218 protein-coding genes, 1 tRNA gene, 1 pseudogene, 1 riboswitch and 2 other annotated features (2 of these 223 cut by a window edge) are annotated in these 230,686 nt (G+C 40.6%); of the genes and pseudogenes, 53 read left to right on the forward strand and 167 right to left on the reverse strand.

What is annotated here, in order from left to right; translation table 11 throughout:
- Positions 1–390 carry the 5' portion of an NAD-dependent epimerase/dehydratase family protein gene (locus IGI38_RS19370; protein ID WP_438733511.1) on the reverse strand. 612 nt of this gene lie to the left of the window's left edge, so 390 of the gene's 1,002 nt are visible here — the first part of the coding sequence; its start codon is at positions 388–390; the stop codon falls past the left edge of the window.
- A 29-nt stretch (positions 391–419) separates the two neighbouring features.
- Entirely contained in the window at positions 420–1,613 is a 1,194-nt protein-coding gene (locus IGI38_RS19375) for a glycine C-acetyltransferase (protein WP_438733512.1), read from the reverse strand.
- Between the two features lie 818 nt (positions 1,614–2,431).
- On the opposite strand from IGI38_RS19375, the gene IGI38_RS19380 reads away from it, so the two are divergent.
- On the forward strand, positions 2,432–3,487 hold the full coding sequence (locus tag IGI38_RS19380) for a hypothetical protein (RefSeq protein ID WP_438733513.1): 1,056 nt from the start codon (positions 2,432–2,434) through the stop codon (positions 3,485–3,487).
- 185 nt (positions 3,488–3,672) lie between these two features.
- Here IGI38_RS19380 and IGI38_RS19385 read toward each other — a convergent pair whose 3' ends face one another.
- Positions 3,673–7,164, reverse strand: coding sequence for a MucBP domain-containing protein (locus IGI38_RS19385; RefSeq protein ID WP_438733514.1), 3,492 nt, complete (start codon positions 7,162–7,164; stop codon positions 3,673–3,675).
- Positions 7,165–7,560: 396 nt separating this feature from the next.
- On the opposite strand from IGI38_RS19385, the gene IGI38_RS19390 reads away from it, so the two are divergent.
- Both IGI38_RS19390 and IGI38_RS19395 read left to right on the forward strand, forming a co-directional pair.
- Positions 7,561–7,977, forward strand: coding sequence for an HTH domain-containing protein (locus tag IGI38_RS19390; protein WP_438725573.1), 417 nt, complete (start codon positions 7,561–7,563; stop codon positions 7,975–7,977).
- Between the two features lie 2 nt (positions 7,978–7,979).
- Complete coding sequence (locus tag IGI38_RS19395) at positions 7,980–8,927, forward strand: IS3 family transposase (RefSeq protein WP_438725572.1); 948 nt, start codon at positions 7,980–7,982, stop codon at positions 8,925–8,927.
- Between the two features lie 641 nt (positions 8,928–9,568).
- Here IGI38_RS19395 and IGI38_RS19400 read toward each other — a convergent pair.
- Entirely contained in the window at positions 9,569–10,495 is a 927-nt protein-coding gene (locus IGI38_RS19400; protein ID WP_438733515.1) for an aldo/keto reductase, read from the reverse strand.
- 171 nt (positions 10,496–10,666) lie between these two features.
- Here IGI38_RS19400 and IGI38_RS19405 point away from each other — a divergent pair, with 171 nt between their 5' ends.
- Entirely contained in the window at positions 10,667–12,115 is a 1,449-nt protein-coding gene (locus tag IGI38_RS19405; protein ID WP_438733516.1) for a helix-turn-helix domain-containing protein, read from the forward strand.
- 9 nt (positions 12,116–12,124) lie between these two features.
- Here the strand turns inward: IGI38_RS19405 and IGI38_RS19410 are convergent, their stop codons facing one another.
- The 8 genes from IGI38_RS19410 to IGI38_RS19445 form a co-directional block, all read right to left on the reverse strand.
- Entirely contained in the window at positions 12,125–14,677 is a 2,553-nt protein-coding gene (locus IGI38_RS19410) for an HAD-IC family P-type ATPase (RefSeq protein WP_438733517.1), read from the reverse strand.
- A gap of 159 nt (positions 14,678–14,836) precedes the next feature.
- On the reverse strand, positions 14,837–14,965 hold the full coding sequence (locus IGI38_RS19415; protein WP_010747051.1) for a hypothetical protein: 129 nt from the start codon (positions 14,963–14,965) through the stop codon (positions 14,837–14,839).
- 120 nt (positions 14,966–15,085) lie between these two features.
- Positions 15,086–15,730 carry a GTP pyrophosphokinase gene (locus IGI38_RS19420; protein ID WP_438733518.1) on the reverse strand — a complete coding sequence of 215 codons (645 nt, stop codon included), beginning with the start codon at positions 15,728–15,730 and terminating at the stop codon, positions 15,086–15,088.
- A gap of 314 nt (positions 15,731–16,044) precedes the next feature.
- Positions 16,045–17,163, reverse strand: coding sequence for a M20/M25/M40 family metallo-hydrolase (locus IGI38_RS19425; RefSeq protein WP_438733519.1), 1,119 nt, complete (start codon positions 17,161–17,163; stop codon positions 16,045–16,047).
- 20 nt (positions 17,164–17,183) lie between these two features.
- Entirely contained in the window at positions 17,184–18,179 is a 996-nt protein-coding gene (locus tag IGI38_RS19430; protein ID WP_438733520.1) for a S16 family serine protease, read from the reverse strand.
- A gap of 25 nt (positions 18,180–18,204) precedes the next feature.
- Entirely contained in the window at positions 18,205–19,410 is a 1,206-nt protein-coding gene (locus IGI38_RS19435) for a hypothetical protein (RefSeq protein ID WP_438733521.1), read from the reverse strand.
- A gap of 15 nt (positions 19,411–19,425) precedes the next feature.
- Positions 19,426–20,349, reverse strand: coding sequence for a YitT family protein (locus tag IGI38_RS19440; RefSeq protein ID WP_438733522.1), 924 nt, complete (start codon positions 20,347–20,349; stop codon positions 19,426–19,428).
- A 247-nt stretch (positions 20,350–20,596) separates the two neighbouring features.
- Positions 20,597–21,538, reverse strand: a complete 942-nt coding sequence (locus tag IGI38_RS19445; RefSeq protein WP_438733523.1) for an L-lactate dehydrogenase — start codon at positions 21,536–21,538, stop codon at positions 20,597–20,599.
- Positions 21,539–21,828: 290 nt separating this feature from the next.
- On the opposite strand from IGI38_RS19445, the gene IGI38_RS19450 reads away from it, so the two are divergent.
- The gene (locus IGI38_RS19450) at positions 21,829–23,265 is read left to right on the forward strand and encodes a helix-turn-helix domain-containing protein (protein WP_438733524.1); all 1,437 of its coding nucleotides are present in this window, start codon (positions 21,829–21,831) and stop codon (positions 23,263–23,265) included.
- A gap of 32 nt (positions 23,266–23,297) precedes the next feature.
- Here the strand turns inward: IGI38_RS19450 and cls are convergent, their stop codons facing one another.
- From cls to infC, 4 genes are all read right to left on the reverse strand, one after another.
- Positions 23,298–24,827 (reverse strand): cardiolipin synthase, encoded by a 1,530-nt coding sequence (gene cls / locus IGI38_RS19455; RefSeq protein ID WP_438733525.1) that lies wholly within the window; start codon positions 24,825–24,827, stop codon positions 23,298–23,300.
- A gap of 273 nt (positions 24,828–25,100) precedes the next feature.
- Positions 25,101–25,460, reverse strand: a complete 360-nt coding sequence (gene rplT / locus IGI38_RS19460; RefSeq protein WP_010747118.1) for a 50S ribosomal protein L20 — start codon at positions 25,458–25,460, stop codon at positions 25,101–25,103.
- Between the two features lie 61 nt (positions 25,461–25,521).
- On the reverse strand, positions 25,522–25,722 hold the full coding sequence (rpmI, locus tag IGI38_RS19465) for a 50S ribosomal protein L35 (RefSeq protein ID WP_010742869.1): 201 nt from the start codon (positions 25,720–25,722) through the stop codon (positions 25,522–25,524).
- Positions 25,723–25,795: 73 nt separating this feature from the next.
- Positions 25,796–26,320: a translation initiation factor IF-3 gene (infC, locus tag IGI38_RS19470; RefSeq protein WP_438733526.1), complete on the reverse strand. Its 525-nt coding sequence runs from the start codon at positions 26,318–26,320 to the stop codon at positions 25,796–25,798.
- 27 nt (positions 26,321–26,347) lie between these two features.
- Positions 26,348–26,476 (reverse strand) — a sequence feature (ribosomal protein L20 leader region).
- A 133-nt stretch (positions 26,477–26,609) separates the two neighbouring features.
- On the opposite strand from infC, the gene IGI38_RS19475 reads away from it, so the two are divergent.
- Both IGI38_RS19475 and IGI38_RS19480 read left to right on the forward strand, forming a co-directional pair.
- Positions 26,610–27,653, forward strand: coding sequence for an FUSC family protein (locus IGI38_RS19475; protein ID WP_438733527.1), 1,044 nt, complete (start codon positions 26,610–26,612; stop codon positions 27,651–27,653).
- Between the two features lie 69 nt (positions 27,654–27,722).
- Positions 27,723–28,532 (forward strand): Cof-type HAD-IIB family hydrolase, encoded by an 810-nt coding sequence (locus IGI38_RS19480; RefSeq protein WP_438733528.1) that lies wholly within the window; start codon positions 27,723–27,725, stop codon positions 28,530–28,532.
- 225 nt (positions 28,533–28,757) lie between these two features.
- On the opposite strand, the gene IGI38_RS19485 is transcribed toward IGI38_RS19480, so the two are convergent.
- Both IGI38_RS19485 and IGI38_RS19490 read right to left on the reverse strand, forming a co-directional pair.
- Positions 28,758–29,663 (reverse strand): magnesium transporter CorA family protein, encoded by a 906-nt coding sequence (locus tag IGI38_RS19485; protein ID WP_438733529.1) that lies wholly within the window; start codon positions 29,661–29,663, stop codon positions 28,758–28,760.
- 106 nt (positions 29,664–29,769) lie between these two features.
- A complete protein-coding gene (locus tag IGI38_RS19490) occupies positions 29,770–30,492 on the reverse strand; it encodes a lysostaphin resistance A-like protein (protein ID WP_438733530.1) in 723 nt (240 codons plus the stop codon).
- A gap of 101 nt (positions 30,493–30,593) precedes the next feature.
- On the opposite strand from IGI38_RS19490, the gene IGI38_RS19495 reads away from it, so the two are divergent.
- On the forward strand, positions 30,594–31,478 hold the full coding sequence (locus IGI38_RS19495; protein WP_438733531.1) for a helix-turn-helix domain-containing protein: 885 nt from the start codon (positions 30,594–30,596) through the stop codon (positions 31,476–31,478).
- A 300-nt stretch (positions 31,479–31,778) separates the two neighbouring features.
- Here the strand turns inward: IGI38_RS19495 and IGI38_RS19500 are convergent, their stop codons facing one another.
- Positions 31,779–32,435, reverse strand: coding sequence for a deoxynucleoside kinase (locus IGI38_RS19500; protein ID WP_438733896.1), 657 nt, complete (start codon positions 32,433–32,435; stop codon positions 31,779–31,781).
- 398 nt (positions 32,436–32,833) lie between these two features.
- Here IGI38_RS19500 and mvk point away from each other — a divergent pair, with 398 nt between their 5' ends.
- Genes mvk through fni form a run of 4 tightly spaced genes read left to right on the forward strand, consistent with a single transcriptional unit; the run spans position 32,834 to position 36,885 of the window.
- A complete protein-coding gene (gene mvk, locus IGI38_RS19505) occupies positions 32,834–33,775 on the forward strand; it encodes a mevalonate kinase (RefSeq protein ID WP_438733532.1) in 942 nt (313 codons plus the stop codon).
- The gene (mvaD, locus tag IGI38_RS19510) at positions 33,768–34,757 is read left to right on the forward strand and encodes a diphosphomevalonate decarboxylase (RefSeq protein WP_438733533.1); all 990 of its coding nucleotides are present in this window, start codon (positions 33,768–33,770) and stop codon (positions 34,755–34,757) included. The genes mvk and mvaD overlap by 8 nt, the downstream gene beginning before the upstream one ends.
- A complete protein-coding gene (locus IGI38_RS19515; RefSeq protein WP_438733534.1) occupies positions 34,758–35,846 on the forward strand; it encodes a phosphomevalonate kinase in 1,089 nt (362 codons plus the stop codon).
- A complete protein-coding gene (gene fni / locus IGI38_RS19520; RefSeq protein ID WP_438733535.1) occupies positions 35,836–36,885 on the forward strand; it encodes a type 2 isopentenyl-diphosphate Delta-isomerase in 1,050 nt (349 codons plus the stop codon). Before IGI38_RS19515 ends, fni begins: the two co-directional genes overlap by 11 nt.
- Positions 36,886–36,903: 18 nt before the next feature.
- Here the strand turns inward: fni and IGI38_RS19525 are convergent, their stop codons facing one another.
- The 8 genes from IGI38_RS19525 to tgt form a co-directional block, all read right to left on the reverse strand.
- Complete coding sequence (locus IGI38_RS19525; RefSeq protein ID WP_438733536.1) at positions 36,904–37,545, reverse strand: FadR/GntR family transcriptional regulator; 642 nt, start codon at positions 37,543–37,545, stop codon at positions 36,904–36,906.
- Positions 37,460–38,686: an MFS transporter gene (locus tag IGI38_RS19530; RefSeq protein ID WP_438733537.1), complete on the reverse strand. Its 1,227-nt coding sequence runs from the start codon at positions 38,684–38,686 to the stop codon at positions 37,460–37,462. The genes IGI38_RS19525 and IGI38_RS19530 overlap by 86 nt, the downstream gene beginning before the upstream one ends.
- Before the next feature lie 466 nt (positions 38,687–39,152).
- Positions 39,153–39,527, reverse strand: coding sequence for a DUF3021 domain-containing protein (locus IGI38_RS19535; protein WP_438733538.1), 375 nt, complete (start codon positions 39,525–39,527; stop codon positions 39,153–39,155).
- Between the two features lie 15 nt (positions 39,528–39,542).
- A complete protein-coding gene (locus IGI38_RS19540) occupies positions 39,543–39,857 on the reverse strand; it encodes a LytTR family DNA-binding domain-containing protein (protein ID WP_438733539.1) in 315 nt (104 codons plus the stop codon).
- Positions 39,858–40,139: 282 nt separating this feature from the next.
- Positions 40,140–40,613, reverse strand: coding sequence for a hypothetical protein (locus tag IGI38_RS19545; RefSeq protein ID WP_438733540.1), 474 nt, complete (start codon positions 40,611–40,613; stop codon positions 40,140–40,142).
- A gap of 258 nt (positions 40,614–40,871) precedes the next feature.
- Positions 40,872–43,472 (reverse strand): bifunctional acetaldehyde-CoA/alcohol dehydrogenase, encoded by a 2,601-nt coding sequence (gene adhE / locus IGI38_RS19550; protein WP_438733541.1) that lies wholly within the window; start codon positions 43,470–43,472, stop codon positions 40,872–40,874.
- A gap of 592 nt (positions 43,473–44,064) precedes the next feature.
- Complete coding sequence (gene yajC / locus IGI38_RS19555; protein WP_438733542.1) at positions 44,065–44,433, reverse strand: preprotein translocase subunit YajC; 369 nt, start codon at positions 44,431–44,433, stop codon at positions 44,065–44,067.
- Between the two features lie 85 nt (positions 44,434–44,518).
- Positions 44,519–45,664, reverse strand: coding sequence for a tRNA guanosine(34) transglycosylase Tgt (tgt, locus tag IGI38_RS19560; protein WP_438733543.1), 1,146 nt, complete (start codon positions 45,662–45,664; stop codon positions 44,519–44,521).
- A 403-nt stretch (positions 45,665–46,067) separates the two neighbouring features.
- On the opposite strand from tgt, the gene adhE (IGI38_RS19565) reads away from it, so the two are divergent.
- Positions 46,068–48,671, forward strand: a complete 2,604-nt coding sequence (adhE, locus tag IGI38_RS19565; RefSeq protein WP_438733544.1) for a bifunctional acetaldehyde-CoA/alcohol dehydrogenase — start codon at positions 46,068–46,070, stop codon at positions 48,669–48,671.
- Between the two features lie 68 nt (positions 48,672–48,739).
- Here adhE (IGI38_RS19565) and IGI38_RS19570 read toward each other — a convergent pair whose 3' ends face one another.
- Both IGI38_RS19570 and queA read right to left on the reverse strand, forming a co-directional pair.
- Complete coding sequence (locus IGI38_RS19570) at positions 48,740–51,382, reverse strand: cation-translocating P-type ATPase (RefSeq protein ID WP_438733545.1); 2,643 nt, start codon at positions 51,380–51,382, stop codon at positions 48,740–48,742.
- Between the two features lie 743 nt (positions 51,383–52,125).
- On the reverse strand, positions 52,126–53,157 hold the full coding sequence (queA, locus tag IGI38_RS19575) for a tRNA preQ1(34) S-adenosylmethionine ribosyltransferase-isomerase QueA (RefSeq protein WP_438733546.1): 1,032 nt from the start codon (positions 53,155–53,157) through the stop codon (positions 52,126–52,128).
- A gap of 573 nt (positions 53,158–53,730) precedes the next feature.
- On the opposite strand from queA, the gene IGI38_RS19580 reads away from it, so the two are divergent.
- From IGI38_RS19580 to IGI38_RS19595, 4 genes are read left to right on the forward strand one after another with little or no spacing between them, the layout of a single operon-like run.
- A complete protein-coding gene (locus IGI38_RS19580; protein ID WP_438733548.1) occupies positions 53,731–54,903 on the forward strand; it encodes a betaine/proline/choline family ABC transporter ATP-binding protein in 1,173 nt (390 codons plus the stop codon).
- Between the two features lie 2 nt (positions 54,904–54,905).
- A complete protein-coding gene (locus IGI38_RS19585; protein WP_438733549.1) occupies positions 54,906–55,541 on the forward strand; it encodes an ABC transporter permease in 636 nt (211 codons plus the stop codon).
- A gap of 3 nt (positions 55,542–55,544) precedes the next feature.
- Positions 55,545–56,462: an osmoprotectant ABC transporter substrate-binding protein gene (locus IGI38_RS19590; protein ID WP_438733551.1), complete on the forward strand. Its 918-nt coding sequence runs from the start codon at positions 55,545–55,547 to the stop codon at positions 56,460–56,462.
- On the forward strand, positions 56,459–57,121 hold the full coding sequence (locus IGI38_RS19595) for an ABC transporter permease (protein WP_438733552.1): 663 nt from the start codon (positions 56,459–56,461) through the stop codon (positions 57,119–57,121). Before IGI38_RS19590 ends, IGI38_RS19595 begins: the two co-directional genes overlap by 4 nt.
- Positions 57,122–57,177: 56 nt before the next feature.
- On the opposite strand, the gene IGI38_RS19600 is transcribed toward IGI38_RS19595, so the two are convergent.
- Both IGI38_RS19600 and IGI38_RS19605 read right to left on the reverse strand, forming a co-directional pair.
- Positions 57,178–58,596: a glycoside hydrolase family 1 protein gene (locus tag IGI38_RS19600; RefSeq protein WP_438733553.1), complete on the reverse strand. Its 1,419-nt coding sequence runs from the start codon at positions 58,594–58,596 to the stop codon at positions 57,178–57,180.
- 18 nt (positions 58,597–58,614) lie between these two features.
- Positions 58,615–59,924 (reverse strand): annotated as a pseudogene (locus tag IGI38_RS19605) (PTS sugar transporter subunit IIC).
- Positions 59,925–60,159: 235 nt separating this feature from the next.
- Here IGI38_RS19605 and IGI38_RS19610 point away from each other — a divergent pair.
- Entirely contained in the window at positions 60,160–60,885 is a 726-nt protein-coding gene (locus IGI38_RS19610; RefSeq protein WP_438733554.1) for a GntR family transcriptional regulator, read from the forward strand.
- 143 nt (positions 60,886–61,028) lie between these two features.
- Here IGI38_RS19610 and IGI38_RS19615 read toward each other — a convergent pair whose 3' ends face one another.
- Entirely contained in the window at positions 61,029–62,111 is a 1,083-nt protein-coding gene (locus IGI38_RS19615; protein ID WP_438733555.1) for a sensor histidine kinase, read from the reverse strand.
- A gap of 2 nt (positions 62,112–62,113) precedes the next feature.
- Positions 62,114–62,839 (reverse strand): response regulator transcription factor, encoded by a 726-nt coding sequence (locus IGI38_RS19620; RefSeq protein ID WP_438733556.1) that lies wholly within the window; start codon positions 62,837–62,839, stop codon positions 62,114–62,116.
- Between the two features lie 163 nt (positions 62,840–63,002).
- Between IGI38_RS19620 and IGI38_RS19625 the strand changes: the two genes are divergently transcribed.
- The 3 genes from IGI38_RS19625 to IGI38_RS19635 are packed head-to-tail and all read left to right on the forward strand — an operon-like array spanning position 63,003 to position 66,017.
- Positions 63,003–63,869, forward strand: a complete 867-nt coding sequence (locus tag IGI38_RS19625) for an ABC transporter ATP-binding protein (RefSeq protein ID WP_438733557.1) — start codon at positions 63,003–63,005, stop codon at positions 63,867–63,869.
- Complete coding sequence (locus IGI38_RS19630) at positions 63,869–65,413, forward strand: hypothetical protein (protein ID WP_438733559.1); 1,545 nt, start codon at positions 63,869–63,871, stop codon at positions 65,411–65,413. The genes IGI38_RS19625 and IGI38_RS19630 overlap by 1 nt, the downstream gene beginning before the upstream one ends.
- 1 nt (position 65,414) lies before the next feature.
- Positions 65,415–66,017 (forward strand): DUF4097 family beta strand repeat-containing protein, encoded by a 603-nt coding sequence (locus IGI38_RS19635; protein ID WP_438733561.1) that lies wholly within the window; start codon positions 65,415–65,417, stop codon positions 66,015–66,017.
- Between the two features lie 59 nt (positions 66,018–66,076).
- Here the strand turns inward: IGI38_RS19635 and IGI38_RS19640 are convergent, their stop codons facing one another.
- From IGI38_RS19640 to IGI38_RS19665, 6 genes are all read right to left on the reverse strand, one after another.
- Positions 66,077–67,012 carry a sugar-binding transcriptional regulator gene (locus IGI38_RS19640; protein WP_438733563.1) on the reverse strand — a complete coding sequence of 312 codons (936 nt, stop codon included), beginning with the start codon at positions 67,010–67,012 and terminating at the stop codon, positions 66,077–66,079.
- Positions 67,013–67,056: 44 nt separating this feature from the next.
- A complete protein-coding gene (locus tag IGI38_RS19645; protein WP_438733564.1) occupies positions 67,057–67,863 on the reverse strand; it encodes a Cof-type HAD-IIB family hydrolase in 807 nt (268 codons plus the stop codon).
- Between the two features lie 52 nt (positions 67,864–67,915).
- Complete coding sequence (locus IGI38_RS19650; RefSeq protein ID WP_438733566.1) at positions 67,916–68,221, reverse strand: PTS sugar transporter subunit IIB; 306 nt, start codon at positions 68,219–68,221, stop codon at positions 67,916–67,918.
- A 94-nt stretch (positions 68,222–68,315) separates the two neighbouring features.
- On the reverse strand, positions 68,316–68,780 hold the full coding sequence (locus IGI38_RS19655; protein WP_438733568.1) for a PTS sugar transporter subunit IIA: 465 nt from the start codon (positions 68,778–68,780) through the stop codon (positions 68,316–68,318).
- 13 nt (positions 68,781–68,793) lie between these two features.
- Positions 68,794–69,834, reverse strand: coding sequence for a zinc-dependent alcohol dehydrogenase (locus IGI38_RS19660; protein WP_438733570.1), 1,041 nt, complete (start codon positions 69,832–69,834; stop codon positions 68,794–68,796).
- Positions 69,831–71,234 (reverse strand): PTS galactitol transporter subunit IIC, encoded by a 1,404-nt coding sequence (locus tag IGI38_RS19665; RefSeq protein WP_438733571.1) that lies wholly within the window; start codon positions 71,232–71,234, stop codon positions 69,831–69,833. Before IGI38_RS19665 ends, IGI38_RS19660 begins: the two co-directional genes overlap by 4 nt.
- Before the next feature lie 215 nt (positions 71,235–71,449).
- On the opposite strand from IGI38_RS19665, the gene IGI38_RS19670 reads away from it, so the two are divergent.
- The 4 genes from IGI38_RS19670 (at position 71,450) to IGI38_RS19685 (ending at position 75,715) form a co-directional block, all read left to right on the forward strand.
- On the forward strand, positions 71,450–72,103 hold the full coding sequence (locus tag IGI38_RS19670) for an L-ribulose-5-phosphate 4-epimerase (RefSeq protein ID WP_438733573.1): 654 nt from the start codon (positions 71,450–71,452) through the stop codon (positions 72,101–72,103).
- Positions 72,104–72,262: 159 nt separating this feature from the next.
- On the forward strand, positions 72,263–73,168 hold the full coding sequence (locus tag IGI38_RS19675) for a transketolase (protein ID WP_438733575.1): 906 nt from the start codon (positions 72,263–72,265) through the stop codon (positions 73,166–73,168).
- A 24-nt stretch (positions 73,169–73,192) separates the two neighbouring features.
- Positions 73,193–74,182 carry a transketolase family protein gene (locus IGI38_RS19680; RefSeq protein ID WP_438733577.1) on the forward strand — a complete coding sequence of 330 codons (990 nt, stop codon included), beginning with the start codon at positions 73,193–73,195 and terminating at the stop codon, positions 74,180–74,182.
- Between the two features lie 129 nt (positions 74,183–74,311).
- Complete coding sequence (locus tag IGI38_RS19685; RefSeq protein WP_438725998.1) at positions 74,312–75,715, forward strand: IS1182 family transposase; 1,404 nt, start codon at positions 74,312–74,314, stop codon at positions 75,713–75,715.
- A 73-nt stretch (positions 75,716–75,788) separates the two neighbouring features.
- On the opposite strand, the gene IGI38_RS19690 is transcribed toward IGI38_RS19685, so the two are convergent.
- Together IGI38_RS19690 and IGI38_RS19695 are read right to left on the reverse strand one after the other, a co-directional pair.
- Positions 75,789–76,829, reverse strand: coding sequence for a 2-hydroxyacid dehydrogenase (locus IGI38_RS19690; protein WP_438733578.1), 1,041 nt, complete (start codon positions 76,827–76,829; stop codon positions 75,789–75,791).
- Positions 76,830–76,860: 31 nt separating this feature from the next.
- Positions 76,861–77,499 (reverse strand): L-fuculose-phosphate aldolase, encoded by a 639-nt coding sequence (locus IGI38_RS19695; protein WP_438733897.1) that lies wholly within the window; start codon positions 77,497–77,499, stop codon positions 76,861–76,863.
- A gap of 265 nt (positions 77,500–77,764) precedes the next feature.
- On the opposite strand from IGI38_RS19695, the gene IGI38_RS19700 reads away from it, so the two are divergent.
- Entirely contained in the window at positions 77,765–78,766 is a 1,002-nt protein-coding gene (locus tag IGI38_RS19700) for a DUF4947 domain-containing protein (RefSeq protein ID WP_438733580.1), read from the forward strand.
- Entirely contained in the window at positions 78,756–79,349 is a 594-nt protein-coding gene (locus tag IGI38_RS19705) for a hypothetical protein (protein ID WP_438733581.1), read from the forward strand. Before IGI38_RS19700 ends, IGI38_RS19705 begins: the two co-directional genes overlap by 11 nt.
- Before the next feature lie 68 nt (positions 79,350–79,417).
- On the opposite strand, the gene IGI38_RS19710 is transcribed toward IGI38_RS19705, so the two are convergent.
- The 11 genes from IGI38_RS19710 to IGI38_RS19760 form a co-directional block, all read right to left on the reverse strand.
- Positions 79,418–81,259 (reverse strand): ABC transporter ATP-binding protein, encoded by a 1,842-nt coding sequence (locus tag IGI38_RS19710; RefSeq protein ID WP_438733582.1) that lies wholly within the window; start codon positions 81,257–81,259, stop codon positions 79,418–79,420.
- A gap of 15 nt (positions 81,260–81,274) precedes the next feature.
- Positions 81,275–83,656, reverse strand: a complete 2,382-nt coding sequence (locus IGI38_RS19715; protein ID WP_438733583.1) for an ABC transporter ATP-binding protein — start codon at positions 83,654–83,656, stop codon at positions 81,275–81,277.
- The gene (locus IGI38_RS19720) at positions 83,656–84,102 is read right to left on the reverse strand and encodes a MarR family winged helix-turn-helix transcriptional regulator (RefSeq protein WP_438733584.1); all 447 of its coding nucleotides are present in this window, start codon (positions 84,100–84,102) and stop codon (positions 83,656–83,658) included. The genes IGI38_RS19715 and IGI38_RS19720 overlap by 1 nt, the downstream gene beginning before the upstream one ends.
- A gap of 224 nt (positions 84,103–84,326) precedes the next feature.
- A complete protein-coding gene (locus tag IGI38_RS19725) occupies positions 84,327–86,150 on the reverse strand; it encodes an APC family permease (protein ID WP_438733585.1) in 1,824 nt (607 codons plus the stop codon).
- A 646-nt stretch (positions 86,151–86,796) separates the two neighbouring features.
- The gene (locus tag IGI38_RS19730; RefSeq protein WP_438733586.1) at positions 86,797–89,532 is read right to left on the reverse strand and encodes a YhgE/Pip family protein; all 2,736 of its coding nucleotides are present in this window, start codon (positions 89,530–89,532) and stop codon (positions 86,797–86,799) included.
- A 154-nt stretch (positions 89,533–89,686) separates the two neighbouring features.
- Positions 89,687–90,004, reverse strand: a complete 318-nt coding sequence (locus IGI38_RS19735) for a hypothetical protein (RefSeq protein ID WP_438733588.1) — start codon at positions 90,002–90,004, stop codon at positions 89,687–89,689.
- A gap of 1 nt (position 90,005) precedes the next feature.
- On the reverse strand, positions 90,006–90,938 hold the full coding sequence (locus IGI38_RS19740; protein ID WP_438733590.1) for an NADP-dependent oxidoreductase: 933 nt from the start codon (positions 90,936–90,938) through the stop codon (positions 90,006–90,008).
- On the reverse strand, positions 90,935–91,399 hold the full coding sequence (locus tag IGI38_RS19745) for a GNAT family N-acetyltransferase (protein ID WP_438733591.1): 465 nt from the start codon (positions 91,397–91,399) through the stop codon (positions 90,935–90,937). The genes IGI38_RS19740 and IGI38_RS19745 overlap by 4 nt, the downstream gene beginning before the upstream one ends.
- A 196-nt stretch (positions 91,400–91,595) precedes the next feature.
- Entirely contained in the window at positions 91,596–93,473 is a 1,878-nt protein-coding gene (locus IGI38_RS19750) for an ABC transporter ATP-binding protein (RefSeq protein ID WP_438733593.1), read from the reverse strand.
- Positions 93,466–95,205: an ABC transporter ATP-binding protein gene (locus IGI38_RS19755; RefSeq protein WP_438733594.1), complete on the reverse strand. Its 1,740-nt coding sequence runs from the start codon at positions 95,203–95,205 to the stop codon at positions 93,466–93,468. Before IGI38_RS19755 ends, IGI38_RS19750 begins: the two co-directional genes overlap by 8 nt.
- A 314-nt stretch (positions 95,206–95,519) precedes the next feature.
- A complete protein-coding gene (locus tag IGI38_RS19760; protein ID WP_438733595.1) occupies positions 95,520–96,974 on the reverse strand; it encodes a helix-turn-helix domain-containing protein in 1,455 nt (484 codons plus the stop codon).
- A 234-nt stretch (positions 96,975–97,208) separates the two neighbouring features.
- On the opposite strand from IGI38_RS19760, the gene IGI38_RS19765 reads away from it, so the two are divergent.
- Positions 97,209–98,246, forward strand: a complete 1,038-nt coding sequence (locus tag IGI38_RS19765; protein ID WP_438733898.1) for a sortase domain-containing protein — start codon at positions 97,209–97,211, stop codon at positions 98,244–98,246.
- Positions 98,247–98,271: 25 nt separating this feature from the next.
- On the opposite strand, the gene IGI38_RS19770 is transcribed toward IGI38_RS19765, so the two are convergent.
- The 11 genes from IGI38_RS19770 to IGI38_RS19820 form a co-directional block, all read right to left on the reverse strand.
- Positions 98,272–98,490, reverse strand: a complete 219-nt coding sequence (locus tag IGI38_RS19770; RefSeq protein WP_438733596.1) for a hypothetical protein — start codon at positions 98,488–98,490, stop codon at positions 98,272–98,274.
- Positions 98,465–98,773, reverse strand: a complete 309-nt coding sequence (locus IGI38_RS19775; RefSeq protein WP_438733597.1) for a helix-turn-helix domain-containing protein — start codon at positions 98,771–98,773, stop codon at positions 98,465–98,467. Before IGI38_RS19775 ends, IGI38_RS19770 begins: the two co-directional genes overlap by 26 nt.
- A 277-nt stretch (positions 98,774–99,050) precedes the next feature.
- Positions 99,051–99,422 carry a type II toxin-antitoxin system PemK/MazF family toxin gene (locus IGI38_RS19780; RefSeq protein ID WP_438733599.1) on the reverse strand — a complete coding sequence of 124 codons (372 nt, stop codon included), beginning with the start codon at positions 99,420–99,422 and terminating at the stop codon, positions 99,051–99,053.
- Positions 99,423–99,974: 552 nt separating this feature from the next.
- Positions 99,975–101,102 carry an alanine racemase gene (gene alr / locus IGI38_RS19785; protein WP_438733601.1) on the reverse strand — a complete coding sequence of 376 codons (1,128 nt, stop codon included), beginning with the start codon at positions 101,100–101,102 and terminating at the stop codon, positions 99,975–99,977.
- A 19-nt stretch (positions 101,103–101,121) separates the two neighbouring features.
- Entirely contained in the window at positions 101,122–101,472 is a 351-nt protein-coding gene (gene acpS, locus IGI38_RS19790; RefSeq protein WP_438733602.1) for a holo-ACP synthase, read from the reverse strand.
- A 148-nt stretch (positions 101,473–101,620) separates the two neighbouring features.
- On the reverse strand, positions 101,621–103,177 hold the full coding sequence (cshA, locus tag IGI38_RS19795; protein WP_438733603.1) for a degradosome RNA helicase CshA: 1,557 nt from the start codon (positions 103,175–103,177) through the stop codon (positions 101,621–101,623).
- A gap of 331 nt (positions 103,178–103,508) precedes the next feature.
- Entirely contained in the window at positions 103,509–104,864 is a 1,356-nt protein-coding gene (locus IGI38_RS19800) for a UDP-N-acetylmuramoyl-tripeptide--D-alanyl-D-alanine ligase (protein WP_438733605.1), read from the reverse strand.
- Positions 104,865–105,016: 152 nt separating this feature from the next.
- Positions 105,017–106,081 (reverse strand): D-alanine--D-alanine ligase, encoded by a 1,065-nt coding sequence (locus IGI38_RS19805; RefSeq protein ID WP_438733607.1) that lies wholly within the window; start codon positions 106,079–106,081, stop codon positions 105,017–105,019.
- 100 nt (positions 106,082–106,181) lie between these two features.
- A complete protein-coding gene (locus IGI38_RS19810) occupies positions 106,182–106,631 on the reverse strand; it encodes a YaiI/YqxD family protein (RefSeq protein WP_438733608.1) in 450 nt (149 codons plus the stop codon).
- Positions 106,615–107,961, reverse strand: a complete 1,347-nt coding sequence (locus IGI38_RS19815) for a hypothetical protein (protein WP_438733609.1) — start codon at positions 107,959–107,961, stop codon at positions 106,615–106,617. The genes IGI38_RS19810 and IGI38_RS19815 overlap by 17 nt, the downstream gene beginning before the upstream one ends.
- Before the next feature lie 17 nt (positions 107,962–107,978).
- The gene (locus tag IGI38_RS19820; RefSeq protein ID WP_438733611.1) at positions 107,979–108,878 is read right to left on the reverse strand and encodes a metallophosphoesterase; all 900 of its coding nucleotides are present in this window, start codon (positions 108,876–108,878) and stop codon (positions 107,979–107,981) included.
- A 132-nt stretch (positions 108,879–109,010) separates the two neighbouring features.
- Here IGI38_RS19820 and IGI38_RS19825 point away from each other — a divergent pair, with 132 nt between their 5' ends.
- Positions 109,011–109,412 carry a hypothetical protein gene (locus tag IGI38_RS19825; RefSeq protein ID WP_438733612.1) on the forward strand — a complete coding sequence of 134 codons (402 nt, stop codon included), beginning with the start codon at positions 109,011–109,013 and terminating at the stop codon, positions 109,410–109,412.
- Positions 109,412–109,957, forward strand: coding sequence for a TIGR00730 family Rossman fold protein (locus IGI38_RS19830; protein WP_438733613.1), 546 nt, complete (start codon positions 109,412–109,414; stop codon positions 109,955–109,957). Before IGI38_RS19825 ends, IGI38_RS19830 begins: the two co-directional genes overlap by 1 nt.
- A gap of 31 nt (positions 109,958–109,988) precedes the next feature.
- On the opposite strand, the gene gshAB is transcribed toward IGI38_RS19830, so the two are convergent.
- The 5 genes from gshAB to rnc form a co-directional block, all read right to left on the reverse strand.
- Entirely contained in the window at positions 109,989–112,250 is a 2,262-nt protein-coding gene (gshAB, locus tag IGI38_RS19835; RefSeq protein ID WP_438733614.1) for a bifunctional glutamate--cysteine ligase GshA/glutathione synthetase GshB, read from the reverse strand.
- Between the two features lie 406 nt (positions 112,251–112,656).
- On the reverse strand, positions 112,657–114,042 hold the full coding sequence (gene ftsY, locus IGI38_RS19840) for a signal recognition particle-docking protein FtsY (RefSeq protein WP_438733616.1): 1,386 nt from the start codon (positions 114,040–114,042) through the stop codon (positions 112,657–112,659).
- 26 nt (positions 114,043–114,068) lie between these two features.
- A complete protein-coding gene (locus IGI38_RS19845; RefSeq protein WP_438733618.1) occupies positions 114,069–114,887 on the reverse strand; it encodes a Cof-type HAD-IIB family hydrolase in 819 nt (272 codons plus the stop codon).
- Complete coding sequence (gene smc, locus IGI38_RS19850) at positions 114,884–118,477, reverse strand: chromosome segregation protein SMC (RefSeq protein ID WP_438733619.1); 3,594 nt, start codon at positions 118,475–118,477, stop codon at positions 114,884–114,886. The genes IGI38_RS19845 and smc overlap by 4 nt, the downstream gene beginning before the upstream one ends.
- A gap of 161 nt (positions 118,478–118,638) precedes the next feature.
- Positions 118,639–119,334: a ribonuclease III gene (rnc, locus tag IGI38_RS19855; RefSeq protein WP_438733620.1), complete on the reverse strand. Its 696-nt coding sequence runs from the start codon at positions 119,332–119,334 to the stop codon at positions 118,639–118,641.
- Between the two features lie 166 nt (positions 119,335–119,500).
- Here rnc and IGI38_RS19860 point away from each other — a divergent pair, with 166 nt between their 5' ends.
- Positions 119,501–120,004 carry a cysteine hydrolase family protein gene (locus IGI38_RS19860; RefSeq protein ID WP_438733622.1) on the forward strand — a complete coding sequence of 168 codons (504 nt, stop codon included), beginning with the start codon at positions 119,501–119,503 and terminating at the stop codon, positions 120,002–120,004.
- Positions 120,005–120,093: 89 nt separating this feature from the next.
- Here IGI38_RS19860 and acpP read toward each other — a convergent pair whose 3' ends face one another.
- The 5 genes from acpP to IGI38_RS19885 all read right to left on the reverse strand — a co-directional run bounded on the left by acpP (position 120,094) and on the right by IGI38_RS19885 (position 125,882).
- Positions 120,094–120,339, reverse strand: a complete 246-nt coding sequence (gene acpP / locus IGI38_RS19865; protein ID WP_438733624.1) for an acyl carrier protein — start codon at positions 120,337–120,339, stop codon at positions 120,094–120,096.
- A 116-nt stretch (positions 120,340–120,455) separates the two neighbouring features.
- Positions 120,456–121,457, reverse strand: a complete 1,002-nt coding sequence (gene plsX, locus IGI38_RS19870; protein ID WP_438733626.1) for a phosphate acyltransferase PlsX — start codon at positions 121,455–121,457, stop codon at positions 120,456–120,458.
- 112 nt (positions 121,458–121,569) lie between these two features.
- Positions 121,570–123,603, reverse strand: coding sequence for an ATP-dependent DNA helicase RecG (recG, locus tag IGI38_RS19875; RefSeq protein ID WP_438733627.1), 2,034 nt, complete (start codon positions 123,601–123,603; stop codon positions 121,570–121,572).
- Positions 123,604–123,807: 204 nt separating this feature from the next.
- On the reverse strand, positions 123,808–125,490 hold the full coding sequence (locus IGI38_RS19880; protein ID WP_438733629.1) for a DAK2 domain-containing protein: 1,683 nt from the start codon (positions 125,488–125,490) through the stop codon (positions 123,808–123,810).
- A 29-nt stretch (positions 125,491–125,519) separates the two neighbouring features.
- Positions 125,520–125,882 carry an Asp23/Gls24 family envelope stress response protein gene (locus tag IGI38_RS19885; RefSeq protein WP_010742791.1) on the reverse strand — a complete coding sequence of 121 codons (363 nt, stop codon included), beginning with the start codon at positions 125,880–125,882 and terminating at the stop codon, positions 125,520–125,522.
- Between the two features lie 323 nt (positions 125,883–126,205).
- On the opposite strand from IGI38_RS19885, the gene rpmB reads away from it, so the two are divergent.
- Together rpmB and IGI38_RS19895 are read left to right on the forward strand one after the other, a co-directional pair.
- Positions 126,206–126,394 carry a 50S ribosomal protein L28 gene (rpmB, locus tag IGI38_RS19890; RefSeq protein ID WP_438733630.1) on the forward strand — a complete coding sequence of 63 codons (189 nt, stop codon included), beginning with the start codon at positions 126,206–126,208 and terminating at the stop codon, positions 126,392–126,394.
- A gap of 233 nt (positions 126,395–126,627) precedes the next feature.
- Positions 126,628–129,225, forward strand: coding sequence for a YfhO family protein (locus IGI38_RS19895; protein WP_438733631.1), 2,598 nt, complete (start codon positions 126,628–126,630; stop codon positions 129,223–129,225).
- A 140-nt stretch (positions 129,226–129,365) separates the two neighbouring features.
- On the opposite strand, the gene truA is transcribed toward IGI38_RS19895, so the two are convergent.
- The 38 genes from truA to rpsL form a co-directional block, all read right to left on the reverse strand.
- On the reverse strand, positions 129,366–130,112 hold the full coding sequence (truA, locus tag IGI38_RS19900) for a tRNA pseudouridine(38-40) synthase TruA (protein ID WP_438733633.1): 747 nt from the start codon (positions 130,110–130,112) through the stop codon (positions 129,366–129,368).
- A gap of 103 nt (positions 130,113–130,215) precedes the next feature.
- A complete protein-coding gene (locus IGI38_RS19905) occupies positions 130,216–130,788 on the reverse strand; it encodes a DUF6434 domain-containing protein (RefSeq protein WP_438733634.1) in 573 nt (190 codons plus the stop codon).
- A 138-nt stretch (positions 130,789–130,926) separates the two neighbouring features.
- Positions 130,927–131,724 carry an energy-coupling factor transporter transmembrane component T family protein gene (locus tag IGI38_RS19910; protein ID WP_438733635.1) on the reverse strand — a complete coding sequence of 266 codons (798 nt, stop codon included), beginning with the start codon at positions 131,722–131,724 and terminating at the stop codon, positions 130,927–130,929.
- Positions 131,714–132,583: an energy-coupling factor ABC transporter ATP-binding protein gene (locus IGI38_RS19915; protein ID WP_438733636.1), complete on the reverse strand. Its 870-nt coding sequence runs from the start codon at positions 132,581–132,583 to the stop codon at positions 131,714–131,716. The genes IGI38_RS19910 and IGI38_RS19915 overlap by 11 nt, the downstream gene beginning before the upstream one ends.
- The gene (locus IGI38_RS19920; RefSeq protein ID WP_438733637.1) at positions 132,559–133,395 is read right to left on the reverse strand and encodes an energy-coupling factor ABC transporter ATP-binding protein; all 837 of its coding nucleotides are present in this window, start codon (positions 133,393–133,395) and stop codon (positions 132,559–132,561) included. Before IGI38_RS19920 ends, IGI38_RS19915 begins: the two co-directional genes overlap by 25 nt.
- A gap of 253 nt (positions 133,396–133,648) precedes the next feature.
- Positions 133,649–134,029, reverse strand: coding sequence for a 50S ribosomal protein L17 (gene rplQ, locus IGI38_RS19925; protein ID WP_438733638.1), 381 nt, complete (start codon positions 134,027–134,029; stop codon positions 133,649–133,651).
- 27 nt (positions 134,030–134,056) lie between these two features.
- On the reverse strand, positions 134,057–134,995 hold the full coding sequence (locus IGI38_RS19930) for a DNA-directed RNA polymerase subunit alpha (RefSeq protein ID WP_010747196.1): 939 nt from the start codon (positions 134,993–134,995) through the stop codon (positions 134,057–134,059).
- A gap of 79 nt (positions 134,996–135,074) precedes the next feature.
- On the reverse strand, positions 135,075–135,464 hold the full coding sequence (gene rpsK / locus IGI38_RS19935; RefSeq protein ID WP_071857869.1) for a 30S ribosomal protein S11: 390 nt from the start codon (positions 135,462–135,464) through the stop codon (positions 135,075–135,077).
- 24 nt (positions 135,465–135,488) lie between these two features.
- Entirely contained in the window at positions 135,489–135,854 is a 366-nt protein-coding gene (rpsM, locus tag IGI38_RS19940; protein WP_010742773.1) for a 30S ribosomal protein S13, read from the reverse strand.
- An 18-nt stretch (positions 135,855–135,872) separates the two neighbouring features.
- Complete coding sequence (gene rpmJ / locus IGI38_RS19945) at positions 135,873–135,989, reverse strand: 50S ribosomal protein L36 (protein ID WP_010742772.1); 117 nt, start codon at positions 135,987–135,989, stop codon at positions 135,873–135,875.
- Positions 135,990–136,022: 33 nt separating this feature from the next.
- Positions 136,023–136,241 (reverse strand): translation initiation factor IF-1, encoded by a 219-nt coding sequence (infA, locus tag IGI38_RS19950; protein ID WP_010742771.1) that lies wholly within the window; start codon positions 136,239–136,241, stop codon positions 136,023–136,025.
- A 175-nt stretch (positions 136,242–136,416) separates the two neighbouring features.
- On the reverse strand, positions 136,417–137,064 hold the full coding sequence (locus IGI38_RS19955) for an adenylate kinase (RefSeq protein ID WP_438733640.1): 648 nt from the start codon (positions 137,062–137,064) through the stop codon (positions 136,417–136,419).
- A 61-nt stretch (positions 137,065–137,125) separates the two neighbouring features.
- Positions 137,126–138,427, reverse strand: a complete 1,302-nt coding sequence (secY, locus tag IGI38_RS19960; RefSeq protein ID WP_438733642.1) for a preprotein translocase subunit SecY — start codon at positions 138,425–138,427, stop codon at positions 137,126–137,128.
- Complete coding sequence (gene rplO / locus IGI38_RS19965) at positions 138,427–138,867, reverse strand: 50S ribosomal protein L15 (protein ID WP_010742768.1); 441 nt, start codon at positions 138,865–138,867, stop codon at positions 138,427–138,429. Before rplO ends, secY begins: the two co-directional genes overlap by 1 nt.
- Positions 138,868–138,906: 39 nt before the next feature.
- Complete coding sequence (rpmD, locus tag IGI38_RS19970; protein ID WP_010747202.1) at positions 138,907–139,086, reverse strand: 50S ribosomal protein L30; 180 nt, start codon at positions 139,084–139,086, stop codon at positions 138,907–138,909.
- A gap of 14 nt (positions 139,087–139,100) precedes the next feature.
- Positions 139,101–139,601 carry a 30S ribosomal protein S5 gene (gene rpsE / locus IGI38_RS19975; RefSeq protein ID WP_010747203.1) on the reverse strand — a complete coding sequence of 167 codons (501 nt, stop codon included), beginning with the start codon at positions 139,599–139,601 and terminating at the stop codon, positions 139,101–139,103.
- A gap of 20 nt (positions 139,602–139,621) precedes the next feature.
- Positions 139,622–139,978 carry a 50S ribosomal protein L18 gene (rplR, locus tag IGI38_RS19980; RefSeq protein ID WP_438733643.1) on the reverse strand — a complete coding sequence of 119 codons (357 nt, stop codon included), beginning with the start codon at positions 139,976–139,978 and terminating at the stop codon, positions 139,622–139,624.
- Positions 139,979–140,030: 52 nt separating this feature from the next.
- Positions 140,031–140,567, reverse strand: coding sequence for a 50S ribosomal protein L6 (gene rplF / locus IGI38_RS19985; RefSeq protein ID WP_438733644.1), 537 nt, complete (start codon positions 140,565–140,567; stop codon positions 140,031–140,033).
- Positions 140,568–140,598: 31 nt separating this feature from the next.
- Positions 140,599–140,997: a 30S ribosomal protein S8 gene (gene rpsH, locus IGI38_RS19990; protein WP_010747206.1), complete on the reverse strand. Its 399-nt coding sequence runs from the start codon at positions 140,995–140,997 to the stop codon at positions 140,599–140,601.
- Positions 140,998–141,029: 32 nt separating this feature from the next.
- On the reverse strand, positions 141,030–141,215 hold the full coding sequence (locus tag IGI38_RS19995) for a type Z 30S ribosomal protein S14 (protein WP_028020384.1): 186 nt from the start codon (positions 141,213–141,215) through the stop codon (positions 141,030–141,032).
- A 17-nt stretch (positions 141,216–141,232) separates the two neighbouring features.
- Positions 141,233–141,772 carry a 50S ribosomal protein L5 gene (rplE, locus tag IGI38_RS20000; RefSeq protein ID WP_438733645.1) on the reverse strand — a complete coding sequence of 180 codons (540 nt, stop codon included), beginning with the start codon at positions 141,770–141,772 and terminating at the stop codon, positions 141,233–141,235.
- A 26-nt stretch (positions 141,773–141,798) separates the two neighbouring features.
- Entirely contained in the window at positions 141,799–142,110 is a 312-nt protein-coding gene (rplX, locus tag IGI38_RS20005; protein WP_438733647.1) for a 50S ribosomal protein L24, read from the reverse strand.
- 35 nt (positions 142,111–142,145) lie between these two features.
- Positions 142,146–142,514: a 50S ribosomal protein L14 gene (rplN, locus tag IGI38_RS20010; RefSeq protein WP_010782054.1), complete on the reverse strand. Its 369-nt coding sequence runs from the start codon at positions 142,512–142,514 to the stop codon at positions 142,146–142,148.
- A 55-nt stretch (positions 142,515–142,569) separates the two neighbouring features.
- Positions 142,570–142,836 (reverse strand): 30S ribosomal protein S17, encoded by a 267-nt coding sequence (gene rpsQ / locus IGI38_RS20015; RefSeq protein ID WP_010742759.1) that lies wholly within the window; start codon positions 142,834–142,836, stop codon positions 142,570–142,572.
- Positions 142,837–142,857: 21 nt separating this feature from the next.
- On the reverse strand, positions 142,858–143,049 hold the full coding sequence (rpmC, locus tag IGI38_RS20020; protein WP_438733649.1) for a 50S ribosomal protein L29: 192 nt from the start codon (positions 143,047–143,049) through the stop codon (positions 142,858–142,860).
- Positions 143,039–143,473, reverse strand: a complete 435-nt coding sequence (gene rplP / locus IGI38_RS20025; RefSeq protein ID WP_010742757.1) for a 50S ribosomal protein L16 — start codon at positions 143,471–143,473, stop codon at positions 143,039–143,041. Before rplP ends, rpmC begins: the two co-directional genes overlap by 11 nt.
- Positions 143,474–143,475: 2 nt before the next feature.
- Entirely contained in the window at positions 143,476–144,132 is a 657-nt protein-coding gene (gene rpsC / locus IGI38_RS20030) for a 30S ribosomal protein S3 (RefSeq protein WP_010742756.1), read from the reverse strand.
- Between the two features lie 13 nt (positions 144,133–144,145).
- Positions 144,146–144,493, reverse strand: coding sequence for a 50S ribosomal protein L22 (gene rplV, locus IGI38_RS20035; RefSeq protein WP_010742755.1), 348 nt, complete (start codon positions 144,491–144,493; stop codon positions 144,146–144,148).
- Positions 144,494–144,514: 21 nt separating this feature from the next.
- Positions 144,515–144,793 (reverse strand): 30S ribosomal protein S19, encoded by a 279-nt coding sequence (rpsS, locus tag IGI38_RS20040; protein WP_438733650.1) that lies wholly within the window; start codon positions 144,791–144,793, stop codon positions 144,515–144,517.
- Positions 144,794–144,835: 42 nt separating this feature from the next.
- The gene (rplB, locus tag IGI38_RS20045; protein ID WP_438733652.1) at positions 144,836–145,669 is read right to left on the reverse strand and encodes a 50S ribosomal protein L2; all 834 of its coding nucleotides are present in this window, start codon (positions 145,667–145,669) and stop codon (positions 144,836–144,838) included.
- A 39-nt stretch (positions 145,670–145,708) separates the two neighbouring features.
- Positions 145,709–145,999, reverse strand: coding sequence for a 50S ribosomal protein L23 (locus IGI38_RS20050; protein WP_010782060.1), 291 nt, complete (start codon positions 145,997–145,999; stop codon positions 145,709–145,711).
- Positions 145,999–146,622 (reverse strand): 50S ribosomal protein L4, encoded by a 624-nt coding sequence (gene rplD, locus IGI38_RS20055; protein ID WP_438733653.1) that lies wholly within the window; start codon positions 146,620–146,622, stop codon positions 145,999–146,001. Before rplD ends, IGI38_RS20050 begins: the two co-directional genes overlap by 1 nt.
- A 27-nt stretch (positions 146,623–146,649) precedes the next feature.
- Positions 146,650–147,279: a 50S ribosomal protein L3 gene (gene rplC / locus IGI38_RS20060; protein WP_010742750.1), complete on the reverse strand. Its 630-nt coding sequence runs from the start codon at positions 147,277–147,279 to the stop codon at positions 146,650–146,652.
- Between the two features lie 21 nt (positions 147,280–147,300).
- Positions 147,301–147,609 carry a 30S ribosomal protein S10 gene (rpsJ, locus tag IGI38_RS20065; protein ID WP_010756438.1) on the reverse strand — a complete coding sequence of 103 codons (309 nt, stop codon included), beginning with the start codon at positions 147,607–147,609 and terminating at the stop codon, positions 147,301–147,303.
- 498 nt (positions 147,610–148,107) lie between these two features.
- Positions 148,108–149,295, reverse strand: coding sequence for an elongation factor Tu (gene tuf / locus IGI38_RS20070; protein WP_438733654.1), 1,188 nt, complete (start codon positions 149,293–149,295; stop codon positions 148,108–148,110).
- A gap of 161 nt (positions 149,296–149,456) precedes the next feature.
- Positions 149,457–151,541, reverse strand: coding sequence for an elongation factor G (fusA, locus tag IGI38_RS20075; protein WP_438733655.1), 2,085 nt, complete (start codon positions 151,539–151,541; stop codon positions 149,457–149,459).
- Between the two features lie 79 nt (positions 151,542–151,620).
- The gene (gene rpsG, locus IGI38_RS20080) at positions 151,621–152,091 is read right to left on the reverse strand and encodes a 30S ribosomal protein S7 (RefSeq protein ID WP_438733656.1); all 471 of its coding nucleotides are present in this window, start codon (positions 152,089–152,091) and stop codon (positions 151,621–151,623) included.
- Positions 152,092–152,134: 43 nt separating this feature from the next.
- Entirely contained in the window at positions 152,135–152,548 is a 414-nt protein-coding gene (gene rpsL, locus IGI38_RS20085; RefSeq protein WP_010742744.1) for a 30S ribosomal protein S12, read from the reverse strand.
- A gap of 408 nt (positions 152,549–152,956) precedes the next feature.
- On the opposite strand from rpsL, the gene rpiA reads away from it, so the two are divergent.
- From rpiA to IGI38_RS20100, 3 genes are all read left to right on the forward strand, one after another.
- Complete coding sequence (gene rpiA, locus IGI38_RS20090) at positions 152,957–153,637, forward strand: ribose-5-phosphate isomerase RpiA (protein ID WP_438733657.1); 681 nt, start codon at positions 152,957–152,959, stop codon at positions 153,635–153,637.
- 130 nt (positions 153,638–153,767) lie between these two features.
- Positions 153,768–154,454 (forward strand): 2,3-diphosphoglycerate-dependent phosphoglycerate mutase, encoded by a 687-nt coding sequence (gene gpmA / locus IGI38_RS20095; RefSeq protein ID WP_438733659.1) that lies wholly within the window; start codon positions 153,768–153,770, stop codon positions 154,452–154,454.
- A 105-nt stretch (positions 154,455–154,559) separates the two neighbouring features.
- A tRNA-Leu gene (locus IGI38_RS20100) sits at positions 154,560–154,643 on the forward strand.
- 89 nt (positions 154,644–154,732) lie between these two features.
- Here IGI38_RS20100 and IGI38_RS20105 read toward each other — a convergent pair.
- The 4 genes from IGI38_RS20105 to IGI38_RS20120 all read right to left on the reverse strand — a co-directional run bounded on the left by IGI38_RS20105 (position 154,733) and on the right by IGI38_RS20120 (position 158,373).
- Positions 154,733–156,136, reverse strand: a complete 1,404-nt coding sequence (locus IGI38_RS20105; RefSeq protein WP_438725998.1) for an IS1182 family transposase — start codon at positions 156,134–156,136, stop codon at positions 154,733–154,735.
- 125 nt (positions 156,137–156,261) lie between these two features.
- Entirely contained in the window at positions 156,262–156,888 is a 627-nt protein-coding gene (gene udk, locus IGI38_RS20110; RefSeq protein ID WP_438733661.1) for a uridine kinase, read from the reverse strand.
- A 70-nt stretch (positions 156,889–156,958) separates the two neighbouring features.
- Positions 156,959–157,645 carry a YjjG family noncanonical pyrimidine nucleotidase gene (locus tag IGI38_RS20115; RefSeq protein ID WP_438733662.1) on the reverse strand — a complete coding sequence of 229 codons (687 nt, stop codon included), beginning with the start codon at positions 157,643–157,645 and terminating at the stop codon, positions 156,959–156,961.
- Positions 157,646–157,656: 11 nt separating this feature from the next.
- Positions 157,657–158,373, reverse strand: coding sequence for a 16S rRNA pseudouridine(516) synthase (locus tag IGI38_RS20120; RefSeq protein ID WP_438733663.1), 717 nt, complete (start codon positions 158,371–158,373; stop codon positions 157,657–157,659).
- Positions 158,374–158,860: 487 nt separating this feature from the next.
- Here IGI38_RS20120 and IGI38_RS20125 point away from each other — a divergent pair, with 487 nt between their 5' ends.
- The 3 genes from IGI38_RS20125 to IGI38_RS20135 all read left to right on the forward strand — a co-directional run bounded on the left by IGI38_RS20125 (position 158,861) and on the right by IGI38_RS20135 (position 161,497).
- Positions 158,861–159,478 carry a 50S ribosomal protein L25/general stress protein Ctc gene (locus IGI38_RS20125; RefSeq protein WP_438733664.1) on the forward strand — a complete coding sequence of 206 codons (618 nt, stop codon included), beginning with the start codon at positions 158,861–158,863 and terminating at the stop codon, positions 159,476–159,478.
- 210 nt (positions 159,479–159,688) lie between these two features.
- Positions 159,689–160,012 (forward strand): DUF960 domain-containing protein, encoded by a 324-nt coding sequence (locus tag IGI38_RS20130; protein WP_438733665.1) that lies wholly within the window; start codon positions 159,689–159,691, stop codon positions 160,010–160,012.
- Between the two features lie 117 nt (positions 160,013–160,129).
- Positions 160,130–161,497, forward strand: coding sequence for an MATE family efflux transporter (locus IGI38_RS20135; protein WP_438733666.1), 1,368 nt, complete (start codon positions 160,130–160,132; stop codon positions 161,495–161,497).
- Positions 161,498–161,504: 7 nt separating this feature from the next.
- On the opposite strand, the gene IGI38_RS20140 is transcribed toward IGI38_RS20135, so the two are convergent.
- From IGI38_RS20140 to rpsO, 4 genes are all read right to left on the reverse strand, one after another.
- Positions 161,505–162,038 carry a hypothetical protein gene (locus IGI38_RS20140; protein WP_438733668.1) on the reverse strand — a complete coding sequence of 178 codons (534 nt, stop codon included), beginning with the start codon at positions 162,036–162,038 and terminating at the stop codon, positions 161,505–161,507.
- Positions 162,039–162,184: 146 nt separating this feature from the next.
- Positions 162,185–164,182 carry a KUP/HAK/KT family potassium transporter gene (locus IGI38_RS20145; protein ID WP_438733669.1) on the reverse strand — a complete coding sequence of 666 codons (1,998 nt, stop codon included), beginning with the start codon at positions 164,180–164,182 and terminating at the stop codon, positions 162,185–162,187.
- Positions 164,183–164,705: 523 nt separating this feature from the next.
- Positions 164,706–166,829, reverse strand: a complete 2,124-nt coding sequence (pnp, locus tag IGI38_RS20150) for a polyribonucleotide nucleotidyltransferase (protein ID WP_438733671.1) — start codon at positions 166,827–166,829, stop codon at positions 164,706–164,708.
- Positions 166,830–167,228: 399 nt separating this feature from the next.
- On the reverse strand, positions 167,229–167,498 hold the full coding sequence (rpsO, locus tag IGI38_RS20155) for a 30S ribosomal protein S15 (protein ID WP_010742732.1): 270 nt from the start codon (positions 167,496–167,498) through the stop codon (positions 167,229–167,231).
- 266 nt (positions 167,499–167,764) lie between these two features.
- Between rpsO and def the strand changes: the two genes are divergently transcribed.
- Positions 167,765–168,328: a peptide deformylase gene (def, locus tag IGI38_RS20160; RefSeq protein WP_438733673.1), complete on the forward strand. Its 564-nt coding sequence runs from the start codon at positions 167,765–167,767 to the stop codon at positions 168,326–168,328.
- A gap of 16 nt (positions 168,329–168,344) precedes the next feature.
- Here the strand turns inward: def and IGI38_RS20165 are convergent, their stop codons facing one another.
- The 8 genes from IGI38_RS20165 to IGI38_RS20200 form a co-directional block, all read right to left on the reverse strand.
- On the reverse strand, positions 168,345–168,872 hold the full coding sequence (locus tag IGI38_RS20165) for a transcription repressor NadR (protein WP_438733674.1): 528 nt from the start codon (positions 168,870–168,872) through the stop codon (positions 168,345–168,347).
- Positions 168,865–169,707, reverse strand: a complete 843-nt coding sequence (locus IGI38_RS20170; RefSeq protein ID WP_438733675.1) for a chorismate mutase — start codon at positions 169,705–169,707, stop codon at positions 168,865–168,867. The genes IGI38_RS20165 and IGI38_RS20170 overlap by 8 nt, the downstream gene beginning before the upstream one ends.
- 93 nt (positions 169,708–169,800) lie before the next feature.
- The gene (locus IGI38_RS20175; protein WP_438733676.1) at positions 169,801–170,499 is read right to left on the reverse strand and encodes an NAD-dependent protein deacylase; all 699 of its coding nucleotides are present in this window, start codon (positions 170,497–170,499) and stop codon (positions 169,801–169,803) included.
- Positions 170,500–170,583: 84 nt separating this feature from the next.
- Complete coding sequence (locus IGI38_RS20180) at positions 170,584–171,534, reverse strand: transketolase family protein (protein WP_438733677.1); 951 nt, start codon at positions 171,532–171,534, stop codon at positions 170,584–170,586.
- A 1-nt stretch (position 171,535) separates the two neighbouring features.
- Positions 171,536–172,378: a transketolase gene (locus IGI38_RS20185; RefSeq protein WP_438733678.1), complete on the reverse strand. Its 843-nt coding sequence runs from the start codon at positions 172,376–172,378 to the stop codon at positions 171,536–171,538.
- A gap of 15 nt (positions 172,379–172,393) precedes the next feature.
- Positions 172,394–173,758, reverse strand: a complete 1,365-nt coding sequence (locus tag IGI38_RS20190) for a PTS ascorbate transporter subunit IIC (RefSeq protein WP_438733679.1) — start codon at positions 173,756–173,758, stop codon at positions 172,394–172,396.
- A gap of 166 nt (positions 173,759–173,924) precedes the next feature.
- A complete protein-coding gene (locus tag IGI38_RS20195; protein ID WP_088934170.1) occupies positions 173,925–174,206 on the reverse strand; it encodes a PTS sugar transporter subunit IIB in 282 nt (93 codons plus the stop codon).
- Positions 174,206–176,236, reverse strand: a complete 2,031-nt coding sequence (locus IGI38_RS20200; protein WP_438733680.1) for a BglG family transcription antiterminator — start codon at positions 176,234–176,236, stop codon at positions 174,206–174,208. Before IGI38_RS20200 ends, IGI38_RS20195 begins: the two co-directional genes overlap by 1 nt.
- A 362-nt stretch (positions 176,237–176,598) precedes the next feature.
- A riboswitch (Lysine riboswitch) is annotated at positions 176,599–176,772 on the forward strand.
- Positions 176,773–176,896: 124 nt separating this feature from the next.
- On the opposite strand from IGI38_RS20200, the gene IGI38_RS20205 reads away from it, so the two are divergent.
- Both IGI38_RS20205 and IGI38_RS20210 read left to right on the forward strand, forming a co-directional pair.
- A complete protein-coding gene (locus IGI38_RS20205; RefSeq protein WP_438733682.1) occupies positions 176,897–178,495 on the forward strand; it encodes an ABC transporter permease subunit in 1,599 nt (532 codons plus the stop codon).
- Between the two features lie 65 nt (positions 178,496–178,560).
- A complete protein-coding gene (locus IGI38_RS20210; RefSeq protein ID WP_438733683.1) occupies positions 178,561–179,304 on the forward strand; it encodes an amino acid ABC transporter ATP-binding protein in 744 nt (247 codons plus the stop codon).
- Positions 179,305–179,334: 30 nt separating this feature from the next.
- On the opposite strand, the gene IGI38_RS20215 is transcribed toward IGI38_RS20210, so the two are convergent.
- A complete protein-coding gene (locus tag IGI38_RS20215; RefSeq protein ID WP_438733684.1) occupies positions 179,335–179,940 on the reverse strand; it encodes a TMEM175 family protein in 606 nt (201 codons plus the stop codon).
- 170 nt (positions 179,941–180,110) lie between these two features.
- Here IGI38_RS20215 and IGI38_RS20220 point away from each other — a divergent pair, with 170 nt between their 5' ends.
- Positions 180,111–181,352, forward strand: a complete 1,242-nt coding sequence (locus tag IGI38_RS20220; protein WP_438733686.1) for a helix-turn-helix domain-containing protein — start codon at positions 180,111–180,113, stop codon at positions 181,350–181,352.
- Positions 181,353–181,400: 48 nt separating this feature from the next.
- Positions 181,401–181,613, forward strand: coding sequence for a hypothetical protein (locus IGI38_RS20225; RefSeq protein WP_438733687.1), 213 nt, complete (start codon positions 181,401–181,403; stop codon positions 181,611–181,613).
- A 1,074-nt stretch (positions 181,614–182,687) separates the two neighbouring features.
- Here the strand turns inward: IGI38_RS20225 and IGI38_RS20230 are convergent.
- The 10 genes from IGI38_RS20230 to ispE all read right to left on the reverse strand — a co-directional run bounded on the left by IGI38_RS20230 (position 182,688) and on the right by ispE (position 193,803).
- Positions 182,688–183,407: an ABC transporter ATP-binding protein gene (locus IGI38_RS20230; protein ID WP_438733688.1), complete on the reverse strand. Its 720-nt coding sequence runs from the start codon at positions 183,405–183,407 to the stop codon at positions 182,688–182,690.
- 4 nt (positions 183,408–183,411) lie between these two features.
- Positions 183,412–185,430, reverse strand: coding sequence for a hypothetical protein (locus IGI38_RS20235; RefSeq protein ID WP_438733689.1), 2,019 nt, complete (start codon positions 185,428–185,430; stop codon positions 183,412–183,414).
- 161 nt (positions 185,431–185,591) lie between these two features.
- Positions 185,592–185,837 (reverse strand): hypothetical protein, encoded by a 246-nt coding sequence (locus tag IGI38_RS20240; protein ID WP_438733690.1) that lies wholly within the window; start codon positions 185,835–185,837, stop codon positions 185,592–185,594.
- A gap of 208 nt (positions 185,838–186,045) precedes the next feature.
- Complete coding sequence (locus IGI38_RS20245; protein WP_438733692.1) at positions 186,046–187,017, reverse strand: ribose-phosphate diphosphokinase; 972 nt, start codon at positions 187,015–187,017, stop codon at positions 186,046–186,048.
- A gap of 97 nt (positions 187,018–187,114) precedes the next feature.
- The gene (gene glmU, locus IGI38_RS20250) at positions 187,115–188,482 is read right to left on the reverse strand and encodes a bifunctional UDP-N-acetylglucosamine diphosphorylase/glucosamine-1-phosphate N-acetyltransferase GlmU (protein ID WP_438733693.1); all 1,368 of its coding nucleotides are present in this window, start codon (positions 188,480–188,482) and stop codon (positions 187,115–187,117) included.
- Between the two features lie 345 nt (positions 188,483–188,827).
- Positions 188,828–189,646 (reverse strand): pur operon repressor, encoded by an 819-nt coding sequence (gene purR, locus IGI38_RS20255; protein ID WP_438733694.1) that lies wholly within the window; start codon positions 189,644–189,646, stop codon positions 188,828–188,830.
- Positions 189,647–189,881: 235 nt separating this feature from the next.
- Entirely contained in the window at positions 189,882–190,712 is an 831-nt protein-coding gene (locus IGI38_RS20260) for a metal ABC transporter permease (RefSeq protein WP_438733696.1), read from the reverse strand.
- Positions 190,685–191,365 carry a metal ABC transporter ATP-binding protein gene (locus IGI38_RS20265; RefSeq protein WP_438733697.1) on the reverse strand — a complete coding sequence of 227 codons (681 nt, stop codon included), beginning with the start codon at positions 191,363–191,365 and terminating at the stop codon, positions 190,685–190,687. Before IGI38_RS20265 ends, IGI38_RS20260 begins: the two co-directional genes overlap by 28 nt.
- A 358-nt stretch (positions 191,366–191,723) precedes the next feature.
- A complete protein-coding gene (locus IGI38_RS20270; protein ID WP_438733698.1) occupies positions 191,724–192,692 on the reverse strand; it encodes a metal ABC transporter substrate-binding protein in 969 nt (322 codons plus the stop codon).
- 259 nt (positions 192,693–192,951) lie between these two features.
- Positions 192,952–193,803 carry a 4-(cytidine 5'-diphospho)-2-C-methyl-D-erythritol kinase gene (gene ispE / locus IGI38_RS20275; protein WP_438733700.1) on the reverse strand — a complete coding sequence of 284 codons (852 nt, stop codon included), beginning with the start codon at positions 193,801–193,803 and terminating at the stop codon, positions 192,952–192,954.
- A 196-nt stretch (positions 193,804–193,999) separates the two neighbouring features.
- Here ispE and IGI38_RS20280 point away from each other — a divergent pair, with 196 nt between their 5' ends.
- Positions 194,000–194,404 carry an Hsp20/alpha crystallin family protein gene (locus tag IGI38_RS20280; RefSeq protein WP_438733701.1) on the forward strand — a complete coding sequence of 135 codons (405 nt, stop codon included), beginning with the start codon at positions 194,000–194,002 and terminating at the stop codon, positions 194,402–194,404.
- 40 nt (positions 194,405–194,444) lie between these two features.
- Here IGI38_RS20280 and mprF read toward each other — a convergent pair whose 3' ends face one another.
- The 9 genes from mprF to yfmF all read right to left on the reverse strand — a co-directional run bounded on the left by mprF (position 194,445) and on the right by yfmF (position 206,560).
- Entirely contained in the window at positions 194,445–197,006 is a 2,562-nt protein-coding gene (gene mprF, locus IGI38_RS20285; protein WP_438733703.1) for a bifunctional lysylphosphatidylglycerol flippase/synthetase MprF, read from the reverse strand.
- Positions 197,007–197,241: 235 nt separating this feature from the next.
- Positions 197,242–198,798, reverse strand: coding sequence for a ribonuclease Y (gene rny / locus IGI38_RS20290; protein ID WP_438733704.1), 1,557 nt, complete (start codon positions 198,796–198,798; stop codon positions 197,242–197,244).
- Between the two features lie 252 nt (positions 198,799–199,050).
- Positions 199,051–200,100 (reverse strand): recombinase RecA, encoded by a 1,050-nt coding sequence (gene recA / locus IGI38_RS20295; RefSeq protein ID WP_438733706.1) that lies wholly within the window; start codon positions 200,098–200,100, stop codon positions 199,051–199,053.
- Between the two features lie 124 nt (positions 200,101–200,224).
- Complete coding sequence (locus IGI38_RS20300) at positions 200,225–201,472, reverse strand: competence/damage-inducible protein A (RefSeq protein ID WP_438733707.1); 1,248 nt, start codon at positions 201,470–201,472, stop codon at positions 200,225–200,227.
- Between the two features lie 143 nt (positions 201,473–201,615).
- Complete coding sequence (gene pgsA / locus IGI38_RS20305) at positions 201,616–202,197, reverse strand: CDP-diacylglycerol--glycerol-3-phosphate 3-phosphatidyltransferase (RefSeq protein ID WP_438733709.1); 582 nt, start codon at positions 202,195–202,197, stop codon at positions 201,616–201,618.
- A gap of 31 nt (positions 202,198–202,228) precedes the next feature.
- Positions 202,229–203,098 carry a RodZ domain-containing protein gene (locus IGI38_RS20310; RefSeq protein WP_438733710.1) on the reverse strand — a complete coding sequence of 290 codons (870 nt, stop codon included), beginning with the start codon at positions 203,096–203,098 and terminating at the stop codon, positions 202,229–202,231.
- Between the two features lie 187 nt (positions 203,099–203,285).
- Positions 203,286–204,011 carry an elongation factor P 5-aminopentanone reductase gene (ymfI, locus tag IGI38_RS20315; RefSeq protein ID WP_438733711.1) on the reverse strand — a complete coding sequence of 242 codons (726 nt, stop codon included), beginning with the start codon at positions 204,009–204,011 and terminating at the stop codon, positions 203,286–203,288.
- A gap of 1 nt (position 204,012) precedes the next feature.
- Positions 204,013–205,305: an EF-P 5-aminopentanol modification-associated protein YfmH gene (gene yfmH / locus IGI38_RS20320; protein WP_438733712.1), complete on the reverse strand. Its 1,293-nt coding sequence runs from the start codon at positions 205,303–205,305 to the stop codon at positions 204,013–204,015.
- Positions 205,298–206,560, reverse strand: a complete 1,263-nt coding sequence (yfmF, locus tag IGI38_RS20325; protein ID WP_438733713.1) for an EF-P 5-aminopentanol modification-associated protein YfmF — start codon at positions 206,558–206,560, stop codon at positions 205,298–205,300. Before yfmF ends, yfmH begins: the two co-directional genes overlap by 8 nt.
- A 353-nt stretch (positions 206,561–206,913) precedes the next feature.
- Between yfmF and mscL the strand changes: the two genes are divergently transcribed.
- Complete coding sequence (gene mscL / locus IGI38_RS20330; RefSeq protein ID WP_438733714.1) at positions 206,914–207,354, forward strand: large conductance mechanosensitive channel protein MscL; 441 nt, start codon at positions 206,914–206,916, stop codon at positions 207,352–207,354.
- A 28-nt stretch (positions 207,355–207,382) separates the two neighbouring features.
- Here mscL and IGI38_RS20335 read toward each other — a convergent pair whose 3' ends face one another.
- From IGI38_RS20335 to IGI38_RS20395, 13 genes are all read right to left on the reverse strand, one after another.
- Positions 207,383–207,628, reverse strand: a complete 246-nt coding sequence (locus IGI38_RS20335) for a Veg family protein (RefSeq protein ID WP_010742697.1) — start codon at positions 207,626–207,628, stop codon at positions 207,383–207,385.
- A 111-nt stretch (positions 207,629–207,739) separates the two neighbouring features.
- On the reverse strand, positions 207,740–208,297 hold the full coding sequence (locus tag IGI38_RS20340; RefSeq protein ID WP_438733716.1) for a sigma-70 family RNA polymerase sigma factor: 558 nt from the start codon (positions 208,295–208,297) through the stop codon (positions 207,740–207,742).
- A 72-nt stretch (positions 208,298–208,369) separates the two neighbouring features.
- Positions 208,370–208,897, reverse strand: coding sequence for an NYN domain-containing protein (locus tag IGI38_RS20345; protein WP_438733718.1), 528 nt, complete (start codon positions 208,895–208,897; stop codon positions 208,370–208,372).
- Positions 208,897–209,730, reverse strand: a complete 834-nt coding sequence (rlmB, locus tag IGI38_RS20350; protein WP_438733719.1) for a 23S rRNA (guanosine(2251)-2'-O)-methyltransferase RlmB — start codon at positions 209,728–209,730, stop codon at positions 208,897–208,899. The genes IGI38_RS20345 and rlmB overlap by 1 nt, the downstream gene beginning before the upstream one ends.
- Positions 209,720–210,118: a Mini-ribonuclease 3 gene (locus tag IGI38_RS20355; RefSeq protein WP_438733720.1), complete on the reverse strand. Its 399-nt coding sequence runs from the start codon at positions 210,116–210,118 to the stop codon at positions 209,720–209,722. The genes rlmB and IGI38_RS20355 overlap by 11 nt, the downstream gene beginning before the upstream one ends.
- Positions 210,118–211,527 (reverse strand): cysteine--tRNA ligase, encoded by a 1,410-nt coding sequence (gene cysS / locus IGI38_RS20360; protein ID WP_438733721.1) that lies wholly within the window; start codon positions 211,525–211,527, stop codon positions 210,118–210,120. Before cysS ends, IGI38_RS20355 begins: the two co-directional genes overlap by 1 nt.
- Entirely contained in the window at positions 211,520–212,053 is a 534-nt protein-coding gene (gene epsC / locus IGI38_RS20365) for a serine O-acetyltransferase EpsC (RefSeq protein ID WP_438733722.1), read from the reverse strand. The genes cysS and epsC overlap by 8 nt, the downstream gene beginning before the upstream one ends.
- A 124-nt stretch (positions 212,054–212,177) precedes the next feature.
- Positions 212,178–212,375 (reverse strand) — a binding site (T-box leader).
- A complete protein-coding gene (gene gltX, locus IGI38_RS20370) occupies positions 212,372–213,829 on the reverse strand; it encodes a glutamate--tRNA ligase (protein WP_438733724.1) in 1,458 nt (485 codons plus the stop codon). Its footprint overlaps the feature before it by 4 nt.
- A 97-nt stretch (positions 213,830–213,926) precedes the next feature.
- Positions 213,927–215,081, reverse strand: coding sequence for a PIN/TRAM domain-containing protein (locus IGI38_RS20375; protein ID WP_438733725.1), 1,155 nt, complete (start codon positions 215,079–215,081; stop codon positions 213,927–213,929).
- Positions 215,082–215,164: 83 nt separating this feature from the next.
- A complete protein-coding gene (gene radA, locus IGI38_RS20380; protein WP_438733726.1) occupies positions 215,165–216,538 on the reverse strand; it encodes a DNA repair protein RadA in 1,374 nt (457 codons plus the stop codon).
- A 30-nt stretch (positions 216,539–216,568) separates the two neighbouring features.
- Entirely contained in the window at positions 216,569–217,075 is a 507-nt protein-coding gene (locus IGI38_RS20385; protein WP_438733727.1) for a dUTP diphosphatase, read from the reverse strand.
- Positions 217,076–217,251: 176 nt separating this feature from the next.
- The gene (locus tag IGI38_RS20390) at positions 217,252–219,051 is read right to left on the reverse strand and encodes a glycerophosphoryl diester phosphodiesterase membrane domain-containing protein (protein ID WP_438733729.1); all 1,800 of its coding nucleotides are present in this window, start codon (positions 219,049–219,051) and stop codon (positions 217,252–217,254) included.
- Positions 219,052–219,205: 154 nt separating this feature from the next.
- Positions 219,206–220,162: a cation diffusion facilitator family transporter gene (locus tag IGI38_RS20395; RefSeq protein ID WP_438733731.1), complete on the reverse strand. Its 957-nt coding sequence runs from the start codon at positions 220,160–220,162 to the stop codon at positions 219,206–219,208.
- Positions 220,163–220,300: 138 nt separating this feature from the next.
- On the opposite strand from IGI38_RS20395, the gene IGI38_RS20400 reads away from it, so the two are divergent.
- Positions 220,301–220,672 carry a TIGR02328 family protein gene (locus tag IGI38_RS20400; protein ID WP_438733732.1) on the forward strand — a complete coding sequence of 124 codons (372 nt, stop codon included), beginning with the start codon at positions 220,301–220,303 and terminating at the stop codon, positions 220,670–220,672.
- Here the strand turns inward: IGI38_RS20400 and IGI38_RS20405 are convergent.
- Positions 220,662–221,408 carry a TIGR03915 family putative DNA repair protein gene (locus IGI38_RS20405; protein ID WP_438733733.1) on the reverse strand — a complete coding sequence of 249 codons (747 nt, stop codon included), beginning with the start codon at positions 221,406–221,408 and terminating at the stop codon, positions 220,662–220,664. The two genes, IGI38_RS20400 and IGI38_RS20405, sit on opposite strands and share 11 nt — an antisense overlap.
- 5 nt (positions 221,409–221,413) lie before the next feature.
- Positions 221,414–222,709 (reverse strand): putative DNA modification/repair radical SAM protein, encoded by a 1,296-nt coding sequence (locus IGI38_RS20410; RefSeq protein WP_438733734.1) that lies wholly within the window; start codon positions 222,707–222,709, stop codon positions 221,414–221,416.
- Positions 222,710–222,956: 247 nt separating this feature from the next.
- Between IGI38_RS20410 and IGI38_RS20415 the strand changes: the two genes are divergently transcribed.
- On the forward strand, positions 222,957–223,172 hold the full coding sequence (locus IGI38_RS20415) for a zinc ribbon domain-containing protein (RefSeq protein ID WP_438733735.1): 216 nt from the start codon (positions 222,957–222,959) through the stop codon (positions 223,170–223,172).
- Positions 223,173–223,216: 44 nt separating this feature from the next.
- Here the strand turns inward: IGI38_RS20415 and IGI38_RS20420 are convergent, their stop codons facing one another.
- Positions 223,217–224,524, reverse strand: coding sequence for a C39 family peptidase (locus tag IGI38_RS20420; RefSeq protein ID WP_438733736.1), 1,308 nt, complete (start codon positions 224,522–224,524; stop codon positions 223,217–223,219).
- A 310-nt stretch (positions 224,525–224,834) separates the two neighbouring features.
- Between IGI38_RS20420 and IGI38_RS20425 the strand changes: the two genes are divergently transcribed.
- Genes IGI38_RS20425 through IGI38_RS20435 form a run of 3 tightly spaced genes read left to right on the forward strand, consistent with a single transcriptional unit; the run spans position 224,835 to position 226,679 of the window.
- A complete protein-coding gene (locus IGI38_RS20425) occupies positions 224,835–225,302 on the forward strand; it encodes a helix-turn-helix domain-containing protein (protein ID WP_438733737.1) in 468 nt (155 codons plus the stop codon).
- Entirely contained in the window at positions 225,299–226,045 is a 747-nt protein-coding gene (locus IGI38_RS20430; protein ID WP_438733738.1) for an ABC transporter ATP-binding protein, read from the forward strand. Before IGI38_RS20425 ends, IGI38_RS20430 begins: the two co-directional genes overlap by 4 nt.
- Entirely contained in the window at positions 226,035–226,679 is a 645-nt protein-coding gene (locus IGI38_RS20435; protein WP_438733739.1) for an ABC-2 transporter permease, read from the forward strand. Before IGI38_RS20430 ends, IGI38_RS20435 begins: the two co-directional genes overlap by 11 nt.
- Positions 226,680–226,759: 80 nt before the next feature.
- On the opposite strand, the gene IGI38_RS20440 is transcribed toward IGI38_RS20435, so the two are convergent.
- Together IGI38_RS20440 and IGI38_RS20445 are read right to left on the reverse strand one after the other, a co-directional pair.
- Positions 226,760–227,077 carry a hypothetical protein gene (locus tag IGI38_RS20440; RefSeq protein ID WP_438733740.1) on the reverse strand — a complete coding sequence of 106 codons (318 nt, stop codon included), beginning with the start codon at positions 227,075–227,077 and terminating at the stop codon, positions 226,760–226,762.
- Positions 227,078–227,239: 162 nt separating this feature from the next.
- A complete protein-coding gene (locus IGI38_RS20445) occupies positions 227,240–228,079 on the reverse strand; it encodes an aldo/keto reductase (protein WP_438733741.1) in 840 nt (279 codons plus the stop codon).
- Between the two features lie 230 nt (positions 228,080–228,309).
- Here IGI38_RS20445 and IGI38_RS20450 point away from each other — a divergent pair, with 230 nt between their 5' ends.
- Complete coding sequence (locus IGI38_RS20450) at positions 228,310–228,603, forward strand: hypothetical protein (protein WP_438733742.1); 294 nt, start codon at positions 228,310–228,312, stop codon at positions 228,601–228,603.
- A 19-nt stretch (positions 228,604–228,622) separates the two neighbouring features.
- On the opposite strand, the gene IGI38_RS20455 is transcribed toward IGI38_RS20450, so the two are convergent.
- A complete protein-coding gene (locus tag IGI38_RS20455; RefSeq protein WP_438733743.1) occupies positions 228,623–229,006 on the reverse strand; it encodes an MmcQ/YjbR family DNA-binding protein in 384 nt (127 codons plus the stop codon).
- Positions 229,007–229,378: 372 nt separating this feature from the next.
- Between IGI38_RS20455 and IGI38_RS20460 the strand changes: the two genes are divergently transcribed.
- A complete protein-coding gene (locus IGI38_RS20460) occupies positions 229,379–230,326 on the forward strand; it encodes an IS30 family transposase (RefSeq protein ID WP_438725454.1) in 948 nt (315 codons plus the stop codon).
- 254 nt (positions 230,327–230,580) lie between these two features.
- On the opposite strand, the gene IGI38_RS20465 is transcribed toward IGI38_RS20460, so the two are convergent.
- Positions 230,581–230,686, reverse strand: the 3' portion of a protein-coding gene (locus tag IGI38_RS20465; RefSeq protein ID WP_438733744.1) for a glycosyltransferase family 1 protein. 992 nt of this gene lie beyond the right edge of the window; only the last 106 of its 1,098 coding nucleotides appear in the window; its start codon lies beyond the right edge, outside the window — the gene reads right to left on this strand; its stop codon occupies positions 230,581–230,583.

The raw sequence follows: 230,686 nt of genomic DNA on the forward strand, positions 1-230,686 counted from the left end.
ATCTGGTTCTGCGTCTGGTCCATATGCCGCAATAGATGATGGTGCGAAGAATTTCGTTTCAGGTCCGATTTCACGAGCCACTTCCAGCGCGTTCATCAAGCCTGTCATATTTAGATTCCAAGCAAATGCTGGACGTTTTTCAGCTGTAGCAGAAAGTAATGCCGCTAAGTGGATAATCGTATCGACTTCATAGCGTTTCGCCATATCTAAAAAGCTGTCGTAATCCGTTACATCTAACTCTTCAAATTGTCCATTTTCAACAACTGGACTGCCTTCAATCGTACGAATATCTGTTGAGATAACATTTTTAACACCTAGGTCTTTACGTAATCTTTCTGTTAATTCAGAACCGATTTGTCCTAATGAGCCTGTGATTAATACTTTTTTCATATCTTCTCGTCCTCTCTCTATTGCGTTTCTTATTTGATGATTCCTAATTCTTTACCGACTTTTTCGTAAACCTTGATTGCATCATCTAACATTTCTTTTGTATGACCAGCATTCGGCATGTTACGTACACGGCCTGTTCCTAATGGTACTGTTGGGAATACGATTGGTTTTACGTAAACGCCGTTTTCCAATAATTTCTTAGAAAATTCTTGCGCTAATCTTTCATCGCCGACAATAACTGGTGTGATCGGTGTTTCAGCATGACCAATGTCATAACCGATGCGTTTTAATTCGTCTTTAAAGTAATTGGCATTTTCCCAAAGTGTTTCAACATATTCAGGATGATTTTCAATCAAATCAATCGCTTCGATACAAGCGCCAGCAGCACCAGGTGTTAATGATGTTGAGAATAAGAATGGACGCGCTTGTGATTTCAGCCAAGTGATCAATTGTTTCGTTCCTGCGACATAACCGCCGACAACACCGATACCTTTTGATAATGTACCCATTTGGAAATCAATGTGATCTTGCATTCCGAAATGTTTGACTGTTCCGCGGCCTTTACCCATTACGCCAGTTCCGTGAGCGTCATCTACATAAGTGATAACATTGTATTTTTCACAAATTTCTACGATTTCAGGAATCTTAGCAACGTCGCCGTCCATTGAGAATACGCCATCCGTAATATACATTACTTTATTGTATTCGCCGCTTTCAGTCGCTGCTTTCGCTTTAGCATCTAAATCTGCCATATCTTGGTGATTGACGCGGATGATTTTCGCACCAGATAAACGACAGCCGTCAATGATTGACGCGTGGTTCAATTCATCTGATAAAATCGCATCGCCTTTTTTCATAACTGCTGAAATGGCACCCATGTTACAGTTGAAACCAGATTGGAAAGCAATTGCTGCTTCCGTTCCTTTGAAATCAGCGATTTTTTCTTCTAATTTTTTGTGAATGTCTAAAGTTCCGTTGATTGTCCGAACCGCTCCTGCACCGGCACCATAATGTTTCGTTGCTTCTACATCAGCTTCAATCAATTCTGGGCGAGTAGCAAATCCTAGATAGTTGTTAGATGCAAGGTTGATCATTTTCTTTCCATTTACTGTAATGATTGGACCGTTGCTTCCTTCTAACACGTCGATTGTATTGAACAATCCTTTCTCTTTTAAATCTGCCAAGTTCGTTTCAAGAAATTGGTCAAGAACCTTTGAACTCATAACTATTCCCTCCATAATGAATATTGCGCTGTTAAAGATGTTATTTTTTCATTTCAAAAAATGAAACAACAACTTTGTTTGTTTGCGCTTTCTTACTTCACACCCTTAGTTTAGCTACACTTGATAACGTTTACAACTTATACCCTCGACTATTCCTTGAATTATAATAGAAGTTAGAATCTTTCTAATTTATTTTATTTATTAAACAAAAATTTAGTTTTTGGATCGAGTTTCGAATTAGGATTCATTCATTAAATTGCTCAAAATATAACGTGTGGTTTTTCACAATAATCAGATTAATATTTGTTTAACGGATTATTTATCTAAAAAAAGACTTATATAACAATGCATGTATTTATTTCACGATACGCTATTTCACTCACAATCAACTTTTCTTTTTTCAATTAACAACACAATTTGACTGTTTCTTAAGCTGATTCTTTTTTCTAATCATTTCCAAATAAAAGACGATGCCATTTTCATATAAAACCGCAATTTCCTTTTTTTTGCCTGATTTAGGCTAAAAAAACAATGAAATTGCCAAAAAAGGCGTATCTTCGTTTGTACGGAAAAAGTTAGATTGAATTAAGTGATCTTCTTTTGTTCAAAACAGCTCGTCAGAAAAACGGATTGAAAGAGACGTTATTTTGACGTGCTTAGGGATTGTATCTTAAGTAATAGGCCGAAAAACACGCGAAGTTGGAAAAAACTTTCATTTTTTGTCAAAAAATGAATTCGTATTTTTCGCTGCTACACGATATGATATTTTTGAACAATCCGGAAAACGCATACAAAATAAATGCCAAGGAGCGAATTTTATGAAAAAAACCGAGCAAACGAAACCTTTAACACCTCGTCAACTGCTAGCGATGAAACGGGACACCTTAGAGGCTAAAATCATTTCTTATTATAAAAATACCCAGAATGCCGCGGAGGTTATTCAGTATGCCGTTGCAATCCTAGTAAAAAATGCTTTGGTCTTAGGGGATTATTCCTTCTTTTTACACGAACTGATTTGTGAACTATTCCTAACTGCTGAACCAAACGATGTGCTGCGCCGCAATCTGCCATTTTTCGAAGGCTATTTTAACGGCAAAGATTTCGATAAAGTCGTGAAGCGATTATTTAACCATAAGAAGGAATATACTCTATTGGCCGATAAAACTCGTTTATCTACCAATCTTTTGAATACACCCGGGGCTGGTGTCTGTAAAAATCCAGGGCTCGCTCTTCGCTTGGTTTCTATTTTTGAGGATAGCCATGGTAAAAAACGGGTCTTGACGCTTCGTGATGCTGATGAGAGAAGAACAAGAGCAGAGGCCTCGACCCTATTGGCAATTCTAACTACCTTGAATATTTTTGAAAGTGAAGGTGTGAGACGCTTCGCTAAATTTGTCACAGTCGATCGTCCAGGTTCGAAGGATACCTATGAAGAAGATGATTCAATGGCTGAATTACCGGAAGCTCCAGTCCAATCAACTGATATACTGACAACTGATGCAGAACCAATTGAAATAATCGTGCCGTCAGGGATTGATTTGACTCATTTAAGCGAAGCCGAACTACTCGCCTTAGTCCAAGTCACTCATCCTGAGATTACAAGCCTAGACAATGTCCGAGTCGTATTTGCCGAGAATGATTCCGCTGAATCTGTTTCTTCAGCATCATCGTCGCTTGTCGATGATCCGGTCCAGGAAAACGTCCAAAGCCCTGATACTGCGGCCACTAGTGTAAGACAACCGCCGATCACGAATGACACTCCGCCTGCTGCTGAACAGAAAAAGAAAAATCCCCCGCTAACGCATAAACTGGCCTATCGCTTGAACTTGATTAGCAATTGGCACAAAAAGAATACCGGGAAATCAACAGAATAAAAAAATTTCTTCTATATAAGGTGTTTATTTGGTATACCCTCAAACGCACTCGCCTTAAAAATAAAAATTCGACTGCTTATCTCCTGTAAACCACAGGAAACAAACAGCCGAATAGCCAGTGTTTCTATTGAACATTTATGTTGCAGGTGCAGCACCGAAACCACTGACCTTTTTATTGCTTGATTTTAAGCTTTTCTCTTTCTAAATACACCAACACACGCCATAGCAATCAGCAGTATGCCAAATGCTGTAAGAATCGTTGAATTGTTCTTACGCTCACCGGTCCGCGGTAATACTTTGCTTCCGGCTGTACTTGTTCCACCCGCATTCGGAAGTGTCTTGGTCGAATGATACGTTGTGACTCCAGCAGCTGCGCTGTTTGTATTTTCTCCGCCATTGCCGGTGTTGTCACTTTCAGTGTTCCCCGCAGATTTATTATCTTTAAGGTAGACATACGTGATCGTCTGTTCTTTTTCTTGATAAGTTCCTTTGGCATTTTTTGGTGTTTCCTTCAATGCCCAACCATCAATAGCTTTAGCTTCCGTTTCGTATTTATCCCCGATAACGCCTATTTTTTGTTCTGCTGGGGCTAACTCATTCCCTTTTTCATCAACGTAAAGAATGCGGATCGCTGCTTTGTTGCTATAAACATAGGTAATAATTTTCGGTTCCGCTGCATAGGTTCCTGTCGGACTGCCTAGAACTTCCTTGAATTTATACCCTTTAAACTCTTTTTTGACACTCTCATAGTTTGAGCCTACATCGCCGCTCATCAGAACTGGATTGGCTAACACTTCACCAGAATCACTGATATGATTAACGATGACTTTACCAGTTAATTTACGATAGATGACGGTAATTTCCTGATCATTTTCTGCGTAAACTCCTGATGTGAATCCTTTGATCTCTTTAAATACATAGTTTTCAATCGTTTTATTCAGCAGCTCTAACGGGATCGGTGTGCCGATTGGTTGTTTATCAGTAACACTATCAGCTATTGGTTTACCGTCTTCGTCTTGATAATTGATTTTTAGGTTACCTATTTTCTCAGGTTCCGTATTTTTCGTATAGATATAGCTTACTTTAGTAATGCCATCTACAAACTGACCTTCTTCGGCACCTTGTACCTCTTTAAACGTATATCCTTCAATCGCCTTTTTCTCGGTTTTATACTCTTTACCGACTTCATCAATTTTTACTTCACTATTTAATAGTGGATGGCCGTTCTCATCTTGATATTCTACGATCAGAACACCTTTTTCAGTTCCAGTACCTGTGCCCTTCTTCGCATATATCAATGTTACTTCTTGATCCTGCGCCGCAAATTTCCCGCTTACATTCCCCTCGATGCCTTTTAAAACATAGCCATCAAATGGTTTCACTTCAGCTGCATAAATGTCGTCAATATCGCCCGTCAATTCAACATCCGGGTTTAATGGGTTTTGTTCTTCATCTTGATAATGAACCGTCACTTTGCCTTGCTCAGCAGGTATCTTAGTGTACACATAGACAACCTTTGTAATTCCGGATACATATTTTCCAGTTGGATTACCAACTACTTCTTTGAAAATATACCCGTCAATAGTTTTTTGAGTTGTCGTATAGTCGCTGCCTATTTCTCCTGTTGCAACTTCATCGCCTGCTAACGGTTTGCCCGCCTCATCTTGATATTGAGCAAGAATGATTCCCTGTTCTTTGACTGCCTTTGTATAGATCAATGTGATTTCTTTGGCTTCTTCGCTAAAGAAACCAGTAATTGAATCGCCTTCTTTGACACCTGAAAAGACGTAGTCATCAATTTGTTTGATGTCTGCATGATACCCTTCACCCAATGCGCCAGTTAATGTTTCATCTGGACTGATTTGTACCAGCTGTTTGTTTTCATCATATGTCATGTAATGAACAATCACCGGTTCTGATTTTTTCCAGACAGCATATAATGTCTCATTGCCTTTTGGTATCGTAATTGTTTGACCCGCAGCCAAATTGGCATCCGGATCTTTCGCGTCTTTATCTTTTGACCAGCCAGCAAATTGATAGCCGTCACGCGTTGCTTTTAAATCCGTACCAGCTGGAATCGTTTGATCCAAATCTTTGTACCCGACTTGATAATACGTTTCCGGCTGTGTGCCTTCATAATAGATTGTACCTTCATATTTTGCCAGTGCTGTACCTAAATCAAAAATACCGCCGTTGCTGTCATATTTGATCCAATCAATTTCCACTGAACCAATATCCGCTTTAGTGGTTCGCGGCAAGCCTCGTTGGTCTTCGTTCACATCGCGTAGATTCTCAACTTGATCATCCGCCAATTTCTCTGGCGCGATTGGGACCGTTGGTAATATGATCGCATCACTTGACGTTCCTGCTGTGATCTTGTTGTAATTATCGACTAAGCCAACAGGTGCGGTACCGAAAACATTTTCCATAGTCACAGAAGTTACTGTACCGTTATCATAGCCTAGATTGGATTCAATATTTCCGGCTCCAGTCACATTAGAATCGGCAATATTATTCTTGCTGGCAGTCCGAGCCTTGTTTCCAGCAAATAGATTATTGGCATAACGACCTGCTGAATAATTCGTAATATAGCCTGAACTACCGATTGCACCGCCATCATATGCTGCGACATTCTCAACAAAGCTGTTGTTAATATAATCAACCACCGCTCTTCTGCCTTCGCTAATGCCTCCATTCGCATAAATCTGAATTGCCCCACCATTATTTGCAGAAAGATCCTGTCCTAGCGCTTTATTTTGATAGAAGGTATTATTTTTAAATGTTGCCGCGCTTGAGATATTGGCATTGGTTTGAATTAGAATCGCTCCGCCATCATCCCCAGCAATATTTCCAACAAACGAATTTCCATCAAATTGAATGTCCGTTCCATCAACCGTATTGAAAAAGGCAATCGCTCCACCATCTGCTAGTTTCGCTTTTCCACCGCCTGAAACATCTTCTACAGATTTATTTCCTTCAAAATAATTGTTCTTGAAAGTAAATTTCGCGGAAGCACTTGGCTGGAAGAAATAAAGCGCGCCGCCTTCACCACCGACGTTTCCTGTACCTGCTTGGCGCGTTTCATTCCCAATAAATTTAGAGTTGTAGGCTTTAAAAGTAGCCGAGTACCCCTTGCTGGCAATTGCGCCGCCTGAATATCCTGAGGCATTATTCACGTTGTTTGAGAATGTACTGTTCTTCAAGGTTGTATTCCCACTAGTATAAAAGGCACCGCCATCGTCGTAGCCGCGGAAATTATTTACAAGTGTATTCTCCAGAATGAATTCGCCTTTATACCCAGAAACTGTTAGTGCCCGCGCATTATTGCCCAAACCTTCTAAATTGAAGTTCTTCATTGTCAAGGTTGAACTGGTCGTTCCGGTTCCCCCGCCATATGTAAATAATTGTTTGCCTGTTGAAGACTGAAGCGTTATTCCTCCGCCATCGACTTCAACTTGATACGGCGACTCTGCCAAAGCGATCGTTGCTCCGATATCCGTTGGGAACGTTCCTCCCAGAGTTATTTTTCTATTTTCAGGCGCATTCTTTACTGCATCTTGAAGCTCAGATACGGTATCAACGGTTATCTCATCAGCTGACGCTGTTTGCCCAGCCGCTCCCAGAAAGAAAACACTCAGAACAAAACCAAATAAAATAATCCATTTATTCCTTTTCATTTCTTCTCATCCTCTCTTATCTTTTAATATCATTCTTTAAATATATTTCGATTGTTTATACGATTCTTTTTATTAAAGAAAAATCCTATATTCTCTATTCATCTGTACTGCTATCCCTGGTTCTTTGCCTGCAAAAGTCCCATTCAGGCCTGTTTACTATACTTAACAATCTGGATTCGCAAACGCCAGTATTTTTCATTTAGCGTAAGGACTTTGTCATCTTGATCTCTTAAAAACAGTGAGTAACCTAAAATATACCCTATAAAGTAGACAGATTAAGAAGAAGGGATCCCTAAAAGTAGACACTTAGAAAAAGGGATATCCCTCTAAAGTGGACATAAAAATATCTTCGGGAAGATGTTAATATATAACAAAGCATCTAGTAGGAGAGACGAAATGAAAGAATATACTAAGAAACAAATGAAGGAACTAGAGTCTAACAAATACACTTTAAAAGTCACTCCTAAAAAAATGTACTTTACCGCAAAATTTAAAGAAGACTTTTGGATTAGTTATCAAGCTGGAAATACACCGAAAAAAATTATTGGCGATCTTGGATACGACGTAACAATGTTTCCTCAAAAACGAATCGATAGTCTTGTTCAAAGAATAAAAAATCAAGCAATGTCAGGAGAAGGTTTTAAAGAAGGAGAAAATCGCAGTAAAAGAGCAAGTATTAAAAAAATTCAATTACAAGAAGAGCTTTCGCCGCAATCATTAAAGCAAATACAACATGAACTTTTATATTTGCGTCAAGAAGTTGAATTTCTAAAAAAAATTACAAAAATAAACAATTCAAAACGAATCGACTAAACATGAGCGAATCCAGTTGTAAGTTTAAGATTATCCATGAGATGCTGACTCAAGAGGACAATGTATTGTCAGCCGTCATGCTTTGTGAGATTGCAGGAGTTTCACGCTCTGGTTATTATCGCTGGGTGAAAAATGCGCCTAAGCGCGAAGAAAAAGAGGATAGAGATAAAGTTGATTTTGAAAAAATTTTAAATGCATATAATTGTCGAGGCTACGCCAAAGGTGCACGTAGTATACATATGAAGTTGTTACATCAAACACCGCCAATAGTGATGAATGTTAAAAAAATAAGACACTTAATGAAAAAATATGGATTAATTTGCCCTATACGTAAGGCAAATCCATATCGAAGAATATCTAAGGCGTTAAAAACAAACAATGTAGCAGAGAATCTGTTAAACCGGGATTTCACAACGCATGGTGTAAGAGCTGTACTTCTAACAGATATCACATATATTCCATACAATGAGGGATTCTGTTATTTATCAACGATATTGGATGCTTATACCAAGCAAATATTGGCATATGTTCTCAGTAAATCGTTGGAAGTAGATTTTGTTTTAGACACAATGAATCAAATGATGAATGATCACGGTGAAACTTTAACAACGAAAACATTAATTCACAGTGATCAAGGGTTTCACTATACGAGCTACAGCTTCATTCAACTAGTAAAAGACAAAAAACTAAGACAATCAATGTCGCGTCGAGGAAATTGTTGGGATAATGCTCCTCAAGAGAGTTTCTATGGTCATATGAAAGATGAAATAAATATTAGTCAATGCATAGGGTTTGATGAAGTAAAAATAATCATAGATAATTGGATGACCTATTACAATAATGAACGCTATCAATGGCAGTTAGCTAAGCTATCCCCTAATGAGTACTATCAATATATAACAACGGGAGAGTATCCAATAAAAGGAGTCACACCACCTAAAAATAGTTGAACATCTGTAGCAACAACTACCTGAAAAGTTATCTTCCTTTTTCTTAAAGTGTCCTTGACACGGGGGACGTTTCAACCAAGCCTTTTTTACTTTTCGAATAAAAACAATAGTTATTTTATTGATCATCCTCTCCACTTCTTCATTTAGTCTCCCAACAAAAATTAATTCATATAAAACACTTGTGAATTAATTTCAAATTAAACTCCGTTACAAAAGACTAATTTTAACTTAATAAAACCCAATTCATTAAATTTTTAAATTATTTTTTGGTTTATTTATAATCATTGTAATTTATAACAGAGATAACTTCAACTGTTTTTTAACAGAGAAATAATTGATAGAAACCAAAAAAACATACCTTAAAACAATTTTCTTTTCGATATACATAATAATAAGATGATAAATAACATTAGTTAAACAAAATATTTTCTATTTATATTAAAAAAAGAACCATGTGAATGACTTGATGAAAAAATTTTCTCCATCATTAGGGCTGCTAAATCAGCCATTGAAAAAAAAAGCCCGATTCAGCAATCATCTATTGATTGCTGAATCGGACTTTCTTATGCTTTTTAAATTGTAAAACAATTGAAGTTGCTGTTCTATTATTTCCAATAAATCACTTTTACCTGTGCTGCTTCTTAAGGCAGATCATTTCCAGCTGCGAAATACACATCGTACCATTCTTGTTTCGTCAAGGTTACGTCGCCGCCTGCAGCACTTTCTTTGATCCGCGTTGGATTCATCGTACCTAAGATCACTTGCATATTGGCTGGATGACGTAATATCCAAGCAGTAGCGATCGCGTTTTTATTCGTATGATATTTTTTCGCTAACTGAGCTAATAACTCATTCAACTCTGGGAACTTATCGTTATCAACAAAGACACCTTCAAAGAATCCATATTGGAATGGCGACCATGCTTGGATCGTGACACCTTTACGACGAGAAAATTCCAATACGCCACCATCGTGGTCAAATGAACGTGTATCTGTCATATTTGTATGCATTCCGTAATCAATCATCCCTGTATGCATGATTGAAAATTGCAATTGATTGATCAATAGCTTTTGATCCACATGGGATTGCAATAATTGAAACTGTTCGGGATTAAAATTCGATACACCAAAGTGACGAACTTTGCCGCTTGCTTGCAGGATATCAAAAGCTTCCGCGATTTCCTCCGGCTCCATCAATGGATCAGGACGATGCAAAAGATAACTATCTAAATAGTCGATCTCCATGCGTTCCAGGATACCATCCACAGAATCTAATAAATGCTGTTTCGAAAAATCATACCGTTTGTCATCGCCAGTTACGATGCCGCCTTTTGATTGAATAAAGAATTTATCGCGGGAGATCTTCGCTTCTTTCATCGCCGCGCCAAAAATCAATTCTGATTTTCCATCGCCATACATATCCGCTGAATCAATAAAATTGATCCCGCTTTCTAATGCTGATTCTAAAGCCTCTGCTGCTTTTTTTGGCGTTAGCGCTGCCATTCGCATGATCCCAAGTGCGATCGCTGAAGTTTCCCAATAGCTGCTGCCGATTTTTCGTTGTAACATGGTGTCCATCCTCTCTGAAAAAACATTTTCTCTTACCTATAGAAGTATAGACTATTTCCCCCATAAAAAAAATCCCCAGCCCTCAAAACCTGACCTAGCCATCATTAGGACAGCTGCGACTTGACCCATCGTCTCTTTCTTCGTATGCTTGTTTCCAAAGGAGGAAAGAGTATGTACTCGATGCTGAAAAAGCTCATCACTGAAAAGGACATTTATCGTCAGATTTTACTCTTGGAACAGCTTCTTAACCATTCCCAGTTAACCGCCAAAGACCTAGCGAAAAAAATTGGTACGACAGAACGAACCATTTTTTCTGATCTGCAGCTGATTCGCGGCTACCTGCCGGAACATTGGACATTAGACTCTGATAAAAGCGGCATTCGTTTGATCTCACAGGAAAAATCATTGACCAATGATCTCTGGGAAGCCTTTTTGCCTCATTCTGTTAGTCTGCAGCTGTTCAAAAAATTATTTTTTACAAAGGAATTAAACATTCCGCGCTTTCTTGATGAAACCGGTGTCTCCTACGAAACACTCAAACGGCAGCGAACCAAGATCAATCGAAAGCTAGCGCCCTATAAGATCAAGATCCGCTTAACCTCTACACGCGCCCAGTTGATCGGCGAAGAAAGTGCTATCCGAATTTTTTATCATCGGCTGCTGCTTCCTTTCACCCATAACAATTACTTTTTCGAGGATTATTCGATTCACGAGGAGCATTATTTACGCTTTTTAACCAGAGAACTCACCGAGAACTTGTCAGTAGACACCGAACAGATCTTTGGTATTTGCTGGTTTTTCATCAATAGCATCCGTATTAAAGCCGCTTGTCCGATTGATGACTTCAACTTTGACGCAAACGATCCCTTGTTTATTCTTTTTGCTCCGCTTTTAAAAGAGCTGTATGAAAAAGAAGGCGTCTACCTGCAGGATGAAGAAATCTTCTTTGCTTTTTTCTGCTTTTTAGAAAGCTGGAACTACAACAATCCGTTAGGAAAAAGAATTTCAGAGGTGATGGCTAAAGGGTATCCGCTGTTGCAGAAGAAAACCCAGCAAACCGTTCAAGAAATCGCTGATGAACTGCATTTACCAGCCTTGCCGCAAACGACGCTCCCAGCCAATTTGTTGCTGCTAGTATTAAAATATGCCGAATCACCGGCACTTTCAAAGCAATTCCAACTCGAATACCAAGAACTGTTGCTGCAAAGAAATGAAGAATATGCCGTTTTGACGAAAAAGAGTACCGAACTCTTTACCAGTCTGCCGCAATTTTCTGCGATCGGAGATACGACCTATTTTGTTAATCTCTTTTCGCTGCTCAGTCAGCAAGCAATTTTTACGATCCAGCCTCATACAAAAACGGTCTTCTTTATTTTTCAAAGCGAACCTGCCTGGAAAGCTTTTCTGCAGCAAGAATTAGCGGACCTTTTAGGCAAGCGGGTCAACTTAGTCTCTATTGAAGTTTCTCAGCTGCAGGACGAAGCTATTCAAACTGGAGATTTGATTCTTTCTAATATCCCATTAGATTCCGCAACGCTACCTGTAATCTACCTATCTACTATTCCAACTAAAAATGAGCTCAGCCAATTGACTGAACTCACTTCCCATTCGTATCTTTAATTCAAACGGTTAGTCATTTTGGTAATGGCTGACCGTTTTTTCCTTTCTTCGAAAAATCCCTTTACTGATTCTCTTCTCAATTTCAACAACGAAGAACAACAGCAGCGCATTTCCTAAAATTACCAATTGCTGCGTTAGACTAAGTGCCGTCGTGCCAATCAACTGCTGCCCTAGTGGTAAGAAGACAACTCCTAGTTGAAGGACGAAGAGGATACCTAATGAAATAAACAGGAATTTATTTTCAAAGAAGCGGCGATTGATCGCTGGGTCAAACTGCTCACGACAATTGATCATGTAAACAGCTTGTCCTAGAACAATGCTCTGTAAAAGAATCGTCTGCTGCAGGGCCGCTCCATCAAAGCGCATAGATAAGAAGTAGGCTGGAATCATGATCAGCAAGGAAACATACAAGATTCTAAAGAAGCTGTAGCCTGACAGAATGCCCATCTTCGTGTCTCTCGGCGGACGTGTCATCGTATCGCGGCTCGCCTTCTCAAAACCTAATGCATAAGATAGCGTGATCGTCGTAACCATGTTGACCCACAAGATCTGGATCGGCGTCAGCGGCAACGGTTGATTCATCAGCAAGGCCACGATTACGATCAAGCCTTGAGCTAATGCCGTGGGTAAAAAGAAATTGATCGTCTTTTGCAGATTATCAAAAATTCGGCGGCCTTCCTTCACAGCTTTTACGATCGTATAAAAATTATCATCAGCTAGGACCATGTCCGCGGCTTGTTTACTTACCTCGCTGCCTTTGATTCCCATTGCAATACCAATGTCAGCCTGTTTTAAGGCGGGGGCGTCGTTCACTCCATCACCGGTCATTCCCACGACCTCTTCTTTTTTCTGCAATGCCGTCACGATTCTCAGCTTGTGATCTGGCGTCGTACGAGCGAACACATCTACTTGTCCAACAGCTTCAGCCAAGTCCTCATCCGTCATTCGGTCAATATCAGCACCCTCTAAAATTTTCGAGGTGTGCTTCAAACCGATTTGCTCACTGATTGCTTGCGCAGTTGCCTTATGATCGCCAGTGATCATCTTAACCGAGATGCCTGCTTGCTGCGCCTGCTCAACTGCTCGAATCGCACTCTCTTTTGGCGGATCGATAATCCCCGCCAAGCCAGCGAATGTCAGTCCTGACAATGCCTCGTGAGTTAACTCTGTTGAGGATACTTTTTTATAGCCAAAGCCTAGTACACGCTGCCCTTTACTAGCTAGTTCTAATCCCCGCTCCTCCCAAAGCATTTTCTCTTCATTTGTTAAATCAGCCTTTTCCAATAATACTTCGGGAGCTCCCTTAACAAAGATTACTTGGTCTTCACCCTCTGCATGCATCGTCGCCATATATTTGTAACTAGAGCTGAAAGGAATTTTCGCTGTTACTGGTTTTAATTGCTGCTCTTCTTTCGCTACATAATTTAATAGCGCCAATTCTGTCGGATTGCCGTGGATCTCTTCGATTTTTTGGTTATCTTTCGTCTTTAATTCCTGACAATTGTTCATGATCTCTTTTACTAACGGCAATTCTTCGGTCACAACTTCCTGCACAGTCATCTCATTTTTTGTAAGCGTCCCTGTTTTATCAGAGCAGATCACCGTCATTGAACCTAATGTTTCTACCGCTGGCATTCCTTTGATAATCGCGTTCTCGTCAGCCATTTCCTTGACACCCATCGAAAGGATCATGGTCAAAACAGCCGGCAATCCTTCAGGAATCATCGCTACGATCAAGGCGATACTAGCAGAGAACATCAAGCTCCAGTCCATTCCGTATCGGAAACTTGTAAAGAACAGCAGGAAAACAATCAAGGCTAAAATCCCTCTAAAAATTTGCTTGTTTAATTGATGCATCTTCTTAACTAACGGTGTCGTTTGCGATTGAATCGACTGCAACGCGTGATTGATCTTTCCGATTTCTGTCGCATCGCCGGTCTCAACGACTACGCCACGGGCCGATCCTGTTTGTACAAGTGTGCCTGAAAAGGCCATATTCAGCTGGTCACCAGCCATGGCATCTTGTGAGATAGCCTCAACCTTTTTTTCGACCGCCTCTGATTCTCCCGTTAAAATTGATTCCTCTACAGTCAGATCATGAACTTCGATCAAACGCAGGTCCGCGGGAATAACATCACCGGCTTTCAAGATTACCACGTCACCTTGAACTAGCTCTTCCGAATTCAGCTTAAGCGGCTGACCATCATCCAAAACGGTAGCTTCCTGTCCCATCATTTGCTTCAAGCCGTCCAGTGATTCTTCGGCCTTCCGTTCTTGCCAGTATCCGACGAAGCCATTGACAATCACTACTAAGAAAATAATACCGCCTTCGACTGCCTCGCCTGTCGCAAATTTTAAAAGCGCGGCTACGATCAAAACAATCATCAGCAAATCCGTAAAGTGCTTCGCGATTTTACGCCATAGCTTCGCCTGTTCCTTTTCTTCCATTTTGTTAGGCCCATTACTTTCTAAACGAGCGTTACGTTGTTCTTTATTTAAACCAGTCGTTTGTGACGTTACTTTATGTAAGATATCTTCAATTGATAATTTATACCATTTCATATGTATTCCTCCATCGCATTTATTTGATACCTTAAGTATACGGATAAATAACAATTTTTAAGGTCGATAATTTCATGGAAGACTGAAATAATTGTGTTTTAAAAAACAAAAAAATCCATACCTCAATAAAGAAGTACGGATTTTTAATTCTCAGATTGATTAATGTAAAAAGTTTTGCAGGTCATCGCCATATTCGTCGATCTTCTTAGTTGTCAAAATTGTTCCTGCTACTAAAACGCCGCCTACAATAAGTGTACTAGCAACCATAAACTTAAATAGTGATTTCATGGGATTCTCCTCCTACAATTTTTGCTTATTGATCAAAAACACATTCACTAAAATGCGTCAATCATTGTCTATAGTTACCATAGCACAAGTCATTCTATGTATCTCCTAATATGCTCAGGATCATTTCTTCGTACTGTCTAAATCTAAATTAAATGCGATGATTCTATCTCTCACGCCCATCATTTCATCATCCAATAGATGTGCTTTATCCGAACAGATGCGCAGCTCATTGATTAAGGCGGGGTCTTTGTTGTCGCTCTTATATTTCAACTCATGCTCTAAGCTCGCCCAGAAATCCATAGCCGCAGTACGAAGCTGCACCTCCACTACCACATTTTTCTTCATATTGGACAAAAACACAGGTAATTGGACGATCAGATGCAGACTTCTGTACCCATTTGATTTGGGTTGTTTAATGAAGTCTTTTTCCTTCACCAAGACCACATCGTCTTGTCCAAGAAACATCTCTCTGATTCGGTACACGTCATCAATATACGAACAGATAACACGAACACCAGCCCCGTCAAAAATATTCGCCAAGATATCATCTAGTTTTATAGAGACACCTTTTCTATCGCACTTCTCATAAATCGAGGTGCTTGTCTTCACTCTTGAATTCACGCCCTGAATAGATGAGCGCTCATTTGTCATTAGTAATTCAGAAAAAAGAATTTGAAATTTTGTCTCGCACTCCTTCATGGCACATTCATAGAAGAATTGCGCTTGTTGTATTTCCTTTTGTTGAAATGAATGAATCTCGTTCATTTTTTCTCCCGCCATTCGCAAATTTATCGTACAACTATGGATTCTTTCCAGTTAAAGAAAACACTTTAGGATCTGAAAAATATTTGAACAGAAGAAAGCATAATGAGAAAGAGCGAAAGCAACACAAAGACTAATGACAGCATTAACTGATTCGTTCTAGAAAAAGTTTTTTTACACCATTTTAAAAACATGACGAAACAAACGCCCAAACTTATTAGCAGAAAGATTGTTGAAATCATCACCTAACGCCTCCTTAGATCCGCAATTCAGCCTCATCCGGCTATTGTCCAATACCTCTGTTCAAATGATTTTTCTTACCCTTTAGGCGCCATCTCTACCAATTCAACCACCAATTTAACAGCCTTCTCCATTTCCGCGATAGCAATATACTCCTCTGTCGTGTGGATTTTTTCGTAACCGATCGACAGGTTGACCACTTCTTTTCCTTTTTCATTAAAGATATTTGCGTCGCTTCCGCCTCCGCTGATTTCTTTTATCAAGGAAAGATCATGCTTATTTACTGCTTCAGCTAACATCTGCATGATCATAGCTTCATCAGAAATGTTGTATCCTGTAGCCATTTTTTTCACCGTCATTTCAAAGGAACCACCATATTTCTGGACCGCTCCATTGAAGGCCTCTTCTATTTCCTTCAGCAATTGCTCCGCCACTTCTGGTAGTACAGAACGAACTTCTCCCTTCAGCTTCAATGAATCCATTACAATATTCGTGGCGTTTCCGCCGTCGATCACCCCGATATTTGACGTTGTCATCTCGTCGATTCGGCCTATATCGATCTTTTGTAACGCATCAGATAAGATCGAAACAGTCGAAATTCCTTTTTCCGGCTCTAGTCCCGAATGCGCTGACCGCCCTTTTAGTCGAACCTCGTACATGAATAGCGTCGGGCTGGCAATCGTCACGCGGCCAACTTCTCCCCCGCTATCTAAAACATACCCATCGCTTGCTTCGATCAGCTGCATGTCCAAAGCCGAGGCACCGATCAAGCCGATTTCTTCTCCTGGAGAAAAAACAAACTCTAAATCGCCGGTTATGATCCCCTGCTCTTGAATTGTTTCGATTGCTTCGATGATAATCGCAATTCCCGCCTTATCATCTGCGCCTAAAATCGTTTCTCCTTTAGAGGACAAAATGCCCGATTCTTCAATGACCTCAATGCCATTTCCTGGCGATACCGTATCTGTATGGCAGGAAAAGAAAAGCGGCCGTTTGCTGCGGTCTTTCCCACGATATTTAACGATCAAATTATTGGAACCTAATCCGGTCATTTCCTGGCTGGCATCTTCAACGATTTCCAATCCCAGCTTCATAAATTTATTTTTCAAGTATTCGTGGATTTTTCCTTCATTTCTTGATTCAGAGTCAATCTGAACCAGCTCGATAAATGTTTTCACTAAACGTTCTGTATTCATAGCTGTTCCCCCATCTTTTCTTAAGTATTCATTTCCAAATATTCAATAATATCCGCCATATCTCCAACAGGGACAATCGTCATTTCAGAGTGAATATCCGCCGCTACTTTTCTGGCTTCGAAGTAATTTGTTGAAAAAGTTCCTTCCTCATTGCCCAAATACGGAACAAAGAAAATCTCCGCTTGGGAATGATGCGCTGCATATACTTTCTGCGGGATACCACCCACAAGACCGACATTCCCGTTTGCTTCTATCGTTCCTGTACCAGCAACTGTCCTGCCATTCAACAGGTCCTGGCCAGTAATCTGTTGATAGATACTTAACGTCAGCATCGCTCCAGCCGAAGGACCGCCGAATCCCTTAGAATTTATCCTAACTGATTCATTGGCAGTCACTGCTAATACGCCATTTAACAAATAGCCGCTTCTTGTAATTCGCGGGATAGATAGTTCCTGTTTTTTACCTTCTCTCGCTACGACAAGTTCTGTTTGAGCCGCCCTCAATCTTTGAGGGAGTGTGGCTAGAGCACCAGGTGTAGCCTTTTCGCCATTTATTGAAAGGATGACATCGTTTATTCTAAGTTCCTCCAAAGCCTGCACATCTCGATTGATAGTCATTACTCGAATCCCAGTAAACTCAAGCTCCTTCTCCTTTTCAGCCAATCGAAAGGCTTCCGTAACCGCTGTTTGCTTAGAGTTAGCCATAAAGGCCTGCTGAACATCTCTGCTATCTTGCCTTACTGCTTCGTAGTTCTGACTTTCTTTTGATAAATTTTGATAAGGATGGATCAACGCTTTGATCAGGGTAAATACCGTCCCTTGCTTCCGTTTGACCGTTGTCACCAAAATTTCCGAATCACTTTTTGACGCGCTGTCTGCTACCGAGACCATTTCCATCGCATCCGCTACTGGCCCCGGCTTAGTTATATATAAATCTGGAATTCTATAGAAAAACGCAAAGTAGATCACCGCAACACTCAACAATCCAATCACAAAATACTTACTAAATCTCTTCATAATCAACCTCTTTATCCCTAAAAACCTATCCCAGCATCAAACCAACAATTAATCCGCCGGTAATGACCGAAGTTATCGTTATTGTAGAAAAACCTGCCGTTACCATAATCGGTAGAATATTCTGCTCAATCACCGCAATTTCTTCTTCTGTTTCTCCGACAGCTGCCGCGGCTTCTTTCGTTAGAACCATTGTCCCAGGGAAACCAAAGAGCGTAGTCATCCCGACTGCAATGGATAATGGTCCTGAATAACCAACTTGCTTCCCAATGAAGAATGAAGCAATAAAGATAATCGCCAGTCCTGCCGCCAAGTAGAAAGCGATCGGCCCAATCAAATGCAAGAGATCCGCCGGAACAATATCTGCTAATGGTCCAAACGCGATAACCATGATAGAAATCATCAGCAAGCCAAACGAATCGGTTGAAGATAGCGCATTAGGCTTCAAAATTCTGAAATGGCGCAAGATAATCCCCAACAACAAAGCAATCACAAAGGCATTTACCGTTCCATTAGTTAATTGACTTAAAAATCGAGAGACATACATTGTCAGTCCTAGTAAAAAGAGCGTGCCGTATGGTGTCCGTAAAAACTCTGGCAAGATACTTTCCTTAGCCTCAGTTGTATTTTCAGCTACTTCCTGTTCAAAAAATGTCAGCTCGCCAGCACGGTATTGTTTTCTCACCCGAAGCGCTTCTTTTTTCAAGATATTCGCTGTAAATAAGAAGCCTACTAGATTTTTTAAATTTAAGATCAAGAGCGGGAATACCGCTAATAAGTAACTAGATAAAATACCTAAATCGCCGCCAGCGTTTTGAATCTCGCTTACTTTCTCCTGTACCATTAAAATCGAAAGGGTGCCGCCAGTTATCGATGCCGTTCCAGCTACAGCAATATTTCGATCAAAAATCATTTCACCGAAGAAAATGAGTAGTACTGTCATCAAAACAACGGTCAGAGACCCAATAACAAAGGTCTTCCACTGCAGCTTCAAATCTTTAAAGCTCATCATTGTTCCTAAATGAACGATAATCACTCCGATGACCGCATTTCCTAAACCTAATAATCCCGAATCCTGAATCAAATCATGCGGCAGTAAATCCGTCGCAAAACCAACCAAAAAGATCAGAGACGCTACCAGCATCATTGAAATCAACGCCTTGCTTTTGTTTGAAACAAACTCTCCAATCGTCCAAATAAACATTACAATAGTAAAAGCTAATATAGGTTCCATTATTTTTCCTCCTTATTATTGAATCGGATGATACGTGAATCCCAAACCATGAACTTCCGCCACATTATATGTGATCATGAAACTCTTAGGATCAATCTCATCTACGATTTTTCTAACCAACTGATATTCCTGCCCAGTCACCACTACCATGATCATTTCTCTATCACAATCATTTTTTCCGCCTCTAGCATCAAATACCGTCATTCCTCGATCGATCTCGCTAGTTAATTGATCGCGAATTTCTTTTGTATCGTCTTGGCTGATAATCATAACCGCCTTTCTTCTCTTCAATCCGTTCTCAATATAATTCATGACAATGGACGTAATCCCGATGGATAAGATCGCGAATAGAAACTCTTCAAAACCAAACACATAAAGACTCATAAAAACAATTACCATGTCCGTCAGCAACAATCCCAGCGATGGGTTCACACCAAAATATTTTTCAAAAATCAGCGGTGGGATCGTCGTTCCGCCACTAGAGGCTTGAATTTTATATAAGATGGCTACTCCCACCGCGAAAATGATACTTCCGAAGATAACGGATAATAAGCGATCCTCAGTTAACATGCCGATCGGAACGATACGCAACGCTAACGGAAACAATAGACTTCCAATCAATGTATTGAAGAAAATCTTTTTTCCTAAGAATAAAGCAGCTAGAATCAGAACGATGACATTCAAGGATAATACGACCCATGAACGATCGATTCCTAAAGCTGATTCCGCTAATATCCCGATCCCGCTGGCACCACCAGCGGCAATATCATGAGGCCCTAAAAATAGATTGATACTAATTGCTAATAGTACTACCGCTACTGATATTTTTAACAGCTGTAGTAGAAAAGTAAGAAGCGTGCCGCTTTTCTTTTCTTTATTTAGAATAGGATGTCCCTTTTTTGATCCTTTGTTTACATTTAAAATAGTATTGTCTTTCATACCCGTTCCCCCTTCGTGACGACTCCTTAATGAGTATGGTGCTAGTTTAATAAAATAATACGGCGCCCTCAAACAAACTATTTCCCATTATTAGAAAAAATTTGTTCACGGGCTCTGTTAAGCCATTTCATCCCCCCTGATTGTCGGGCTTGCATACAAAAAAAGCCTAAGAGAATAACACCATCTCTTAGGCTTTCCTTTAACATACATCAACGTTCTTCAAATTAATCAAACCTCTTTTTCCGTATCAATGATCACTTTCCAGCACGACTTTTTGCATATCCTTTAGCGTTTGGATAGAAAAATCCATTTTCTTCATTTCCTCTTCATCTAACGGAATCTCAATAATTTCCCGAATTCCTTCTCTATTTAAAACCGCATTAGAACCAATACAAACATCTTCACTATTGTATTGCCCCGCTAAATGAACCGAAACCGGAAGCACAGAATTTTCATTCTGCAAAATGGCTTTTGTGATTCTTGCTAGCGAAATAGCGATTCCGTAATGAGTAGATCCTTTGTAATTGATGATTTCATAGGCTTCATTTTTCACATTTTCAGACAACTCAATTAAGTCGTTTTTTGAAAATTCAGGATGCTGATCCAGCCATTCCGTGATTTTCAGCCCGCCGATATTTCCATGAGACCAAACAGGAAATTGAGTGTCTCCATGTTCACCTAAAATATATATATTTACATCTCGCGGATCTATTTGAAATTTTTCGCCTACCGCACTTCTTAATCTGGCGCTGTCTAAAGAAGTTCCAGAGCCAATGACTTTATTTGCGGGAAAACCAGTCAGTTTCTTTACATAATGAGTAAGAACATCCACCGGATTGCTGGCAATCAGAAATATTCCAGCGAAATCATAGGCCATCACCGAGTGAACAATCGACTTCATAATCCGTGCGTTTCGTTTCACCAAATCTAGCCGGGTTTCGTTTTCCTTTTGTGCCGCTCCAGCTGTGATGACAATTAAATCAGCATCCGAACAATCGGAATACTCAGCGGAATAAATACTTTTAGGACCAACATAGGCCAAGCCGTTCGTAAGATCTCTCACATCGCCTGCGACCTTTTTAGCATCCAAATCTATAATTCCGACATTGTGTCCAACGCCTTGCGCCATTAAAGCAAACGTATAGCTTGAACCGACATCCCCATTACCGATGACCACAATTTTACTCATAACGATTCTCCTTCTGAATTTCTTACTTATCTATTTTCGAAATATCCCATAACGAATTCCAACAATAGATTGTATAACCAGTTTAGTAAATAGACAGCCTTCTCACAAATAAAATAATTCCAAATTATGGAAATATCTTAGCTAAAATAATATAAAAAAAAGCCTCAAATACTTATATTTCCTCTAACGAAGAGATTTTATTAATATTTAAGGCAAATGTTTTATTTATTAAGACTGTTCGTATTATAATGTAAGCGCATTGATACTTTAAGATAAGGGGGACCTCTCAAATGAATACTTACTCCTATGACCTGCTGGTCGATAAATCGATAAAAAGAAAAATCAAAATCCTACAAATTTTACTTGAAGCCAATCGTCCGGTATCGCTAAAAACCTTTGGCGACCTCTGTGATGTTTCTTACAAAACTATTCAGCAGGATATTGCCTATTTGATCGATAACTTGCCGAATGCTTTATTATTAGAAGAATTCAATCACACCTTGTCCCTGGAAAAATACGGAACCAGCCGCGAGATTATCACTTATATCGATAGCCTGATTTCAGACAATCCAATATTTCATATTATCGAATCTATTTTTTATGAAGAGAAAAAAGACTTGATTACGTATGCTTTGGATCTCTATATATCCGAATCTACAATGAAAAATTATATCAAGACCTTTCGTAAAGTCCTTAAAGATTTCAAGCTTGATCTTGATGTTGCTAATTTTTCTCTAGTTGGCGACGAAGCGGATATTCGTTACTTTTTCTTCCAATATTTCCGCTCCATTCATGAGAGCAGCGCACCGATCATCCATAATGATCAATATCACGAGATAACCGAAGTCTTAGAAGTCATGAAAAAGGAATATGATCTCAATCTGAATTTCGATTATTACAGAGCAACGATTTGGATGTTCATCATAGAAAAACGAATAGAAAACCAGCATTTTATTGAATTTGATACCCCGATACTTGAAAAATATGAACATAAAGACAGCTATCGCCGTTTTAAGACAGCCTTCTCCTCGTACCTTCATCCAAAGGTACTTAATGAGGACAAACGAAATCAAGAAGTCTTATTCTCCTATTTCGCACAAATCGACACCATTATTTATGAATCGAACAGTTCGTACTTAACCAATGACTTTATTCAAGAATTTACAGAACAAGACGTGCTCATCACGAAATTTTTTATCGACTCAAAACAAAATCTAGTACTAAATCATAAGGCGAAATCAGCCATTCAATCCTATCTTACAAATCTATCAATATTAACTGAATGCACGGACCTGTTTCAAAAATATTCCCGCGTTCTGATCCGCAAAGCTAAAAATAATTACCCTGATACGTTTTCCATTTGGTGTCGTATTTTAGAAAATCATGAATACTTTTCACAGGTGGAAGATGTAGCCGCTCGCTTGACCTTATTGTATGAAGTAAAAAAATATAACAAGAAAAAGGTGCTCTTTGCCTTAACGGGGGATTCTTCTTCCGTAAGTTATTATAAGGCTCTAGCAAAAAAGGTAATCCCAAACGACGTTGAATACCATTTCTTATTCAATCGTCCATTAACGAACGAACTGCTTAGTACATTGCAAATTGATTTGTGCGTGTACAATTTTGAACCACAGCTCACACTGACTTCATCTGATCTTTATCGTCTATCAGACATCCCTTTAGATACGGAATGGCAGGAACTGCAAGACTTGCTTTTTAACATCTAAAAATAGAAAATACCCCGTTGCTTTCACATAGATTAAAGCAGCGGGGTAAAAAATTCACTTAATCTTTCTTTTACAACAGTTGTCATTGTCCTTGTTTTTTGTGTTTCGCGGCTCAAACGTTTCGATCTGCGAATATCTTCTTCAAACTGTGCTTGGATCTCACTAACCAATGCACTTGGTCCATATAAAAATGCCGATAGTTCATGATTCAAATGGAAGCTTCTAATATCAAAGTTTGTCGAACCCACCGATGCAACAACGCCATCAACAATCAAGTATTTGCAATGTAAAAAAGACTCTGAATCATAGGCGTAAACCTCCACTCCAGCAGACAACAACCGATCTACAAAAGAGTTATTCCCATAGTAAGAGATAGCACGGTCCCCTTTTCCCGGGATGATCAATTGCACCTTTAAGCCGCATCTTGCCGCACGCCGGATAACAGATAATGACTCCTCATCCGGTACAAAATACGGACTCGCTATCTGGATAGATTTTTCCGCTTTCCCAAACAGCTCCATGATGGAGTCCCTTAGAATGCGTTCTGAATCATAAGGTCCTCCAAAAATTATTTGACAGATGTCACTGCGCTCTTCAGAATAATCCTTTTCCAATGGAAAATAACTTTGCTCCTCAGCAAAAAATGGCTGCAAGGCGTGCTCATCCTCATTCAAGAAGAGCCAATCCAATAAAAATATATACTGCAAATAAATCGTACTAGGTCCTAAAATTCTTAGGTTTGTGTCGCGCCAATAGTTAAATTTATCGGTCATGCTCCGATACTCATTTCCTAAGTTCATGCCGCCCATATGAGCGATGTGACCATCGATAATAACCATTTTCCGATGGTTGCGCCAATTTATCCTGGTACTCAAAGAGGGAGAATTAACTAAGTCATAGGCACGAACCAAAACTCCGGCTTCCTTCAATTTAGAGATAAACTCAAAAGGCAGTTTTATCGATCCCACACTATCATAAATAAATCGAACCTTTCCCCCCTGCTTGGCTTTCGCTATTAATATATCAGCCAACTCAAGACCGGTTTCATCCGCCTTATAAATGAAATACATTAGATGAATATGATGCTTGGCCTTTTTAAGATCCTTTAATAATTCCTGATACGCTTGTTCCCCATCCGCCAGATGTATTACTTGATTTCCCTTCAACGGTTCGTTTCCCGAAAGATAGGTCAGCTCTTTCGAAATAGAATAAGGTTCACTGTGTATCTCTGAGTGCTCGCTTAATAATTGGGCTATAGATTGCTGCAGCAAGTGTTCATTTCTTTTTTGTATAGAAGAAAAACGTCTGAACGTAGGATTACTACCTACTAAGAAAAACAGGAGAATGCCAATATAAGGAAAGAGCATAATAGCAAATACCCACGCAAATTTTGACGTAGAAGGACGTTTATCAATAAAAACCAAGTAACTACACAACACGAAAGATATCACTTCTACAAAAACCGTCAAGACAATCAAGCTGTCAAAAAACTGATACGCCGCAAAGCAAACACAAATAAAGATCAAACTGATAACCAGTAAACGCTGCAGTTTATTTTTCATTTCCTCTCTCCTTAAGCTTTATCTAGATGCATCCTCTTCGTAAACTTGATTTTACGCTATAATTTATCATCCATCTAGTTAATCGAACTTTGGATGAAAACAGTAAAAAAAAGAAAAGCATTTCATCTGCATAGCCTTCAAAAACCAAAGGTCCTGTCAGAAGAAAAAGCATCCCGACCGTAACAAAAAGTCGAAAAAGAGACGTATTCAGATCAAACAAAACCCCCACTCGAATGAGCGGGGGTTAACGTTGATTTATCAACGTTTATAAGCTTATTTAGCTAATGAATCTTTTGCTTGGTCAGCTAGTGCAGTGAAAGCAGCTGCATCGTTAACTGCTAAGTCAGCTAACATTTTGCGGTTGATTTCGATACCGGCAACTTTAAGACCGTGCATTAATTTTGAGTAGCTCAAGCCGTTCATACGAGCTGCAGCGTTGATACGTGCAATCCACAATTTACGGAAGTCGCGTTTCTTTTGACGACGATCGCGGTATGCGTAGTTGTATGAATTCATTACTTGTTCTTTAGCTGTTTTAAATAGAGTGTGTTTAGAACCGTAGTAACCTTTAGCTAGTTTTAATGTCTTTTTACGACGTTTACGAGTTACAGTTCCACCTTTAACACGTGCCATGTTTAATTCCTCCTAATAAATAAATCATTGAATTTTTTAAGTTGTAAAGCGGGTAGCGCAATTATTTCATGCGTGCCAATTGTTGGCGGATACGCTTGTAATCGCCTTTTGATACCATAGATGCTTTACGTAATTGACGACGTTGTTTTTTAGTTTTTCCGTGGAAGCGGTGACTTGTGAACGCGCGGAAACGTTTTAAACCGCCGTTACCAGTGCGTTTTACGCGTTTTGCTAAACCGCGATGTGTTTTTTGTTTTGGCATGACTAAATTTCCTCCTACTTTTCATTTCGCATACTCTTTAACTAGAGTCAAAGAAGCATTCTCAAAATTATTACTAGTCTTTCTTCTCTTTCGGTGCAAGCACTAAGAACATGCTACGTCCGTCCATCTTCGCTTTTTGTTCCACTGTCGCGATATCGGCAGTTTCTTCAGCTAAGCGATCAAGAACTTTTTGACCAATATCTTTGTGGGTAATGGCACGGCCCTTGAAACGGATTGAAGCTTTCACTTTGTCGCCTTTTTCCAAGAATTTACGTGCATTACGAAGTTTTGTATTAAAATCGTTCACGTCGATTGTTGGGCTCAAACGAACTTCTTTAACGTTGATCACTTTTTGTTTCTTGCGAGCTTCACGTTCTTTTTTCTGTTGTTCGAAGCGATACTTACCATAATCCATAATACGCGCAACAGGTGGTTTCGCACCAGGAGCGACTAGGACTACATCAAGGTTTGCTTGTTCAGCAATTTTTAGGGCTTCTACTTTCGTTTTCACACCTAATTGTTCACCGTCTTGTCCGATCAAACGTACTTCACGTGCACGAATGCCGTCGTTAACCATCATATCCTTTGCTATGGTCATTCACCTCCAAAATTTTTGAGAGAAAAAAAGCGAATAAAAAAACGAGTTCTTTACGAACCCGCACGTAGTTCGACTCATCGAAAAGATCAGTCATTAACTATCTAGCCCAGCGATATAGTCGCATAAGGCGAGAAGCGGGTGCTTCTGCTTTTATTTCTCAACTTTAACAGTATACAAGCTATCTTATAGAAAGTCAACCTGTAAATCATAATTATTGATCGTTTTCAGAAACTTTCTATTGAATTTTCTTTTGTTTGTATGCTAACGTATAAATGAAGGAAGTGATAGTGTGGAACATTCTTTTATCAAAGAATTGATTCATTACAACAAACCAAAGGAATCCCCGTTGCGCTTGATCGGTGCCGGCCTTTGTATGATCAGTATTTTATTCACCGGCTATTTATCTCACCAGCTAGTTATTTCTAGTTTCGGCTCTTTAGGTATTTTCACCTTTCTCTATTATCAACGACTTCCGCTAAAACAATTAATGTTGCGCCTGTCTATCGTAGGCAGTTTTTTAACTGCAGCGAATTTTCTCGGAATGCTTTCGACCCATGTCGCTTGGACTGCACCCATCGTAGTCGCTGTTGTTGCTTTTTTAGGAAGATTCTTCTTCCGCTTATACGGGATCGCAAAACCTGGCCCTTTTTTCATTGTTATGGTTACAGCAATGGGCGCAAGTACAAAAATACCCTTAGCTAGAATTCCAGTAATGAGCGGCTACTTTTTAATCGGCGTTCTTTTCGCTTTAACCGTAGCGTTCATCTTACACTTTATCGAGAGCAGACCCTTTCCAGAAGGCAAAGCAGAAAAAACGTTGAAGTCGCGAATCAATGATGATCCTGCTGTGGTCATCGATAGTCTTTTATATAGTGGTGTTCTATTTTTCGCTGTCTATCTAAGTATGGGCTTGCAGCTGAAAAATCCTTATTGGCTGGTTGTCTCTTGTGCATCCATTTTACAGGGCGACAATCTTCGGGCGATGGCCCATCGCAATATTCAACGAATTTTTGGTACGATCATCGGCCTTGTAATTGCCGCATTTTTATTGAACTTGCCGTTATCTGTTTTCGAAACATTGCTGTTGATTACAGCCCTATTTATGACGGTAGAATATTTCGTTAAACGCAATTACGCGATCGCCCAATTCTTTACCACTCCAATGGCCTTGATGCTCTCAATGTTAGTTCGGCAGCAATACCTCTACTCCCTGATCCAATTTCGTTTTCTTGGAATCGTGATCGGTAGTTTATTAGGACTTCTAGCCGGCTGGCTGATGAGTACGAGTCTAGAATTTTACAATCGCAAATTTCATTCGAATGAAATAGAATGATCAGAAAACCGAGTGACCCCACTCGGTTTTTGCTATAATGAAGAGAAGAAAAATGAAGGAGGCTCTTCTATGTACCGATTGATTGCTTGCGACTTGGATGAAACATTGTTAGATAAAGGCCGCCACGTTTCAAAAAGAACGCAAGAAACAATAAAAATGGCCGAAGCCAAAGGTTTGGTCTTCGCACCAGCAACCGGGCGAGGATTTTATTCGATCAAACAAACCTTGGAGGAATTGGGCGCGGCAAATAAGGCAAACCATTATATGATCGGTTTTAACGGTGGTGTGGTGGTTGAAAATCAAGGCCCTGCGATCATTAAGGATTTCCCTATGCCCTTTGAAATTCTCGCGCGTCTATTTGAATTTGGCTCAAACTATGATGTAGCGATCCATCTCTATACCTTTGATCAAACCTATGTGTACCATAGCAACCCCGAAGAAGATGCGTATCTGACAACGATTCCTCACGAAAAACGTCTGGATCAGGATATCCGTTTTCTAAAAGATCAGGTCTGCTATAAAGCCTTGTTCCAAAATTTAGATCGCAGCTATTTAGAAAAATTAGAACAAGACATGCCGGCGGATCTTCATGATATGCTAGAGATCAGCTACTCTTCAAATCGTTACATTGAATTTAATCCCAAAGGCGTCAGCAAAGGGGGGGCCTTACAAACTCTGGCCGATCATCTAAACATCCCGATGAACGAAACGATCGCTATCGGCGACAATACCAACGACTTGGCGATGATTCACGCTGCTGAATTAGGAATCGCTGTGGCAAATGCGGTACCCGCTGTAAAAGAAGCCGCACAACATACGACGATCGCAGATCATGAGCAAAGTGCTGTAGCAGAGGTTATCGAAACGTTCATCCTGTAAGTTGATCCTTCTATATTAAAACTACCCGCAAAAGCACAGATGGAATATTAAAAGGAGCTATGACAAGACTTTTGTCATAGCTCCTTTTCCGAACAAACGATGTTCCAGAAGTAGCTTCTTCTTCGCAGGCTACGCATACAGTTACTGCTAAGTTTCACAAAGCAGAGCTAGCATTCGGAAATAAGCCGAAATTTCTTGAAGCTGACCACTTCTGTCACCACCTCTTTAACGTATTCTGCGCCATAAAATCAGGATCAACCACACGGATAATCCCAAACTGATAATTAATGTTACAATCCACCCCGCTTCAGAATGGGTGAAGGGCAACGGCATATTCATCCCAAAGAAACCTGTCACGATCGTTGGAATCGTCAATAATAATGACCAGATCGTTAAAATTTTCATCGTGTCATTCAGATTATTATTCAATAAATTATTGTAGGTACCCGATAATTGATCCAAAATCTCACTGGATAATTTCGTCATCTCGACTGCTTGTCTTGCCTCGATCAACGCATCATCCAACTCTTCTTTTTCCTTATCTGTAAAACTGGAGAAAATTGTTTGAACCTTTACTTGCTCCAACAACACGGCATTCTGCTTGGTCGCAGTCACCAAATAAACTAAACCGATCTCTAAATCAGAAAGAGCCAGCAAATTCCTATTCGTTGTTTTTTCCCGCAGCTTTTTGTTTAAATGGATTCGTTGACTATCCACCTCTTCTACTAAAGGAAAATAATAGTCGGAAACAAGGAACAGCGTGTGGAACAACAAACTTGCCGTACTTTGATTCGGTTCATTTGATAAGATATTCTCGATAACATTCTCAACATATGAGGTTCGCTCGTTTACAAAAGAAATGAAGTAATGATCCTTCAAGATAAATGCCATCGGACTCGTCTCGTAATGATTATCCTTTTTTAAGAGATTTGGTACATTAAAGATTAAAAGCAGGGCCTTTTCCATCGGATCATATTCTACCCGCGCCCGTTCGTTATCGTCCAGTGCGTATGTCAGCATCTCATCGCTAAGCGCATAGCTGGCTCTCAATTTTTTTATCTCATGGGGTTGTGTAGCATCTACATTGATCCACGAACACATCTCTTGATTGAATGTTTGTCTGCTGTCCATCAGGAACCTCCTAGTACTGATTCATCCTAATCTCAGTATAACAAAAACTTTCATTCTATCCTCATTCAATGCTGTTTATTCCTCAACAGGCCCCTCTTTACAAACACTAAAAAGATTTTTTGACAGAAGCGAATACTCTGCTGTAATAAATCAAAAATAGAATATAGCAGATACTTAAAAGCAGCACCGCTACGATGTTTCTCTCGATCGATCCCGCATTAGCGATTGCAGCGAACACGTTAAATAATCCATGAAAGAAAATAACTGTATAGATAGACGTATGCATATAATAGATTACCGAAAAAACCAAACCTAGCAGCACTGCATTTAGAACCTGTAAAATCACCAAGATAAGAGCTGTTTCAGGATTTAAACTGCTAGCCATATGCAACAGTCCAAATACAATACTAGAAAAAGTAATAAAAACTTTTGGCGAGTGGTTTTTTAAAGCATAGAAAAAGATTCCTCGAAAAAATGTTTCCTCAACCAGGCCGACTAGCAGCATCTGAAGAACGATCAAGCCCAACGTTGAAAATGAAAGATTGAAATTAATTCCTAAAATAGCTGGTTGAATCAATATAACCAATATTATAAATCTGGTTAATCCTTTGTTTGGTTGAACTTTTTTGAAACCAAATTGTTTAAACGTCGGATCTTTTTTCTTCATATAAAAGAAACTAACTGTCCCGCAAATCATAAATGCGACTATCTGACATAGGATTACACCATTTTCACTTAATGTAAACGCGATACCTGCTGCTGAAAATAAGCTGATGACCATAGTAAACACCACTGACGCACCAATTAATTTAAAATATGTTTTGTTCATTTAACTATTCCCCCTGTTTGCTTTTTTTAAAATATAGCATGCAGGTTGACGCTAAAAACAAGTATAATTCCTGTATACAGGAATTATTGATAGGAGAAGTTATGAACGGAAAAATTATTAAAACAATTCGCAAGCAAAAAGGCTATACACAAAAAGAAATTTATACTGGCATTGCCTCAAAAACCTTTTATAGTGATTTCGAAGCGGGAAAACATTCGGTTGAGGTAACTAAGTTCAAAGGTTTTTTAAATAACTTAGGGATCAGCCCGACAGAATTTGATTATTTTAAAGAGCGCTTTGAAAAAGATGAAGAAAAGATTTTAGAGATTGAAATTGACCAGTTATACAGCTCAGGGAAATTCGAAGCCCTTTATGAGATCTTCGAAAAGTACCATCAGCACCCTAAAACAGAAATGCGTTATCTGGCTATAAAGGCCTATTTGCTAATACTTATTACCAATACAAATTTTTATAAGTTCTCTCGTTCACCTTTTTTTGAAATTCTTGCCTATTTAGATGCTGCGAAAATGTGGACACTAAAGGAAATCAAACTGGGGAAACTCGTCCTTCTTTCTTATTCTGAAAAAGAGAAAGAAAAGGAAAACAAGCTGTATGCGAGGCTTATTGATGAGCTGGCAAAATATGAAATATTTGAAGCAAAAGTTTATTTTGAAGAAATCGGTGATCTCTATTTTAATCGGATTCAATGGCTGCTAATGATCAATGACATTCAAGAAGCAAAAAACTGCCTTCAGTTTTATAATGAAGCTGTCGTTAAGTCAGATAATTTGTATCTAACTTTACAGTTGCGTTTTATGTCCAGTATCGTGAATACCTACTTAGATTTCCCAAAATATTCGCAAGAACTAAATGACCAGTTAACTCAATTAAGCAGCCTGCCAACATCTGAAACACATTTTTACAAAATCATTTCCCAATTGCATATGGAAAAAGCCAAAAACTATTATCAAAGATACCAAGAATAGCTTTTGTTTAACATCCAGAGAATTCTAAAAACGCGCAAGAAGAAATGTACGTCCCTTTCTTCTTGCGCGTTTTTTTAGACAGTTCTTAATCGTTTGGATACCTATAAACGACTAAACAAAAGAGGTTGTGACAGAAGTGGTCAGCTTCAAGAAATTTCGGCTTATTTCCGAATGCTAGCTCTGCTTAGTGAAACTTAGCAGTAACTGTATACGTAGCCTGCGAAGAAGAAGCTACTTCTGACACACCGTTTGTTCGGAAAAAGGACCTGTGACAAGACTTTTGTCACAGGTCCTTAACGATTATTCAGCAGGAACACTTTGGACTTCTAAGATTTTTTCATCAATCAAACGAATCACTTCATCCCGCGCCTCCGCGTTATCAACAAAGTTCAAACGATCACCATCGATTTGGATCTTAGGACTTTCATTGTAATCCTCATACCATTGGTCGTATCGGCCGTTTAATTCTTTATAGTAGTCATACAAAGTTGGGTCGAATTCTAATTGTTCATATTCTCTGCCGCGTTTTTGAATACGTTCCATCATCGTCTCAAAGGAAACACGAATGTGTACCAACAAATCTGGGTGCTTTTTGTGGGCAGCATAAGGCAATTCCTGCATCATGTTCGCCAACAATTCATCATAGACCTTCACTTCTGTCTCTGTTGCTCGGCCAAGGTCAGCATTCAAATGAAATAATAAAGAATCTTCATAGATTGAACGATCCAAAACATTGTTGTCATCTTGCATCGCCTTTTTGATACTGTCAAAACGTTTATTTAAAAAATAAATCTGTAATAAGAATGCATATTGCTCTGGATCAGCATAAAACAGCGGCAATACCTCATTATCATCAATAGATTCATAAAAAGCCTGACTGCCTAAATGCTCTGATAACATCGCGGTCAAACTTGATTTTCCTGCTCCAATAGTTCCTGCTAATACGATCACGCTCATAAACCTCCAACTCGCTTCATACAAAATATAGTGCGTATTTTTCAACTTATTTAATATACCCCCAATATCTTGTGCCGTCAAATGAAATACCTATTATAAAATTCCTTTCTTTATTCTAAGGAATGTTTAAAAAATCGTTGATTTTCAAACTCTTTTCAATGGTTTCGTTTACTTGTCGTCCTTCTCTGAGTAAAATGGAAAGAGACTTAAATGAATAGTCGCTATTGAGTAAAAAATCAGCCCCTGTTTATTCAGGTGGACTATAAAAAACGTATTGCTTTCGCTAGAAAAACAATTGCTTTAGAATCATTACTAGACAGTAGTGACCTGCGTTGGTAATCAAGTTTATTTTTCTTTTTGAAAAATAATTACTCTAAAACGAAATAGGGGTTTTTTTAATGAAATCGATTGGCACGGGTTATGCCAGCGGAAAGATCATATTAATGGGAGAACACTCGGTTGTCTACGGAGAACCAGCGATTGCCTTTCCTTTTTCTGGGACAGGTATCCAAGCAACGATCCGCGCAAATAAATTAGAATCCTGGATCGAATCCAGCTTCTTCCACGGACCGCTTTCAGAAGCGCCAAACACGATGCGAAATGTTACGGTCCTCCTTTGGTATTTAGTGAAACATTTTAAAATTCCAGAACCATTTTATTTAAAAATAGAAAGTTCTATTCCAGCAGAACGCGGAATGGGCTCTAGTGCGGCAGTCGCTGTCGCTATAACGCGGGCTGTCTTTGATTGGATGGAAGAACCCGCAACGCAAGAAAAGGTCTTGCATTTTGTCAATCAAGCGGAAGCCGTTGCTCATGGAAATCCCAGCGGCATAGATGCGACAACTATCAGCGGAACTGAACCAATCCTTTATCAAAAGGGAATCGGCTTCCAACCTTTCCAATTAAATATGGATGCTTTTTTAGTTGTTGCTGATACGGGGATTAAGGGACAGACGCGCAAAGCAGTCAAAGATATTGCGAAGCTGATGGAGATGCGGCCTTATGAAACCAACAAACAAATGCGTACTTTAGGGAAACTGACCAGCCAAGCCCAGCAAGCGATTTTACAAAATCGTCCGCATATTTTAGGCGATTGTATGAATCAGGCTCAAGGGTTATTACGGTTATTAGGTACCAGTAACCGCCACTTAGATCACTTGATTGAAACAGCGTTAGAAAATCAAGCATTAGGTGCTAAATTAACCGGCGGCGGCCGTGGCGGTTGCATGATTGCATTAGCTGAAAACGAAACAAGCGGACGCCAGCTGCAGCAGATCCTATTGAATGCCGGCGCGCGAAATACATGGATCGAAGGGTTAGGTGTGTACGCACATGTATAGCGGAAAAGCTCGAGCTTATACCAATATCGCTTTGATAAAATATTGGGGAAAAGAAAATCAAGAACTAATCATTCCAATGAACAACAGCCTATCATTGACATTGGATGCTTTTTACACAGAAACAAGCGTAACTTTTTCAGAAGAGACGACTGAAGATCTCTTCTACTTAGATAATCAACTGCAAGATTCGAAAGCGACCTTAAAAGTGAGTCGCTTTCTTGATTTAGTGCGGCAAAAAACTGACAGTTCTTTGCGTGCAGTCGTCAAGAGTAAAAACTTTGTTCCAACTGCAGCCGGTTTAGCTTCTTCTGCCAGCGGCTTAGCAGCTTTAGCCGCCGCCGCTAGCGCAGCACTGAAACTAAATCTATCACCAGAAGAATTATCTCGTTTGGCTCGTCGCGGTTCCGGTTCGGCTTGCCGCAGCATCTACGGCGGTTTTGCTGAGTGGCAAAAAGGCGATTCAGACGAGACTTCTTATGCTGCCGCTATTCCTAGTGATGGCTTTGAAAATGAATTAAGTATGATCTTCGTAGTCGTCAACGACGCACAAAAGGATGTCTCCAGTCGTGATGGAATGCAGCGAACCGTTGAGACCTCTGCTTTTTATGATGGTTGGCTGCAAACTATGCCGCAAGATTTAGTCAAAGCTAGAAAGGCCATTGCGGACAAAGACTTTACTGCTCTTGGCGAAGTAACCGAAGCCAGCGCCTTAAAAATGCATGGAACGACATTGGCGGCAGCACCGCCGTTTACTTATTGGTCTGCGGAAAGCATGAAGGCAATGAACCTTGTTCGTCAAATCAGAAATAGCGGCTTGCCTTGTTACTTCACAATGGACGCAGGGCCTAATGTCAAAATTCTTGTTGAGCGAAAAAATGAAGAGGCTCTATTGAACGCCTTAAAAGATCAGTTTGACTCACAGCAAATCGTTGCTGCCCATGCTGGTCCGGCAATTGAAATCTTATCTGAGGAGGACGCGTAAATGATCGAAGTGACTGCACCAGGAAAATTATACATTGCCGGTGAATACGCGGTTGTTGAACCCGGGCATCCAGCAATCATCGTTGCGATCGATCAATTTATCTCAGTCTCGATCGGCCCCGCAAAAAAAAGCGGCAGTATTCAATCTGCCCAATACAGCGATATGCCGATTCGTTGGACCCGACGCAAAAACGAATTAGTTTTAGATATTCGCGACAATCCGTTTCATTATATTTTAGCGGCGATTCACTTCACCGAAAAATTTGCCCAAGAAAAAGGAAAAAAACTAGCGTTCTTCGATTTAAAAGTGACCAGCGAATTGGATAATTCTAACGGTCGAAAATACGGGTTAGGTTCTAGCGGTGCTGTAACAGTTGCTACAGTCAAAGCGCTAAACGCCTTTTACCAACTAAACCTTTCGCAATTGGAGCTGTTCAAATTAGCTACACTAGCCCATCTAAACGTTCAGGGAAATGGCTCTTGCGGCGATATTGCAGCAAGCTGCTACGGCGGCTGGTTAGCTTTTTCGACCTTTGATCATGATTGGGTGTTGGAAAAGCTGGCTTCCGAGAAAATGACTACATTGATCGAAAGCGACTGGCCCAGCCTGCAAATCGAGCCTTTAAAAGTTCCAGAAGATTTGCGGTTATTGATTGGTTGGACCGGTAGTCCAGCATCAACCTCTGATTTAGTCGATCAGGTTCATCAATCCCGAGATGAAAAGAAAACTTCTTATGAGATTTTTTTAAGCGACAGCAAGAAATGTATCGATCAAATGATCCAAGGCTTCAAACAAAACAATATCGCCTTGATTCAAAAAATGATCCGCAAAAACCGCAGCTTATTAAATCAATTAACGAGTTTAAGCAATGTATCCATTGAAACAGAAGAATTGAAGCAGCTGAATGATCTCGCAGAAAAATACGGCGGTGCCGCAAAATCGTCTGGTGCCGGCGGAGGCGACTGCGGCATCGTGATTGTTGACAAACGTGCGGGTATCCTGCCATTGATGAGTTCATGGGAAAAGGCCGGAATTACTCCGTTGCCTTTACACGTCTATCATCTCACGGAGGATCGCCATGAATCGTAAAGATGAACATGTTTCTCTGGCGCGGGCTTTTCACCAGAAACCAAAAGCAAATGACTTCGACGCTGTTCGTTTGATCCACTCTTCTTTGGTACATACTCGTCCAGAAGAGATTGATCTAAGTACTAACATTCTTGGTTTAAAGCTCAGTGTTCCTTTTTACATCAACGCGATGACCGGCGGCAGCGAGAAAACCAAAAGGATCAACCATGATTTAGCTGTTATCGCTCGTGATACCAACTTAATGATGGCAACTGGATCGGTCAGTGCAGCTCTAAAAGATCCTAACGTAGCAGACTCCTATACCGTCGTTCGCGAGGTGAACCCAAATGGCTTGATTTTAGGCAATATGGGGGCTGGCAGAACGAGCGACGATGCAAAAAAAATCGTCGACTTGCTTCAAGCTGACGGCATGCAGATTCATTTGAATGTGCCGCAAGAGCTAATCATGCCTGAAGGTGACCGCGATTTCCATGAATGGCCCAAAAATATTGAAGAAACAATTCAACAATTAACTGTCCCTGTAATCGTTAAAGAAGTCGGCTTTGGTATGAACAAAGAAACTCTCCAGCAGCTGCAGACGTTAGGCGTAAAAGCTGTAGACGTTTCAGGGCGCAACGGCACCAGCTTCTCTCAAATCGAGAATGCTCGTCGCAAAAAAAGAGAGTTGGACTATCTTGATGATTGGGGGCAATCAACTGTGATCTCCTTATTAGAAGCACAAGAGTCCAGTGATTTGACGATTTTAGCTTCTGGCGGTATCCGAAATGCTTACGATATTTTCAAAGCTCTTTGCTTAGGAGCCAAAGCAGTGGGAATCTCCGCCGCCATTTTAGATCATCTTATCAGCAACGGCATTGACGCAACGATTGAAATGATCGAAGATTGGAAAGTACAACTTCATCGCTTATACTTAATGACCGATAAAACGTCGACGGCTGATTTAAGCTATAATCCTATTATTCTAAGCGACGCACCTAAGGCATGGTGCCAAGCCCGCGGAATCGATTATAAAAAATTGGCTACACGTCAACCTAAATAAACACATAAGAGGAAGAGATCAAAGGATCTCTTCCTCTTCGTCTGTAAATATATTCTTTCGAACCATCGCTTGCGCTTCTTCGACTTTTCCTTCAAGCAATGCACGGTACATTTTATTGTGCAGGCTCGTATTGTCTTGATAATCTTCCATTCGTAATACCTGCTGGCTCAAATGCAGTTTGATATCCGGCAACAATTCATTGTACCACTTGATCAAGAATGGGTTCCGACTTATAGAAACGATCTGCTGATGAAAAGCTAAATCCGCCTCAATATACTCAGAAAATTTTCCGGCCTCCAGCAGCTGATTTCGTTGAAACAACACTTCTTTTAAATGCAACATCTCTTTATCTGTTTGATGCGCCGCCGCTAAAACAACCGCCTCTGACTCAATCATTGAACGCACTCGTAAAAGATCTCCGAGTGAAAAATCTCCGATACTGCCATTTTTGACAAAGGTTCCCGACCCTTGCTTCACTTCTAAAACATTACTGAAAACTAAAATTTTTACTGCTTCCCGCAAGGTCGAACGCCCAACTCCGAAAATTTCCGCTAATTCTTTTTCCACCGGCAGTTTATCCCCGATCATCAACTCTTTTTGTTGAATGTAATTCTCTAACTGTTGAATCGTTTCGTTCACCAGATTGCGATTTTTCGTCATTCTCATAGCCTCTTCCTTGGATTGTCAGTAGCAAGATACCGCCACACAAAATAATCATACCATATAAGAAGACGTTGAAGGTTTGAAAAATATCTACAAATAGCCCTAACAGAATTGGAATCACTCCCCCGACAATGTAACCAAACGATTGAACCATTCCTGTCCATAAGCTCGCTTCCAAAGGCTCCTCACTCGCCTGTAACGGCAGCAGCATGGCTATCGGAAAGTAGCCGCCCAAACCAAAACCAATCAAGACAATGCCACTAACCAGAAAAACAAAACGATTCATCATCAAGCTGATTGCACCTGCCAAGATGATACAGCCGCAGATCGCTATCCAACTACGAGTATTCCCCCAATGATCCATCAACACTGGGATAATAAAACTAAACGTCATTTGTACAATTACAAATAATGTTAGGTATTGACTCGCTTCTCCTCGAGAAAATCCCTTTTGAACAAGCAACTCTACCAGCCATGTACTCACACTATAAAACATGCCCGATTGCAGCCCAAAAAATAAGACCATCTTCCACGCCTGTAATCGCCTTAATGGAAAACCACCAGAAATAGTCGGTGTAACAGGGCTTTTAACCGTCTGCTGTTTCATAACTAAATACCAGATACCGCCAGCAAAAATTGCTAAAACACTCCAACTTCCTAACGCAAAAGCCCAAGAATTCCCAGCCAATGAAAGGCTAAATTTCGATGCCGCAGCGGAGCCGATCCCCATACTGAGTGAATAGACACCAATCAACAAACCCGTCTGCTGTGGAAAAAATTCTTTAATCAAACTTGAAAGCAGCGGTCCGATGATTGCGATCGAAAAACCAATCACGACAGCCGAAATAACTAGGCTTACATAACTCGAGAACAAACTTCGACTCGCGGTTCCGATTGCTAGTAAAAACAGACAAAACAAAATACTTCGATCCCTACCAAATTGCTGCTGCATTCGTTTCACACCAAAAGCCATCATTCCCATACAAAGTACAGGAATACTCGTTAACAAACTAACCTGAAAATTATTCAGCTGCAAATCCTGTTTAATTACTCCGATCAACGGCGGGATGGAAGAAATCCCCAAACGCAGATTCAATGCCACGATAAAAACCACAAAAACCATTTTTCCATTTTTCATATTTTACTCCTCGAAATTCATCTGATGTATCTAGAATTCATCATATCATCTCAGGCTACGGTTTACAATCTGTAATTTTTCTCATTTCTCAAACTGCGCGTATAAAAAATCGGACGTGATCTTCATGGCTGACGCAAAACTAGGGATTGATTTAAAAGACGGAGATACTGTTATCACTCATGCTAAATAGTTAACGAATCAAACAGCGTTCTTCTGCCAACTAGATACTGGCAGAATGCGTATACGTTTAGCCAGTTAAGTTAATTATCGTCTCCAAATCCATAAGGACGATTAGTGCTGCATACCTATAAATTACATTTGTTTCCATCTACCGACAAAAAATAGACCACTCGTAGCTGACTACTAAGGCAATCAGTTTATCTACTTAATTAGATAGCTCAAATAGTATCAAGCTAAAAATGAAAAAAAGTCAGTACGACTCTTCATACTGACTTATATCCTGTGATTATAATTTTTTATTGATTTCTTCAATTTCGCGTTTGTGTTTTAAATAATAAAGAATCCAAATTGCGAAGAATATGAGGAAAAAGGATACTGAGGCAGACGCGATGACCTCCCACCTGAATGGAAACCACCGATTCATCCCTGCGGCGATCATAAAGACAATAAAGCTGCCTCCCATATGAATCAATGTTTGCGCCAAGATCGGCAACCCTTTTACTTCATAAATCAAACTTAATAAACCAATCACTACCGTTAACAAAACAAAGCTCGCGACAATTTTCCGAACCTCATTATCCGCAAAGATAAATGCTGATAGCATGCAGATCGCACTCCCTGTACCGATCGATCGAACCAATAATTTAATCATTTTTTCCATGTTGACTCCTCCTTTTTAAATACCTAAACGGCGCTTCAACTGATCTACGAAACGACGAGAAACAGTAATTTTTGCCTCATTTTTTAAATACGCATACAGACTGCCAGAGAAAGCAACCTCCAACCGCTGAATCTTTTTAGTATTCACCAACGCTGATTTAGAAACTTGCAGAAACAGCGCCTCTGGCAGTTCTTCTTTTAACGCCGTCAATGATTTGCGAAAAGTATACTTCTCATTTGCAGTATATAACGTCACATTTTTATTGAATATTTCTAAATAGACGATCTCTGCTTTATTTAATAAGACAACCTCGTCCTTGAGTTTAACCACTAATTGATCCTCCTGATAATCTTTCAAGCGACTAGCAATTTTATTCCCTATTGTTTTTCCCTCGCACGAATCCGAACTTCCGGATTTACCCAGTTCTCTTCGATTTTCACTTGAATCCTCAACTCCATAAACACATATTCACCCCCATCTGTGTAACTATCGTAAGCCTTTTTTCTCAGGATAAACAGGCCTTTTCCCTTTCTGGTAACTCAAACGGCCTATCCGGTTAATACACGAAAATATTGAAGGAAAACAAAAAAAGAAACCCACAAATGGATTTCTTTATCTTCTTAGTAATCGTTGAAGCCAATTCTTCTTTTCGCCAATTCGAATGTTTCCGCTAATCTTTTTGGCATCCAACATAGATTGGAAAAAGATATTGTCTTGTAATAATAATTGATTGATAACTTGCAATCGTCTAAAATGCTTTTTCTTATTCTCATCAAATTCCAGATCAGCCGGTAAATTCCCAGAGACTTCAAGACGAGCGTAATCCCTTTGAACAAGCTTCATCAACTCATATTGCTGTGTCAACAAGTGATTGATTTGTTTGATTTCTGAAGGTAGCACAGAGACTTTTAAATCTGAGGGTGCAAATCGATTCATTGCAGCGACATAATCTTGCATATCCAACAGAAAGATATGGTTCGCCTTACTTGCCATCAAATTTTTTTCATTAACTAAATAATCGATCAACGCACTTAATCGTGCATTCAATTCCCCTAGGTCTTTTAACTCACGTTTCAGTCTCTCCATGCCCTCGAACCTTTCTTATCATCCTAATTCTAGTCTATCGTTTTTCATAGGCTATAACAATCAAAGAGATTCATTTTGTCTAAAAAAACTGAATATTTTAAATAAAAACAATCGAATTTATTTTTTTATAAAAAATGTGCAAATTTTTCGTAAATAATCCGATAGATCGCTTATTATCTTCGAATACTCATCGCCTTATAATCCTCATTTTTCCAAAAGCAAAAAAAGAGCCCTCAAAATGAGGACCCTTGCTAAGCTCTAAGCTTTGTAATCGTAAGCTGTTACGATGATTTCTTTCAACTCGCTGATCAATGGTTCTTTTGGATTAGCAGTTGTACATTGGTCTTCGTAAGCTAATTCTGCCATACGATCAACTGTTGTATTTAATGTTTCTTGAGTCACGCCTTGCGCTTTCAAGTTCATTTCGATACCAGTTGTCACACCTAAATCGTAAACAGCAGTAATCAATGCTTCAACTAATTCCGCAGTTGTGTTGCCTTTCAGACCTAAGAACTTCGCAATATCAGCGTAGTCTGTGTCTGCACGGAAGTAGTCATATTTAGGGAACATTGCATGTTTTTGCGGATCTTTGGCATTGTAACGGATGATATGAGGCAATAGAATTGCATTCGTACGTCCATGAGGAATACCATATTCTCCACCGATTTTATGTGCTACTGAGTGACAAATTCCCAAGAATGCATTCGCGAATGCCATACCAGCCATAGCTGATGCGTTATGCATTTTTTCACGTGCTTCTGGATCAGCAGTTTTTACTGATTTTTCAAGGTTTTCAAAGACTAACTTGATTGCTTGTAAGCTCAAGCCGCGAGTGTAGTCAGATGCCATAACAGATACATAAGACTCGATCGCATGAGTTAATACGTCCATACCAGTATCAGCAGTTACTGAAGCAGGAACAGTCAGAACGAATTGTGGGTCAACGATCGCCACATCTGGTGTCAATGCATAGTCTGCTAATGGGTATTTCACGTGTGTTTCACTATCAGTGATAACGGCAAATGGTGTTACTTCGGCACCTGTACCAGAAGTTGTTGGGATACATACTAATTTTGCTTTTTCTGGTTTTGCAATTCCGTAAGTCCGTTTGCGGATATCCAAGAATTTTTGTTTCGCGCCGAAGAATGACGTATCTGGGTGTTCAAAGAACATCCACATGCCTTTCGCCGCATCCATCGCAGAACCACCACCAAGAGCGATGACTGTATCAGGTTTGAAATCGTTAAACATTTCTAGACCTTTGTAAACAGTGTTTGTTGAAGGGTTAGGTTCTACATCTGAGAAGACTTCGATCTTCACGTCATTCGAGCGACGTCCAAGAACTTCACGAACGATGTCAGCATAACCAAATTGAACCATACCTGGGTCACAAACTAGCATCACGCGTTCAACGTTTTCCATTTTTGTTAGATACAATAAAGAGTTCTTTTCGAAAAAGATTTTTGGCGGTAATTTAAACCATTGCATATTATTTCTCCGTTTCGCTATAGTTTTAACATTGATTAAGTTAATAGCAGATACGTTCTTAGATACAGAGTTCTTACCGTATGAACCACAACCAAGAGTCAATGATGGGATCATTTCATTGTAGATGTCACCGATACCGCCTTCAGCAGATGGTGAATTTACTAGAATACGGCAAGCTTTCATACGCAAACCAAATTTCACTTGCAAATCTTCGTCTTCAGTATGGATAACCGCAGTATGTCCTAATCCACCTAATTCAAGCATGCCTTGGCAAAGATCGAAACCATGTACGTGATCGTTTGCTTTGATCATTGCTAAAACTGGAGAAAGTTTTTCACGAGATAATGGATAATCCGCACCCACACCGTCTAATTCCGCGATCAGAATTTTCGTACCGGCAGGAACTTTGATACCCGCGCGTTGTGCGATATCCTCAGCTGAATGACCAACAATCGCAGGATTAACTGCATATTTGCCTTCGTTCATTACAGCGTCTTCCAATTTCTTTAATTCCGCTTTCTTCACTACGTATACTTGATGCGCTTGGAATTCAGCTTTCACTTCTTCATAAACTTCTTTATCAACGATGACCGCTTGTTCAGAAGCACAAATCATACCATTATCAAAAGATTTTGATACGATCAAGTCATTTACTGCACGTTTGATTTTCGCAGTTTTTTCAATATATGAAGGAACGTTACCAGCACCTACACCTAACGCTGGTTTACCTGTAGAGTAAGCTGATTTAACCATTCCTGGTCCACCAGTCGCAAGTACAATTGCAACGCCTGGGTGATTCATTAACATTGATGTTGCGTCGATCGATGGCTTTTCGATCCATTGGATACAGTTTTCAGGAGCGCCCGCTGCGATTGCAGCATCACGAACGATACGCGCAGCTTCAGCTGAACATTTTTGAGCACTTGGATGGAATGCAAATACGATTGGATTCCCTGTTTTCAATGCGATCATTGATTTAAAGATCGTAGTAGATGTTGGGTTCGTTGTAGGTGTTACTCCACAAACAACTCCGACAGGTCCAGCAACTTCAATTAAACCTTTTTGCTTATCTTCGCCGATTACACCGACTGTTTTATCATGCTTGATGCTGTTCCAGATGTATTCTGATGCGTACATGTTTTTGATCGCTTTATCTTCAACAATCCCACGGCCAGTTTCTTCAACCGCCATTTTTGCCAACATCATATGTTTGTCTAGTGCAGCCATTGCCATTTCGTGAACGATATGGTCAACTTTTTCTTGATCGAAATCTTCCATTTCTTTCAGAGCAACATTTGCTTTTGCCGCTAGTTCATCAATCACTTGTTCAACGCTGATCGCGTCTTTTTCCTTTTCAATCGCTTTAGCCATGTGTATCCTCCTAAAAATTTTTGTGTTACTTTTCACATACACATCATACAACACCATCTAACGTTTGTAAATAGTTTTTGTGATTTTTTTCACACCATAGTTTTTTCTTAACAAATGCCATGATACAAGCTATAAAGGAACATCTGTTTTTAAAGTGCTTTGGACCAATAAAGAGGATAACAAAAGAACTTTTTTCACAAATAGGCACCGTTTTCATTTTATTCTAATGGATAAAACAGTCTATTTTGAATTTACTAAATCCTCTATTGCTTAGTTAGATAGAAGTTGATTATTAGAATTATTTCCCTTAAATAGAAAGAACGGACCCACAGCTAAATACTCTGTCGATCCGTTCTACTCTTATTCTTTTACTTTTTCACAAAATCTAATTTCCCAGCTGCTTTGATATTGACCGTTTGTTTTGGCAAATGAGTCATCTTAGATTAAGACAACTAGTCCTAGTTAAACAAATCACCGTTTCCAAAAAAAAGAGACAAAAAAACTGATCAACAACTTAAGACGTCGTCAATCAGTATTCTTAAAGAGACGCGCAAAAATTGCGCGTCTTACTGTAATTAAAAATAAACCAGTTCTAATTATCTTCTGTTTTATCTTCAGGTTTTTCTTCTACAATTGTTTCTTGTGGTTCAACTGCTTCTGGTTCAACAACTTCAGACTCGACAGGTGCTGCAGTTGGACGGACACCCGCTTTGACTGTTCTGATTGAAGAACGATCAAATACTAGGAAGATACCTTCACAATCTAAAGTAACTGTTTTGTCGCTATTGTTGATTTCAGAGATAACTCCGTGTAATCCACCGATCGTTACTACGCTGTCTCCAACCTTCATTGCATCTAATAAACTTTGACGTTCTTGCTGTTGTTTCTTTTGAGAACGGTTCATAAAGAAGAACATTCCCAGCATCAACACTAGTAAGATAATCATTGAAAAGTTTCCCATTTAAAATTTCCCTCGCATTCTTAGTAAATCTACTTTATAACTGTAACAAAGTTTCTAAAGTTACACTAGCCTTTTTCCTCAGACTTTAGAAACTTTTTGCGTTTTGCTTGTTAAAGCCATATTCTTCAAAGAAAGCTTGGCGGAACTCAAGTAGGTTGTCATCCATAATCGCTTGACGAACTTGTTTCATCAGATTAATCAAAAAGTATAGATTATGATAAGAAGTCAAACGAATACCAAAAGTTTCATCACAGTGGATCAAGTGACGAATATAGGCACGAGTATAGTTACGACAAGTGTAGCAATCACATTTTTCATCTAACGGACGGAAATCATGTGCATACTTCGCGTTTTTAACAACCAAACGTCCAGCAGAGGTCATACACGTCCCGTTACGAGCGATCCGTGTTGGTAATACGCAGTCGAACATATCAACGCCGCGAATGACGCCATCAATCAAGGAATCCGCCGCTCCAACACCCATCAAGTAGCGAGGTTTATTTTCTGGAATCAATGGTGTCGTGAATTCTAAGACGCGGTTCATCTCTTCTTTTGGTTCACCTACAGAAAGACCACCGATTGAATACCCAGGAAAATCCATGCTGACTAAATCTTTCGCGCTTTGACGACGCAAATCTTCAAAACCAGCGCCTTGGATGATTCCGAATAATCCCTGTGTGCTTGGATTGGCATGTGCATTCAAGCCGCGTTCAGCCCAACGTGAAGTACGTTCTACAGATTTTTTTACATAATCGTAGCTTTCATCAAATGGCGGGCACTCATCGAAACTCATCATAATATCTGAACCTAATTTATTTTGGATGTCGATCGCTTTTTCTGGCGATAAGAACATTTTCGAACCATTCAAATGGTTTTTGAAGTGAACCCCTTCTTCAACGATGTTACGCATGTCGGCTAATGAAAAGACTTGGAAGCCACCAGAATCCGTTAAAATCGGTTGATCCCAATTCATAAATTTGTGTAATCCACCAGCTTCAGCCACTAGATCTTCTCCAGGGCGTAACCAGAGATGGTACGTGTTACTTAAAATGATGCCAGCACCCATCTCTTTTAAATCTTCAGGGGACATTGTTTTCACAGTAGCTAAAGTTCCTACCGGCATAAACATTGGTGTCGGGAACGTTCCATGAGGGGTGATGATTTCTCCGAGACGCGCTCCTGTATGTTTTTCTTTCTTTATTAAACGATAAGAAATGGCAGGTTCAGTCATTTAATTTCCTACTTTCTTCTATATGTATATGTTTGCAACTTGTATCATGATACTGGTTTTAAACCGCTTTTGCAACTTTCCATTAGGAGTTAAGGTGCTTTCAATCGTCAAAACTACTTGTTCATAAAAATACAAAGTAATTTTTTTTTATTTTTTCGAGAAAACAATTTGATATTATTTCACGCACTTTTTAACTCTTAATTTTTTTTAATGTTTCACAAACCCCACTCTAATCAAATCGAAATCGTTTATATTCTATTTTAATGAATTTTTTAGATTATTTATCAAATTATTATAATCTCTCTTGACGATTGTGAACGAAATCTTTAACTATGGAAAGCGTTTACAATTCGAGGTATACCAATTATGATGGGTGTGTTAAAAAAATATTAGGAGGAAAGAAATGGTTAAAGCGACAGAAAAGAAAAAGACAGAACCAATCGATGTTGAAGCCATGATCAATGATCTGGCAACGAAAGGAAATGATGCATTAAAGGTTTTATCCAGCTTTGATCAAGAAAAAGTGGACCATATCGTTCACGAAATGGCCATGGCAGCATTAGACAAACACATGTTGTTGGCAAAAATGGCAGTTGAGGAAACAGGACGCGGAATTGTCGAAGATAAAGCAATCAAGAATATGTATGCTTCTGAATACATCTGGAACAATATCAAACACGACAAGACTGCTGGAGTAATCTATGAGGACAAACAAAAACATCTTGTCCAAATAGCTGAACCTGTTGGCGTTATTTGCGGGGTCACACCGACGACTAACCCAACTTCAACAACTATATTCAAATCATTGATTGCGATCAAGACTCGTAATCCAATTGTTTTTGCCTTCCATCCAAGTGCTCAAAAATGTTCAGCCGAAGCAGCACGCATCGTTCGGGATGCTGCAATCGCGGCGGGGGCACCAGAAAACTGTATCCAATGGATCGAAACACCTTCCCTTGATGCTACCCAAGGATTAATGAATCATCCTGGTATCGCGATCGTCTTAGCAACAGGCGGAGGCGCCATGGTGAAATCTGCTTACTCTACGGGTAAACCAGCTTTAGGTGTTGGACCGGGAAATGTTCCTTCGTATATCGAAAAAACGGCCAACATCAAACGTGCAGTTAACGATTTACTGGTTTCTAAAACTTTTGACAGCGGCATGATCTGTGCCTCTGAGCAAGCGGTCATCGTTGACAAAGAAGTCTATGAAGATGTCAAAAAAGAATTCCAAGCACACCAAGTCTACTTTGTTAAGAAAAATGAATTACGTCAGCTAGAAGCTGTTGTAATGAATGAAGGGAAATATGCGGTTAATCCAAAAATCGTTGGTTTTTCTGCTAAAGCAATCGCTGAACTAGCTGGAATCGGCGTTCCAGACGGAACAAAAATGTTAATTGCTGAATTAGATGGGGTAGGACCAGATTATCCGCTATCTCGCGAAAAACTATCTCCAGTTTTAGCAATGATCAAATCAAATAATACTGAACACGGACTTGATTTATCTGAGGCAATGTTAGAGTTAGGCGGATTAGGACATACTGCGGTTATCCATACTGAAGATCCTGATGTTGAATTGGATTTCAGCCTGCGCATGAAGGCTTGTCGTATATTGGTCAATTCGCCATCTTCTGAAGGCGGTATTGGCGATATCTATAATGAATTGATTCCATCATTGACGCTCGGGTGTGGTTCTTACGGAAAGAATTCCGTTTCTCATAACGTCTCCGCCCTTGACTTGATCAACATCAAAACTGTAGCGAAACGGAGAAAAAACATGCAATGGTTTAAACTTCCACCAAAAATCTACTTTGAAAAGAACTCTCTATTGTATTTGACTCAAATGGAAAATGTGGAACGTGTCATGTTAGTTTGTGATCCTGGAATGGTTCAATTCGGTTATGCAGATATCGTTCGGGAAGCGCTAGGCAGACGTCAAAATGACGTGAAGGTCGAAGTCTTCTCTGATGTTGAACCAAACCCTTCAACGAATACCGTATATAAAGGTTTAGAAATGATCATCAACTTCCAGCCAGACACGATCATCGCTCTCGGCGGCGGATCTGCGATGGATGCGGCGAAAGGCATGTGGATGTTCTTTGAACACCCAGACACTTCCTTCTTCGGAGCAAAACAAAAATTCTTGGATATCCGTAAACGGACCTACGGTATTAAACCGCCAGAAAAAACTCAGCTAGTCTGCATTCCGACTACTTCTGGTACAGGTGCTGAAGTAACGCCATTTGCGGTTATCACAGACAGTGAAACTCACGTGAAATACCCATTAGCAGACTATGCACTGACACCAAACGTGGCGATCATTGACCCGCAATTTGTATTGACCTTGCCTAAATCAATTGCTGCTGATACAGGTATGGACGTGTTAACTCACGCGATCGAGTCTTACGTATCAGTAATGGCATCTGATTACACTCGCGGTTTGAGCTTGCAAGCGATTAAGATCGTCTTTGACTATTTAGAAAAATCAGTTAAGACTGGCGATGAAGAGTCACGGGAAAAAATGCATAATGCATCCGCTATGGCTGGTATGGCATTCGCGAACGCATTCTTAGGTATTTGTCATTCGATCGCTCATAAGATCGGTGGAGAATACGGCATTCCTCACGGACGTACTAATGCGATTCTCTTACCGCATATCGTTCGTTACAATGCAAAAGATCCGCAAAAACATGCGATGTTCCCTAAATATGATTACTTCCGTGCCGATACCGATTATGCAGATATCGCAAAATTCTTAGGCTTGAAAGGCAAAACGACAGAAGAATTAGTCGAAGCCTTAATAACAGCGATTTATGATTTAGGCGTGAGCGTTGGTATCGATATGAGTCTGAAAGCGCAAGGTGTAACACAAGAAAAATTAGACTCTACAGTTGATCGGATGGCTGAATTGGCTTATGAAGACCAATGTACGACTGCCAATCCGAAAGAACCACTAATCAGTGAATTGAAAGAGATCATCGTTACCTGCTACGACTACAAACAATAATAATAATGATGCACTGCAAAAACCCTTCGATAACTTTCATCATCGAAGGGTTTTTTGCGAGTATTTCTTTAAATATTTTCCGGATCTACTTCCGGCGTTTTATGGAATTTGATCAATTCATTAACGATGATCGGTACGATCGAAAGCAAGATCGCAATCACCCAATGATTCATACTGATTGGAACTAAATAGAATAGTTCTTGTGTTTGAGGAATCAAAGCAATCGCCGTTGTGATTCCAAGTGCCAGCCAAGCCATTTGAGCTAAGGATTTATTTGTTGCAAGATCCACTTTAAAAATTGACTTGCTGCTGCGAACATTGAATACATGTAAAATTGACGAATAAGCCAACACTAAGAATGCCACAGTTTGACCAACTTCTAAACTTGGCGGTGTAAAGTAACTGACATGTTCAACAAATGCACCAATGTAAAAACCAATCAGTGTCACAACCGTGAATACTGCGGCATTTAATCCAATCTTCTTCCACAGACCTCGAGCAAAAATACCTTCATCACGAGGAATTGGTTTTTCATCCATGATTCCGGCTTCTGCTGGTTCCCTGCCCAGAGCAAAACCAGGCAACCCATCTGCCACGACATTAACGAATAAAAGCTGAACCGCAGTAAAGGGTGCACCCCAACCTAGCAGCATAGCGATCACTACAATAAAAATCTCAGAGATATTACAACTAAGCAAAAAGTTGATTGCTTTACGTATTCCTTGATAAACAGAGCGCCCACGAGCAACTGCATCAACGATCGTCGCAAAATTGTCATCCGTCAACACCATATCAGCAGCACCTTTTGCTACATCCGTACCAGTGATTCCCATCGCACAACCAACATCACTTGCTTTCAATGCCGGCGCATCATTGACACCATCACCAGTCATAGCTACAACAGCACCTATACGCTGCCAAGACTTAACGATTCGAATTTTATCCTCTGGAGTCACACGGGCATAAACGGACAACTCCTTCACACGCTCATCTAGCTCTTCATCGCTCATTTTTTGCAGTTGAGCCCCAGAAATCGCCTCTTTGCGGCTCTTCATAATTCCTAATTCTTTTGCGATAGCTCCCGCGGTAACAACATGATCCCCAGTAATCATCACTGTTTTGATCCCTGCTTTTTTAGCTCGTGCAATTGCAGATTTTGATTCCGGACGCGGCGGATCTATCATTCCGATCAGCCCCATCAAGCGTAGATTTTTTTCCAATGCTTCCGAGGTAATTTCTTTTGGTTCTTCCTCATGGATCGCGTAACCTACTGCAATAACTCGTAATGCTTTTTTCCCAAAGCGGTCATTGACTATAGCAGCTTGGTCTACATCACCATAATGGAATTTTGGTAACAATACGTCGAACGCGCCTTTAGTAATGGAAATAAATTTCTTTCCGCGCTTATGTACAGTCGTCATCATTTTTCGATCAGAATCGAAAGGAATTTCACCGATCCGCGGATATTTTTCTTCCAGTTCAGCTTTCGTATGGTAGTTTTCTTCTACTGCACGAACGATCGCCGCTTCTGTAGGATTACCCTTGATTTCTAATTCATTATCCTCATTTTCTACGATAACATCGGTACACAACGCTGCAATGCTTAAAACTTCCATTGCTTCTTCTGTCATACCTTCTTCAGTATCAACAACAGAATCACCGTGTGTCCACACTCGGCGAACACGCATTTTGTTTTGCGTCAGCGTGCCTGTCTTATCTGAACATATTACATTCGCTGAACCCAATGTCTCCACTGCCGGTAATCTGCGGATGATCGCATCCTTCTGCGCCATCTTCTGAACACCGTACGCTAATGTCAAGGTCACGATAACCGTCAACGTCTCCGGCACAGCAGCAACAGCTAAAGAAATCGCTGTGATGAACATATCCAACATCGGTTCGCCTTGCATCTCTCCAATAAAAAACACAAAAGCCGCAGCTGCCAAAGCGATCAAACTGATCCGTTTTCCCAATTGATTTAATCGTTTTTGCAGAGGTGTTTTTTGGTTTTCATCACTATTTAAAAGACCAGCAATTTTCCCCATCTCAGTTTTCATGCCTGTCGCAGTAATAACTGCTTTTCCGCGACCATTTACTACTGTTGATCCTTTATAGAGCATGTTCAAACGATCGCCTAAAGCAGCTTCATCTTCACCTACATACTCAGGATCTTTCATAACCGGTTCACTCTCACCAGTCAAAGCGGATTCTTCCACTCGCAATTGCGAAGCCTCAACGATTCTTGCATCAGCTGTGATCATCGAGCCTGATTCAAGTAATAAAGTATCTCCTGGTACCAAATCTTCCGCATCAATCTCTTCCTGCTTACCATCTCGCATGACTGTTGCGGTCTGTTTATTCATGTCCTGCAATGCCGACAATGCTTTTTCCGCATTTCCTTCTTGCACGATCGCCAAAACAGAATTGATGACCACGATCGCAATAATTAGAAAACTTTCGAAATAATCACCGTGATCGGTTGCTATTGCAGTATAAAGTGAAATGACAGCCGCAACCAATAAGATAATCGTCGTAAAATCTGTCAGACTATGGAAAAACTTTTTGGCTATTGATTCTTTCGGCGCTTCTTCAAACTTATTTTTTCCGTTATTTTTTAATTGTTCTTCAACTTTACTTTCTGTCAAACCATTATCTAAATCGGCATTATACTCACTAACCACGACATCTATCGTCTCTTTGTAGGGTTCCATACCATTCCTCCTTTTGTTATAAAAAACCTATCTATATAATTACTATAACATAGGAAAGTACACGAACTCAAAGCATACACCTTGTCTTTACGTCAAAAAGTAACAAAAATAAACATTCAAAATAACTAGGTGTAATCGCTTTCAAAAAGGACTTGAATGTGCTATATTATAGATACAAGGAAGGAGGAACTTAGATCATTCGAAGGATTTCTCGATAAAAAGTAGAAAAAAGTAAACAATAAAATTGTTAGTAATACAAGATTCACCGAAAATTTGTCAATAGTATGCGTGTGAAGTATTTCCTTATAAATAGTGAATGCGTATCCGAGATTGAGTAGTACATCAAACACACAAGTAAAAAGATACGTAAGTAAAATAGTTTCTTAAAACTGAATAAAAGTGAAAACGTAGTAAAAACAAATATTTATGTTTATAGTCAAGAAATTCATGTAATACTTTGCATGTATCATAAAAAGTAATATAAAATTCGAATGAACTAATCCTTCCGATATTCTAAGAGCCAGGCAGTCGAGAGCCTGGCTTTTTTTGTGCGTAAAAAAAGAGGCTGTGACAGAAGTGGTCAGCTTCAAGAAATTTCGGCTTATTTCCGAATGCTAGCTCTGCTTAGTGAAACTTAGCAGTAACTGTATGCGTAGCTTGCGAAGAAGAAGCTACTTCTAGCACACCGTTTGTTCGGAAAAAGGAACTGTGACAAGACTTTTGCCACAGTTCCTTTCCTGCTACTATTTCACAAACATCGCATCCCCGAAGCTGAAGAAACGATAACGTTCTTCAATTGCATGATGATAAGCGGCCAACGTCTGATCACGACCAGCGAATGCGCTGACTAGCATCACTAAAGTAGATTTTGGCAAATGAAAGTTCGTCGAAAAAGCTTGGACAACCTTGAACTCATACCCAGGAGTGATGAATATATCAGTCCAACCGCTATCTGCTTTGATCTCACCGTTAAACTTCGTCCCGATAGTTTCTAACGTACGGATCGAAGTCGTCCCAACAGCAATAATCTTTCCACCATTTTCTCGAACTTCATTTAGTTGAGCCGCCGCCTCTTCTGTTAAACGGTAAAACTCACTGTGCATCTGATGTTCTGCGATATTATCTACACTTACTGGTCGGAACGTTCCCAAGCCAACGTGCAGAGTCAAATAGACGAGCTTCACCCCTTTTGCGGCAATTGTTTCTAATAATTCGGGTGTAAAGTGCAGCCCTGCAGTCGGTGCAGCAGCTGACCCATTTTCTTTTGCGTAAACAGTCTGATAACGCTCAGGGTCTTCCAAGCGCTCCTTAATGTATGGAGGCAGCGGCATTTCGCCTAGCGACTCTAGATTTTCCAAAAAGATTCCTTCATATGAAAATTCTACGATCCGTCCACCATGTTCCAATTCTTTTTTCACTTCTGCTCGTAAACGACCATCGCCAAAAACGATCTGGGTTCCAACCTTCGCTCGGCGCGCTGGTTTAATCAATGTCTCCCATTCGTCCCCTTGCGTATTGTTTAACAGTAATACTTCTAGATGTCCCCCAGTTTCTGGCTTTTCGCCATACAATCGAGCCGGTAAAACGCGAGTATCATTCATCACTAAGGCATCTCCCGCGTTTAATTCTTCAATAATCTCATCAAAATGTTTGTCCGCGATTTGACCAGTCTCCCGATCTAAAACTAATAAACGCGAACTATCACGCTTTTCTAGAGGGGTTTGGGCAATTAATTCTTCTGGTAAATCAAAATCAAAATCTTCTGTGGTTAACATAGCTTCTCCTCTTTTCCTCGGCTATTCTATCATGGGAAACGCGCATTGGAAAGTCTAGACGCATTTAGCAACATGCTCTCCAAGATTAGAAAAGTTCTCATTTTTTGGAAAATTTTCCATATTCATGAAAAAATTGTTCTTTTATTCTTTGTTCTCTCATTCTTTATATCAAAAGTAAGTTACTTCCAGCAAAAACAATTCGTTATTTTATCCTCTCATAAACCCGCTGATTATCATTGGATTCAACTAGTAAATGAGCCGGTTATTTGCTTTTTTATCCCTTCTTGTAGCATACTTAAATTATAAGTCTGTTAAATTTTATACATTCTGGAAGCCATTTTCATTCTTTCTCGATAATCTCAACAGACTTATTTTGTTTACAAAATAAGTCTATCTCGCGTGTGAAAAAAAGAAAATGACGACTGAAATGAAAAAGAACTGATTTTTCTGAGGAAAAATTCATTTCTTAACATGAAAAGAAAGCGGATGCTGTTTTTCGCTTCAGCGTATTGGCAGAATCGTAAGTAAATTTGAACACAGAACATACGAAATAGGAATAGGAGTGCAAAAAAAATGATTGAATTTGACCACGTTTCTAAAATATACAATGGAAACAAAGTAGCCGTTGAAGATATCAATCTCTCTTTTGATAAAGGGGAATTCATTTGTTTGATTGGTACTAGCGGCAGCGGAAAAACGACGACCATGCGAATGATCAATCGGATGATCGAGCCGACTAAAGGAACAATCAAAATCAACGGCGAAGATATTCAAAAGAAAAATCCCGTCGAGCTGCGCCGGCAAATCGGCTACGTCATTCAAAATATTGGCTTGATGCCGCATATGACAATCCGCGATAACATTACTCTTGTACAACGATTGCTAAAGGTAGACAAAGAGGAACAAAACAAAACAGCTGAAAAAATGATCGACTTAGTTGAACTGCCACGTGATATGCTGGATCGTTATCCCCATGAATTATCAGGTGGACAACAGCAACGGATCGGGGTTGTTCGTGCGCTGGCGGCTGATCAGGATGTTATCTTGATGGATGAACCCTTTGGTGCCTTAGACCCAATCACACGAGATTCTTTACAAGATCTTGTGAAGGATTTACAAGAACGCTTAGGCAAGACTATCGTTTTTGTTACTCACGATATGGATGAAGCATTAAAATTAGCTAATCGTATCGCGATTATGGATGATGGAAAGGTGCTTCAATTTGATACACCAGAAAATATCCTGCAGCATCCGGCGACTGATTTTGTGGAAGAACTTCTTGGCGAAGACCGTTTATTGCAAGCGAAACCTGATACTACAACGGTTGGTGAAATCATGATGCATACCGCGGTCTCGATCACCCCAGAGAAAAGTTTGCAGAATGCAATCCGTTTGATGCGCGAAAAACGTGTAGATACATTGCTGATTGTTGATGAAGATAATGTCTTGAAAGGGTTTGTCGATGTTGAAACAATTGATCATGAACGACGTCGCGGCAAAGCCACAAGCGTCGGTGATATCATCAATCCGAAAGTTTTCTACGTAAAAGAATCCGCCTTGGTTCGAGATAGTTTACAACGGATTTTAAAACGCGGCGTGAAATATGTGCCAGTTGTTGATGACGGTAATCATCTTGTTGGTATCCTAACGAGAGTCTCTCTAGTGGATATCATTTATGATGTGCTTTGGGGCGAAGAGGAAACCTTCGGAGACGCGGCTGAAAACATAACAAGCGAGGAGGCGTAATCATGCAAGCATTCATCAATGAATATGGTGGCCAAATGCTGACAAAGAGCGCTGAACATTTGTATATCTCTGCCATTGCTTTAGGTCTTGGTATTTTAGTTGCAGTTCCTTTAGGTATCTTGCTGACTCGTCTGCCCAAGATCGCAAACTTTGTGATTGGTGTCGCTAGTGTATTGCAAACTGTCCCTTCACTTGCTTTATTGGCCTTGATGATTCCCTTCTTCGGTGTGGGGAAATTCCCAGCGATTATCGCGCTGTTCATTTATTCTCTACTACCGATTTTACGCAACACCTTTATCGGGATGAAAAATGTCGATCGAAACTACCGGGATGTCGCTAAGGGCATGGGGATGACCAACTTACAATCAATCTTTACTGTTGAGCTTCCCATCGCGATCCCAACCATTATGGCGGGGATTCGTTTAGCCGCTGTTTATGTAATCGCTTGGGCAACGCTAGCTTCCTATATTGGTGCCGGCGGTTTAGGCGACTTGATCTTCAGTGGATTGAATAATTTCCAACCCCCTTTGATTATCGCAGGGACTGTACCAGTTATCTTAATGGCGCTAATTGTCGATCTCTTATTAGGGTTCCTAGAAGATCATTTGACTCCAGCAGCACTAAGGAAGGAGGAGTAAAGAATGAAGAAAATAAAAATTTGGGCTTTACTCGGACTTTCATTACTATTTCTAAGCAGCTGTTCTTTTCCTGGTCTAGCATCTAACGACAATGAAAATACCATTGGAATTACTGGTGGAATCACCTCTGAGACACAGATTTTGGCCAACTTAGTTTCCGGAATGATCAAGCATTATACTGATCTAGATACCACGATCATCAATAACTTGGCAACGACGACGATCAATCATCAAGCGATGATGAATCACGACGCCTCCATCTCAGCGGCCCGTTATACCGGAACTGACTTAACAACGACTTTAGGTTTGCCAGCGGAGAAAGATCCGAAAAAAGCCTTCAATACCGTTAAATCAGAATTCGAAAAACGCTACAAACAAACTTGGTTTTCTTCATACGGCTTTGACAACACCTATGTTTTCTTGGTTCGTAAAGATACTGCTGAAAAATACAATCTGAAAAAAGTCAGCGATTTGAAGAAACACGCTGGCGAACTGAAAGCCGGTGTTGATACTGCATGGATCACCCGTGAAGGTGATGGATATGATGGTTTCAAAAAAACTTACGGCTTCGAATTTTCTTCGATATTGCCAATGCAGATTGGACTCGTTTATGATGCCGTAGAAGCTGGTAAAATGGATATCGTTTTAGGGTATTCAACTGATGGCCGGATTGCCAGCTACGATCTTGTGATGCTGGAAGACGACCGAAACTTCTTCCCGCCTTATGATGCGGCAGCGATTGCGAGTGATGAGGTCCTGAAGAAAAACCCTAAGATTCGCACAGCTTTAAAACGGTTAGAAGGAACGATCAATACTAAGGAAATGCAAAAATTGAACTATCGTGCCGATAATGACTTGGTCGAACCCTCTGTTATCGCAGAAGATTTCCTAAAACAACACAACTATTTTGAAAAGGAGTGAAGCACATGAATACGTTCCAACAATTTATAGATTACTTCCAAACTAACGGTGTCTACGTTTTCAATCAATTTGTGCGGCACTTCCTGATCTCGATCTACGGAGTGTTGTTCGCGGCAATCGTTGGGATTCCAATTGGAATCTTCATTTCAAAACATTATAAATTAGCCAATTGGGTAATTCGAATCGCGAATGTCATTCAAACGATTCCTTCACTAGCTATGATTTCAATCCTAATGATTGGTTTAGGCCTAGGAGTAAACGTGGTAATCTTAACCGTCTTTCTATACTCCTTATTGCCGATCATCAAAAACACTTATACTGGGATGCGTCAAGTGGACAAAAATGCTTTAGATGTCGGAAAAGGGATGGGAATGACCTCATGGCAACGACTCTATATGATCGAACTGCCGCTTTCCGTTTCAGTCATTATGGCTGGTATTCGAAACGCGTTAGTTGTTGCGATCGGTATTACTGCGATCGGGGCCTTCGTTGGAGCCGGTGGTTTGGGAGATATCATCATCCGCGGAACCAATGCGACAGATGGTACTTCCTTGATCTTAGCCGGTGCTTTACCGACTGCCTTAATGGCGATTTTGACCGACTGGATTTTAAGTATCGTTGAACGAAAATTAGATCCAGCAACGAAAACAAGTAAATAGCCACTTAATAAACACCCCTTTAAGTCAATTGATGATGACTTAAAGGGGTGTTTGATTTATTTAAATTCTTCGACATCCTCAATCGATAATTTTCGATCGTCTACTAAAGACCGATACCAATAAGCCGATTTTTTTAGCGACCTCGTTCGATTCTTATCCAACTCGATGCGGACTAATCCATATCGATTTTTAAAAGCGTTCATTGGTGACACGCAATCTGTAAAGGCCCACAGCATATACCCTTCACATGTCGAACCCTCTTCAACTCCTCGCAGCAGCTGATAGAGGTGCTGGGATATGAAGTCAATGCGATAATCGTCCTGGACGATCCCTTCCTCATTTTTGTACCGTTCCTCCTGTTCGCGTCCCATCCCATTCTCTGTAATCAACCAAGGTATTGCACGATAATTGTTTTTAAGATACATCGACATATCGTACATAATTTCTGGATAGATTTCCCATCCACGCGAGTTGTTCATTCGCTTACCTGGAAGATCAAAAGGCTCATAATACATTTCTGGATGAAACGGCGTTTGATCCTGCCATTTGCATCTCGGCGCTCGTACTCGTTTTGGGTAGTATTGATTAATTCCTAAAAAATCGACCGGATTTTGTTTAATCACCTCAAGCTCTTCAGCAGTCGGTTCAAAATAAATCTCATGCTTTTTACACACATTAATTAGCTCTTCAGAATATTCCCCGTTGATCATTGGATCGAAAAAGATTCGATTGAAGAATAGATCATACATTTTGGCCGCGTGTACATCTTCAGGAGAATTCGATCTGGGATAAACCATTTCAGGATTCAAAATACAACCGATCCGCCCATCGTTTTGCTTTTTATGATAGCGTTCAACCGCTCTAGCCGTCGCCAATGCCTTATGATAATTCCACAACATCCACTTTTTGGTATTCTGCTCATGCGGCCAACGGACAGCATCCAAGTAACACCTTGTCTGCACCACGATGGGTTCATTAAATGTAAACCAATTTTTGACACGGTCGCCATAACGATCAAAAGCAATCTCTGCGTATTGGACATAAAGCTCTACGACTTGTTTAGAAGACCAGCCATCATACTTATCCATTAGATACTTTGGAACTTCATAATGCTCCAAACACAGCATCGGCTCCACTCCAGCTTCGATCTGCCGATCAATAACTTCATCAATATGTCTCGCATATGCTTCATCTACAACTAATTTTTCATAATCCGTAAAAAAACGCGACCAATTAATCGATGTTCTATAATGAGTTAAATGGATCTCTTTCATCAAATCAATATCCTGTTCGTAGTTCTCCATAAAATTTGTTGCAACACCAGGGCCGTAGCCTTCATGCCAAACAAATTTTTCATTTTTGTACCAGCTGTCTATGAAGGAGTCCTGTCCTTCTTTTTTCCCTTTCCAGCCTTCTGTTTGCCAAGCAGAAGAAGCTGCACCTATTACAAAATTTTTTGGAATAGAAATAATCATTGTTGTCCTCCTATATACTTAAGCTGCTTCAATAGCCGCTTTGTTTGATATTTTTACAAATGGTAAATAAATCAAAATCGATACGATGATACAAATAATTTGCGTTACGACCGCTCCGATATCTCCTGCTGTTGCAAGGTATGCATTAACGATCGGCGGCATCGGCCAAGGAACCATTACTACCGCTTTAGCGGCAAAACCCAATGATGTTGCTACATATCCGATCGTCCCTGTTATTAAGGGCGTTACAATAAAAGGAATGGCTAGAATCGGATTAAGCATGATCGGCATACCAAAAATCACTGGCTCGTTGATATTAAAGAGCCCTGGAGCAAAGGACAGCTTGGTGATTTCTCGCATATCATCCCGTTTTCCCACGAGAAAGATCGCAATCAAAAGGCCAATGGTTACTCCCGACCCCCCCATGCTCATATACATATCCCAAAAAGGCATCGTGATGATATTAGGAATTTCTTTCCCTGCTTCAAAAGCTTCCGTATTGACTGCAATAGCTGCCAATAATAATGGCTCACGCACGGGCTTTACCATCTGATTTCCATGGATGCCGATCACCCAAAATACTTGAGCTATAAGCATCAACAATAGGATACCCGGTAACCCTTGACAATGCCTTCCAATGGTCGTTGAATAATATTGTAAATAATGTCATACGCATACATCCCTGTAGCAGCCTTTATTGCAAATCCTGCTGTCGCAATTATCGATACCGTTAATATCGTAGGAAACAACGCAGAAAAACTTTCTGATACATTCGCAGGAACAGTATCCGGCATTTTTAGTTTGAGGCGTTCTTGACGGCCTAGCCAGCAATAAAGCTCGATCGAAGCAATCGCGACAAACATTCCCAAAAAAAGCCCCTTGGTATCCGTGTATTGTTTCGCTAGAACATTCTCCGCAACAACATTAAGATCATCCGCGTTTACAAATTCATATACAAAGGGATTTACGGATAAGTAACTCATTACCGCGATGATTCCCGGAAATATCCCCTTCACATTGTTCAATTTAGCCAATTCGATTCCGATAAGAAAAACTGCATATATCGTTAGAAAACTTAATGTAACATAACTCACAGCAGATGATATCGGTTTCAATTCTGCCAAAAACCCTAATGCTTTAATCCTTGCCAAACCATTTTCATTATCAAATATCATCGCTGAGAATAAGGTCCCAAACGCTCCGGTAATGATGACAGGAATCAATGAAGCAAAGGCATTTTTGATAACCATAATATAGCGAAGTGAATTTATTTTCGTCGCAAAATTTCCAAGGATCTCCGTAAGTTTTCCCATAAAACCATTTTCCATAATACTCCTCCTCGTTGATAACGTTCCTTCTCTTTGTAGTTTTCAAATATGATATACTCTTCTTACAACTTATTTTTAGTTTTATAAAACAGAGTGACCAAAACAACTTTTGCAATCGATTACATTGCCAATCTAATATAGTATCTATAATTTGTAAACTCAAACTTCTTTTTACACAGAAGTTGTAAACCTCAATCTTTTCAACTCATACTTTTATCTTTTTAAGGAGAAGAAAATGGCATTTTATCAAGACATCGCAGTTGATTTACGTAAGAAAATATTTGATGGCGTTTATTCCAAAGAATCCAGACTGCCAAACCAAGCTGAATTAGCCCGAATCTATAATACAAGTCGGGTAACAATCCAAAAATCATTGAAATTATTGCAAATCGAAGGATTAATCGAAGGCAAACAAGGCTCCGGTTCCTTTGTTAAAGGACCCGAGTCTGTTTATGACTATGATGCGAACATTTATGGCGGGATGACAAAAAAACTGGGACATTTAGGCACTCTCGATAGTAAAATTATTTCATTTGGCGTGACCTTTCCCAGCGAAAAAGATCAAGAGAAATTGAAAATTAATAAAAATGATCCCATCTACGATATCATCCGTCTCCGCATGCTCGATGGCGAACCTTTAGCGATTGAGTACACAGTCATGCCGGTGTTGCTGATTCCAGGTATCACTGAAGAAATCTTAAAACATTCTATCTACCACTATATTCAGGAAAGCCTGCATTTAAATTTTGGGCAGTCTCATCGCAGAATCAAAGCGGACAAGCCTGATCAATATGATATTGAGTACCTTCATTGTCAATCAGATGATCCCGTATTAGAAATCGAACAAACTGTTTATTTAGAAAATGACAGACCCTTTGAATATTCTCAAACAAGACACCGCTATGACAAAGGTGATATCACGATCATTAATAAATCCAGCAAGCACGACTATCAGTTGTAAAGCTTTTATTTAACAAATTGATTTCACTACTATAAAAAAGGGCTAGAAAATCTGCTTCTTCAGATTTTCTAGCCCTTAATAGTTTAAAGTCTAACTTATATTTCTATTCCCTGCATTTTAATAATTTGGAAGTATGTGTATTATTAAAATGGTAAATGAAAAGTAAAGATGCTCCCCTTTAATAGTTCACTTTTTACCGTTGCGCGCCCTCCGTGAGCTTCTACGATACTTTTGACCACCGATAAACCTAGTCCGCCGCTGGCATTCGTTTCGGTCTCCTCCGGACGCTGGTACCGTTCGAAAAGTTTCTCCAGCGTTGCCTCATCCATCCCAACACCATCATCCTTGATCATGATCTCAACTTCCTGTTCCTGCGATTGTATCGAAATTTCGATTGCGGTCCCTTTAGGATTATGAGCGAGTGCATTGCCTACCACATTTTGGACTGCTCTAAATAGCAGCTTCTGATCCGCTTCATACATTAGCTGCTCACAATCACTTTGAAAACTAAATTCATAGCCTTCTGTTTGATGATCATTTACCAAGTCCAATAAAATCCCACGAGCAAAGGCAATCAGGTCGAAACTTTTTTTATTGATCGGGTAATTTTCGCTTAAGGCTTCTAATTTAAAAGACAAATTCAAATCACCGATCAACTCATTGATCAGCTCGCTTTTAGTATGAATCGTCGTTAAAAACTGCTGCTGTTCGTTTGCAGACCATTCCTTTTGCTCATCCAGTAATAATGCGGAATACCCCGTGATATAAGATAGCGGGGTTTTCAAATCGTGAGAAACGCCGGAGATCCAATTCGTTTTTGCCTCTTCCAGTTTTTCTCGCTCTTTTTCCGCTGCTGCTTGTTGGCGCGCCAGTTCATAAATATCGGTAATCAATTCTCGATAAAGCGAATAGCGCAATTTCAACTTACCGTTCTGTTTATACAGAATCTGATTCATATTCGCTAAGCTATACTCTCCCTCAGACAATTCTTTGATCAGAGACAGCATCGTTACCAAAGGATTAACAAAGTACAAACCAAAAATGATCCCGCCAAAAATAAATGGCAGAAGAATTCCTGTGATATTCGCAAAATAAGCCGCCTGTTCACTTTTGAAAAGGAAGGGTGTAACGAATTCCATGAATACGCCCACGAATATTCCCGTAAAGAAGATAAAAGCCAATAGGTTTCCGATAAAGAACAGAATGAAACGTAATCTTAATTTCAACTTCACGCCCCCTTAACCGGCGGCACAAATTTATAACCAATTCCTCGGAGATTTTGTATCAGCTGCGTCTTTGCACCATCATCTCCGATTTTCTTACGCAACCGCGAGATCTGCATCGTCACTGCTTTGTCATCGCCAATTCCCAGGCTATCCCAAACAGCTTCATACAATTGCGAGGCTGCGAACACACGGTTCGGATTTTTACAGAAAAAGACTAACAAATCGTATTCTTTCGCTGTACACTCCACCGGTTTCCCGTCCACCAGCAGCGTCCCGTCTTCGGTGTTCAGAACGAAACGACCGTAATCATACGTAGCCGCTTTCGGAGCTTCCGCCGGCTCTGCTGCTTTGATTGAATAGCCTTGTCTGCGCAGCAGTGCTTTCACCCGCGCAATCACTTCTAATGGTTCAAACGGCTTCGTAATATAATCATCCCCGCCGATCGCTAATCCAGACAATTTATCAAACGTACTATCTCTAGCAGTTAAAAAAATGATTGGTGCCAGCGTATGTCGCCGAACTTCTTGACACAGGTCGAAGCCAGAAAAATCTGGCAAGTTTACATCTAAAACCAGCAAATCATAACCTTCCTGTTTGATCTTCTCTAAGCCTTCCATCGCCGTCGAAGCACAATCAATAATCGTATAATGTTCCTTTTGCAAGGTAATCTTCAATAACTCTAACAAACCTTTTTCATCATCAACTAATAAAATTTTTTCATTATTCAACCAAAAAACACTCCTTTTAACTAAGACAACGCGAGTGTACCATAGAAAACCTTGGCTAACAACGAAAGTTCAAAGATTGCTTACTTGTGGTTTTCCTGTTACTTAGTTGTGGTTTTGGCTCGTTATGATAGCACTATAGAAAAACACGAGGGGGAAACAACCAATGCTACAGATTAAAAATTTAACCAAACAATACAAAAATAAGACCGCGGTCAATGATTTGACCATCGACTTTCCGAAAGGTGTGACCGGACTTCTGGGACCGAATGGAGCAGGAAAATCCACGTTGATGCGAATTCTTTCGACCGTTGACACACCGACAAAGGGGACTGTTAGTTTTAACGGCAGCGACATCGTGAAACAGCCTAACGAAATGCGACGAGTTTTAGGTTATTTGCCACAGAACTTCGGTGTTTATCCAAATATGAGCGCCTCAGAGTTTTTAGAATACATGGCAGCGATGAAAGGCTTATCCATGAAATCGGCGAAAAAAAGAATCAATGACTTGTTGGATATTTTGAATCTTACCTCTGCCGGCAAACGACATTTAGGCGGATTTTCCGGCGGGATGAAGCAACGCGTGGGAATCGCACAAGCATTATTGAATGATCCAAAAATATTGATCGTTGATGAACCAACTGTTGGTTTAGACCCAGATGAACGAATTCGGTTTCGGAATCTGCTTGCTTCACTTGCAACCGATCGAACGATCATTCTTTCTACTCACATCGTCAGCGACATTGAATCGATCGCACCAAACCTAGTCATCATGAAACAAGGAAAATTGATCGCCGCCGATTCACCAGAACGGCTCATCACCGCAGCTCAAGGCAAAGTTTGGAATGCTGTGATCGAGGGCAGTGAACTGGAAGCATTGCAACAAGAATACATCGTCAGCAATTCGATGCAGCGAAGTGACGGCATTCACGTCCGAGTTCTTTCAGCAGAACAACCGCGACTGAATGCCCGCTTAGTTGAACCATCATTAGAAGATGCATACCTATTCGCCACCAAGGAGGGGCAAAATTAATGAAATCAACTGGTTATCTAATCAAGCACAATTTGATCAAACAGACGCGCAGTTACAGTTTTTTAATTGTAATGATGGTCAGTGTCTTCCTAGCCTTCCTTTGTGTCCCAGCACTTGATGGCGGGTATGAGATCTTCTATCTTGGTGGTGTCCGCGGAATCTATAATGCTCATTGGTTAGGTACCATTGCAGCGATGTTGCCAGTGATTTTACTATGGCTGCCCGGTTTCTACTTATTACGCAGTCAAATCTCGGAGGATCGACGATTGAATATCGGACAAGTAATCGCTGCGGCACCCGTCAGCAAAAGCAGTTATCTCTTTGGTAAATTTAGCGCTAATTTTTCAGTGTTGTTCGTAGCCGATCTATTGTTCACCTTTGCGATGATGCTGATGCAATTGATTCGCCACGAAGACCTATCAATTCAAATCGGAGCGTACCTGTTGCCGCTAGTCGTCGTGACTCTCCCACATTTGATTCTTCTAGCAGCGTTAACGGTGTTCTTCGATATAATGCCGGGATTAAGAAATACATTCGGCAACGGCTTGATGTTCATTGTATGGATCGGCCTAGCAACTGTTTCTGTTGCGGCGCCTGGAAGCAGCTTTGACTTATTCGGCTTAGGCTACTTATTGAATCAAATGTCGATCGGCGCCAGAGCCATTTATCCTGGTTTACCAGCAGGAGGCAGCTTTGGTTATTATCCACAAAAAGCAGCCATCACTACCTTTGAATGGCAAGGTTTCCATTTTGACTCCGCCTTTTTGATCAGTCGTCTCTTATGGATTTTGGCAGCCTTGATCTTGCTGTTTGTTTCAATCGTAGTCTTTAACCGCTTTAAAGAAAAAGAGAAAACAGCAAGTAAAATTGCATTTAACCGTAAAAAAGTTGTATACACACCCTCCAATAGCTTGAAGCTGTCACCGATCAAAAAGAATCGTTTCTTGAATGTATTCTTGATGGTGAAAGGTGAAATAAAAATCATGCTGATGGGGCAAAAAAGATGGTGGTACCTTCTCCTATTAACAGCGATCGTCTTGAACGGATTCATCGTTATTGGACCAGGTTTGAAATGGGGAACATTAATTTTATTATTACCAATAGGAATTCTATCTCAGATGGGTTGTCGTGAAAAGTATTTCAATCTGACCGAATTAATCACCGTCAGCTGCCCTTGGCAATTCAAATGGATCGTTAGCTTAATCGCAGGTTTATTAATCCTCGGCTTAACTTCTGGCGGTATTCTGATTCGTTTCGCCTTAGCAGGCGCTTGGCCCCACTTTGGCGCTTGGCTCGTTGGACTTTTCTTCATCGCTTCTCTAGCTATGATGCTAGGCACGCTTACAGGCAACCGCAAACCGTTTGAAGGCCTATTCATCGCTTTGCTCTACTTCGGTCCAATCAACAACTTAGGTTCATTCGATTTTACGGGGGTTCAAACAACGAACACCTTGCAATTCCTCATCATCGGATTTGTTTTATTAACAATTAGTATCAGTGGATGTTTTATCAAAGAAAATCACTTAAAAAAAGGAGCTTTTTAAAATGAAAAAAAATAAAAAATTTATCGGATTAGCAATAATGGGAATGATTTTTGGTGGAAGTATGGCTGGTTATGCCAGTGAAATTAAAAACACAAGTAGTGTTAACGTGGAGAACTATCAGCAACTAACGATTACGTCAGACGCTCATAATGTTGTTGTTCAAGAAACCGATGGGAATAAAATCACCGCTTCGATGAACGGTTATAAAGGACGGTTACTGAAGAAGGATGGAAAGAAATTATCCATCAATATCCCTGCACCAAAAGCGGGGATTCGACTATCTGATCCAGACATTCTGTATGTCAAAGTACCTAAGAATAATCACTTGAGCATCAACGTTCAATCAGAAGCTGGCAATGTAACGCTTGACCACGTTTCTGGGAAAAAGATCAAGGTCGACCTTCAGGCAGGAAAAATTACAGCAAATAATCTCCCTAGCAAGATTCAGGCAAAAACAGAAATCGGTGAGATCAAAGCAAAATCAACTCCAGAAAAAGTGACCCAAACACAAACCGGCGGTGCAGTCTACAAAGATACTCAGACAAATAACTCTGATAGCGTTACTACCTTGCACAACGAGACTGGAGAAATCGAAATCAACTAAAAAGAAAAATCATGGCAGCGATCTTTAATTGATCGACGCCGTGATTTTTCTTTTACTAATTAACTATTTAACAATTCGTACCCGACTTCTTCATCACAAATCAAGACATTGATCAGCTTGCCATTGATTGCTCCCAAAGTCGCGGTCGCTCTTTTCTTCGAGCAAACAGCTCCGATACTGATTGGGGCTAGTCGTAAAGAATCTAAGCCGCTGGAAATCGGAAATTGATTACGATATTGAATCTCTTTCCCAGTAATATCAAACGCGCGGCCAATCATCGTACCAACAGCACCCTCCGCTACTAAATCATTCAAATCTCGATTATCTAAAATCCCTGAAGATACCAACGTATTGCGAGTCGTTTCAATATTTCCGATCCCGCTGAAAGCTACATCAATCTTTCGGCCCAGCGAAATATTCAAATCGATTTGCGGCTGCGCCAGTAACTCTTCTTGTAACTTCCGTGAGTTTACAAATGCAGGCGCATTAAAAAATTCATGTCGTCCATTTAATTTTTGCGCTAAACGAAAGACCAATTCATTCCCATCCATCACCGTTCGATTCGGCCCTAGGCTACCGGTCAGTTGGACCACATGGACATTCTTCACGTCACAATCAGGAAAATTCTTCACCATTTTCTCGACTGTCCTTCCCCAAGAGATCCCCAAGAGTTTATCGTTTGCTAAAGCTCCGCTGATATAATCCGCTGAAGCCTTTCCTACATTGTCTAAATTATACTCATACTCGCCCAAACCTTTAACAACAATGACTTCCAATAGATCGAACTTCTCCTTCAATTGGATCATCAAAGCATTGTTGCGCTCAAAAGGAGCTTCGATCGATATTTTAACGATCTGCTTTTCTCTAGCTTCTTCTAACATTCTGGAAATGGATGGACGCGATACCCCAATTATTTTCGCAATATCGTTTTGATTCATCCTATCTAAATAGTACATTTCCGCTACTTTTAATAACGTTGAAATATCATTCGCCATTTTTTCCTCCTGTGTAGAATTAGTCTGAGTCTCACTGTTTATTGTTACGTAATAAAAGTATCGATAATTTCCAACGCCTTTATTACACCATCTTCATCGTTTGTCGGACAATGCCATTTAGCTATCTTTTTTAATTCATCTGTTGCATTCCCCATCGCGATCGAATGAGGGAATTTTTCAAAAGAAGAAAGATCATTGCCATTGTCGCCGACCACAAAAACATCTTGATCCGAAAGGCCGTAATAGCTGGCTAATTCAACTAACCCATTGCCTTTACTGACATCTTTTTTTGCAAATTCAACCATGGTCGGGTAGCCCTGAACACAGGAATATTGCCGTGAAAAGTGTTGTTCTATCTCACTTTTGTTCTGTTTAATTATATCGGGCTTGTCACAAATAATCAATTTAGAATATTTCTCATGGGAATCAGGCGCATTCATGGGACAAACTTTTATTTGATTGTTCGTTAAAAAGCAAAATTCTAATGTTTCAAGATTAATTGTTGGAAATACCGTAGTCACCTGCTGATCACTAACGGCAATACAGGTCAAATCATTTTGCTCGCAATAAGTTGCCACTTCTAAATAATCATGATAATCAAGCAACTCTTCGACTAACTTTTGATCACAACCATTTTGCACGACTGCACCATTCGCAATTACATGATATTCTTCTGCTATCCCTACTGCCTCCGCATGGGTCCGAACGCCTGACATCGGCCTTCCCGAACAAAAAGCAATGCGATATCTCCCGCTTTCAGCTCTTTGACGAATCGCCTTTGCCACCTTCTCTGTCAGCTTTCCAGTAGAATCTAACGCCGTTCCATCAAGGTCTAATGCTACTAAAATCATCAGATTTTCCTTTCAAAAAAAGACTGGACAAGCAATCCAGCCTTTTTCAAGATTATTTTCCCATTTCCTTTAACGCTTCTAGAGCAGCATCTAAAAATGTTTCTTCATCAAGGCCCGTTAATAAACCGACAGAATTGATTTGCGGGATTCCTTCAGCATCCGCTGGATCAATCGGGCTAGTAAACGCAATCAAATCAATATCTCCGTTAGAAACCGCTCCTTTGACCATCCCAGGATTCACTTCTTGTATTTCAACTTCATAGCCATGTTCCTCTAATAATTCTACGATGCGCTCACCCACCATGGCTGAACTAACCGTACCTGATCCGCAGACCGATAAAACTTTAATCTCGCTCATCTCTGAACCTCCTATTTGGGTAATCTTTTTTCATTCATGTTACCGTAGTTTCTTCTATCTATTATAGTATAACGCTTTCACGAAGTGTGTCTTTTTAAAATTTAATTTTGCTTGTTACAGCTAAAACTTCCTCTGGTGTCTTAGCTGAACGAATCGAATCCAAGTCTTCTTTTGTTTTGAAGACACTCATTAATTGCCGCAACAAAGCCAGTTGCTTCTTCGGATGCTCCATTGCTAACGGGAAAAAGATATTGCTTTGTAATTTGATATCCGGACTCCCCATCATTGAAACTTCAATCGGCTCTTTCGTGACAACAACGCCCATCCCCGGACGTAAAACGTGTTCGGGATCTGTGTGAGGGATTGCAATATTGTGTCCATCGGCCGCTAAACCTGTCGGAAAAACTTTTTCTCTGGCGATCACCGCTTCTACGTATGTCGGCTTTACAATCTGCGCCTTTTCAAACTCAGCGCCGATCAATTGAATCACTTCTTCAAATGAGTGAATATCTTGATCAAGTAAAATACAATTTCTTTCAACGAGATTCTTTTCTTCCATCGCTATCCTCACCTTATTGTTTGTTCGGCTGCAAAACGACCTTAATTTCATTCCCAGCCATCACTTGTTCAATCGCTTCTTCCCATTTATCTAATGGATAGATTTTGGTGATTAACCGTTCTGCATCGATCTTGCCTTGTTTCATCAAATCTAATGTCAAATGCCAGGTAGAAGGTTTTTGTGACCGGGAACCAATCACATTCATCTCCCTTTGAACAATTGAGTTCATATCTAATTCATTTAAACTTTTAGCAAACACACCCATTTGCACCAAAGTCCCTTTTTGCTTCAAGTAATCAAAAATCCCTTTGATCGCAGGAGCAGCTCCTGAACATTCAAAGCAGTAATCCGCACCTTTGCCATTCGTAAATTCTTTGATAATCGCGGCAGCATCTTCTTTCAGTGAATCAATCACGCGATCCGCACCTAATTCCTCGGCTGTTTTTAAGCGATCTGCATCTTGTGTGATGCCGATGACAATCACTTTAGCTTCGACACTTTTCAGTACTTGGCTCAAGCATAACCCAATCGGGCCAGGTCCGACAATCACCGCTACATCATTTTTTCTAACTTGAACCTTTTCCATACTTGCATGAACACCGCAAGCAATCGGTTCGGTAATCGAAGCGGCCAATAAACTGATTTTTCCATCTAGAATATGAATACTTTCTTCTCTAGTCAAGACATATTCAGCAAAACTGCCGTTCACTTGACTGCCTAATCCTTTTCGATTCAAGCAAAGATTGTATTCTTTATTTTGACAGGATTCACACTCACCACAAGTAGCAAAGGTCGTTTCACTAGTGACAAAATCACCTTTCCGAACCTTTGTTACCTTATCTCCAACTGCCTCAACCACGCCTGAAAATTCGTGACCTAATACTAATGGCGTCTTCAATCGGTCATATTCTCCTTTAAACCCGTGAATATCAGTTCCGCAAATACCTGTGTAAATTACCTTGACTAATACCTCCTGATTTTCAGGGACAGGTTTCTCAAGCTCTAATAATTCCATTTTGTTGTAACCAGGTTCAGTTTTAACTAGCGCCTTCATGCGACCACCTTTTCTTTGGGAGTGTCCGTTTTTTCACCTTCCAAGAAGCTCCAAACAGCTTGTTTGTTCTTCTTGAATAAAATATACATCGCGAAGTAAAGAACAACTACGATGCCCATCCATAAGAAATTCCCAGATAAGAAGGCTAAGAAGATTAAGGCCATTACCGGGTTATATAAAATCCCGAAACTTGTGATCATCATCGCACCCTCTGGAATGTTTACACCCACTTGTGCGGCTACTTCAGTAAAGTAAGGTGCCGTCAAAGTACATACGTATAAACCAATTGTAAACCAAATAATCCCTGAAATAACGCCCTTGAAAATATTTCCTTTCGAAATACAAATGATCATTTCCACCATATACGGTAAAGCAATCAAATCAACTAACGGTAAAGTTTCATTTCCTGGTAAGACCATTGCCAGCAAGACCATGATCGGAATCAAAATCAGTCCTGTCATCAAAGTAGCTGGTTCTCCGTAACCAACCGCATCGTTCACCGATAACATCCATTCACGGTTTTTACCGCTTCCTTTAGCTGTCTTCTTACTAGCATTTGTCAAGCTAATAAACGCTGATGCAAAGATACTTGCCACTCGAGGGAAGACGGCCATAACTGCAGATACCGCTAATCCCATGGTGAAGACACTGCCCCAACCATCTAAAGTATTCAATGTATTCAGATTACCCATGATCCCAATCAGCAATCCAAGAAATAGCCCTAAAGTAACCGGTTCTCCTAAGAAGCCTAATTTCTTTTTCAATGTCGCTGGATCCCAATTGATTTTCCCAGCACCTAATTTGTCTAAGATCCAATTCATCGCGATCGCATAGGGTACCGAAGTCACATGATGCGGCGCGGTTAAAGTCGTTCCCGGCAGATTGTAATAGTTCGCCCAGCGTTTTGCAATCACTTCCCCAAACAGCATGACATACAGATTCTGAACAATCATACAGGCCATCGCCAAAGCCATGTTCTTGGTAATCAAATAAATCATTGAGCCCCAAACCATGAAAGAGTAGTTGTTCCACATATCACTTGGCATAAATACATCGGTCCATTTTACTAAGAATAATGCCACTTGCAATACCAAACCTACTACTAAGAAGATCACACCTACTTGAGTAGAGTAAGCAATAACCGAAGTCGCTTGCCAACCAGTGTCAAACACCGGCAGCTTCACGCCTGTTTGCTCAACCATATTATTGATAACGGGGGTAACGATTGGGACAAATGAATTAACGATCAAATTAAATCCTGTTAATCCAATCCCAGCATTCAAAGCAGATTGAAAGGCTTTTTTAGGTTTGACCTTTAAAAATAATGCCACGATGAACAACATCACTGGTACAACAACCGCTGCACCAAATGAACTTAAGATATTTTGTAACAACTCCATAATAATTCCTCCTTTTATTGAACTTATTTTCACTTGTTAGAACTTATGAAAAGTATCGCATGGGTTTTTCGTTCTGTCAATACTTTTATTGGAAACGATTACAACTAGCTTTTATCTACTATAAATACACAAGGTGTTTTAAAAGCCTTACACCTATCCTTGACATTTGTTCTTTACAATGAAATAATGTAAAAAACAATATTGGAGGTAACGCTATGCTTGAACAACTGAAAGAAACGGTCTGCAAAGAGAATAAAGCGCTTCCTAAAAATGGATTGGTTTTATGGACAAGCGGAAATGTCAGTGCAAAAGATCCAGAAACAGAATATGTGGTCATCAAACCCAGCGGTATTCATTTTGATGACTTAACACCAGACAACATGATCGTTGTAGATTTAGCCGGCAATGTCATCGAAGGTGAACTATCCCCTTCCGTCGACACTGAATCCCATCTATATGTATACAATCATTGCCCTGAAGTTTTGGGTATCACGCACACCCACTCTCCTTATGCCACTGCTTTTTCAATCGCAGGAGAGCCGCTGCCCATCTATACAACAACTTCCGCCGCTGTCTTTGGCAAAGAAATCCCTCTATCTGAAATTGCGGCGGTTGGCGAAAAAGCCATTGGTGCTGAAATCGTACGTTGCTATCAAGAAACGAATTGCCCTGCGATCTTGCTAAAAAACCACGGCGTTTTCACAGTTGGAAAATCTGCTACAACTTCACTAAAGAATGCTGTCATTCTTGAAGAAACCGCTCAAAGTGTCTACTACGCCAGAACATTAAATCCGGCAATTAAACCATTAGAGTCCTCCTATACTTCAGAGGTATATGATTTTTATCAAAATAATTATGGGCAAAAATAATTATTAAAAGGATACTCATCCAGTTTTTCGCAGTATCTTCGAAATGAGAAACAGAGCATTAATTGAAAAAGATTTATCGGATGATCTATCGCTTTAAATCAGATTTATTTTTCTGAAAGGAAAAAATAAAAACAATAAAATGAAAAAAGGAGTTTTATCATGGAAAATAATTATACGATTGCTGATGTAGAAAAAGCTGCCAAAAATATTCGTAAACATGTACTAAAGTTGACTCTCGAAAGAAACGGCTGCTACTTATCGCAGGCATGTTCTTCTGCAGAACTTTTCGCCACTCTGTACTTACGTGTATTAAACTTGAGCGAAAGTAACGCTCCCCGGCTACCTGAAAAATTCCCGGGAACCCCTTCAAAGGATAATATGGATTACATCCAAGGAGCAGAATACCACGGATCACTAAAAGCACCTTATGACCGATTCTTTATCTCACCCGCACATTACGCAGCACCTGTTTACGCTGCCTTGATTGAGGCAAACCGCTTAGATGAAGAAGCTTTAGAAATGTTCAATCGTGATGGCTATTCAATGGAAATGATCGGCGCAAATCACACACCCGGTTTTGAAAACGCTGCCGGAACTTTAGATCAGGCGATCAGCGTTGCTGGCGGAACAGCCCATGCACGAAAACTTCGTGGAGAAGAAGGTCGTGTGTTTGTTATGATGTCCGACGGTGAGATGGAAGAGGGGCAATTATGGGAAGCTCTCCAAGCGGCTGCTTTTTATAAATTAGATAACTTGGTTCTACTAGTTGATATCAATGGACAGCAAGTTGAAGGAGAAACTAAGAAAGTCATGAACATTGAACCTTTAGAAGATCGCTTCACTGCTTTTGGCGCAAAAGCAGTATCTGTGGATGGCCACGATATTCAAGCGATTGAAGAAGCTGCTAAACAAGGGGAAAAGAACAAGCCTCTAGTTATTCTCTGCTATACCGATCCAACTCAAGGTATCCCGTACTTAAACGAAAGAAGACCCATTTTGCATTTCGTTCGTCTAAAACATGGAGAAGAATTCGATAAATATACTAAATTTTACAATGAAATGTAATCGAAACTAGAAAGGAGTTTTATTATGAAAATTGAATCGGATGTTCATTCAAAAAATATGATCAAGTTCGCTCAGGAAAATGAGGATGTTTTAGTTTTATCAGCTGATCTGGGCACTTCATGCGAGGTAAAAGAGTTTCCAAAGGTTTTCCCTGAAAAATATTTATCCATGGGGATCGCCGAACAGAATATGTTAAGCTGGGCAGCGGGGTTAGCTCGAGAAGGGTTTCGACCATTTTTACACACTTTTGCGGTTTTCCTTTATCGCAGACCGTTAGATCAATTAGAAATGTCGATCGCCTACCCTAACCTGCCAGTTTCACTTTTAGGTTTCGTACCTGGTATCACCACTCCTGGCGGCGTTACCCACCAATCAATCGAAGATGTAGGTATTTTACGGACTATCCCGAATATGACCATTTTTGATTGCGGCGATGCAACAGACGTCGAATCTGCCTTGAATATCTGTAAAGAAGTGAATGGGCCCATCTATGTTAGAATGCTTCGTGGACAGATGCCGCGCCTGTTCTCTCCAGACAAACCGACTGAGTTTAATAAAGGTCGTGTCATTTCTGAAGGGAATGATGTTGCCTTATTCTCCAGCAGTATCTGTACTGAAGAAGCGATGCGCGCAACTCAATGGCTCGAAAAACAAGGCGTTTCTGTACAGCATGTCCATATTACGACACTTAAGCCTTTTACAGATCCACTCGTAGTAGAATCGATTGAAAAAGTAAAACACGGAGTCGTTACAATGGAAAACCATGTGACTATCGGTGGTTTAGGTACCGCAGTTGGAGAAGTCATGCTAGAGCATCAACTCCATAAACAATTAATTAAAGTAGGCATCAATGACGAATGGACCCACGGCGCATCAAAACCTTATCTTTTGAAAAAATACGGATTAGACGCAGCTTCCTTAATCAGAGCTGTTGAAAAAATCTTAGACAAAGATCTTGGCTTCAAAGAAGAGGAATTGGAAGAAATCCGCCTAGAAGATTACGATCGCGTATAGAACAAAAAAAGTTCCTGAGAAGTGAATTCTCAGGAACTCAGACTGTAGACAAAGTCCACTTTATGGATGCTGTCTACAGTCTTTTCTTTTATAATAGATTTATGAAACCGAATACAAGGAGTGGTATTTATGATGTCTAAAAAAAATACGAACGGCAGAAATCAATTCGCGATGCTCACGATTGATGACCTGGTCCCTCAAGACCACCTCGTTCGAAAGATTGACGCCTCGCTTGATTTTGAATTTATTTATCCAATCGTCGAAGCCACTTACTCCGATTTAGGTAGGCCAAGTATTGATCCGGTGATTCTGATCAAATTAGTGTTTATCCAATATTTATTCGGCATCCGTTCCATGCGACAAACCATCAAGGAAGTCGACACCAATGTCGCTTATCGCTGGTTTTTAGGTTATTCTTTCGAAGAGAAAATCCCCCATTTTTCAACCTTTGGAAAAAATTACGTACGCCGGTTTAGAGAAACGACACTGTTTGAGGATATTTTTGCTTATATTTTGGAACAAGCAATTAAAGCCGGTTTTGTAACAGAAGATAATTTGTATCTTGATTCGACTCACATCAAAGCCAATGCCAATAAACATAGGTTTACGAAAGAAATGACGCATGATGAAGCGAAAGCCTATCAGGATGAACTAGAAGATGAAATCAATCGCCAACGAATCGAAGCCGGAAAACGCCCTTTTACTTTGGACTTAGAAAAGGAAGTGAAGCTGAAAGAAAGAAAAATAAGTAAGGCTGACCCGGAAAGCGGCTACTACGTCAAAGGCGAACGAGAAAAACAATTTGCTTATTCTGCCCATACCTCATGCGACGACAACGGATTTGTTCTCAGCACAATCGTGACTCCAGGAAATATTCATGACAGTCAAGTCGCGTTTCAACTCGTCAAACAATCGAAGAGACTTTTTCCAGAAATCAAACGAGTGGTTGCGGATGCCGGCTATAAGACACCAAAGTTTGTTCACTTTTTGACTCATTTGAACCTTCGGCCTTGTTTGCCTTATTCAAGGTCCAAAGGGAAAAAGGACCTGTTATTAAAAAATAAGTTTCTCTACGACGAGTATTTTGATTGTTATATTTGTCCGCAGGATCAAATGCTCAATTTTTCAACGGTTACTCGAGAAGGCTACCGAGAATACAAATCTAATCCAAAAGAATGTGTCCACTGTCCTTTACTAAAACAATGTACCAAAAGTAAGAATCATCAACGAGTCATCACAAGACATGTTTGGGGAGCTTTGATGGATGAGATAGAGCATCTTCGTCTGACAGACTTGAATAAAGCCATTTACAGAAAACGAAAAGAAACGATTGAACGAATATTTGCGGATGCAAAAGAAAAGCATGGAATGCGTTGGACCAAGTATCGAGGCTTGGAAAAAGTTGCGACGCATACGATGCTAGTGTTTGCTGCAATGAATTTAAAGAAATTGGCCACTTGGTTATGGAAAGGCAAAGAGCCTTTATTTTTTTGTTCTGAATTTCGTAAGAAATCAGATAAAAAGACGGCCTAAACTCAAATCAAGAGTTTGGGACGTCTTTTATCTACAGTCTGAGTTCCTGAGAAGTGAATTCTCAGGAACTTTTTTAGATGACAAGATCACTTTTTCCATTTTTTATATAGTCCTTTACCGTTCGAGCTAATAAGAATGGCGAGTTTGGTATCGCATCTACAGTATCTCCCGCAATATGTGAAGTAATGACTACATTATCTAATTCGAGCAAAGGATCATCTGCAGGCATCGGTTCCTCCCAAACAACATCGATCGCAGCTCCAGTGATTTTCCGATGTCTCAACACGTCAACAAATGCTTCTTTATTAAGAATCCCCGGTCGAGCAGTATTAATCAGATAAGCACTAGGTTTCATACGTGCCAATAATTTCGCATCTACCAGATTTTCAGTCTCTGGCGTCACCCTCATATGCAAAGAAACAATATCCGCAGCTTCGAATAATTTTTCTAGAGAAACAAATTTAAGGTCAAGTCCTGATTGCACTATCTTTTCTTGATCAATAAACGGATCGTATACGATCACTTTTACACCTAAACTGATTAGACGCTGGGCTACTAGCTTCCCTATATGACCTAGACCTACTAATCCCACTGTTTGTTCAGAAAGAGTCGTTCGATAGGCATCATTAGGAAAATTTTTGGGCCATCCGCCATGCATGACAGCCGCATGAGATAGAGCGATATTTCTAGTCACCGTGTAAATCAAACCGATCGTGTAATCCGCAACTGGTTCTGCGTTCCGGATGACATGAATAACAGGTATATTCTTTTCGCGAACACTATTCATATTGATGTGCTCTACCCCGCCGCGACAAGTACCGATCAACTTTAATTTTTCTGCACTCTCCAGCATTTTTTGCGAAATTGGTGCAATATGAACAAATAGATAATCTGTATTTACTAATTCCTCCACGATCCCTTCAGGAATATCGACTGCTTCCGGACCATGCAGCTCGATCAATTTTAACTTGCGCTGAAATTCTTCTGGAGAATCATCCGCGTGCCATTCAAAAGCGACAATCTCTAGTGGTTCAGGAAGCCCCATGGATTCAACCGCACTTTTTAACGTCTCAACAGAAACAAAGGTATCACCGACCACAATTATCTTACTCATTTTTCCAATCCTCTCTCTTCTTCAAATCAACTCATTGACCATAGCTTGGAAATTGCTCATGCACCTCAGCCATATCTTCACGATCCAATACAACTGGATCTCCTAATATCGAGGCACCTACATGTAAACCAGCCAAACGTTCAATTTCACCCGCTATTGAGAAAGCCTCTTTTAATGTCGGACCGCATGTCAGCAAGCCATGATTTGCTAAAAAACAAGCATAACGATCTATCATTGCCTCAAACGCATACTCCGCCAGTTTTTCCGTGCCAAATGTAGCATATTTCGAACAACGAACATCATCGCCTCCTGCAACCGCTATCATATAATTGGTCGCCGGTAAATCTTTTCGACAAGTCGCAAGTATCGAACTAAACGTCGAATGCGCATGTACGACCGCACGAATCTCATCTCCGCGTTTTTGATAATTGATCAAATGCATCTGCCACTCACTGGAAGGTTTCCGCGTTCCTTCCACAATTTCTCCTTCAAGATTCAACAAAACAATATCAGCAACAGTCATCTCAAAATAATCAATACCGCTTGGGGTGATCGCCATCAGCTGGTTTTCAGGATCATACAAACTAATATTCCCGCCAGTCCCCGCTGTTAATCCTGTTGAAATCAACTTTTTACCATACTCCACCAATAACTCCTTTTCTTCCATCATCATTTCAATCCAACCTCCTTGTTGAAATTTATTTCTTATTCCAGAAATAATTCTCTATATAAAACCTAACACCTTAGCAAAACTAAGTCAACAAAGAACGTATGTCAGTTTTACAGAAATTATTATCAACGAGCACTATGAATTCATTTTCTCAAAAAAATCTTCAATCTAATAATTTAATCTCTGCTTTTCCCTATATGTGCTCCGTGGTATCATTTATGAAAGCTATTGCTTTGATAGAAAAAAATGAACGTAGGGAGAAAAAATGAAAGGGTTAGTTTGTAACTATTGTGGCGGCAACCACTTTAATAAAACTCAAGAGGGTTATGAATGTACTTATTGCCATGCCGTCTACGAGTACGATGATAAAAGCGAAGCGCAAAATATACCGAAAAAGAGACTGCCTATCCTGTGGGTGACTCTATTGCTGGTTTTGATAATCGTTTTATCCAGCAGCTTTATCTTGTTCGGCTCAAAGGATCGGACAAGCTCTAAAACGATCCCTTCTTTAAACACAGCTAAGTCTAACGGATCAGAAAAAGCAGCGTATTCAATCAGTCAATTAAAAAATCCAGAAAGAAATGTTCGACTTGCTGAACTTTCTTTGAACCAAGAGGAAATCAATCAAGCTAAGGCTTCTGTAAAGGAATACGGAGGAGAAAATACGCAAAAATTTGAAGAACGCTTAAAGAATGCGCAGAAGGAACACGATTCGCTAAAAGAGAACCGATCTAAAACTGCGCCGAAAGCGGACATGATCATTGAAAATCCAAATTCTGAGTTTGCTGTAACAACCTATTATCGCGAAGCTGGGTTTCTAGCTGCCTACGGCCCAAACTTCGATCATTATTCTAGCTCCGATATTTTACGAATTTGGGGACAACCGGATGAAATTATTACGGATTCAGAAAAAATCCATCAAAATATCGCCCTTGAATTCGATGAAAAAAATAACCCCGTAAACTATGAGGCTAAGATGCTTAGAGAGCAGTGGCTGCAAGGGCAGTTGACTTGGCGGGAAGTCAGGGCTTTCATTGTGATAAACCAAGACAACACTTATGGAGGATATGAAAAACAATTCGTTTATGAGAAACAAGGGAAACCGAACGTTTATTTTTCTGAAGACCGAGTAGAATACGTGACACCACTAGTACGCTATGTCGCCTTTACTCGATTGCCAGAAAAATATTCCCGTGCAGGATTGGGCAAGTATCCAGATGACTTCCCTGAAAACTATGGATCGGATGGATTGTATCATGAAAAATAAGGAATGTATGAACTGCGGAAGTACCAAATTTCATCAAGTTGAAAATGGCTGGAAGTGCGATTATTGCGGCACACTTTATTTGAATCCCCAAAAGAATACCACTACCCCGCAAAGCCCTAAGACGCCTGAACGTCAACAGAAAAACATACGAGTCATCTTAGGTGGCGTTCTTGCAGTTATTTTTATTCTGGCTGGACCACTAGGCTATCTGTCCTCCAAAATCACCAATACAAATACAGCAACCTATAAACCGATCAAACCTGGTACAGTAAGTTCATCAGAGGAAAACGAATTTCCCGGCGAATGGACTCAAAGTATTTATGAATCGGTAAAAGTAGCAACCGAAAATTATGATGCCGATAGCGAGAAATATTCATTCACCGGCGGTTCGAGTTACGAAGAATTAGAGAAACTTGTTGGACCACCGGATACAATAACCAGCTGGGAAAAAGAAGATTACGGTATGCCGCCAAGGGCAATGGCCACTTGGAATAAAACCAAAGACGGGAAATACACTCCGCACGCTGTGACTATCCACTACGAAAAGAAAACATTAATGATTACAGATAAAGATCATCGTTAGATTGTTTTAAGGCGAATATATTTACAAAAAGGACCGAGCATCAGAATCAGATGCTCGGTCCTTTCGTTTTATTCTGTTAGTTCCTCAAATTGTGAATTATACAAAGCAGCATAAAGGCCGTTTTGAGCCAATAATTCCTCATGACTTCCTTGTTCCTTGATGTCTCCGCCTTGCATATAAAGAATTTTATCCGCATCTTTGATCGTTGATAGACGGTGAGCGATAACGAAGGATGTCCGACCAGCCATTAAATTATTCATAGCTTCTTGAATCAACCCTTCCGTCCGAGTATCCACCGATGACGTCGCTTCATCTAGGATCAAAATTGGTTTGTCAGCTAAAATCGCACGAGCGATCGTCAACAATTGTTTTTGACCTTGCGAGATATTTGAAGACTCTTCGTTCAATTCCATATCATAGCCGCCAGGCAATGTCTTGATGAAGTGATCCACGTGAGCAGCTTTTGCTGCTGCGTAAACTTCTTCATCCGTAGCATCTAAACGACCATAACGCAGATTGTCCATAATGGAGCCCTTGAACAGCCAAGTATCCTGCAAGACCATTCCGATATTTTTACGTAAATCGGCGCGGTTGAAATCTTTGATATTATGGCCATCGATCTTGATGGCGCCGGAGTTGACATCGTAAAAGCGCATCAATAATTTGACCATTGTCGTTTTACCAGCACCAGTCGGTCCAACGATCGCGACTGTCTGTCCTGGATCAACATGTGAGGTGAAATCTTGAATAACGATTTTATCCGATGTGTAGCCGAATTGAACATGGTCGAAGTCAACCATCCCTTTCGCTTTATCGATCTGAACAGGATTTTCAGCCAGTTGATCTTCTTCGTCTTCTGCTAAGAATTCAAAGACCCGTTCAGCTGCTGCAGCCATTGATTGCAGCATATTTGATACTTGGGCAAGTTGGGCAATTGGCTGGGTCAAATTACGTACATATTGGATAAACGCTTGGATATCCCCAACAGTGATCGATCCATTATAAGCCATGACTCCGCCGGCAATAGCTACACCAACATAACCTAAGTTACCGACAAAGTTCATAATCGGCTGCATCAAACCAGAAAGAAATTGTGATTTCCATGCTGATTTAAATAGAACATCATTTTGTTCTTTGAAATCCTTCAATGAGTTTTCTTCTTCATTGAACAAACGAACGATCGTATAACCACTAATGGTTTCTTCAACTTTTCCGTTGATTACACCAAGATATTCTTGTTGGGTCTTGAAGTATTTTTGCGAGTTCTTCACAACAACCATGATCAACAGTAATGAGATCGGCACGATCAAGATCGCGATTCCCGTCATTTTCACTGAGATCGAAAGCATCATGACGATAACTCCGACGATTGTAAATGTCGAAGTAATCAACTGCGTCAAACTTTGGTTCAACGATTGACCTAATGTATCTACGTCATTCGTAATCCGTGATAATACTTCACCAGTCGTACGACTTTCAAAATAGTTCATTGGCATCCGGTCGATTTTTTCAGAAATCTCTTTACGCATCCGATAAGTGATTTTTTGCGAAATCGTCGACATGATCCAACCTTGGATGATTCCAAATAAAGAAGCAACTCCATATAGTACTAACATAAAGAGCAGGATACCGCCGATTTTTTCAAAATTGATATCGCCCGTTCCCTGATACTTCTTAATCAAACCATTAAATAATTCAGTAATTGCCTTTGATAAGATTTTAGGTCCCCAAATATTGAAAATCGTTGAGGCCATCGCAAAAATCATTACAAAGAAAACCGCGATTTTATATGCGCCAAGATACGAGACTAATTTTTTGATCGTACCTTTGAAGTCTTTGGCTTTTTCTACTGGCGCAGCCATTTGTCCGGGTCCGCCACCACGAGGGCGATTTTGTTTTTGTTCTGCCATTCTTCTCGCTCCTCCTTAATCTGCTTCTTCTATGCCTAGTTCAGCATTGCTTAATTGTGATTGCGCAATTTCTTGATAGACAGCTGATGATTCCATCAATTCTTCATGACGACCTTGAGCAACGACACGACCCTCATCCAATACGATGATGTTATCCGCATGCAGGATCGTCGAAATTTTTTGCGCCACGATGATTTGAGTTGCATCCTTGATGTTTTCGGCTAAGGCTTTACGCAATGCCACATCTGTTTTGTTATCAAGGGCTGAGAATGAGTCATCAAAGATTAAGATCTTCGGATTCTTCGCCAATGCTCGAGCGATTGATAAACGTTGTTTTTGCCCACCGGAAACGTTGGTTCCGCCTTGAGATATCGAACGTTCAAAACCTTTTTCATTGGAATTGATAAATTCATTGGCTTGTGCAATTTCAGCAGCCTTTTTCATCTGTTCATCTGAGATATTTGCATCGCCAAATTTAATATTCGAAGCAATATCGCCAGAGAATAGTACCCCTTTTTGCGGTACAAAGCCCATGATTTCATGCAGTTTATGCATGCTCATTTCACGAATATCGACACCATCAATCGTGATCCGTCCACCAGTTACATCAAATAGACGTGGGATCAAATTAACAATCGTTGATTTACCTGAACCGGTCGAACCGATCAAAGCAGTTGTTTCACCAGGTTTAGCTGTGAAATTGATATGATGCAAGACATCCGCGTCAGCATCTCCATAACGGAATTGGACGCCCTCAAATTTCACTTCCCCTTTGAAGTCATGGTCATCTTTTGGTTGTTCTGGATCCTTAATTGTCGGTTCTGTGTTCAACACTTCATCCACTCGACCAGCAGCGACATTGGCACGAGGTAAAATAATCGATACCATTGACAACATCATAAAGGCCATAACGATTTGCATTGTATAAGTAATGAAGGCCATCATATCTCCGACTTGCAATTGGCCATTATCCATATTGTGTCCGCCGACCCAAACGATCAACACAGAGATACCATTCATCAATAGCATCATGATCGGCATCATCAAGGACATCGCCCGGTTAACAAACATTTGTGTTTTCATCAAGTTCGTATTCGCAACATCAAAACGTTCTTCCTCATATTTTTCACGAGAGAACGCACGAATGACCGGCAACCCTGTGATGATCTCACGAGAGACCAAGTTCACACGGTCAACCAATGTTTGCAACGCCTTGAACTTAGGCATCGTTGTCAGCAACAGCGTCACAACTAAGACTAAAACAGCCGCTACAGCTACACCTACGATCCAGCCCATACCTGTTCCTGTTTTGTACACTCGGTAAATACCACCAATACCCAATATCGGTGCATATAGGACAATCCGCATGATCATAACGATCCCCATTTGAATCTGTTGAATATCATTCGTATTCCGAGTGATCAATGAAGCTGGAGAGAACTTCTCCATTTCGTTGTTCGAAAATTCCAACGTTCGTTCATATTGCCCAACTCGCAGATTCTTACCCACTGTTGCAGCAACTAATGAACCAATCAAACCAACGATAATCGCTGCTACCGCAGATACAAGCGTCAAGCCGATCATTATAGCACCGGTTTTGATCATATAATCTGTTTGAATTTTCTTTGTGTTCACATTCAGTGCTTTGTACTCCGCTAAAGTCAGTTGAATCCCAACGGTCTTCAACGAAGCTTCGCCGACATCGCCTAAGCTTTCTTTCGTCGCTTTACGTGCAGCAGCAACTTTTTCCGGCATTGCATCGTTCTTAGCCTTGATTGCATCGCCAAGTTTTTGCGCTTCCGCACCTTTTGCTTGAGCTTCAGCTGCTAAACGCTGTGCTTCCACACCTTTAGCAGCGGCAGTAGCGCCATCTGTTGCAGCAGCGGCTGCTTCTCCGGCTGCTTGGGCTTGTTCTCCAAGTTTTTTTGCATCTTTTCCTAAGGCTTGAGCTTGTGCCGCGTCTTTTGAAATCGCGGTATAAGCATCGATGATTTCTTTTGCTTCTGATCCATTACTTGAATCCTTTGATCGAGCAGAAGCGATCATCATCATTGGCAGATTAAAGATTTTCGCTAACTTTTCTTTTGTCATACCTTCTTGAAGATCTAACTTATAGATATCAACTTTTTCACCATCAATGGTTTGGGTTGCTTCCTTATAATTATCTTTGATCGTCTGCTTCTCTTTATCGGTCATGAAAATCTCGATTCCTTGAAGCGTTGATTTTCTGATTTTATCTGGAGTCGACTGTTCCAGTCCTCCTTGTTGAATACCGACATCAACGATATCCGATGTTAAACTTGGCAAGCTCAAATCACTAGAAGCCTGCACGATTAAAAGTAAAAATACGGCGATGATCGCATACCAGTATTTACCAAGATATTTAAAAATCTTCACTATTGATCACCTTCCCCTTCCATGGATAATTTTTGAGAGTAGTCGACAAACTTAGCAGTTAATTCGAGGTATTTTCTGGTGTCTTCTTCCCCCATCATTTCAAACACTCGAATAATTTTATTACGCATCTCCTGCTTTTCAGCTTTGGCTACTTTTTTTCCGCAATCCGTTAAACTGACATTAATTCGACGTCGATCGTCAGGATCCATCGTACGGCTAATCAATCCGCGCTTTTCCAAATTCCCCAGCACAGCAGCAATCCGAGCAGTTGATAAATTAAGCGTTTCGGCCAAATGTTTCGGGTTAGTAGGCTCGCCTAAACGATCAAGTACCTTAATGACGATATTGGCACCTTTGCTGCTCTTTTCGATTTTGCTAAATGCACCGTGGCGATTTTGAACCATCAGCTGCATCAGTTCACGTTCAGCGTCTTCTGCGAATGTCATCAGACTCCTCCTTCTTTCGAAAATAATTTCTGTTCATCAATACCTAATAGTGTTAGTAATTAATGCTGTTTGATATTACCGCTAATAGGAATTAAAATCAACCCTTTTTGCTCAAAAAAAGAATGAATACGTTTTATTTTTTATATACTTTGAATTTTTTTTAAAAAGACTCTGAAATAAAAAAAGAGTGCACTAAGCAACCGCACACTCCTGTAAAAAACTGACTATTTTTTTAAATGATAGTTGTAAGTACTAATGATGATATCGTCACGATAAGACAGCCTGAAACGTAGACGCAGCGCCGTTTGATTATGCAACGATCGTTTCCATGTTCTATTAGGAACGAATTCAGGAATCAAAACAGTCGTCGTATAGTTATGCTGTTTCGCATTCTTGCTTACGCGATCGACATAACGACTGACCGGATTAACAATTGAACGATAAGGCGACCGAACAACAGAAAAACGTACATCCGGGAATTTTTCACGAAATTCATGTCGGATCTCCCGTTCTTTCTCTTCATTTTCTTCTAAAGAGACATGCATTGCGATCACATAGTCACCAATTGAGCGCGCGTAATTGATTGCCCCAATGTTCACCTGCGTGACATTTCCTACCAATACAATTACCGTATTTCCAGCATATTCATGTAATTCTACATCATCGACCAAACGTAGCTGTTCCGCAACATTTCTATAATGACCATGAATTTTATAGAAGCCGTAGATCAAAATCGGCATGATAATAAAGAAAGGCCAAATGTCCGGCAATCGATAAACAAACAAAATCAAGACAATCGCAAATGAAATCAACGCTCCAATGATATTAGCAATCGATTTTCTGACCCAGTGCGGTCCTTCTTTGCGCCATTTCAAGACCATCCCTGTTTGCGATAAGGTAAATGGAATAAAAACACCCACTGAGTATAGCGGAATCAAACGTTCTGTTGAACCTTGGAAAATCAATAATAGAACAATGGAGCCTAAAGCTAAAGTGATGATCCCGTTAGAGTAGCCTAAACGGTCCCCACGGTCTTGGTAGCGGTGGGGCAGGAACTTATCCTTAGCCAAGTTGTAAGCCAGGACAGGAAAGGCTGAGAAGCCTGTATTCGCTGCTACCGCTAAAATCAATGCCGTTACAAATTGTAAAAGATAGAACATGATCCCTTTTCCAAAGACCGCTTCACCAACTTGTGACAAGACAGTGACTTCAGCCGTCGGAACGATTCCGAACCAGTAATTCAAAAACGTAATCCCCGTGAAGAAGAAACCTAGAATCAAACCCATCATCGCCAGCGTACCTGCAGCATTTTTGGCCCGCGGTTTTTTGAAGAACGGTACAGCATTACTAATGGCTTCCACACCGGTTAATGAAGAGGAACCTGATGAGAAGGCACGTAACAATAGCGCGATGGATATCCCAGGTACTACCGACCCCACTTGCGCTGTTGCATGCAAAGGTGCAGCACCAGAAACAATCTTCACCAGACCAACAATGATCAGGATCGTAATAACAGCAATAAAACTATAAACCGGCGTCATCAGTAATCCGGCGCTTTCACGCAGCCCGCGTAAATTCATCAGCATCAATAATAAAACAATAATGACGGAAATCAAGACACGATGATGATACAGGGCTGGAATCGCAGAAGCAATAGCTTCAGCACCGGCCGATACAGAAACGGCAACGGTCAGCATATAATCTACTAGAAGCGAGCCTCCAGCGATCAAGCCGGCATTCTTTCCTAAATTCTCACTACTAACGACATAAGCGCCGCCTCCATGAGGATAGGCATGAATAATTTGACGATAAGATAAAATCAATGATGTTAATAAAATCAATACCACAAATGCAATCGGTAATGAATACCAAATCGCCGCTGCTGACAAAGTGACCAGAACAACCACGATCTGTTCTGTTCCATATGCAACAGAGGATAGCGCATCTGATGACAGCATCGCTAAAGCCGCAAAACGCGACAAGTTTTGATCATCATTTTCAGACGACTTCAGTGGCCGACCAACCAGCAAGCGTTTAAGATAATCCACTAGACTCACTCCTTGTTCCTATTAATGTTTGTATTTTTCTTTCGAAAAATACAACTGTTTCTCACGCCGTATATCATTCCTCTATGCTCTACAAAACTGTTTCTAGATATCAAACTTGAGAATTGTTTCTTGTTTCAGTGCAAACTGCAAAAAGAGGAACTGACATCCTTGTTCCTATTAATGTTTGTATTTTTCTTTCGAAAAATACAACTGTTTCTCACGCCGTATATCATTCCTCTATACTCTACAAAACTGTTTCTGGATATCAAACTTGAGAATTGTTTCTTGTTTCAGTACAAACTGTAAAAAGAGGAACTGACATCCTTGTTCCTATTAATGTTTGTATTTTTCTTTCGAAAAATACAACTGTTTCTCACGCCGTATATCATTCCTCTATACTCTACAAAACTGTTTCTGGATATCAAACTTGAGAATTGTTTCTTGTTTCAGTGCAAACTGCAAAAAGAGGAACTGACATCCTTGTTCCTATCCAAATAAAGTACCTTAAAAAAAATACAAACAAGCGAAATATTACTCGCACTCAAACCAAATGTCAATATTTTTTTCAACGACTTTTTATACCCTTAGTAAAACACGAAGACAGGCAAAACAACAGTAATACGCTGTCGTCTTGCCTGTCCTTTTTTTAATGGAAAATTTTGCTTTCGTGAGCTACTTTTGTGAGCTTAACTAGATGTGGTTGCAGAAGTGGATAAGCCCATGTTCCTAAGATACCAAATACAACGAAAAGTACGATCATGATAATGATATCACCTGTCGCGTTTGGCCAGTAGATTCCACCGGCACTTTCACGCAATAAGTTGACCGCATGTGTAAATGGCAGCCATGGATTGACCGCTTGGAAGAATTTACCTGAAACTTGGATCGGGTAGTTCCCGCCGCCGCCTGATATGGAAAGTACGAGAATAATAATCGCAATTCCTTTTCCGACAGTCCCAAAGAGGGCCACGAGCGTATAAACGATCATCATAAAGGCTAATGCTACTAAAACAGCAAACAACACGCTGTACACAGGATTTTTCACGTAAACACCTAATAAAAACATATTCCCAAGTGTTACGATCAAAGCTTGTCCGACACTTACAACTAAGTAAGTTAACATTCGAGCACCAAATTGTTCACGTTTAGTGTATTTGCCACGATCTTTTTTGTCCAAGAAAAATTCAGTCGTCGTAACACTTGAGAAGAGCACCGCACCTACCCATAAACACAATGCCGTGTAGAATGGCGTGCTGGCTGATCCATTATTAGCGATTGGATACATTGTATTGGTTTGCAGATCAACTGGTGTCGTGAAGAAGTCACTTTCCTTTTGCGCATCCAGTTTCAATAATTTCAATACTTGACCGAAGTCGATCGTCTTGTCACCTTGCTGAATAGCGTTCGCTGCCTTTTGGATCCCGCTGCGTAATGCTGGATAATCATTTTGGATTAAATCAGTCGCAAGATCTAGAGCCTTTTCAACTTCTGGCATTTTATCATTCGCCATTTTCAGACTGCCAGTCAAATCTTTTTTCACGCCTGGCCAATCATTTTTCATGAAATCCGCTGCCAATCCTAATTTTTGCTCAACGACGGGCAATTCATTGTTATAAAGGTCTGCCCCAGTATTGATTCCATTGACGATGTCATTCATGTGTCCATTTAATAGTACATTCGCATCATGAACCTCTTGTCCGATCGCTGGCATTTGTTTTTGATATTTTTCTAGGAAAGTAATCGCGTTGCTAACCGTTCCTTCAGTCGATTTTAATAATGAAGCAAAATCTATTTGCTGCGCTTGGTTCAAAACACCTTGCGCGGTAGTGATCGTGTTAATCAATTTATCAAGAATCGTGCTGACCGTTTGACCGATTTGCTCAGCATTTATCCCCTTAACAAAATTTGCTATATTACCTGCAGCAGTATTAATTTCATTTAAATATGCCTTGGCTTCTTTAGTACTGCCATTTTGAACTAAATCATTCAAATGTCCAAAACGAGTGCTCAAATCTCCTAGAATATTCTTCAAATCCCCGAGTTGACCAATAATTGTCGCCAAGTTTTGGCTCGCCTCAGTATTTCCATTATCATCTGCTGTTTTCTTTAAGTCCGTCAAGAACTGAGTTAATTTATCGATTGCTGCTTGTTGGTCGGATAAATTATTTTGGAAATCAGTAATGATTGCTGCGATATGTGCTTTTTCATCTGGTGTTAGTTCTTCTTTATCTAACAAACTAGATAGATCATCTGTAATTGACTGGGTCGTAGTCGCTACTTGTCCAATCGACTCCAACGTAATCTGAACACTATTGGAAATACTTGGCACCGCGGATTTCAATTGTTCAGCACCATTTTTTGTCGTTGCAGCAAAATCATCCGCTTGATTTCCCAGCTTTTGAATATCCGGTAGAATCGTTTGAACTTGATGAATAATATTCAAGCCTTGTTTTGCTTCATTGATCCCATCATTCATGGTCTTTTCGATTTGTGCAAAATCGCTATCAACCTGTGCAATTTGATTCCCTGCTTGTTGAATCTCTGGAATTTTCTGTTGCAGGGTTAAGATGACACTGGCTTGCTTTTTGATCTCCGGCATTTTTTGATTCAACGCAATCAGTTTTTGACCCATCTCATCCACTTGCGGCAAGTACGTTGTTAATTCATTCGCTTTTGCTAGCTTTTCTTTCAGCTCAGGCAGTTTTCCATGAACGTCTACGACTTCCTGAGTGTACTTATCAATTTCACCTAAATTATCATTCGTCGTCAAGATTAAATTTTTGACCTTATTGATGCTGACTAAGTTCTCATCGATGTTGTATCCGATCTCGTTAAAGACCTTCAGCAATGTCGAGCTCGCCGTCTTGATAAATTCTTCGCTGATCTCCTGTTGAATCGAGCCGGCACCCTTATCGGTGATTTTCGGTGCGATCGCGTTGATTTTTTGGTTCAAATAATATTCGATCTTCGGTTTTTGAATATCACCAGAAGTAAAACTCAATAAATCCTTCGAGAATTCTTTTGGTAAGTAAATACCAGCGTAATATTTTCCTGATTTTACGCCTTCGACGACTTGTTCTTTTGAATCAACAAAGCGCCAGCCTAACTGTTTATTCTTGTGCAGGTTTTTAATCACTTCGTTCCCGATCTCGACTTCTTTGTCTTGGAATTTCGCACCTGTATCGGCACTATATACAGCGATTGGTAGTTCGCCTGTGTTCGAGTATGGGTCCCATAATGCTTTGATATTGAACCATGCATATAATGACGGGATGATGACTAAAGCTGCCATCAGAAAAATGGCGATCGGATTTTTCAAAATTCGACGCCAATCTAATTTAAAAAGATGCCATGTGTGTTTAAGAGATTGAAAAACTTTCATTGATTTCACCTACTATTTTTTCTCGCTGAACTACTTTAGCACGTAATTTCGGCTAATTTCAATTCTAGTGAGTGCCTGAAATCACCTTTTTTGACATTCCTAACGATTTGTCACAATTGTATCCCTTTTCACCCATGCAATACTAAAGAAATGCTTAAAGACTAAGATTTTTCTGTTTCATAAAGCGATCTAAGAGTTGATTCGTCAGCTCCTCGATCTTATCTAGATCATTGTCTTCTGTTAAATTCAAAATAGGTGTAACTTCTAAATCGCGTAACCGAATTGGCTGAACTTGATTGCCTTCTTGACGAAGCGTTACCTCCGGATGCGGATTTTTGTCACCGCAAGGCCCAGCTACTAAATACGCGAATTGATAGCCGCCATCGATTTCACGCAACCGATAATAGCCATCTGCCAAATCTTCTGTTCCATCAAAATTTGCTTTCACTAATGCCCATTTTTGTTGATCCATCTTATTCCTCCCTCTTAATAATGATTTTTCCAGCTGACGGATGTCCTTCCAATTTTTCATGTCCCATAATTACACTTGATAAAGTAAATGGCAGCACTTCAGCAATCGTCAAATGAATGTCGTTTGCTAATTCGGTCAGTGCCGTCAATGCTTCGAAATCAGAATAGTCTTTAGACGGACCAAAAGATATATATTTTCCAGCTTTCTTCTGATCACTTGGCAAATTATTTAAAGCCACAAAATTTCCACCGGCTTTCATGATTTGCATTCCTGATTCCCCAGCGCGACCTCCTTTGGTCGCATCAATCACTGTGTCCGCTTGATCGGCAAAAATCTTTCCCGCATCTTCTTCATCGTAAGCAGCGAACTGATCCGCGCCCAATTGCCGAACCAGCGTTTCGTTGCGTTTCGAAGCCGATGCTAGGACCGTTTTCCCTTGATTCTTTAAAAATTGAACTAACAGTGAGCCGACCGCTCCTGAAGCTCCCTGAACCATAACCGTCTCTCCGATTGTGCCACCTAATAAATGCATCACTAAATTGTAGGTTGTTAACCAGGGCGTGACGGCACCAGCCGCAACCTCCCAAGACATAGAAACAGGTTTTTTTATGACTTTTTTCCCAGGTACGACAACTTCTTCCCCGTAAGTTCCGCCAACTGCGTGAACGATCACGTCATCGCCAACTTCTATATGCGTAATTTCACTGCCTACTTCCGTCACGATTCCGGCACCATCATTACCTAACACATAAGGAAATTTTAGTGTACGAAAATCACGCATCGCACCTTGGCGCAAGGCAACATCATAAGGATTGATCGCAAAGGCTTTAAGTTCGACTCGAACGTGTGTGTCATCTAGCGAACGAGCTTCTGACTCGATTTCAATTAGTACATCTTCTGCTTTTCCATAATCCTTCATCGCAAAACGTTTCATTTTCTAACATCCTCTCTTATAAAAATCATTGGCTGAAATCGAATTCCAGAAACCGTTGCCTCTTCGCCATCTAATCGGAAACCCATTTTTTGATATGCTGATACAGCATAAGGCGACGAATTGACGGTTACTTGCTCCGGTAATAATTCTGAAATCATCGTTTGATACATCTTCTTCGCGATCCCTTGACGATGATACGCTTCATCAACAAAAAGCAGTGCAACATGAGCAGGCAAGCGGACAGCTAATACACCTGCAATTGTATCCTCACATTTACCGCACCAAATTTGCATCTGGCCAGATGCAAATTCTTGCTCAAGCTCTTCCTCCAGATACGTCAAAAAATGCGCCGTGCCTGCCTCAGAATAATCAGGTGCCTCAAAAATCATAAATACTTTTTTGATTAATTCTTTTGCTTCACTTAACTCTGATATATCTAGTCGTGAAATTCCAATCACCATAGCTTCGCTCCTCTATAGACCTTTTATTTTATTGTAGCGATTATTTTATACTTGTACCAATTAAATGGTCGAAATCACGACTAATTATTTCTAAAAATGGTTTTTCAAGAATGAGCAGAACATTCTACTTAAACTGCTAAAAGTAAAAATCGTCAAAAAAAGATGCGCCATTTCTGGCACATCTCCATGACAATTATTAATCTAATTCAACTTTTCCGGTATAAAGTTGATAGTACATGCCGTGTTCAGCTAATAGGCTCTCATGGTCGCCGCGTTCAATAATTCGTCCATGATCCATAACCATGATAACATCCGAATTTTGAATCGTCGATAACCGGTGGGCGATCACAAATACCGTACGTCCTTCCATCAAACGATCCATTCCTGATTGAACGATGCTTTCAGTTCGAGTATCGATACTGGAGGTCGCCTCGTCCATGATCATAACTGGAGGATCTGCGATTGCCGCACGAGCAATTGCCAGCAATTGGCGCTGACCTTGTGAAAGGCCTTCACCGTCACCTGTAATCACTGTGTCGTATTTATCCGGCAAATGCTGGATAAAAGTATCTGCATTTGATAATTTTGCGGCTTGATAGACTTCTTCATCCGTCGCACCCAAATTCCCATAACGAATATTTTCCTTAACTGTTCCCGTAAATAAATGCGTATCCTGTAAAACAATCCCTAAAGATGAACGAAGGGAATTTTTTTTGATCTTTTTAACATTGACTCCGTCGTAGCAGATTTTACCTTCCTGAATATCATAAAAACGATTGATCAAATTTGTGATCGTCGTTTTACCAGCTCCTGTTGCTCCAACAAAAGCAACTTTTTGGCCAGGTTCAGCATAAAGATTGATATCTCGCAGAACCAGATGATCATCATTGTACCCAAAATTGACATCTTCAAATCGAACATCGCCAGTCAAACGTACATAAGAAGTCGTACCATCTTCATGCGGATGCTTCCATGCCCAAATCCCAGTTCGTTCATTGGTTTCAATCATTTCACCATTAACTTCTTTAACGTTTACTAACGTCACATAGCCATCATCGACTTCCGATTCTTCATCTAATAATTGGAAGATCCGATCAGCTCCCGCCAAGGCCATGATGACGAAATTGATCTGTTGCGAAATTTGACTAATAGGACCATTTAACGAGCGGCTCAGTTGCAAGAAGGACGCAATCATTCCTACTGTCAACGCAGAAACACCATAAACAGCGAATAAACCACCGATAATCGCTACTAAAACATATTGGATATTCAAAAGATTCATCATGATCGGCATTAAGGTGTTCGCTGTAGCATTAGCCTTCGCAGCACTTTCTTGTAACTGATCATTGATTACATCGAATTCCTTCATTGCGGTCTCTTCATGGTTGAATACCTTCACTACTTTTTGCCCGTGCATCATTTCTTCCACGTAACCGTTAACTCTCCCAAGAGAACGTTGCTGTTCACCGAAGTATCGTCCGCTGCGGTTAGTGATAAAACGAAGCATCACCAGCATCAGAGAAACTGATACAATGACAAAACAAGTCAAAGGTACGCTTAATGAGAACATCGCGATGAAAACTGAGACAAAAGTCACCAGCGCCATCATTAAGTTCGGAATACTCTGTGAGATCATTTGGCGTAGCGTGTCTGTGTCATTGGTAAAATGACTCATAATATCGCCATCAGCATTTGAATCAAAATAACGTAATGGTAATGTTTCTAAATGATTAAACATCTGGTCGCGAATTTTCTTTTGCGTTCCCTCTGATACTTTTACCATTATCAAATTATAAGAAAGCGTTCCGATGATTCCGACAACATAGATCAAAGCCATCGTTACAATCGCTTTTAACAAACCAGTAAAATTCGGATTACTCTGTCCAATCAACGGCGTAATATAGTCGTCGATTACAACTTGTAAGAACAACGATCCTCGTACATTTGCAAATGCACTAATCAAAATCATGAAAAAGACGATCACTAATTGAACTTTGTATTCTTTCGCCATAATCTTTAACAATCGTTTAATTATTTTTATTGGACTGGATTTGGCTGCAGGTCTTTTATTCATCGTGTTCACCAAATCCTTTCTGTTGAGAATCAAAGACTTCTTGATAAATCACATTCGTTTCTAGTAATTCATCGTGTGTTCCGATTCCATTGATTTTCCCATCATCCAAAACGAGGATACGATCCGCATCTTGGATTGAACTGATGCGTTGAGAAATAATGAAAGTTGTCGTTCCTGGAATCTCTTTAACCAACCCTTCGCGAATTGCTCGGTCCGTCTTCGTGTCGACAGCACTAGTAGAGTCATCTAAAATCAAAATTTTAGGCTTCTTCAGCAATGCGCGAGCAATTGTTAATCGTTGTTTCTGTCCGCCGGAAACATTATTCCCGCCTTCGGAGATCATCGTGTCATATTTATTAGGAAACTCCTGAATGAATGAATCAGCCTGTGCAATCGTAGCAGCATGAATGACTTCTTCTTCCGTCGCAGCCTCATCACCCCAGCGTAAATTCTCCGTAATAGTTCCGCTAAATAGAACATTATTTTGCAGAACCATCCCAACTTGATCACGTAATGTTTCCAAGTCGTAGCTTCGTACATCATGACCGCCGACTTTGATTTCACCATGTGTGACATCGTAAAGCCTAGGGATCAACTGCACCAAACTAGATTTTGAACTCCCTGTTCCGCCAACGATCCCAATCACTTCCCCAGAAGCAATCTTTAAATCAATGTTTTCTAAGACTAATTTATTCATATCGTCTTTATAACTAAAACAAACATTTTGAAATTCCACTGATCCGTCTGGCACTTCCGTTAATGGATCATCTCCATTTTTCAAATCACTTTCTTCATTAAGTACTTCTGTGATCCGTTCCGCAGACGTACGAGCGATCATCAATTGAACAAAGGTCATTGACATCATCATCAAACTCATTAAAATTTGCATCGTGTAGTTGAACATACTGACCAACTCACCCGTCGTCAAATTCCCTTTATCTACGATCAATTCCGCACCTAGCCAAGAAAGAAACAGCATGCACGCGTAAACCGCGATTTGTAAAAGCGGCATATTGAAGGCAACGATGCGTTGGGCTTTAGTGAAATTATCGAAGACCATTTTTGATACCTGGCTGAATTTTTCTTCTTCGTGCTCTTCACGCACATAAGATTTCACTACACGAATCCCCTGCAGATTTTCATGAACAACGTTGTTCAAGCGGTCATAGGTCCGAAAAACCTTTTCGAATAGCGGATGGGCAAAACGAATAATCAGTCCCAAACCCACAATCATAATTGGCACAATCACTAAATAGATCATTGATAATTCTCTATTGATATGGAATGTCATCATCAAAGAAAAAATCAAAATCAGCGGTGAACGTACCAAAATCCGAATCACCATCTGATAAGCATTCTGCACATTCGTCACATCAGTTGTTAAACGAGTGATTAAACTCGAACTTGAAAAACGATCAATATTCGAAAAAGAAAAGCTTTGAATTCGTTCAAACAAATTATGCCGCAGATTTTTAGCGAATCCTGCTGAAGCGATCGCAGCTGTTCGTCCCCCTAAAGTTCCCATCGCTAGCGCAAATAATGCACACAGAAACAATAATCCGCCATACCGTAAAATCGTATTGCTATCACTTTTTTCGATTCCATGATCGATTAGCCCTGCCATAATCAAGGGCATGATCACATCCATCAATACTTCCCCCATTGTAAACAGCGGGGTCTGTAAGCTCTGCTTTTTATATTCACCGACATTTGCCAGTAATTTTTTTAACATGTACTCACGTCCTTCCATTCTTTCATTAATGATTGCTTACTATAGTATAGATAGTTTTACTCAAAAGTTCTAACAAATTCATTCCTTTTTCATAAAAAAGAATCGCCTTAGATTCAAGACGATCCTCCCTAAGCTGTCGTAAGCCGTTCAACAACACTCTCTTACCTTCTACAAGCCCTATATATATCAAAGCAATGCGCTTCGTTTTTTGCTCAAACTGTAAATCCCCACCAAATAATCTACTACGTTAATATACAGTCCTAGAAAAGAATGATGCACATATGCTGAAAAAAAGAAGACTTACAGGAAGTCTTCTAACGAAACTCTTTTACAAATGAACCGATGGAGGAGAGATCACTTTCCGTCAAAAAATCATCCACAATTTTTAAATTGCCATAAGAATAATTTTTGATGGGATAATTTGCAATAACCAGATCGTATTCTTTAAAACGCTCGTCATGCACAAAATCCAATACCGAACCCTGATGAGATTCAATTACCACACGGTAATAGAAACGACTGCGAATCAATTCCGCAAGCATTTCAGCATGGCTCTTTCCAGAATCACTTACTACCAAAATTTGAACCTTTGCCGAATGAACATCCAACGAATGAGCCAATCCTTCCCATTCTTTGAACAAGACAGTCAAAACTGAAAAATAGAATTGGCTGAACCAAGGGTCCCCAGTCGTTCGTTCCATACGTAATAACAATTGATGAACATATTTCGTAAAGTGAGGATATTGCAATTTGGCATTTCTTGAAAAATAGGCTGCTGAATCAAATAGAATAGAATGCGGATAAGGACATACTTGATAAGACGCTTGAATTTTTAATAATTTTTGCAAAATATTTTTCCGTTGTCCCTCAGATAAAGACAACTCATAACTGAGCTCCAGCTCTCCCAAAAAATTCTCCAAATGACGTGAAGTTATTTGACAGCTGGGATCAAAGCGTGTAATAAAGCAAGAACAGAACAAACTATTAGCGACTTCATAATACCATTGGTTTGTAACAGTATATTTCGTCCCTTGAACAGTTCGATCTGCGGCTGGACGCAGAGTCAGTATCTTATCGATCAACGGCTGATTTAACTCTAATTTTTCCCTTTCTGACAAAATGAACCCCTGCGAAGTTCGTACAATGATGATCGCTAGCAAATAACTGCTTTCAATCATTTCGCGATCATTATAATCAATCTCAAAAGAACGATTAGCATTTTTAATAAAATCGAGCATTCTTTCACGCTCTAAGTCAAACGGCCATTCATTCAGGCCATATTTTTCTAAAAACAATTGTACATAAAAGACTCGTACCCAACGCTCATTTTTTGCAGTAATCCGAAATGGTCTGCGTTCTAAAACTAGCCCTTTTTCCTTCAATACCTTATCGATCTGTTTGATCATTCGGTAAAAAGTCGCCTCACTGATATAAAGTTCATTGATCCAATACTCCATATCTTCATTTGGCTGAAAAAATATCCGTTCCAAAAAAGTGAATGCTTCCGATTCTTCCATCAGATTCCGAGCTAATTGCCGTGTTTTATTATGAAGCGCATCATTCAACCGCAATCCTTTTGTACGAGAATATTCTACTCCGACATGCTCGCTCCAATGATCATTGATTGCTTCGGCGTCAGATAAAATTGTTTTCATCGAACAGTCCAATAAATCTGCAATCATTTCTGGATTCTGCCATCCAATTAAGTCTCTTAAAACGCCAATGATGGCTAAACGTCGTTGTGTTGTATTTTTTAATAATCTCCGCACAAAAGTGTCCTCCTAAACCAATTGTCACAATTCTTCAAATTCAATAATCCTTTTTCTTTTTTTGGATTATAACATTCTTTGGTCATTATATCATAAAATAACTCTATAAAAGTGGAAAAATACTGGTATTTATTTAACTAAATTTCACAAATAACAATCTAATTTAACAATTACGTTATTTTTATTTTTTAACATTGATTCTTGCTTTATCATTTAATCAAAGTAGAAAAAGGGGTGTTTTCCTTGAAACTATCAAGAAGAAAGTCATTCATTTTTTCCGTTGTTATTGTATGCTTCCTATTATTTTTTGGACCGATCATTTTTTCATCTATTTCTGGCGCTCAGACACAAATTGAAAAAAATGCACAACAAGAAAATCAAGTGACGATTCACGGTGAAGACACTCTTACCATTACAACTACTGATTCTTTTCGTCCGGAACAATACTACAAAGCTGTTGATGATGAATACCAGCCAGTCAAAATGAACTATACGGATGTCAACGCTAATGATCCAGGACGATACGCCTTGACCTTAACAGCAAAAAACGATGAGGATCATGCCAAACGAACGGTCCTTATTATCGTAAAAGAAAGAAAAATCCGAAAAAAAGAGACGACCGAAAGCAAACCACCTACCTCTTCCACCTCAAAAGAGACCGCAAAGGAACCAGCCAAAAGTTCAGCACCACAGTCTCAAACAGAACCCAGTTCTTCCACAGCAGCTCCACAAATTGCAGAGAGTACACCAGAAAGCAGCACACCTCCATTAGATCAAGAGCAATCTACACAAGGTACGCCGCAAGCCGCGGCCCCAGAAGCAGCACAACCAGTTGTTGAGACACCTGCTCCGCAACCTGCAACTCAACCAAATCAACTTTCTTTTCACGGCCAATCTCTGCCTTATATAAATGCCGGACAAGGCAGTGGGCAAGGAGTCATTAATGGCGGTTCTATCGCCGCAACTTGGGGCGGAAATCCTACACAATCTGGAACAGATAATCAAAATACTCATTTTATTGGACACAATCCCGGAATTTTTTCACCAGTATTATCTCTCAGCGCAGGTGATGCCATCACAGTTACCGATGGTGTCGGCAATCCAACTACCTACATAGTCAATGGATTAATCAACGTTGATGACAGCGGTAGAGATATCAATTCTGGTCTAGACAACTGGGATCAAATCACTTCTGCCGGCGGAGGCGAGCGAATCACCCTGCAAACGTGCCTCGGAGACTCAGTAAATCTAATCGTTTTTGCGCAAGCATAAGAAGAACAGGCTGATAGGAAAAATATCAGCCTGTTCTTTTTATTTTTCTTTCTATAGAGTAACGAACAATATGAGCAATGAGCATCGTCAGGAAAACAATCGCAGTCACAACCTTTATTCCTGTTGGTATATATCCTGGCGGTCCGCCAATCCCTCTAAGGTTACCTATCACAATCAAGCATGACCCGCCTAAGTTATAGGTAATCAAAAGCAGCTTATTAATCTTTCGGATCCTTTCTTCCATCATCCTCTCCCCCATTTGCACTAGGTATTCCATACTGATTTCTAAAATTTTGTGAATCAGCTAAATAATCTAAAAAACTGGGTTTGGCTTGTCCTAACAGAACATCAATACTTTTTCGATAAAGTTTGCTAAGGGCGATCAACTGATCATAATCGGGGGCACTCTTATTCAACTCCCACTTAGAGACTGTTTGCGGAGTGACATGTAATAGTTCAGCAATTTGTTTTTGACTCATTCTTTTCCTTTGACGAAAATATCTAAGCTGTTCACCGATCTCAACCATTGTCCTCCTCCCTTTCATTTCTCTCTTCTTACATATATTATACAATGGAAAACTTCGAGTTTACTACAAATCATTGATAGATGATTCGTTGAAGAGACGAAAAAAGAACGCAACAGATCGTTGCGTTCTTGATAACTAGCTAATTCTAAAAAATATTCATTTCATTTCGTGTACGATTCAGCTAAACAGCTGTTTAATAATAATACCATTTCTCTCTTTCAACCAAAAACTGCAAAAAAAGCAGAACCGTCACCTGACAAATCAACAAAGCTGATTTTTATGTAAGATTTGATGTGGCAGCCGCCATTGTCTCGATGCCGACACTAATCCGTAAAGCGGCGTCAACTTCTGCCATCAAACAACGATCTAAATGACAAACTTTTTCTTTCAAACGACATTTGTCGATCGTGCGAATCTGCTCTAACAGAATGACCGAATCTCGTTCAATTCCGGTCCCATTTGATTTGATCCCGATATGTGTTGGTAATTTAGGTTTCGCCATTTTTGCCGTAATCGCAGCAATGATAATTGTTGGACTAAAGTGATTACCCAAATTATTCTGAATCACCAACACCGGACGAATCCCACCCTGCTCAGAACCAATGACTGGCGATAAATCCGCAAAATAGATATCACCACGTTTAACCATAATATTCTCCTTACTCCTTTTAATGTAATCATTTTTTTAAAGAAAAAAATGATTCGATGTTCGTGCCGTATATCATTCCTCTACACACTTTTTGCCTTGTGAGATTTGTTTCGTGATCCTAGCGCTCAGCGGTATTTACTGCGAAAAGAGGAACTGACATCCTTACTCCTTTTAATGTAATCATTTTTTTAAAGAAAAAAATGATTCGATGTTCGTGCCGTATATCATTCCTCTACACACTTTTTGCCTTGTGAGATTTGTTTCGTGATCCTAGCGCTCAGCGGTATTTACTGCGAAAAGAGGAACTGACATCCTTACTCCTTTTAATGTAATCATTTTTTTAAAGAAAAAATGATTCGATGTTCATGCCGTATATCATTCCTCTACACGTAAAATAGCTAACTCCTCTTAGAGTAATTATTTTTCTAAACCCATGAAAAATAATGTTTATTTGTCGCTACGCATACCATTTCTCTAATCGCAATAAATCGTGAAGAGAAACTGACAAAGAGGAGTGGACATCCTCTCAAAGTTTAGAAATACTTTTTGCAATTACTCTTGATAAATTCTCGGTACACGTTCCGAAAGCATACAACACACCTCATAATGGATCGTACCTAGATGATCTGCTACATCTTGCATCGTGATTTCTTGCCCATTGTTCCTACCGATCAACGTGACTTTTGTTCCTACCTTAAACTTTCGCGGTAGACGGATCATTAATTGGTCCATGCATACCCGACCAATAATTTCACAGAACTCACCATCCACTAGCAATGAGAATCCTTGCATCTTCCGCAACCAACCATCCGCATAACCAATCGGAATCGTTCCAATCCATTCTTTTTCCGGTGTGTCATAGGTTTTTCCGTATCCTACACCTTCGCCCGAAGCCAATTCTTTGACTTGGATCAACTCAGACACTAATTCCATCACCGGTTTTAACGGGTAGGTCTCAGGCAATTCGTGACCTGAAGGATTCAGGCCATACATTCCTACACCGTAACGAATCATATTTCCCGGCATTTCTTTATCATGCCATAGCGCTGTCGCACTATTGCTTGAATGAACGTAACGCGGCAGATGATCCAACGCATCAATTACTTCATTAAAACGGTCGGCTTGTTTGTGCCAATAAGATGTATCTTTTTCATCTGCTGTCGCAAAGTGAGTAAACAATCCCTCCCAAATCATATTGGGTGACGCTTCAATTATTTCCGCTGCCTCCTTTACTTCTTTTGATGTTAGAAAACCGATACGTCCCATCCCAGTATCTGCTTTGATATGAATTTTGATCGGCGCCGTCGTTTCTTCTAAGTCTTTCAATACTTCTTGAGCTTCAATCAACCATTCTTTAGTTGCAACAGTGAACGACAGATCGTAATCGACAACCAATGATAAATAGCTTGGAAATACAACACTCAACACTAAGATCGGTTCAGTGATTCCCGCTTCTCGTAATTCGATCGCTTCATCTAATGTCGCTACACAAAATCCAGTCGCTCCTACTGATAGGGCCATTTGTGCGGTAGCAATTGCTCCATGGCCATAGCCGTCTGCCTTAACTACAGCAAATAATTCAAATCCTTCTGGCAAACGATCAATTTCATTTTTAATATTCTCTCTCAATGATTTCCTATGTATGATGGCTCTTGTAGGTCGATGATAAGTTACAACCATAAACTAAGTGTCCTTCTTTCTATTCCTCTAGCAATACTTGTGCAATTGCTAGTTCCTCTGTGTGGGTCAAGCTGACAAAAACCTTCCCCTGATGAGGTGATTTTGTAAAGGCGGGTGCACCATGATCATCACGTAAAATTTCTAAATCCTGAAAACTGACTTTTCCAATGCCGGTTCCCCAAGCTTTGGAAAAAGCTTCTTTACATGCATACCGTCCTGCTAGAAATTCTACCTGACGATGAGGAGAATGGCTAGCGAAAAGGGTCTGTTCCGCTGGAGTTAATATTCGTTCGATAAAATGCGGACGGCGTTCAATGATTTTTGCGACCCGCTCCAATTCAGTCGCATCGATCCCGATTCCTTTAATCATACTCTCAACCCTTTCAAGTAACATCTTTATTTTACCAAAGACTTCTTTAAATGCTACGATTTTTTTTTAATAATTCATTCAAAGTCCTTTATATCAAGAAAAAAGCCATCAATCAAAAAGATCGATGGCTTTGACAGTTATGCGTGAACTAGTCGTTTGTATTCGTACGGATCACAAATCCGCGTTTTTTGTCGTTATTGCGATTTGTATTTTTGTTGTTGCTGCGTGATTTGTTACCGCCGTAATTTTTGTTTTTGTTACGGTCACGGTCGCCGCCGCGATCTTTACGGTAATTGTCTTTACCACGGCCGCCGCCACGGTTATTACCGCCGCCGCGCTTGCCGCCACCGCCGCGATTGAAACCGCCTTTTTTATTTGAAGGCAATGGGCGTTCTGGCGTGATTTTTACTGGCACAGAATCTGCAGGATCTTTAGCCGTTGTTTTCAATAACAATGCGACTAACTCTTCTGGAGAATAAGCTGCCAATAATTCCTGCGCAGACTCATTATATTTTTCTAAACTATCGGAAGTTTCTTCCATTTGGCTTTGGATTTGTTCCATTGCCGCACCTAATTGACCCTTGAAGGCTTCTTTTTCGGTTGGCGGACGCATCGGATTCATGCGTTTTTTCGTCAAGTTTTCAATGACATGCAAGTAACCCATTTCGTTTGGTGTAACGAAAGTCACTGACATACCACCTTTACCAGCACGGCCAGTACGACCAATACGGTGAACATAGCTTTCTGGATCTTGTGGAATATCGTAATTGTACACATGTGTCACACCTGAAATATCTAACCCACGAGCAGCTACATCTGTTGCTACAAGGATGTCAAGATCCCCACGTTTAAACGAACGCAATACGCTCATTCGTTTTTGTTGTGATAAATCGCCGTGGATTCCTTCTGCTTTATAACCGCGAGCTTCTAATCCACGTGCTAATTCGTCAACACGACGCTTCGTACGACCAAAAACGATCGCTAAATCAGGGGTTTGAACGTCAAACAAACGAGTCATGACATCGAATTTTTCATAATCTTTTGCTCGAACATAATATTGATCAATCAAATCAGCCGTCATTTCTTTAGCCTTGATTTTCACATGTTCAGGAGCTTTCATAAACTTAACGCCGATTTTCTTGATTGCATCAGGCATCGTTGCTGAAAACAACAATGTTTGGCGTTGTTCAGGGACTTTACTGATGATTTTTTCGATATCTTCTAAGAAGCCCATGTTTAACATTTCATCAGCTTCATCTAAGACAAGTGTTTCAACGGTCTCTAATTTCAAGGTGTGGCGATTGATATGATCCAGCATCCGACCAGGCGTTCCTACTACGATCTGTGGGCGATCTTTCAATCCACGAATCTGACGACCGATATCTGCGCCGCCGTATACAGCTTGGACGCGAATTTTTTTATCACGGCCTAAGCGATATAATTCTTCCTGTGTTTGGATCGCTAATTCACGTGTTGGTGCGATAACTAGTCCTTGTAAAACATTTTTCGTTGCGTCAATCTTGTTTAACATCGGCAATCCGAAAGCGGCTGTTTTACCAGTACCTGTCTGTGCTTGCCCAATAACATCTTTTCCATCTAATGCTAATGGAATTGTTTGTGCTTGGATCGGTGTTGCTTCTTCAAAACCTGCGCGTTCAACCGCAATCAATAGTTCTGGTGATAATTTTAGTTCTTTGAATTTCAAATGATATCCTCCTAATGTCTGTTGACCTTATCATTTAGAGCGTATGGTTTGGTATCCACGTTCAGTCTGCAACTGTCCCTTTAGTTGCCGTCCTTGGCGATACTACCGAAAAACCGCTCCGCGAAGTCAGGCGGAAGGATCATCTCTCACAAAAAGTGGCTGAGACATTGTTCAACTGAAAAATGCCCCAACCGCTTCTCAAAAATAATTGGTAAGCCAACGAAACAATCGCTAGCGAATCTTTAATTTATTGGATGACTCATTCAATCATTACTTCATTTCTCGGCAATGGCTCATTTTAGCACATCATTTCGTTTTCTGCAAGTTTTCACTATTTCTGCAATGCCTCAACGACCTCTATTAAGACTAGCCCATTACTGCCTTTCAATACGATGCTGTCCGTCGGTTGTAAACTGTCTTTGACTGCTTGTAGCATTTGAGCTTTATCCGCTTTGGCATAATAATGAACCGACAATGCTGGATAACGATCCGCTAAGGCTAGCTTCAGACCTTTTATTTCATCGCCATATAAATAAATTTCTTGAAAGTCTTGATCATTGATATGCTCTACCATATTAACATGAAGAGCATATGAATCTGCGCCTAACTCCAGCATATCTGCTAGAACTGCTAACCGACGTCCTTCCGTCGGTAATTTTGCAAAGGTATCTAAGACTAAGCCCATCGCTGTGGGATTAGCATTATAAACATCGCTCAAAATATCCGCCCCATTGCTGGCTTTCAACCATTCTGTGCGATTCTGAGTAACTTGAACATAGGCCAAACCTTGAAAAATATCATCGGTACTTACATCGAACCAGCGACCGATCGCCATCGCAATCAATGCATTTTGCACATTATAACTGCCAGGTAATGGAATTTGATACCCATTATCATCAACTGAAAAAACGGTCGCTCCTTTATTCTCATTCAAAATTGTAGCAGACAAATCACCTTTTTGGATGCCGACTGTTTCCACTGTTTGCGAGAGCGAATGGGTACGATCTTCTAATAGCGGTTCATCAGCAGGAATAACCAACAGACCATCCGACGCCAATCCTGTGGTTATTTCCATCTTAGCATCCGCGATTTTTTCACGTGAACCCAGGTTTTCAATGTGGGCCTCACCAATAATCGTGATTGCCGCAACATCAGGTTCTGCTAATTCTGATAAGACACTGATTTCACCAGCATGATCCATCCCCATCTCCAAAATCAACTTTTCCGTTCCTTCTGGCATGTGTAAAATCGTGTAAGGTAAGCCGATATCGTTGTTGTAATTGCCTTGTGTTTTATACGTCCGAAACTTTTGGCTAAGGACCGATTCAGTCATATCTTTAGTCGTGGTTTTTCCATTTGAGCCTGTAATCGCAATTACATCTGGATTTTCTTCTAATAAATAGTAGCTTGCTAACGCTTGAAAGGCTGACAGCGTATCCTTAACTAAGATTACTGCGATACCTTCAGGTGCAGTCGCTGGATCATTGCTCCAAAACGTTGCAGTCGCTCCGTTTTCAATTGCCTTTGATACAAACTCGTGGCCATCATTTGTTCCCTGTAACGGAACAAACAGATCGCCGGCTTCAATTTTTCGTGAATCGAATTCGACACCAGTAACGGTCACCTCATTTTCCGTCAGTACTTCCCCTTGAACGGCCTTGCTGATGATTGTCGTTGTAAAATTCATGGTGTTCCTCCCAAATTTTTGTTTCTGACTACAGTAAACTTCCTACCATCATATATTAATAGTTTGATAAGCCCGACGTTAAAAGGAACTTGAAACATCATTCATACCGAATCATGTCTCAAGTTCTGCTTGCTGCTTAAACAGATAGTTAATTATTCAAAGGCAGCCTGCAATTCGTAACGCTTCGTACCTAACTGAATCAATTCTTCAATCAAATCGCCATATTTCAATCCCATATTTTCCCACAATAATGGATACATACTAAATTTGGTGAATCCAGGCATCGTATTCAATTCATTCAGGAACAATTCATTTTTATTGGTCAAGAAGAAATCGCAACGACTAAGTCCTGATCCGCCTAGCATTGTGTACGCTAATTTGGCATAATCTCGTGCTTTTTGCATCACTTCTTCTGGTACTTCTGCTGGAATCGCCATTTGGATCGTGTTGTCGATGTACTTCGCATTATAGTCATAAAACGCTACTTCTTTCACAACTTCACCTGGTAAAGTCGTTCGTACATCATCATTTCCTAAAACGGCAACTTCAATTTCACGCGCGTCAATCCCTTGCTCGACTAAGGCACGAGAATCGTAACGATACGCTTCTTGAAGAGCATTTTGTAGTTCTTCACGATTTTCCGCTCTTGTAATCCCTACACTCGAGCCCATATTAGCTGGTTTGACAAACATTGGATACAATAACGTCCCTTCACATTTGTCAAAGATTTGTTTTGGATTTTCTTTCCATTGATTTTTCAAAACTGGCACATAAGGAACCTGTGGAATACCGGCTGCTTGCAGAATATATTTAGTCATAATCTTGTCCATTGCACAAGCGCTGGTCATCACACCGGCACCGATATAAGGCATGTCCAAAGTTTCTAAGAATCCTTGAATCGTTCCATCTTCACCATTAGGTCCATGCAAAACTGGAAAAACAATCGCGTTGTCTTCTTTGATATCGCCGGGAGCAATCACCTTGCCGTTGAACCCTTCAACCTCATGTCCAGTTGGATCCCAAGTTAATCGCAACGCTTCATCTGTTTCTGGTGCTTCCGTTAACAATGGGCCTTTGACCCATTGGCCGGTTTTATCGATATAAATAAGTTGTACTTGATAATAGTCAAAATAAACCGCAGAAATAACTGAAAAGGCCGACAAAATTGCTACATCGTGTTCTGGACTTTTCCCACCATAAAGTAAAATAATTTTCAACTGAATATCCTCCATTACTTTCTGATCCCTAACATTTTAGCACAAAAATCAAAATCCCCAAAAAGAAATTTTACAAGTATTACAAAGCCTATCATTTAGATTACAATAAAGACTGTTGAATCAAGCTTTCCAGCACACCCTTAAAATGTGATCGATCTTCATTAGTAAATGGTTTGGGCCCTTTCGTGCGTTGTTTTGCTTGGCGCATCTTGCTGCCAATAAATCGCTGTGTCAACAAGGCATCGATGTTCATCTGAGTATATTCCAAACCAGTTTGATGTAAAACATGAGCTGCTTTCGCCAATGTCAAAGAGGCCAGTCCGTAATCTTGAGTAATCAAAATATCATCTGAGTGAATGACGGACACAATCTTGAATTCCGCCGAATCGGCACCGCGATCAACATAGATAAATTCTACAAAATCTGGATACTCCTTTTTTGAATAATGATCAATACTAGTTACGATCACTACCGGAAGCGCATATTTTTCAGCAACTGTGATAGTTGTATCCTTTACCGGCGATCCATCGCCGTCAATGATCAAACGCATGTTTTCCACTCCTTCCAGCCAGCCAAAGCCCAATTAATAAAATCAAGATCGAGATAAATTTAACTATGTCCATTGTGGCAAGGATTTCTGGTGTGTGCAAGCTGCGCAACAAAAAAATATCTTTGATCGGCAGATTTTTTATTTGTAACGTTACGAGCATTAGAAACATCAAAATGAATTGATGGGTAATGCTTCCTTTATTCGATGTCGAATATTTTGCAGTCAGACGTTGTTGTGTGTCGATACTTTCCGTTTGATAGTACAGCCGATTCAGCCAAGCACTTGTTCCCTTTTGAAAAAATGTCAGAACAAAAATTGCCAATGGGAATAGGAACCGCACACTTAACAGCAACAATCCTACTGATAGGCCCGCAATTTGGACAAGCAACTCATTTTTGAAATATTTACGAACCTTTCCGGCTAAAACCAATGAACTGATCACTCCCAAAAGATAAGGTAGAAACAGATACATTCCTTGGGAAGCCGCTCCTTTATATACCGCAACGTAAAAAGCGCCAAAAAGAAAAATGAAATTCCCCAGCATTCCATTAAGAAAAGTCAACGCATTTTGCCAAAATGGAAGCTTCCAGCGATTTTTAACTTGGTTGACTACAAGGATAGCGACCATAAAAATACCAGCAAATAAAAGAATCGCTTGATTCAGTAACGATTCGCTAAACAACAATCGACCACTCCGTAATAGAAAAAGGGCAATAAAAAATAGAATGAACCAAATCAGTTCTGAAATAGAGAAAACATGCTTCGTCAACTCTTTAAAATCCATCTCATAATGCGGATAATGCTTTACTGTATGGTAAGCAAATACATAATAAAGTGTAACAATACTTGGTACAATCACCGCTTGTACAGGAAAAACGAGCGTCGTCCCAAAGAATAAGGGTAATAAGACAATCAACGCAACTAGATAATGCCGACTGCTCATTGGTTGAAAGCCCTTGGTTTTTTCAAAAAAATTCACACTTGTATTCGCCGGCGGCAACCAAGCAGCACTCAGCCCTAAAAGGGCACTGCCAAATAAATAGAATGTAAAATGTAAAGCCCCGATCAAAGTTAAAAAGGCGCCGATGCCACCTAGTAAAAGCGAAACCATCAGCAAAGTGTATTGATCAATGGAACGATAAAGCCCGCGAATCAAAAAAATTCCTGTGACTCGAAATGTGTAGAATAAAACAAAGGGTAAAACGGTGACCGACAATCGCACATCAAACAAATGCATAAATAATAAATAAGGAATGACGATCATCGTATTCGCTAAAACAAAGGGTGTCGTCTGTGTAAACTGTCGTAAAAAATTTTTAATTGTTTCCATCAAAAAATATCCTTCCATTAGTAAGGAATCAAAGTCATCGCTTTTCGAAATTCCTCGACTAAATGTTTCTCTTTATATGCGGTAAATTCCGCCTGATGCTTATTCAATAAGCTCCGCATTTTCATTGGAATAAAAATCTCTGCCAATTGATTATCCAGTACAAAATCCCGCGTAATCCCCCATTCATAATAATACCCCAACGGACGACAGCTATAGATCGTGTCTTGGATCATTTGATCTTCGAAGCGACGATGGGTATGTCCAAAAACAACATGCTGAACATTTGGATAATGATCCAATAATTCACCTAACGCCTGCGAGCCTAAAAAAGCATTCAGTTTGTTCCAGATTTGATATTTGCCACTTAAATGAACGATAAACTCTTCCTTTGGCACAAAATGCGTGACTAAAATAACTTGATATTTTTTTCGCGCTAAATCATCCAGTACACTACGTAATTGTCGCAAAATTGCTTGATCCACTGTTTGATCGTCCGAAAAACGTTCAATAATCCGATCAAACCAATAAATATTTTTAATAGAACGAATCTGCTGCGAATCGTTCAATTCAGAAAATCCATAATCATACCACCCATTAAAACCCAGCAATACCGTTCGTTGATTAAGCGGCAGATAACGCAAATTTAAAAAATGGCTGTCAGGGTAATGTTCAATCATCTGTTCCCCTTTGATATTGCCCATCTCATGATTTCCCAGATTGAAGGTCGTTGGTATCCCACGCTGGCGAAAAAATTGATTGACTGCCAGTGTCTCGTCGATCTTATTGGCAGTATCTCCAGCAAAATGCAGACGCGTCGCCTCTTGTTCGCGTAACAGCGTAAAAAGTTTTGTCAATTCGGCTTCCCCGAAGTGATTAATATCTGCATGTAGATCCGTAATCACAGCTAATTTACCCATATCACTGCCTCCTTCCCGTCTACTTTACACAAATCACTGCAATAATGCGAGTCAAATGCTGAATCCAGCCGCAGGATTTTTGAGGTCTGTGCTATACTTATTTTAAAGAAAGAATTTAAGGAGGAGATTATAATGGCTACTTACCAGAACCTTCAAACCGATTTATTGCAAGCGCTTGATTTACACGTGGATATCTTAAAAGAAGTCAATGATATCAAAGCAGAAGAAATTCCTGCGTTTTTATTTATGATGCGCAGTCTCGGATTCATGCTGGATCGTGCTGCTCTAGTTTTAGCCAGTGGCGATGACGAAGAAATGTACTACATGATGTTCCAATATTATAGCTTATTGAAAGAATTGAAATTGAATTTAGCGATGAATTATCCCTATGCTACACTTCAAGAAGAACCTCTAATTGATACCGTAGCCCAATTTCCTGACACTTACGAAAAAGAAATGAAGCTTTGGTGGGAAGAGAAAACTGGCTTAGTTGTTGAATCAACGAAGCAAACTCTGGAATTGGAAGAAAAGTAATGCGAATCGCTGTATACTGCGGCGCACATTTAGGCTCTGAGCCAGCCTATCAGGAAGCCGCAAAAAAAGTAGGATTTTGGATCGTTGAGAATAATCATGAACTCGTCTATGGCGGCAGCAAACTGGGGTTAATGGGTGCGGTAGCTGATAGCGTTTTAGAATTGGGTGGTACAGTAACAGGGATCATGCCAAAGTTTTTACAAGATCGCGAACGCCTCCATACTGGCTTAACTCATATGATTACTGTCAATGATTTGGATGAACGTAAAAAAACTATGATGCAACAGGCGGACGTTTGTTTGGCTTTACCAGGCGGGATCGGTACATTAGAAGAAATCAGCGAAGCTTACTCATGGGCGCGCGTTGGACAAAATAATAAGCCTTGTATTTTCTTTGATGTAAAAAATTATTATCGTCCATTACGAGAGTTTTTTGATCAGATGGTAGAAAAAGAGTTTTTATCCAACATCGATCGTCAGTTAGTTTTGTTTTCTAACTCACTTTCCGAAATCGATACCTTCATTCAACGTTATTACACAAAATAATCCACGCGGGCTAAGCCGCGTGGATTATTTTTTAGATAGCCATTTCAGGATATAAGAAGCGCAGCACATCTACAGTTAAGCGACGGCTCTTGCCGATGTATGGGTAGATATGCATATGCATCATCGGATTGAAGTTAGCCTCGATAATCCCATAATCTTCTTGTGTCTCATAGGGTTTATCTTTATCTGGGATAATCAAATCAATTCCGCTAATACTTGCACCTAATACTTCCACCGCATCAATCGCTAATTGCTTGTAGCTTTCATGGATCTCATCCGTAACATCAATCGAGTCTCCACCAGTCGACACATTGGAGTTTTCGCGTAAGAAGACTTGCTGATCTTTTTCAGGAACACTATCGATCCGTAGACCTTGTTCCTTCAACATCAATTGTTCTAAGTCACCTAACTGGATTTTTTCCAACGGCGACCGATGATTTGTTCCACGTAAAGGATTCGTATTCTTTTCGGCTACCAGTTCTTCAATCGTATGCTCACCATCACCAATAACATTTGCAGGAATTCGCAATAAGACCGCCTTCACCTGATGATCAATTACGAAAAAGCGATATTCCGTCCCTGGAAGAAACTCTTCGATGATGATTTCTTCATCTTCAGCAAACGCAATCGCCAAACCGGCATTAAAATCAGTTATCGCTGTCTCCCCTTTAAAGATTGTGATACCTAAACCATAATTCGTTGATTTTGGTTTGATCACAAAAGCTTTTTGAGCGAAACGAGGATAAGATTTTTTCGCCGCTTCGATTGAACCAAACGTTTCACCGTCCGGCACACGAAATCCTGCGCGAGCTAGGACTATTTTAGTGACCGTTTTATTCGCCATCAGTAATGGCGCAATATACGTATCTTTGCTGGTCATATTCCCATTCTTTACTAATTCTTGATGATCATTATGCTGCAACTTCACGAACTGATCTTGACGATCCAATACTTCAGTCTCAATCCCTTTTTGAATTGCATCAAATAAGAGGTTTTGTGTTGATAATTCCATTTCTTGGAATCCAGCCAGTTGATATGGGTGTAGCCAAGCCTGATCATAAAACTTGCGGCCTAGTTCCGTCGCCACTGCAGCCTGACCTTCCGTTTCATCTAACGCAAGGATTCTCGCCGCCAAAGTTTCTTCTGGATGTTCCAGCCAAACTTGATACTTTTTAATCAAATCCGTATTCTCTAACTCTAGTTCATCAGCCATTTGCAGCATTTCAGCAAAAATCGTTTGCCCCTCCGCTAAATGACCTGTTGGTTTCGTGGGATGCTCTAACGAAACCTCATCACTAATACGATTGCCTTCTGCAACCCATTCATCAGCTGATAATTTTTCGTCCGTCCATAACAAATAAAGCATAAATAAATGAATAAACTCAATTTCATCTGCGTCTATCCCCACACGGTCAAAAGGGTTCAAGTCAATATTACGCAACTCTACATATCGAATCCCTGTATGAAAAAGATCCGCCACCTTTTTTCCGCCTCGCATACGAATCGGTGCATAAAATTCTTTTTCTTCTGACAAGCGCCCTTGCGCAACATTTTCCGCCAAATCATCACTGTAACGAGTTAACGTTTCATATGATACTTGCACGTCAGGCTTGTTCACATACCCATATTGGCTAGTTCGAATACTCCGGACTGGCTCTTTCGGGCGGTCTTCATCATCAAAGTAACGATCCTCACTTAATGGACTTGCACCAAATAAATAAGTTAGAAGCCAGCGATAACGTAAAAAGTTACGGGCAATTTTCATATATAAACGGGTTTTAAAATTCTCCATAGAAAATTCTTCCGTTTGTGCTAAAAACAATTGATTAACTAAGTCTAAACCATATTCGAAATTGAAATGAATCCCGCTCACCATTTGTTTTCGTTTGCCGTATTCCCGCGCCAAATAGCGACGATATAGAACATCCGCATGACGTTCCAGTTTCGCTATCTGAATATCTTCCTCTTTTTCAGGAAGCACCGGCGGCATGGAGAATGGCCACATCATCTCATCTTTTGACATACTACGTTGTGCCACATCGTGAATTGCTTCTAAATAGGCCAACACCTCATCAACTGATTCAGTGACTGGTGTAATCAATTCTAGTTGTGTTTCAGAAAAATCTGTTTGAATATAAGGATGAAAGCCCCGGTTTCCTACAGAGGCTGGATGATCTGTTTGTACTAAATCACCATTCAATGTGACCCGTTGACTTTCTTTTTCAATACCATAACGCGCTTGCAACAAAAAAGGTCTTACCTTTTCTTGTGCCATCATTTTTTTTGTATTCATTTGTCCATAGCCCTCCCAAGCTACATTATATAGAAGAACACCCAGAAACAGAACGGAAATGCTTAAAAAAAGGATAGTATTAAAGATGAAAATATGATTAAATAATAATAACAATATAATTAATCGACAAGTAATCGCAGCTTGCACGTTTTTAACAAAAGAATGGAGGCCTCGCATATGCACAAAGAAAAACAATCAACGATAAATGATACGTCTCATCTATGTCAGAAAACTGAGCCAAAAAATTTTGAGATGTTGCGCCCACATCGCCAGCATCAATTCCATTGCGACGAGGTCCATAGAATAATGGATGCCAACGCGCGTCAAAATAATATCAGTTTACACGTTCCACCACATTTTCAAGACATGCAAAAGAACTGCTGAGATTTTCTCAACAGTTCTTTTTTTACTCTTCTTTCAATAAACCTTTAAACAGTCCTACTGCGAAATCATTCGAATCAAACGCTTCGAGATCATTAAGTCCTTCACCTAAACCAACAAGTTTCACCGGCAAATGTAATTCATTGCGGATCGCCAGAACGATCCCACCTTTTGCGGTACCATCAAGTTTAGTCAAGACCAGTCCCGAAACATCCGTTGTTTCTTTAAATTGACGTGCTTGGACTAAAGCATTTTGTCCCGTCGTCGCATCAACAACCAATAATACCTCATGTGGTGCTGATGGAAATTCTCGTTGGATTACTCGCTTGATTTTTTCCAACTCATTCATCAAATTAACTTTATTTTGCAAACGTCCCGCCGTATCAATCAACAAGATGTCATAGTTTTCCTTTTTGGCCTTGTCCACCGCATCGAAAACTACTGCAGCAGGATCGCCGCCAGCATTTCCCCGTACAACTTCCACGCCAGAACGTTCACCCCATACTACGAGTTGATCAATCGCACCAGCACGAAAAGTATCAGCGGCTGCCAGCAGAACTTTTTTCCCTTCATTTTTGTACTGATTTGCCAATTTACCAATACTAGTCGTCTTACCAGTTCCGTTAACGCCGACAAATAGTATCACACTCAATCCGTCATCTTGCAGATTGATCTTATTATTTTCATTGACACCTTCCGCTTCATAAATATCAACTAACTTTTCAATAATGACATTTTGAACCTGAGCGGGCTTCTTCACGTTTTTCAATTTAACTTCTTGTCTTAGTGAATCTGTCAATTTAATGGCCGTATCGAAACCGACATCGGCACCAATCAAGGTTTCTTCTAACTCCTCAAAAAAGTCTTCATCCACTCGGCGGAAACGAGCAAACAATTCGTTCATTCGATCGCCAAACGATTTACGCGTCTTTTCAAGACCCTTATCGTATTTTTCTTGAACCGTCTCATTCGTTTCCACAGCATCTTCTGGATCAATGATTTCTGACACTGTTTCACTTTCTACTGGTGTTTCCACAGTTTCACTTTCTGTCGCTTTTTCTTCAACGTTCACCTGATCAACTGGTGTTTCTTCACTAGTTCCCGCCAGATCGTCAAAAGTTTCAACCGTTTCTGTTGCTTCAAGTCTGTCTGGTTCTGACATTGATACTTCTTGCGAAGGTGTATCTAACGACTCCGCAGTTTCCTCAAGTACTTCTTCAATCGCTTCGTCACTATTCTCAGTCATTTCAGCAGCAGCATCTTCTGTAATTGGTGTTTCCGTTACATCTTTTGTTTCTGCACCATCTCCGGTATCAGAGATCTCTTTATCTTCAACGACTTCCTCTTGTTTTTCAGGCTCTTCATTTTGTTCACCAGTGAAGGCTTTTTTTATGCGGTCAAATAATCCCATTTAAAATCCCCCCTTATCAAATAAGTCTATTCATTCAATTCATCAAATACAAATTTCTGAATGGCATGTGCAACGCCATCAGCCTGATTGGTTCTAGTCACAAAATTTGCAGCAGACTTAACACCGTCCGTCGCATTTTCCATCGCTACTCCCATACCAGCGTAGTTGATCATTGACAAATCATTGGCTTCATCACCTAAGGCCATCATTTCATGTGCCTCGATGCCAAGATGTTGTCCTAATACTGAAAGGCCAAAAGCTTTTGTTACACCTCTTGGCATAAATTCTAATAAATTTGGTCGAGTCTTGAAAATCTCAAAACGATCATATTCTTCCGTTGGAATCAACTGGATCTTTTGATCCAAATATTCAGCATCAATTGCTGCAACAACTTTATTGTACAGCGTATCTTCTGTTAATGCGTCAAGCGTTTTCGGAACATAGGTCAGTGCCTTATTCAACGCCGGATAGATCGAAGGATGATCGGTCGCTGTTTCAAATTGAAAACACAACGCGTCAGACAAAACATCCATCGGCAAGTCAAGTTCTGCTAACAACTGATGGAGATGTCTTACCTCTGCCAACTCCATTGCTGTTTTCCCTAAAATTTCTCCTGTATTTGTTTGGATCAGACCACCATTGAATGTAATCGAGTAATCATCCGCATCAAGTAAATCCAGCTCTGCTAAGTAATCCTTGATTGCAATCAAAGGACGCCCCGTACAAATCACGATTTTGACTCCTCGCGCTTTTGCTTCGCCCAATATTTTTTTATTTGTATCGGAAATCGTTTTTACATCTGTCAATAATGTACCATCTAAATCTATCGCAACTAACTTTATCATTCTAAGAATTCCCCTTCCTTCATTTGGAATTTCCCGTCTTCTTTTACTTCTTCAAGGCGTACCGAAATAATTTTTGAAACGCCCGATTCTTGCATCGTCACTCCATAGAGCACATCCGCCGCTTCCATTGTACCCTTACGATGAGTAACCACAATAAACTGCGTGTCGTTTTGGAAAGCACTTAAATAACGACCAAAGCGCGAAACATTTGCTTCATCTAAAGCAGCTTCGACCTCATCTAAGACACAGAATGGTACCGGACGAACCTGGATAATTGAGAATAATAAAGCAATCGCTGTTAATGCTCGTTCACCACCAGAAAGCAATGATAAACTTTGCAATTTCTTACCTGGCGGCTGCGCCTCGATTTCTATCCCTGTATTTAGTAGATCATCAGGATCTGTCAATACTAGTTCTGCTCGACCACCACCAAACATATTCGGAAAAACTACATTGAATTTTTCGCGGATCGCCTGGAAAGTCGTATAGAAACGAGTTTTGACCTCATCATCCATCTCATCCATTGTTTCAAACAACTGTTCTTTCGCCGATAATAAGTCATCTCGTTGAGTCGTAAGAAAGTCGTAACGTTCTTCGACCTGTTGATATTGTTCAATCGCATTTAGATTAACTGGACCTAGCTTTTCGATTGACTGTTTTAACCGGCTGACTTCGTTTTGCGCCATTTGTTGATCAATTTCAGGATTTGCCTGCGCTTCCGCTCCTTCAAAGGTCAAGCTGTATTCTTCTTGCAAATAAGCCAATGCATTATCCAATTTCAATTCATAACGATTCTTTTGAACATCAGCTTGCGATTGGCGTGCTAATAATTGTTTTTGTTCACGATTGGCCTCGGTCAAGTCGCTATCTGCCTGATCGACCTGATTTTGCAGGCTCTGACGCGTTTCTTTCCATAGGTTCAGCTGCTCTTGTAAATGCTCTCGAGCAACAGCCAATTCCGTCAGTCGTTGGTTGAGGCTTTCTTCGGATTCTTCATGGTCTGATGAGTCACTAGAAAGTGCCAATAGTTGATTTTCCAGACTTGTGATTTGGCCATCCAACTCATCAATCTGCATTTCAAAACTTAAAATCTGTCGTTCTAAATACAGCAGTCGTTCATCTAATACCGCATAATCTGCTTGTAAACGACTTAGTTCAGTATTAATATGGGCACGCTTTTCTTCTAATTGATCGCTCTCTTCATTCAATTGTTGAATCTCTTGGTTGATCTGCTCTTGCTGTGCCTTTAACTCGGTTTGCTGAATCTCCAGCGTTTCTTTTTGCGTTTGATAATCATTTAAGAAGCTTTCTAACTCCTTCGCTTCATAAGAGAACAATGTTTGCTCTTTTTGTAAACGGGTTAATTCAGTACTAACGCGTTCTTCATCGCTCTGCGCTTCTTGATAGGCTAAACGCGTTTGTTCACCTTTGGAACGCAACGTTTCCAACGCATCCGTCTGCTCTGCCACTTTTGTTTGCAATTCATGAACAAACTTTTCCTTCATTTGCAATGCCTGATTGATTTCTTCGTAACGCTTTGTCCATTCTTCCAACTCATGCCCTTGATTGAACAAATTCCCACGATTTCCTTGTTTCGTGGCACCGCCAGTCATGGATCCGCCAGCGTTCATCACATCTCCGTCTAAAGAAACCACCCGAACTTGATATCTTAATTGCCGAGCAAGCTGATTGGCGCTATTCAGATCCTTCGCAATCACGATCGCTCCCAATAGATTCTGCATAACCGACGCAACACTCTCTGAGAATGACACCAACTCACTAGCAACACCTAAAAAACCGTCTTCATCTTTGATTGCCTGATACTGACTAGCCCCTAAACTACGTGGTTTGATTGTCGTCAAAGGCAAAAACGTTCCACGTCCGCTGCGTTGCTTTTTCAAGAAAGTGATTCCTTGCCGCGCATCTTTTTCGTTTTCAACAATGATGTGTTGCGCTGATGCACCTAAAGCCGTCTCGATCGCCAATGTATACTCTTGAGGTACTTGGATCAGCTCTGCGACTGCACCAACGATTCCGCTTAGTTGCTCTTTGTGTTGCAAGACACTTCGGACACCTTGATAAAATCCGCTATAATTCTCTTGAATTTCCTGCAAACTTTTTTGTCGTGCTCGTGCTTGTTGGACCTGACTCATCAAATCATACATCAGCTGTTGTTCTTTTTGCAGCTGATGCTGGGCCGCATTTTTTTCTTCTGCCAAGTGACGGTAATTTTCTTGTTCTTCTGTCAACTGCACTTCTAGAGCACGACTCTTAGCTTCTGCTGCACTTTGTTGTGCTGTCAACTCTTCTAATTGTTCTCGTAAAGCTTCATAACGCGTCATACTCTGTTGGTTTTTTGCTGTTTCTTGAGTGTATTGACGTTCTAAGTATTTCAACTCATTGCTGACATTTGCTGATTCTTGCATCAATTCAACGTATGTACCACGTAAGTCTTCCAATAATTCTTTTGGAGATTTTTTATACTTTTCTGCTTCTTCAGTTAATTCTTTGATTTTTTCTTCTAGTAAAACCTTTTCCGTCTGCTTCTCAGTTTGCTGCACTTGAATGTCTTGTAGATTTACTTGCGCCTCAGTTTTTTTCTTACGTTGTTCGTTTAAGGTTGTTTGATATTCTGCGCTAGATTTTTGAGTGTTTTTTGAGCGTTCGCTCAATAATTCTTTTTGTCCTTCCGCTTGTTTCAAAGCTTCAGATAAGTGCAGTAATTGCTGCTGACCAGTGTCTAACTGCTCATCTAGCGAACCTCGCTTTTCACGCAGGGTTCCCAGCTGTAGTTCCGTTTGTTGAATAAACCGTCCCTTTTCTTCAACTGTCGTGGACAATTCATCAAAATCATTCTTCGCTGATTGCCAAGCATCGCGCGTCTGTTTTATTTTAGCTACTGTTAAACTTACATCCGTCGCAGTCAATTCCTTTTTGAGCGTTAAAAACTCCTTAGCCGCTTCACTTTGAGCAGCTAAAGGAGTCAGCTGATCTTCTAATTCATAAATAATGTCCTGAACTCGACTTAGATTGTCTTCTGTCTCAAAAAGTTTTTGTTCCGCTTTGCGCTTTCGCTGTTTATATTTCAAAACACCAGCAGCTTCTTCAAAAATTCCACGGCGATCTTCGGGCTTGCTAGAGAAAATCGCTTCGACCTTTCCTTGGGAAATAATTGAAAAAGATTCTTTTCCTAAACCGGAATCCATAAATAAATCTTGGATATCCTTCAAACGACAAGCCTTCTTGTTAATAAAAAAGTCGCTTTCGCCAGTTCGGCGATAGCGTCTTGTCACACTAACTTCGCTAAAGGCCAGCGGCAGGTACTGATCGGTGTTGTCTAATACAACCGTCACTTCCGCTATATTCAACTGCTTGCGAGATTCCGAACCAGCAAAAATAATATCCGGCATCTTGCCGCCACGCAAGCTTTTCGCAGATTGTTCCCCTAAAACCCAGCGAATTGCCTCAGTAATATTACTTTTCCCGCTCCCATTTGGTCCAATGACCGCTGTCACACCTTGTTCAAAGTCGATCTTAGTCCGATCAGCAAATGATTTGAAGCCAGCGATCTCAATTCGTTTTAAATACAAAATGTTCCTCCTAAAATTTCATAAAAAAGCTGCACGAACTTGCACAGCAAACGTAATTGCTGTGCACCTAAATTCAAGATTGCTCGCTAAGCCGGACATAAGGTAATACTTACAAGAAAAGTCCCTTTCCACAACTACTTATCATACTTAGGAAAACAGACTTACTTTGCAGTAATTTTTGCTAGTGCCTTTTCTGCTGCATCTTGTTCCGCCAATTTCTTAGATTTACCTTGACCTGAGCCGATCAATTGATTATCCGCGTAAACATCAATCGTAAAAATTCGTTCGTGAGCAGGTCCTTCTTCATTTACTAAACGATAGTCGATCGTTACATCTCCGCTTTTTTGTAAAACCTCTTGCAATCGTGTTTTATGATCCATTTCGCGTGTGAAGACACCCGCTTCAATCTTCGGAAATACGACTGTTCGGATAAAGCGAAGCGCAACATCATACCCTTGATCTAAATATAAAGCGCCTAAAAAAGCTTCGAATAAGTCACATAAAAGTGCGGCACGATCGCGTCCGCCGGAATTCTCTTCGCCCTTACCCAACATAATATAATGATCAAAATGACATTCTTTCGCAAATTTTGATAAACTTTCTTCTCTTACAATTGCTGAACGCAAACGCGTCAAACGTCCTTCTGGCAAGTTTGGATAATGGTGATACAAATAGTCCGATACTTGAATTTCTAAGACAGCGTCCCCTAAAAATTCTAACCGTTCATTATCTGAAATATTCATATTACGGTGTTCATTCACATATGAAGAGTGGGTAAACGCCTGTTCCAATAGGTTCACATCGTGAAAGACGATGCCGTAGTTTTCTTTCAATTCATTGATCAACTGTGTATCCATGGGCTCATTCCTTTTTTTGAGATTTCCATCACGCTTTATTATACTGTTTTTTCCACGAATTTTAAATCAGAAGTCGTGATCGTAGGAAATTTTCAAAAAATTTATCGAACTTTTCCTGTCTCCTTGAGAAAATGTTAAAGTAGAAAAAAAGAGCGGAGGAACTTTAATGGAGAAACTTTCTGATGCACTATTGATTATTGATTTACAAAAAGGTGTCTGCTTCGATGATAAATTGATCGATCATTTTACTGATTTGGTTATAGAGATTAACCATCGTATTCAACTCTATCGTGAACAAGTAAAACCAATTATTTTTATCCAACATTCTGATGAAGACCTAGTTCCAAATACAGCTGCATGGGAAATCATAGAAAAATTGGATCGGAAAGAAAACGATACGATCGTTCAAAAAACTCATGCCAATTCTTTTTATCATACTGACTTACAGAAAATTTTACAGCAACAACAAATCATCAGCTTGGAAATTTGCGGTGCTCAAACACAATATTGTATTGATGCCACTATAAAATTCGCACATGGCCTAGGTTACCAATTAACGATGCTGAAAAATGCTTCGACAACTTACGACAACGATTTTCTTTCAGCGTCAGATACTATTACCTTTTACGAAAACATCTGGAATAGACGTTTTTTGGATTTGATCCAATAAAAAAACTCCGTCCTCAACGACGAAGTTTATCTTCAAAGTATTAAACAAATAAAAAGTGCGCCAGTAAAAACTGGCGCACCATTTTTTTGTTAAGCTTGGTTGTTTTCCATAATGTAATCAACTGCAGCTCCAACAGTTTCAATTTTTTCTGCATCTTCATCAGAAATTTCTGTTCCGAATTCATCTTCTAATTCTAAAACAAATTCCATGATACTGATTGAATCTGCATTTAAGTCGTCTTTGATACTCAATTCAAGGGTCACTTTATCTTTATCGATTTCAAAGTGGTTTGAAATTATTTCAGCAACTTGGCTAAATACTTCTTCACGAGTCAACAACATTCACCTCCACCTGATCAACTAATATTCGTCTATGTTTTACCAGAAGGTCACAGTTCATTTTACTGATGTTTGACAGCTTTGTCTACCTTTTTTCAGAAATTCACTGACGCTTATTCATCTTTAGGAGTTTCGAAAAACTGGACCAATTCACCGACAACATTCGTCTCTAACATCGTATGGATTTGATCGATGGTATTGGCTACCGCTTCTGGCCCTGTCGACCCATGTGTTTTAATGACTGGTGCCTTTAGACCAAATAATACCGCACCGCCGTGAGAGGAATAATCCAGCTTATCTTTTAGTCCGTATAATGTATCCTTCAACATCGCGGCGCCGAGTTTCCCTTTGACACCTGCATCATTGATACTACCTTTTAGTAAGCTCATTAATCCCATCGCAGTTCCTTCGATCGTTTTTAAAACAGCATTCCCAGTAAATCCATCAGTAACAACGACGTCAGCTACACCGTTTAGAAGTTCCCGTGCTTCCACATTCCCAACAAAATTGATACTTTCCTCAGCTTGCAATAATTTGAATGCTTCTTTCGTCAATTCGCTACCCTTGGTTTCCTCTGTTCCATTGTTTAGCAGACCCACACGAGGCGTCGTGATTCCCCGTACACGTTTCGCATAGAAAGAACCTAAAACAGCGTATTGATGAAGATGTTCTGCCTTATTTTCTGCGTTAGCTCCAAGGTCTAACATATCAAAACCTTGATCCCCGTTCAATACAGGTAATGTCGACATCAACCCGGGACGCTCGATACCCTTAATACGACCAACTACGAATAAGCCTGCTGCTAATAGAGCCCCAGTATTCCCTGCTGAAAAAATGGCATCCGCCTTACCTTCTTTGACTGCTTGAGCAGCTAAAACCATCGATGCCGTTTTTTTACGGCGAATCGCTTTAACGGGTTCATCATCACTATTTATCTTTTCATCCGTGTGGATGATTGTGATGTTTTTTTCGTTAGTGATATATTGACGAATTGCGTCTTCTTTTCCATATAATTGAAACTCGATCTCTGGATGTTTTTTTTGTGCGAGCATCACGCCCTCTACAATAGCTTGCGGTGCGAAATCGCCGCCCATTGCATCTACAGCAATTTTCATGAAAAAAATCTCTCCTTTTTATTCCCAATGTATTCTTCCATTAGAGGGCTCGGCTTAATGCGAGTCATCAATAATGGGGCTGGCAGCCTTTGATTTTCTACAGTATATCACACTAGTCGAAGTATGTTTCACCAGTTTCGGTGGGTTTTAGGGTCTTCGCTAAAGGCTCGAAAGCTGGTTGCTCGCGCCAATTATCGATTTGCCAAATCTGATTTGCTTCGTCTCGCGCTACTTCCAATACATTCGCGTCATTTACAAGATCAGCAATCAAAAATTGCGGCAATCCGGATTGACGGAACCCAAAGACTTCACCTGGCCCGCGTAATTCCAAATCCTTTTCACTCAAGACAAAACCATTATTCGTTTCAGTCATGATCTTCATGCGCTCTTTACCCATTTCATTTTTCGGGCTGGCAACTAGAATACAATAAGAAGCATCCGAACCACGGCCGACTCGCCCACGCAATTGGTGGAGCTGTGCCAAACCAAACCGATCCGCATCCATGATAAACATCACTGTCGCATTTGGTACGTTGACGCCAACTTCAATAACTGTGGTGGAGACCAAAATCTGACTTTGATTGTCCTTGAATTCTTCCATGATCGCATCTTTTTCAGTATTCTTCATTTTTCCATGCAAAAGATTAACCTGATAAGTTGGTGCATAATACTCCTTCAAGTGCTCATAAATCTCAGTTGCATTTTTCACATCTAATGCTTCAGACTCTTCAATCAACGGACAAATCACATACAGCTGATGACCGGCCTGTAATTCTTGTTTTGCCCAATCTAACGTATGCTCCAATTGTTTCGGCTTGATCCAACTCGTTTTAACTGGAATTCGCCCCGCCGGCATTTGATCAATAACAGAGACATCCATCTCACCATATGCCGTAATCGCCAATGTTCTCGGGATCGGCGTTGCTGTCATAAATAGAACATCTGGATGCAACCCTTTTTCTCGCAGAACTCTTCGTTGATTCACACCGAACCGATGTTGTTCATCAGTAATGACTAACCCAAGATTACCAAACTGTACATCATCTTGAATCAGCGCGTGTGTCCCAATCACTACATCGATTTCACCATTTTGCAGACCGGCCAAAATTGCACGACGCTCTTTAGTCTTAGTGGAACCAGTTAATAATGCTATCGTCAATTCTAACGGATCAAATAATTGATTCAAACTTTCTAAATGCTGCTGCGCCAATATTTCTGTTGGTACCATCAAGGCACCTTGAAAACCCGCTGTCATTGTTGCATAGAGCGCGATTGCTGCAACGACCGTCTTTCCGCTTCCGACATCCCCTTGCAGCAAACGCTGCATGTGTTTTTTACTCCGCAAGTCATAGCAAATTTCGTTGGTGACTCTTTTCTGAGCGTCCGTCAATTCGAAAGGCAGCTTTTGAGTAAATTGCTTCAGACGTTCCACATCGTAGCGAATCGCAATACCATTTTTCTCACTGCGTTCACTTTTCTTCAATCCCTGCATTCGCATTTGGAATAGGAAAAATTCTTCAAAAACCACTCGTCGTTTAGCTTGTTGGCTCTCAGTTGGATTTTTAGGAAAATGCATCGCTCGCATCGCTTGCTTTCTTGGCATTAATCGATATTTATCCAGTAGATAGTCAGGTAAATTTTCAGTTACCTGATCACCAAATTTTTCAAATGCAACTTTGATCAAATCAATTAAAGTACTCTGCCGAATCGCTTTAGTTACATGATAAATCGGTGCATACTCTTCCGTTTGTTTCCCGCCTAAGATTTTCATCCCAGTCAACGATTTACGTTTGGCATCCCATTTTCCATAAACGGCTAGTTCTTCGCCGACTTCAACCTTATCTTTTAAATAAGGTTGATTGAAGAAGGAGACCATAAAGACCGCATGATCTTGCATCATTCGAAACTGCAACCGGCTTTTTTTATAACCAAAACGGCTGACCACTGGTGCTGAAACGATCACACCTTTTAATGTGACTTTCTCTTGGTCATTGATCTCTAATAGATTTTTTTCTTGAATATCTTCATAACGAAATGGATAATAACTTAACAAATCTTCGATCGTTACAATCCCTAACTCAGTTAACGTTTGTGCGCGCTTTGGTCCTACACCCGGCAATACGGAGACAGATTCTTGAATCGCCATAAATGGCCTCCTTTCTATTAATAAGATACGTTTTTCAGATGTCTAACTCTTGTTGACTAACAGCCAGTTTGTTCTAAAGGGCATTCTTTTTTCAAAAACCAAAAAAAACAGTTCTTTTCGTTTCATATATGGGAGCTCAAAGCCGGTCTGACAAAAACAGGAGCGCGCCAGATATTCTTGGCTCGCTCCTCCGACTTTTACGTATTATTCTGCTGAAAGCAAGTATGGATAGACTGGTTGTTTTCCTTCGTGAATCTCAACCTCTAAGTCTGGATAGCTTGCTTCGATTGCTTCGCTTAATTTTTCAGCTTCTGTTTGTGTGCCTTCTTCGCCAACAATAATCGTGATGATTTCAATATCTTCACTAATCATTTTGTTCAACGTATCTAAAGCTGCTTGGTATTTGTCTGCTTCAGAAAGAATAATTTTACCATCAATCATCCCCAAGTAGTCACCTTCATGAATTTCAACACCATCGATTGCTGTATCGCGAATCGCATTGGTGATTTGACCACTGACTACAGATTCAAGCATTTCAGTCATCGCTGTTTTGTTATCCTCTAAGCTTTGATCACCATTGAAGGCCAACATCGCTGTCATCCCTTGAGAGACCGTTTTACTAGGTACAACTGCTACAGGTATGTCTGCTACCTCTGCTGCTTGATCAGCAGCCATAAAGATATTTTTATTATTTGGCAAAACGATTACTTGATCCGCATTGACTTCTTTGATTGCTTTTAAAATGTCTTCAGTACTTGGATTCATCGTTTGACCGCCGCTAATCACGTAAGCCACACCCAAACTCTTGAATAATTCTTGAACACCTTCACCGGCAGCGATCGCAATCACTGCGTAAGGTTGATGTTCAACGGGAGCCGCTTCGAAAGCCGCTACTTCTTCATCATGCTCCAAAATCGTTTCATGTTGAAGACGCATATTATCAACTTTGACCTTAATCAAAGCGCCAAATTTTTGTCCGTAGTTCATTACTTCACCTGGATGTTCCGTATGCACATGCACTTTGACAATTTCATCATCGTTAACAACTAACAATGAATCACCAATACCATCTAAATAATTACGGAATGTGTCATAATCAAAGTTGCTGTCAACCGTTGGTCCTTCACCTAGACGAACCATGATTTCTGTACAATAACCGAACTTGATATCGGCTGTTGCTAATTGACCTTGAATACTGCGATGATGCTCTGCATTAACCATTTCATCCATTTCAGCAGGACTTGGTTCATACGTATCATCTGCCTGGAAATCACCGTTTAGCGCATTTAAAAAGCCTTCATAAATGAACAATAGTCCTTGGCCTCCACTATCAACCACGCCAACTTCCTTTAAAACTGGTAGCATATCAGGTGTTTTATCCAATGCTTTTTTTCCAGACTTAACAACAGCGGTCATCACTTCGATCACATCATCCGTTTGTCTAGCTTTGCGTTCACCGGCTTTTGCTGATTCCCGCGCCACAGTCAAAATCGTTCCTTCTACGGGCTTCATCACTGCTTTATAAGCCGTCTCTACCCCGTGAACCAAAGCTTTTGCTAGATCCTCTGCGTTTAGCGTATCTACATCTAAAATAGACTTAGAAAAGCCACGGAATAATTGTGACAGGATAACGCCAGAATTTCCTCGGGCTCCCATCAGTAATCCTTTCGCTAAAACATTCGCTAATTCACCGACTTTTTCTGAAGCGGAATTAACAACAGCAGTCGCACCACTGGTCATGGATAAGTTCATATTGGTCCCAGTATCGCCATCCGGCACTGGGAATACATTTAATGAGTTGACATATTCTGCATTAACTTGCAGACGTTTAGCGCCAGCCTCTACCATTTCTTGGAATTGACTCGCGCTGATTTCTGTTACCTTCACTTACTTAGTCCTCCTTAAGAACGCTGCCTTTAGTCAGGCAGAACACGTACACCTTGAACATAAACATTCACTGAGTTAGCTGTAACTCCAAGCATCGTTTCCAAATTGTATTTCACTTTTTCTTGGACATTGCGCGATACTTCTGAGATCTTCGTGCCATAGCTGACGATCGTATAAACATCAACTGCGATTCCGTTCTCTTCTTGACGTACAACGACGCCGCGTGAATAATTTTCTTTTCTTAAAATTTCTGTAATATTGTCTTTGATTTGATTTTTACTAGCCATACCAACGATACCAAACACGTCAGTAACCGCACCGCCGACAACCGTCGCGATGACGTCGTTTGAAATTTCGATCATACCAGTCTGTGTATTGATTTTCACAGCCATAGTTGTTAGCCTCCTTAAATAGGCCTTTTCGCCCATTTTTTCTACTACAATAGTTTATCATAGCCCTATGACAAATAAAAGAAAGTTCCATTGCGATTTGCTGATAGGGCGCGCTCTGCTTGCCGCAATCTTCTGCCAACTTTCTTACATCAAAATTCTTGTTAAAAAAATTTTACGCTAACAGAGTATAATTTACCTGCAAATCCTTAGATTGTCAATCTTTCTAAAAAAATTCACTTGCTAATATTACTAATATGTGCTATTTTATTTTAGTATGAGCCAAAGAAGCGCTCCAATATCAAGGCAAAAGGAGGAAATATCACATGGCAAAAGTTTGCTATTTTACTGGTCGTAAAACAAGAAGTGGAAATAACCGTTCTCACGCTCTGAACGCTACGAAACGTACTGTAAAACCTAATTTACAAAAAGTTCGCGTGTTAATTGACGGAAAACCTAAAAAAGTTTGGGTCTCAACTCGTGCTTTGAAATCTGGAAAAGTTGAGCGCGTTTAATATTATCCAACTAAGTCAAACCGTTCAATTACGAACGGTTTTTTGTTTATCTATCTTTTATATTAAAGAGAGGCGAGTCGACGACTGATCGACTCGTTTTTTTTTGGTTTAAACAAATTCTCCTCGACATAATTTCCAAATCTTTGCTTGAGTTTCATAGCTCTTTCACAATATTTTGCTGCATTTATGGTAGAATTTGGATAGTCTGTTGAAAGAAGTTTGGTGATTTTTATATGAAAAACTATCTTAAAGAAAATCGTTGGTACTTATTGGCCAGTTTTTTCCTGCCGCTGCTGCTCATGGTGATCGTTTATTTGACGATTGGGATTTATCCAGGTTCCAGCCGTAGTGTCTTGGCTAGTGATGCCTTTTCGCAATTTTCAAATTTCCATGCAAGTTTTCGTAATATGCTTTTAGGCAAACAAGGCCTTTTTTATAATTGGAATGCCTCCATGGGATTGAATTATCTATCGTTAGTTTCCTATTATCTTGGAGGATTCTTTACACCATTGGTCATTTTCTTCCCAAATCAGTTGATGCCCGACGCACTGTATTTTTTAACATTAATTAAGATCGGCTCAGCGGGATTAGCGTTTTGGTTTTATGCCAAAGGTAGTTTTAAATTACCCAATTGGTCACGAGTAGCTCTTAGTGTAACCTATGCGCTCATGTCTTTTGCCATTGCTCATTCTGAGATTATCATGTGGCTGGATGCGTTTGTTTACCTGCCCTTAATCATTTTAGGTATCAATCGTATAATGGATTTGAAAAAGCCGACCGTACTTTTTGTTTCCTATTTAATGTTGTTTTTGACTAGTTTTTATATGGGCTTCATGATCGGTATTTTTTCAGTGTTGTATTTTATCGCTCGTTTGGTCACCAATTGGAAGGTCTACAAAAAAAGTATCCTTTCTTATGGTGCTACCTCATTATTAGCTGGTTTTGCTTCAATGATCGTAATTTTGCCGTCAATTCTTGATTTACGAACAAATGGTGAAGAACTAACACAAATCTCTACCTTCAAAACAGAAGCAACTAGTTGGTGGGATTTTATTGCAAAAAATTTGATTGGATCATACGATACCACGAAATATGGGTCGATTCCGTTCATTTATATAGGCCTTTTGCCATTGGCGTTATGTCTATTTTTCTTCATTTGTAAAAAAATTCCTTGGAAAAATAAACTCGCCTTCGGGCTAATTGGCGCGATTTTGATCGCAAGTTTCTATATTCAACCACTGAATTTATTCTGGCATGGGATGCATGCACCAAATATGTTCTTGTTCCGCTATGCTTACCTGCTTTCGTTTCTAGTGATCACACTAGCCGCATGGGGTTGGGAGAAATTGGATCGTGATACTATCCTACAGCTAGTCGCCGTCTTCCTATTGCTAATCGCTGCCTTCGCGATTTTCTGGGGAATGAAAGGTAAGGATTATGACTATCTAAAAAACATTTCACTTTATATCACGATCGGTTTCTTAGCTGTCTATGCCTTAGTTTTTACAGCACATCATTTTAATAAAATTCCATTGAAAGCCCTCAGCATCCTGCTTCTATTATTAATGTCTACGGAAGCGTTTATCAATAGCGACTTTATGGTGCGTGGTATTTTGAAAGATTGGAATTATGCCTCCCGCAGTCTCTATACCGAGCCTTATCCATCGATCAAGGCTCTTGTAGATGAAACGAAAAATGATAATGATTATTTTTATCGAATGGAAAATCTCGATCCTGTCTCATCCAACGACGCCTTTAATTATGGCTATAGCGGCGTAAGTATGTTTTCTTCAATCCGTAATCGTCATTCGTCCGGTTACATGGATCAATTAGGGTTTCGTTCGAGAGGTACGAGTCTGAACATCCGCTATCAAAACAACACCTTGCTTGCCGACGCATTTACTGGAATCAAATACAACATCGCAAAGGCGAAAGATTTGAACAAATATGGGTTTACTAAAACTAAAAGTGTCGGCGAATACAATCTGTTTGAAAATACGTATGCTTTGCCGTTAGCTTTTACTGCACCGACAAGCATTGATAAATTAAAGTCTTTGCCAAACGACAACCTTGGTACACAGACACAATTATTCAATGCCTTATCACAAGAACAGTTCCAGTATTATCAGTTCTTGCCAATGACACAAGTAAGTACAAAAAATGCCACGGTCACCAACGCTGGCAATATTATGACGATTGCAGAAAAACAAGGAAACGTCGCAAAAGATGTCACTTGGAAGGTTCAGGTTCCAGCAAACACACAGGCTTACTTAAGTCTCTATCCATACGATTTTGCTGAATTGGAAAGTTCAACGGCTACTGTCACAGCAAATGGACAGACCCGCCAAGCCCAGATCGGAATCAGCGGACAATATTATGATCTAGGGTATTATCAAAAAGCAACAATGGTTACCTTTACTGCTAGCTTTTATGGAACAAAATCGATCAGCTTCCAAAATCCGCAAGTTCTCGCCTTAGATACGGTCGCCTATCAATTAGCAGTCGATAAAATCAAAGAGAATAGTGTAGATATGAAAGTTGGTAAACGCAGCGCCGAAGGAACTGTGAATGCTAAAGAAGCCCAAACACTGATTACAACAATTCCTTATGATGAAGGCTGGACTGCCAAAATCGATGGCAAGAAAGTTGAGACAAAAGCTTTTCAGAATGCATTTGTCAGCATTCACGTTCCCAAGGGCAAACATACAATAACCTTTAGTTACCTACCTAAAGGTTTTATCGCAGGAGCTGTCTCCTTCGTGGTCGCAATTGGGATGTTCATTTTTTATCTGCGGATATTAAAATCGAAACACACACATCGACATTCTTAATAAAAAAGAAGCCGCCACAATTGGCGAGCTTCTTTTTTGATTACTTATAGTTTTAATTTAGCACGATCACTAGAATAGTATGCGTTCAATAGGTACAAATGAAGAGTTGCCACTCGGCATTCCTTAACACAATTACTTTTTTATTCGTATTTTACTTCCGCGAGATATAATCCTTCTGGATGGGCCGTTGGTCCAGCAACGTTACGATCTTTCGCCTCAATAATCATCGGCATACTATCTGCAGGAATACGGCCATTTCCAACTTTTAATAAAGTCCCTACTAAAATTCGGATCATCTTATATAAAAAACCATTTCCGCGAAAAATAAAAGTCAATTCCGTTCCTGCTTCATTTACTTCAAGATCTGCTTGATAAATTGTTCGAACTTTATCCTCGATCGACCCGCCAGTTGCGCAAAAAGAAGTGAAATCATGTGTCCCTAATAAATCCGGCAACGCCCGTCGGATTAAGTCCAAGTCCAAAGGATATGGATAGTAGGCAGCATAATACCGGCGAAATGGACTTCTCGGTTTCGCGATTTGAACTTTAAAATGATACGTCTTCTCCACGACATGATAACGCGCATGAAATGCATCATCCACGACTTCAACAGAAGAAACCGCGATATCATCTGGCGTCTGAGTATCTAATGCAAATCGCATCCGTTCTAATGGTCTTTCCTGCGGATAATCAAAATGAATCACTTGACCAATCGCATGGACTCCTGCGTCTGTCCTTCCTGAGCAGAAAATCGTAACAGGAGACCCATTGTTCATTTTTTGCAGCGTCTTTTCTACCTCTTCCTGTACAGTTCGACCATTTGGTTGTCGTTGAAAACCATTAAAGTTTGTACCATCATAAGCAATCACTGCTTTATATCTAACCATTATATTTCCCCTTTGTTCATATTAAGGAATCAATTTTTCTAAAAAAGTTACTCATATTTCCCAGTCATACTAGTATCTCAATCGGAGTTATTATAACAGCTTTTTAAAGAGATTCCAACGCATGTAAATCTGACGCTTGATATTTATTGCTGCCTGATAATGATTTTTTGTATTTCCAACATTCAATCGCGTCCGGCAATGATCGCCCTTGATTATCTGCAAAAAAATCACGAATATACGTATTATATTCAAACTGCGAATCAATTTTATCTGGTTTTTTCAGCGCTATCTTTGGATAAATTTCAATCGCCTCACGATAACTTTTACCAGCATTTTCTTTCAACCAATTTTGAAAAGCAACTTTAAAAACAAACGACGCTCCCAATTCTTGTTTAAAAAAAGCTCGATGGACTTCCGAGAAAACAATGTTCTCTTCAATAAGACTGTCTTGACTCAACTCTTCATTACGTAATTTCTTTTTCCCACTAGTTTTATTCGCTAAACTTTTTCCTGTTCGCAAATAGTGTTCAACTCGCTCATTCAATAATGCTTTACTCCCTGAAATAGCCAAGCCCTGTTTTTGACAAAAAGCTTGTAACTCCGATTTTAAATAATAATACTCACGAAATATTTCTGGTTTCAACCCAACATGCAACTCCGGCCGCTTCTCAGCCATTCTTTCTCCTCCATTCATTTGCTCAACCCATCCTACCATAAGATAGATGCTGCAAAGAATTTTATTTCCACATTCACAAATGACTTTTTCCTATATTTCTTGATGACACAGACAAAAAAAGCTTGGATCTCTCCAAGCTTAACTTCGTAAAAAGATTAGAATAATCGTTGCGATTGCAAAAACTGCGAGAACAATCGTGTCGCGTGATGCCCACTGTAATTTACGATACTTACTGCGCCCTTCACCGCCACGATATCCGCGAGCTTCCATCGCAGTTGCTAAATCCTCTGCACGATTGAAGCTACTTACAAATAAAGGAATCAGCAACGGTACAATCGCTTTAACCTTTTGGATCAGATTTCCATCATTAAAATCAACCCCACGCGCACGCTGCGCGTTCATAATCTTTTCCGTCTCATCCATTAAGGTCGGTACAAAACGTAATGCAATCGACAACATCAATGCAACCTCGTGCACCGGCAAATGGAATTTTTTTAGCGGATTCAATAAAGATTCAATTGCGTCAGACATTGACAATGGCGGTGTCGTCAAAGTCAACAATGTTGACATAAAAATAATCAACACGAAACGACAGAAAATGAACAACCCATTTTGAATCCCATAAGAAGAAAGACTGAAAACGCCCCATGACCAATACAAGGTACCGCCACGCGTAAACAACATCTGTAATGCTACGGTAAAGATGATCAGCCAAATCAGAGGTCTGACTCCTTTTAAGAAGAAGTTCATATTTATTTTTGATAAAAATACTGCAAACAATGTAAAAGCATCTAAAAATAAATAGCTTTGCCAATTATTCGCCAAAAAGATGATACCGATAAAATAAAAACTAGCTACTAATTTAGCCCGTGGGTCCAAACGATGAATCAGAGAATCGCCTGGAATATAACGGCCAAAGATCAATTTATTCATCATGAGCAGGACCTCCTGCTTTTTTTACGATCCAGTCTGCCAGCTCGTTTTCCGTTAAAGGTAATTCTTCAAAAGCTGCCCCTCGTGCTTGCATCTTTTCAGCAAACGCGCTGGCTTGTGGAACACCTAATTGTTTCTCTTTCAGCCATGCAACATCTGCAAATACAGTCTGAGGATCCCCATGCTTCACCACGTGGCCTTTTTCTAAAACATAAACGTAATCCGCGAAATTTGCCACATCATCCATTAAATGAGTCACTAGAACAATCGTCATATTTTTTTCTTTATGCAACCGCCAAAACATTTCCATCATTTCTTTGCGCCCAAGTGGATCTAATCCTGCTGTAGGCTCATCTAAGACTAAAACTTCCGGTTCCATTGCTAAGACACCCGCAATCGCAACACGGCGCATTTGTCCCCCAGAAAGCTCAAATGGCGAACGCTCCAGATACTCTTCATCCATTCCTACTAACTGCAAGTTTTCTTTAGCTAGAATTAATGCCTCCTCATCACTGACTCCAAAATTCTTTGGTCCGAAAGCAATATCTTTTGCCACAGTTTCTTCAAAAAGCTGGGCCTCTGGAAATTGAAAGACAATCCCAACTTTTCTGCGAACCGGTTTCAAATTTTTGTTATCCGTAGTTGGTGTAATCGTTCGATCACCAATTATTACATGTCCATCCGTTGGTTTTAACAATGCATTCAAATGTTGCAACAAAGTAGACTTGCCACTGCCTGTATGTCCCACCAGTGCCGTATACGAACCTTCCTTAATATCGAGATCAATATCATAAAGTGCTCGTTGCTCAAAGGGAGTATTGGGTTGATAAACGTAACTTACTTTTTCAAAACGGATGTCCATAACCAGTCCATCATCCCTTCTTCATCTAAATAATCCGACGGCACATTCACACCACGAGTTTTCAGAGCGGATTTTAGCTTCTCAGGAAACGGCAAATCCAATCCTAAAGAAACTAATTCAGGCCCTGCAGAAAAAATCTCCTCAGGCGTCCCTTCTTGATAAAGTTCTCCTTCTCTCATCACCAAAATCCGATTAGCACTAGCTGCTTCATCGATATCATGAGTAATCGAAATAACAGTCAGATCGCTTTCTTCTTTAATCTCTTGAATTGTCGCAATAACATCGTCTCGTCCTTCAGGATCTAACATACTAGTAGCCTCATCCAAAATAATGATCTCCGGACGTAAAGCAACAACACCAGCAATTGCTACCCGTTGTTTTTGTCCACCAGATAATCGAGCTGGTTCTCGTGTAGCGAAGTCCTGCATTTTTACTTTTTCCAAAGCATTTTGGACACGGCGCTGCATTTCACTACGTTCGATTCCTTGGTTCTCTAACCCAAAAGCAACATCATCTTCCACTGTCGCGCCGACAAATTGATTATCTGGATTTTGAAAAACCATCCCTACCATTCGTCGAATATCCCAGACAGACTCTTCAGACAATTCCATACCACCAACGGTGACTGTTCCTTTTTGTGGTAAATGAAGACCGTTGATTGCTTTGGCCAAAGTCGATTTTCCCGAACCGTTATGTCCGACAATCGCAATCCATTCACCTTTTTTTATTGAAAAGCTGACATCCTTTAGCGCAGGTGCCGTCTCTTCTTGATAGCTAAATTCAATTTGATTGATTTCTATAATTGGCTTCATGGTTACACCTTTCCACTTCTTTGCAAATCTGTTCTAAGCCTAGCAAAAAAGCCCCATTTTATCAATCCTTGATACTCAATAAAATGCTTTTGTATACCGATCTGTCTTGACAGCATTTTTGGGTATAAAAAAACACTTTATGATGAGTGCCGGCTTCCCAGACAATCTGGGAAGCGGCGCTGAGCTAGACTCGGAGAAAATCTCCAACATCATAACACTCTAAAAGAATCATCTATAAAGTGAAGAGTGACTATTATACAAGTTCTAAAACGACCATAGGGGCGTTGTCGCCACGACGAGGTTCAGTTTTTAAGATACGAGTGTATCCACCTTGACGTTCGGTGTAACGAGGAGCGATATCGTTGAATAATTTTTGCAATGCAGTTTCAACAACAACAGCTTCGTTTTCTTCACGAACCTCAGCGACTTCATTACGTACAAAGCTAGCAGCTTGGCGACGTGCATGAAGATCCCCGCGTTTTCCTAAAGTAATCATCTTTTCAGCAGTTGAACGAACTTCTTTCGCACGAGCTTCAGTCGTAACGATACGTTCGTTGATAATTAAGTCAGTTGTTAAGTCACGCAACATCGCTTTACGTTGGCTAGATGTGCGTCCTAATTTACGATAACTCACGTAGGTTTCCCTCCTTTGTCAACAATATTAATCGTCTTTACGTAGTCCTAAACCAAGATCATGTAATTTAGCCTTCACTTCTTCAAGTGATTTACGGCCCAAATTACGTACTTTAATCATTTCAGGTTCAGACTTATTCGTTAATTCTTGAACCGTATTAATTCCGGCACGTTTCAAGCAATTGTACGAACGTACAGACAAGTCTAGTTCTTCGATGGTCATTTCTAACATTTTTTCTTTTTGAGTCTCTTCTTTTTCAACCATGATTTCAGCGTTTTTCGCTTCATCAGTAAGATTTACGAAGATATCCAAATGTTCAGTTAGAATTTTCGCTGCAAGACTCAAAGCTTCTTGAGCAATGATTGATCCGTCAGTCCAAATTTCCATCGTTAATTTATCGAAGTCATCACGACGACCAACACGTGTATTTTCAACTTGATAGTTTACTTTACGTACTGGTGTATAGATAGAATCGACCGGAAGGACACCAATAGGCATATCTTCCTTTTTATTTTCGTCTGCTTGAACATAGCCTCGACCAGGTTTTACTGTTAAGCGAGCATGGAATGTCGCTCCTTCAGCAACAGTACAAATGTACATATCTTTATTCAAGATTTCAACGTCGCTGTCAACGATAATATCGCCGGCAGTTACCGTAGCTGGTCCAGTAATATCGATCTCAAGGGTTTTTTCTTCTTCAGCGAATAACTTCAACGCTAAACCTTTGATATTCAAGATGATTTGTACAACGTCTTCTCTTACACCTTTGATGGTTGAAAATTCGTGTAACACTCCATCGATTTGAATATTAGTAATAGCCGCGCCCGGTAAAGAAGAAAGTAGAATACGACGTAGAGAATTACCTAAAGTAGTTCCATAACCTCTTTCCAAAGGTTCAACAACGAACTTGCCATAATCTCTGTCTTCATCAATTTTTGTGATTCTTGGTTTTTCGAATTCAATCATTCTTGTCTTTTACCCCTTTCAAAACGAAAAGTGTCTTGTTCAATGACGTTCCTGTAAAACTCATAGAGTTGGGCACTCATTAAACACGACGGCGTTTTGGAGGGCGGCATCCATTATGAGGTACTGGAGTCACGTCACGAATTGCAGTTACTTCTAAACCAGTTGCTTGCAATGAACGAATCGCTGCTTCACGACCAGAACCAGGTCCTTTAACAGTTACTTCAACACTTTTCAATCCATGTTCCATTGCAGCTTTTGTTGCTGTTTCAGCAGCCATTTGAGCAGCGAAAGGTGTAGATTTTTTGCTACCTTTGAAGCCTAATGAACCTGCAGATGACCATGCAAGGGCATTACCGCTTGCATCAGTAATCATGATGATTGTATTATTAAAAGTCGAATGAATATGAGCAATACCTGTTTCAATATTCTTCTTCACACGACGTTTACGATTGACTTTCTTTGCTACCATGAAGATTTATACCTCCTTCACTAATTATTTTTTCTTGCCGGCAATAGCGCGAGCTGGGCCTTTACGAGTACGAGCATTATTTTTAGTGTTTTGTCCACGTGTAGGCAAGCCACGACGATGACGGATTCCACGGTAAGAACCGATTTCCATCAAACGTTTGATGTTTAAGTTAGTTTCACGACGAAGATCGCCTTCAACTTTTAATTTATCAACTTCAGCACGGATAGCGTCTGTTTGTTCGTTGGTTAAATCGCGTACACGAACATCTTCAGAAACGCCTGCATCGGCTAAAACTTGTTTCGCTGTAGTATTTCCAATACCGTAAATATAAGTAAGTGAAATTACCACGCGTTTATCACGAGGAATATCTACTCCTGCAATACGAGCCATACTTAATTACACCTCCAATTATCCTTGACGTTGTTTATGTTTTGGGTTTGCTGGGCAAATCACCATAACACGTCCATTACGACGAATTACTTTACAATGTTCACACATTGGTTTTACTGATGGTCTTACTTTCATGATTATACCTCCTGAAGTTTTACGGAGTACAACTTACTTAAAGCGATAGGTAATGCGACCACGGCTCAAATCATATGGAGAAAGTTCTACTGTAACTTTATCTCCAGGCAAGATTCGAATATAATACATCCGGATTTTACCAGATACGTGTGCAAGAACTTCGTGTCCGTTTTCCAATTCGACTTTAAACATTGCATTCGGCAAAGTTTCGACGACTGTTCCTTCGATTTCAATCATATCTTCTTTTGCCACGCAGAGTACCTCCTTGTAGTTGTTTCGCATTTTCACACGATAAAATGGCGGAAACTGCAGTTCCCACCCTAATTCTAAAGTTAACTTCCAAAAAATCTAGAAGTCGGACTGACAAATTCTATCATAAAACATCGAACTTGGCAAGATAAACTGCATCTCAAGTCGGCAGGCAAAATTATTTTTCGATAATCTTTTCTACATCCGCAAATACGGCATCAATTTCACGATCTCCATCAACTGGATACAACAGACCTTCTTCATTATAGTAAGCTAAAATCGGTTCACTGTTTTTTATATTAACAGACAAACGATTTTTAACTGTTTCTGGCTTATCGTCTTCGCGCTGGTAAAACTCATGACCACCACAGCGATCGCAAGTACCTTCTACCTTTGTAGGATTAAAGACTTTATGATAAGTCGCACCGCAGTTGCGGCACATGAAGCGTCCTGCCAAACGTTCAACTAACACTTCTTCTGCTACTTGAATTTCAATCACAGCATCAATCTTTTTGTTCAAGTCCGTTAACATTTCAGCTAATGCTTTGGCTTGATCTAAAGTACGAGGGAAGCCATCTAACAAAAAACCTTTATCAGTGTCTTTTTGAGCTAAACGTTCCTTCACGATACCGTTAGTTACTTCGTCTGGGACCAAATCCCCTGCATCCATGTAAGATTTTGCTTTCAATCCGAGTGTTGTCTCGTTTTTGATTGCTTCTCGGAACATATCCCCCGTGCTGATATGCGGAATATTGTACGTCGCAACAATTCTTTCTGCTTGTGTTCCTTTTCCTGCCCCTGGCAGTCCCATTAAGATCAGGTTCATTGCTTTCCCTCCTAAATATTCGAAGCGAGAACGGCGTTGAGGAAACCCTCAACACACGAATCTACTCTTCATCCATGAATCCGACATAGCGTCGTTTCAACATGAGTCCTTCTAATTGTTTTGCAGTTTCTAGCGCAACACCAACTACGATCAAAAGACTGGTTCCACCTAAACCGATTGATTGAGGTAAGTTCCAAACCATTTGTGCGATAATTGGAATCAAGGCAATCAAACCTAAGAATATAGCTCCGACCACACTCAAACGCATCAAAATTGCAGAAACATATTCTTCCGTTCCTTTACCTGGTCTTACACGAGGAATATAACTTCCTTGCTTTTGTAAGTTCTCTGCTAATTTTTCAGGATTTACCTGAACAAATGCATAGAAGAAGGTGAAGGCAACAATCAGAACAGTATAAATCGCAGCACCTGGAACTGTGTTATAACTGAATAATTTCGTTAGAACATCATACCAGCCTTCCGCGCTATATTTGCTAGCTAATGCTTGTAACACCGCATTGGGTGTGGCAATGAAAGAGCTGGCAAAGATAACTGGGATAACTCCGGCAGCATTTACTTTTAACGGTAGATAACTGCTTGTTGGAGCACCAACGACTTGTTTCGTATATTGAATTGGAATTTTTCTCTCCGCTTGTTGGAAGTATGTTACGAAAACAACAATCAACACAATAGCGATTAGTAAAATCACAACAAAAATTACGGATTTCCAGAGATCACTAGAATCAATATTTACGAAATAATCATCATAGATATCTTTGATACTTTGCGGTAATCGTGAAACGATCCCTGCAAAGATAAGCATCGATACTCCGTTACCGATTCCTTTTTCAGTAATCTGTTCTCCTAACCATGTAACAAACATAGTACCCGCTGTGAGAATAATACCAATCGTAACAAATGTTTGAACGTTACGGTTTGGTACAAATCCAAATTGTGCAAAATAATCAAATCCAGCTGTGATACTTACAGACTGAATGAAAGCCAAGACTAAAGTCAAATAGCGCGTTGCTTGATTTAACTTTTTACGACCGACTTCCCCTTGTTTTGACCATTCGACAAATTTAGGGATGATGTCCATCTGCAACAATTGAATAACAATTGACGCAGTGATATAAGGAGAAACCCCCATAGAGAAGATTGAAAAGTTTTGCATAGCTGAACCACTTACCATGTTCAACATTCTGAAAAATGGCATTTCGCTCAAGCCTTGCAAACCATGTGCATCAACTCCGGGCACCGTGATTTGTGCACCTAGTCGAAAAACTAAAAGCAATAGAACGGTGAATAGAATCCGTGATCGGATGTTCTTAACTTTGAATGAATCCTTTAAAAGTTTGAACATTAAATCACCTCGATTGAACCACCAGCAGCTTCAATTGTTTCTTGAGCATGTTTAGAGAATTTAGCTGCTTTAACGGTAAGTTTTTTGTCTAATGATCCGTTTCCTAAAACTTTGATTCCGGCTTTTTCATTTTTCACGATTCCAGCTTCGACTAAAGCAACTGGCGTCACTTCAGTTCCGTCTTCAAAACGATTTAAGACATCTAAATTGATTACAGCGTATTCTTTACGATTCACGTTAGTAAATCCGCGTTTTGGTAAACGACGGAATAAAGGAGTTTGTCCACCTTCAAAACCTAAACGTACACCGCCACCTGAACGAGCCTTTTGACCTTTTTGTCCACGTCCAGACGTTTTTCCGTTACCTGATGAAGTACCACGACCAACGCGGTTGCGAACTTTACGTGAACCTTCGGCAGGTTGTAATTCATGAAGTTTCATTATATTGGCACCTCCTTAGATATTAATCATCATTATTTACTAAACTTCTTCTACGTCCACTAAATGAGACACTGTATTAACCATACCTTTGATTGCATCATTGGCAGGTTTAACAACTGTGCTATTCATTTTTTTAAGACCCAACGCTTTAACAGTGTCACGTTGGTTTTGAGGACGTCCGATAATACTGCGTTTTAAAGTAATTTTTAATTCAGCCATTTCATTCGTCCTCCTTAATTAGCTAAGTTTTCAACAGAGATGCCACGTAATTGTGCCACTTCTTCTGCTTTTTTTAATTGAGTTAAACCTTCAACAGTTGCGCGAACAACGTTGATCGGTGTGTTTGAACCTAAAGATTTAGAAGTTACATCGGCAACCCCAGCTAATTCCAAGACGGCACGAACTGGTCCACCAGCGGCAACTCCAGAACCTTCAACGGCTGGTTTCATCAAGATACGTCCGCCGCCGAATACACCAATAACTTCGTGAGGAAGCGTAGTTCCTACCATTGGTACTTCGACTAGGTTTTTCTTAGCATCTTCGATTGCTTTACGAATTGCTTCAGGTACTTCTTGAGCTTTACCTGTACCAAAGCCTACGTGACCGTTCTTGTCACCGACAACAACTAGTGCTGCGAAACGTAGACGACGTCCACCTTTAACAACTTTAGTAACACGGTTGATCGCTACAACGCGGTCTTCTAATTCCAAATGTTTTGGATCGATATAAACCATGAATGGTGTTCCTCCTTCTCCTAAAATTCTAGTCCATTTTCGCGAGCTGCTTCAGCTAAAGCTGCTACACGGCCATGGTAAAGGTATCCACCACGGTCAAAGACTACTTTCTTAATACCTTTTTCTGATGCACGTTCTGCTACTAATTTCCCAACAGATTGTGCTTGTTCAGTTTTTGTTCCACCTGAAATTTCTTTATCCAAGGCAGAGGCACTTGCTAGCGTCACACCCGCTACGTCATCAATTACTTGCGCGTAGATGTTTTTGTTAGAACGAAAAACGTTCAAGCGTGGGCACTCAGCAGTACCAGAGATTTTGTTACGTACACGCATGTGACGCTTTTGGCGCGTTTTATTCTTATCTGGTTTTGTAATCACAATTGTCACCTCTTTAATTAAGCTGGCCTAAGCCGCGTGTAGGTTTGACCTACTATTTACCAGTTTTACCTTCTTTACGACGTACGTATTCGCCAACATAACGGATACCTTTGCCTTTATAAGGCTCTGGAGGACGAGTTCCGCGGATTTTCGCAGCTAATTCGCCTACTACTTCTTTGTCTGATCCTTTAACAACTACTTGAGTGTTAGCAGGAACTTCGATTGTAACACCTTCTGGAGCTACGATTTCAACTGGATGTGAGTAACCAACATTCAATACAAGTTTTGAACCTTGCAATTGAGCACGGTACCCAACCCCGATTAATTCTAATGCTTTTTGGAACCCTTCTGAAACACCAACAACCATGTTATTGAAGTTTGCACGAGTTGTTCCGTGAATTGTTTTCATTTCTTTGCTGTCGCTTGGACGAGTGAATGTTACTTCATTTCCTTCGATGCTCATTTTGATATCAGAAGAAAAAGTACGAGTTAATTCACCTTTAGGTCCTTTAACAGTAATGTCGTTTCCGTTTTGAGCTACTTCAACTCCAGCAGGTAAAACGACTAATTTATTACCAATACGGCTCACTTAAAGACACCTCCTCATGGATTGTTTGATCTTACCAAACGTAAGCTAGCACTTCGCCGCCAACGTTTTTACCTCTAGCTTCTTTATCGGTTACTAAACCTTCAGAAGTAGAGATGATTGCGATACCTAAACCATTTAATACTTTTGGCACTTCATCAGCTTTGACATAAGCACGTAAGCCTGGTTTAGAAATACGTTTCAAGTTAGTGATAACACGTTCGTCATTTTTACCGTATTTAAGGAAAACACGGATCATGCCTTGTTTGTCATCTTCGATATATTCAACATCACGTACGAAACCTTCACGTTTCAAGATTTCAGCGATGTCACGTTTGATTTTTGAAGCAGGTACTTCTACTGAATCGTGCTTTACCATGTTGGCGTTACGAATACGAGTTAGAAAATCTGCAATTGGATCTGTCATGACCATTGAACTATTTACCTCCTTTATGCGAGTTTATTTTACCAGCTAGCTTTCTTCACGCCGGGAATTTGACCTTTGTAGGCAAGTTCGCGGAAGCAAATACGGCAAAGATGAAATTTACGATAAACTGAATGTGGACGTCCGCAACGTTCGCAGCGAGTGTATTCTTGCGTTGAATGTTTTGCAGGCCGTTTGTTTTTAGCAATCATTGATTTTTTAGCCAATTTTTTCGCCTCCTTGATTATTTTTGGAATGGCATTCCAAGTTGTGTTAATAATTCGCGAGATTCTTCGTCAGTATTAGCAGTTGTAACAACAACGATATCCATACCGCGGACTTTATCAACTAAATCATAATCTACTTCAGGGAAGATCAATTGTTCTTTAACACCCAAAGTAAAGTTACCACGGCCATCAAAGGATTTTTTGCTTACTCCGTGGAAGTCACGTACACGTGGAAGTGATACAGACACTAATTTGTCTAAGAATTCATACATTCTTTCTCCGCGTAGTGTTACTTTCGCACCGATAGGCATTCCTTCACGTAAACGGAAACCAGCGATTGATTTTTTAGCTTTTGTAATGATTGGTTTTTGACCAGAGATCAAGGCTAATTCTTCAACTGCTTTGTCTAAGTTTTTCGCATTTGATACCGCATCACCAACACCCATGTTGATAACGATTTTCTCAACTTTAGGAACTTCCATAACTGAATCATAATTAAATTTTTCCATCAAAGATGGTGTAATTTCACTTACAAATTTTTCTTTTAGGCGGTTCATCTATAAGATCCTCCTTTCTTGTTTAATTATTTATCTAAAGTTTCGCCGGTTTTTTTAGAAACACGGACTTTCTTTCCGTCAACCATTTTATAGCCAACGCGTGTCGCTTCTCCATTTGAAGGATCAATCACCATAACATTAGAAGCATGAATTGGTGCTTCTACCTCAACGATTCCGCCTTGAGGGGCTTCTTGTGAGGCTTTCTTATGTTTTTTTACGATATTGACGCCTTCAACAACGACTTTATCTTGTTTAGGAAGGGCTTCTAATACAACGCCTTCTTTATTTCTGTCTTTACCAGAGATAACTTTTACTTTATCGCCTTTTTTAACGAACATTACTGTTGCGCACCTCCTTTAGTTGAATCTTTCGATTATAATACTTCCGGTGCCAATGAAACGATCTTCATGAAGTTGCCTTCGCGTAGTTCACGAGCGACAGGTCCGAAGATACGTGTTCCTCTTGGGCTCTTGTCATCACGAATGATAACAGCTGCATTTTCATCAAATTTGATATAAGAACCATCAGTACGACGAGCGCCTGATTTAGTTCGAACGATAACGGCTTTAACGACTTCACCTTTTTTGACAACACCACCTGGCGTTGCTTGTTTAACCGTAGCAACAATCACATCACCGATATTTGCAGTTTTGCGACCAGATCCGCCAAGAACTTTAATAGTTAAAATTTCACGAGCGCCTGAATTGTCAGCGATTTTTAAACGGCTTTCTGCTTGGATCACTTGTGTATCCTCCTTTCAGATTTAAAAAACATCTATATAGGAAAATCTCGTGTGATTAGATAATCACTGCTTTTTCAACAATTTCAACCAGACGGAAACGTTTGGTAGCTGATAATGGACGAGTTTCCATGATTTTCACGATATCGCCAATTTTTGCTTCATTGTTTTCATCGTGAGCTTTGTATTTTTTAGAATATTTCATACGCTTACCGTAGATTGGATGGTTCTTCTTGGTCTCAACGACAACAGTGATCGTTTTGTCCATTTTGTCAGATACCACACGTCCTTGATAAACTTTACGTTGATTTCTTTCCTCAGTCATACTGGAAATGGCCTCCTTCCACTATTTGTCAGCTTGTTCGCGCAACACAGTTTTGATGCGTGCAATCGATTTACGTACTTCTTTAATACGTGCAGTGTTTTCTAATTGACCTGTTGCTAATTGAAATCTAAGATTGAACAATTCTTCTTTTAATTGCTTTTCTTGATCTAGCATTTCGGCAGTGGTTAATTCTCTGATATCTTTAACCTTCATTCGATTCACCACCCATTTCCTCACGTTTTACGATCTTAGTCTTCATTGGTAATTTGTGAGAAGCAAGACGTAATGCTTCACGAGCAACTTCTTCAGGTACGCCAGCGATTTCAAACATGATCTTGCCGCGTTTAACTGGTGAAACCCAGCCTTCAGGAGCCCCTTTACCTTTACCCATACGTACGCCGATGGCTTTTGATGTATAGGATTTATGAGGGAAAATCTTAATCCATACTTTCCCACCACGTTTCATGTAACGAGTCATAGCAATACGTGATGCTTCGATTTGGCGGTTAGTAATCCAGTGCGATTCAACAGCTTGTAAGCCGAATTCACCAAATGCGATTTCTTTACCACCTTTAGCTTCTCCACGCATTTTACCGCGAAATTCACGACGGTGTTTTACACGTTTAGGTACTAACATGATTATTTCCCTCCTTTCTCAGTGTTTTTCTTTGTAGGAAGAATTTCTCCACGATAAATCCACACTTTAACTCCTAGTTTTCCGTATGTTGTATTCGCTTCTTCCCAAGCGTAGTCGATATCTGCACGCAATGTATGAAGAGGAACAGTACCTTCAGAGTATCCTTCTGAACGAGCAATATCTGCACCATTCAAACGACCAGATACTTGAGTTTTAATTCCTTTAGCTCCTGAACGCATAGTGCGTTGAATCGCTTGTTTTTGTGCACGACGGAAAGCTACACGGTTTTCTAATTGACGTGCAATTCCTTCTCCGACTAATTTTGCATCTAAATCTGGTTTTTTAATTTCAACGATGTTGATGTGGACACGTTTACCAGTTAGTTTGTTCAATTCTTTTCTTAGGCTTTCAACTTCAGATCCGCCTTTACCGATAACCATGCCAGGTTTAGCTGTGTGGATTGAAATATTCACACGATTTGCAGCGCGTTCGATTTCAACAGTTGACACAGCGGCATCAGCAAGTTTCGTTGCGATGAACTTACGGATTCTCAAATCTTCGTGTAGAAATTCAGCATACTCTTTTTCAGCATACCATTTAGCATCCCACTCACGGATGATGCCTACACGCATTCCAATAGGATTTACTTTTTGACCCACTGATTATCCCTCCTTATTTTTCTGATACCACAACGGTAATATGACTTGTACGTTTGTTGATTGGTGAAGCTGAACCTTTTGCACGCGGACGGAAACGTTTCATTGTTGGTCCTTCGTTAACAAATGCTTCAGAAACTACCAAATTTTCAACATCTAAGTCAAAGTTATTCTCAGCGTTAGCAACAGCTGACATCATCACTTTTTCGATGATTCCAGCAGATTTGTTCGGTGTGAACTTCAAAATCGAAATTGCTTCCGCTACGCTTTTTCCTCTAATAAGATCGATTACTAAACGCGCCTTGCGAGGAGAAGTGCGAACTGTTTTCGCAGTTGCCTTAGCTGATGTAATTTGTTCTGCCATGTTAATATCCTCCCCTCAAAATTAACGTCTTGTTTTCTTATCGTCGGCGGCATGTCCACGATAAGTTCTTGATGGTGCAAATTCACCTAATTTATGTCCTACCATGTCTTCCTGGATGTAAACTGGCACATGTTTGCGTCCGTCATAAACAGCAATTGTAAATCCCACAAAATTAGGGAAAATTGTTGAGCGACGAGACCAAGTTTTAATAACTTTTTTCTTTTCAACACCTTGTTGCGCTTCGACCTTTTTCATCAAATGATCATCAACGAAAGGTCCTTTTTTCAAACTACGACCCATGGTGTACCTCCTCTCAAAATATGCGACACATAGTCAATGGTTCTATTTAGTCTTACGACGACGAACGATAAGCTTGTCAGATGCAGCCTTTTTGTTACGTGTTTTGTAACCCAACGCAGGTTGTCCCCAAGGAGATACTGGAGCTTTACGTCCGACTGGAGCTTTACCTTCACCACCACCGTGTGGGTGATCATTAGGGTTCATTACGCTACCACGTACAGTTGGACGTTTACGCATCCAACGAGAACGACCAGCTTTACCGATATTAATCAATTCGTGTTGTTCGTTACCAACAGAACCGATTGTTGCACGGCAAGTAGCTAAAATCATGCGAACTTCGCCAGAATTCAAACGTACTAATACGTATTTTCCTTCTTTACCAAGTACTTGAGCACTTGTACCAGCAGAACGGATTAATTGTCCGCCTTTGCCAGGTTTCATTTCAATGTTGTGGATTACAGTACCAACTGGAATGTTTTCAAGTGGTAATGTATTTCCGATTTTGATATCTGCATCCGTTCCAGATACGACTGTCATGCCAACTTCTAAGCCTTTAGGGGCTAAGATGTAAGCTTTCACTCCGTCTGTATAATGAAGTAATGCAATATTTGCTGAACGGTTTGGATCATACTCGATCGTTTGAACGGTAGCAACCACGTTATCTTTATTACGTTTGAAGTCGATAACACGGTATTGACGTTTATGTCCGCCACCTTGATGACGTACAGTGATACGACCGTTGTTGTTACGACCAGCGTTGTTTTTCAATGGTTGTAATAACGTCTTCTCAGGCGTTGAAGTAGTGATTTCAGCGAAATCAGAACTTGTCATATTACGACGACCATTTGTGGTAGGTTTGTACTTTTTAATCGCCACGTCTGGTTTCCCTCCTATTTACTAATGATTTTCTTGCGCTTATTCAGCAGCGTCGAAAAGTTGGATTTCTTTTGAGTCTTCAGTTAAAGTCACAACAGCTTTGCGACGTTTTTTTGTGAAGCCTTGATATTTACCCATACGTTTTGCTTTTGGTTTAGCATTCATAATGTTTACATTTTTAACTTTAACGTCAAAAGCAGCTTCAACCGCTTGTTTAACTAAAGTTTTATTCGCGCGAGTGTCTACTTCGAAAGTGTATTTCTTTTCGTCCATGTCTAACATAGATTTTTCAGTGATCACCGGGCGTTTAATTACGTCTAGTAAGTTCATTATGCAAGCACCTCCTCAATTTGAGTAAGAGCAGTTTGCGTTGCTAAGATTTTTTCATTAGCGACTACATCTAATACAGTAACGTTGTTTGAAGTAGTAACAGTAACATTTGGCAAGTTACGAGCAGCTAAGCCTGCAACTTCGTTTTCTGTTTCTAAAACAACCAATACCTTAGAATCGATAGACAAGCCAGTTAAAACTTGCTTGAATTCTTTTGTTTTAGGTGCGTCAAAGCTTAAAGCATCAACAGCAACCAAATTATTTTCAGCAACTTTTTCTGATAAAACAGATTTAATTGCTAAGCGACGAACTTTTTTAGGAAGTTTGTAGCTATATGAACGCGGTGTTGGTCCGAAAACGATACCACCTCCACGCCATTGTGGTGAACGGATAGAACCTTGACGAGCACGCCCAGTTCCTTTTTGACGCCATGGTTTGCGACCACCGCCACGAACTGCACTGCGATTTTTCACAGCGTGTGTCCCTTGTCTTAATGATGCACGTTGCATAACGATTGCATCGTAAACAACACTCTCATTTGGTTCAATTCCAAAGATTTCTTCATTTAAAGTGATGTCACCGTTTTGAGTTCCATCTTGTTTGAATAATGCTACAGTTGGCATTCCTTAGTTCCTCCTTTCCTCTAACTATTATTTAGCTTTTACAGCTTTTTTGATAGTGATTAATGATTTTTTAGCTCCAGGTACATTACCTTTAACTAAGATAGCATTGCGTTCAACGTCAACACGAGCAACTTCAAGATTCTGAATTGTTACACGATTGCCACCCATACGACCAGCTAATTTTTTATTTTTAAATACGCGGTTTGGTGCAACAGGACCCATAGATCCAGGACGACGATGGTAACGAGAACCGTGAGCCATTGGGCCGCGGCTTTGTCCGTGACGTTTGATAACGCCTTGGAATCCTTTACCTTTAGTCGTTCCGGTAACATCAATGATGTCTCCAGCTTGGAAAGTATCAACTTTCACTTCTTTACCTACTTCATAGTCTCCTAGCTCAACATCTTTGAATTCTCGAATGAAGCGCTTAGGAGCCGTGTTTGCTTTTGCAACATGACCTTTCGCAGGTTTGTTAGACAAAACTTCACGCATATCTTGGTAACCTAATTGAACTGCTTCGTAACCATCGTTTTCCATTGTTTTCACTTGTAAAACAACGTTTGGAGTAGCTTCGATAACAGTAACTGGAATTAATTCACCAGATTCTGTGAAGATTTGAGTCATTCCCACTTTTTTCCCTAAGATTCCTTTGGTCATGATTACACCTCCATCTTCTTATTATAGTTTGATTTCAATATTCACACCTGATGGTAAGTCAAGCTTCATTAAAGCATCAACTGTCTTCGGTGTTGGGTTCACAATGTCGATCAGACGTTTGTGAGTACGCATTTCGAATTGTTCGCGCGAATCTTTGTATTTATGAGTCGCACGGATTACAGTGTAAAGGCTGCGTTCAGTTGGTAATGGAATTGGACCAGACACGCTAGCTCCAGTTCTTTTTGCAGTTTCTACGATTTTATCCGCTGATTGATCTAAAATACCATGTTCATACGCTTTTAAACGGATACGAATTTTTTGTTTTGCCATCTTGTTCCCTCCTTCGCCTATTTTAAAAGTAGACATAGCTCCACGAAAATCTCCGTCACGCTCGTTCGTGGCAAAGCGTCCGGGCGTGTCGCAACCTCTCGTTTCAAAGCCGGTGGATTCTTATATGAACCCCCCAGTGATATTCACACTCCTGTAAACAGCACCTTTATGATTATATAATACGGAACCAATGATTGCAAGGATTTTCTAAGCGAATTTAGATTTTCTATTTAATTTTCTGAAAACACCTGAAATTTGTATCGATTATTTTTCCTTCTATCTATATAAGATCATTTTTATCTTTCGTGTTCGATGGTCTATTGGATTCTTGCAACCCTATAACACACCCACCGCCGATGAATTATAAATTATTTTTTTATCTTTGCAGATTTTTTACAGTCTAAACTATAATTCTTGCTGAGTAAAAAGATCAAAAAAGAGTCGCCGAAAAATCGGCGACTCTTTACGTCCGAGCATAAAAATAAAATGTAAGCTTAATTAAGCTTTGATTGTAGTTACAACGCCTGAACCAACAGTACGTCCGCCTTCACGAATAGAGAAACGAGTTCCGTCTTCGATAGCGATTGGGTGGATTAATTCAACTTCCATAGTTACGTTATCACCAGGCATTACCATTTCAGTACCTTCTGGTAGATCAACTACACCAGTTACGTCAGTTGTACGGAAGTAGAACTGAGGACGGTAGTTAGTGAAGAATGGAGTATGACGTCCACCTTCTTCTTTAGTTAAAACGTAAACTTCTGCAGAGAATTTTGTATGTGGAGTGATTGAACCAGTTTTAGCCAATACTTGTCCACGTTGGATGTCTTCACGTGCAACACCACGTAATAATGCACCAATGTTATCGCCAGCTTCAGCGTAGTCTAACAATTTACGGAACATTTCAACACCTGTTACAGTTGTTTTAGCTGTAGCTTCAGCGATACCTACGATTTCAACTTCGTCACCAACGCGAACTTGTCCACGTTCAACACGACCAGTTGCAACAGTACCACGTCCAGTGATTGAGAATACATCTTCCACTGGCATCATGAATGGTTTGTCAGTATCACGAACTGGTGTTGGGATATATTCGTCAACAGCAGCCATTAATTCTAAGATTTTTTCTTCGTATGAAGCGTCGCCTTCTAAAGCTTTCAAAGCTGAACCAGCGATAACTGGAGTGTCGTCGCCTGGGAAGTCGTATTCTGACAATAAGTCACGAACTTCCATTTCAACTAATTCTAGTAATTCTTCATCGTCAACCATATCCATTTTGTTTAAGAATACAACGATGTAAGGAACACCAACATTACGAGATAACAAGATGTGTTCACGTGTTTGAGGCATAGGGCCATCAGCAGCAGATACTACTAAGATAGCTCCATCCATTTGTGCAGCACCAGTGATCATGTTTTTAACGTAGTCCGCGTGTCCTGGGCAGTCAACGTGAGCATAGTGACGGTTTTCAGTTTCATACTCAACGTGTGAAGTATTGATTGTGATTCCGCGTTCGCGTTCTTCAGGTGCACCATCGATTGAAGCATAATCCATTGCTTCTGCTCCGCCTTGTTTAGCAAGTACTGTTGTAATTGCAGCAGTTAAAGTTGTTTTACCATGGTCAACGTGTCCGATAGTACCAATGTTAACATGGGGTTTTGAACGGTCAAATTTTTCTTTAGCCATTTAAAATGTTCCTCCTAATAAATGAGATTAATTTTTTTGATAGGTACGTACTACAATTTGTAGCACGAGCCCATATCATCAGTTAATAATATTACATGAAATACCTTTAAAAATACAGTTCTTTAATAGAATTCAATCAAAATTCAATTGACTTTTAAGAATTAGTCAGCTTTGCCGCCATTTTTCTTAATGATTTCTTCTTGAACTGATTTCGGTACATCTTCATAGTGGTCAAAGACCATCATGAATGTACCACGTCCTTGAGTAGAAGAACGAAGCGTTGTTGCGTAACCGAACATTTCAGCTAACGGCACGATTGCGTTAACGATTTGTGCGTTACCATGTGCTTCCATACCTTCAACACGACCACGACGCGCAGTTACGTGACCCATAACATCACCTAAGTAATCTTCTGGAACAGTAATCGTAACTTTCATCATTGGTTCAAGGATTGATGGACTAGCTTTCTTCGCAGCAGCACGCAGCGCCATAGACGCAGCTACACGGAAGGCCGTTTCATTTGAATCGACATCATGGTATGAACCATCGTAAAGCTTAGCTTTGATGTCAACTAATGGATAACCAGCTAATACACCGTTTGCCATTGCATCTGACAAACCTTTTTCTACTGCTGGGATGTATTCACGAGGAACTACACCACCGACAATCGCATTTTCGAATTCGAAGCCGGCACCTTCTTCGTTTGGTGTAAATTCGATCCATACGTGACCGTATTGACCTTTACCACCAGACTGACGTACAAACTTACCTTCTGCATTTGTTGAAGCACGGAATGTTTCACGATAAGATACTTGAGGCGCACCAACGTTTGCATCAACTTTAAATTCGCGACGCATACGGTCAACTAAAACGTCTAAGTGAAGTTCACCCATACCAGCGATAACAGTTTCGCCAGTTTCAACGTTTGTTTCAACGCGGAATGACGGATCTTCTTCAGCAAGTTTTTGTAGAGCGACACCCATTTTATCTTGGTCAGCTTTTGATTTAGGTTCAACAGCAACTTCGATAACTGGATCAGGGAATTCAATTGATTCTAAGATTACTGGTGATTTTTCATCACAAAGGGTATCACCAGTTGTTGTATCTTTCAATCCAACAGCTGCTGCGATATCACCTGAATAAACTGTTTCGATCTCTTTACGAGTATTCGCATGCATTTGCAGAATACGACCGATACGTTCACGTTTGCCTTTAGAAGCATTCAATACGTATGAACCAGAGTTTAACACACCTGAGTAGACACGGAAGAAAGTTAGACGACCTACAAATGGGTCAGTCATTACTTTAAACGCTAGAGATGAGAATGGTGCTGAATCGTCAGCTGGACGTTCGGTTTCTTCATCAGTTTTAGGGTCGAAACCTTTGATTGCAGGCACATCAGTTGGCGCTGGAAGATAGTCAATGACTGCATCCAACATCAATTGCACACCTTTATTCTTGAAGGCTGAACCACATAGTACTGGGTAGAAGTCTACTGCTAGAGTTGCGTTACGGATACCTGCTTTCAATTCTTCTTCAGTGATTTCTTCACCTTCCAAGAATTTCATCATTAGGTCTTCATCAGTATCAGCAACCGCTTCAACTAATTTTTCACGCCATTCTTCAGCTAATTCTTGATAGTCAGCAGGAATTTCAGTTTCTTGAATTTCCGTACCTAAATCGTTTGTATAGATTTCAGCTTTCATTTTGACTAAGTCAATGATTCCAGTGAAATCATCTTCCGCACCAATTGGTAATTGGATCGGATGAGCATTCGCTTGTAAACGATCATGTAAAGTGCTTACTGAGTAAAGGAAGTCCGCACCGATTTTGTCCATTTTGTTACAGAATACGATACGCGGAACGCCGTATTCTGTTGCTTGACGCCAAACAGTTTCTGTTTGCGGTTCTACACCTGATTGTGAGTCCAACACAGTTACTGCACCGTCAAGTACACGTAATGAACGCTGAACTTCGATTGTGAAGTCCACGTGCCCTGGTGTATCGATGATGTTTACGCGGTGTCCTTTCCATTGCGCTGTAGTAGCGGCAGAAGTGATCGTGATACCACGTTCTTGTTCTTGTTCCATCCAGTCCATTTGAGAAGCGCCTTCGTGGGTTTCTCCAATTTTATGGATTTTACCAGTGTAGTATAGGACACGCTCTGTTGTTGTTGTTTTACCAGCGTCAACGTGAGCCATGATCCCGATATTACGAGTATTGTCTAGAGAAAATTCTCTTGCCATTTCTTTGTTTGCTCCTCTCTTAATTTAAATTAACATTGTTTGGCCAGACTTCTGTTGACCTTCGTCAGCAGAAAAAATCCTACCAACGATAATGAGCAAATGCACGGTTGGCTTCCGCCATTTTGTGTGTATCTTCGCGTTTTTTCACAGAAGCACCAGTATTGTTAGCAGCATCCATGATTTCTTTCGCTAAGCGTTCTTCCATTGTATGTTCGCCGCGTAAACGCGCGAAGTTAACAACCCAACGCAACCCTAAAGTAGTACGACGTTCTGGACGTACTTCAACGGGTACTTGATAGTTAGAACCCCCAACACGGCGAGCTTTAACTTCTAGTACAGGCATGATGTTTTCCATTGCTTGTTCAAAAACTTCTAATGGGTCATTCCCTGTTGATTCTTTGATTGTGCTAAAAGCGTTGTATACAATATTTGAAGCAGTACCACGTTTGCCGTCAACCATAATACGGTTGATTAAACGAGTTACTAGCTTAGAGTTATACATAGGATCTGGCAAAACTTCACGTTTCGCTGTAATTCCTTTACGAGTCATACGTAACTCCTCCTTCCGAAAATATGTCTATCTATTCGTTTGATTAAGCTTTAGGTTTTTTAGTACCGTATTTAGAACGGCTTTGTTTACGATCGTTAACGCCGGCAGTATCTAGCGCGCCACGAACGATATGGTAACGTACCCCTGGTAAGTCTTTTACACGACCACCACGTAATAGAACAACACTGTGTTCTTGTAGGTTATGGCCGATACCTGGAATATAAGCTGTTACTTCGATCAAGTTTGACAAACGAACACGAGCATATTTACGCAATGCTGAGTTGGGTTTCTTAGGTGTCATAGTCCCCACACGTGTACAAACTCCACGTTTTTGTGGTGAGTTCACGTTTGTTTGAGCTTTTTTAAAGCTGTTATATCCTTTGTTCAATGCTGGTGAATTTGATTTTTCCACCTTTGATTTACGAGGTTTACGTACTAATTGATTAATTGTAGGCATTCCTTGTTTCCTCCTTCCTCGATTCGCTTTCTAGTACCACACATCCTGGTGGTTCTTTTTCAGCGATAAAAAATAATGCATTCCTGCATTCTCTATCAAGTGTACTTCGACACAGTCAGCACGTCCCATTCGAGAGACCTGTTCACAAAGCACCTTTGATAGCATACCATGATTGATTTTAGGTGTCAACAAACTATCTAGAGTTTTTTTCATCTTTTCTTTTTTGATTAAATTTTTGATTTATTCTCAAAAAAAAATCATTTTACTCCGTCATTCTCCTCTTTAGATTGCTGAAATAGCACTTTATAAAACGCCTTCATTTTTTTGGTCTTTTTTACTGAAAGGTCTATCTTTTTTCTTTTTTTGCGATTACAATGAACGTAACTTAGCAGAAGGTGGGATTTTTCAATGAATTTGAAAGAGTTAGTTGGGATCGAAGCAGCAAAATTTGTCAAAGATGGAATGGTCGTTGGATTGGGGACTGGATCAACAGCCTATTATTTAGTGAAGGAATTAGGTCGTCGGGTGAATGAAGAAGGTCTGGATATCACGGGTGTCGTCACTTCTTCTAAAACAGAAGAACAAGCAAAAGAGTTAGGCATTCCGTTAAAAGCGATTGATGAAGTAGAATCAGTGGACCTCACGATTGATGGTGCAGATGAAATTAGTGATGACTTTCAGGGAATTAAAGGCGGCGGCGCAGCTCTGCTTTTTGAAAAAGTTGTCGCAACTTATTCAAAAGACTGTATTTGGATCGTAGATGAAAGCAAGATGGTCAACAAACTAGGCAAATTCCCTTTGCCCGTTGAGGTTGTTCCTTTTGGCAGCCATAATGTCTTTCGTCTTTTTGAATCCAAAGGTTATAACCCAACTTGGCGCATGAACGAAGCCAACGAACTTTTAACAACAGATGGCGGTCATTACATTATTGACCTGCATTTAGAGGTGATTGAAGATCCCCACACATTGGCTGCAGAATTAGATGCTTGTGTTGGCGTGGTTGAACACGGACTGTTCATCGATATGATTTCGCGTGTCATCGTTGGTACTTCTGAAGGACCAAAAACCTTAGAGGTTCCTGCAAAATAATTTCATAAAATTCCCTTTAAAGCACGTGAATGGATAAAAAACACGCTCAATTTAATGGAAATCCCGGCAGAAACATTGTACAATGAATCAGGAATTGAAAATTTCAGAAATTTCAAAAGGAGAGAATGATATGCCAAAATTAGTTTTTTCTCGTCACGGCTTGAGTGAATGGAACAAATTGAACCAATTTACAGGCTGGGCAGACGTTGATTTGGCTCCAGAAGGTGTCGAAGAAGCAAAAGAAGGCGGCCGTAAAATTAAAGAAGCAGGAATTGAATTTGATGTTGCTTACACATCTGTTTTGACTCGTGCAATCAAAACTTGTGACTTTATCTTAGAATACTCTGATCAACTTTGGGTACCTACTATTAAATCTTGGCGTTTAAATGAACGTCATTATGGTAAATTGCAAGGATTGAACAAAAAAGAAACCGCTGAAAAATATGGTGATGAACAAGTTCATATCTGGCGCCGTTCATACGACGTATTGCCTCCATTAATGGAAGCAACTGACGAAGGTTCAGCAGCTCAAGATCGTCGTTATGCAATGCTAGACCCACGCGATATCCCTGGCGGCGAAAACTTAAAAGTTACTTTAGAACGTGCATTACCTTTCTGGCAAGACGAAATCGCTCCTGCTTTGAAAGACGGAAAAACTGTTTTAGTAGCTGCACATGGTAATTCTCTACGTGCATTAGCTAAACACATCGAAGGTATTTCTGATGAAGATATCATGGACTTAGAAATCCCAACAGGTCAACCACTAGTTTACGACTTGAACGATGACTTAACCGTCGCTAAAAAATACTACTTATAAAATATTTCCCGGCTCAGCTTTGAGCCGGGATTTTTTTATGCTATTCTGCAGCATCAACACTGCCACAATTATTATTTTGTGCTAAAATGAATAAGTAGTTTTTTTGTGGTCGTGGCGGAATTGGCAGACGCGCTAGCTTCAGGCGCTAGTGGTAGCAATACCGTGGAAGTTCGAGTCTTCTCGGCCGCATCAATAATTGTTAAAAAGAGCAAGACAGAAAATTCTCTGTCTTGCTCTCAGACTGTAGACAAAAGACGTCCCAAACTCTTGATTTGAGTTTAGGCCGTCTTTTTATCTGATTTCTTACGAAATTCAGAACAAAAAAATAAAGGCTCTTTGCCTTTCCATAACCAAGTGGCCAATTTCTTTAAATTCATTGCAGCAAACACTAGCATCGTATGCGTCGCAACTTTTTCCAAGCCTCGATACTTGGTCCAACGCATTCCATGCTTTTCTTTTGCATCCGCAAATATTCGTTCAATCGTTTCTTTTCGTTTTCTGTAAATGGCTTTATTCAAGTCTGTCAGACGAAGATGCTCTATCTCATCCATCAAAGCTCCCCAAACATGTCTTGTGATGACTCGTTGATGATTCTTACTTTTGGTACATTGTTTTAGTAAAGGACAGTGGACACATTCTTTTGGATTAGATTTGTATTCTCGGTAGCCTTCTCGAGTAACCGTTGAAAAATTGAGCATTTGATCCTGCGGACAAATATAACAATCAAAATACTCGTCGTAGAGAAACTTATTTTTTAATAACAGGTCCTTTTTCCCTTTGGACCTTGAATAAGGCAAACAAGGCCGAAGGTTCAAATGAGTCAAAAAGTGAACAAACTTTGGTGTCTTATAGCCGGCATCCGCAACCACTCGTTTGATTTCTGGAAAAAGTCTCTTCGATTGTTTGACGAGTTGAAACGCGACTTGACTGTCATGAATATTTCCTGGAGTCACGATTGTGCTGAGAACAAATCCGTTGTCGTCGCATGAGGTATGGGCAGAATAAGCAAATTGTTTTTCTCGTTCGCCTTTGACGTAGTAGCCGCTTTCCGGGTCAGCCTTACTTATTTTTCTTTCTTTCAGCTTCACTTCCTTTTCTAAGTCCAAAGTAAAAGGGCGTTTTCCGGCTTCGATTCGTTGGCGATTGATTTCATCTTCTAGTTCATCCTGATAGGCTTTCGCTTCATCATGCGTCATTTCTTTCGTAAACCTATGTTTATTGGCATTGGCTTTGATGTGAGTCGAATCAAGATACAAATTATCTTCTGTTACAAAACCGGCTTTAATTGCTTGTTCCAAAATATAAGCAAAAATATCCTCAAACAGTGTCGTTTCTCTAAACCGGCGTACGTAATTTTTTCCAAAGGTTGAAAAATGGGGGATTTTCTCTTCGAAAGAATAACCTAAAAACCAGCGATAAGCGACATTGGTGTCGACTTCCTTGATGGTTTGTCGCATGGAACGGATGCCGAATAAATATTGGATAAACACTAATTTGATCAGAATCACCGGATCAATACTTGGCCTACCTAAATCGGAGTAAGTGGCTTCGACGATTGGATAAATAAATTCAAAATCAAGCGAGGCGTCAATCTTTCGAACGAGGTGGTCTTGAGGGACCAGGTCATCAATCGTGAGCATCGCGAATTGATTTCTGCCGTTCGTATTTTTTTTAGACATCATAAATACCACTCCTTGTATTCGGTTTCATAAATCTATTATAAAAGAAAAGACTGTAGACAGCATCCATAAAGTGGACTTTGTCTACAGTCTGAGAGCAAGACAGAAAATTCTCTGTCTTGCTCTTTTTATTCATGATTCAAAAAACTTGCTACTTTAGTCGCAATCAAATCAATTGCTACATGATTTTCGCCGCCTTCTGGCACGATAATATCTGCGTAACGCTTCGTCGGTTCAATAAATTGATGATACATCGGTTTGACTACCGTCAAGTATTGATCAATGACTGACTCTAAGGTGCGGCCACGCTCATTCATATCACGTTTGATGCGACGAATGATCCGAATATCGTCATCAGTGTCCACATAAATTTTTATGTCCATCAAATCGCGTAACCGTTCATCCTCTAAGATCAAGATACCTTCTAAAATGATAACCTCTTTCGGTTCTTGCACATAGACCTCTTCGCTGCGCGTATGCTTCACATAATCATAAATCGGTACTTCTACCGATTGGTATTTTGTTAACTCTTTTAAATGCTCGATCAGTAAATCTGTGTCAAACGCAAACGGATGATCATAATTTGTTTCCAACCGTTCTTCAAAGCTGATACCGCTTTGGTCTTTATAATAAGAATCGTGCTCCAACATCATAATTGAATGATCAGGAAACCGATTGTAGATCGCGCGGCTGACACTCGTTTTTCCACTTCCTGAACCGCCCGTTACACCAATAATGATCGGCTTGTTTTTCATGCAACCAAAACCTCTTTCGTTTTTCATTAGTCCTATTATAGCGAAACATCGTCAAATTACTATCAAAAACTTAAAATTCTTCTAAAATCTGATAGAGGTCGGTTAATTCTTTGATCTGAAATGTTGGTTTGATTTCCTTTGATTCCTTTTCTTGCGGATTCATCCAGATTGTATCGATGCCGGCAATTTGGCCTCCCTTGATATCCGAAGTCAAAGAATCACCGATGATCACGGTCTTTTCTTTGTCCAAACGCGGAATCTCTGCGAAGACAATATCAAAGAATTCTTTCATCGGTTTGTGAACACCCATTTCTTCAGAAATAAAGAATTTTTTGAAATAAGGAGCCAACCCCGATTTCGTCAGACGTTGATGCTGCGTTGCGGAAACTCCGTTAGTAACCACATAAAGTTCTTTTTTTTGACTTAGATTTTCTACTACCTCTAAACTATGTGAGATCAACTGATGCCCCTGATTCAAATAATGACGATAGCGTGCTTCTGTTTCTGGCCCATCAACTTCTCGCTCATATTCTTCAAAAAACAACCGAAAGCGATTATTTAACAGTTCTTGGCGCGACAGCAATCCTGCTTCATGATCGCGCCAAAACCCTTGATTCATTTTTTTATAATGGTTTTTTACTTCCAAGGAGGGTTCTACTCCCATATCTTGAAACAACCAGCTCAGAGCTTGTTCTTCTGCTGCTTTAAAATCCAGTAAAGTATCATCAATATCAAATAAAACTGTTTCGTATCCCATTTTCAAACCTTCTATCTAAAATATTTTTTTAATTGTTGGAGTTCAGTAATAGTCAGTGAGCGATAGGCTCCTGCTGTTAAATCTTCTGGTAACACTAACGGCCCCATTGTAAGACGGGTTAACTTTGTTACCTTTTTACCGCAAGCCAAAAACATTTTTTTGACTTGATGAAACTTTCCCTCTTTAATTGTCAATAAAACTTCCGAATTCTCTGCTTCAGAGCTTAGAATTTCCAGCTGCGCTGATTGGCAACGTACTCCGCCATGAAAAGTAATGCCTTCTTTAAAAGCTGCCACGTCATCCATTGTTACTGCTTCATTGACTACTGCATAGTATTTCTTTGACACTTCAGCTCGTGGCTGCAAAAGATCATAACCCAATTGTCCATTGTCAGTCAAAAGTAATAACCCTGTCGTATCACGATCTAAACGACCAACTGGATATAATTCAGCAGGCCGTTCAGCCTCAGCTACAAGCTCCGTCGCCGTTTTAAACTTCAAATCTTTTTTAGCCGTTACAACTCCTGCAGGCTTATTTAATAAATAGTATACATGATTGGTTTGTACTATCTGTCCATCTACTTGAATATTGTGCAGGTTACTATCAACATTACGCTGCTGGTTCATTTCGACTATATCGTCAATCCGAACTTTTTTCATAAGAAACAAACGCTTCATTTCTTTTCGTGTAGTCCGTAAATTTTGTTCAATTACTTTGTCTAACCGCATCTTGAGGCTCCTTTAAATCTATCGGACTCATTATACCGAATTTTAAAAAAAGACAAAACCCTTCGGCTTAGCCTTCTTATGCTGTCTATTTTAATTATCAAATTACTATTCGCTAAAAAACTATTTAATAAATACTTAACCACTGTAAACACCTCTAACCTGAAGCATTTCTGGTGATTAACCGTCTTCCTCTTTAAAAGCAGAAAAGAGTTTATACTTGCATTTTGATTAGATGAGCCCTAGAATTTAATTATACGAGTCAGAGATTCGTATGATTAAGTGAATCGACGCTTCGGTGTCAAAGGTTTCTCATACACAGCGTTATGACCTGGTAGAGAAAGTTGAACTTAGACTTTTTTGGACAGTTGTGTAAATAACTGTCTTTTTGCGTTTTTTCGCAAAGCCATTGTGCTGAGAATAACCCGTCACTTAAATAAAATCTGTCTGCTTAACCACAGACAGTCACATTTTAAGGAGGAATTTGGTTATGGCAGTATCATTAAAAGTAGAAGAAAGAGCAACTCGTCCCCGTTCCATTCGCAACCAGCTACGTCACGAAGGAAAAATCCCAGCAATCGTTAATGGGTATAAGATTGAAAGTACACCAATCTCATTCGACGAACGTGAATTTTCGAAATTGTTACGTGAAAATGGTGCAAACACTGTTTTTGCTATCGAAATCGGCGGAAAAAAAGTGAATACATTATTGCGCGATTCACAAATGGACACCTTTACTCATCACTTAACTCACGTAGAATTAGTATCTGTAAACTTGTCAGAAGAAACCGAAGCTGAAACAGAAATCAACTTAGTTGGTGAGTCTGTTGGTGTGAAAGCTGGCGGTGTGTTAACTCAAACACTTTATACAGTAACTGTTTCTGCAACACCAGAAAAATTACCAGAAGGTATCGATGTATATATCTCTGAATTAGAAATCGGCCAATCACTTTCAATTGGTGATCTGCCTAAAAATGCTGACTACACAATCGTTACAGATGCTGAAGAACAAATCGCTGCTATTCAAGAAGCACAAGAACTTCCTGAAGAAAGCGAAGTTTCTGAAGGTGCTGAACCAGAAGTCATCGGCGAATCAACCGAAGAATAATTCTTTAGTGAGACATACCGGAGTTCCTTCGGTATGTCTCATTTTTATTTATCTGAAAGAGTCACACGTTAGCTTTTCTTTCCATTTTTTAGTTTTTCTTATATACCAAGTACAATAAGTGGTCTTTTTAAGTAAAAAGATTTACAATAAGGCACTACAAAGCTAATTTGTACTTTAAGTAAGTGATTCCAACTAAAGGAGGAAAAATCTATGGTTGAAACATTTGATTCGAAAAAAAGTCGTTATGCCTCTGTCGGTGTGGTATCCAGCTTGCCTGGCGAGCTGATTGATAGTATCTGGTATATCATTGACTTAGATTTAAAGGGCTTGATCCCATTAGACAATATCCTGAGTTTTGATTTGATCAACAATGATGGGCGCGTTACGATGCATTTCTCACAAGAAGGCAGTGAAGTTGAAATGGGCATTGATTTACCGTTTGGTTTTTCTTATGATTTCCCACAAGAAGTCTATGCCTATGATGATGGAAACCGTCAAACGATTCTACTACCAAATGAGATTCGCCAACGTTAATTTACGAGACAACCTCTTAAGGGTTGTCTTTTTTTAACTTTTTTACGCGATACTCTTGCTTTCAGAAATTATTGTGTTACTATCAATCAGAAAATTTTATTAGAAAGCGGGAAAAAGATGAAAGAGTTAACTCATGGGAATCCGGCAAAGTTGATTATCCTATTTGCCTTGCCTTTGTTTGTAGGAAATGTTTTTCAGCAATTTTATAGCATGGTCGATATGGTAGTCGTGGGGCAAACATTAGGAAAAGACGCATTAGCTGCAGTGGGCGCTACCAGTAGTGTAAGCTTTTTGATTATTGGGTTTGCACAAGGTTTAACTGCAGGGTTATCTATTATTACTGCACAACGATTTGGCGCTCAAGATGCGCAAGGTGTTCGAAAAAGCTTTGCGACCTCGATCATTATCAGTCTGGGTGTAACGATCGTCTTAACTGCACTAAGCCTGATATTCTTGCGGCCATTGCTACTTTTGATGCAAACACCGCCAGAACTATTGAATCAAGCACAAGAATTCATTTCAGTAATACTGGGCGGAATTTTTGCTTCAATGAGCTTTAATTTATTATCCAACATGGTTCGGGCCTTAGGTGATAGCCGCACACCGCTCTTCTTGGCTTTTGCGGTCGTAATCAATGTTGTTCTGGATTTAGTTTTTATTATTTATTTCCATATGGGCGTTGCAGGAGCTGGTTTTGCGACCGTGATTGCCCAAATCGCTGCTAGTTTAATGTGCATCTGGTTCATTCGAAGAAAGATTCCCTTGCTACAGATTAGCCGTAAGCACTTTTCTTTTGATAAAGCAGATTTTCGTATCCACTTGAATGCCGCTCTGCCAATGGGGTTCCAATCATCGATTATTGCAATCGGTGCCGTAATTTTACAATCCGCGCTAAATACATTAGGAACGGATGTCGTAGCAGCACAAACTACTGCGAACCGTATTGATCAACTCGCTATTTTACCAATGATGTCTTTCGGTATCACCATGGCGACCTTTACTGCTCAAAACCTAGGCGCGAAGGAATACGGCCGAATTTTGCAGGGTGTAAAACAGTGTCTACTGATGAGCGGAGCTTTCAGTATCTTCGCAGGAATTCTAGTCATCACATGCGGCCAGTATTTCGTCGCTCTCTTCGTAAGCCGCAGTGAAACACGCGTTTTTGAACTGGCACAAATCTACTTCAACATCAATGGTTCCTTGTATTGGATCTTAGCAATTTTATTCATTTTGCGTTATACCTTGCAAGGGTTAGGACAAGCAAAAATCCCGACAATCGCCGGGATTATGGAATTAGTCATGCGTTCATTCGCCGCCATTATTTTGACACATGCTTTTGGTTTTATCGGGGCCGCTTTTGCATCACCATTGGCTTGGATCGGATCAACCGCTGTCCTGCTGACTTCGTATTTCAAAGCAATGCGGTATTTGAAAAAAAAGGATCAGGAACAACAATCACAGCTACAAATAAAGAGTGAGGCTTAATTTAGCCTCACTCTTTTGCTAGTTGGTAATATACATCTAACATATCCTGGGAAAATTCTGTCGTGAATTCTTTTGCGACGTCGATGATTTGGTTGCATCTTGCGAAATAGATATGGAAATAAATTTGCGAATCATCCTCCATGATACGCGCCACCGCTGAAGCATAGTTTGTAATCAACAGTTCTCTAATTTCTTCATCAGACTCGCCAAAAACACCTACAAAATCCAATCCGCATTCAACGAAATATAATTCTACATCAATTAATGCCCGTTGATTTTGACAACTTTTGCGAAATTTACGCAATAATTCTTTCGCTTGTACCAAAGAGCGGTCGATCTTTCCGTGGGGAAAAAAAGCTTGTTCCAATTTTTGATTGGTCTTTTTCGCGACTCGCATCCCATAATCATCGCCTAAAAAACGCGAATCAACAATCTGTTGGGCAACCTCCGAATGTTTGTACAGCTCACAAATCAACGCCCTTAATTGACCATCATCTGCCTCACATAGTTTTTCTCGCAATCCCGAAATCGTCATTTCCATCTTGCAACCCTCACCTTCACTCTTTTTTAATCTTAATTTAACTTATTTCAAATAAAAAGAAAAGAACTTTTGGCATTTATTCGAGCCAAAAGTTCTTCATCTGTATAAAATTTTTGAATGGAAGTTTGTAAAAACAAGAACTGAAATTATATTTTACGTTCTTTAAGCCACGTTTTTCTCGTTTCACCCACGATTAGCGGAACTGTCTCATAGGTGATTTCACTATACTCGATTCCAAACCAACGTTCTGGAGTAACTGTATGGTGCTTGATGGCAAGTCTTGCTTGCATCACTTGACGATCCCATTTATCCAGCTTCGTCATATTCGACAACACCTCTTGAATCATCACAAAGCGAAAATCTCCGACTTGGCGTCCTGGAGTCAATGAATAATGTTGCGGCTGTTTTGGCAAACGCCCTTGCTTCATCAAATCATGAATAATTTGGCGCAAATAAACATTGACGTCTTGAGAAATGCGAAAACCTAGATAAAGTTTTACCTTCACAATAAAGTTTGCTCCCATCATATCAATACTGTATTCTTCTGTATAAGGTTCATCTGTTACTTCTACATTTACGAACCAATATACTTTTGCCCGCTTCAATCGTTTATCCAAAATCGAATAGATAAATTGTTGCGGAATCGTATCCCCCTCTAAACGCGGAACTAGAAAAACAACATTCGTCTGATAATAGGGAATCTTATCGTCTTCGTGTAATTCTTGTAGTTGCGGGAGATAATCCTTGAAATTCACATCTTGACTTGTATTTTCTTGGACACGATTACTGCGATACCAGATATACATCACACTCAATATCATCAGCGCCATCGCCACCGCCACAAAACCGCCATGGAAAAACTTGGTAACACTCGAAATAAAGAAAAACCCTTCTAACATACCAAAGAAAACTAACATCAACGTCGCTAAAAAGCGGGAGGTTCCCTTCTGAAGTAAATAATGATACAACAAGAAAGTTGTCATCAACATGGTAACAGTGATCGACAAACCATACGCCGCTTCCATATGACTAGATGTGCGGAAAGTCAGAACGATCAACGAACAAGCTGCCCACAAAATTAGATTGATTGCCGGAATATACATTTGTCCAATGCTTTTACCAGGATAAATAATACGCATTCTTGGCAGTAATTTTAATTTAATCGCTTCAGAAACCAATGTGAACGATCCTGAAATTAATGCTTGCGAAGCAATAACCGCAGCGATCGTCGCAAAGACGACACCAAAAACCATCCAGCCATCCGGTAATATTTGGAAAAAAGGATTCAAATTTTCAATCGCTTCGATCGAAGTGTTTCCTTTAACATGTAAAATCCATGCAGCCTGTCCGGCATAATTCAACATTAAACAAAGCAACACGTAAGGCCAGCTAATATGAATGTTTTTCTTACCCACATGCCCCATGTCAGAGTACAAAGCTTCCGCCCCTGTTGTCGCCAAGAAAATACTTCCTAAAATGAAAATGCCCATTTTATTATCAGGATTAAATAATAAGTGGACCGCATAATAAGGATTCAATGCTTTAATCACACTAAAATCATAAGGTATGTTCAGTAAACCCATTAATCCTAAAAAAGTGAACCATAGAAACATGATTGGTCCAAAAGCTTTTCCGACAAAGTCGGTTCCAAATCGCTGAATTAAAAACAGAAAGAGCAGAATCACTAAAGTAATGATCACGATGACATTCTGGTTGTTCCCGAATTTTTGATAAAAATCCGGAATCCCTCTTAATCCTTCGATCGCTGTCGTAACTGTCACTGCCGGCGTCAACACCCCGTCAGCTAACAATGCGGCACCACCAATCATTGCTGGCACAATTAGATATTTTCCACCTTTTCTAACTAAGGTATACAAGGAGAAAATTCCTCCCTCACCATGGTTGTCCGCCTTCAAAGCAATCAGCACATACTTGACCGTTGTTAAAAGCATCACGGTCCAAAAAACCAGCGAGACTGCTCCGAGAACAAAATCTTTCGTGACCGTGCTTAATCCGCCGTTTTCTTCCAAAATAGCTTTCATTACATACAATGGACTTGTTCCAATATCACCGTAAACAACCCCCATCGCGATCAGTAATCCTGCTGCCGAAAGCTTTTTGATATGATCTTTCTTCTTTTCCATTTCACACTCTCCTATATACAGTTATCCACTGTATCAGCATTCATTTTTAGATAAGCTTAGTTTTAAGGTGTTCTAGAAACTACTAAGCAAATTGATAGCTAGCTCAATGTAAATGTAGAGGACTTCATTTTCGTACGCATACGGTTCCACTAAATCTATTGAAACTTGGATTACAACTCGCAGCTAATTCGTTTCAATGTAATAACTTTTTTCAATAATGAAAGAAGTTGTTTTGATTCTCATCACGCATACTATTCAGTTATACTTCTTATACTAAAGTTTAGTTAAAATCTCTGAATAGTCCTTATACTTTAAATAACTGCGAAAAGCTGAACTAGCAAAAAAGACCTAAACAACAGCTTCCACTATTGTTTAGGTCTTGCAAATTACCTCTTAGACCAGCGCTAAGCACTAGTTGTTGATCTAAAAGCATAGAGACGTCTCTATGTCGCTACTCCCCTAAAACTTATTCGTATTATCAAGGTTTTAGAAAGAAATGTCAAAGAATATCATCAAACACTGATTATTTTTCTTCTTTTTTACTTTCTTCTTCTTTCAATAAGGCTTTACGAGAAGCATTCACACGACCTTGACGATCGATCTCTGTAACTTTAACGAGCACTTCATCGCCTAGTTTTACAACATCTTCAACTTTGTTTACACGTTCGTTCGCAAGTTGAGAAATATGAACCAGCGCATCTTTGCCTTTGATCAAGTTCACGAAGGCACCGAATTTTTCGATCCGAACAACTTTACCTAAGTAAACTTCGCCAACTTTAACTTCTTTAGTTAGTTCTTCAATAATCTTGATTGCTTTCTTAATCATGTCTGCATCAGAAGAAGCAATGCTGACATTCCCATCTTGATCGATGTCGATCTTCACGCCAGTTTCGTCAATGATTCCATTGATCGTATCGCCGCCTTTACCGATAACTGTCTTGATCTTATCTGGATCGATTTGGATCATTTCAATCTTCGGTGCATATGGGCTTAATTCTTCACGTGGTGCAGCAATCGTGTCTGTTAAGACTTCTAAAATTTCCATCCGTGCTTGTTTCGCTTGAACCAAGGCTTCAGAAAGAATTTGTTCAGTGATTCCTTGGATCTTGATATCCATTTGTAAAGCAGTGATTCCATCCTTTGTTCCGGCAACCTTAAAGTCCATGTCGCCAAGGTGGTCTTCTAGACCTTGGATATCTGTTAAGATCGTATAGTTTTCGCCATCAGAAACTAATCCCATTGCGATTCCGGCAACTGGCGCTTTAATTGGAACACCAGCATCCATCAATGCCAAAGTACCAGCACAGATACTTGCTTGAGAAGAAGAACCGTTCGATTCCAATACTTCCGCTACTAGACGGATTGTGTAAGGGAAATCCTCTTCACTTGGAATAATTTGAGCTAAGGCACGCTCACCTAATGCTCCATGACCAATTTCACGACGACCAGGTGAACCCGCACGTCCAGTCGAACCAACAGAGAATTGCGGGAAGTTGTAATGATGGATGAAACGTTTGCTTTCAACCGTTCCTAATCCATCAATAATTTGGTGCTCACCTAATGGTGCCAAAGTACAAGCAGATAATGCTTGTGTTTGTCCACGTGTGAATAGACCTGAACCATGAACACGTGGCAAAATACCCGTTTCAGCATCCAATGGACGAATTTCATCTAATTTACGACCATCAGGACGAATCTTGTCGATCGTAATCAATTCCCGAACCACATCTTTTTCAAGATCTTCCGCGATTTGTTTCACTTCTTTAGTTAATTGCGCTTCTTCTTCATGATCCGAAAATTTTTCAGCATAGACTTCTTTGACGGTTTCTTTGACTTTTTCGATCTCGTCTTCACGTGCCAATTTATCCATAGTCATCACGGCTGTTTTCATTGTTTGATAATAGCCGTCGAAAATTTCTTTTTTCAATTCAGGATCAACCTGCAATAGAGAAACTTCCATTTTTTCTTTGCCGACTGCAGCTACGATCTCCGCTTGGAAAGCAACCATTTCTTTGATTGCGTCAAAACCGAATAGTAACGCGCCTAGCATATCTTCTTCAGAGACTTCTTTAGCACCAGATTCTACCATATTGATCGCTTGACTAGTTCCAGCAACAGTCAAATCAATATCTGATTCTGCATGTTGCTCAACCGTTGGATTCAATACATATTCACCATTTACACGACCCACATCGACTCCTGCGATTGGTCCGTCAAACGGAATATCTGAAATAGCTAATGCTAATGAAGAACCAAACATCGCTGCCATAGCTGGTGAGCAATCTTGTTCCACACTCATCACGAAGTTCGTTACTTGGACTTCATTACGGAAGCCATCAGCAAACATCGGGCGAATCGGACGGTCGATCAAACGAGCCGTTAAGGTGGCATCTGTACTTGGACGTCCTTCCCGTTTGATAAATCCACCAGGTATTTTACCTACCGCATACATTTTTTCTTCATAGTTGATAGTTAGCGGGAAAAAGTCGAAATCCTTCGCTTCTTTAGAGGCAACCGCTGCACTTAATACAACTGTATCCCCATAACGAACTAAAACTGCGCCATTGGCTTGTTTAGCAAGTTGACCGATTTCAACTTGCAAAGGGCGCCCGCCCCAAGTGGTTTTAAAAACTTGTTTTTCTGACATAACTTCTCCTTTTCCCTTTGACCAGTGCGACGCTACTAAACAAATGGAAACAGCGAAGTTCTTCGCTTCTTGCATTTGGTTAGTAGAGTGAACAACACGCCAATCAAAGGTTTTTTATTTTTTACTGAGTTAGCCTCAGAATTTTCTCAGCTAAATTCATTACAGTCGAACCTTGCGAACTAGAGTAAGCTCAACTAGAGCTGCTAGCTCATTGCTCCTGTATGAATTTTTCTAACGTAAAAATTCAGTTGATTTTCGTACGCATAACATTAGGCTAAACTGCCTGTTCAATACAATGCATAAAACCTATTTCTTGAACTCAAACTTTCACTACTCCGAAAAGCCTAACTGTCAAAAAAAGTGAGATTCCTAGGAACCTCACTTTCATAGTAGTACGAATTAACGACGTAGTCCTAGACGTTGGATTAATTCACGGTAACGTTGTACTTCATTCTTACGTAAGTAAGCTAGTAAGTTACGACGATGACCAACTTTTTTCATTAGACCGCGATATGAATGGTGGTCTTTTTTGTGGACACGTGCATGCTCATTTAGTTGATTGATTTCTTCCGTTAATACAGCAATTTGTACTTCTGGAGAACCAGTATCTCCTTCATGGCGAGCAAAGTCATTGATGATTTCGTTTTTACGTTCTTTTGATAATGCCATGGTTTTCACCTCTTCCTTTTTTCTTCCTACGACTGAGTAAAGCGTTGGTGAATCGCTCAACCAAGTGATAGGCGGTGTGCTGTGCACACTCTAACACTTTACTTTATTTGTTCTAAAAAATCAAGCTGTATAGCAATTTAAGAGCGACTTTTAGAATCATTACAATTTTTTTAAAGAATGGCTTGGGTGAAAACAGTCTTTTTACCTTACTTACTTTTTGTGTTAAACTAACGTGATGAAATACAGTCTTGAGAGGAGATTTTTTAATGATCACAATGGATGATATTATTCGGGAAGGCCATCCGACCTTGCGGGCTGTTGCCAAAGAAGTCCCGATTCCTCCAACTGCTGAAGATGTGGAGCTTGGAAAAGAAATGTTGCAATTTCTTAAAAACAGTCAAGACCCTGTGAAGGCAGAAGAATTAAAGCTACGGGGCGGTGTCGGCTTAGCAGCTCCCCAATTAGATATCTCGAAACGGATCATTGCGGTCCACGTACCTAGTGTCGATCCAGAAAAACCAGAGAATGGGATCAGCACTGTAATGTATAATCCGAAAATTTTAAGCCACTCGGTTCAAGAAGCCTGTTTAGGTGAAGGCGAAGGCTGTTTGTCAGTTGATCGCGAAGTGCCGGGCTATGTGGTTCGTGCTGCTCGCATCACAGTTTCTTATTTCGATGCGGAAGGCGAAAAGCATAAGATTCGATTGAAGAATTATAACGCCATTGTTGTACAGCATGAGATCGATCATATTAACGGCATCATGTTTTACGATCATATTGATGAAAAGAACCCGCTACACTTGAAAGACGGCGTATTGGTCATCGAATAAACAGAAACACCATTCACTACGAATGGTGTTTTTCTTCATATAAGATCCCTTTTTGTGAAAGTGCCTCTTTGATTTTTGCCAGATCATCCAATGTTCCATATGCGATCGTGTGCAGATGAATTCCCTCTGTCAATTCAGATAAAAGAGTCACTTGTTGTCCGTTTGCTTCTTTAATAAAATTATCCACATCTTGTTGCGTCGTAAGATGTAACCCTCCGACTAATTCTCCATACAACGGATGTTCTACTATAACATCGATCACTTCTCCGCCATGCTCAACAATCGTATGCAATTCTTCTTCTGTCTGATCAGGTGTATGCTGTACTGCGATCTTGCTGATTAGTTTTTCTGATTCTCGTTCTAGCAAATATCCGCGTGCAGTTGCGATGATATTCTCTCCCGCTGCTCGCAATAACGCGACATCGCCAACTACGATCTGACGGCTCACACCAAATTTTTTAGCAAAACTTGTTGCACTGATGGGTTTTTCCGCCTGCTGCAAGGCTTCTAAAATCTCGGCTTTGCGTCCATCGCCATCAATCATGCTGCTTCAACCGCCCCTCTTGGTAATTTCGTGATTGTTTCATAATATCCTTGAATGTCTCAACAATCGTCTCACGGTAATTTTCATCTTTCACCAAGTTCGCGGCATTTTCCAAAACTTTTTCTTCACGACTGCTGTCCAAAACAGCTTTCTTCGTTTGCGCTTTATACGCGGTCACTTCACTGACTGCTGACATTCGTCTTTCTAATAGTCCGACAAGCTCTTGATCAATTTGATCGATCTTTTCTCGAGCCTGAGTAAGTTTGTCTTTTTCACTTTCTTCTTCGATCGTTTTAATGATCCTTGCAGGGTTTCCGCCTACCACAACATTATCAGGAAATGATTTCGTCACGACCGCTCCAGCGGCAACAACGACATTGTCGCCTAATGTTACTCCTGGTATCACTACCGACGCCCCGCCGATCCAGACATTATTACCAATGGTGATCGGCTTGCCAAACTCTTGTCCGCTATTGCGTTTTCCTGGTTCTAACGGATGGCTTGCTGTGTATAATTGAACATTCGGACCAAACAAGCAATTGTCTCCGATGGTGATCGGGCAAATATCCAAAAAGACATTGTGGAAATTGCAATAGAAATTCTCTCCTACAAAAATGTTGTAGCCATAATCAAAGGAAATTGTCGGCTCCACATATACCCGATTTTTAGTCCCGCCAAACGCATCCTTTACAAAGGCTTCACGTTTTTTCTTATTTGTTTCTTGATTGATTGCCCGTAATTTCACGCGCGCGTCTTTTCGATCCGCTGACAATTCCGGATCTCCAGCAAAATACAATTTTCCGGCAATCATCTTTTCCTTTTCAGTCAACTCCACAAATTCCCCTCCTAATTCACATTAAATAAATCTATTGATTTTCATACAATTATTTCAATAATTGGTCCTTTGAAATTCGCAAAACCAACAGACTTACACCTTTCCAAAGACTTCAGTCCCATTCGCTTGCACAAAATTGTATTCACCCGTTAAATAGATCGGTGTTTGATTGATAACCAATACTTTTGCATCTCTGGGTTTTTCATAAATTAAATCACAAAATGGATGAACTTGGAAGCTCGTTCCGACAATCACTACAAGTTCTGCATTTGCGACTGCTTTAATCGCCTGTTGGATAACCGTCTCTTCAAAACCTTCGCCATACAAAACAATGCCTGGCCGAATTTGTCCGCCACATTCTTTGTGGTGATCGCTTTGCAAATACTCTGTCCACGGTACAGATTGCTGACACTTTCGACAATAACAGTCATAAAGGGAACCATGAAAGCTCACCAACTGCCGACTTCCCGCCGCCGCATGCAAACCATCAATATTTTGCGAAATCACCCAGATATCTTTTGTATTTTCCAGTTGTGCGATTGCTTGATGAATAATGTTCGGGCGCGCTTCCTCGTGGTATAAGTGTTTGACAAACTGATAAAATTTTTCTGGTTCTCGAATCAAACATTCGCTGCTCAATAGGTATTCAGGTGCTTCGAGACCGTGATAGACACCCTGCAATGAACGATAATCCGGCACCCCTGAAGGAGTGGAAACACCAGCTCCCGTCAGAAAGGTAATTTTTTTACTTTGCTGCAGCATTTTTACTGCTTGATCGACTGTGATTTCCATTTCTGTCACCTCAACAATCAGTATAGTATAAATGACGCGTAAAATAAAAAGAGTTCCCCCAGTTTTAAACTGAGGGAGTTCTCTTTATAAACTTTTTATTTGTTCCAAAATTTGTTTAGTCGTTAATCCGAATTCTTCTTGCAGGAAGTCTGGGGTACCTACTTGACCAAAGCGTTCATCAACACCGATACGCGTCAATGGTACTGCTAATCCATTATCCGCCAAAACTTCAGCAACGGCACTTCCTAAACCACCAGTAATGGAATGATTTTCAATCGTTATAACGGCCTTCTTTCCGATAAGACGTTCCAGCAGTAATTCTTTATCTAAAGGTTTTATAGTAAACATATCTATCACATCGACTGAAACGCCTCTTGCTTCCAGCCTTTCTGCAACTTCTAATGCCTCAGATACCAGCTGACCAGTAGCGACGATCATATACTCTTGACCTGTACGTAATAGATTTCCTTTACCCAGTTCAAAGGTTGAATCCGAAGCATAAATATTTTTTACTCCTTTTCGAGTTCCTCGAACATAGTGGACTCCTTTTAATTTCGCAAATTCTTTAATGATCCAATCCATCTGTACCTCATCAGCGGCATCGCAGATCACTACTTCTGGGATCGACCGTAATAGCGCGATATCCTCCCATGTCGTATGAGTCCCGCCATTATGCCCTGCAGCAAAACCAGGATCTGAACCATAAATATTGATCGTATTATCTCCATAAGCTCCAGAAAGATAGATTTGATCTAGTACACGTCGAGTCGCAAATGGTCCAAAGGTGTGAATGAATGGTGTGTAGCCAGTCAAACTGAGGCCGGCTGCCACTCCTACCATATTGGCTTCTGCGATTCCTATATTAATAAAACGATCAGGAGCGTCTTTCGCGAGATCTGTCCACTTGCTGGCACCGCCAAGGTCGGCATCCAACGCAACGATCTTTTCATCAGCTGCCATCGCGTCCTTCAATGCATCAACGACTGTCGCCCGTAATTCTTTTCCAATTTCACGATTATCTGCCAAAGTAAACATATTAAGCACGCCCCTTTCCTAACTCTACTAGGGCTTTGTCTGTGGCTTCTTGAACTGCCTCACTATCAAATTTCACTGAATGGTTAGCAGTCATTTCTTCAAAAAATCTCACGCCTTGACCTTTAATTGTATCTAAAACAATACAAACCGCTTGATCTTCGATGTTTTTACCGTTTTCAATTGCTTGATCGATCGCTGAAAGATCATTCCCTTTCACTTTTTGTGTCGCAAAACCAAAAGCTCGCATTTTTTCAGCGATATCAAAAGGATTTAGAATATCTTGTGTCGTTCCATCTAACTGTTTTTTATTTTCATCAATAATTACGATACAGTGATTCAATTTGAAATGTGCAATGTATTGAAATGCTTCCCAGCATTGCCCTTCGTTCAACTCGCCATCTCCGACAATCAGATAAACGTAGCTCTCATTTCCCTGCATTTTCAATCCAGTAGCAATCCCAGCTGCCAGCGAAGTTCCTTGCCCCAAGGAACCTGTAGTTGCATCAACACCAGGTGTTTTTTTACGATCTGGATGGGACGGCAAATTTGTCCTGCCTTCATTCAATGTCCAAAGCCATTCTTCCGGAAAGAAGCCCACGGCCGATAACGCACTATACCATGCAGGCCCCGCATGGCCTTTTGAGAGCACTAATCGATCCCGTTTTTCCCATTGTGGATTCTTCGGATCATAAATCATCTGTTTTCCATAGAGCACTGCCAGCAAATCTGCGATAGAAAGTGAGCCGCCGATATGTCCTGCGCCAACTTTACGAATTGCTTCGATACTGTTGATTCGAATTTTTGCTGCTAGTTCTTCTAACTCCATTATCCGTTCTTTATCCATTCACGTTAACTCCTCTTATTCTGAGACTGCTTTTGATTTTTTATTTTTGCCTATTACAGTCAAGCCGATTAGTACTGCTAAAACGGCGATGATTCCTGAAATAACCGCGATCTGACCACCGGCATTCGCCAAGTTTCCTAAGAAGATACCTACGACCCCGTAGTCCGTATCAGAGAAGGTTGATCCTTGGAAGCCTAAATCACCCATAACTGGCATCAAAAGAATCGGCATAAAGCTGATGATTACCCCATGAACGAAGGAACCAATAACTGCTCCACGCAATCCGCCTGTTGCATTTCCGTAGACTCCGGCAGTTGCGCCGCAGAAGAAATGAGGGACAACTCCAGGAATAATAACTGTCGTTCCAGTCAGGACCATGATCACCAAGCTCACGATTCCGCCGACAAAACTGGTTAAGAAACCAATCAATACAGCGTTGGGAGCATAAGGGAACACGATTGGACAGTCTAATGCTGGAACGGAATTCGGGACTAATTTTTCAGAGATTCCTTTGAAAGCAGGGACGATTTCCGCCAAAATCAAACGAACCCCAGCTAAGATAACAAATACTCCAGCCGCAAATGAACCCGCTTGCTGCAATGAGTAAATAATGTAATTGGTGCCGTCACTTAAATTGGTCGAAACATAAGAATTCCCTGCAAATAATGCGACCACCACATAAACAGCTGCCATTGTGATAGTGATACTTACTGTTGAATCCCGTAAGAATGATAGCCCTTTGGGAAAATTAATGTCTTCCGTTGATTTTTCTTTGTTACCGACATACTTTCCAATTAATCCGCTCAAGGCATAGCCAAAGTTCCCTGTGTGGCCCAAAGCAACAGTATTATTTTTGGTAATCTGCTTAGTAAACGGTTGTGCGATCGCCGGAAAGATCGTGTTGGCGATTCCAAGTGCCAATCCGCCAAATAGAACTAATGGTACTGTTCCCATTTTCGTTACACTCAAGATTACACCGATCATACAAGACATATATAATGTCGCATGTCCTGTTAAATAGATATATTTGAAGCGTGTGAAACGAGCGATCAAAATATTAAAGGCCATTCCGACTAACATGATAAGTGCTGTATACGTTCCATATTTTGTTAAGGCCAGCGCAACGATCGCCTCATTATTAGGGACGACTCCCTGCATGTTGAAGGCTGCTTGAAACATCTCGCCAAAAGGTGCTAATGAGCCTTCAACCACACCCGCTCCGGCAGTCACCACTAAGAAGCCGACAAATGTTTTGATCCCGCCCTTAACAATTGATGCGGTGTCCTTCTTTTGCAAAAGATTCCCTAAAATGGCGATCAGTGCAACTAATAGTGCCGGTGTACTCGCGATATCGATTAATATATCTAAAATCCCGTTCATTTGTATTCCTCCTGTTTCGTTTTAAAGTAAGCATTTTTCAAAAAAATGAATAATAAACTTTATTCTCAACACGTATATCATTCCGCTGAGGAAGTTCAACTTTTACAGCAAAGAGTCCAATGACTTGTTCTCCCTGCTGCTAAAAGCAGAACCGATAGCTTTTTAATTAGAGCAATCCTTTTTCTTCGCAAACTGCTTGAACCTTTGTCTTCAATTCGTCCATATCGATGATACTGTCTAAAATAACGACTTCGCCTAAATGCTGTGCGCTGTCAGCTAAGTCTGTCCCTACAAAAAAGACATCTGCAAGATCTGGCGTTGCACTGCCCATATCGTAATGAGCAACTTCTACATCGCTTACTCCTAGTTCTTGTAAAACACTGTTGATATTCATCTCTACCATAAAGCTCGAGCCCAAGCCTGAGCCGCATACTGCTGCAAATTTCATTAGTTATTCTCTCCTCTAGCTAAAATAGCTGTGATTTCTTCTTTCGTTGCTGCTGCTAATAACGCTTCTAAATTTTCTCGATTGGATAATAATTTTGTTAAACTGGACAGCGCTCTTAAATGAGCTTCGTTATCCACGGCGGCCAAGCAAACAAATAATTGAATGGCATGTTTTTCATCGTCCAATAGTAATACTGGTTTTTCCACTTTCAACAATGACATCCCCAGCTTCTTCACACCATCTTCTGGACGAGCGTGAGGCAAAGCGATACCTTTACCGATATGGATAAATGGTCCGTATTGTTTCACTTTTTCAATCATCGCCTCCGAATAGCGACCCTCGATTTTTTGGCTGTCTACCATCGGCTGTGCCGCTAAACGAATAGCTGTTTCCCAATCGGTGATTTCATCACTGATTTGGATCATTTCGGGGGTAATAAGTTCTGTTAGCATTGGACGATTGTCCTCCTTCTGCTCAATTAATCGGTTCATTTTTTTATTTAACACTTTATACAGTTTTTCCTTCGTTACCCCATTCTTCAACTCCACATAGGGGCCCAGTGCTTTGAGTATTTCTTCCGCACTTGGCATGGAAAAACCAGGAACAAGCAATTCCTCCTGAACTTGATTGATCAATTGATTTTTTTCTAATGGCGACATCAACGGCTTGACCAAATAGACACGCTTTTTACTGTTTAGCGGAATCGTCGAGAAAACCACATCATAGTTCTCTTCAGAAACACTCTGTAATTGATCGACTGAACCGGCTTCTTGGAATCGAATCGTCGAAAACATTTTTTTCAATTCTGTCTGTAAAATCAACGAGGAACTAATACCGCTGGGACAAACGATTAACGCCCGCACTTCCTTTTCTGCTGCTTCGGCTTTCTGATTCGTGATCGCTCCGCCAAACAAAATTGAAAAGAAGCCGACTTCCTCAATCGGTATTTTTTGTCCCACAACCTTTTCCAATGGATACAGCGCCTGTTTCGTAAAATCAAAGATTTCCGGATAATCCATTTGAATATTCTCAATCAAAACATTTGGCAAATAAAAGCCAAAACGAATGCGAAAATAGGCAGGCACAAGGTGATAAAACAGGTTCATCAGCAATTCGCGAAAGTCAGAGAATTGAATCGCTGAATAATTTTCCATCCGATGAATGATTTCGGCGGAACAGTTCAATAGAAAATCCAATTGCAAATCGCGAATTTCGCCTTGTACAATCGTCATCAATACAATCGTCATATAGCCCAGTTCGCATGGATTGCTTCCATTAAATAGAATCTGGAAGAAATTCTTGCTAGCTTGGTAAACCGTCAACGATTGCAAAACATCCAACGCCATCATGTCCGTCAGACGCTTTTCCTTAATTCGTTTGTAGGATAACCCGATCAGAAAACTCACTTCATCAATTCGGCTTGGCACGATCGTCAATCCCAATGCACTTGTCTGTTCTTGGATCACATCACGAATCCGTGCATACAACGTTAAGTCTTGTTGATTCAGCCAGTAAAACAACCCGAATTTCCCACTCGCATCTTGCACCAGAAGCGCAACAAAATTTTGAGCGATCCGGCGGATTTCCAATTCATCTCCTGCTAAAACGAAACCGTTTTTTCTGGAATAGAGCAGTTCAATTTTTTGTGTTGTTAGATAGTTTCGAAGTTTTTTAACGTCAGCGATTGCAGTGCCTTTTGAAATTTCTAAAAAATCCTGAAAATGAAACAGTGACAATTCCTCAAAAGCGGAGTAACTCAGTAAATAAATCAATGCTTGCCGCTGCTCTTCTGAATAAACAAAATAATCTTGTGTTTCATTCACAAGTTTTCGTGTCCAACGTTCCGTTGCTATCGCCGGAATGAACACGCGTTGATCTTCCGTGTCAACATTTGGCTCAATGGTCAAATGTAATTCTGCTAATTGAGTCGCGAGCTCATTGACAGACAGACCCGTTTGTTGTGCCGCATCTTTTAATGTTACGTAACAATTAAAATTGTTGGATAGGAGATAGCTCATCTTGTAATTCACTTTCTCCTCACCTCCTGACTAAAGTATAGGGTGTAACCGTTTTATTGGCGATCATTCTTCAGTACAATTTACGTTTCAAAAATCGAAACGATTGTACCGAAGCTATTTTTTTATAGGTTTGCTGCGATCTTTAATCGTATCATTTTCATTTTTTTTCAGCTGAATGATTAAGATGAAGAAAGCTGATAATTTCTTAAAGAAGGACTATTTACTAAAATTTTTTGTCCATTTAAACAAATAAATCTATGCAAATTAAAAAAATCAAACAAGTTTTTTGTTCGTTTCAAATGATTCCCATTGACTTTTTCATTTCTAGGCTTTAGACTGTGAAACATAATAACTGAATACGAGATGCCTCAGAACAATGAGGTAGAGGTCGCGAATCTTATTAACCCTATGGAGTGTAGAGACACGTTGAAATAGGTCTAGGAAGTTTCGCCGAAATGTACAAAATTCTCTTTATTTTGTATGTTGGGACGCAAGCAAATAACTTGCGGACTGTCTTAGCAGTGATGCTAAGTTGCGCTATGTTTTTGTGAGAGGGAACACCATCTTCTTATTATCTGCAAGCGGCCTTATACACGAATCGGCGGCTTTTTTTGTTGCAGCTTTTTCAAAGACACCCTGCCCAATCTCGTAATTTCAAGAAAGGGAGAAATTATGAATAGAAGAAAATTTTCAGTTATCGCACTCATCGCTTTATTTATTTCATTTCTAGGAGCCCCATTAATCACTCGGGCAGATGAAAAAACACCTGACGGAGAATTACGTGTCGGTATGGAAGCTGGATATGCTCCCTTCAACTGGACTCAAAAGGATGACCGCAACGGCGCCGTTCAGATCCAAGGCGACAAAGCCTATGCCGGCGGTTATGACGTTCAAATGGCGAAAAAAATCGCTGATAAAATGAACCGTAAATTGGTCGTAGTCAAAACCGAATGGGATGGTTTGCTGCCGGCCTTGCAATCTGGCAAGATCGACGCCATCATTGCCGGAATGTCGCCAACCGCTGAACGTCGTAAAGAAGTTGATTTTTCTGATCCATATTACGAATCGCAGCTAGTCATCGTTACTCGCAAAGACACTAAATATGCCAAAGCTACTTCAATCAAAGATTTTGCTGGTGCCAAGATCACTGCTCAGCTTAGCACGTTCCATTACGATGTGATTCCTCAAATCCCTGATGTAAACAAACAGGAAGCTATGGATAATTTCCCAGCAATGCGCGTCGCGTTGGAATCAGGAACAATCGATGGTTACGTCAGTGAACGTCCAGAAGGGGTGACCGCAGAAAGTGTCAACCCTGATTTAAAAATGGTGGAATTCGACAAAGCAAATGGTTTCCAAACGAACCCAGAAGATGTTCAAGTTTCTGTCGGAATGCGCAAAGGGGATTCAAATATGGCGCAAGTCAATCAGATCCTAGCGGGCATCTCACAAGATGATCGGGTTGAAATCATGGACCAGGCCATCAAAGATCAACCAGCGACAGATGAAACACAAAGCGCTTCAGGGAAAAAAGAAAATGTTTTTGTTCGTATCTTGAAACAAAACGGTTCAATGTTCCTACGCGGTACAGGTACAACCTTGTTACTTGCAATCGTTGGTACAACTGTTGGTACACTGATCGGGTTGCTAGTAGGTGTCTTTCGGACCATTCCTGAATCAGACAACCGCGCAAAACGCGGTCTGCAAAAAGTTTTCGGTTGGCTATTAAATGCCTACATCGAAATTTTCCGTGGTACGCCAATGATCGTACAATCAGCCGTAATCTATTACGGAATTGCCATGGCCTTCGGGATCGACCTGAACCGAACTGCCGCCGCCTTATTCATCGTTTCGATCAATACTGGTGCTTATATGTCTGAAATCGTCCGCGGCGGAATATTCGCTGTGGATCAAGGCCAGTTTGAAGCGGCACACGCCATCGGCATGACCCATGGCCAAACAATGCGTAAAGTCGTTTTGCCGCAGGTACTGCGTAATATCTTGCCCGCAACCGGGAACGAATTAGTGATCAATATCAAAGATACCTCTGTATTAAGTATCATCTCTGTATCTGAATTGTTCTTCCAAGGGAAGTCAGCCGCTGGAACGAATTACATGTTCTTCCAGACTTATTTCATCATTTGTGTAATCTACTTCGTCTTAACCTTCACAGCAACACGTATCTTACGGGTCGTTGAGAAGAAAATGGATGGACCTTCTGCTTATGTCCGTTTGGATGACGTAGACTTAGCCATCGGGGAAGATAAATAGCTTATCGGACGAATTTTTCCTGAAAAATTAATACATTAATACGAATAAGGATAAGGAGGATCATTATGAGTAGTATCATTGAAATCGAACATTTGAAAAAAAGTTTCGGCGATAACCTCGTCTTAAAAGATATCAGCATGAATGTAAACAAAGGAGAAGTCGTAACCATAATCGGCGCGTCTGGTTCAGGTAAATCGACCTTCCTGCGTTGCATCAATTTATTAGAAACACCTACGGATGGAAAAATTATGTATCAGGGAGAGAATGTTTTAGCTCCAGGGTATAATTTGCCAAAATACCGCACCCATTTAGGGATGGTTTTCCAATCCTTTAATCTCTTCAACAATATGAACGTTCTGCAAAACTGTATGAGCGGTCAAGTAACTGTCCTGGGACGCAAAGAAGAAGAGGCGCGCAAAATTGCGCTGGAAAACTTAGAAAAAGTTGGGATGGATCGTTTTATCGATGCGAAACCCGCGCAACTTTCCGGCGGACAAAAACAACGGGTAGCCATCGCTCGTGCATTATCCATGAACCCAGAAGTGATGCTGTTCGATGAACCAACTTCCGCTCTTGACCCTGAAATGGTCGGAGACGTACTACGTATCATGAGAAAATTGGCTGAAAGCGGCTTAACGATGGTCATCGTAACTCACGAAATGGCTTTTGCCAAAGAAGTTTCCGATCGTGTCATTTTTATGGATCAAGGTGTCATTGCCGAGCAAGGCTCGCCAGAAGACATCTTCGGAAGTCCTAAAGAAGCACGAACAAAAGAATTCTTACATCGAGTATTGCATCCCGAACCTTAAATCAAGGAACTAAAAAAGCGACAGAAGTTCTCAACTTCTGTCGCGATTTTTTTTGCCAACTATTCTTTGGTAAGATTGATCTGCTTTGCGATAAGAAACAACCCAAATACCGGAAACTAAAAAGCGTCCAAAGATTCCAATCGGCGGAAAAATAAAAACGCCTCCCAGAACAGCTAGATTGATCCCCATTGATAATTTACTTCGTTGATCCCGCTGCAAAACTTTTACCACGTGACTCCCTGCATCATTCGCACGGATTAATTGCTTCGATAATATGCCATACGAAAAACTCCACATCGTATAGATCAGTACATACGAAAATTCCGGCCAAAATTTGTCAGGATTCCGCCCTACCCAACTTGTTACTGCCGGGCACAAAGTTAGCCAAAATAACCAAAAAATATTTGCCCAAATCACCCGATAATTAATTTTTTCCGCCATTTGCATCATGCGATGGTGGTTTACCCAGATTACAGCGACAAAAATAAAACTAACAATATAAGCAAATAATGTATTTGTAACACTTAATAACGAAGCCAATGATGGCGCGTCTGGTATCTGAATATCCAATACTAAGACCGTTAAAACAATCGCTACGACACCATCAGTAAATGCCTCCAAACGAGATTTTGTCATTTTTTCACCTTCTTTCTTAGAATAGCATGAAAATTGTTTTTCCCTATATAATTTTACTCACTTTTTACTGGTTAATAACTGACAGTTTTTTGTAAATAAAGTACAATATAGGAGAAATATGCTTAAAAAAATTCAGATTAATCGCCTAATTTAATAAAGGAGGAAAACAGATGTTATATGAGGAACTTATGTTTGATGCGTCGCTCCTCTTGCGTTTTAATATCTTTAAATACTTAACCCAAACGACTAAAAAAGTACTAGCTATCAGCCAATTGTCAGAAGATTTAGAATTAAATTACCAACAAAGTGTCATTGAATTAAATGAAATAGATCAAGAATTGGCAGAAATTCGTCCAAATCACGAAACGATCATGATGCGTGCCGGAAAAGTCAACATGGAAAACCTGAATGCTACTGTTGACGAATACCGTTACCATCTGCTTCAACAGGCGGTCCCATTTCAGTTCATACTATACTTTTTAAATGAAGAAAATCCAACCATTGAACAATTTTGTGAAAAATATTTCGTGAGCCGGTCCACCGTTTCTCGTAAAATTGACAAATTGAAAAAACATTTAAAACGCTTCAATGTTCGCTTTACTTACACTGAAGCCGGAATGTCTGGCGATGAACGTTTGATTCGTCTCGCGCTATTTGATCTTTTGTGGTTAGGGACTCGCGGGATCGAATGCCCCATAAATGTCGATCAACACCAGATGAATCAAATTGTCGATACATACAAAGAATATTTCCCGCTGTCTCGGACCTACTTTGGTACACAGGAACTTAAATTGTTTACCTCTATCAATCTAATCCGCGTCAATAATAAGAAATTCGTCAAATATGACCCACGTTACAATTTCCTAATGAAAGATAATCCCTATTACGATTTCACTTCATTACGAGATTTAGTCGATGTGCCTATGACGACTCGCCAGTTGAAAGGTGAATCCAGCTTTATTTATTTCCTAGCTCATTATTCACCATTCTATACGATTCGTGATGATCAAAGCATGAAACAAACGATCCATGATTTTGATGTGCGGCCAAATCCAGTCAATGATTTTGTGACGGAATTCCGCAACTTCGCCAAAAAAGCACTGTTCCCTGATCGCCCAGAAATGATGGATGATCCGTTAGTTGTCGCGAACTTATTGAACATTACCTTTGGCTATTTCATTTTCCGTCAACCGTTCCCAAGCATCATCGAATTAGTGATGGACCCTAATGAAAAGCAAACGCGCGGTGAATATATTCTATTCCAAAATATCCAAAACTTTATGCAGATGGCAAAGGAAAATCCGACATACGGCTTTATTGGTTCGATCCATCCAATGCTGACTCGGGCGTTTAAACGGTTGTTACTGCCTTACTTTAACCAATTCCCGTACGCTCATAATTTAAAAGTCTGAATCGCTTTAGAGCATAATGCCATCTTTGTCCGCGATTTGTACCGTTTCTTGGAAGATTTGCGCTTCATTGATGCTGAACCCTATGACATTTCTCTGAAGGATGACTATGATTTGATTATCAGCTCTTCGTCATTACTAAAAAAAGAAAAACCAAATATTCAACTGTATCAACTGGACTTTCCGTATACTAAGAATGAACTCGTTCCCTTATACTTGGAATTACGCAATATCTACGATAAGAAGAATCGTGTTTATGAATAAAACGATGACCGAAGCGAATCGCTTCGGTCATTTTTTACCCAACGACAAACGAACGTCTCGTCCTCGGGATTTCATTTTATGCGCTTTTGACTCCCATCAATAAAACACTCCATATATTTGTTAGATATTTTTTCAAAATCATTGCTATTATCTAATGACTCGAAGCATGTATTTATACTATTTCGTGAAATTCTATCTAATTATTCTGTTTCATTTGACTAAAAATTAGGGATTCCATAGGTAAATACACTTAAGTGAGCTTTATTTTTTATAAAATTAATGGTTTCGCTAGTCTTTCATCACATTTTTTTCATAAGTCGTTGCTATTATATAAGCATACCAACAAACAACCCTAACACTTTTTCATTTTTTAACTCCTTTGCTCATCGGCTACCCACCGATGAGCTCCTTTTTTTATAAACAGGTAAATATAATATATTTGTCAAGTTAATTATGTTCCAGTTTCTTTATAGAATTTTTAATTTTCGAACAATCATCGTTCACACTTTTTTCACAACTAGTTGCTATTATATGTGTATACCAACAAACAACCCTAACACTTTTTCATTTTTTAACTCCTTTGCTCATCGGCCACCCACCGATGAGCTCCTTTTTTTGTAGAAAAGTAAAATTGTAACATCTTTTTTTTGACCTACTTTTTTTAATTTTCTGCCAAGCTTCATTCACAAATAATTCACAATTCGTTGCTATTATATAAGCATACCAACAAACAACCCTAACACTTTTTCATTTTTTAACTCCTTTGCTCATCGGCCACCCACCGATGAGCTCTTTTTTTTATAAAATAATAAAGTTGCTGATTCTTTTTTTCGACCTACTTTTTTTAATTTTACGCCATGCTTCATTCGCAAATTATTCACAACTAGTTGCTATTATATAAGCATACCAACAAACAACCCTAACACTTTTTCATTTTTAACTCCTTTGCTCATCGGCCACCCACCGATGAGCTCTTTTTTTCTTTATTTAAGTGGCATTCGTTGACTGTACTGAATTGAAACAAAAAAGAGTATGCCGAAAAAATCAGCATACTCCTTTTTTCTCTTCTTCGGTCTACACTTCCAGCATTTTTTCAGCAATCTGTGTTTCAGAACCGACCGTATTCGATAATCGGTCATAGATCTTTCCGTCCTTCAAAAAGATTACATCCTTAGCTGCTTGGGCAACTTTACTGTCATGGGTGATCATCATGATCGTAATACCTAATTCTTGATTGATTCGCTGGAAAATATTGATCACTTCAGCTCCAGCATTACTATCCAGATTTCCTGTTGGTTCATCCGCAAAAATAATTTGCGGCTCATTCATTAGTGCTCGGCAAATGGCTGCTCGCTGTTTTTCTCCCACAGATAGCTCGTGGGGCAGCTTGTCCAATAAGTGTTCGATTCGCAGCACTTGAAAGAATCGGGCCATTCGCTCCTCTGCTTTTGCGGTATCCTGCTTATCTAAGATTGCTGGTAGAAGAATATTTTCCCGAACAGTAATACTTTCCATTAAATTAAAATCCTGAAAAACAAAACCGATTTTCTGTCTGCGAATATCCGATATCTCATCTGGGAACAGCTCATGGGTCAAACGCCCTTCAAATGTGACCAATCCAGCAGTTTGAGGGTGCATCAAACCTAAAATCTTCAATAAGGTCGTTTTCCCGCAGCCAGAGCGCCCCATGATACAGGTAAAATCACCAGGAGCAATCACTAGATCGATCTCCTTCAACACTTCTTGCTGCCCGTAATTTTTGGTAATCGCTGCGGCTTCAATAATTGGCTCCATTTCCTTACCTCCACTTTTCAACTCTGTAATAAATCAAGCCGGCGATGACTCCCCAGCCGAACAAATAAACACCGTAATCCACTAAAAAGGTGCCGCTGAATTCCCGCCACTCTTGAATCGAAAAGAAACGTAGCATCCCCATGATTCCGATAAATCCCAGACTCAATAGAAAACCGGCAACAATCGGCACTAGTGTAAAGAAACCGATTTGCTTCTTCAAGAGATTCCGCTGCTCCTTCTCTCGCATTCCTAACTGATCCAGCAGTCTTCTTCGTGCAACTAAACTAACCTGTTCACTTTCAAATTTCGCTACCAGCAAAGCGGCACTCATAAAAAGACAGATCGCTAAAGTGAAGATCAAAAGTAGAATTTGTAGCTGATTTTCGGTGACAACATTATTTTTACGTTGTGTCTTTTCATAGATAGGTTCGATTGCTGAATCCCAACGTTTATCATCCGCGTATTCGTTCTTCAAAAAGTTCAACGAATGGGCGGCTTTTTTATCACCATTGATCAAAAATAATTGATTCGGCTGTTCCTTCTTTGCCAGTGACGCAAATTCTGCATCTGCAAAAACAAGAATATTTTCCTGTAAGCCGCGCTGAAACATGCCGGTCAAAATCAAACGCTCTTGACTCTTAATATCACGCAGTGGAAAAATCATATCCACATTTGTCGTATTGTAGCTTTCTAATGGTGTACCGATTCGTAATCGTGGATGCAAGCTCTGGGGATCCCAGTCAATCGGTTGTCCACGAATACTGATCGCCTGTTGATAAACCACATGCCATTGACCTTTTTTTAAATGTAGCGGTTGTTTTTCCAGCTCATTCGCTTGACGCAGTTGTTGATAAGTCGTTTCAGAAATTCCGATGTGCTGCCCTTGAATAAACATGACTGGACGAGCCGTACCGAAAACTTCCCATTCTGGATCACCATCGACTGATGTTACTGGAAAGTAAGGATATTTTTTCCAATCAGCCTTGTCCTGATTCAATGTTGTTTCCACGCGCTGTACCTCGGGTTGTTTGACTTTTGCCACTACCTCGTAGGGAAACAGCTCATGGACCACTGTTTGTTGAAACGTTACTAATCGCGGTAAGAAGAAGCCCACCGCCAAGACTTGCAACAGCGTCGCTAACGTTAATACATTGATACTTTTATGGAAGCGATAGAACAGGTCATTACGAGAAAGTAATAATTTAGACTTTCGACGTTTGAACTGAACATAGCATCCGCCACCACCAAGAAATAGCCCCCATAGTGCGGCTGATAATGTTCCTATCACCAATAATGTTTCCGCCGATTTACGACGATGGAACCACCAAAAAGTAACAGCTAACGCAATTACTCCTATCACTAAAAACAACGGTGTCCAACGCTGATTCGGACGATCTGCTTTTGGCTGCTCACGGGGTTTGAACTGAATCAAGCGCAGAATTTTTTCTTGATGAAAGGCCATCGCGAGTATCAACACCCCTGTGTATAACAGCACGGCCCACCCAAAACTGCTCAACTCTCTGGCAATCAGCAAGCTAATCGTACCGCCAAGCAAAATTCCCGCTAAAGCACAAAAACTAAATTCCTCTAGAAGCATCCACAAAAATGTTTTCTTCCGAATCCCCAATTGAATAAATAATTCCATGTGTTTAGCTTTAAAATCAATGTATAGACCATCCATAAAGGACAAAAATAATAAAAGCAGCAGCAAAAGAACGCCGCCAGATTCCATAAAAATCCGTAAAAGACCGGTCTTATCAAAAATTGAATCTGGCGTATGGCTCCCGCTAAATTCACGATACGTGAAAAAGAGCAGAACTAACGTAAAGAAAACCAGCGCATTAGCAACGATCACTAACAAATAATTTTTTTGATAGAAACGAAAATTTTTGCGGATGACTTGATGAAATTCTGGCGGATACTTGCCAGGAAACGCCAAACGTCGTTTGCGATCCTCGTTATAGAGCTGTTTGATTTTTTGTGATTCCGAATATTTTCGATCACGTTCAATTTTATCTTCCAAATAGCGGTTCAGCAGAAACTCCAATGCACAGACGATAAGAATTAGAACAAGCCAAATGCTGCTCGTATAAAATGTGATAAAAATGAAGTAAAAGAACATCGTAAAATAGAGCCACGCGGACTTTGCCGATTCAAGCCGCGGTGCTTGCCGATGAAAAGATATCAATAATGCATCGAGTATGTAAAGCAGCGCAGTAGTAAAAATGCCCCGGTCCCTACTAACACACCTATTCCCGAAGTGAATTCCGTTTGCCAGAAATGGAGAAAATTCCCACTGATAAGGCTGCGAACCCAAACCTCGATTAAACTAAAACGCTGATTTTCACCACCGATGATTTTCAAAAACAAGGCAATGAATAAAATACCATAACCAGCAATTTTAGAAATACGATCCATTCTTTTTTGCATGACGCCCCTCCCGAATACCTTCTTATACCTACTATCATATCAGAAGGGAACCTATGCGAAAGCGCTTATTAAAAATTATTTCATTCGTTAAACTATTTTCAAATCTCAGCTATTCGCAAAAATGAAAACAGTAGAATCGACTGGCCGCGAAGAAAAATGCGAAAAAAAACTAGGCATCCAATCCAGGATACCTAGTTACTAGAATTAATTATTTTTTATGTGTTTCGAATAATGGGCTGACTGGTTTGTTCTCGTGAATACGTTTGATCGCATCACCCATTAATTCACCAACGCTGATTTCATCGATCTTATCGATTTTGCGTTCATCTGATAAGTAAATCGAATCAGTTACGACTAAATGTTCGATCGCTGAATCTTGGATCCGTTGCATTGCTGGACCAGATAAAACAGGATGTGTACATGACGCGTAAACTTTTTTCGCGCCGGCTTCTTTTAAAGCATTAGCAGCTAAAGTGATCGTACCCGCAGTATCGATCATGTCGTCAATGATGACACAGGTTTTTCCGTCGACTTTACCAATGATATTCATTACTTCGGCAACATTCGCTTTCGGACGACGTTTGTCGATGATCGCGATCGGTGCTTTCAGAAATTCGGCTAATTTACGCGCACGCGTTACCCCACCATGGTCCGGTGAAACGACCACGACGTCATCGCCGCAAATCCCTTTTTCTAAGAAATAATCAGCAATCAATGGAGCGCCCATTAAATGATCCACAGGGATATCAAAGAACCCTTGAATTTGAGAAGCATGCAGATCTAATGTCAATAGACGTGTTGCGCCAGCTTTTTCGATCATGTTGGCAACAAGTTTAGCAGTAATTGGTTCCCGTGCACGCGCTTTACGGTCCTGACGGGCATACCCGTAATAAGGCATTACGACGTTGATTGTTTTGGCACTCGCACGCTTCAAGGCATCGATCATAATCAAAAGTTCCATCAGATTATCGTTTACTGGACTACTTGTTGACTGAACGACATAGACATGACAGCCGCGAATACTTTCTTCAATATTTACTTGAATTTCACCATCGCTAAATTGGTTAACTGAACTTTTTCCTAGTTCAACACCAACTTCTTCAGCGATTTTTTCAGCTAGGGGACGATTAGAGTTCAAAGCAAAAATTTTCAATCTTGGATCAAAATAATGTTTCGACATGGGGACCTCCACTTTCTTTTTAAACATACGTTACCGATTATATACCATTTCAAATAAAATACTAGTCATTTCCATTTAAGAAATCAAGAGAATTCCCTTAAAATGGCAAACGATTCGCATAACCTGATTTATTTACTTGGCGAGCACGAGCAATCGCCAGATCACCTTCAGCGACATCATCAGTAATTGTCGAACCCGCTGCTGTTACACTGTTATCAGCGATAGTAACTGGCGCGATGAGATTGGTCCCGGAACCGATAAAGACATGGTCGCCAATCGTTGTATGGTGCTTATTCTTACCGTCATAATTAACGAAAACAACACCGCAGCCGACATTGATATCTTTTCCAAGTGTCGCGTCGCCAACATAAGTCAAGTGCCCGACTTTCGTATTCTCACCGATGGTCGCTTTTTTGACTTCTACGTAATTACCGATATGCGCATTTTCACCGATATCTGCCTGCGGACGTAAATGCGCATTTGGGCCGACATCCGCATTTTTGCGAACGATACATTCTTCTAAGACAGAAGCTTTGATTTCTACATTGTCTTCAATTGTACTATCAACAATTTTTGAATGCGCCCCGATTATACAATCCGAACCGATCACTGTGTTTCCTTGAATCTGCACACCTGGCTCAATAATTGTATCGGAGCCGATCTCGATCCCTGCATCAATATACGTCGTTGCTGGATCGATAAAGGTAACACCGTTAACCATGTGCTGTTTGTTGATGCGACGGCGCATCAGTTCATTTGCATTTGCTAAAGCGATTCGATCATTGACGCCCAATGATTCTTCAAAATCATCCGTTTGATAAGCCGCGACGGTTTGACCGTCATTTTTCAAGATTTCGACGATGTCAGTTAAGTAATATTCACCTTGTGCATTATTGGTGCCGATTTTTTCTAACGCCGCAAATAATTGTTCATTATCAAAACAATACGTACCTGTATTGATTTCTTGAGTACGAGCCTCTTCTAGCGTAGCATCTTTTTGCTCGACAATTTTTTCTACGATGCCGACATGATCGCGTAAGATACGACCATAGCCTGTCGGATCTTCCGCATGAGCAGTCAAGATCGTTGCACTGGCCTTTTTCCCTTGATGATAATCAAATAAATTATTCAAGGTTTGGGTCGTAAGCAACGGTGTATCTCCACTGATAACTAAAGTCGTTCCTTCTTTGCCCTTCAAGAATTCCGCCGCCTGCATCACAGCATGACCCGTTCCTAGTTGTTCCGCCTGCAAAGCATACTGACTGCGTTCGCCTAACTGTTCTTTGACCATTTCTGCGCCATGGCCCACGATCGTCACAATATCCGTTGGTTGAGTCTCAACCACCCGTTCAATAATATGTTCCACCATCGGTTTACCAGCTACCGGATGTAAGACTTTGTACAATTTTGATTTCATGCGAGTTCCCTTACCCGCTGCTAAAATAATCGCATAACGATTTTCCAAAAGAAGTCACTCCTATTTCGTTTTAATGTATTTATTTTTCTTGAAAAATAAATCTGATTCTCAACACGTATATCATTCTACTAACTAGACTAAAAGTATTAAGTAGAACTGACATCCTATTTCGTTTTAATGTATTCATTTTTCTTGAAAAATAAATCTGATCCTCAACTCGTATATCATCCTACTAACTTGTACTGAACGTACCGTAATCTTTTACGATTGATGAAGTCCTTATTCATTTTAAACACTCATACTATTTTACTAGCCAGACGCAAAAAAGGCTAGTCCGTTAGACTCACTCCGGAAAAAAGAGAGAGAGTCTAAACAGCTTAGCATTTCTGTCATCTATTTATCAAAACAATTGCCGGGTACGACGGTAATCGTCTTCGTGCTAGTATCAACATCCTGTACGAATAACAGTGAATTGTAATCCTCGATAGCACGTTCACCCTTAAATTTAGATTCCGCAAAAACAGTGATGCCCACAAGTTCAGCTTCAAATTCTTCGATCAGACTCTTCATACCATTGACGGTCCCGCCGCCTTTCATGAAGTCATCCACGATCAGAACCTTTGAACCACGTTTCAAACTGCGTTTTGACAGTTCCATTTTCTCGATACGTTCAGAAGAACCAGAGACATAATTGACACTGACAGTCGAACCTTCCGTGATTTTTGAATCCCGTCGAACGATCACAAATGGTGCGTTCAAGTAATAAGAGACAGCTTGGGCGATCGGCACACCTTTTGTTGCCACAGTCATGACTGCATCGACTTTTTTATCCAAATATTGAGCCGCAATAATTCGACCCACTTTACGTAACAAGTCGGGTTGGCCTAACATATCAGATAAATACACATATCCGCCTGGTAATAAACGATCTTCCTCAGACAAGCGTTCAGCCAAAGATCCGATATATTCTTGGGCCTCTTCATCAGTAATACTCGGTGTGAAGACGACACCTCCAGCAGCCCCAGGGATCGTTTCCAAGAAGCCCGTTCCTCTTTCTTTGAAGGTCTTCTTAACAATCGCTAAATCTTCACTGATCGAAGACTTTGCCGAACCGTATCTAGCCGCAAAAAAAGTCAATGGAATCAGGTCATGTGGATGATCCAACAAATATTGTGTCATGTCGATTAATCGTTCGCTTCGACGCACTTTCACGTAATTCACTCCTATTTCGTTTTAATATATTTTTTCTCAATGAAAAAAGTTTGATTCTCAACGCACATCATTGCTCTTCTCTCAAAGAAAGAGCGGGTGACTGCCTATTCTGATTTATCGTTTCCCATTATAAGGGTTTAGACAATAAAATTCGAGCATTTTCTCGTTTTAAAGTCAAAAAGTTCGGAATTTATTAATTATTCCACAAAAAAAGAGGAAAAGCTTTCGCTTTCCTCTATTTTTGCAGTTGTTTTCGCTGAAACATGATCCGTAATTGACGGATGCCATTAAGTACTAAGAACAATAAAATGAATCCAAGTGTGATCGTTGCTCCTGGTGGTGTGTCCAAATAGTACGAACCAGTCAATCCGCCGATCATTCCGACAAAGCCGACCAAAACACTGATCATAATGACGAAATTAAAGCTTTTTCCTACACGCATACCGATCGCCGCTGGCAACACCATAATCGCTGAGATCAGCAATGCTCCCGCGATCGGAATCATAATAGCAATCGCCACTCCTGTAACAACATTAAAAATCATCGACATCATGCGAACAGGTAAGCCATCCACCGCCGCAATATCTTCATCGAAGGTTAATACGTACATCGGACGCTTAAATAGTAAGAATAGGATACCAACTAAAACAAAAAGAATTCCTAGAAATACAACCTGCTGCCACGTGATCGTCACGATCGAACCAAACAGATAGGATTGGATACTGACCGCTGAACTCCCAGGTGCCAAACTCATTAAGACCAATGCCACCGCTAGTCCCGCCGCCATCAAAATCGCGATCGATATTTCGGAATAAGAGCTATACATATTCTGCAAGTATTCCATGATGATCGCCGCAACGACAACGACTAACAGCGTCGTTCCTGTCGGATTCAAATTCAAGAAGAATCCTAATGCCACCCCAGCCAACGAAACGTGGGACAACGTATCCGCCATAAGGGATTGGCGGCGAATGACTAGAAATACACCCAGCATCGGCGCAATTCCAGCAATAAAAATCGCCGCTAAGAAGGCTCGTCTCATGAACTCATATGAAAGCAACGCCATTTAGAATTCTCCTTTCGTACCAACCGAATATGACGATCGATATACTTTTTTGTATCCTCATGATCATGAGTGATCATTAAGATACTTTTACCATGGGCATGAGCACTGTGTCGCAATAATTCATAGAAATCATTGCGCGATTTCTCATCCATCCCAGTTGTTGGTTCATCTAAAATCAGCAAATCAGGGTCTTTAGCAAATAAACGCGCCAGACTGATCCGTTGCTTTTGTCCGCCGGATAATTCTCCGACTTTTTTATGTCGCATGCTCCACATATCCACTGATTCCAAAGCTTTCTGTACATGCTCATGGTCTCGAGGCGAGAGTTTTTTAAACCATTTCCCTTGCGGATAGCGTCCAGATTCTACCAATTCCAAAACAGTACTGGGAAATCCAGCGTTGAAAGAAGCGACTTGTTGCGGAATATAGCCGATGCTCAATTTTTCCCCTTGAGCATTTTTCTTCGCAATCGTTACTTTTCCGCTGCTGGGTTTTAATAAACCTAATGTCGCCTTGATCAATGTCGATTTTGCAGCACCATTTTCTCCAGTCAAAATGACAAACTCCCCCGGATCTACGTGATAGGACACATTTTCCAATACCGGTTCATTGTCATAATAAAACGAAAGGTCTTCCACCTCGATATACGACATTTTTCGTCTCTCCTTTTTCCTACTAATGAATGGATTTTCTAAAAACGGAAAATCCTTTGTTGTTCAAGCCGTATATCATTCCTCTATGATTACTGGCTTGTTTGCTCTTTTTTTTGTGAATACATTACTGGCTTCGTTTTCTGGGAAAAGAGGGACTGACATCCTTTTTCCTATTAATGAATGGCTTTTCTAAAAACGGAAAATCCTTTGTTGTTCAAGCCGTATATCATTCCTCTATGATTACTGGCTTGTTTGCTCTATTTTTTGTAAATACATTACTGGCTTCGTTTTCTGGGAAAAGAGGTACTGACATCCTTTTTCCTACTAATGAATGGATTTTCTAAAATTAGAAGATCGTCTAGTTGATACTTTCTTTTAACGCACTCAAATTCTCTCGCATAACGGAAAGATAATCTTCACCATTCTTGATTTGTTTCTCCGTTAAGCTTTCTAACGGATTCAATACTTCTAATTTTACACCGGTTTCTTTAGACAACGTTTCTGCAACTTTTGACGATGCGTTTTCTTCGAAATAGATCACATTGACTTGATGATCATCCACATAATGCTTCAATTCACTCAAACGACTTGGAGAAGGCTCTTGATCAGGTGAAATCCCAGCAATTGCTTCTTGCGTCAATCCATATTGCTTGGCCAAATAGCCGAAAGCCGCGTGCTGCGTCACAAATGTTTTGTTTTTCGCATCCTTAACTGCCGTTTGATACTCTTTATCTAATGTTTTTAATTCATTGATATAGCTTGCGGCATTTTTTTCAAACGTCGCTTTGTCATCTGGGTATTTCTTCGCTAATTGATCGCGAATCGTTTCCACTTCTTTGATCGCTAAAACAGGGTCTAGCCAAACATGGGGATCTAAATCATGATCATGCCCGTGTTCTTCGTGTTCATCTGCGTCATGATCATCATGCTCTTCTTCATGGTCATGATCGGCTCCGTCCATCAGCGTAATATTCTTAGACGCTTGAATGATTGCCGTTTTTTTCGTATCAATCGTATCGGTCAAATTGTCCGTCCATGTCTCTAACTCCGGACTATTATAAACAAACACATCCGAATCGGAAATCTTAGCCAAATCTTTGGCAGAAGGTTCAAAATCATGCGGCTCTGTACCCGCTGGAATCAGCAATTCCACATCGCCCTTATTCCCTACCACTTGTTTGGTGAATTCATACATTGGATAAAATGTCGTCATTACTTGGATTTTATCATCAGATGCGGCTTCTTTCTTCTCTTGAGTGCCGCAAGCTGTCAGCACGACTGATAGTACCACAGTTCCTAGTAAAAGCAGTCCTTTTTGTATCTTCATCTATCTAAACACCTTCTCTTCTCATTTTAAGACAAGAATTAATTTAACAGATGTTTTTCTATTCGTCAACATAAAGCGTAAATTTTACGATTTACCTCGAAATAGTGTTGATAAACCGTAAAATAGATGACACCTCATTCATATGATAAATGAAACCTGTATCCGTTCTATTGTCAGAACAATGTTATTTTATTACAAATATGGAAATACGAAGCCTTGCTACTGTTCTGAAATCGCAAAAAAATAGACCCCTTAGGATCTACTTTAATGTGCGAACTAGATAAACTTCATCACAAAAGCCTTTCAATGCGTTAAACACATGCTTTGCACGCGAATATTTGTGGCACAAAGCATATACTGTAGGTCCGCTGCCGCTCATCATTGCCGCATCAGCACCATACTTCAACATTCGATCTTTCAATTGCTGAATGACCGGATGCTTTTTAATCGTTACAACTTCCATTGAATTGCCTAAGTTTGCTGTCATCTTCTGATAATCGTTTTCTTCAATGGCAGACACCAGCGCGGCAATATCAGGATGATATAGATCCTCCATCACAATCTTCGCAAAGATTGATCGCGTCGAAACACTCATACGAGGCTTAACAACAACGACCCAGCACTGCGGCATCGGTGCTATCGGTGTCACTTTTTCACCGAAACCTTCTACTAAAGAAGTTTGCCCATAAACACAATAGGGAACATCAGAACCCACTTCGGCGCCTAGACAAGCTAATTCTTCAGTCGACAAACCCAGCTCCCATAAGCGATTGACTGCTCTTAAAGCCGCTGCAGAATCAGTTGATCCGCCGCCCAATCCAGCCGCTACAGGAATCTCTTTATGAATCTTGACCCGCAGGCCTTTTTTTATCGCAAAACGTTCTTTGACCAATTCCAGCGCTTCGTAAACGTGGTTCTTTTTATCCGTTGGCAAAAAAGCCTTATTGGTCTCAATAATGATTTTATCTTCCGAAATCTCTTCCAAATACAAACGATCCGCTAGATCGATGCTCGCCATGACCATCGCCAACTCATGCAAGCCATCTGGCCGTTTGCCTAAAATGTCGAGGCCCAAGTTGATTTTCGCTGGGGCTTTCTCCATAATTTCCATTTTCTCACCCGTTCAAATTTTTCACTAGACGATTCTATCATAGCCCATCCTAAATGTATAGATAATTCATTCTAGCATAGGCGCCCTAAATTAGTTGAATAATTCTACCTGAGGCTTTACCATGAGGTTAAGAGTTGCCCGTATAGTCTTTATGCATTGTCCGAAGAATAGCCATTACGAATCAGGAGGAATCTATATGAATTTACTACCGAAAAATGATTGGTTGGACGGGGAGGAATTAGTCGGCAAGCTGATGAACACTTTTTGGGATGATCGAAAAATGAGCGTGGACATCCGCGATCTAGATGATCATTATGAAGTAAAAGCGGATCTGCCAGGCTTTGATAAATCAGAAATTTCCATTCATTACAACAATGATATCCTTTCAATTGATGCCGAGCACACTGCCGAAAACAAAGTCAAAGACGACGGTCGTTTTGTCCGCAGAGAACGTTCCAGCAGCGCCTATCACCGGCAATTTGCCGTAAAAGACATCCTTGAAGAAAAGATCAATGCAAAATTTGAAAATGGTGTACTTACTCTAAAGCTGCCAAAAAGCGATTATGAAGAAAAAAAGGGTAAAGCAATCACGATTGATTAACTGGTTAATAAAAAAAAGACGAGCCGGCTTGGCTCGTCTTTTATACTTCGATCATCTCTTCTGAAATGGTCACACCTTTATTCTTTCCCCGACCGATCAACAATAATAACTGCAAAGCAGAGAATAAGAAACTGCTGTCTTTCATATAAGCGAAATATCTTGGGCGCCAATGATCGACATAGACTGTTTTTTCTTCTGCCACTTGTTGAAAGGCATAGATGGAATGACCGTATTTATAGATTAGATTCATGATCCGTTCTCCTAAGAAAGCAAAGGACGTCTCGCCAACATTCGCTAGCGGTGCCATACCTTGATAAACTTCACTATACCCTTGCTTTTTCAGTTCATCCATCAGATGCAACTTCAAAAAGGTCGGTATTTCGTTAGGAACATCATTTCGAAAACGTAACAGATCAAAAGATGCTCGTTTCTGATTAACCGGCTGCTCGGTAATAAAGCCAACAATTCGATTTTGCGGATCACGAGCGATCCCAACATTACTAGTCTCGATATACCCACGATCAAAACGTCCTACAGAGAAACATTTTTCCTTTTCTCCATTCAGCCATTCATCTGAGATTTCCTCCAGCTCATCAAAAACCTCTTCCGGCAGCTTATCAAAATAAATAAATTGATAGCCCTCGTTGGTCAAACGCTTAAATTCAAAACGATCAGAGAAAACCTCCAGCTTGTGTTGGGTAAAATCCGTCACACCCGTTTCCCCGATCTTATCAAAATGAAATCCTAAGTCGTGCAAAAGCAGAACATAGTCTTCTGATATTTTATAAAATGCTAACTGATAGCCAAGTTCGTCGGCATGCTCCATAAAGGCAAATGTCGCTGCCTTCCACTTTTCAGGGTTTCCGACAGGATCACCTAATACAAAGCACTTATTAGCCCGTGTTTGAAATCCAAAAAGAATCTGATCATTTCCATTTTCTTGGTAATAGAAATATTGATAGCCTGACACCCGCAAATAATGACTGGCTGGTGTACCGCCGTAACGATTGATTAAGTAGTTAAAGCGTTTTTCATCCCAGGCTGCTCCAAGTTTAGTCGCACTTTGTGTTAGGTATTGATATAAAATCGCTAAACACAAAATTGATAAAATCAATCCGACTAGTCCTGAGAACCAAATCTCCTCTGAAGGGAAGGCGAAATATTTCGTTGATAAACGTTCCGTGCTCCAGATTTGTCCACTATGATAGCCTGCTACGGCATAAAAAATAAATAGCAAGCCAAACAAGATACCGTCAAAAACTAAGGCTCCCCATGAATACACAAAACGTTCGCGATAAAATTCCTTTCGCGACATCCAAACGATCAATAAAATCACTAAGTAGACTACGATCAAACGAACAGATGCCGTCCGCGCCACTGTATTAATAATCCCAAAGATCAGTAATAAAATCGTTGGCCAAAATGCTCGTTTCACCTTCTGTGAGATTCCTCGAGCAAAGCCTAATAATAGAAAACCAATCAACAAGTTCAGCGTCTGATCCAAAAAATCAAATGAAAAGGGCAAAAGCACCTGAAACAAACGGCTGATGTTCGATAAGTTCGTCAATGTCGATAATAAGATCATCATAATGCCCGCAAAATATACCGCACTGACCATAACCACATGAGCAGCCTTCTGCGACAGCACTCGCGGCAAATTATCAAAATAGCGATTCATTTTGACACTGGTATTGGTCAAGAAGATCACGATCCCTGTCAGAAACGGAACCAAATAATAAAAGATCCGATAGAACAAGATCCAGACCACCGCAGTGCTTTGATTCAACCCAAGATGGCCTAAGCCTAAAATCATCATAACATCGAAGGTCCCAGCTCCTCCAGGAACCATCGTCAGCATACCTAGGCCTGTTGCGATCACAAACATCGGATAAACCTCTCCGATATTCAACTTCACACCCATCAAATAACCAACGAATAAAAAGACAGTCAACGCACCTAGCCATTGCCCTAACGAGGCTAGATATAATTCGAAAATTTGTTTTAAGCGAAATTCTTTAAAAATCGTACGACGTCTTCCATATACAAAGACGAACAGGATCGGCGCAAACACTCCGCCTGCTAATAACCAGAAACGATAACGGACAAATGGATTTTGCGTTCTAAAGAAAATCAAATCCAAAGATGTAATGAACGCCATGATTGAAAGTCCCGCCAACATAAAGAGAGCAATCTTAGAAATCACGGCTAATACTTTTTTCTTCTCCATCCCTTTTCCGTAAAAACTCGACCGCAAACTCACTCCAACGACCCCGCCAAAACCGGCTAGGTTATTGATTGTGTTAGTGGTCCAGGCTGATACCAGCCACTCCTTGCGATTCATCCGTGGCCGTCCCGCTGCTTCCAGCGTCGTGATCGCCACGTGATCATATAAAAGCATGGGCAGAACGCCGCAAAGGCCGATACCGAACATACTTAATAATGCCATTTGATCTTGTTGCTTGATCGTTTGCCAAACGGTTTGCCAGCTCATTCCATGCGCAATATTTTTCACCTGATTTGCGACGAAAAATAAGACGATCCCAAAGAAAATAATTTTGAGCAAGGTGGCATAGCGTTTGAACCAGCGACTGATAGTCGTCATCCTACTACTCCCATTCTTTTTTTCTTATACTCCATTTTAAATGAATTCTTGTTTCGAAGCTATCCTTTTAAAATTATGATTCCCTTAAAAATATCTTTATTATTTTTTTATACGAATTTGTCATAATTCTATTGACCATTCGCAGAAATCCCGGATAGCAAATGGTTCACCCCTATCAGTACTCAAATTTACATTTAAAGGCAAAAAGAAAAAGCCTCACAATTGAGGCTTTTTACTATTTTGCGTAATCGGTTGCTCGTGTCTCACGAATAACAACCACTTTGATATGTCCTGGATAATCCAGTTCATCTTCAATTCTACGACGAATGTCGCGAACCAAACGAACAGAATCCAAATCAGAAATTTCTTCTGGTTTAACCATAACACGTACTTCACGTCCCGCTTGAACAGCGAAGCTTGAATCAACTCCGTCAAAACTATTCGAAATATTTTCTAAGTTTTCCAAACGGCGGATATAGTTTTCTAACGACTCGCTCCGTGCACCTGGTCTAGCAGCTGATACTGCATCGGCAGCGGCTACTAAAACAGAGATTACTGAAGTTGCTTCTGTATCTCCATGGTGAGAGGCGATCGCATTGATCACAACAGAATTTTCACGATACTTGGCAGCAAGTTCTGCACCAATTTCGACATGTGACCCTTCAATCTCATGATCCAGTGCTTTACCGATATCATGAAGCAATCCGGCACGCTGCGCTAATTGAACATCTTCGCCTAACTCTGCGGCTAAGACACCCGTTAATTTCGCAACCTCCACTGAGTGATTCAATACATTTTGACCATAGCTGGTCCGGAAATGTAAACGACCTAAAATCTTGATCAAATCTGGATGCAAGGTGTGGGCGCCCACTTCAAAGGCTGCTTGTTCACCATATTCGCGAATGCGTTCATCCATTTCTTTGCGAGATTTTTCAACCATTTCTTCGATCCGTGCCGGATGAATCCGACCATCTTGAATCAGCTTCTCTAATGTCATCCGGGCAATTTCCCGTCTGATTGGATCAAAGCCGGATAGAACGACTGCTTCTGGCGTGTCATCGATAATCAAATCGATCCCCGTCAATGTTTCCAGTGTCCGAATGTTACGGCCCTCACGTCCAATGATGCGACCTTTCATCTCATCATTTGGCAATGTGACTACCGAAACAGTCGTTTCAGAAACAGCGTCGGCGCCGCAACGTTGAATAGCCATCGCCAAAAGATTCTTGGCTTTACGATCGGCTTCTTCCTTCGCACGTTGTTCAGATTCCTTGACCATGACCGTTAATTCATGGTTCAATTCCTCTTCCGTCGTCTTCATAATTACTTCTTTCGCTTCATCTCTCGTTAAAGAAGCAACCTGTTCCAATTTTGTTTGTTGTTCATTAATCAGTTGTTCTACATCTTTTTCTCGCTCGTCAATTAATTGCTGTCTAGCACTGATTTTTGTTTCTTTTTCTTCCAGTGAGTGCTCACGCTTCTCTAGAGAATCATCTTTACGATCTAAAGTCTGTTCTCTTTGAAGCAAGCGATTTTCTTGTGATTTTAACTCTTGTCTGCTTTCTTTCAACTCACTTTCAACTTGTGCGCGATACTGCTGGTTTTCTTCCTTGGCTTCCAACAAAGCTTCTTTCTTCAAGGTCTCCGCTTCTTTATTTGCATGCGTAATGATTCCTCTAGCTGTGTTTTGTGCCCCATCAATTTCTTTTTCATGGCGAGACTTTGCTACCACGAAACCCAAACCAAGACCGACAATTAAACCGATGATAGCGAGGAGAATAGGAACTAACATTAAATCCACCTCCGTACTATCTTATTTACTTATCTGTAGTTTTTTGATAAACGAATGTCAAATTATCAATATGCCTACTTGCATATGTGTGAGAGTCACACAACTTTATTCTAATGTTTGTCTGATAGCGTGTCAACTTTATTTCCCTTTTGCCAGCCTTATAAATGAAGCGCTTCTTTTTGTTGTGAAATTTCCATAAAAAAACACTAATGACTAAGCAATAGTGCTGCGTCATTAGTGTCGATTTGTTTTTTATTCATCTAGTGGTAATTCTTCTTGACCGGCTTCTTCAGCTTTAGTCACGTCGCCTTCTTCACCGATGCCATAAGCTGCACGGACACGTGTCGCTACTTCAGCCATCATCTCTGGGTGATCTGCTAGATATTTCTTCGCATTTTCACGACCTTGGCCGATCCGATCTTCTTTATAGCCATACCAAGCACCGCTCTTATCAATGATATCTTGTTCAACAGCCATATCCAGCAATTCGCCTTCTTGTGAGATCCCTAATCCGTACATAATATCGACTTCAGCCACTTTAAATGGCGGTGCAACTTTGTTTTTCACGACTTTGATCTTCGTGCGGTTACCAACGATATCCGTACCGTTTTTCAATTGTTCTGCTCGACGTACTTCTAAACGAACAGTCGCGTAGAATTTCAATGCACGTCCGCCTGGTGTTACTTCAGGATTCCCAAACATTACGCCGACTTTTTCACGAATTTGGTTAATGAAGACAGCGATCGTCTTCGTTTTGTTGATAGAACCTGATAACTTACGTAAAGCTTGCGACATCAAACGAGCTTGCAAACCAACGTGGGCGTCACCCATTTCACCATCGATTTCGGCACGGGGAACTAAGGCTGCCACTGAGTCGATAACGATGATATCAACAGCGCCACTAGAAACCAACGCATCCGCAATCTCTAGACCTTGTTCACCAGTATCTGGTTGTGAAAGCAGCAACTCATCGATATTGACACCTAAACGCTGTGCGTATTGAGGGTCCAATGCGTGCTCCGCATCGATAAAGGCTGCCGTTCCGCCATGTTTTTGGACTTCCGCGATTGCGTGCAGCGCTACCGTTGTTTTACCAGAACTTTCTGGACCGTAAACTTCGATGATCCGTCCGCGAGGGTAACCACCCACACCCAATGCAACGTCCAATGCCAAAGAGCCGCTTGGAATCGTTGAAATTTTCTGATCGACCTTTTCCCCTAATTTCATGATCGAACCTTTTCCGTAATTCTTTTCAATCTTTTTCATTGCAGCATCTAAAGCTGCTTTCCGATCGTTAGCCAATAGCTGATCCTCCCATTTCGTATAATAAAATATGCTTTCCACATCATTATTGCTTTTTCAATATCCCTAGTTTATCGGTTTGAAATCAAAAAAGCAAGCAAAAAACGAACAAACATTCGCATTTTTAATTTTTGTTTAGAATTGCTCTTCGCAGCATGTCCAAGCCCTTCATCACTGAACTATGGCGAACATAAGAACGATCACGAGTAAAATGATTTTCAGAAATAAGGGTTTCTCCCGCTTTTTGAGCCAGAGCGATATAGACTGTTCCTTTAGGCTTGTCTTCTAATTCATCGGGGCCGGCCACGCCAGTAAAGGACAGTGCGTAATCAGTTCCTGCAAGCCGCAATGCTGCTTCTGCCATTTCTTTCGCACACTCCGCACTGACAACACCAACACGCTCTAGCAGCGCTGGATCGATGCCTAAGAAGCTTGCTTTTGTTGCCTTGGAATAAGTGACAAATCCGCCTGGAAAAACCTCAGAAACGCCTGAGATCGCCCCTAACGTTGACTGGAATTCTCCAGCAGTTAAACTTTCTGCTGCTGTGATACTTGCGTTCTTTTCTTTCAATAAATCAACTACAACTTCGACTAGGCTATTTTCTTCACCGTAGCCGTAAAAGAATTCACCGACCTTTGCTAATATCTCTGCTTCTGCCTGATCCAATAACGCATTAGCTGAAATGTCATCTTCCGTCTTCGCCGTGATTCGCAATGTTACCTCATTTGGTTTCGCGTAAGGCGCGATCGTCGGATTTGACTGATTTTCGATCATTTCCGCCAGATCCGTCACTAATTTTGATTCACCAATACCGAAAAAGCGTAATACACGTGAAGTTAATTTTTCTGTTGTCGGAAATTCTTTCTCCAATAGAGGACGCGCTTGTTCTAAGAACATCGGTTTTAATTCACTTGGTGGTCCCGGTAATAAAATATAATTATTCTTTTCACCTTTATATAAACAGCCGATCGCTAAACCTGTACGGTTCGGTAATGGGATGCCATCTTGCAACGTTTCTACTTGTCGCAAATTGTTCGGTGTCATCGTGCTTTGACGCTGTGTGAAGAAGGAATTTAGTGCTTCTAATCCTTCTTGATTTTGAACCAGCGGCACGCCCACATGGTCGGCTAAGACATTCTTTGTTAAATCATCATCGGTTGGACCTAAACCGCCGCACAAGATAATCAATTCACTGCGTGTGTCTGCTAACTGAAGTAATTCTTCCAAGCGTTGCGGATTGTCGCCAACGACTGTATGAAAATAGACCTCGATTCCCATATCCGCCAATTTTTCCGATAAGAAAGTCGCGTTAGTATTCACCACTTGTCCCAACAAAAGTTCTGTGCCCACGGCAATAATTTCTGCTCTCATTTGTTCCTCTTCTTTCTAAAGATACGCATTTTTTCTCAACTATAACAGAAAAAAGTCAATTTAAGGAGCGATTAACAAACTTTCTGCTCTTTACATGACTGCGAAAAAAGAACGACACTCGAAAGTGCCGTTCCAAATTTCTATTACATCGAGCCTTTGAAGATCGATGTATTTTTAGCAAAATAGTCGTATCCTGAATAGATCGTGAAGAATAAGCAGACATACAACATGATTTGATCCATTGGGATACCGATAAAATTAAATGGTACATTATTTAGATAAAGCAGTACGATTCCGACCATTTGCGTAGCCGTCTTGATTTTTCCCGGCATTGCCGCGGCCATAACACCGCCGCCTTGTTCTACGATCAACAGACGTAAACCTGTTACCGCCAATTCGCGGCAAACGATGATAGCAATCACCCATGAAGGGGCTTTGCCTTGTTCAACTAAAACAATGAACGCTGTCATTACAAGCATTTTATCAGCTAATGGATCAGCAAATTTTCCGAAGTTAGTTACTAAACCACGAGCACGAGCAATTTTCCCGTCTAAATGGTCTGTGTAGCTGGCTATTGCAAAAATAATCGCCCCAACTAGCTGTGTCACAGCTAAACTGGTGTTTCCGATTTGCAATGTTCCCCAGTCCCACGGAGCTAGAACAACGATCATGAACACTGGAATCATAAAGATCCGAATGACCGTCAATTTATTTGGTAAATTCATTGTTGTTTCCTCCTAATTCTATTTACACACGTCATTCAGACGCGTAGGTGATATTCAGAGTCACGTTCTTTTGCAGCAACGAATCTCCCGGTTGAAAATCAAGTGTCTGATCATTGACTTTGATCTCCGCATACTTTGCCATACCGACAGTAATCACTGCCTGGGCCGCATCACTTGGCAACTCAGTTGTTTGCGACTCTCCTGCTTGCAATGTATATTGATAGGTCAAAGAACCATTGATCTGCACACCAACCCATACGCGTTCCTTACCAGTAAAGGTCACCTTCAATGGTTTCTCCGCATTCTCAACTTTCATTGTCGCTGCGTTTGTCGTGTTGTTTTCCATCGCAAATGCCATTTTTGGTTTTTCTGGTTTTTTGGATGATTCCGTCGTTTGTTTTGGTTGTGACGACGAAACTTTTTCCGCCTCCGATGAAGAAGACTCTGAACGTTCAACTTGAACAGAACTATTTTCTGGAATAATTGCAGTCTCTTGATGATCTAACCAAGTTATGTACCCTACTATAGCGATAATTGCTAACGCCACAAGTCCTAAAACCACCATCGGCATCGTCGCCCTAAAACGAGCACGTGTAGGATTTTCAGCATGTTTATTTTTTCTCAGTTCATCAACGGTCTCCAGCTCGGGATAGGATGGTGCTGGCCGATCTTTGCCATCCAACACATCAATCAAATGATTGCCGTCGAGTTTCACCTCATCAGCGTATTGCCGAATAAATGTCCGCAAATAATAATCACTAGGCAATTCTTGAAAATCATTTTCTTCGATTGCCAGCAAATAACGTTTTTGGATTTTCGTGCGCTGCTGCAGTTCATCTAAACTGATTTTTTTATCGATACGGGCTTTGCGTAACGTTTCTCCAATATTAATACTAGCCACTTGATTCTCTACTCCTAATTCATAATAAGATTCATAATAAAGTATTCATTTTTTCATCACGTATATCATCCAACTAAAACGCGTTGCGCACTGAGTTGATTCTATCCATGACTTTCTCCAAGTTCTTCAAAAACTGAGAAAAGTTGAACTGGAATTCTAATTTGTACGAATGACTCAATTCTCGTTGCTACTCCATCCAGCCGCCAGCGACAGGCAAAACGATGCCGGTAGTATAACTGGCTTCTTTTGAGAATAAATAATTGCAGGCAGCCGCGATCTCTTTGGGATCAGCTAAACGGCCCAATGGTATCTCTGCTTTCAGATCAGACAATTCTTGTGGCGTCCAATCATCATTCATCTTCGTCTGTACAGCACCAGGTGCCACCACATTGACAGTAATACCTAAAGTCGCAACTTCTTTTGCATAAGCTTTTGCAAAAGCTTCTTGCGCACCCTTAACAGCACTATACACCGTCTCCATGCTGCTTCCTCTGTGTCCATAAACGGACCCGATAAAAACAACTCGGCCGGCTTTATTAGCAGCCAGCTTTTCCTGCAAACCTTGCAATAAAAGCAGCGGTGTTTTCAAATGGACCTGCCACAAGGCATCCATTTGATCAGCTTTGGTCTCCGGCAGTAACTCGTAAAAAGTAAAACCTGAAGCAAAAATGATCCCGTCAACACGAAATAACTGTTGCAAAAACTGGGGAATTTCCGCTTCCTTCAACATGTCTAAGGATACCATAAAAAAATCTTGCTGAGGATAACGTTTCTGTAAGTCTGAAACGAAATTTAAGACTTTTTCTTTTTGTTGATTATAGTGGCAGTAGAGAGACCATCCTTGTCCCGCCAATTTTTCGCAAACGGCTTGCCCGATGTCGCCGCTTGCGCCCATCACTAATGCATAAGGCATCCTAAGCCTCCTTCTCCATATAGAAGCGTGTGAAGGCTTCTTCTTGGATAAATAGTTCACCTGCAGCCAAGACATCTTCTAGTTCAATATCCTGAATAATTTCCGGCATATCGAACAAGGTCCATTCGCCAAATAGAGATTGGGTGAATTGATTGGCCACATATTCTAGCGAATTCAATGATTGGAAATATTTGCCTAGCATGTTTTTCTTCAACAACACCAGATTTTTTTCATTGACCTCTGGATCAGTAGAAAAATGCAGCAAAATCTCGGTTAAACGGTCTGCTAGCTTTTGCGGTTCTTCGCTATCTCCGCCGAAGTCAGCGAAGTAGAAGCTGCGATCCATTGAAAATTCATACCCGAAACTGTCATCCAACAGTCCTTCGTTATACAATCGTAAATAATTTTGTGACGTGTTTCCAACCAACATTTGGAACAACAACCCCATTGAAACTTTAAAGATCAAGCGCTTTTTGTCATCCACAGGCAGCTCCGCCAGGCCTTTGATACCTACGATTGCTTTTGGCATCGTAATCGGCATTTTTTCTTCACTGAACTTGATGATCTCCTCTGGAGTTTCTTGCGGAAAACGACGTTGAATCGGTTCTGGTGCTTCAAATGTTTTTTGCGCTTGGTTTTCACGAATAAACGCCATCAAAGCCTCTGGTTCCAGATTTCCCACAACGAACAACGTCATGTTGCTAGGATGATAGAACGTATTATAGCAAGTGTATAGATCTTCAGCAGTGATCTCCGCAATCGAATCGATCGTACCCGCAATATCGATATGCAGCGGATGCTTTGGATACATATTCTTCAAGATAGCAAAAAACTGCTGCCAGCTTGGATCATCCTGATACATTTGGATCTCTTGACCTATGATTCCTTGTTCTTTTTGGACGGATTCTTCAGTGAAATAAGGCTCTTGAACAAAATCCAACAACGTCGCCAAATTCAACTCCATTTGGTCCGTTGTGGAGAACAAATAACTCGTCCGGGTAAAGCTGGTGAAAGCATTCGCGGAAGCTCCTTGTTCACCGAATTTTTGGAAAACATCTCCATCCTCTTTTTCAAACATCTTATGCTCTAGGAAATGAGCAATACCATCGGGAACTTTGATGTATTCTGTTCCGCCGCGGGGAATAAATTCATTATCAATCGAACCATAATTGGTACTAAACAAACCATATGTTTTGTGATAACCCGCTTTTGGCAACAAATAAACGGTTAAGCCGTTGGGTAAAACCTCTTTATATAATGTCTCATTGATTTTCTGATATGCCACTTTAACCATTCTGCTGTCCTCCATCTAAAAAGAAGATCGCTTGCAGACGAATTTTTTCCGCAACTTTTTGGACATCTTTTGGTGTCACAGCCGCTAGACGTCTCAGCCACTCTTCGTCTGTTAGTTTACTTTGCGGCAACCACTGCGCCAAGTAAGTTGTCTCGATCGTATTTTGCATACTGTCTAAGCCTAACAGGTAATGATTTTTCAACATCGCTTTCGTTTGCTGGAACGCTAGATCTGTAAAGTTGCCAGCTTGCAGCTCGATCAATTGTTCATTGATCAAATGCAGGACCTTCTCACGGTTATCGCTGTTAATACCTGTCTGTACTTGTAAATATCCGCGGAAAGTATCAAAAGAGCTAGAAGCGTAATAAGCTAAGCTTGCTTTTTCTCGCACATTCATAAATAGTTTCGAATGCGGGAATCCGCCGAATAGTCCATTAAAAACAAGCAACGAAAAACGATTGCTGTCTTCATAGTAAACATCTGTGGCATAAGCCAAGTTTAATTTGCCCTGTGTCACCGTTTCTTGAACCTGCTGCTCACGGATCACATTATCATTTGCTTGGTAATAATAGATATCAGGAGAGCTTTCCTCCCGATCAACAAACGGCAGCTGTTTGAACAACGCCAGCATTTCCGCTTCCTCCACGTCACCAATTACAAATAAGTCGACTTGATCTTGAGTGATCATTTCATGGTAATACGCCGCCAGCCCTTCACTTGTTTCATTTTCCAAATCAGAGACGGTACCGAAACTTGGTAATTTTTGTGCTTCATCTGTGAAGTAAGTCTCTTTGATCTTTAACGAAGCCATCGTTTGTTTGTCTTCGTGCAGTGTCTCGATATAGCTTTGCAGGTTTTCTTTTTCTAATTGGAAAGTTTGTTCATCAAATTTTCCGTCATGAATATTAGGATAGAATAAAACCTCCCGCAGAAAATCCATGACTGCCGGCAACAATGTTGAATCGTCGACATATTTTCCATTCACAACTCCTAAGCCGATATCCAACCAATGCAAATTCCCTTTGCGTCCAACATTTAGTCCAAAGCTGGCCCCGTAGAGCTCCGCCAATTGTCCGCTCAATTTCGTTTGATCTGGATAATGCAAAGAATTGGTCTCCAGCAAGTTAGCCAGCAACGCTCTCTTGGTCATGATTTCTTTCGTCAAACGGGTTGTAAAACGCCCGTATAATTGAATTGTTTTATATTTTTTTGTCGTAATAACGTGCAGGCGTACGCCTTTTTTAAGTTCGATCATCACAAAGCTCCTTATTCCTACAAATTGTATTTATCTTTCCTATAGAAAAATAAATCTGATGTTCATACTATCCAACTAACTGTTTATCCATTTTCGTGAAGCAAATTTGAAGACAAGCAATGATGGTCTCTTTTTCGAAAGATCCATGAAGCTTTCATACACGCAGCCCTCTGCTGATCAGGTGAGAATGGGCAAAATTTAGTGGGGTATTCTTCATCTTATCATTAAGGCTAATTATAGCACAGCCCTGTCCTAAGAACTGGATTCAGCTTTGGCCGATAGTCTGTTTTATTTCAAATTTTTTTCTACTTTCGCTATACTGAAAATAAGGACAAAGAGAGAGGTGTGACACGATGTTCAAAGAATTTAAAGAGTTCTTGATGCGAGGAAACGTCATTGATCTTGCTGTTGGTGTTGTTATTGGTACTGCATTTACTGCAATTGTAACAAATGTCGTTAACGGACTGATTACCCCGTTAGTTGGGTTGATCGTTTCATTATTTACTAAAGGAAAAGATTTAAACGAAGCAATGTCCGTTTTAGATTGGACGCCGGTTAAAGGAGTGACTTTTGCCTTTGGCGATGTTGTCAGTGCGTTGATCACGTTTGTTATCACTGGTTTTGTACTATTTTTGATTGTCAAAGCTGCGAACAAAGCAAAAGACACTGCAACCAAAGAAGAAGCTGCTGTACCTGAAGTCAAGGTCCCTACAGCTGAAGATTACTTAGCAGATATTCGCGATCTTTTAGTAGAACAAAATAAGGCTTCACAAGAAAACCTCGAAGACAAATAAAAACCATGGAGCAAATGCTCCATGGTTTTTAAATTGCTTCTGTTAAAAATTCGATCTCTACTGTGCGAGTCAATACATCGGAATAGCTGTATGAAACACGTTCGAAAGAATTTTCTTCTGGGTCCAAATCAACTACAAAAACGGAAGGATATGTCTCGGTCAAGATTCCTTTACGTTGTGTTTGACGCTTGCGTCCAGTCTGAGCTACAAGCATTATCGGAGCACCAATACGATCTTCCAAGTTTTTCTTGATAGTCGCTAAAGTTGTTGGCATACAGTTCACCTCAAGATATATTATAGCACAAATATAAAACTTTTCAATGTTATCATAAGATAAAAAAATTTGCAAATTATTATCTGCTTAATCACAAGGATTCGCTTTAGATTATTCATCCGAGTCGCAGATTTTTTTCTTAATTTTATTTTTCGTTCGATTCAAGGCGTTATGAATTGCTTTTTCTGTTTCATTTAAACGCTGGGCGATTGCACAGGGTTCTTCCCCTTTTAAATAATAGTACAATGCGCGTTGCTCTAAAGAAGAAAATACGATTTCACCAGTCAAAATTATTTCACTGATAAAAATATTTTCTTCCGTAAACTCATGGTATTGAAAATACTCACTGTAGGCTTCCGTACCGACTCTTTCAAGTGACACCGCTTGCCGTTGAGCAAAACGCTTCTTTGCTTGTTGGCGACGTAAAAGGGAACGGATACGATTTTCAAAAATCATTTTGTAGTACAAACCGAATGTCGTTCCACGATCTTTGCGATAATTGTGTAGCGCATCATTTAATGCAATCCGCCCTTCCTGCAACCAGTCATCAAAATCAAAATCACGAATTCGGTAACGAGATTGCATGCTGTAAATGATTGGCAAGTATTGACTAAACATTTCTTCAAAGGTAACACTATCAAATTCTTCTGAACTCTTCCTTTTTTCCATTCCAAAAAACACCCCTCTCACAAGATAAAGCATACACTTTGTCTAAAAATAAGAGGGGTGCTAAAACGAACTTTATTTTTTTCGGCTTAATTCGTCCAGTTTTAGTGACAATTTTTGCAGTTGTTCATTATTCCACGGAGAATTTCGGCGAAAATTTTTAAAATGCGTATCTTTAGTATCACCGGTAATTAATGCTTCCGTGTCTTGAACGGTTTTGTATAATTCACGGGCGGAGGTTCGTAGGGCGCCTTGAGAAAAAATCGTCCATTGTTCAGCTAAATCACTGGTCGCTACAGTTACCTGTGTCAGACGATCATTCAATTCGCCAGCGATCCGCTCAATGTAGCTGTCAGCGGTCTCGTCTTCTTTAGTGAATACAACGGTCAGCTGGTATTTTTTATAGCTTTGCGTGATTCCAGGAACAAATTGGGCATCAAACACAATGATCGTTTCAAGACCTTGGTATTTCGCAAAGTTCGATAAACGAAACAATAATGCTTCACGCGCCTCTTCTAAACGATCTTGATTCTTCAATGCGGTCAATTCCGGCCAAGCACCAATCATATTGTAGCCGTCAACGATCAACAATTGTTTTTTCATTACGGTTCACTTCGCTTTCGGAAGACTTCGTACATCAACAGACCCGCAGCCACGCCCGCATTCAAGCTTTGCACATGACCAGTCATCGGAATCGTCAACATTTCATCGACGTCCTTTTTCAAGCCTGCACTCATTCCCTTCCCTTCATTGCCGATGATCAAAGCGATCGGTCCAGAAACTTTCCACTGGCGATAATCCGTACCTTCCATGTCCGTACCGAAAACCCAATAACCGGCCTCCTTCAGCTGTTTGATACTTTGAGCCAAATTCGTCACTCGGGCGATCGGCACATATTCCACTGCCCCAGTTGATGCTTTCGTCACGACGGATGTTATACCGACTGAACGATGCTTAGGAATAATCACTCCCGACACACCGCTGGCATCTGCCGTTCGTAAGATCGATCCAAAATTGTGCGGATCTTCCAGACTGTCTAAAATCAGCAAGAAGGGTGCTTCCTCCGTAGAAATTTTTCCCAGCAAGTCATCTAACGTTAAATATTCATAAGGCGTTATTCCTAAAACGACTCCTTGATGAACCCCGCCATCGCTTAACGTATCTAATTTTTGTTTCGGTACCCATTTCACCGGAACCGCTTGTTCTTTTGCCGATGCCTTCAATTGATCGATTTTTTCGCCATGCGCATCTTCTTGTAAAAATAATTTATTGCCTCGTCCAGCCTGCAATGCTTCAACACTGGCATGATGTCCAAAGACAAAATTAGTTTCTTCTGGTTCAATCGGATCGTTCGGTTCTTTACGACGGTCTTTTGGTCGATCATTTTTCCGCTGGTTGCGTCGATCGTTTCCTCGCCATTGCTTTTTATCCTTCATTTGCTTCGCCTGCTTTCTCTAAACACCACACGATCAGCTCTTCCAATCGTTCGTTTCGCTCCAATAAATGCAAGTAGCCCATCAATGCCTCAAAACCAGTAGACATACGATAAGTCATGATATCGGTATTTTTAGCAGAGGTGTAGCTTTTGGCATTCCTTCCGCGCCGATAGATTCCTTGCTCTTCTTCTGTCAGCATACCATCATCCAGCATCTTTTGGATCAACGTTGCTTGGGCTTTAGCTGATACGTAGTGCGTTGCCATGTGATGCAGCTTATTCGGGCGCGTCTGACCCATTCGAACAAGGTGATCCCGCACGTAAGTTTCATAGATTGCGTCGCCAACATAAGCAAGTGCCAATGCGTTTAATTGTTTGTAATCTGTCATTATGCTCGTCTCCAACGGACGCCTTGAGGGGTGTCTTCTAAAATAATTCCTTGATCTTTCAATTGATCCCGAATTTCATCACTGCGGGCAAAATTTTTATCTTTACGCGCCTGGTTCCGCTCTTCAATCAAGCGATCAACCTCTTCATCCAATAAACCAGCTGCTTGAAATTCAATTCCGAAGACGGCCATCATTTTTGTGAATTCTTCCAACACCGCAGACAGCACCACCTCAGAGACCTTTTCCTGTTCGTTATAGTGGTTCAGCCATTTGGCTAATTCATAAGCCACAGTGATCCCATTCGCCGCATTAAAATCGTCATCCATCTCTTCGACAAAACGATCTCTCAGTGCATGTAATTCAGCTAATTTCTCTTGGTCATCCGCTAATTCTGCCTCTGCCGTGGTTTGACGGAAGGCGGCATTCTCGAAAGCCGTCCGTAATTTTTGCAGATTCGCCTGGGCATCTTTCATAGTTGTTTCACTGTAACGGATCGGACGACGGTATTGAGTCGTTGCCATGAAAAAGCGTAAAATTTGCGGATCAATCTTCTTAACCAAATCGTGAACCGTCACGAAGTTTCCTAGGGATTTGCTCATTTTCGCATCATCTTCGCCAATCGTTACATAGCCGTTATGCATCCAATAGTTCGCAAACCGTTGACCTGTCTTCGCTTCACTTTGAGCAATCTCATTCTCATGGTGAGGAAATTCCAAGTCTTGGCCTCCGCCATGGATATCGATCGTATTCCCTAAATGTTTTGTCGCCATTACTGAACATTCGATATGCCACCCCGGACGGCCTTCCCCCCATGGAGATTGCCATGAAATCTCACCCGGCTTTGCGCTTTTCCATAATGCAAAATCTAATGGGTCTTCTTTGATCGCCTGTTCCGCGCCAGTACGTTGACTCGCGCCAACTTCCAGCTCGTCGATTGATTGGTCGCTTAATTCGCCGTAGTGTTCAAATTTTCGTGTACGGTAATACACATCCCCTTCTGCTTCATACGCGTAACCTTTTTCAATCAACACTTCGATAAACGCCAAAATATCAGGAATATGATTGATGACGCGCGGATGCAAGGTCGCGGGTTTCACGTTTAATGCCGCGGTATCTTCTTCAAACGCTTCAATAAAACGATCCGCTACTTCTGGTGCAGTGATCGATAATTCCTTCGCTGCTTTGATGATTTTGTCATCTACATCAGTAAAATTTGAGACATAGTTCACCTCATACCCGCGATATTCGAAATATCGGCGAATCACGTCAAAAGCAATCGAACTGCGGGCATTTCCGATATGGATATAGTTATAAACCGTTGGTCCGCAGACATACATTCGGACTTTATTTTCTTCAATTGGTTTGAAAATCTCTTTTTCTCGTGTCAATGTATTGTGTATTTTAATCATGTTGAACCTTCTCCCCTTTTAATCTAGCCACTTTTGCTGGTACACCCACCGCGGTCGCGTCAGCCGGTATATTATTTAATACAACCGCCCCAGCACCGATCTTGGCTCTTTCGCCAATCTCGATTGGTCCCAATATTTGTGCGTTCGCAGAGATAAAGGCCCCCTTGCGCACTGTTGGATGTCGTTTCCCCGTATCTTTTCCTGTACCGCCTAACGTTACACCGTGAAACAACACAACATCTCGTTCCACTTCCGCTGTTTCACCGATCACTACACCCATTCCATGATCTATAAAAACACCCGGAGCGATTTTGGCACCTGGATGAATCTCGATCCCCGTCAAAAACCGCCAAAATTGCGAGTGAATCCGTGCCAACAAAAACCACTGATGCCGGTAAAGAAAATGCGAGAATTTATGGAAAAATAAAGCATGAACACCTGGATATGTAAGGACTACTTCCGCACCTGTCCTGACTGCCGGATCATTCCGTTTTGCCGCTGCGATTGCTTCTTGCCACCATCCCATTTACCTCAACTCCTTTTTTTATGTATTTCCTTTTTATTCCTCATACCAACCAACAACCTTTCTGTTAAAAAGGTTGATTTTAATCTCTATACACTGCGAACAAAAAAGCGTCTTTTGAGTTTCCTCAAAAGACGCTTTAACGTGGTCCCACTTTTGTTTGCAATGATGCCTTGAAACAGGTAACGTCTGTGAACCGTCCTCAGCTACGTATCGCTGAGACCACTCGGAGATGCATTTCGCAAGTATTGATTTGACTGCTTTCACCAACCGCAGTCTCTCTGAAAAATCGCCGCTTGCTACTTCTTCTCTTCTTTGTGTTTACATCACTTGATCTAAATGTGCTAAGGCTTTTTCTTTGCCTAAAATTTCAACTGTTTCTGGTAATTCTGGTCCGTGAACCATGCCGCTGACCGCAACACGGATCGGCATCCAGAGATTCTTCCCTTTAATACCTGTTTCTTTTTGAACTGCCTTGATCGAAGCCAAGACACTCGCTGCGTCAACTGTTTCCAGACCTTCTAGTTGTGCTTTAAAAGCAGCTAAAACCGTTGAGACTCCTTCGCCCGCTAAAACTTCTTTCGCGGCATCGTCTAACTCTAAACGATCTTGGAAGAACAAGCTGGAAACTTCGGTAATCTCTGCTGCATAACTCATTTGCGGTTGATACAAGCTGACTACACGTTTCACCCAGTCTTTATGTTCAGGTGTAGGATTTTCTTCGACTTTACCAGCCTTGATTAAATAAGGCAAGCACAATTCGGTTAATTTATCCAAATCCATCGCTTTGATGTAATGGTTGTTAACCCATTCTAGTTTCTTCTGATCAAATGCTGCTGGTGATTTACTCAAACGATCAGTATCGAAAATCTTGATTAATTCGTCTTGCGGGAAGATTTCATCTTCACCAACTGGCGACCAGCCAAGCAAAGCGATAAAGTTGAACATTGCTTCTGGCAGATAGCCCAATTCACGATATTGTTCGATGAACTGCAAAATGCTTTCATCACGTTTACTTAGTTTTTTACCGGTTTCAGTATTGATAATCAGGGTCATATGACCAAATGTCGGACGCGGCCAACCAAAAGCATCATAGATCATCAATTGTTTTGGTGTATTTGCGATATGATCGTCGCCTCGCAGTACATGCGTAATCTTCATAAGATGATCATCTACTGCCACCGCAAAGTTATATGTCGGCATACCATCACGTTTTTGGATGATAAAATCGCCGCCTACATTATCAGATTCAAAACTGATCTCGCCTTTAACCATGTCATCAAATGCAAAACTTGTGTTGCGCGGAACTCGGAAACGAATAACAGGTTCAAGCCCTTGAGCTTCTTTTTCTGCCTGTTCTTCTGGTGTCAGGTTGGCACATTTGCCAGCATAGTGGGGCATCTCGCCGCGGGCACGCTGCGCTTCACGTTCAGCTTCCAATTCTTCCGACGTACAATAGCATTTGTACGCTAAGTTGCTCATCAACAATTGATCAATCAAAGGTTGATAGGTGTCACGTCGTTCTGATTGACGATAAGGACCGTATTTCCCAGGATTTTCTGGGGATTCATCCCAATCCATTCCCAGCCAAGCCAAGTTTTCTAACTGGCTTTTTTCGCCGCCTTCAATGTTTCTTTTTAAATCAGTGTCCTCGATACGAATGATGAATTCTCCATCATTGTGACGAGCAAATAGATAATTGAACAACGCTGTTCGGGCATTTCCGATGTGTAAGTGTCCAGTTGGACTTGGTGCGTAGCGCACACGAATTTTCGACATATATTAGTTCCTCTTTCCCGCTTATTTAACAAATGAACCTCATTTGCTACTCAACACAAATTGTACAATCATTCCACTGTTTAGTAAAGCTGCACTGTTATTTAGTCGCTTTTTCGTTGGTATAATCCAATTTTTTATCAGGCGAGTCATCCTTGATATTACGGCTTGAATGCGCAGGTTTTGCAAAAATCATCCGACCAGCCGCCGTTTGCAAGGCACTCGTCACGACGACCTCGATATGTTCATTCATATAGTGCTGTCCATCTTCAACGACCACCATCGTCCCGTCATCCAAATACGCAACCCCTTGCTGGCGTTCTGTTCCGGCCTTCACGACTAGGACATTCATGTTCTCGCCAGGAATCACGACAGGCTTCACAGCATTCGCTAACGCGTTGATATTCAATACAGCGACATTTTGAAACTCTGAAACTTTATTCAGGTTGTAATCGTTAGTTACGATCACGCCGTCTAATAACTTGGCCAATTTGATCAATTTACTATCGACTTCACTGATATCTTCAAAATCTCCATCATACATTTCAACAGCAATGCCCTCTTCTTTTTGCAGAGCATTTAAGATGTCCAATCCGCGACGACCCCGTACACGTTTTAAGCTGTCGCCAGAATCGGCGATGTACTGCAATTCATACAAAACAAAGTTAGGAATCATTAAGACGCCCTCTAAAAAACCGGTCTTCGCAATATCATAGATTCTTCCATCGATGATTACGCTGGTATCCAAAATTTTGTATTTATGGAAATGATCATCCGCTTTGCGTTCTAAAACTTCGCCTTCATTGTTTTCTGCTTTTTTATTCCGGCCGCTGAAAAATTTTTTCAATTCATCGATCCGTGTCGTTCCCATTCGGAAACCTAAATAACCTAATAGCAGCATGATCAAAATCGGCAATGCGCTATTGATAAACGGGATCGGGATCTGATACAAAGGCGTTGTCCCAATCAATCCCAAGGTTAATCCTAGGATCGCACCTACCACTCCAAATAAGATATACGTCAAGCTAAGTTCATTTAACTGTTTCTCAATTCTTTTCACACCAACTGTGATTGGTTCTACGATCACCAAAGAAATAATATAAAAAATAATTGCACCGATAAGGCCATTCGTAAGTGAATTATTCAACCACATGTTGTCTGCATAACCAATTGCTGTCCATGCTGCTGGTAATAAAGTGACTCCTAAACTAATCCCAACAATAAGAACAATTACTGTCAACACACGTTTCTGCATGCCATCCCTCCTCAAAATAATAGATCAAAGGTTTTCCCTTTGAGTAAAGGGCGTGCCAGCATTTTTTCTGGCAGCGCCGCTTATTAACGAAATACTTTTCTTAATGTTTCACCTAAAGTCGCCACCGGAATCAATTCGATTCCCTTTGGCGGGGTCCAATCCCCCATGTTGTTTTTAGGCAGATAGATTTTTTTGAAGCCTAACTTGCCGGCTTCTTTGACTCGCTGTTCAATACTGCTGACTCGGCGTATTTCCCCAGTCAAACCGATTTCACCGATAAAACATTCGGTCGCTTCCGTACCATTTTCTTTATAACTGGAAGCAATCGCCACAGCTACAGCCAAATCAATGGCGGGTTCATTTAATTTTACACCACCAGCTGCTTTCAGATAAGCATCCTGATTCTGCAGCAATAAGCCCGCGCGTTTTTCCAAGACCGCCATGATCAAAGATACGCGGTTGAAATCTAATCCCGTCGTTGTTCGCTTCGCATTCCCAAAAACGGTCGGTGTTACTAAGGCCTGCACCTCGACCAAAATCGGCCGACTGCCCTCCATCGCTACAACGATCGCAGAACCGGTGGCGCCTTCCAAACGCTCCTCCAAAAATACCTGAGAAGGATTGGCAACCTCGACTAGCCCGCTTTCCCGCATTTCAAAGATCCCGATTTCATTAGTGGAACCAAAGCGGTTTTTTACCGCCCGCAGGATTCGAAAACTATGGTGCTTCTCGCCTTCAAAGTACAAAACAGTATCCACCATGTGCTCCAGCATTCGCGGACCCGCGATATTTCCTTCTTTGGTCACATGACCGACAATGAAGATCGCGATCCCGTTGGTTTTGGCCAGCTTCAATAATTCTGCTGTCGTTTCACGGACCTGACTGACTGAACCTGCCACACTGGTAATATCCGGCTGCGTCATAGTTTGGATCGAGTCGATGATCACATAATCTGGTTTCAGATTTTCAATCGTTCGGCTGATCTCTCCCATGTCTGTTTCCGCGTACAGGTAGAAATCCGTATCACTTGAACCCAAGCGTTCCGCCCGCAACTTAATCTGCTGGGCGCTTTCTTCGCCGGAAACATAGAGCACATTACCGCCAGTCGCCGCCAGTTGATGCGACACTTGCAATAGTAAGGTCGATTTCCCGATACCGGGGTCTCCGCCGATCAATACCAATGATCCTGGAACGACACCACCGCCTAAAACCCGATTCAATTCTGCTAATTGGGTCTGAATCCGAGTTTCCTTTTTAAAGACAACATCTTTTAACTTGGTGGGCGTCGCGCGCTCACCAGTTAGACTGACACGGTTCCGACGATCTTCAGGATGATTTTGCTCGATCTCTTCTACCATCGTGTTCCAGCTGCCGCAGTTAGGACACCGCCCTAAATACTTAGGCGAAACATAACCGCATTCTTGGCAGATAAATTGTGTCTTCGTCTTTTTTGCCAAAACGTTCGCCTCACTCGTTTGATTACTTGCTTATTTTTTACCTGATGAACCAAAACCGCCTGTTCGTTCAGCAGCAGCTTCATCGTTGTCGGCCTTTAGAAACGGCAAGAAAATGCCTTGGCCGATCCGTTCCCCTTTTTTGATTTGAACATCCGTCAAACCAAAATTTGAAAATTGAAACATAATATGCCCTTCATTGTCTGGGTTATTATAATAATCGCTATCGATCACACCCACGCCATTGCTTAATGTTAAGAAACGCTTCAGCGGGTTGCTAGAACGATTCGCTAATTGCAAATATTCGTCTTGTCCCATATACGCTTTGATCCCCGTAGGAACCAAAACAGGCTTAACGATTTTTTCAGATACTTCAGATCCTTTAGTAAAATGCTGGATGATTTGTTTCCAAACCGCAGGGATCACGATATCTTCCGCTGCTTCAAAATCATACCCTGCCGCATTTTTAGTTGCCCGTTTCGGCAAATTGATCCTTTTATCTTGATAAGCTGTCGTTACTTCAAAACCACGTTTTTTCATTGTAAACTCCTTTTTTCCGCCTGATTGCACAGTTTCTTTTCCCATGTAAAAAATGGCGAAGATAGGAACTGGCATCCTTTGTGAAATATATTGCTATTCTACCATAGAGCGGGCATCTGTTCGAAAATCTTTTACGAAAACTCTATGGAAATTTAATGAATTTTTTGCGCTCTACTTTATTTCTCACTGATTCGTTCGTCCAATGCCGGCAGACGGTTGATATACATCTCAATTCGTTTCGCATAGGAAGGGTTTTTCTCGTATAGTTTGATTTGCTCCTGTAATGTCTTGAGATCATCCGTGATAATCCCATTGACGTTTAAAGAAACCATCCGATCCATTGAATCAGCGTCATTGACTGTCCAGGCGTAGACATCCTTTTTCTCCAGGTGGGCTCGTCGGACAAAATCACTCGTTAAAGTTGTTTCTTCCATTGTATACGCATTTGCTGGAGTTTGCGGAAAGACAAAATTATAAGGCAAGATGTAGCTGACATACAATTTCGGCGCCTTTTCCTTCAATTCAGCGACCACATCATAATCTAGAGAGTGGATTCGATGATGATTGGTTAGAATATTTTGTTGATATTTTTCGATAAAATGCTCGACCATCTCTTTAGAATCCGATGAATTCGTTTTGATTTCAATCAATAGTTTTTGTTTGTGTTCATTGGCAAAGGCCAAATAATCATCAAAACTGGCGATCGGAGCGACATGTCCGTTTTCCACCGCTTGCAGGTCTTGCGCCTCACCCAACGTCATTTCATGGGTCGTTGCATCTCGTCCTGTTAATTTTCTGAAATTTTTATCGTGGAAGACAACGAATTGATGGTCTTTGGTTTCTTGAACGTCCATTTCAATATAATCTGGTTTTTCTTTAATGGTGGCAGCCATTGCCGGAATCGTATTTTGTACACCATTGCCATTATCTACCCCGCGATGAGAGATGGTTAGCGGGATCGAATCCTCCAGCCCCATTAAGTAAAACACATTACTAAGCAAGGTCGTTCCGCCTAAAAAGACAAATAGTACTACCGCCGCGATTCGCGTCCATAAACTAGGGCGAATTAAGCGCAATGGACGTTCGCCGCTGATTACTAACGGGTAAAACTTTTGGACTAAAACACTGAAATATAAAACCGTCGCCCATGCCAGCATCAATTGACTGAACAGCTGGATACTCGTCAGCGTGATCATCGCGCCAATTGCAGGAAATGGTTTTGGTAATAGATCCAAAAGAACCTGCAAACCATAACTCAAGCCATACCCTACATAGGAAACGATCGTTAAGAACACCGTCAAAATAAAAATACGCCAAGCATAATGCCAAAAGCGGCGATGGGTCAGCTCTAAACTTTTTGATACGGCCTGTTTGGGCGACTCGTCAGAGAAAATCATCAGCGGCAACACGAACAATAACCGAATCCCGATATACGAGACCACTAATGAAGCAATCGTCAATAATAGAAGAAACAGCACATTTTCGCTTAGATACTCCAAAATGAAAACAGGGATCGTAACTTTGCTCAATAGCGGTGTCCGAAAAATGGCATTGGCAAAGGGTAAAATCAATACAAAATAAAATAGAAAGAAAAAGAACGTCGCCGGACGCAAATGCCGCATCTGGTAAAGAGACTGCTTGAAAAGCTCCCACAACGAACGATCCTCTTTCGTTTGAATACTCTTGATGCTGAATAACTGGAAAGTAAATTGTAGGAAAACCAAAGTCAATACCAATGCCAGCAACAGCAATAAAGCTCCCAACACAGCAGGATGCTTCGTTAAGATCGTCAAAATATTCGTGTTAGAAACATACGGAATATTCCCACGCTTTAAAATGAACGCGACTAAAAATTGAACGCAAGGAATCACCAGCATTTCTAAGACTATATTTGTTCCGACAATCATCAAAATATAGCTGCCCCAATGACGGAGAAATTCTCGTGAATAGGTGAAAAAGAATTTTAATGAAGACATTTGTTACCCTCCCCTTTTCTAATACTATTGATTAACTCCTAGTGTGGTGTCCATTTTTCTAAAAACCTGAAAAATGAGCTCGTTTTTCACTGCGCATATCATTCTACTAACCTGCTAAAGCAGGAAGTAGAACTGACAAAATCGGGCACAGGGGTTATGTGTCCGATTGATTTAGGCGTTTCCGATCATAGTCTGGATCAAACTCATCGGTCTCGATATAAATATAGGCCTTTTTGTCTGGTAAAGCCCGCCGAATCGCCCGCTCGATTTGATTTACTACATCGTAGCTTACCCCCTCATAGGAATCGGCGATATCGATCTTGGCTGCGATCATCACTTCCGTAGGGCCCAAATGAACCGTTTTGATGTCGATCACTTTTTTAACTTCCTCACGTTTAAAGGCATTTCGAATTTTTTCTAAGTCATTTTTCGAGACACTTTCCCCAATGATCAGACTGTAAAATTCTCGTGCTAAAAAGATCGAAGCAAAAAGCAGCATCATCCCGATCAGCAGTCCGCTCAACGCATCAAACATCGGATTACCAGTCACCATTGTCAGTAGCGTACCAACAATCGCCAATACTAGACCGATCACTGCACAAAAATCTTCCGTGAAAATAATCAGAATCTCGCTATGACGGCTCTCATGTAAAAACTTAAATAAGGGCAATTTCTCAGTGTTCAATGAATGAATCTCTTTGATCGCCACCCGCAAAGAACTCCCTTCGATCAGAATCCCGAAAACTAGGATCGCTAATACGATCAAAGGATTGGCGACCTCATGGCTGGGATGGAATAGTTTTTCCACTGCCTCCCAAATACCTAACGCGCCTCCGCCAAAAAACAGCATCGTGGCTACGATCGTACTAAAGAAATACTTTGCACGTCCTTCACCGAATTGGTGCAGTTCGCTTTGTCCGCGAGCGGCGCGGCGATCACCAAATAATAGCAAGATTTGATTACTGCAATCCACAACGCTGTGGATACTTTCATTCATCATCGCGGCACTGCCGCTGAGCATGTATCCGATAAACTTGCTGACTGCTACCAACATATTAGCCAGCAGCGCCGCCATTACCGCCATCGAACCTTTCGTTTTTTTCTCTTCCATGTGATTCACTCGCTTCCTAATGATTCCTATTATAAAGCAGAACAGAAAAATCATAAAAGCAAAGGCTTCAAGCAAATCATTCGTCAACATCGTTGATTTATGAAAAAATCGGTACATATACGATTGGAGGAAAAAAATATGCGGCTTTGGCATGAAACGTTGATTCCCTTGCTCCCGCGCCAACAACTATTAGGGCAGCATCGGGAGGCAGCAGCACTGCGCGGCAAAGGCTGGGGCAAGAAGCACGCCACGGTGGATTATGTCTTCACTCACCCTTACTATAAATTGTTTCAATTCCATCTTTTAGTCTTGGCTGAAATGGAGCGGCGCGGCTACACTCCTGATCGCTTGTGGTATGACCCGTTATATCGCGGGAAAAACCTGCCTCCATTAAAAACGATTGAGCAGCAGCCGGTCACTCATCCGCTTTATCCTGAACACGACGACGCATATTTAGAGGAATGCCTCATTAATCTCGCTCAAAAAGGAATACTTCTAGCTAAGCCTTGAATTCTGTCATGTTCCCGCGGAAACGCAACGGCATATGATTGCGCTGGGCCGCATAATTCGCTCGTTCATCAATTGTGACTGCCCGCAAAAAAGTTTTCCACTGCTGGCGAATGTCCTGTTCATTACTCGCTTCAGCAAATTCTGGACAGCTGGTATGCGCCATTAAATGAATGTCTCCGTGATCGATGATCCCCAGCAGCTCATGGGTCTCATCATAGATCATGATCTTTTCCTGTGGATAACGCTCCGCAAAATGCGGACAGAGGTACGGCATCACGTAATGCTTCGGATTGATTTTGCTGAAGAGCACATCCCCGACATATTCAAAACGGACAAAACCTTGCAGCGCATGGTTCTCTCCCAACATCGTTCGAATGCTTTTGCGTAATGCCAAGATCGAAGGATGGCCTAAATGGTTTTCCAATAAATCCTTGGTCTGCAACGCGATCTCGATCGCGTCTAGTAAATAGCGTTCCTTGCCTTCAAGCGTGGCGTAAAAACCGTTTTGAATAAAGAGGAAATTTTCTGGCCGCAGCCGTTTCCGCAATCGGTGATAGATTTTCTCGCCCCGTACCGGATCAGTTGCGACCCATTCCGCCAAAAATAAACTTTCAACGGCAGTCTCCGGCGATAAGATCATCGTTGGGAATGCTTTATTTCGAAAACTGCGGTCCACCACCGTCAGAAAGCCTAAAAAACTGCCATCATACTCCCAATGCTCCGCGGATTCCCGCATCCTGTTCACCTACTTTTCGCATGTTCAAACCGTTCCACATCAAATAAGGTCAGCTGTTCACTCGTTGATTGCGTATTGTGCTTCTTCAATACCTGGTATTGTTTTGAGGAAATTAACGACGTAATGATCCACTCAGGGTCCTTTATTAATCCGGCCGGTGTCTCACGATTGCAGGCAATGAAATACTGTGCCCGTTTGATAACGATTCCTAATTTCTTTAAATCGGTTAAATGCAGCCGATAATACTTTCGTGCTTTGACGATATTTTGCGCACTTTTTGGACCAATTCCTGGGACTCGCAGCAGCTGATCATACGTCGCGGTTTGCACATCTACGGGGAAGCGTTGATAATTTTGTACCGCCCAATTGGCCTTTGGATCAAGATAGAGGTTAAAATTCGGCTTGTCTTCAGACAGAATCTCGTCTGCTGTAAATTTATAGTAGCGAAGCAGCCAATCTGCCTGATATAACCGATGTTCCCGCAATAACGGCGGCTCCGTCGTAACTGCCGGCAATAAATTATCCTGATTGACAGGGATGTACGCTGAATAATACACCCGCTTCAACTGATATTTCTGGTATAAGTTCTCCGAAATCTTCACGATCGAACGATCACTCTCAGGACTGGCTCCGATAATCATCTGTGTTGACTGCCCAGCAGGTACAAAGCTCGGTCCGCGCCGAACCGCCGGTAAAAATTCCTGTTCTTTCTTCACCGTCGTAATCTGCTTCATGGGTTTATATAAGTCAAACGGATCTTTGTCCGGAGCCAGCAATTTCAGACTTTCGCGGGAAGGCAGTTCGACATTGACACTCATACGGTCTGCCAGAAAACCTAACTCCTCGATCAATTTCTCATCCGCACCGGGAATCGCTTTGATGTGGATATACCCGCGAAAACCTTTTTCTTCGCGTAAAATTTTCAATGTCTTAATCAAGAGTTCGCATGTGTAGTCCGGATTTTTAATAATCGCCGAACTCAAGAATAAGCCTTCAATGTAATTACGCATGTAGAAATCCATGGTTAAATCTGCCACTTCTTGCGGCGTGAAGGTCGCTCGAGGAATAGCATTTGATTTTCGATTGATGCAGTAATGACAATCAAAAATACAGGCATTGGTAAACAACAGCTTTAACAACGATACACAGCGCCCATCTGGCGTGAAAGAATGACAGATTCCTGAAAGCTGCGTACTGCCGACTGTTCCTGGCCGTGTATTGTTTTCGACACCGCTGCTGGAACAGGAAACATCATATTTCGCAGATTCCGCTAAAATTTCAATTTTTCTTTCCAGTTCCATCGAAAATCACTCCTTATTCGTACTTAACGAATCATTTTTCCTGACGTCTACGGTTCAACTAGACTCCTTCAATTGAATCGCATCTTCCTTAAAGCGAACGTATGTTCTTATTTAAACAAAAAAAGAAGAGGTTGTCAAAATTAATTTGATAGATACTCCTAAAGACGGATGAAGAAGGTGATAAATTTGCTATAATTTAAAGCAATAAGAAACAAATTTACTTTAAAAAGAAAAAGGAGTGGGAATAATGGAAAGGAAACAATATGTTTGTGATAAGTGCGGGTCGCAGCATTACACGTCGGATCAGTTCCAAGCGACTGGCGGAAACTTTGCGAAAATTTTCGATGTTCAAAACAAAAAATTTACTACGATCAGTTGTAAACGTTGCGGTTTTACAGAACTCTACCGCGGGGAAACTTCTGACGGCTGGAATATCCTCGACTTCCTAATGGGCGGAGGATAATAAAAAAGCGGCGCTCGCCGCTTTTTTATTTTGCCTTCTATCTATCAGCGAACGACTACCGCATATTTTCTGGCATTATAAATGGTCTCAAAGGTTGTTCGATTCAACCAATAGGAACCGCTGATCGGATCAGAGACATGAACTTGGTTGCCCGCTTTATTAAAGCCGTCCAGAGTAACCGCATGATTATTATTGGCAGCGACGCCAAAACTCCAATTCCCCCAACGAAGCGGTTGGAAATTGATCGTTACCCACGCAACGACTGGATTGCCGTTTTTCACTTCATTAATCAATGTATCCATCGAACTGCCGGAAATATTTTGAACATCCCCATACTGCTGCCCCCAGCTAGTCAATGGCGCTGGATAAATGGCTGAATAGGTATACGCATTTTCGACGAAGGGCGAACCAACAAAGCCGTTATTGGGATTGCCATTTGACGATTTCGGAATCGTATTTAGAAAGGAGCGTAAACTCCAATCCGTCAGCTTGCCTTTATATTGCAACGCTTGAAGCAACGAAGCCCCTTCACACCCGCTTGGCGCACCGAGCGCATATTGATTATAGTTTCTAACACCTAATAAACGATAATCCTCATGGCTCTGCTCACCGCTGCCAACAGCATACCATGCGACTCCTTCGTAACGCCAGCCGGCTTTTTTCAATTGATCGCGCTCCGAAGTAATCGGCGTATAATGATGCGAACCAGCTTTTGCATTGGGGTTGTATAGTCGGAACAACGGCGTCCCTGAATTTGGTGAATACCAAGAGACGCCTTCATCCCGCCAACCAGCCTTTTTCAAATGATCACGCTCGCCCGCGTTTAACGTATAGTGGTGATCTCCTGCATTGGGATTGTACAGCCGATAGACGGGATTGCCGTTAGTTGGAGCCTGCCAGCCGATCCCTTCATAGCGCCAACCAACTGAACGCAAGTGATCGCGTTCACCAGTGGTCTTCGTATAAAAATGTTCCCCGCTGTTTGGATTATATAAACGATACATTGGAATCGATGCGTCGGCAGCTCTGAAGGTACGGGCGTTGCTCTGGCTGACTTCCTCTTTCGGAGCTTGAGTCGTATTCGCTTCCTCCTGCCCGTCTTTGTGGGGCGGCTCCACCGTCACTACGTCACCATTCACGACCGCCGTTTGCGCTTGAGCAGACGTCTCTGTATTTTGAACAGCAGAATCTTGCTGACTATCAATCGTACTTGAACCCTCTGGAAGAACGCTTTCAGAATTTCCGTTCTCTATTATCGCGCTGCTTGACGTCCCCTCTTCTGCCTGGGTGATCACAGGTGCAGCAAACGCCGCAAGGGTCATCGAACACACGAATAACACACTTTTCTTCATCTGATCATTCCTTTCCTCATTTCGATACTCTGGAACCCTGCAATTAAGCAGCAGTCACTATGCCAGTTCCAATTTTTCTATTGTACGAATTCTATTTAATTTCGTCCTCTATTTCGCTTGCTCAGTTATTTATAAACGGGTCATTAAAACTCGTTAAATTGATGCATTCTGCCAAGGAAAGATCGCTGAATTATTGAACGGAAGGACTCGTTTTCCCGTCAAGCAACCAAACGTAACCAATAGTGTCACGTTTGGTTGCTTCTATTTCTTATTTAAGTAAGCTAAAGTGTAATTAAGGAGGATGAAAAGTATGAATAATCAGAACAGTCCGATCGCGAACAACCTGCGATCATTAAGAAATAGAAATAATTGGTCCTTGGATTACGTCGCAGAAAAGTTGGAGGTATCACGTCAAGCAGTTGCTAAGTGGGAGAATGGGGATTCGTTACCAGATGTCTTGAAGTGTGATGCCTTGGCGAGTCTTTACGATGTCACGTTGACAGATTTGATCCGGCATAATCAGGAAGAAAACGGCCTGCCCATCGGACCGGCGGGCAAACATATCTTTGGAGCCGTTCCAGTTGGCGCTCGTGGGCAAATTGTTTTACCGAAAAAAGCCCGCGACCTTCTCAATATCAAGCCTGGAGATACCTTAGTCGTCTTAGGCGATACAAATCCAGCGACAGCAGGACTAGCCTTAGTGGATAGTGAGAATTTCATGCGAAACACTGGAAATATGATGAATCAAATTTTTGAACAAAAGGAGGACTCCGAATGAATTTACTAGAAGTCACGGAGCTCTCAAAAAATTATCCGACATTCAAGCTGAAAAACGTCAGCTTCCAAGTACCTGATGGCCAGATTATCGGTTTGATCGGGGTCAATGGTGCGGGGAAAACAACGATTTTGAAAGCTTTGTTGAACCTGATTCCCGTCGATCATGGGAATGTCAGAATGTTTGAACAGGTCTTTTTGGAGAATGAGCTTGCCTGTAAACAAAAGACTGGTGTCGTCTTAGGCGGCATCGATTTTTATAAAGAGAAAAAAGTCAAAGATATTACCGAAGTCACGAAACGTTTTTATGAGGATTGGGACGAAGCGGCCTATCAAAAATTCCTGACGCTGTTCTCCCTAGAATCGAATAAAAAAATCAAAGAACTTTCGGCGGGGATGAAAGTAAAATACCTGATTGCCTTAGCCCTTTCTCATCAAGCCAAATTATTCATTTTCGATGAACCCACCAGCGGACTCGATCCCGTTTCACGAGATGAATTGATCGAAATATTTTTGCAGATTGTTAAAAACGGCGATAAGAGTATTCTTTTCTCTACGCATATCACTTCGGATCTGGAAAAATGCGCGGATGGGATCGTGTATATCAAAGAAGGGGAGTTGGTCAAAGCCGCACCTAAAGGCGAATTTATCGACCATTTTCAAAAACTAAAAGAGCCTGATGAGACAGAAGCGCTCAGCCTAGAAGACATTATGGTGCGTATGGAGGGAAAACATTATGATTTCTAACTTGCTTTATAAAGAGGTTCGCTTAGCTGCCCATCCAAATCTATTTATCTTCACCTTGATGGGACCGCTTGTTTTGATTCCTGGTTACCCTTATACAATGGTCTTTATCTTTGGATTGATCGGAAACTTCATCAATTTGATGTATACGCGGGAAAACAACGATATTTATTATTCTGCTTTACTGCCGTTAAAACGATCAGAGATCGTTTTAGGAAAATGGCTGGTTCTGCTTGTTTCTCAGCTTTTAACGATCGTGGTCTCCATTCCTTTTGCTTTCTTACGACTGCAGCTGGTCTCTCGGCCCAATCCAGTTGGTATCGAAGCAAATATCGCTTTTTACGGCTTTGGCTTGATGATCTTTGCCTGTTTTAATCTCATCTTTTTAACAAGTTATTTCCAAACCGTCTATAAAGTCGGCACTTCTTTCCTGAAGGGATTGATTCCAGCGACATTCGTAGCGATCGTGGTAGAAGTTCTCACGCACTTTCCAACATTGAGTTGGCTGGATGCGGTAACCCTTGACGGTCAAATCAAACAGCTGCCTATTTTAGCAGCAGGAATTTTGATCTATAGCATCGCAATGTGGCGTGCTTACAAAATATCTGTTCGACGATTTAGTCAAGTGAATTTATAAACATGGCTCCAAAAAAAAGAGGACTTCAGATTTTCCATTCGGAAATTGAAGTCCTCTTTTATTATTCGTGTTTTAACCAATCATTTCTCAAAATAGCCGGTCCAAGAAAGACCATCGTCGTTCGCTTTTGCCCCAACGAACTCTTTTTGAGTAGTTTTCCTGACCAACTTCCCCTCACCGCTCAGGTCATCCATCAATTCTTTGTGACGTGAATAGGTTACGGCTTCTAATTCATTTAGATCGCGATCCGTGAAAAAATCTTCACTCCGTTCAACCTGTTCCGTCTGAGAAAAATCAGGTGTTGCCTTATCTTCGACTGCAACGTCATCTTTTTGAGTAAACCAAAAAAATAGAAACGCCGCAACCAGCACACCAACCAGTGCCACTACTTTTTTCATTGCGTCCTCCCCTGAAGCCTCTTCTTACGTTTCAGTATGCCACAGTTGAAAACGTTTTTGAATGAAAAATTAATTGTTTATCAAATATTCTTTTTTTTGCAAAACAAATAGGCGGAATTTCCTTAATTTCCAATGAATGATAAAGCAGAAATAAGCGAGCCTTTACTCAAACTCTTCATATTCATTTGGATCTTGGCCGTCGATTCGGCCATTTGCTTTTTCCAGTAAATTGATTCGTTCGAGTTCCGTTTGGGACAATTCAAAATCATAGATATCAAGGTTTTCCCGTTGATGCAGCAAATTACGCGACTTTGGAATTGGCAAGACCCCGCGTTGTGTATGCCAACGCAAAATGATCTGCGCAGGGTTCTTCTCATATTTATCAGCAAGTTCCGTGATCACCGCTTCCTTCAGAGCAGCGCTGCCGCGACCTAAAGGACTCCACGCTTCCGTCACAATTCCGCGTTCCTCATTCGCTTTCACCATCCGTTCCTGTACCCAGTAAGGATGGATCTCGATTTGATTGATCGCAGGCGTCACACCGGATTCTTCAATGATCTTATCCAAATGCTCCGGCTCAAAGTTAGAGACGCCGATCGAGCGGATCAAGCCTAATTTTTGTGCTGTCACTAATGCTTGCCAAGCTTCGACATACAGACCGCGTTTTGGTAACGGCCAATGAATCAAATACAAATCAAAATAATCAAGTCCCATCCGGAACAAAGATTCTTGGATCATCATCAAGGCGTCTTCATAATGATGGTACTTGCCGGGTAATTTTGTCGTCACAAAAAATTCCGAACGAGGAATCCCAGAACGGCGGATTGCTTCACCCACAATCCCTTCACTGTCGTAATTGGTGGAGGTGTCTAACAAACGGTAGCCATCTTGGATCGCCGTCAAGACTTGATCAAGACCTGCTCCTCCGCGAATCTGGAACGTGCCTAAGCCGATCGCCGGTATCTGATGCCCGTCATTCATCGTAATCAATGGTGCTTTCATCCTCAAATTCCTCCTTATTTTTAGCGCCTCACGCCTTCAGTCTTTCGTTTCATCCTTGCTGAAGTTCATTCGTAAAACTTACAATCATTTCTTTTTCTACCTTAACATCAAATTCTCGCAACTGTTAAATCCTCTGCTCAGCTTGCCAGAATTTATTTCAAAAATAGGCAGAAAAATATTTTGGAAAGAGGTATACTACTGATTGAACACAATAGAGGGAGAAGATTACAATGGATTCAATTGTTTGTATCGTTTTGGGTATGCTGTTTGCCAACGGTGTTCCCCACTTTGTCAAAGGTATCACTGCTGAAAAATGGGATGTCCCTTGGAAAAAACTGGCTTCTGCCTCCACAAATGTTTTATGGGGGATAGTGAATTGGCTGGTCGTCGTGGTTCTCTACGCGCTCTTTAACCCAGACATTAATAGTTTCGATGCCGCCTGCTTTTTAATTGGTATGGGTATTACCGGTTACTACCTTGCGTTGCATTGGTCAGAGAAAAAAAACGAAAATGACGCTGCTTAGCATTCGCAGCGCCATTTTTTTATTCTTCGATTTCAGCCTTTTGCTTCTTCGTTAACTTCTGATAGACCAGCTGGTAGGATACTTCGATCAATTGTTTGATGGCCTCATCAGGCAATTCTTCACTGGCTAACTTGATCGAGTTCCAATGATTTTTATTCGTATAGTACCCTGGAATCACGGTTCCCGTGTAAATCTCCCGCAGTTCTTCATTTTTTTCCGACAGGTTTTTCAATGTAATGATCGCATCATCGCTTGGCTGATCACTCATCATTCCAAACATCTTGCCCTGTAGATCAAAATAAAGAACTTCCCAATCTTCACGAAAATAAACCTTTGCACCCCTTAACGTCTCACCGAACGCCTTGAACGCCTCGATCCGCTTTTGCATCACTGAATTTTCCATTGCGCCTCCTTTTGGTTCTAAAATAGTCATTTTTCTATTACGTTTAGTATAGCGTTAGTAAGCATGTGCTGTATACACCAAGGGACTTTTTTACAAAGCCTGTTTCCGGAACAGCCAATAAGCTGCAATATCTACAAAGGTTACCTGCGTTTCCTCTATCCTAATAGATTAGACAAACTCCTTGAGTGCAAGCATTTGAAGCAACTGCGCGTTCACCTAGAATGCTCCAGCTCAGAATTCAGCTTTCCGATTGATGATTTTATTTTGGTTACTTTTTTATATGCTGAATTGTAATATTAATCGCAACAAAGAACCCATCAAAAATTTCTAGTAAAATGAGTTTAGGATAACAAACTACTAGGAGTGATTTTGATGGGTTCACACAAAAAGCTTACACGAGATAATCGAAAATGTATAGAGACGATGATTTATGATGCCAAGAGTATTCAAGAAATAGCGGACAGAATTGGTGTTAGCCGAACAACGATTGATCGTGAGTTGAAACGAGTACCCGAAGATTTGATCTATAATGCCGACAATGCGCAATTAGATGCGGAAATGAAGCGCAGTGCCTGTGGTGCGAAGTCCAAATGGACTTCTGAATTCGCTTATCAGATTGAATGTGATCTTGAAGACAGCTGGTCCCCTGAACAAATTGCGAATGATCGTCAAATAGTTTCATTCAAAACCATTTACAATTGGCTCTATGCCGGTATTCTTAATGTGTCTAAACAGTGTCTGAGACATAAAGGCAGAAGACAAGAAAAACAAGAAGAGGCACGAGGCAAAATGACTGTAGGGCATACCATTGATGAACGCCCAGCTTCTGTGTCAACTCGAGAAGAATTTGGACATTGGGAGTTGGACACAGTTGTTTCTAGCAGAGGGGAAAGCAAAGCCTGCGAAGCAACGTTTATTGAACGGAAAACACGCTTTTATTGGGCGATCTCAATGAGGGATCGTACCGCGAAGTCAATGGCACAAGCGATTAAAGCTTTTGTGCAAGACCTAGGGAGTCACAAGGCATTTTTAAGCTTTACGGTCGACCGTGGGAAAGAGTTTTCTTGCTGGAAAGAAATTGAGAAAGATTTAGACGTACCTATGTATTTTTGTGATCCATACTCCCCATGGCAACGCGGATCTAACGAAAATGGGAATGGTTTATTTAGAGAATTCTTCCCTAAGGGAACTGATTTTTCAAAGGTACCCCCTACGGAGAAACAGGAAGCATTACGCAAGATAAATATGCGTCCTAAAAAAACATTGAACTGGAAAAATTGTTGGGAAGTCTTTCAAGAAGAAATGTTGCAATTAATTTGACAATTCAGCATATAACTCTAACGTTTGAATTGTAGTTGTCTTTGGCGGAAACAAATCTAGCTCTCTGATTGCAGTCATTCTACCCCTCCGTGATAATAATATGAGTTCATTGCCTCATTACTCATCCGAACGCCAAATAACCATCCGCCATTTAAAAAATAGTGCATGGTTACTGAATTTTCCCCACAACAAATAGCCCTTCATACTTAGGAAATTTTTTTACAAAATGACGTCCTCAGGTCCGCGTAAATAGCCTAATTCCGTTTATTTTTCCGCTTATTCTTTGCATTCTTTTTTCTAGACGCTTTCTTCCCTTCGGGTATCTGCCTCAACAATCCCTCTCTGCGCTCCCGCTCTAGT

This window comes from Enterococcus sp. AZ128 (assembly GCF_051714485.1).
GTDB lineage: Bacteria > Bacillota > Bacilli > Lactobacillales > Enterococcaceae > Enterococcus_A.

What these genes read in the sequence shown, in the direction of transcription:
- IGI38_RS19375 (WP_438733512.1), bottom strand. Translation starts at nt 1,613, where the DNA reads ATGAGTTCAAAGGTTCTTGACCAATTTCTTGAAACGAACTTGGCAGAT.
- IGI38_RS19380 (WP_438733513.1), top strand. Translation starts at nt 2,432, where the DNA reads ATGAAAAAAACCGAGCAAACGAAACCTTTAACACCTCGTCAACTGCTA.
- IGI38_RS19385 (WP_438733514.1), bottom strand. Translation starts at nt 7,164, where the DNA reads ATGAAAAGGAATAAATGGATTATTTTATTTGGTTTTGTTCTGAGTGTT.
- IGI38_RS19390 (WP_438725573.1), top strand. Translation starts at nt 7,561, where the DNA reads ATGAAAGAATATACTAAGAAACAAATGAAGGAACTAGAGTCTAACAAA.
- IGI38_RS19395 (WP_438725572.1), top strand. Translation starts at nt 7,980, where the DNA reads ATGAGCGAATCCAGTTGTAAGTTTAAGATTATCCATGAGATGCTGACT.
- IGI38_RS19400 (WP_438733515.1), bottom strand. Translation starts at nt 10,495, where the DNA reads ATGTTACAACGAAAAATCGGCAGCAGCTATTGGGAAACTTCAGCGATC.
- IGI38_RS19405 (WP_438733516.1), top strand. Translation starts at nt 10,667, where the DNA reads ATGTACTCGATGCTGAAAAAGCTCATCACTGAAAAGGACATTTATCGT.
- IGI38_RS19410 (WP_438733517.1), bottom strand. Translation starts at nt 14,677, where the DNA reads ATGAAATGGTATAAATTATCAATTGAAGATATCTTACATAAAGTAACG.
- IGI38_RS19415 (WP_010747051.1), bottom strand. Translation starts at nt 14,965, where the DNA reads ATGAAATCACTATTTAAGTTTATGGTTGCTAGTACACTTATTGTAGGC.
- IGI38_RS19420 (WP_438733518.1), bottom strand. Translation starts at nt 15,730, where the DNA reads ATGAACGAGATTCATTCATTTCAACAAAAGGAAATACAACAAGCGCAA.
- IGI38_RS19425 (WP_438733519.1), bottom strand. Translation starts at nt 17,163, where the DNA reads ATGAATACAGAACGTTTAGTGAAAACATTTATCGAGCTGGTTCAGATT.
- IGI38_RS19430 (WP_438733520.1), bottom strand. Translation starts at nt 18,179, where the DNA reads ATGAAGAGATTTAGTAAGTATTTTGTGATTGGATTGTTGAGTGTTGCG.
- IGI38_RS19435 (WP_438733521.1), bottom strand. Translation starts at nt 19,410, where the DNA reads ATGGAACCTATATTAGCTTTTACTATTGTAATGTTTATTTGGACGATT.
- IGI38_RS19440 (WP_438733522.1), bottom strand. Translation starts at nt 20,349, where the DNA reads ATGAAAGACAATACTATTTTAAATGTAAACAAAGGATCAAAAAAGGGA.
- IGI38_RS19445 (WP_438733523.1), bottom strand. Translation starts at nt 21,538, where the DNA reads ATGAGTAAAATTGTGGTCATCGGTAATGGGGATGTCGGTTCAAGCTAT.
- IGI38_RS19450 (WP_438733524.1), top strand. Translation starts at nt 21,829, where the DNA reads ATGAATACTTACTCCTATGACCTGCTGGTCGATAAATCGATAAAAAGA.
- cls (WP_438733525.1), bottom strand. Translation starts at nt 24,827, where the DNA reads ATGAAAAATAAACTGCAGCGTTTACTGGTTATCAGTTTGATCTTTATT.
- rplT (WP_010747118.1), bottom strand. Translation starts at nt 25,460, where the DNA reads ATGGCACGTGTTAAAGGTGGAACTGTAACTCGTAAACGTCGTAAAAAG.
- rpmI (WP_010742869.1), bottom strand. Translation starts at nt 25,722, where the DNA reads ATGCCAAAACAAAAAACACATCGCGGTTTAGCAAAACGCGTAAAACGC.
- infC (WP_438733526.1), bottom strand. Translation starts at nt 26,320, where the DNA reads ATGACCATAGCAAAGGATATGATGGTTAACGACGGCATTCGTGCACGT.
- IGI38_RS19480 (WP_438733528.1), top strand. Translation starts at nt 27,723, where the DNA reads ATGTACCGATTGATTGCTTGCGACTTGGATGAAACATTGTTAGATAAA.
- IGI38_RS19485 (WP_438733529.1), bottom strand. Translation starts at nt 29,663, where the DNA reads ATGGACAGCAGACAAACATTCAATCAAGAGATGTGTTCGTGGATCAAT.
- IGI38_RS19490 (WP_438733530.1), bottom strand. Translation starts at nt 30,492, where the DNA reads ATGAACAAAACATATTTTAAATTAATTGGTGCGTCAGTGGTGTTTACT.
- IGI38_RS19495 (WP_438733531.1), top strand. Translation starts at nt 30,594, where the DNA reads ATGAACGGAAAAATTATTAAAACAATTCGCAAGCAAAAAGGCTATACA.
- IGI38_RS19500 (WP_438733896.1), bottom strand. Translation starts at nt 32,435, where the DNA reads ATGAGCGTGATCGTATTAGCAGGAACTATTGGAGCAGGAAAATCAAGT.
- mvk (WP_438733532.1), top strand. Translation starts at nt 32,834, where the DNA reads ATGAAATCGATTGGCACGGGTTATGCCAGCGGAAAGATCATATTAATG.
- mvaD (WP_438733533.1), top strand. Translation starts at nt 33,768, where the DNA reads ATGTATAGCGGAAAAGCTCGAGCTTATACCAATATCGCTTTGATAAAA.
- IGI38_RS19515 (WP_438733534.1), top strand. Translation starts at nt 34,758, where the DNA reads ATGATCGAAGTGACTGCACCAGGAAAATTATACATTGCCGGTGAATAC.
- fni (WP_438733535.1), top strand. Translation starts at nt 35,836, where the DNA reads ATGAATCGTAAAGATGAACATGTTTCTCTGGCGCGGGCTTTTCACCAG.
- IGI38_RS19525 (WP_438733536.1), bottom strand. Translation starts at nt 37,545, where the DNA reads ATGACGAAAAATCGCAATCTGGTGAACGAAACGATTCAACAGTTAGAG.
- IGI38_RS19530 (WP_438733537.1), bottom strand. Translation starts at nt 38,686, where the DNA reads ATGAAAAATGGAAAAATGGTTTTTGTGGTTTTTATCGTGGCATTGAAT.
- IGI38_RS19535 (WP_438733538.1), bottom strand. Translation starts at nt 39,527, where the DNA reads ATGGAAAAAATGATTAAATTATTGGTTCGATCGATCGGTACAGGGAGT.
- IGI38_RS19545 (WP_438733540.1), bottom strand. Translation starts at nt 40,613, where the DNA reads ATGGAGAGACTGAAACGTGAGTTAAAAGACCTAGGGGAATTGAATGCA.
- adhE (WP_438733541.1), bottom strand. Translation starts at nt 43,472, where the DNA reads ATGGCTAAAGCGATTGAAAAGGAAAAAGACGCGATCAGCGTTGAACAA.
- yajC (WP_438733542.1), bottom strand. Translation starts at nt 44,433, where the DNA reads ATGGGAAACTTTTCAATGATTATCTTACTAGTGTTGATGCTGGGAATG.
- tgt (WP_438733543.1), bottom strand. Translation starts at nt 45,664, where the DNA reads ATGACTGAACCTGCCATTTCTTATCGTTTAATAAAGAAAGAAAAACAT.
- adhE (WP_438733544.1), top strand. Translation starts at nt 46,068, where the DNA reads ATGGTTAAAGCGACAGAAAAGAAAAAGACAGAACCAATCGATGTTGAA.
- IGI38_RS19570 (WP_438733545.1), bottom strand. Translation starts at nt 51,382, where the DNA reads ATGGAACCCTACAAAGAGACGATAGATGTCGTGGTTAGTGAGTATAAT.
- queA (WP_438733546.1), bottom strand. Translation starts at nt 53,157, where the DNA reads ATGTTAACCACAGAAGATTTTGATTTTGATTTACCAGAAGAATTAATT.
- IGI38_RS19580 (WP_438733548.1), top strand. Translation starts at nt 53,731, where the DNA reads ATGATTGAATTTGACCACGTTTCTAAAATATACAATGGAAACAAAGTA.
- IGI38_RS19585 (WP_438733549.1), top strand. Translation starts at nt 54,906, where the DNA reads ATGCAAGCATTCATCAATGAATATGGTGGCCAAATGCTGACAAAGAGC.
- IGI38_RS19590 (WP_438733551.1), top strand. Translation starts at nt 55,545, where the DNA reads ATGAAGAAAATAAAAATTTGGGCTTTACTCGGACTTTCATTACTATTT.
- IGI38_RS19600 (WP_438733553.1), bottom strand. Translation starts at nt 58,596, where the DNA reads ATGATTATTTCTATTCCAAAAAATTTTGTAATAGGTGCAGCTTCTTCT.
- IGI38_RS19610 (WP_438733554.1), top strand. Translation starts at nt 60,160, where the DNA reads ATGGCATTTTATCAAGACATCGCAGTTGATTTACGTAAGAAAATATTT.
- IGI38_RS19625 (WP_438733557.1), top strand. Translation starts at nt 63,003, where the DNA reads ATGCTACAGATTAAAAATTTAACCAAACAATACAAAAATAAGACCGCG.
- IGI38_RS19630 (WP_438733559.1), top strand. Translation starts at nt 63,869, where the DNA reads ATGAAATCAACTGGTTATCTAATCAAGCACAATTTGATCAAACAGACG.
- IGI38_RS19635 (WP_438733561.1), top strand. Translation starts at nt 65,415, where the DNA reads ATGAAAAAAAATAAAAAATTTATCGGATTAGCAATAATGGGAATGATT.
- IGI38_RS19640 (WP_438733563.1), bottom strand. Translation starts at nt 67,012, where the DNA reads ATGGCGAATGATATTTCAACGTTATTAAAAGTAGCGGAAATGTACTAT.
- IGI38_RS19645 (WP_438733564.1), bottom strand. Translation starts at nt 67,863, where the DNA reads ATGATTTTAGTAGCATTAGACCTTGATGGAACGGCGTTAGATTCTACT.
- IGI38_RS19650 (WP_438733566.1), bottom strand. Translation starts at nt 68,221, where the DNA reads ATGAGCGAGATTAAAGTTTTATCGGTCTGCGGATCAGGTACGGTTAGT.
- IGI38_RS19655 (WP_438733568.1), bottom strand. Translation starts at nt 68,780, where the DNA reads ATGGAAGAAAAGAATCTCGTTGAAAGAAATTGTATTTTACTTGATCAA.
- IGI38_RS19660 (WP_438733570.1), bottom strand. Translation starts at nt 69,834, where the DNA reads ATGAAGGCGCTAGTTAAAACTGAACCTGGTTACAACAAAATGGAATTA.
- IGI38_RS19665 (WP_438733571.1), bottom strand. Translation starts at nt 71,234, where the DNA reads ATGGAGTTGTTACAAAATATCTTAAGTTCATTTGGTGCAGCGGTTGTT.
- IGI38_RS19670 (WP_438733573.1), top strand. Translation starts at nt 71,450, where the DNA reads ATGCTTGAACAACTGAAAGAAACGGTCTGCAAAGAGAATAAAGCGCTT.
- IGI38_RS19675 (WP_438733575.1), top strand. Translation starts at nt 72,263, where the DNA reads ATGGAAAATAATTATACGATTGCTGATGTAGAAAAAGCTGCCAAAAAT.
- IGI38_RS19680 (WP_438733577.1), top strand. Translation starts at nt 73,193, where the DNA reads ATGAAAATTGAATCGGATGTTCATTCAAAAAATATGATCAAGTTCGCT.
- IGI38_RS19685 (WP_438725998.1), top strand. Translation starts at nt 74,312, where the DNA reads ATGATGTCTAAAAAAAATACGAACGGCAGAAATCAATTCGCGATGCTC.
- IGI38_RS19690 (WP_438733578.1), bottom strand. Translation starts at nt 76,829, where the DNA reads ATGAGTAAGATAATTGTGGTCGGTGATACCTTTGTTTCTGTTGAGACG.
- IGI38_RS19695 (WP_438733897.1), bottom strand. Translation starts at nt 77,499, where the DNA reads ATGATGGAAGAAAAGGAGTTATTGGTGGAGTATGGTAAAAAGTTGATT.
- IGI38_RS19700 (WP_438733580.1), top strand. Translation starts at nt 77,765, where the DNA reads ATGAAAGGGTTAGTTTGTAACTATTGTGGCGGCAACCACTTTAATAAA.
- IGI38_RS19705 (WP_438733581.1), top strand. Translation starts at nt 78,756, where the DNA reads ATGAAAAATAAGGAATGTATGAACTGCGGAAGTACCAAATTTCATCAA.
- IGI38_RS19710 (WP_438733582.1), bottom strand. Translation starts at nt 81,259, where the DNA reads ATGGCAGAACAAAAACAAAATCGCCCTCGTGGTGGCGGACCCGGACAA.
- IGI38_RS19720 (WP_438733584.1), bottom strand. Translation starts at nt 84,102, where the DNA reads ATGACATTCGCAGAAGACGCTGAACGTGAACTGATGCAGCTGATGGTT.
- IGI38_RS19730 (WP_438733586.1), bottom strand. Translation starts at nt 89,532, where the DNA reads ATGAAAGTTTTTCAATCTCTTAAACACACATGGCATCTTTTTAAATTA.
- IGI38_RS19735 (WP_438733588.1), bottom strand. Translation starts at nt 90,004, where the DNA reads ATGGATCAACAAAAATGGGCATTAGTGAAAGCAAATTTTGATGGAACA.
- IGI38_RS19740 (WP_438733590.1), bottom strand. Translation starts at nt 90,938, where the DNA reads ATGAAACGTTTTGCGATGAAGGATTATGGAAAAGCAGAAGATGTACTA.
- IGI38_RS19745 (WP_438733591.1), bottom strand. Translation starts at nt 91,399, where the DNA reads ATGGTGATTGGAATTTCACGACTAGATATATCAGAGTTAAGTGAAGCA.
- IGI38_RS19750 (WP_438733593.1), bottom strand. Translation starts at nt 93,473, where the DNA reads ATGAATAAAAGACCTGCAGCCAAATCCAGTCCAATAAAAATAATTAAA.
- IGI38_RS19755 (WP_438733594.1), bottom strand. Translation starts at nt 95,205, where the DNA reads ATGTTAAAAAAATTACTGGCAAATGTCGGTGAATATAAAAAGCAGAGC.
- IGI38_RS19770 (WP_438733596.1), bottom strand. Translation starts at nt 98,490, where the DNA reads ATGGAAGAAAGGATCCGAAAGATTAATAAGCTGCTTTTGATTACCTAT.
- IGI38_RS19775 (WP_438733597.1), bottom strand. Translation starts at nt 98,773, where the DNA reads ATGGTTGAGATCGGTGAACAGCTTAGATATTTTCGTCAAAGGAAAAGA.
- IGI38_RS19780 (WP_438733599.1), bottom strand. Translation starts at nt 99,422, where the DNA reads ATGGTTAAACGTGGTGATATCTATTTTGCGGATTTATCGCCAGTCATT.
- alr (WP_438733601.1), bottom strand. Translation starts at nt 101,102, where the DNA reads ATGGTTGTAACTTATCATCGACCTACAAGAGCCATCATACATAGGAAA.
- acpS (WP_438733602.1), bottom strand. Translation starts at nt 101,472, where the DNA reads ATGATTAAAGGAATCGGGATCGATGCGACTGAATTGGAGCGGGTCGCA.
- IGI38_RS19800 (WP_438733605.1), bottom strand. Translation starts at nt 104,864, where the DNA reads ATGAATTTTACAACGACAATCATCAGCAAGGCCGTTCAAGGGGAAGTA.
- IGI38_RS19810 (WP_438733608.1), bottom strand. Translation starts at nt 106,631, where the DNA reads ATGCGTTTGATCATTGACGGCGATGGATCGCCGGTAAAGGATACAACT.
- IGI38_RS19815 (WP_438733609.1), bottom strand. Translation starts at nt 107,961, where the DNA reads ATGGAAACAATTAAAAATTTTTTACGACAGTTTACACAGACGACACCC.
- IGI38_RS19820 (WP_438733611.1), bottom strand. Translation starts at nt 108,878, where the DNA reads ATGGGTAAATTAGCTGTGATTACGGATCTACATGCAGATATTAATCAC.
- IGI38_RS19825 (WP_438733612.1), top strand. Translation starts at nt 109,011, where the DNA reads ATGGCTACTTACCAGAACCTTCAAACCGATTTATTGCAAGCGCTTGAT.
- IGI38_RS19830 (WP_438733613.1), top strand. Translation starts at nt 109,412, where the DNA reads ATGCGAATCGCTGTATACTGCGGCGCACATTTAGGCTCTGAGCCAGCC.
- gshAB (WP_438733614.1), bottom strand. Translation starts at nt 112,250, where the DNA reads ATGAATACAAAAAAAATGATGGCACAAGAAAAGGTAAGACCTTTTTTG.
- ftsY (WP_438733616.1), bottom strand. Translation starts at nt 114,042, where the DNA reads ATGGGATTATTTGACCGCATAAAAAAAGCCTTCACTGGTGAACAAAAT.
- IGI38_RS19845 (WP_438733618.1), bottom strand. Translation starts at nt 114,887, where the DNA reads ATGATAAAGTTAGTTGCGATAGATTTAGATGGTACATTATTGACAGAT.
- rnc (WP_438733620.1), bottom strand. Translation starts at nt 119,334, where the DNA reads ATGGATACACAGTTGATCAATGAATTGAAAGAAAACTACGGCATCGTC.
- IGI38_RS19860 (WP_438733622.1), top strand. Translation starts at nt 119,501, where the DNA reads ATGGAGAAACTTTCTGATGCACTATTGATTATTGATTTACAAAAAGGT.
- plsX (WP_438733626.1), bottom strand. Translation starts at nt 121,457, where the DNA reads ATGAAAATTGCTGTAGATGCAATGGGCGGCGATTTCGCACCGCAAGCT.
- recG (WP_438733627.1), bottom strand. Translation starts at nt 123,603, where the DNA reads ATGGCGATTCAAGAATCTGTCTCCGTATTGCCGGGTGTAGGACCAAAG.
- IGI38_RS19885 (WP_010742791.1), bottom strand. Translation starts at nt 125,882, where the DNA reads ATGGCTGTGAAAATCAATACACAGACTGGTATGATCGAAATTTCAAAC.
- rpmB (WP_438733630.1), top strand. Translation starts at nt 126,206, where the DNA reads ATGGCAAAAGTTTGCTATTTTACTGGTCGTAAAACAAGAAGTGGAAAT.
- IGI38_RS19895 (WP_438733631.1), top strand. Translation starts at nt 126,628, where the DNA reads ATGAAAAACTATCTTAAAGAAAATCGTTGGTACTTATTGGCCAGTTTT.
- truA (WP_438733633.1), bottom strand. Translation starts at nt 130,112, where the DNA reads ATGGTTAGATATAAAGCAGTGATTGCTTATGATGGTACAAACTTTAAT.
- IGI38_RS19905 (WP_438733634.1), bottom strand. Translation starts at nt 130,788, where the DNA reads ATGGCTGAGAAGCGGCCGGAGTTGCATGTTGGGTTGAAACCAGAAATA.
- IGI38_RS19910 (WP_438733635.1), bottom strand. Translation starts at nt 131,724, where the DNA reads ATGATGAATAAATTGATCTTTGGCCGTTATATTCCAGGCGATTCTCTG.
- IGI38_RS19915 (WP_438733636.1), bottom strand. Translation starts at nt 132,583, where the DNA reads ATGGACATCCGTTTTGAAAAAGTAAGTTACGTTTATCAACCCAATACT.
- IGI38_RS19920 (WP_438733637.1), bottom strand. Translation starts at nt 133,395, where the DNA reads ATGAAGCCAATTATAGAAATCAATCAAATTGAATTTAGCTATCAAGAA.
- IGI38_RS19930 (WP_010747196.1), bottom strand. Translation starts at nt 134,995, where the DNA reads ATGATTGAATTCGAAAAACCAAGAATCACAAAAATTGATGAAGACAGA.
- rpsK (WP_071857869.1), bottom strand. Translation starts at nt 135,464, where the DNA reads ATGGTAGCAAAGAAAGTCAATCGTAAACGTCGTGTGAAGAAGAATATT.
- rpsM (WP_010742773.1), bottom strand. Translation starts at nt 135,854, where the DNA reads ATGGCTCGTATTGCAGGAGTAGATATTCCTCGTGATAAACGCGTGGTA.
- rpmJ (WP_010742772.1), bottom strand. Translation starts at nt 135,989, where the DNA reads ATGAAAGTAAGACCATCAGTAAAACCAATGTGTGAACATTGTAAAGTA.
- IGI38_RS19955 (WP_438733640.1), bottom strand. Translation starts at nt 137,064, where the DNA reads ATGAACCTGATCTTAATGGGACTGCCAGGGGCAGGAAAAGGAACACAA.
- secY (WP_438733642.1), bottom strand. Translation starts at nt 138,427, where the DNA reads ATGTTCAAACTTTTAAAGGATTCATTCAAAGTTAAGAACATCCGATCA.
- rplO (WP_010742768.1), bottom strand. Translation starts at nt 138,867, where the DNA reads ATGAAACTTCATGAATTACAACCTGCCGAAGGTTCACGTAAAGTTCGC.
- rpmD (WP_010747202.1), bottom strand. Translation starts at nt 139,086, where the DNA reads ATGGCTGAATTAAAAATTACTTTAAAACGCAGTATTATCGGACGTCCT.
- rpsE (WP_010747203.1), bottom strand. Translation starts at nt 139,601, where the DNA reads ATGGTTTATATCGATCCAAAACATTTGGAATTAGAAGACCGCGTTGTA.
- rpsH (WP_010747206.1), bottom strand. Translation starts at nt 140,997, where the DNA reads ATGGTCATGACAGATCCAATTGCAGATTTTCTAACTCGTATTCGTAAC.
- rplE (WP_438733645.1), bottom strand. Translation starts at nt 141,772, where the DNA reads ATGAACCGCCTAAAAGAAAAATTTGTAAGTGAAATTACACCATCTTTG.
- rplX (WP_438733647.1), bottom strand. Translation starts at nt 142,110, where the DNA reads ATGTTCGTTAAAAAAGGCGATAAAGTAAAAGTTATCTCTGGTAAAGAC.
- rpsQ (WP_010742759.1), bottom strand. Translation starts at nt 142,836, where the DNA reads ATGACTGAGGAAAGAAATCAACGTAAAGTTTATCAAGGACGTGTGGTA.
- rpmC (WP_438733649.1), bottom strand. Translation starts at nt 143,049, where the DNA reads ATGAAGGTTAAAGATATCAGAGAATTAACCACTGCCGAAATGCTAGAT.
- rplP (WP_010742757.1), bottom strand. Translation starts at nt 143,473, where the DNA reads ATGTTAGTACCTAAACGTGTAAAACACCGTCGTGAATTTCGCGGTAAA.
- rplV (WP_010742755.1), bottom strand. Translation starts at nt 144,493, where the DNA reads ATGGCAGAACAAATTACATCAGCTAAGGCAACTGCGAAAACAGTTCGC.
- rpsS (WP_438733650.1), bottom strand. Translation starts at nt 144,793, where the DNA reads ATGGGTCGTAGTTTGAAAAAAGGACCTTTCGTTGATGATCATTTGATG.
- IGI38_RS20050 (WP_010782060.1), bottom strand. Translation starts at nt 145,999, where the DNA reads ATGAACTTACTAGACGTAATTAAACGCCCGGTGATCACTGAAAAATCT.
- rplD (WP_438733653.1), bottom strand. Translation starts at nt 146,622, where the DNA reads ATGCCAACTGTAGCATTATTCAAACAAGATGGAACTCAAAACGGTGAC.
- rplC (WP_010742750.1), bottom strand. Translation starts at nt 147,279, where the DNA reads ATGACCAAAGGAATCTTAGGGAAAAAAGTGGGAATGACTCAAATCTTC.
- rpsJ (WP_010756438.1), bottom strand. Translation starts at nt 147,609, where the DNA reads ATGGCAAAACAAAAAATTCGTATCCGTTTAAAAGCGTATGAACATGGT.
- tuf (WP_438733654.1), bottom strand. Translation starts at nt 149,295, where the DNA reads ATGGCTAAAGAAAAATTTGACCGTTCAAAACCCCATGTTAACATTGGT.
- fusA (WP_438733655.1), bottom strand. Translation starts at nt 151,541, where the DNA reads ATGGCAAGAGAATTTTCTCTAGACAATACTCGTAATATCGGGATCATG.
- rpsG (WP_438733656.1), bottom strand. Translation starts at nt 152,091, where the DNA reads ATGACTCGTAAAGGAATTACAGCGAAACGTGAAGTTTTGCCAGATCCT.
- rpsL (WP_010742744.1), bottom strand. Translation starts at nt 152,548, where the DNA reads ATGCCTACAATTAATCAATTAGTACGTAAACCTCGTAAATCAAAGGTG.
- rpiA (WP_438733657.1), top strand. Translation starts at nt 152,957, where the DNA reads ATGAATTTGAAAGAGTTAGTTGGGATCGAAGCAGCAAAATTTGTCAAA.
- gpmA (WP_438733659.1), top strand. Translation starts at nt 153,768, where the DNA reads ATGCCAAAATTAGTTTTTTCTCGTCACGGCTTGAGTGAATGGAACAAA.
- IGI38_RS20105 (WP_438725998.1), bottom strand. Translation starts at nt 156,136, where the DNA reads ATGATGTCTAAAAAAAATACGAACGGCAGAAATCAATTCGCGATGCTC.
- udk (WP_438733661.1), bottom strand. Translation starts at nt 156,888, where the DNA reads ATGAAAAACAAGCCGATCATTATTGGTGTAACGGGCGGTTCAGGAAGT.
- IGI38_RS20115 (WP_438733662.1), bottom strand. Translation starts at nt 157,645, where the DNA reads ATGGGATACGAAACAGTTTTATTTGATATTGATGATACTTTACTGGAT.
- IGI38_RS20120 (WP_438733663.1), bottom strand. Translation starts at nt 158,373, where the DNA reads ATGCGGTTAGACAAAGTAATTGAACAAAATTTACGGACTACACGAAAA.
- IGI38_RS20125 (WP_438733664.1), top strand. Translation starts at nt 158,861, where the DNA reads ATGGCAGTATCATTAAAAGTAGAAGAAAGAGCAACTCGTCCCCGTTCC.
- IGI38_RS20130 (WP_438733665.1), top strand. Translation starts at nt 159,689, where the DNA reads ATGGTTGAAACATTTGATTCGAAAAAAAGTCGTTATGCCTCTGTCGGT.
- IGI38_RS20135 (WP_438733666.1), top strand. Translation starts at nt 160,130, where the DNA reads ATGAAAGAGTTAACTCATGGGAATCCGGCAAAGTTGATTATCCTATTT.
- IGI38_RS20140 (WP_438733668.1), bottom strand. Translation starts at nt 162,038, where the DNA reads ATGGAAATGACGATTTCGGGATTGCGAGAAAAACTATGTGAGGCAGAT.
- IGI38_RS20145 (WP_438733669.1), bottom strand. Translation starts at nt 164,182, where the DNA reads ATGGAAAAGAAGAAAGATCATATCAAAAAGCTTTCGGCAGCAGGATTA.
- pnp (WP_438733671.1), bottom strand. Translation starts at nt 166,829, where the DNA reads ATGTCAGAAAAACAAGTTTTTAAAACCACTTGGGGCGGGCGCCCTTTG.
- rpsO (WP_010742732.1), bottom strand. Translation starts at nt 167,498, where the DNA reads ATGGCATTATCAAAAGAACGTAAAAACGAAATCATCAATGACTTTGCT.
- def (WP_438733673.1), top strand. Translation starts at nt 167,765, where the DNA reads ATGATCACAATGGATGATATTATTCGGGAAGGCCATCCGACCTTGCGG.
- IGI38_RS20165 (WP_438733674.1), bottom strand. Translation starts at nt 168,872, where the DNA reads ATGATTGATGGCGATGGACGCAAAGCCGAGATTTTAGAAGCCTTGCAG.
- IGI38_RS20175 (WP_438733676.1), bottom strand. Translation starts at nt 170,499, where the DNA reads ATGGAAATCACAGTCGATCAAGCAGTAAAAATGCTGCAGCAAAGTAAA.
- IGI38_RS20180 (WP_438733677.1), bottom strand. Translation starts at nt 171,534, where the DNA reads ATGTTTACTTTGGCAGATAATCGTGAAATTGGAAAAGAATTACGGGCG.
- IGI38_RS20185 (WP_438733678.1), bottom strand. Translation starts at nt 172,378, where the DNA reads ATGGATAAAGAACGGATAATGGAGTTAGAAGAACTAGCAGCAAAAATT.
- IGI38_RS20190 (WP_438733679.1), bottom strand. Translation starts at nt 173,758, where the DNA reads ATGAACGGGATTTTAGATATATTAATCGATATCGCGAGTACACCGGCA.
- IGI38_RS20195 (WP_088934170.1), bottom strand. Translation starts at nt 174,206, where the DNA reads ATGAAATTTGCAGCAGTATGCGGCTCAGGCTTGGGCTCGAGCTTTATG.
- IGI38_RS20205 (WP_438733682.1), top strand. Translation starts at nt 176,897, where the DNA reads ATGAATAGAAGAAAATTTTCAGTTATCGCACTCATCGCTTTATTTATT.
- IGI38_RS20210 (WP_438733683.1), top strand. Translation starts at nt 178,561, where the DNA reads ATGAGTAGTATCATTGAAATCGAACATTTGAAAAAAAGTTTCGGCGAT.
- IGI38_RS20215 (WP_438733684.1), bottom strand. Translation starts at nt 179,940, where the DNA reads ATGACAAAATCTCGTTTGGAGGCATTTACTGATGGTGTCGTAGCGATT.
- IGI38_RS20220 (WP_438733686.1), top strand. Translation starts at nt 180,111, where the DNA reads ATGTTATATGAGGAACTTATGTTTGATGCGTCGCTCCTCTTGCGTTTT.
- IGI38_RS20230 (WP_438733688.1), bottom strand. Translation starts at nt 183,407, where the DNA reads ATGGAGCCAATTATTGAAGCCGCAGCGATTACCAAAAATTACGGGCAG.
- IGI38_RS20240 (WP_438733690.1), bottom strand. Translation starts at nt 185,837, where the DNA reads ATGCAAAAAAGAATGGATCGTATTTCTAAAATTGCTGGTTATGGTATT.
- IGI38_RS20245 (WP_438733692.1), bottom strand. Translation starts at nt 187,017, where the DNA reads ATGTCGAAACATTATTTTGATCCAAGATTGAAAATTTTTGCTTTGAAC.
- IGI38_RS20260 (WP_438733696.1), bottom strand. Translation starts at nt 190,712, where the DNA reads ATGGCGTTGCTTTCATATGAGTTCATGAGACGAGCCTTCTTAGCGGCG.
- IGI38_RS20265 (WP_438733697.1), bottom strand. Translation starts at nt 191,365, where the DNA reads ATGTCGTATATCGAGGTGGAAGACCTTTCGTTTTATTATGACAATGAA.
- IGI38_RS20270 (WP_438733698.1), bottom strand. Translation starts at nt 192,692, where the DNA reads ATGAAGATACAAAAAGGACTGCTTTTACTAGGAACTGTGGTACTATCA.
- ispE (WP_438733700.1), bottom strand. Translation starts at nt 193,803, where the DNA reads ATGGAAATTATGGAGAAAGCCCCAGCGAAAATCAACTTGGGCCTCGAC.
- IGI38_RS20280 (WP_438733701.1), top strand. Translation starts at nt 194,000, where the DNA reads ATGAATTTACTACCGAAAAATGATTGGTTGGACGGGGAGGAATTAGTC.
- mprF (WP_438733703.1), bottom strand. Translation starts at nt 197,006, where the DNA reads ATGACGACTATCAGTCGCTGGTTCAAACGCTATGCCACCTTGCTCAAA.
- rny (WP_438733704.1), bottom strand. Translation starts at nt 198,798, where the DNA reads ATGTTAGTTCCTATTCTCCTCGCTATCATCGGTTTAATTGTCGGTCTT.
- IGI38_RS20300 (WP_438733707.1), bottom strand. Translation starts at nt 201,472, where the DNA reads ATGAGAGCAGAAATTATTGCCGTGGGCACAGAACTTTTGTTGGGACAA.
- pgsA (WP_438733709.1), bottom strand. Translation starts at nt 202,197, where the DNA reads ATGAATTTACCAAATAAATTGACGGTCATTCGGATCTTTATGATTCCA.
- ymfI (WP_438733711.1), bottom strand. Translation starts at nt 204,011, where the DNA reads ATGCCTTATGCATTAGTGATGGGCGCAAGCGGCGACATCGGGCAAGCC.
- yfmH (WP_438733712.1), bottom strand. Translation starts at nt 205,305, where the DNA reads ATGGTTAAAGTGGCATATCAGAAAATCAATGAGACATTATATAAAGAG.
- yfmF (WP_438733713.1), bottom strand. Translation starts at nt 206,560, where the DNA reads ATGATCGAACTTAAAAAAGGCGTACGCCTGCACGTTATTACGACAAAA.
- mscL (WP_438733714.1), top strand. Translation starts at nt 206,914, where the DNA reads ATGTTCAAAGAATTTAAAGAGTTCTTGATGCGAGGAAACGTCATTGAT.
- IGI38_RS20335 (WP_010742697.1), bottom strand. Translation starts at nt 207,628, where the DNA reads ATGCCAACAACTTTAGCGACTATCAAGAAAAACTTGGAAGATCGTATT.
- IGI38_RS20340 (WP_438733716.1), bottom strand. Translation starts at nt 208,297, where the DNA reads ATGGAAAAAAGGAAGAGTTCAGAAGAATTTGATAGTGTTACCTTTGAA.
- IGI38_RS20345 (WP_438733718.1), bottom strand. Translation starts at nt 208,897, where the DNA reads ATGAAAAAACAATTGTTGATCGTTGACGGCTACAATATGATTGGTGCT.
- rlmB (WP_438733719.1), bottom strand. Translation starts at nt 209,730, where the DNA reads ATGAAGGATAAAAAGCAATGGCGAGGAAACGATCGACGCAACCAGCGG.
- IGI38_RS20355 (WP_438733720.1), bottom strand. Translation starts at nt 210,118, where the DNA reads ATGACAGATTACAAACAATTAAACGCATTGGCACTTGCTTATGTTGGC.
- cysS (WP_438733721.1), bottom strand. Translation starts at nt 211,527, where the DNA reads ATGATTAAAATACACAATACATTGACACGAGAAAAAGAGATTTTCAAA.
- epsC (WP_438733722.1), bottom strand. Translation starts at nt 212,053, where the DNA reads ATGGGATGGTGGCAAGAAGCAATCGCAGCGGCAAAACGGAATGATCCG.
- gltX (WP_438733724.1), bottom strand. Translation starts at nt 213,829, where the DNA reads ATGTCGAAAATTCGTGTGCGCTACGCACCAAGTCCAACTGGACACTTA.
- IGI38_RS20375 (WP_438733725.1), bottom strand. Translation starts at nt 215,081, where the DNA reads ATGCAGAAACGTGTGTTGACAGTAATTGTTCTTATTGTTGGGATTAGT.
- IGI38_RS20385 (WP_438733727.1), bottom strand. Translation starts at nt 217,075, where the DNA reads ATGAAAAAACGTGGTTTTGAAGTAACGACAGCTTATCAAGATAAAAGG.
- IGI38_RS20390 (WP_438733729.1), bottom strand. Translation starts at nt 219,051, where the DNA reads ATGTCTTCATTAAAATTCTTTTTCACCTATTCACGAGAATTTCTCCGT.
- IGI38_RS20395 (WP_438733731.1), bottom strand. Translation starts at nt 220,162, where the DNA reads ATGGAAGAGAAAAAAACGAAAGGTTCGATGGCGGTAATGGCGGCGCTG.
- IGI38_RS20400 (WP_438733732.1), top strand. Translation starts at nt 220,301, where the DNA reads ATGCGGCTTTGGCATGAAACGTTGATTCCCTTGCTCCCGCGCCAACAA.
- IGI38_RS20405 (WP_438733733.1), bottom strand. Translation starts at nt 221,408, where the DNA reads ATGCGGGAATCCGCGGAGCATTGGGAGTATGATGGCAGTTTTTTAGGC.
- IGI38_RS20410 (WP_438733734.1), bottom strand. Translation starts at nt 222,709, where the DNA reads ATGGAACTGGAAAGAAAAATTGAAATTTTAGCGGAATCTGCGAAATAT.
- IGI38_RS20415 (WP_438733735.1), top strand. Translation starts at nt 222,957, where the DNA reads ATGGAAAGGAAACAATATGTTTGTGATAAGTGCGGGTCGCAGCATTAC.
- IGI38_RS20420 (WP_438733736.1), bottom strand. Translation starts at nt 224,524, where the DNA reads ATGAAGAAAAGTGTGTTATTCGTGTGTTCGATGACCCTTGCGGCGTTT.
- IGI38_RS20425 (WP_438733737.1), top strand. Translation starts at nt 224,835, where the DNA reads ATGAATAATCAGAACAGTCCGATCGCGAACAACCTGCGATCATTAAGA.
- IGI38_RS20430 (WP_438733738.1), top strand. Translation starts at nt 225,299, where the DNA reads ATGAATTTACTAGAAGTCACGGAGCTCTCAAAAAATTATCCGACATTC.
- IGI38_RS20435 (WP_438733739.1), top strand. Translation starts at nt 226,035, where the DNA reads ATGATTTCTAACTTGCTTTATAAAGAGGTTCGCTTAGCTGCCCATCCA.
- IGI38_RS20440 (WP_438733740.1), bottom strand. Translation starts at nt 227,077, where the DNA reads ATGAAAAAAGTAGTGGCACTGGTTGGTGTGCTGGTTGCGGCGTTTCTA.
- IGI38_RS20445 (WP_438733741.1), bottom strand. Translation starts at nt 228,079, where the DNA reads ATGAAAGCACCATTGATTACGATGAATGACGGGCATCAGATACCGGCG.
- IGI38_RS20450 (WP_438733742.1), top strand. Translation starts at nt 228,310, where the DNA reads ATGGATTCAATTGTTTGTATCGTTTTGGGTATGCTGTTTGCCAACGGT.
- IGI38_RS20455 (WP_438733743.1), bottom strand. Translation starts at nt 229,006, where the DNA reads ATGGAAAATTCAGTGATGCAAAAGCGGATCGAGGCGTTCAAGGCGTTC.
- IGI38_RS20460 (WP_438725454.1), top strand. Translation starts at nt 229,379, where the DNA reads ATGGGTTCACACAAAAAGCTTACACGAGATAATCGAAAATGTATAGAG.